This window comes from Heliobacterium mobile (assembly GCF_009720735.1).
Lineage (GTDB): Bacteria > Bacillota > Desulfitobacteriia > Heliobacteriales > Heliobacteriaceae > Heliobacterium > Heliobacterium mobile.
The window spans coordinates 173,015-403,700 of sequence record NZ_WNKU01000001.1 but is presented as its reverse complement, the minus strand read 5'-3'; the positions used below and the strand labels follow the sequence as shown (position 1 = coordinate 403,700).

Here is a 230,686-nt window from a genome sequence, read left to right as displayed (position 1 = left end):
AATTCTTTGTTTATATACCCGGAGCGTACCGGGTTGGCTTGCAAAAACTCGGTCCAGGTTTACGCTTCCATCCAATGCCACATTTCCGTTTAGGTTCACGGTTCGTTGGCTAAAGTTCGTTTGTGTGGTTACCTTTATGGCTTCTGAGCGTAAAGGTTCAGCCGACGTGCTTACCGGGAAAACCAACTTCGGAGGGTCCACCATCTGCCTTGCGGCCAACGGGATCACATCTGGAACAGAGTTCAAATCGGCTGTGCCATCGAGGTTGAACCGACCATCGAGAACCGGATTAAGGTATTCAGAAAACACACCGAAGAAATGATTTACAGCAAGATTCATCGTTAGGGCCATTCGCTGCCCTGGTCCATCCCCAGACGGGCCGCCGCCGATGTTTCTACCGGACAAAAAGAAATCCCCGTTTAATGCTGCTGCTCCATCGAGAAACAGGCTTACATCACCGGGGGCAATGCTCCATGGATTATTCGTAACTGTTATTATTAAATGATATCCCAGGTGGTTAATAATCTCGACTTTGCTTTCCATTTCGAAGGACCAACCGACATCGATATGCGCTGGTTTGGCTTCATCAACCGCATGAATCAAGTCCCGAAAAAAGCCTTCGTCGGATGGTAAAAAAATCTTAATTGCGTACCGTTCAGGAAATTCTTCTATATGAGATTTTCCCGAGATTAAAAAAGCATCAACTATAGATTCCATGACTTTTTTGGTCATGGTTGGTTGAAAAGTAAGCTTTGCGATAATCCTGGACCGTCTCTGATCGCTAGGTAAGTCTTCTCGAATTGGTAAGCCAGCGAATTGCTCCCAATACTTCAATCCCCATGTTGCAGTCTCAAGAAAATACTGAGCGAAAATGTCCTTGGTCCTGCTTTTCGCACCTTCTAAGTCGCACGATACAGCCCCCTGAAGACCTCTCATTACGCGACTTTCACTATAATGATGAGGCAAATACCTCATTAAGTCTGTTTCATTACCCATTGGTATCCTCCTATGTCACAAAGGAAACCAAACCTAGAACCGGAACGCCATCTTCCCCTAAAGCAACGTTCCCTAAAGAGTCGTTCATTTTCATGTCACTATAGTCTATTACTCCCGGAATACTTAACAGTAAACTTCCAACTTTGGCGATGCTTACTGAGTTCGTTTGAAAAGCGATGGTACGAAAGAAGCAAACACAAGCTTCCGTGAAAGCAGTCTTAATAACTTCAAGAGTTGTTGTATTTTCTAGCACCAATGTACCAGTAATATTAATTGACATCGCTTTCGCCGACGAAACCGTAACAGAAGCACCAATCGGACGAAGTTGTTCAATATGGTAATACACTCGTTCGACCAATTCTGTGGAAGCAGGTTCCTTGTTAGCGTCTATAACAGCCACTTTGACCGTCCCAGGTCCATTCCACAGTGGAAATACTTTGGCGCCCCCCACCCCTGGTACTTCCTTTGCCCAATGAAGATAATGATACACGTTCCCGCTGGTAATAGGCTTTTGAACCAACTCAAAGAACCGCGCTTTGAGTTCAGTATCATTCTCGTCTGGGGTTCCTCCGGATGTGGGAGAAATGTTCGTGACCGCAGATACTCCAGAGATGGGAGACAATAAAAGCACAATCTTCTCGGCAGCCACGTTTCCAGTAACTCCGGCTTCAAGAGCCTCAATGGCAATATCGATCGTTCCATCCTCACCGATATACCCATCTTCCTTTGTTCGAAACAAAATCGACGGTATTTTTCGCTGTAAGTCAGCTGTAGTGGCCGCAATCGTTCCTTCTGGAATCAACGTTCCTGGAACCCCACTGACATGTAAAATTCCCGTAGCATTGGTGCAAGACTTTGGGATCAGTCCACGTGTTGCAGCAATCATCTTTACATAAGGACCGTAGCAGTCATCCGATTGGATAAAGGCTCGATTGAGCATTCGGCCCATTTCAATCTTTACTTGGGCCAACTCGGCCGCCATTGGTGCGAGAGCGTCCCAAATAAAGCTTCCCGGCGACTTATCGATGTCTGCAGGTATTCGGGCCAACATCCTCCGCATGATTGCCTCTTCAGATTCTTCCTTTAAAAAGTCGGGTAACTGTAGTTGCATCCCCTATTTCACCCCCGTGGCCGCACCATCGAGCGTCACTTCTTTTCCTAAAGCAGTGATTACATTGCACCGGAAATACAAATCACTACCGCGCCACTCGAACGTAAAACCGTCAACGGAAGAAGTTCGAGGATCCACCATTAATGTCTCTGTTGTAATCCGCTGTACTTCCGATTCGACAACTTCTGGCGTCAAGTCCCGCCGAGCGAGGTTGTCATATTCCTGACCGTGCCATCGTGGATAAATCAAGTGACGGTACCGAGGCGTACGTAGCACCTTCTTCGCCCATTCGATATAGGCATTCAGTCCATCCGTCTGCTCCAAAGCGCCTGTCGATGAAGAAACGAAATCTCCAGTATCAAAATCAAAGCGCCAGGATCGCCCAAACTTCGGGCGACTGGCGCTTGTTTCATTGGTTTGAGTGTCAGTGATTGGCAAACCGACAGGAAAAAGGTTATTCGCCATAGGGAACCACTCTCGACACGATCACAACATCTTGGCCACTATTCACCATGCAACAGAGGACGCGGTCTCCGGTTTGAAACTGTGTTTTATATTTAACTCTGGCCTTGGTGATTTTTATCTTACCATTGACTTCCGCATCATATGTCCAAGGATCGAACTGAAAGGTCACCGGATATTCCCCTTCTTCCGTTGGACTATGGGCCTTTGTAGGAATACTAGGCAAGACGAGTTTTCCGACCCTCTCATGAGCCGGCACTTCCATCTGCAGTTCGATGTCCATGTCTACGACCGGCCCTAACACAATCGGATCCTGAATTTCGTGAGCAAAATCGTCCAGTATAACGCCAGTTTCGGTCATTGTACCTAGGACGCAGGGTACACCGGATATGGCGTTTGTCGCATGATCCCTCATTCGGTGATCTATCATAGACACGATTTTCTTAAATGGGTCTTGCAAAGTACCGCCTCCTTATCTCGTCCCGGCTGGCCAACTCCAACGTTAAATGACCCAGTGTTCCGCATTCCCGCTGTAAGCTGCAGACAATCAGCTCCATGCTGTTAAGCATCACCCGGTCCCCTGCCCGGATTGTATTTATATCGATACCCCGAACCGTAAACATCTCAATAAAACCGGTTTTCGTTATGACTTGCTCTCCGGCAGTTTGGGCATCGGCAATCGACTTGATTTTGCTGTCTTGGAGCACTTTCTGAATGGTTCCGTAAGTCGCCGTATCCCCATCCACAACCGCCAAAACTGGTGATGGCATCTCTTGTTGTTTACCTTCCCCGGTCGATAGTTTTGCAATGTCTTGAAGCGACATTCCGCTGGTGTTTATCTGCACTTCCGGAGAGCCGCGCTTGGTCCCTAAGACTTTGACCCTTGTAACAGCTCCTTCTAATGTGCGATGCTGCCCAAGTTCTTCGATGTTTTGTTCTGCCTCAAGAACCCAGATGACATCGTTAGCACCGATAGGAATCAGACTTAGTCCGTCCGGAGTCATCCGCGGTCGAAATAACTCTCCGCCTTTGGCAACCGTCTCCTGCAAGTCTTTTTGAATCATCGACCATATCGATTGGGGCCGGTACAAAGCGCGAGCCAAAGGGATTCCTGTATCGGCCACTTGACCAAGGGGAATCCCCCATTCTTCTGCATAAACAGAGAGCCGCTGAGACGCCGTCTGCCCCGCCGGAAAGAGACGCTCATCATCGCTCTTGGCAAGGTATATCGTCAGATCATAAGCGGTCACAGTGATATGTTTGACGCCTCGATTCAGCGATTGAATATCCCATACTACGGCCGGATGCAATAGGTACGCCATTTCCTTTCCGTCAAAGGGAATGCCGGAAACTCGTATTGGCTGGCCATTTCTGATACCCGGGAAATCCGATGTTGCAACTATCTTTATAACGGCTCGGTACGCGATTTCGTCCAGTGATTCTTCCATGGTGATGGACTGGGTAAGTTCGCGTAGAAACCACTGATTATCTAATACCACTTCATATCGTCCAAGTCCGGGTGTAATCATGCCGGCATCACCAATTCCACTCCAGACTGGATAATACCCGGATCCGGTCCTATGGCGTCTTTATTTAGCTGGTAGATGTCCCGCCACCGACCCCCATCACCTAACTGGAGTTTCGCAATCGTCCAGAGCGTATCTCCCGGTTTAATCACCACTGTAGAAGGTACGGGGCGAGTATCCGGACGTTCGATAGCCGCTATATTTTGGGCGTCCAACTGCTCTGATTGGATAACAGACTCCGCAGCCGTCCGAACCTTCACTTCCCGCCAAACCCTACAGGTTAGGTCAAAATACACATCCCCGGGCTCGCCCCCTTTGAACTTGCTCGTGTGGGCAGTTACCAAGACCATGGCATTGATAATCGTATCCGTAATAATCAACCGAACCGGGGTCTTCGATGCATTCCATGCCGTGAGCTGGTTCATCGCTTCCTGGGGGTCAGGGATCTCGGGGTACCGGCAATATTGGCCATCATACTCCTTCGGAAAAAAGGAAGAGAATGTGATTTGCTTCACCTTCTCCCCGCTCGGAAAGTCGACCTCGCCTCGATTTAAAATAGTAATGGTCTCGATATCTTTTTCCCTCTGGATTGTAATCTCTGATGGATTTACCGGGATATGTAACTGTGGACCTTTTGGGTCAATCAATACGATGTCCAAAGTCGTCACCCCGTTGTTGAGTTCTCGTAGACTTGGCGAATTCGTTCGGCCACCTGCCATCCCACTTGGTTAGCAATGGCTTCATAGTCCAGTTCAGGACCGGACTGTTGAATTTGAACAGGAGCAGTGACCGGAATACTGAGATTCGGCGCTTGGGCCGCTGGTGCCATAATCCCAAAACTAGCAAGCTGAACAATGTCCGTCCCTAAGCTCGCTAACCGGTTTTGTAAGGGTTCAGCAATTGCGTTGACAACCGTATCAATGCGTTGTCTCAAGTCCTCTTCCATTAGCCCAGATGCCCATTCTCCATTGAATCGCCCCATGATAGCCCCACCGGCGCCGCCCAGAATGCTTCCCAATATGGTCCCCATCCCAGGGGAAATGGCCGTTCCTACCATTGCACCAAATTCCGTACCCCCGAGTCCGCCCACGACACTCCCTGTTCCACCAAATAAAGCCTTCGTTTTTTCATCACCAGTGAGAACATCCAATGCTGCTCCAGCAATGGCACCAGGTGCACCAATAGCAATTCGACGAGATGCGTACCCAAGTATCGACTCCCCTGTTCGAATGGCATACCCCATTTCCTTAAGAGCAAGTTTCGAATCATTGAGCTGATTCATTAAACTCTCAAATCGGGTGAGTTCTTTCAGTCCGGTATACGCTTCCTTAACGGCCGATCCGATGGTAGACCATAGCGAATCATCGGCTGCTGTAGAATCGGCTATCACTGCAGAAGAAGCTGCTGATGCAAGGCCGATTCGCCCGAAAAGCCCTCCATTGGCATGCATCGGGATGCCTAATGCTTCCCCGGCTTTTTGCCATAGCCCCAACGCCCGGTCACGCCGGCGAGGGTTTAACGGAATAATTGCTTCGGGGCCGTCTTCAGCGACCATGCCGATATGGGGCCGATCAAGAATCCCCCCGGTGGCATATCCCTTCAATTTCCGGAACGCTTCGTATCCGGAATCGCCGGAAGGACTCGAACTGCTAGCCGAATACGGGGACGAAATTGTGTCGACGCCTTGCTTGATTCCCCATGTAACCAGTCCGGATGCCGCACCAACCCCAGCCCCGGCAACCGTACCCACACCCGGGACAACGCTTCCTAAGGCTGCACCTCCAGCTGCTCCCGCGATAATCGCGCTTAATGGGCTGTCAGCTAATGCTTTTTCATATCCCATCACCATGGCTTTCCCTACGGCTACACCGATGGTTAAGGCCGCATCAGCAATACGAGGTGCCCCGGCTTGTATTCCGGTGGAAAGGATATCCACCATCACGCCGGCCACTCCGTTTAACTGCTCCTGTCCACCTTCTTGAAGCCACTTTTTAAACCCAGCCATGGCATCGTCAAAGATGAACTTAATTTTCCCGCCAAAGGAAGCGTTCTTAAACTCATCATTTTCAAACAGACGGTCCATGTAGCGGCCGGCATTCTCTAACTTATCGCTGAGCCATTGTCCTGCTGATCGCCCCAGTTCGATAAGCCCGCCTTGGAGTCGCTTCGCCCGTTCTTCGTTGTTCGTCAGCGCGTCGGTAAAACTTGTAAGCGTCGGCAGAATGCCTTGGCGCATCCCTTCCCCAAAGGCACCAAAGATTTTCAGGTTCAAGAAGTCTTTAATGGTGGACATCAATCCCATCATCGTCCGAGACTGCTTGTCCATCATATGGGGAAAGCGCTCTTCCATCCCCTCAATTAGGGCATCGATGGCTTGTTTTGCCGGAATAAGGCCCTTTTCAGACAGCTTCATGACCTGGGCTGTCGATACCCCCATCGCTTTGGCGAGGATATCCCAGGCCGGAATGCCTGCTTCGGTCATCTGCAACATTTCATCACCGCTTACCTTGGCTTTTGCCTTCATTTGGCCCAATGCCAACGTAATGCGGTTGATACCTTCCCTGCCCAGGCCCAATCCGGAAGCCGCGTCCCCGATGGCTGTCAACTTTGGAATGATTTCATCAGAAGCGAATCCAAACGCCAGCATTCTCTTTGAGGCGTCACGCAGGTCCCCCATTTCAAAAGGGGTTTTTACGGCAAAGGTCGTTAGGTCATTTAAAAACCGATCCGCTTTCTCTTTGCTTCCCAACATGGTTTCAAAGGCAATTCCGGCCTGCTCTGCTTCTCCGGCAAGTTTCAGCATGTAGCCACCGGCACCGACAACTCCGACTCCTGCCCCTAATGCGGCCAACGGACTGGTGACAACATCGAAAATTCTCCCGATAGCGCTTGAAGCCTTATCGGCTAGGTTAACAGTAATCTTCCACGCCTTTCCGGAAAGACGATCAAGGTGGCCTTCCAGCTTGCGGATAGTTCCGGATGCCAGGTCTTTTAACGTAGCTGTCGGCTCCAGCCTCAGTTTATTGATGTATCTCGACTTTTGCTGCCACCGTTCCATTGCCCGATCAAGAGCACTTAGTTTCTTTTCCGCTTCATCCGTCTGAATCCGGGGTTTGATTTCTGTTTTTTTGGCTGATTCCGCTTTTCGAATCAGTTCATCGATAATTTTCTTTCCGGATTCCGCACTTTGAAGGCCCTTCACCTGAATGTCTAGGATGACGGCTCGCTTACTTTCGTTAGCCACCGCCGTTCGCCTCCTTTCGAACCGCGGCAATCTGCTCAGCCTCTATCTCGGCAAACAGTCGTAGCAAGGTCTGCTCTCCTTTGGGAAGGCGCCAAAATACCCCGGGACGCAGGTGGTGACGTACCCATAAAAAGTACATCGCCCCCAAAAGCCCCCCGGACTTTACTCGTTTTTTACTTCAGTCAGATTTACCCCAAAACCGGACAGCTCCATCACTTCATCACTTAAAGCGTCGAGTTCCCCCGCGAGGAGTAACCGGCGAACCACTTCTTCCCCGCTGGAGAGTTGCATCCGTGCGGTTAGACGAGTGTCTCCCCAACCGTTTAGCTGCAGGCCTTTCACCTTAAGATCCACTGTAGCGTCAACGATCAGCGCCGCGTTAAAGCGCTCCCGGTCAATTTTCTCGCGGGTGACCCCGCCCTCTTTGACTCGTCCGGTACATTTTTCCCGGATGGAGTCCACCTTTTTAGCCAAGAGCCCTTTTAAGGTGATATCCATGCCGAGCCGTTCTAAGGTAACCGGTTTCGTGGGGAGGTTTTTCGTGGCTTCAAAGAGCCCGTCTAAAATCTGCTCTTCGGTTAGTTGTTGGGTTTGCTCAACCATCCGTTCTTCCTCCTTGATGATGAAATTATGATTCTACAATGGGATCTAACAGTTCGTATCCCTTGAATGTGAACGGCCACTCTTCTTCGACGATTTCGCCCACTTTCCAACCCACTAAGGGGATTTCATCGAAGATGACGTTTTTCAGCCGGATCCGTTCACAACCATAAGCCTCCGGGTCGTCTAACTTACTGATGAGTTCTGTCTTTACATAGCCCTTTTCGTTTTTGGCCACCGGGTCGTGCATCTGCAACATTTCGCTAGTCACCTTAAAGCCTTTGAGACTTCCCGTTCCCTCGAGGGCAACAACCTTCTTGCCAATCCACCGATCCCCGGAGACCTTAATGTCAGCTTTGTGGACCTTTACTTTGGCCTGCATCTCACTAGCCTGGGTCATCTGGTTCCCTTCTCGCCATACCTCTCCAAAGGTCCCCGATATAGCCCGGGTTTCATCTAACGCCACGCGGTTCACCTCCAATAGATAGAGACCGGCAGAGTGCCGACCTCACGTTATTTCACGAGGAATGTTCCATAGATTCGTTTCATCGACTGGACGATGCTCGCTTCCCAAAAGGGATAAAACTCATCCGCACCTGGTCGGATTTTCGCCGCCTGGCCGTGGTACAGGGGATTTGGGTAGACAGTAAAATCATTTTTGATGACCCGGTCTGCAGCCAAGACCTCCATGTAATTCTTACAGGCCGACAGATACGCTGCTTGACCGTCTTCATCATTGGGGATTTTCCCGAGATAGCTGTCTTTCGCTGACTTCCAAAGGTCATAGTTGATCGCGTCCATAATCCGGATGGGCTGGATGTACTGCCACTGCTCATTTTGGCCATCTAGCAGTGTGGAAAGAGTGTTCCGGTCATCTTCGACCACTACCTTTTCTCCATCATGCAAAAGGACCAGTGAACCGGCTTCTTTAGCGGCTACAGCTTGGTCATCGTTTAACCGAGGGGATACGTCATCAAAGACAGTCGCCGCGTTGCAGATACTGTCCCGCAACCGACCGCTGGCGACGAGCCCGGCAATATATGGGGCCACTTCTGCCGATCCGTACCAAACCCCGTCGAGTAACCCCGACACAATGACGTTAGTAATCCCCTCATGGTTAAACCCGCGACTGCGTGAATTCCCGGTCTCCGGATTTTTGTCATCATCCCGAGTGCCACCGAAGAAGGCTTGAATTCCTTTTCCGGCTTTTCGCATCCGTTTAATCCACGCCACGAATGAAGTTTGTAGCGATCCATCCGTGATGCCATCTAACGTAAACAAGTTAAAGTATTGGGCCTCAAAAGCCGTCTGCGCGGTGATGTACTGCTCATTCGTTAGACTGGCAATCCCGTTGTTTCCGCCGCTTAACGGTTGGCTGGTGATAGACGCTAAGGTGCCATTTCCCTCAGTCAATTTAACGGCATTGATCCAAAGGTTTCGCGTGTCGTGGTTAATCGCGTCAACGATCTCTTGGATAGAACCCGTAGAAACAGAAAAAACGCCCAGCAAGTTGGCGTCTTCATACAGCATAATATCTTGTTTCTCCGCACCCAATAGACTCGGCCGGACCGTGACCCGAAAGGGCCGTTCCGTCTCAAAACGAGTGTCCAACCGGATCACATCGACCGGTGTGCCGGCCGTCGTATCTTTAAGCTGAATCGACGCCTTAGCGGCATCCGAACCTGCAAGTCGAATGGCTTTGACCTTTGGAGCGCCACCTAAAAGAACCATTCGAATTGTCTTGTACGCCGTAGAACCGGGCGCTGTATCCATCCCGTAGGACGCGAGTAATTCCGGTTCGCTCGTGATGTTCACGAACTCATTGATGGGCCCCCAGTCTGCTTTCACCGGGACCGCCACAATTCCTCGGGCGCCTGTCTTGATGGCAGCCTGCGCTGCCGCCACAAATCGCATATAAAAACCGGTTAGTGTCGGCTTTTCCGTGGGGCTCCAATAACCTCCTGCGGCCATCAGTTCACCTTCTTCCCTAAGAATGCAGTAACCGCAGCCTTAACTTCGGCGACGGTCAGCATGGATTTGATATTTCCATGAAGTGCACCGATAACGACCTCAGGACGTACTCCGAAGACAGCTGGTGCGTTATTGATTAGTTCCTCTCGCCCATATTCGGGTTCAGGCGCTGTTGGTTGGGAAATCTTCGTTTCTTCCACTATCTCCACCCTCCTTGCATTCCAACGAATTGCATCATGGGTACTTCATCACGGGGCCGGGCCGTCATCCGGCGAAGCGTCAGCGACACCTGGCCAACGGTTAACGAATCACTCTTGGTCTCTGCTGTGATATCCCCGACCGTCAGAAATCTTCGGTTTACGATATCTAACGGGATCTTAATCGCCGAGCCCAGCGACTCCACCAGTTGCATAACAGCGGCCGCTTGTTCATTCGGGGTGTTTCCCATGACAAGCCCGGTGAATTGTTTGGCAATCTCAAACATTCCCCGGTTTTTGTTTATCACCTGGATGTTTTGGGATAGCCGCCATGTCACTGACGGTCGGTGATTCCCCTGCCATCCCCGGTACACTAACCAACCGGGAAGCACATGGCCAGTCCAATCGGCAATCCCCGTCAACCATGGATCGGCAGTTACATCATCGATACGCTGGACAATCGCCCGGAAGGCAAAGTTATATCGGTTCCGGGTATCTTTGCTGTAGATGCTGGGGATTTCCTGCAGCTGTACCGTGTATTTTTCATCCCCGGCCTCAATGACTCCGGCGTTTGGATATAGTACCGCATGAAGAACCCGCCAAACCTTCTCATATCCATCTGCATGCCTGGCGCAGCGGACCTGGATGACGATTTCCCGCCACCCCTCCGGAGGTTCCGGAGAATCTCCACCCGCATCGTAGACGGTAACACAATCATTCGGTTCATCGGGTTGAGTATCGACGAATAACGTCTCGGCAGTAACACCTTCTCCAACCGCCTCGATGTACCGGGCAATGTTCTCCGCAAATGATGCCATTACTTACCCCCTATCATTGCGTCTCCAATTCGGCTGGCCAAAAAGTTCGTCACTTTGTCCTGACTTTCATCCATGGCATCTTTGAGAAACGGATTTCCCTTGTATCCAGGATGTCGGACCCGTTTACCGAGCAGAACAAACTGTCCATCACGGCTCAACTTCGGGAGCTTCTTCGCCCCATATTCATTGACAGGACCTCTCCAGTTTTTCACGGGTACCGCTAGGGTCTTTTTGTCCGCCACTATATCATGGGGCTTGCTGCCATCATGGACAGACGGCGCATATGGCGTGTTAAAGGAAATGCTTACGGTGTTTCGCCGGGGATGATCCGTAACGGTACCGCTTCGCCGGAGTGTGCCAGTCTTATAGTTGGCCTTATCCTGGGCCTTGGTCAGCACCCCTTCGGCGGCAATGTGAAGTGCTTCCATGGCCACGCGCTTGATATCGGCCATCTATACCGCTACCTCCCGGTGAGACACCTTTCCACCCAGGCCCGGGACTTCCGATACGGCAATTACCGGCCAATCGACTCCCTGCCAGATAAGAAAGTCGCCGGGCTGCACCGGCTCCAAGCAATACACCCGCGCTTCACTGACGACTTCCTGTCCACGTTTGTCCCGAACTAAGCGCCGGCGCCCTTCCCAGCGGACGGCAATCTCTTTGTCCTCGGTTTTTGGGTCGTTGTTGATGTCCTTTCCGGTCACCTGACGCCATATTGCTTTTTGGTTTAAGTAGGCCCGAATCATTTCAGACTTCCACCCTTCACCACCGGGCCACGAAGGAGCGCCCAAGCCTTTGGGGCGATATCGGCTGGGCGTCCCGCAAGTTGAAAGGTTTCTGACAGGCTTCCCAGGTTAAAGCTACCGACGCCCGCTTGCTGCAGTTCCGCTCGCTGGTCCCCTTGGAGATACCAAAGAGCCTGCTCACAGACGGCGCAGAAAAAGCGCTGATTATCCAGTCTTGGCCGATACGGTTCCAAGTCCTGATATGCCATTCTCAGCGCTTTTTCCTTATCCATGTAGGACGCATTATCCCAGGCGTCAGTATGTAACCGGGAGGCAAAGTAATAATCTGCCGGTTTTAGGTCCATTCGATTTCACCACCCAACCATAGGGCCGATAAGCCGTTGATTACCGGACCGTGCCAATAAAAATTGCATCGGCCATAGGGAATGTCGGGAATGCCGTGGCGCTGGCTTTGGTCTCAATCCCCACTGGGTCTTTCCCGAGTTCGTAGATAGCCGCAAAGACGCCGGACTGCTCCGTCTGCTTCACCCAGGAGGTCAGCAGCGCTTCTTCGGTGGGACCAAACAGCGTTTCGCCCAAAGCTTGACCAGGCAACAGGATGAGCTTGTTTTCATCATTGTCGAACATACGAACCGTCGTAATGTCCCCGGATTCTTGATCTTCCACATCCACCTTAAGGTCATAACTGGCCAACACAGGCAGGTTCATGGAGGCCAGCAGTTGGTTAACCTGCGGTAGCGTGATCACCATGGACCCGCCGTTGTCGCCATTTATCGCCTTCCGGATTTGTTGGTTCTTACAGACCAGTTGGATGACTGTATTCGAGGTCAGTGCCCGCTCCGGCCGGATTCCGGTGTCATCTTGAAGAGTGTTCGTCCAATCCGTGATAACGTCTAAGGGTTTCGAGTTCACCGTATCGGAGAAGAGATCATCTCCGGAAAGAGCCTGCTTGTGATTGGCGGGTACCTGAAAGTTCGCCTCAGCGATGACACCGTTTTCAGCGAGAGTGACTTTCCCGGTTTCAATCGCTTTCATCCGCATGAGCTCAATTCGGGCATTGACAGCATCAATCATGGCATCCAGGTCGTTGTAAATATCATTGATGAGCTTCTGCTCATCGCCGGGATTTAAAGACTTGATGAGCATCAGCGTCTCACCGGACAGGGGAATTTTCCGTTTGATGGCCGGAATTTCCCCTTCCACCTTGGAAAAGCCCCGACGAGCTGCGATGCCTGCTTCGGCACCAAAGGCCTGGACCGTTGCAGCTACCGGACGGTTACGGGCGCCTTTAACATAGGACCAACGCAGGGTGTTCACCGTGTTATTGGGAAACAACGTCGGGCCAAGATAGTTGCGAGTTTCCCGAGCCCGGGCGTAAGAGAGCACCGTCTGAGGACTCTCTAAAAGTTTACGAAGCAGTTCGGCCATGAGTGGTTACCTCCTTGGATGTTTGATTATCGAAATTCCATCGAGGGCATGGCGCCCTTGATATTGGCGTCCGGTGCAGTGGCCAGACGAGATGCCCTCAGTACACCGGAATAGGCGCCGTTGACGACCTGGTCACCACTGGTCACATCGATGTCTCGGTCTACATAAAAGACAGGCCCGTTCAGCGTGCTTCCCCACTGTTCAGCGACATAGGGCGCAAATTTACCATTGGACTTTTTCGCCAGGGCGGTACCGGCGAGAATAATCTTTTTGCCTTCCTCGTTGGCCGTAACGGCCGAAGCGTCAATCGTCAGCGTAGAAAAACGCCGCCCTTGGGTCGAAAACCAGATGTTCTTCGGTGTCGTAAACTGGGTCTCTTTTAAGCCGATGTTGGTCATGGTTTATCTCCCTCCTTTCAACAGGTCGACCAGCTGCTGCAGCGTGTTTCCGGCATTCGCCGGGGCGGTTCCTTGTTGACTCCATGGGTTAAAGCCCGCTGCAGTCGGTTGGCTTCTCCGATTTCGAGCCTCGGCGATTTGACGACCGATTTCCTCCGGAGTCGGTCCCTGTCCGGCCCCCGGGTTACTCCCTCCGCCGATCGTGACGCCTCCGGCTTTCCCCGCCAGGTGCGGTTTGGATTTCACCAATGCCTCCACCGCTTCTTTGACTCCGGTGATGTTGCCCGCATCATCTAGCTTAATGCCGGTTCTCTCCACCAGCGCCACGGCATCTGCGGGGTCAATGAAGCCGGCTGAGTGGGCCGCGAGCTTAATCTCCGCATCGATTAGTCGGCGGTTTGCGGTCTCAAGAGCCGCTTTTTTCTCATTTTCCAACCGGGTCGCTCGTTCGTTAGCTTTTTCCAAGTCCGACTTGGTTTTGTCATCCGCTTCTTTCTGGGCTTTGGCGGCCGCTTTCATCTCGTCCACTGAGGTAAAGCCGAGCTCACGAGCCAAGCTTTCCAACTTTGCAGCACCAGCGCTGTCCATCCGGCTCTTTAAGTCAGCTTCGCTTTGAAATACGGCATAGGGCTGGGTTTGAGACGGTTGGTTTTGACCGCTTCCGGTACCTCCTCCCGCTCCACCACCGGTGTCTGCATTCATCATGGGTGTTCGGTTCCAAAAGGCATGGCGAAACACGATTTTTCCTCCTTACGTTTCGTTCTTATCAAACAGTGGGGCTCATGTCGATTTTCCCTTTTTCATGGCGGCCAGCTTCTCCGCTTTCTTGCGACGATTGCGCTTTCGTAGGGCTTTTCCCCGCTTCCCCAGGCCTATCACCCCCTTACCAATGGCCACAAAAGAACCGCCACTTTGGGCGGCAAAACGACAAATATTCTGTGCTCATCCGTTGACTCATCGATGCTACAATGGCATTAGGTGATGCGTGTGGACAAGCATATTGACCCGAATTGGACCATGGCCAACGACAAGCAATCGGTGACCGTGGGCATTAACACTCGCTTTTGGATTTGCCGGCAAAAGAACGAAGTGCCGGTTCGTGTCTTGTTAGGCCGCGAACATACTCGACTTTTCATGAATGAGCGAGGATGGAAGACTCTACCGAGAGAAGAGTTTCGCTATGGCGCCAAGGGCCAGGAAGTCCCGGTGGTGTTTAATGCATCCGGGATGTATGGCATCGCTGTGGAGAGCGTACCTAAGCCAGCTCCGGTACGTAAAGGCCGAAAGCGTGGCGGCAATTCGGGTGAAACAACTTCTTCGCCTTTGCCTCCGCAATCGTCGGATACCCCTCCGACCGGCCCGTTAGACTGAGAATTTTCCCCTGCCAGGGTTCACACCACTTGCAGGGGTTTACGTGTGTGGTCACCTTGACGAGATCCTGTTCATACTCGAGTAGCCGGTTCGCCGTCCCTTGCAGATGAGCTTCCATGGTCGTAGTTCGGGCAACCATCTCCGCATAAGTCCGCATGTTCCAATGCTTCCCCTTGCTGTCCTTAAAGCCCGTAACCCCTCGTTCGGCGAGGTCATCCAAGATGCGCCGTGACGCCTGTTGCCAAGTCTTATATCCAATGACTGTCCCCCGGACCGCTTCCATGGCAACTTCCCGGTACACGTCCTGGACCCGTCGACCAATAAACTGGACCACGTCTTTTAGCCGGTTATAGGCCGACTCGGCCAGCACCTGGGCCGCCTGTTGATGTATGGCTCCAAAACCCCCTGAAACGGCAATCCCAGCGCCGGCCAGCTGTGTTTCGGCCGTCTTTACACCATCGGTATATACCCACGGAATCGCATCCTGGCACCACTCATTAGACCCTGTCGAGAGGTCTTCGAGGATGGATTGAACGTTCTGCAGCATAGTCTGCAGGTACCGGACTTCATTTCCCTTCAGCAATCCCCGGTTCAGTTCGTTAAGGATTTCCCGTTCGGCGTCTCCATAGAGTTGGAACAACCGTCCGGCTTCCTCATCGGTCAACTTGCGAATCGAAGTGGACACCGGTTACTCACCCCGCTTTGGTGGCGGCAGCGAGACCCGGGGGCCTATCGGCGATTCTAATGGTTTTGGTTTATCGGCTTGGATCCGGTCGAGCTCTTCTTGAAGCGACTTCCCATCGATACCGTCCAAACGCCGGACGCTGCTTTCAACGCTGGTGTTTCCCGACTGCAGCCGGATTTGCTCCACCTGGGCCGCCTCCATGTCATCGGTCGGTAGTCCATCTCGCCACTCAATGTGCGGCATCGCTGGGGTGTAACTCCCCTGGCCATGAGTCACATCCAATACTTGTGCAGCAAAAAGCGCCTGCTTCAACGCTTGGTCGAAGTACAGGCGCTTTCGGTTTATTTTGGCCACAGTCCGGATAAGCCGAAATTTCAATGCCCGGCCACTGTCGGCGGTTCCGTTTTTGTCCAGGCCGAAGGCGGCCGGAGAAACTTCGGAGGTCATCATCAGCAGTTCAAGCAGCTGATCAATTTGCTTAAAGGCCGCTTCCAATTGAGCATCCCATACCAAGTATTTCGGCAAGTCCCCAGTATGCTCCGGGTCAACCTCGATCGTTTGTAAGGATTCCCGCTCGACGTAATACCTCTGGGTGGCCTCATCATAGCGCATCAATCCCGGAGGTAAAACGAGTTTCGGATCACTGTGCTTATCCAAAATGACCGATATCTTGCTCACCCGGTTGTTGAGCTCATCAAAGAGCGACTCCATGTCCGCATAGTCACTGATGCCCCAGAACATATCATCCAGCCGCCAGTTGGGCACGTGACGCACCAATAGCCCTGGGTACCCGGTCTCCTGCTCATCCGGAATAGCAGCATAGTCCGGGAGCGTCGCCATCGGGACGCGTTTTCCGACCTGGTTGCCCCTCATCTCCCAGAGTTCGTTCCTGATGAGACCGGGTTCATGAATCTCTGTGCGAAGGTACTGCCGATTCCCCGCTTTCTTTATCCAGGCGAGGGTAGCGCCCCGCATCTCTTGGATGTTATCGCCGCTAATATCCGGGAAGAAGATATCGGGAGGCACCGATTCGATAATAGCCCGCTCTTTGTCCCAGGCTGAAGGCTTGCCGAACCGGACCTTAATCACGGCATCGCCCCGCCAACTACTCGACAACGCCATTTCATAACACCGGGTATGCAGCTGGTTTGATTGAATAATGCCATCGACGGCCTTTTGCTCCGGGCTGTCTTCGTCGCCGGCCACCACCCGAACCTGTTCCCCAAAGAGAAGGTCCGCGCTGATCTTGGAGACGAGCCCGGCATAATTGCAGACGAGATAGACGATGGTCTTATCCAGTTCCTTGTCGAGCCAGGCCTGCACCCGGGCAAAAACTTCGGAATGCTTGCCTAAGAACAACTGCCGGTATCGGGTGTAATCCTGCAATCGATGGTCGTGGCCTTCCGGCGGCCATTGTGTGATATTGACGGTCAACTTACCACCCCCTAGGTTTACCGCCCAGCGCCCGGGCCTGCGGCTTGCCGAATCTCGTATAGATAAAATACCGGTTCCGGTCCATGGCATGGTCATTCTCTTTTACCGGTTTATCTTCTCCACGGTTCTGGGCCTTTTCATCCCAGATGTAGCTGAAAAACTCCCGAATGGTGTCCTTGCAGCTCCGATCAATAAAAAAACGCATTGTAGACAAAAACTTGGCCACGGTGCGGATCCCATTGATCACATCATTGTCTGCATCCCGAACCTGGTTGTATCCCGCTCGCCGAAGTTCTAGTTTTAAGCTAGCGGCCGAAGGGTCAATGTAGATGTTCATGGGTACCACCCCGTCCAAGAAGGACTTAAAATCATCGGCCAATTCCTTGTCGGTCTTCTGTCGCCCTTTGGCTTTGGCGTCCCAATAATACTCCCGGATGAGATGGACCACATCCTTGGTGACGCCGTACAGACCGAATGTGGCCACGCTGGCCGTCGCGTAGTCGATGGACACTCCATATTCCCGGTGCTCCTTCGGGCAGTCAATAACATGCTTCGTTTCGTCAAACATGTCATAGATGATGCCCTCGGCCATGACCCAGAGGCCCAATATGTAGCGCTTATAGAACACCCCGGAATACATGCGCTTGTACCGCTCTCTCACCCGTGGCGACAGGCTGAGGTTGTCGTCCATCGTGAAATGAAGGTGCAGCGCGTTTTTTTCGGCCAGTTTATTCAGCCAACCGACTTTAAACCAGTGATAGGGACCCGCTGGGTTACAGTTAAACCAGAGCTTGGCACCGTCGACCGAGCATCGAGCCGTGGCCTGGTTAACAAAGGACTCCGGCATTAGGGCCACTTCATCGAAGAACATGCCGGCCAAGGTAACGCCCTGGATTAAATCCTGACTGGATTCGTCTTTGCCGCCAAATAAGTAGAACGTATTCGAACGGCCTCGGAACGTGATGGTTAGGCAGTTGTCGGCGCGGTGGTCCTTAACTTTGAAACCGCGGCTTTTTAAGATGCGCTTTAATGGCTGGATAACGTTCCGGCGAAGAGCACCGATCGTCTTGCCGGCCATGCCCAGCTGCTCTCCGTTAAAGGTGACCATGGCCCAAGTGACAAATGAAAAAGCCATGGCGACGGTCTTTCCTGCCCGGACGGAACCATCGCAGATGATAGCATCCTTGTCATAGTGGGGCGAATTAGGCATCCACCAGGTAAGGACCTGCAGCTGCTTCTTTGAAAACGGCGCCCATTTGAATGAGGCAAGCTTAGGCTTCTTCATCCCAGACCTCATTTATCTTGCCGGAAAGCGCTTCTAAGAAGCCATCGTCTTCGGTATTATCGTCACCTTCATTCTTGGCTTTTTCAATGGCCAAACGGCGCCGATCAATATCCAGCTTGTCCACGTCCAACTGATGACGGTCGGTTAGCCTATGCTTTGTCTCAATGGCTTTTATTTTCTTGTCCTGTACCCGGGTTAGCGCTTCCTCCAAGCTAAGGATGTCCTCAATGACCCGGAAGTCGGTTTCTTCAATTTCGGTCTCGACCATCTCTTCTTTGGGCACGGTAACGACTTTCTTGTCGCCAGTGACCGGGTCAGTGACCTCTACTGGCTTTTTGACCGTTTTTCGCTCCATTAAGACCCGGCGCTGCTTCTCCGTCAGACCGTTTTTCAGGTCTTGGATGCGCTTCATCATTCGCCGTTCCCGAATGGTTAAGGTCGAAATGGTATGGTTAATTTGTACTACCGGATCCGTGGGGATCTGACCCCAGATCTCTTTTTCATCGTCTTCGAGGGTGTCCCAAAGGATGGTCTCAAACTCACCGGTGGTGACCGCCTTCTTGTTGCCGATTGGCCCCCCTTGGCCGCCTCGATTACCTTTTGCTTTTTGGTTCCCGGAAGGACCGCCTTTTCCCCCGCGGTTTCCCTTGGCGTTCTGATTTCCTTTCGGTGCGCCCGTTTTCTTTTTTGGAGCGCTCCCTTTTTCATTTTGGTGCGCTCCATTAATTTGCTCTTCCCATTTGTCTTCGGCCTTCCACTTGCGGACCTTGGAGTCGGAGACGCCAAGTTGGGCAGCGATGTCGACTAACTTCATTTGTTTGTGACTGTCTTTCCACAGTTCAAAGGCTTGGTCCCGTTTGGGGTCACGCGGCCGCCCTCTTGCCATTACATCTCACCCACCTCCCGGCCTTGTGTTGGAGTCGGTTTTCATAGGTCATCCTTCTGCAGCTCCAAGTCCAGTTCAATGAGCTTCTTCAAGTCATCGACCGTTCGAACTTCAATGAGCCCGCTTTGAAAGTCTTTTACCCAACGGGATATGCCAGCCTGGACAATCTTCCGATACCTCGCTTTGGAATCAGCAATGCCCTCCATGACCTCCACGCCGTGCTGTAACAACAAGTCCGTTTGTTCGCTATTATTAGAACGTGTGTTTGTAATTTTCATTGTCACACCCCGGGCTTTCCGCTAAAATGAAAGCGAGATAGTGGTCTCTTCTCAACCGCGGCCGCGGATTCCCACTATCTCCGCCAGGGGTGTGCCTGGCTCGGTTGGAAGGGCGTTGGCGCGCCCTTCCTTTGTTTTTATATAGATAATAGCGTTGCTTGTTGACCAGTAAACTGTTCCCATCGTTTCACAATGACATCACAATAGACCGGATCCAATTCCATTACATAACCGGTTCGACCGGTTTGTTCCGATGCAATCAGTGTCGAGCCTCCGCCACCGAAAAGGTCCAGGACGTTCTCTCCTGGCTTACTGGAGTTCTTGATTGCCCGGGCCGGGATGCCGACCGGTTTCATCGTCGGATGGTCACCGTTCTTTGCAGGCTTCTCAAACCGCCAGATGGTCGTGAGCGAGTCGTCACCCTGATGCAAGACTTCATAAGTCGGAACCTTGATGACCAAGTCATGAACACCGGTGGAGAAAGTAAGAATCGCCCCGTTCTTATCAGGGCGAATCGTTATCCCAGGCATGTCTTCGATGATGGTTGATTGCTTTCGGCCGCCGTACCATTTATGAGCCGCTCCCGGTTTCCACCCGTAAAGGATCGGCTCGTGCTTCCACTGATAGTCTTGGCGCCCCATGACAAACTGGTTTTTAACCCAGATAAGGCACTGCTTTACTAGCCAGCCAGCATCTCTCATGGCCCCTCGAAAATTACTTCCCTCGGAGTCCGCGTGGCAAACATAAACCGCTCCCCCGGGCCTGGTCACATTCACCATGTTTGTGAACGCATCCAGAAGGAAGCGGTAAAATGAGTCACTATCCATTTTGTCGTTTTGGATTTTGAGACCGGTTCCACCTTCATAATCAACATTGTAGGGTGGATCCGTAAACACCATATCAGCTAAAGTGCTGTTCATGAGGCGTTCGACGTCTGTTTTCTTCGTCGAGTCACCACACATTAGACGGTGCCTTCCGAGTACCCAGACATCACCAGTTTTCGTAATGGGGTCTTTAATTTTTTCGGCCTCAGCTTCCGGGTCGAACTCGTCCTCTCGGACATCCTCAACGTGGAACTCGGTCATTAGTTCCTCGAGTTCTTTCCCGGTGAAGCCAGTCAGGTCCATGTCGAAGTCGCCGGTGTCTAACTCCTGGAGCAAGTCTTTCAGGATTTCTGAGTTCATTTCGCTCAGTTCAGCGATTTTGTTGTCGGCAATGAGGTCGGCCCATTCTTCTGCTTCTGAAGAGTAGTCTTGTCGGTCGACCGGGACTTTTTCGAGTCCCAAAAGTTTAGCAGCCAAATAGCGGCCGTGGCCACGGACGATGAAGCCGCTGCGGTTTGAAACAGTGATGGGAGCACGCCAGCCTTGGTGCTTTATGATTTTGGCTAGTAGTTCAATTTGAGCTTGGGGATGAGTGTTTGGGTTACGAGGATTCGGAAGCAAAGCAGTTACTTTAATTTGTTCTGTGTATGAACAATGGACATTGGACATAATTTCACCTCTAATTTATTAATATAGGAGGATTTTTAAAATTAGTGTAAAATTATCAACTCAGAAAAGTTGGAGGTGCTATTTATGGAAAATACCAACAACCAACCAAACCTATCTATGAACGGCAAACATTGGACCAGAGAAGAGGATGATTTGTTTCTAGATTACGTTCGAAAAATGAACCAACATTCTAACGATGAGATTACTGATACCATTATTGGTTTAGGCGTAGTAAAACGTAGTCGCCCTGCTATTTACGCTCATGTTTGTTATTTACGCCGATTACTTAATAACGGCGATTTGCCACGAACATTTAAGTAAAGTTCATACATCCACAATACAAATTTAGCATATTTTTTGGCAAATAATCCGTCTTAATCTTGCCTTGTTTCTGCCAAGAACTTAAAAAGCAGCGCCCTCTACTATAGGGGCGCTGCTTTTAGTTAGTTCTTCGGAATCGGGTATTGATAATCAACAATTTGCCTTGTTGGGCTTATTTGAACCTGAACACCAATCCAGTAAGCTTTATTAGGGTCGTATTGACCGAGAATATTTTTAACATTAATCTTTGTTTTTAACTTAGAGCTCCATGTTCCGTACGAATTTGAAGCATACGTGGTTTTGAAATAAGTCCAATCTGTAGAGTACATAGTCGGAGGACCTTGGTCTAGGGGCGTAGACGCAATATACCATTGAAAAACGGGTTTCTCCTTTTTGCCTAGTGTAACAGATTGATTCCACGAACTGTCCAAATCAATGCTCATTTTACCTTTTTTAACGTCCAACTCATAAAGCCCTGTCACACTAAGGTTATCGCTGGCATAAGCGGTACCTATCAAACTAAGAGAAAGAAAGGCTGCAAGAAGTACCATAGTTGAAATTAGCTTAACTTTTAACCTCACGACCGCACCTCCGTTAGATATTTAGAGGTCTTAAGACCTCTAAATAGTTATATTCTTCTCTGTCCTCCAGAGTCCCGGAAAGTTCTTCCGTTTTTCTTAATTACTAACCAATCGCAACTTCTGGTAATGGAGTATAGACTTCTAAACACAACATAAAGGCGAGTTTGTAAAAAGCCCTAGATTTGGCGCGATAATACGTCCGTTCACTCATTCCAATTTCTGACCAGACTTGATAATCAAAAGTCTCTTCGTCTTCAAGATACCGCTTCTCGATAATTTCCCGTTCTGTCCGCCCTAAGCGCGAAACCGCCTGTTCCACTCGTTCGGTCAAGCTCCTTAACCGTTCCTCCGTGTCGACGTTCCACACTGCACATTCTTCGGCCGGTTTCCCGACCGCATTAGTGGCCCCGTGAAACCGGGGTTCATAAGACGGCGTCTGCTTCATCTCCCGACGAACAAAACCGATCTGTTTATATATCCGAGCCGTCTCCAGGGCTTCTTCTACTTTCTTGCGCGTAGCCTCCCGGTCAATTTCCGGAAGAATAAAACGTAATTGCTTCAAATTGTTCGTCCACCCTTCTTCGTATATAATTAGGGTGAACACACGTTCCTCCCCCTGCCGTATGGTTGCCGCCACGGTAGGGGATTTCTTTTTCTTAGGCAATCTCAAGATTCCAAAGCTGATTAACCGTCCGTAAATAATCGGTACCTTTAACCGGCCTTCCCACTTCCCCCGGCTTAAACGATGCAGCACCACCAAGTCGCCATCGACGAATGCCTTCATTCCACTCCCGCCAAGGGATTACATATATCTCTTGGCCAAACTCCGCCAAGATGAAAGCAATACCACCGAGTTCATCCCACTTCTGCAAAAACGAATCCTGGTGCTCCTCGAGGCGGTCCCATCGCATCCATTTTTGCTGACAGTCCTTCGCGTCGAAGGCGATCGGCCGGCCCATGTACACGCCCATAAAATCCACGGCCGCTTTTTGCGTGACCTTAGCCGCCACGATTGCCCCGCCCTTCCGGATCGGAATCCACTCGGTTGGGACCTTATGTATCACTGTGATTCCCTGGTTTCGGTATAAGTGGTTTTGGGTAATAATCAACTGCTCTAAGCCTTGCCCGCGGTTTGCGTGGCCATCACGAACGCAAGAACGCCGGCCCGCTCGTTCATCCTCCTGAGGAAGGAGGCCCAATCGCCGGGCCTCCACAACGCTTATGTTCGCCATGTTACTGCAGTTCCTTTCCGAAGGGGATTATGTTTGATACAGCGCCCACAGCCATCGGCTCGTCGAAGTCCAGAGTGAGCTGGTGGTGTTCATCGGCAGCTTTCTTCAGCAACTGAAGGTCTGTCGACCATAGCCCATGCCGGCGGACCTCTGCCGCAAACCCGGTGAAATCATGGTCCCGGATGCCCCATATCGGGTTACCAAAGGAATCCTCGCTTCGGGTGCAGTGACACAGTTCATGGTCGACGAGTGCCTCCTGCTGTTCTTCCGTAAGATGAACCCAAACCCCACCGTTGATGAGGATGACGAAGTCGAATCCAGTAAGGTATTTATCCTTAGTGCTGTTCTTTTGGGCTCGGCCATAAATGGTGTTGCCTTTGACTTCCCAATTCCCGAACCGGAACAAGTATTTAATTTTCGCCTCCACCAGGCGGCCGTGATGTTTCTCAATCAAATCCCTGGCAATGTCTTGGACTTCCGGTGCATCTTCGAAAAACACATCCGCCATACGGCAGTCCCTCCCTTTTGCGAATCAACGAAACTCTATCGGCTCCGCCCATGCCACCAATTTACCGGGCCGAAACGGATCCTTTCTTGGCCAACGGGGAATGCCGACAATGATGATTCCCGGCTTGTCCGCTTTTGCTTTTCGTGCCTGTTTTCCGGAGCGTCCTCGACGTTTGTGCTGCGTCATACGCCTTCCCCCAAGCATGTTCAGATGTCGTTAAACCGCTCGTATTGCCTGGCTTCATCACTGCTTTGCGGCATTACGTTTCTTCCAGCCAATGGCCCTTTTGCTGCAAGCCAAGGCTGTCTCGCTTGGCTTACCCCTTGGGTTCCCTTGCGTTCCTCTTCCTCGAGTCGGGTGATCACCCAATTCAGCATCGCCCGGAAATCGCTCTTGTAGGTCTTTCCCGTTGCCCCTTTGTAGTTGTCAAGAATTTCGATAGCCCGCCGAGTACGGTGTTCCCCGAGTTTCGCAACGAGTGACGAGAATTCGTCATTGGTCATGCTGACAAACTCAGCGAATTGGACCTTCGGGGGCGTGTTTTTACTCTCTCTCTTAGTCCTATCATTCTTTGGTAGATCTCTTTTTTTAGTTAGATCATTATTAGTATCTTCCGGCTTTTCCGGATACGGTTTTTCCGTTTGTGGTGATTCCGTATCCGGTTTCTCCGTATCCGGCTTTTCCGTATATGGTAAATCCGTTTGTGTCATCTCCGGTTCCGGAGTATTCGGATTCGATGATTCAATCGATGAAACGGGAGTCTCCCGAACAATCCGTTCAACCCCAAGAAATCTGCCTTTTTCACGAACCTTTCGTGAAACTATGTACCCAGCTTCTTCGAGCTCCTGTAATGTGGCATAAACCGCATCTCGGCCATCCTTGGACTGATTAACGAGATCGTTTATATTCACTCGCCAGTCGTCCGGTTTGCTGAGTAGGTAAGCCAGGAGGCCCTTTGCTCGCCAGGACAATCGTTTGTCGTTTAGGACCCCTTTGTCGATCATTGCGTAGGGATTCGAGCGTTTTTCTACTCTGATAATGGTTTTTTGCATGTTATCACTTCCCTACTGGGTAGGAGCCTCGCGAGGAGGTCTTTAATTTGATCCGCAGCTACCTGAATGTCAGTAATTGTCTTTTCTATATCCTTCTCGTCAATTAAACCGAAACGCATTTCGTATTCAATTAGGTCTAAATCACTTTCAGATAAAGCGCTATTCACGCGTTTTATAATATTTTTTAACCGTAAATGACCGTAATTGTCTCCACGTCTAGAGTTACAGGAGCGACAAACAAGGCTCAAGTTACTCTCTTCATGATTTCCTCCATGTACCCGAGGGATTAAATGGTCTAAAGCTGCTTCATGAGGACCGGTCTCCAGGGAAACAGTTTTTCCGCATATTTGACACTTCCAGTTGTATTGTTCATAAATTTTCAACCGTTTCCGTTTACCAATCATTCCTTTTCCCCCTTCTCCGGTATGTGCCTATTATTGTAATAAAAAGGACGCCTCAGACCGAAGTCTGAAAGCGCCCTACTCACCGGGTAGCTGGTGCCGGAGCTACTTGATTCGCCCCAATTCGGATTTACTTGCGTTTCGTAAACTGTGCGTTTTTCTTTTTCTTGCTCAATTCATTCACCAACTTTCTATGCCACCAACCTACGTAAGCATTTCTTTCATCAGTTCAATGGCGTTGCTGTCAGGATCGCCCCCTTGCGTCTCAAAGGTATTTAACTTTTCCAGATATTCAATTGCAAATTTTCTAACCTCAAGATGGCTAAAAACCGTAATCACAGTGAGGACCCATGTTGCTTCTTCCTTATCTGGAGTTTCGTTATAAAACTTGAGTTGAAGGTCGCCCGGTTCATTATCCGGTATTCCTTTTAGGAAAACCTTTAGTATAAGCTCGCCTTTATCGTCGACCCTCTGCCTGAAGCTTCCTTTACTACCCTCGAAACGTTCCATTGTTACCACCCTTACGACAATAGATTTGTCGTTATTTTGTCCATCGAGGATTTGATTTTATGGTCAGAGCAGCCAAGTTTCATGCGGCCACCTCGTTAATTAGCCGGCGAACGTCACCAGTCGTTATCGTTGTCAGCCTTTGAGGTTTAACCAGTTCTTCTAGGCGCTCACAAACCAAGCTCAATTCCCGTCCGACTTCCTGGATAGCCTGCTTGACGAAAGGGCGAATGTATTCGATTTGACCGGGACTACCCACATTCAACCCTCCTGTCTTGACCCTGGAGGCATTCGTGTACGAATTGGCTAACTTCCACAAGCTCCAACTGGTTTCCCCATGACTCCACTTGCCTTGACCAGGATAAGAAGAGACGATCTCGGGCCCGGGTAACAGCGACGTAAAACAAGCGCCGTTCCTCTTCCGGATCCGATGTTTTCTTGCTCGGGAATACTCCTTGAGCTAATCCGGCCACAAAGACAGTCGGGAATTCTAACCCTTTGGAGGCGTGAACCGTCATGATTTTCACGGCATCTTGCTTGTCCATCAGCTGTTCTTGAATGTCCCGGTACCGGAGGAATCTCAGAAAGGAACCGAGGCTGAAATCTTCTCCCAGGGCTGCTTTCGACGCTTCCCAGCGCTGCATCGACGAGAACGCGACTTCCACATCCCGCTTGCGGTTCTCCAGGCCTCGCTGGGCGTAGAAGTCCTTAAGCTGCAGGGCTTCAATCAGTGATTTGAAACACTCAGAAGGATTGGACGCCCCATTTCGCTCAATAGCCTGGCGGAGTTTCTCCATATCCTCGGCGAAGCAACCTCTAGCTCGTTCAACAAGAATTTGATAAAGCGAAAGGTCCTGCATTCCGGCTTCAATTTCAAAGTTCAGAAGTTCATTCGGTGTGTAGTAAGGCTTGGGAAAGGTGATGGCTCTTTTCAGGCTCATCGAGTCCTTCTTGTTTTGGAATACATCTAACCAGGCAATCATCGCTTTGACATCCCGCTTGGCAAAGGGGTCATCCCCGCCGCCGATCCGCTGGGCCGGGATACCGAACTGGTCCATTACGTTCTTGAATCGGTCGACTTGGATATTTCTCCGGCACAAGATCGCGATGTCCGACGACCGAGTACCGGTTTCCTTTAGACTCTTGATTCGACCGATAAGCTCCCGAATTTCCGTCCACTCATCGTCATAGTCATTGGTTTCTACCGGCTGCCCTTCTTTGTGGGCAATTAAGGTTTTTTCGATGCGGTTGACGTTGTTTTTGATGACCTGGTTCGCTGCGTCGACGATCGGATGTGTCGATCGGTAGTTATCCTGGAGCTTGTGGACCTCACATCCGGGATAGGTTTGGGGAAAGTTCACGATGTACTCAATCCGAGCGTTTCTCCAACCATAGATGGCTTGGTCTGGATCCCCGACAACAAACAAATTCTCGGGGTCAAGAAGGCGCAGCATCTCCATCTGGTCATCACTGGTATCTTGAAACTCATCTACAAAAACATGGGTAAAGGTCCGTTTGTAATGAGCCAGACAGTCCGGGTGTTCGTTCCATAAGAGGTTCACTAGGTCGATAAGGCGGTCCAAATCCACGGCGTTGTTTTGTTTCAACCGGTACCCATACTCCATGAGTACCCGGCATTCTTCCGGGTGCCAGGCGGCCTCTTCATTGACGTCCACACACTGCTCAAAACGCTCCAGGACCTTTTTGATGTTGGTTCGGCTACCAAACTCTTTGATGATGACTTGGAGGATTTCTTTGCGGTCTTCGGTATCGTAGATGCTAAAACCCGGGTCAATCCCGAGCTTGTAGCCCCAATCCCGAAGGACGGCCACGGCAAACGCATGAAAGGTATTGCAGAAGAGTTTCTTTCCCTCCTGCTCTCCAATGAGCGCCATCACCCGCTCTTTCATTTCCTTGCCGGCGAGGCGAGTAAACGTGAGACAGAGCATATTCGAGGTACCGATCCGGCTCTCAGTATGTAAGTGAGCAACCCGGTGCGTCAGGACCCTGGTTTTTCCCGTTCCGGCGCCGGCAAGGCAGAGGATGCGGGAGGCGGCAGATATAACCGCCCCCCGCTGGGATTCATTGAGTGCTTGCAAAAAGTTCATCTGTTCTCCCGCCCTTCTTTAAGCCGCGCCGCCCTTGGCGAGCGTTCGGAGGGCATTCCCCAGCCGTTCTTTGAGCTCGTCCCGCTCGGCTTTAAGGGTGTTGTACTCTGCGTTATGAGCGTCTTCGTTTCGTTCATAGTCCCGGAGTCGTTCCCGGTACCAAACGATTTCATCTTTTAGTTCCACAATGTGTGCCTTTGCCCGGTCTAGTTCGGTAATGCGGCCTCCTTCCGGCGGGTAGAACTCGTCGACCATCTTCTGGAGTAACGCGACGACGGTTCGCATTTCGGCCGGTGTAGGCGGCTTAATGGGCAGTCGTGGGGATGCGGCAGCCGATAACAGATGAGAGGCTAGGATAGCCAGTTCTCCGGGACGCTGGGCTTGGATGACATAGGGTACCGGGAACGTGGAGGATTGATTTTTCGCCATCTTAGGCCACCTCCGCTTTCTCGACGGTCGCACCTAAGTTCCATACGCGCCATCCCATCGATTCGATATCTTCCCGGAGGACAAACCGTTTGGCGATCTCTTCCGGGACCTGCTCCAACTCGTCATGCGAAGCGACAAATTCGATGGCGCCGGCCAAGATGATATTGTCGACCTTCCCCCGCAGTTTGGCGAGCCCACGGACAGCCATTTCAAGGTTCTTCCGGTCTAAGTGATTCACGTTATCAATGGCCAGGACTTTCAGTTTGGGGTTGGCTCTCTCGAGGATGGTCACCATTAAGGCCGCCAAGAAAACGGTCTGCTGCCCGGTGGAAAGGGCGTCGAAGTTCACTCTTTGCCCTTTATTGCCGACCCAACCGAATTGAAATACTTCCTTACCCGTTTCACTTTTGGTCTCGAAGAACGGTTCATACTCAAAACCCATGTAGTGAAGATGGGTTTGGACGTCTTTCCGGATGGGGTCGATGACTTCCTTCACAAGCTCGCCCTGGATTCCCTTCGGTCCAAGGGCCTCGCTAATGTACTTTAATCCGGCCGCCTTGTATTCGGCGGTGCGGTTTTCCAGCATGCTCTGCTGCAGCAACAGAAGGGTTTGTTTTGCTCTGTCTTTCTCAGCTAGTGTTTTTTCCAACTCTTCGATGCGTGTCCGGATCCCGTCCGTCTGCACTTTCATGAGATCAACATCCCCGATGGCTTCCGGACGTTCATTTAAGAGCCGAGTCAGTTCGTTCTGCTTCATTTCGATGAGGTCACCCAGACGGCGGATTCCCAAGACACGCTCGTTCTTCTGCTCGTTCAGCTTCTGGATTTCCTCGGCGATCTTCCGGGACGCCGCTGCCTTCTCCTGTTCACCTCGAGTCGTTGCATCCATTCGCTGCTGGGCACGTTGGATGTTTTCATCGATGGTATTGATTTTTGCGGTAACGGCGGCAATTTGCGAATCTACGTCCGTTAGGACTGCCTGGGTTTCTTGCTTTTTGTTTTCAATGAACGTATCAAATCCGGAAAAGCTTTTCGTACAAGAGATTAGGTTTGGTGCAATAATGCAGCGACCATTGAGTTCACTGGTTTGTTTCAGTGCCGTTTCCATAACGGTAATTTGGGCCTGGAAACCCGCTTTTTGTCCAGTGAGTCCGTCTTTTTGAGCGACGAAGGTTTCCCGTTCTTCACGGAGTTTTGCGACCAGTTGCCGAAGTGGAGCAAGCTCTTCTTCGATATCGGTGGAAGGGGCCATTTGGGCTTTTAACTCTGCAATGCGCCGCTCGAGGTCTGTAGTATCGGCTACCGTTGGACCTTTTTTCAGGTCGTCGATTTCGGTTCGAAGCTTTTCGATACGGCTTAACCGGTTCTCATTAATCTTCCGTTTTTCGTTATCCATCGCGATCTGGCGCTCCAGCTGCAACAGCTGCTCCCGTAGCTTCTCCAGTTCTTCTCGGGTAGCGATAATGTTGCGATCGGTTTCCGCCAGTTCGTTTTTCATGTCCGCCAGTTGCCTTACAGCGCCCTGAGCATCCTTTTGTTTCCCGTTCCAGATGGATAACTGAGCCGATGTCCAGTCAATCATTCCTTGCAGCCCCGCGTGGATGTCGTAGTCTTCCGGAAATTGCTTAAAGACTTCGGAGATGAGATTTCGCCATTCTTGATATTGCTCGGGGTTGTTCTTTTCTAACTCTCCCGTGAGAAGTCGGACAGTGAGGAATTGATAAATCCGGTCGCGATTCCAAGAGTCTGAGGTAATCGGGGATAGTCCGTAGATGAAGTCCCGGCGCTTAGCGTCACTGAGCTCAAGGAAGGCCCCGAAGTCCAACATCACCGGGAATTGGCCGATTTCCGCGGCAATGCGGGCTTTTTTCTGAGTATCGTTTTTCTCTCCCTGCCCGGGGCTGACCGATACCGTTTCAGCAATGGTGACCGTGGTTTTTCCGGAACGCTTATCGCTTTTACTTTTTCGTTCAAACGTGCGTTCAAAGCTAAACGAGCCGACACGAAGTCCCACGGACATTTCTTCTCCGGTGGCCAACTTAAAGGTATCCTGCGTGGTCTTGCCGTTGCCGGGTACATATCCCAGCGTCGAGAGGCCGAGGGCCTGGAGCCGGGTCGTTTTCCCGGCTCCGTTCGGTCCCATAAAAAGATCCATTCCCGTAAGGGGCTGTGCCCCCGTTTGGCCCTTAAAGTTGCGATAGCGTACTTCCGTAATCACCACAAGCCACCTCCTGTGCTGAATTGGGTAACTGGCTTTACTGGTTGAGCATCAGGTACCGGAGTGACGGTCGCGTCCACGACCTGGGCTTCATGAACCACTTCCTCGTCGTCCCGCTCCGCCATCATCTCTTCGGCAGAGGCCTCAATGACGCCGGCATCGATCACCTGGGCCTTTTGTCCATTGACCACGATTTCCCCACCCTGCTCAGCCTGTTTGGCGATATCGAGCAGCTGATCTTGGTTAAAATCATGAACGAATCCGACCACGGGTACCTTCGCCACTTTCGCCTTATCCGGCCCGGTCGCTTCCACATAAGCGATATTGGAAAGGGCCGGGTGTTTGCTCATCACCAGGCGTTCGGCGATGGACTGCGCATTCCGCTCGGCAAAGAGTTTCTTTTGGACGTAGGTCTCCACAGCTTTGATGATATCCGGATGGGAGAGCTCGATTAGGATACCAAGGCCGCTGTCATCGATGCGGATGAACGCCTGTGGACGTTTGGGGTCACCGCTGTCGACGAAGATGCCATATTCTGTTTCCTTGACGATGTTTAGGCCGAATTCCATAGTGAGCGTTCCGGCGGCCGCTACCTTCCCGACCTTTTTCAATACGTCTTGGACAAAGTACATCCGGACGTCATAAAGCAAGGTGGCACTGGTGACGACCAAAACACCGGTGGGGCTGTATCCGATAGCCATCTTTTTGACCCAGACCTTACCGATGGATCCGGAACGAGGCTCTACCATCGGGAAGGGGTTAACCACGATGTCTCCGTTAGGCAGCTGCAGTTTCTCTGGTGTGATGATGCTCAATCCCGCAATTTGGTTCGCTTTGTTAAAGCCTTTGCTAGTAGTCATGGTTTTCGGATAGATGTAGGCAATGTCTCCACTTTGCTCGCTTAATGTAACCGAGCCTTTGACGCTTCGAATCATCCCATTGGCTGTCCGTTTGACAAACACCTGACCGTCTCCTAAGACGGCGATATTCTGTTTTTTCACGGCTTCCAGCTGCTTTTGGAGCAGTTGGAAGTCCTGCATTTGGGTTAATGCTTGTTCCGCAACCGCCATATCTCTCATCCTCCAAACGAGATGTTGTTGATGTTGATTTCCATCCAGCGCCCGGTTTCATCACTTCCGAGAGTGAACTTCTCATCCCGGGCCTGTAACAATCGAGACGCCTCCGACAAGGTTCGGCTTGTCCCATAAAACCGGATAACCAGTTGACCATGGTTCACGTAAACCTGGCTCCATTCGCCCTCAAAGATTTCCGTGAGTTTTTCCATGACGGCCATGGGACTCAGTGAGCCGGCATGTTCGATGTACTGTTCCGTCCGGCAGTCCCGGCATAGTTCGTTGATAGATGGCCGTCCGCAGCGTTCACAGGTCGGAGTGCGGTGGAGCTCTCCGGACAACGTCCAGGAAAACCGATCCAGTGCTTGCGCTTGCATGTAGGCCCCACTTCCTTCCCGGTATGTTCGGTGATATACTGATAGGTAAGGTTATATTTTGTATGTGCCCCTGGTCTCTGCCAAATGGTAGGCCGGGGCTTTTTCTTTTTCTCGGTCATATCCAAAGAATCCATGGGTCGCTTCATATTCGGCATGCTCGCGGTACAGTTCGTGGATGTTGATGTCGTACCGTTGGCATTGGGCAATAATAAATCGTTTCAGGGCTTTTTCCGCGTCCACACACTGTAACAGGACTGTCCGGATGGATGATTTGATGACATTTCGAGGTTTCCGGATGAAGTCCGAGATTCGGTCCATAATTGACCGGTGCGCTTCTTCCACTTCCTTATCGGCCACCAGGGCGGCCGTATGCGGGTGATAGCAATCGGCATCGGCCAGTGCATCGGAGAAAATAGCGCCTAAGGCACATTGGCCGGAACAGTGAATTTCCTTCAATCGGGGCGCCCGGTAGATTTCAATCATCTGGACCACCACATCATCGGGGACCCGGACGCGGCCGGCTTCATACTCCTGGAGAGAGCGAACCGAGACGCCGGATAGTTGGCTGCTGGATTGTTCTTGGGTCAGCCCCGCAGCAGTTCGTGCATCTGCGTACGGTTTGCCACAATAACGGTTCATGGTGTTGCACCTCCGTTCGTGATATACTAATACTGGAAATTATTTCTAGGCGTCGATTTGCGGTTGTTTTGGGATCAGGCCCCGTTCACCGAGCCAACGAACGGCCGTCGCTAGTGTAATCGCATCCACCCGGTTGTCGATGCCGACATAGTCCATGATGTCATCTTCACTGCATCGTTGGGGAACTAACCCGGCTCGTTTGTTGGTCATTTCCACCACCAGGTACTGGCCATTGGCTTCCGTGATGTAGACAAACATCGATGTTCCCCGTCCGCTAATCTCGAAGCGTTCCCCCGCTTGGACCCGGATCCGGACGTGCCACCCTTCGGTCACCCCGGTATTGATGGTGGCAATGTTTTTGACCTGCATCGCCCGGCGTAGCCACTCTTGCGCTTCGGGAATCATGGTTTCTTGAATAGCCATCATTTCACCCCGCTTTCTTTTGTCCACCAATGAGTTGACCGCAGTGACCACATTCGGTCTTTTGGGCTTCTAAGAGAAACTGTTTTTCGGGTTTCTTATCCCCGACGACCGTACGAAGTTTACCGCAGTTTTGACAAATGACTTGGGCCTTGCTGGTTTTCATTTGCTCCCTCCTTACCGAATGCCATTACTGGCGCGAACATATTTGGAGAGCTTGTCCTCTTTCCGAAGAGCCGTCAACAAGTCTTTGACTTTACCAGCGAACCGGAATACAGGCATCGTTCTCAACCCCCATAGCGCATTCTTAGGGCTTCCAGAGCCGCGGCTATGTTCTTGCTGTCGAGGCTGCGGAAGCAGTCGGCCACATCGGCCTGTTCGTTGTTGAAGAGTGCGTTGGCGAGGTACACCAGAGATTTTTCGCTGTTTGACCAGGGACTGCAGACTTGCCGGAGATTCGTAAAATCAATTTCATCTGGGGAGATGAATCGGCTTACGTCCTTATGGTCAATAGCGGAGAGTAGGTAAATCGCTGAGGCGTAGAAACAATCATCCGTGGTTCGGTTCGCCTTGGTCATGAGCTTCTGATATGTGGATTTGTGGCCCTCGCTTTTGAACCACACACTTGTCACCTCCCGTCCAAAATATGTACCTTTAGGTGCTGCCGGCCGAACTCCAGGGCTGTTTTCGTGTCGCTCACCAACAAGTCGATGTGACCGTGTCTGATGGCGCCACCCCGGTCCTCAACGATTCGCTCTCCGACTCCTTCGATGATGACCTTGGTTCCGAAAGGAATCTCGGGACCAGCTGCAATCGTTCGTCCAGGTTTGGCTCGGGTACCGCTGGCGGTAATTCCCCGGCCGTTCATCCCTTTATCACTTAGGGTGTAAGCAGTGATCTCGTAAGTGGGTTTAGGTCTTCCGCCTCGGGATGGTGTTGGGTCCATTTCGATTCGGTGCTCAATGGTGGCACCAAACTGGACCTTGATGCCATTCACACTGTGTTGCGCCGGTATGGGTAGGCTTAGGATTACTACCTCTTGACTTAGCGATGAAGGCACTGTAAACACAGAAGTCAAGGCGGCCACGATAACGACTTTTTTCAGACTCTCACCCCGCAATCTTCTCTTTTTCCGCCAGTTGCTGCTCGGCCATCTGTAAGGCATAGGAACGTTCGATGATTTCTTTGCATTTGTTCCAGAGCCTGGCGTTGTTTTTGCGCTTCTCCTCCTCTGTGGCGTCCGGAGGAAGCCGGCATCCGTATTCGAAGCGGTATTCAATGGCCGGAGGCTTTCGCGGCATTGCTTATCCCCCTTTCCGTTCCTTGACAATTGAAGGCATACTCTTCCTTTTGTCGAACTTTAGACTGATGGTATAACTCAACGATGAAAGGAGTTTATGCTGTGTCGAAAGCCAAGGAACCGGTTCGTATTCAAATCTTCCAGGCGACCGTAAGGAATAGGCAAAGTGTCGTACAGAAGGTTGACAGTTTTATAGACCAAGGATGGGAGTTTGGAGGAACAATGGATTTAGGAGAAGTTACCTTTTATCGGCTCATCTGGCCTCCTCAGAAAGGGACACCCGTTTATCCTCCCGGATACCAATGAGGTAACAGTTTGAAAATGGGACTTCGCAGAATTCACTGATCTCAGGCGTCATGAGGGTAATGGCCCCTTCCATGATGGAAATCATTTGATAAAACGCCTCATCACTGGTCAACCAGACTTTTGCGAGATCACGAACATCATATTCAACAGTTGTGAGCCGCTCCGGAACTTGCACTTCCTGGACGCACGTAGTGCTTTTGCATGGAGATATATTCACATTAGTGATTCTCGACAGCTTCAAGAATGCCGGCCATGGGTCGAGTAAGCCCTTAGATGACGTACAACTATCTGATATGGCATAGTCGCAATACTGGCAGGCATTTGGCGAGTATTCTCGTGCTTCTTTTAATGACTCGACGTATTCCTGAATGTGTCTCGCGATACAATGAAGATCTTTTTTACTGAACAGGCCTTCCGGAACTTGCCCTTCCGGGATGGCCATTCTTTTTTCATGGGTACCCTCTAGATCCATCAACTACCCTCCTTCTGAACAAGCGGTATTCAATGGCCGGAGGCTTGCGCGGCAACCATTCCTCCCTTACAAATATCAGTAATTAAATCGCTGCCCTAGGGGGTGAACGGTGATGATAATCTACGTTTTTAATTGTTACGCTTGAGAAGTTCTCTTGTACGCATTTTGCGTACTCAACAGGTAAAAAAATATCGTCTGGGGTCATATTAAATACCATAGCTATGTCAACAGCCATGTCATAGGACAACCTGCGTTCCCCACGCTCCAACTGAGAGTAGTATTGCTTAGAAATACCCAGTCTTTTTGCCATGTCAACTATAGTTAAGCTTGAATTTTCTCGAATGGTTCTTAATTTTTCTAACAAGATCGACTCACCCCCCTGTCCGCATTTTGTGGACTTCTTGATCGTATTTTAGTCCGCATTATGCGGACTGTCAAGGGTTGATTCTGCATTTTGCGGACAAAACTATTACTGTTTGAAGTCAACTATTTGCGGACTTATAATACTATTAAGGCGGTGAACATACGTGCTAGGAGAGCGACTAAAAAAGCTACGTGAACAAAAAAGTCTCAGTCAAACGGAGCTAGGAAACCATTTTTCTCTATCTAAGCAAGCCATATCTGGATACGAGAACGGTACACGCAGTCCTGATGCAACCACTCTCGGATTATTAGCAGATTTTTTTTCAGTTAGCGTTGATTACCTATTAGGTAGAACCGATATTCCCTCTCCTAAACAAGCAGTTCTAGATATAGAAAGAGCCCTCTCAGACGATACCGAGCTTGCTTTATTTTTTAATGAGTTAAAAGATCGAGACGACCTCCAGCTCCTATTCAAGCAAGTCCGCCCCATGTCTCCCGAGGACATAAAAAAGATAATCCGAGTCATTAAAGCAATCGAAGACGAGGAAGCACAAGAAGGTTAATCTGGCCTGCGCCAAACTTATCGAGGAGGCGCCGTAGTTGAACGTAAAACTGTTGGATATGCAGCTCCTTAGAAGCTTGCGCGACGAAACCATTCCGTTCCATGAAGTCATGAACGCTTTTAATATCCGGACGACCATAGCTAACCTACCGTCAAGTGTACATGCCTATGTGTATGTTAGTCGAAAAGGTCGGTATCATCTGGTCATGAACGGGAATATCAACGCTGAAACGCAATACGAAGTCTTCTGTCACGAAATAAAACATATCATTTATGATTTACCGACTGTGGGATATATCGTTGGTTTGGACATGCAGAGGACTGAAATTGAAAAAATGGCAGACTTATTTGAGTTAGCATAAAAAACACCCACCGGGGGTGTTTTTTCTTAGGCTTATCTTAATCTAAGGGTGATGAAATTTGAGAAAAGAGTTAAATGATTTAAAAATACTAATCAGTAGAGATACATTAAGCAAAACATCCGGGAGAAAGAAACAAGTTTTTAAATATTGCTTATGCTCAATATTTATAAATTTAATTACAGGTAATCACCTTAGTGCAAGCCAAGAATTAAATATATCCATAGCGAAAATGGTATTGACTATTCATCATAAAGATAAGTCATTGAATATATATTTGGAGAACTTTAAAAATGAAGTAGAAAAATCTTTTGAATTGCGAGGTTTTTTAAAACCGTATAACGATGAAAAACTAAATAAAATAATTAGTTTTTTTAGAGAATTAATTAACAAATGTTCTAAAGAAACGGTTACAATGATCCAAGTTAGCGAAGTATCCCGCATTATTAATGCCAAACAATTCTTTAATAAATCGTCTGTATCAGATCATCATTGGCTTCAATTTGATACTATTAAGGGATTAATTCCAACATATCCTGAAATGATTATATTTAATGATTTAAAGGTTCAATGGAATTATTACGTCGACGTATTTAACCAAATTAACAATTGGGAAGTTACCGACAGAAAAAGCCTTTTAGAGAATATAACCAATAGGGACAACAGGGCATTACTCTATCAACAATCTGCTTTGTATAGACAGTTGATTTTTTTATCCGTAACTTATGTTGAATCATATTTGTATAATTTATATTACACGATATTGAACAGCAATTATCTTACTAAAGATAAACTTGAATCTTTGAATCGCATAAAAAAAATAGACGATACTTACATCATAGATAAGATCTTGTATGACTTATTCCCTCAAATCAAAAATAGCACGTTAGTCTTATATGAAAACTACAAAAAAATGTTAAGACATAGAGATCGTTATGTTCACGCTTCCCCATTTAAAGACTTATCAACAAATAAATCACAACTAGAACCTTTGTTAGATATCAATAATTTGCGTCTATTCGATTTTCTACAAACATCGATAGACTTCGTTAAAATCATTGACGATAATTTACCGAATACACTTAAGCTCCTTTTCTGGTGGTACGACGACAATATAAAATTTATCAAAATGCTACCTTTAAGTTTAACCAACGAAAACGTACCAAAAAAGCATTACTATTAATTTCAGTATGAAAATCAGAAAGGTCGATTCAAAAATGACCTCTGACACTTCCAAAAACCTAATTTATCAGAAATTATCTTTTATAGATAATAGTATTAAAGATAATATACAAAAAGATTTGTTAATATATGGAGATCTATTGATACCTTATCTTTTAATCACTTATCAACTTATTAGAGATATTAATAATACTTTTATTAAGTTATCTAGTCAATCTATCAACACAACAGATACAGCAATAAATATATTGATTTCTTATTATTCAAAAAAAGCCGACCTATCTAAATTACAAAAAGATTTTAGATCTCAATTCAAAATCGGCACAGAAATGAATAATTACCTAACGGAAATATGCAAATATTCACATTTCTCTACATGTTTCCAAGCTTTTAAAAAAGATAGGTATACATGTAATTTTGATTCAGAAAATACGTTAATCTTTAATCATACAAATTTACAAATAGACAATTACAAGTTGGAGTCTTGGTATTCAAATAACCCCGAAAAATTAACTATAACAAACGCTGCAAAACGTTGCAAACAACGGTTTGAAAAGAAATTATTTGATTTAGTAAAAAAAAGAAGTAATATTTATTTAATAAAGAGCATTGAAACGTATGAAAAACAATTATTTAATGAATTACTTGGGTATTTTTTAGAAACATATATATGGTTTGACTTAGAATTAAGCAACGGATTATATGCAGTATTGGACTTTCAAAAAGTATGGTTATATTTAACTTTTCAGTGCTTACTACAAAAATATAATAATAAAAATTTGTTACTAATATACTTCTTTAAATCGGATTTGGTAAATCATTGCTCTTTAATTACCGGGATTCATCCGAGTATTGTCTCTTGTGTAATTAATGATATTACTTATAATGCATCAGAAAATAATGCATACACTAATTTTCAAAGAACGCCTCTCTTTCTATCAACTGATGATTATATTTATACTGCTCCTAGTCTAATGAGTAGTATTAACAGTGAAGTTGTACTAGAAAAAACATGGAAGATTAAATATCCCGTTTATGACTCTTATCATACTAATGTAATAGAGCCATTAATGTGTAATAATCTAGCGCATCTTTTCTGTAAATTTAGACGTTATATGGTAGTTACCCCAAAGCAGCATTATCCTTATAAAGGAACTTCTGTTCAAATAGACGTTTTAATATTTGATAAAACGGAAGAATCACTACTCATTGTTGAGGCAAAAGATCACCTTTCTCCAACAGGCACGTTAGAATTAGTCCGTCAAGACTCGGTGGAAAAATCAATTTTATATAAAGAAAAAGGTGCTGTAAGTCAATTAATCCGACAGGAATCATTCATAAGAGATACTTCCATCCTTGAATCAATTTTCGGAGAAAAAATCAATGTAAAATACGTCCTGAAGGGCATATGTGAAAAATCATATGTTGGTACAAATTCCTTATATGAAAATCTTAATACAAAAAATATAGCTTTTTTTCCATATTATTTATTATTAAATTCCGAGTTATTATTAAATAACGGGTTAATGTTCATACACGACTATTTTATTAATAAAAAATTTATTGTTGACGGAAAGTATGAAGTCGGAATTGAAACAGCAGAGCTATATGGCTATAAGATTTCATTTCCTCTCTTTTTTATAGATAATTAGGTCCAATCTTTTTTTAATAACCTATCTGGTTTTGTATTTACAACAACCCAACCACTATGATAATTCACACCCACCCATTAATTCATTTGCTGAATTTTATATTGGATTTAATTTACAAATGTCGAAATCACAAATCTACACTATTTGCCAATTTTCCTTACCTACGGCCTTATCCACTTTGTAGGCGGCCGAAAAGCGGCTTCCCTCCGAGACTGCAACGATAACATCGAGCTAACGCTAAGACAGGTGACAACTCGGAGCACCTCGGCGCCCGACTGAGAACGCTTACTCGCTTTGCCCAGGAACTCGGGCTGCTGCGCTTTTTCTGGCTACAAGCTCTCCTTACTGACCTTAGAAAGAAATACTATGCCGCCTTCGGGCCAGATAAATCTAAAAATAACCGAATAATCTTCCTTACTTCGTAACTATGTATCTAAGTTCGATTCTAGTAAAGGAACTCTCTTTGCGATATCGTCTCGTGCTCAACCAGTAACATTAGTAGGAAACCTTTTTTTATTTTTTTGGTGATATTTTTTGAAAGGTGATCACATGAAAAAACAAAGGGCTATTCTTACTTCAACTGTCTTATCGGCCATTCTACTTACGACATCTGTACCCGCTCTTGCCCACCCTGGCCGTACTGATTCAGATGGCGGCCACACCTGCCGAACCAACTGCGAAAAATGGTGCCTCCAGCCCAGCAAATACCATTACCACAATGCTGACGGCAGCGTTCGACGAGTTAACGAACAACCCACCGAACAAGAGTCCTCAACCCCCGAACCTGCACAAACTTGGGACCAGGCCCCGTCTCCCCCACCCGCTCCAGCTTGGCAACCAGCCAACGTAAAGGTAAAACTCGATGACCAAGAACCGGTAACGGCGAACGGGCGAACCCTGGTACCCATGCGTAGAATCCTTGAATCCCTCGGTGCTCAGCTGTCCTGGGATCAGCCTACCCAATCGGTAACGGCCACCAAAGACGGTGTGACCATCCTGCTCACTGTGGGCTCAAAAACCGCATATAAGAACGGCACTCCGGTCACATTGGACCAAGCGCCGCTTATCGTTAATGGCCGAACCGTTGTCCCCGCTCGATTCGTTGTAGAGGCGTTTAACGGGGACGTTAAGTGGGATGATGCTACCCGAACGGTTTATATCTTTTCTCCCGGACGGAAGCTCGGCATCCTAAAACACGCTGATAAGCATCCGGATAAAGTGGTCACTGTGCCACCTACCGAACCGGGCAACAAAATGGCTTATGTCCACTTTATCGATGTGGGCCAAGCAGACTCGATTTACATACAGCTTCCTAACCACAACGACATCCTCATCGATGGAGGAAACCGTGCGGACGGTCAGAAAGTCGTTGATTACTTAAAGGCCCAGGGAGTAGACGACCTCGAGGCAGTCATAGCGACCCACCCACATGAGGATCACATCGGCGGCCTTCCGGATGTGCTTCAGGCGTACCAGGTTGATTCGTTCTATATGCCCAATGCTGTGACCACGACGAGGACCTTTGAAGATCTTCTGATTGCGGTCAAAGAGAATCACGCTAAAACTATTGTGGCAAAGGCCGGCATGAAGTTGGAAGTGCCCGGCGCCGAAGAAGTCATCCTGGCACCGGAAATTGGCGATTCGGATGACCTGAATAACTCCAGTGTCGTGCTCAAATTAAACTACGGACAGACGTCTTTTCTGTTCACAGGTGATGCTGAGAATCTGTCTGAGGTTCAGATGCTTTCAAACGGATACGATGTTTCGGCCGATGTGCTAAAGGTTGGCCATCATGGAAGCCAATACTCTACCTCTAAGGGTTTCCTTGACAACGTAAAGCCAAAATATGCGGTGATCTCGGTTGGAGCCGGTAATGAGTATGGGCATCCGGCGGAGTCGACTCTAAAGCTCTTACAGGATGCAGGGGTACCGGTTTATCGGACCGATAAGGATGGCACGGTTGTTGTAACAACAGACGGAGCTTCTATTTTCATGTCTACTCAAAAATAGGCTATGCACTATTCAATCGGAGATGATTGCTAATGGAGTCAAACCTCTATACGATTTATAGAATATCTCTTACCCACGGCCTTATTCACTTTATAGGTAGCCGAAAAACAGTTACCCTCCTTGACTGCATTGAAAACATATCCAAAACAGCCAAGAAAGGCGATAACGTGGAACACCCCGGCCCCCGGCTCAGAGATCTCGCTCGCTTCGCTCAGGACCTCGGGCTACTGCGCTTTTCCGGTCAGAATCTCTCTCTCACTGAACTCGGAAAAAAATACTATGCCGCCTTCGGGCCAGTTAAATGGACCATAACCAGTGAGCAGTCCACCTTACTGCGGGATCACCTGTACCGATTCGCATCTAGCAATGGCACTCTCAACGCCATCGCGACCTTGGCTCAAACCATCGCTAAACACAAGGACGGCATTTCCCTTAAAGCACTATCGGAGGAATTCGCTCCCCTCATCGGAAAAGCTTCTGACTGGGGCGAGGTCACCCGCACGAACAAAACCAAGTTCGCGATCAACTACTTGACCGAAATGGGTGTCGTCGAAAAAGATGGCGACTTATATAAACTGTCACTCGTGGGCCTAACTCTTTTTCAGACCAGGAAGGCAACCACCTGGATCTTTCAAGGGAACCCGAAATACTTTAACATCGACGATTACCTCGAAGATCGCAAAACCATTGTATGGTCTATTCGCCAGAGTCATTTCATTGATGAAATTCAAATCGGTGATGAAGTTTTCGTCTGGAGAGCAGACGGTTATGAAAAAGGCTCCGGAGGAATTGTAGCAAGGGCTATCGTCATTGAAAGGCCCGGTTATATCGATGATTGGGAAAATGAGTATTGGGAAAGCGATCCCCCTAAAGCTGATGAAGTTCAAGGTGCTAAGCTATTAGTAAAAGAAGTACGTCTACTCCACGGGATGATTCGTCGAACTGACCTTGAAAAGGACGAGCACCTGAAAGGCCTCCGAATCCTAAAGATGCGCAATGAAACAAACTACCGGCTTAATGATACCGAAGCCATGCTTTTAAAGCAGCTATGGGAGATAGAAGCGACCCCCGAAGAAGAGGATGAAGAAGAAAAAACCTTCCCCGAAGGAAAGGTTTATTACAGGCTACATAAAAAACGTGAGCGCAGCCGAACTCTAGTTAATCAGAAAAAAGAACAGGTCAAGCGCGAAGGTGAAAAGCTCATCTGCCAGGTTTGTACATTCGATTTTGAGAAGACATATGGAGTTATCGGAAAGGACTTTATCGAAGTACACCACACAAAACCGATTTCCGAGATGAAGGAAAACGATGAGACAAGTTTAGATGATCTCGCTGTTGTATGTTCTAATTGCCATAGAATGCTGCACCGCCGCCGCCCTTGGTTGACTACGGAACAACTAACCTCTTTACTGCCGTAATAAGCCGTTCAAATCTTTAGATTTTGGGAGGTATAGACATGGCAACATACGAACGTATTCAAAAGTATATTCGCAATAAGTACGGATTTACGGTTAAATCTTGTTGGATCGCTCACGCAAAAGAGCTATGTGGCCTAAAACCCTCTATTTCACCAAACAGAAAAGATCCAGAGAAGAGAGTTCATCCCTGTCCTCCAGATAAGCTTGAATACATTAAAGAAGCTTTTCATCATTTTAATATTTGCTGACCAACTCCTTAATACCAACAAATACTCCTTTTTCAAGTTATGAGGTGAACCATGCCTTTTAGTCGTACCGAAAATCGTGACCGAATCATCGCCCTTATAGTCATCGCTTTTCTTGTCATCGTGTATTGGAAAAGTCCTAAACATACTCTATATCAAGAAATGGCCGTTTCTGATACCAAGGAAATTGACCAACTCGCCGCTTCAATAACCAACGGACTGTCGACAGATTTACAAAAAACAAAAGCCATCCATGACTGGGTGGCTAAAAACATCACCTATGACACCGAGAACTTTTTTAACGGAACCATCAACTCCCGGGAATATACGGCTCATGAAACGTTGAAGAAACGAACGGCCGTATGTGCCGGTTATGCGAACCTTAATGCAGCACTACATCGGGCTGCAGGGATACCTGTGAAAGTCGTTAGTGGGGTGGCGTTAGGGTACGGGCTCAAAGGAAAAGCCTGGTCCGAGGTGGATACTACCAAGCCAAATCACGCTTGGAATGAGGTCTATGTCAACGGGAAGTGGATTATCGAGGATCCCACCTGGGACGCCGGTTATGTAACGCCGGATAAGAAATTCGTGTTTTCCCTGCGGGATACGTACTTTGGTCCGGATCCAAAAGAGTTTGCAAAGGATCACTTAAAGTTAACGGAAGTCGAGTACTAAAACGGTTCTTCTCAACTTCCGTAACGTTTCAACGGACAAGTTCTTTCGCTGCCAGTAAGCCTAATTCAAGTTCTTCGTCGGTAGGCGGTACGGTGTAATATTTCGTTTGTACATATCGCCCTATAGCTTTGGCTTTTTTTATCGGGTATAAATTGCTCTTCGTTTGAGCCAATTCATAGGCAATAGCACTAGCCAGGAATATGGACAGCCCGATAGTAAACCCAGCTGAAAAAAGTATAACTGATAAAAATGAAAGTAACGTGACTATGTTTGTCCCACAGTAATCGTTTGCTCGACTTTGTTGTCGTAAGTTTTCCTTCGTTAATTCTACGCCGTTTTCTATGGCGTTACAGATCATGTGCTCAACGGCATGGTACTTTCCCACCGGTACAACTCTAGCATACAAGGAATAAGTTCCCATGACTGCCAACATAACAAGTACAGCCAAGATTGTGCCTAACAGGGAGTTAGCTTTAAATCCATCGTCGTGAACCTTGAAAATAAACATAGAGATATCGATAAACATTAGTACTCCAAATAGTATTTTCTTCCGAATAGACAATTCAAGTAAACCAAATACAGCCCCCCTTATGAACGGCTTATCAAGTATGGACTTCTTGGCCTCGGTTTTTTCGGTTGGTTCACTCCAAACTTTATACTCACCATCTTCGATTCTGGCCGCGAAGACCGTTTTTTCTTCTGTCATTAATATAATTCCGTTTGGAAATGCACGTCCGTATTTAACTTCCAGCTATTATCACCTGCGCTTACTTTACAAGCTTAGCTTCAGGTTACCCGGGACAAGGCTTTGTAATGCAGTGCAAAGGGGCGATAATAATCATGTATGATCTAGAATTGGCAATGATGGAAACACTTAAAAAAATCAACGCCTTAAAAGAGCAGATAACCATCACCGAGAATCCAAAGGAACTCCAGCGCCTTAGAAAAAACCTTCGGGAACTGCAGTACCTGCAGCTATGGCATCTGGCTCAGGACGCAGCCGGAAAAGAACCAGAAAACGCTAAAAAGGAGCCCCAATCTATGAAACAAGTAACCGCCGCAATACTCACCCAAGGAGACCACATCTTCATTGCACGAAGAAAAGCCGGCTCAAATTTGGCCGGCAAATGGGAGTTCCCCGGTGGGAAGACTGAGCCCGGCGAAACACCGGAGCAATGCTTAGTACGCGAAATGCAAGAAGAATTCGGGATTACGGTTGCTGTTGGTGGGTTTTTCGAAGAAAGCATTTATCACTACGAAAATGGGACCATTCAATTGCTCGCCTATTGGACGAAATGGATAGATGGTGAAATGACACCCACGGTTCATGATGATGTTCAGTGGGTTCCCATTGAAGAACTGAAGGATTATGAGTTTGCACCGGCGGATATTCCGTTTGTTGAAAAATTAAGAGGTGGTAGCAGTGCCATTTGAACATGGTCTCAGCGCTTATGATGTACTAACAAATAATCAAATTCACGAAAAGTTCTTGTGCGGTACCCAAGGTGGCATGCGAAGATCTTTACGAACGAATACCCTCGTTATTGTTTCTGATCCTACCAAGTCATTATATGAAGATCAGTGGATTGGTGATGTTTTTCATTACACTGGAATGGGAAAATGCGGCGACCAATCCTTAGACTTTGCTCAGAATAAAACACTTTATCATTCTAATACAAATGGTGTTACTGTTTATCTGTTTGAAGTCTACGAAAAGGGAAAGTATACATTCAGGGGACCCGTAAAATTAATTGATACGCCCTACCAACAGGAACAATTGGGTGAAGATAAAGTTTTGCGTAATGTATGGATTTTCCCGCTAAAGCTGGTTAATTCATCGGCGAGTCAACCTATTCCGGAATCAAGTATCCGTAAAATACAAGAAGCAAGGGAAAAAATCGCACAACAACTATCGGATGAAGATTTGCTCGCTAGGGCTAAATCTTCAAGTGGTAAAGCCTCAAAGCGAACGGCATCTACCACGGTATATGAGCGAGATGAATTTATAGCCGAACTTGCAAAAAGGAATGCACGTGGTATCTGCCAACTCTGTGATCAATCTGCACCTTTCGTTGATAAAAAGAACAAGCCTTACCTCGAGGTCCACCATATCATATGGCTTTCGAAGGGCGGAAACGATTCAATAGAGAATACTGTAGCTTTATGCCCCAATTGCCATCGTAAAATGCACGCTCTTAATTTAGATGTCGACGTTCAAAAGCTTAGAAATAAAGTCTCATTCTCTTTAAACCCGCTTAATCCGAGAAGGAATTAGTAAAATGTCACAGTTTGTTGAGTTTAACCCTTCAACCGAGTCTTATTGGCGTGCAATCATCCTCTTCGGTCGCAACAGCGCTACATATAAGTTCGCTTTGGCCAAGTCTTTACTGGAACTGGCCAAAAAGGAGCAGACATTCATCAGTCTGGATGAGTTGGCTTTTCCTTTTTCAAAGCATTTAATTGAACACTTAAGGCATACTGAAAAACAAGGAACAGCAAAGGGCGGACGCTTTCTTGATGCTTGCCGAGGATTTATAAATGGAGAAGTTTCTCAAGACCAACTGATTCTAACGACCGCCTCTTTGGGATTTAATAACGTCCTGGACGCCTTTCACATCGTAAACCAAGCGTCGGTGGCCACGAAATTCTTCGAAGTTCAAAAGGAGAGTCGCAGAAAAGGAATCATCTTAACAGATGAACTCTACAGACTCAAGGAGACCGCACAGTTCGAGAATCTGCCTATGGAAGCAGAAGCTCGCTGGCGCCTTGTAGAAACTGCCTGGGCAAATGATCTCAGTACACGATTGCTTGAGGTCCACCATGATTCGGATCAAGAACTTCTATTCATTCGGAACAGCCTCAGGCGGGTCGATATCACATCATCCAGGGATGCCCTCAATGGATACCAAAAAGGAAAGTGCTTTTACTGTTTTTCTGATATATCGGTTATCCCCGGAACAGAAAACCTTTGTGATGTAGACCACTTCTTCCCGTGGAAGCTATTCGCTTGGTACAATGACGTTAACTATGATGGCGTATGGAATCTGGTCCTGTCTTGTAAGAACTGCAACCGGCTGGATGAAGGTAAGTTTGCCAAGGTACCGGCGCTCAAATATGTGGAGCGACTCCACAGGCGTAATAACTTCTTCGTGAACAGCCATCATCCACTCAGAGAAACCATCATGATGCAAACGGGTGCTTCAGAGGTTCAGCGAAATCAGTTCCTTCAAAACCAGTACAATCGGGCTCGATACTCATTGATTTCTACATGGGAAACTACCGAAGTTGCGGAGGCAGCCTTTTAATGACCTATTGGAAGCAAACTATTGACTATTACGAGAAAAACGGCGATGAGTTCTTCCGGACCACGGTTGGGGTGAATATGGAGGAAAACTATCGACCGTTTCTTGATTTGATTCCACCCGGCGGTAGCATCCTCGATGCCGGATCCGGTTCTGGTCGGGATAGCCTGTATTTCATGAACAAGGGATATCAGGTAACCGCGATCGATGCCTCCCCTACCCTTGTAAAAATGAGCTCTGCTTTAACTGGGATGGACGTTAAACTAATTCGATTTGACGAGATTGAGTTTGAAGAAGAGTTTGATGGGATCTGGGCATGTGCATCTCTTCTTCATGTCCCCCGCCAGGAACTATCTACGGTTCTACTGAAGCTTGCCATGGCTCTTAAACCCAGCGGGGTGTTATATGCTTCGTTCAAGTACGGTGATTCCGAAGAAATGAAAAACGGTCGTTTCTTTAATTCGATGGATGAAGATTCACTTCGTAAACAGATAAAAAATATATCACCGCTGCAAGTATTAACCACATGGAAGACGACCGATGTTCGTCAGGACCGCCAGAGCGAACACTGGCTAAATGCTATCGTCCAAAAGAGTTAGGTGGTGTAATATGGATAAAATTAGCGAACTATCTAACATTGATTTTTACACTAAGCTAATTAGCTTATTTCAGCCTCTCATCAAGGTCCCTCTCCGTGAGCCGAAAAATGAATCGTGGTATAAGATTCCGACAAACGAACCTGGGATTCATTTCGAATGGGGATTCCACCATAATAAGAGGTCTTTTGGAACCGAGATTCATTTTGAAAAGAGCAAACGTGAAGCGAACGAAGAACTATCTCATCGAATTTTAAATCGATATAAACCTATCCTCGAATGCTTAGCCGACGAGAAGTTACTCATAGAATCTAATTGGGGAACCGGACAAAACCACATTCGTTTGTATTTCGAAAAAAATGCTTGCGACTTCGAAAGCGAAGACGATGTTCTTAAGTGGGCCGTTCGCACAATGCTAGTTCTTTACATATCTTTGCGTCATGAATATAACTAATACAGCAAAATAGAATTATTACAATGGCTATTCGTAAAAGCAATTTTCTAAGAAATCATCCTCAAGTGAATCACACCTGTACCGAACAGGTGTTTTTTGTTACCTTATTCTTGAAGGGGTGAACTTGAATGCGTGTAGCTATCTATTGCCGTGTCTCCACCGATGACCAGGCCGATCGCGGTACCGTCCAAAACCAAATAGAATTCGCCAATAAATACTGCGACCTTCACCAACATACCATCACCAAATGGTACATCGATGATGGTATCTCCGGCACTATTCCCTTGGAACAGCGTCCTGAAGGCGCAAAACTCGTTGAAGACCTCAGAGAGAAACAATTTGATATCCTCCTGGTGTACAAGCTCGACCGTCTTGGCCGCAGCGCCCGAATCATCCTGAATGCCGTCTATGACCTCGAGCAAGCCGGCGTCGTCGTTAAGTCCATGACCGAACCCTTTGACACCGGGGATCCATCCGGGCGCTTCCTCCTTACCATTCTTGCCGGCGTAGCCGACTTAGAACGGGATACGATTGTCACCCGCTTATGGCATGGAGCCAACCGGGCCGCCCGAGAAGGACGCTGGCTCGGTGGTATTGTTGCTTACGGTTATCGAGTTGTCGACGGATATTTGGAGGTCAACAAGGACCCTCTTCCCGGCCACGACATGAGCGAAGCCGACGTGATCAGGATGATGTACCACCTGATTGGTACCCAAGGGCTCTCAACAATTAAAGTCGCTGACTATCTTAATGCATTACGGATCCCAACCTCCTACACCAAAGACGGGCGAATGGTCACTTCTGGAAAAAGAAAAGTAGCTACAACCGGTCAATGGACTCCCGGTCGGGTCCGGAACATGATCGTTAACACCACGTACAAAGGTGTCCACCAGTACGGTAAACGGACCAAAAAGGATCGAGAAATCATCACCCGAAAAGTCCCATCCATTGTAACGGAAGAACTCTGGGAAGCCGCCCAGAAAGCAATGCAGAATAATTTCATTGAGGCATTCCGAAGCAGGAAACGTGAGTACCTTCTTCGAGGTTTGATTAAGTGTAGCATTTGTGGCCTCAACTATTGCGGGGGTGCTTTCAAAGGCCCAGGAGGGGCACTGAAGCCCTATTACGTGTGCAATGGTAAGACGACTTATAGAGGTAAATTTAACGGAAAATGTCCTTCGAAGAACCTCCCTGCCGTGGATATCGAGGAACAAGTATGGAATGAATGCGTTCGGTTCATTAATGACCCCGATAGTGCCTTGTCCGAAATCTCCACAACGATGGAGAATCGGAAATCAGAAAAGGCAAATTACATTTCAGAGAGGACTGCCATTGAGCAAGCCATCTCTACCAAAGAAACAGAGAAGCAACCGATCCTCGACCTATTCCGGAGGAACATCATCAGTGCGGCCGATGTGGAGCAGCAGTTTACGAAGATTACTCAAGAGACCGAACGGCTACGTCAGCGTTTGAAGGAACTGGACAAGCTGATAACCGCCGAAGACACCATGTTCTCGAAGTTTGATACCGCAGAAGCTTTACTCTTGAGTCTCCGTGAAAAATTAAAGAACGCCGATACATTTGAAGCACGGCGCGAAATCGTAAAAACAATAGTCGACCGGGTCGAAGTGAAAACGGAAACAAAAAATAACCGTCCTCAAGCTACGGTTACCACTCAGTTCATTTTCTCCAGGGTTACTCCATGCACGGACAAGGGTTACTAGAACAGATCAAAATCATTCGCGAAGGATATGTAACGGACCCTCCGAGACGGGCTATCGTTACTTTCCCGTCTTCTAATGGTTGCCGAAAAGCTTCCAAAACATCTCTAGAGAATTCAGGCCATTCATCCATGAAAAGTACGCCGTTGTGGGCCAAAGTAATTTCTCCGGGACGAGGCGGCCTTCCCCCACCGATTAGCGCCGATAAAGTCGTATGATGGTGGGGTGTTCGAAAAGGACGCCGCGTTAGCCAAGTCACTCTGTCGGGCAATGCGCCGGCAACAGAATAAATCATCGTCGTCTCCAGTGATTCTGTTTCTGTCATAGGCGGGAGGATGCCGGGCATACTGCGGGCCAACATAGTTTTCCCTGTCCCTGGCGGCCCGATAAAGACGAGATTATGACCGCCGGCAGCGCTAATCTCCATCGCCCGCTTAGCCGACCTTTGCCCTTTGATCACAGATAGATCAATGGTGTCGCCAAAATCGGGCTGAACTTCACCTTCCCATCGAGTATGGAGAATAGGGTCTTCCCTAAAGCCATGGTTTAACATCTCAACGACCGAGGTTAAGTTCGTTGCACCATACACTTTAATTCCCTGTATGCGCGACGCTTCCGCCTTATTCGCTTCAGGTACCAAAAACTTCATATGTTCCGTTTCTCTCGTGCTGTGGGCCAACCCCCAAACCATGGCTAAGATACCGCTGACAGGCCGAATGGAACCATCTAAAGCCAATTCACCGACGAAAAACCAGCTTTCAAGGCAACCGGTTACTTGACCTGTAGCTGCTAATATTCCAAGGGCGATGGGGATGTCGAGCCCTGATCCTTCCTTCCGAACATCAGCCGGGGCAAGATTTACGGTGATTCGGCGAAGCGGAAAATCGTATCCGCTGTTACGAATAGCTGAGCGGACTCGTTCCCGCGCCTCCCGGACTGCCGTCGCCGGCAGTCCTACCATGTCAAAGGCCGGCAGTCCGTTGGAAACATCCACTTCGACTTCAATCGTTTTTGCCGTCAACCCTTCCAAAACGACACTATGTATCCGGGCCAACATACTCTATGTACCCCTCCAGCCGTCACACAGCATGACATACCTTTTATTTCCTGGTACCTTTTCGACGACCGCAACGTTTTTCCTCTAATTTCCTTTTATTTCGCATCTTTTTTTACACCGAGACGTTTCAGGGGGTAAAAATGCCACAGATATGGTTTAATTCATAGTTGATTTCATCATGTCGAAGGATGCCGATTAAATCAAAGCGAGGGCTAAGCCTTGGGCCAGAGTAGCTCGATAGAAAATGAGAGGCCGTCGTAAGCAGCCGTTTTCGTTTACGATAATCGATCGTCTCTTCAGCTCGTCCCATAAGCAAGGTGGAACGTGCACGAACTTCCACAAAAACGATCCATTGCCGGTCACGAAATATCAAATCAATCTCACCAAAAGGGGTGCGATAATTTTTAGCGAGGAGGTGCCATCCTTTTTCGAGAAGAAAGTTTTGTGCCGTCTCTTCTCCCCACTGGCCTAGACGTTTTCGTTGCATAGTTCACCTCAGGTGTGTTTTATAATATATTTTTCGATAACAGGGATTTATTTCCTCCTTGTTATTGAACTCAAACGCAATTATCGCCCTACTCTAATCCCGATTTTCGATTCCATATTCTTCCATCATGCCAGAGTATTTTGTAGGAATTTGTAACTATATCAAAAAAGCATCACGAAGATAGATATCCTGTAGGGATTACGATTTGGTTTAAGAGTTTGAGCATCGTGAAATATGTCTTTGCGGTTTTTTTGATTATCACCACGAGGGATATTTCCATATAGTGGTATTGAGGTCAGTTACCTCTTAACGTTTTGAAGAAAGGGGTGCTTTTTATGTCTTGCGGTGGTGCAGTATTTGGCAACGTCGGCTTCGCCACAGTCGTCGGTTTAGTTATTGCCCTCATTGTCATCGGAGCTTTCTTCCCGGCCATTATTGGTGTTGGTTATACGGTTTAATTTTCTAAAGCAAATCGTGCTAGAAAGGAGGTACCTAACATGGGTGCATGCGTAACCACCGGTGGCGGTTATATCGGCAATAGCATCGTCGCTTTAGCCATTTTAATCATTATTATTGCTATTCTCGGCACAGGTTTTGGATTTGGTTTCGGTGCTTATTAGTGTTGGGCTCTCTCGATAGAAAAGGGCACGGTCTAACTTAATTTTTAATTTGCTTTAGTTCAGGATCGGTCATCCTGAGCTTTTTTTGTCCCTTTCCTACCGTAAGCGCAGGGCTCTAGGAACGGAGCTAGCCCGGTAATAAAGCTAATGGAATCTTCAAAAAAGAAGCGTCGGCCTTGTAAAGCCGGACGCTTCTCTACTTACCACCATAAAGCCGCCGCGAGGGCTAACCAAGTTATTGCCCAAAAGGGGAAAAACCAATAACCTGGATAGCCTCCGTAAGCACCGTATCCTATCCCTGGCGGGTCAATTCCACGGAGATAAACCCCTCTCGGAGTGACTCGGTGAATCGTCCCATTGACATATCTTCCATTCTGAAGACGCAATCTACAATTTCTTCCGCAATGAGGTGACACTGTTCGATGGCGACTGGACTGATCGTGCTATACATTCCATCCCCTCCTAATAAAAGCCCCAATAATTTATATGGTAATTAGTTCCATTTCTATAATGCGAAGATGAGGTGTTGAACTGTGATTATTCACCATCCTCCTTATTGTGGACAATCACAACTTTGATAAGCTTTACGTAAAATGAGATTAGGGAATATATTCCAATACCTAGTTCTTAGAGAGGAGGTAAAGAAAATGGCTAATGGTTATGCTGGCGGATTCTTTGGTGGAGGTTTTGGAACCGTTGCTGGACTCGTAATTGCCCTCATCGTTATCGGGGCTTTTTATCCGGCCATTATTGGTTTCGGTGCCGTCGGTGATCCCTGAGGAATTTTGATGCTGGAAAAGGAGGTATGAACTATGGGTGCATGCGGATGCGGAACAGGCGGTTATATCGGAAATAGCATTGTAGCTTTGGCTATTTTGATTATCATCATAGCTATCCTCGGCACCGGGTTTGGTTATGGTTTTGGCGCAGGTTTCTAAACGGTAAGACAGTTTGTTTTAGCGTGCGGCAGTGAAAACTGCCCACGCTATTTAATTTTATATTCTCTTTGGGATTACTGAAGTAAACCATAAGGCCAAGTTAAAACTATCTTCATAGCATATAAGTTTGACAATCAGCTCTTGGATAAAAGGGACTCATAAATTTACCACCACAATTTACAGGGGGTTTACCTGTGCAAAAAAGGACTTATCAGGACTTACTCGCCTTATTAGGAGTAAATGGTGCCCATCCTGGAGGCTTTCTTCATACAAAAAGATTGTTGCAAAAGCTACAAATTCAACAAAACTGGACAGTACTTGACGCAGGATGTGGAAGTGGACTAACATCTTCCTACCTCGTTCGTGCTTACGGTTGCGCTGTAACCGCATTGGACCTAAACCCGCTCATGATTCGGAATGCACGAAGACGATTTACCCAAGAGCGATTAACCGTACAATTAATTCAAGGGGATATAGAAAAACTTCCTTTGCAAAACAGTGCCTTTGATTTGATCGTCGCTGAATCAGTTACCGTCTTTACAGATATCCATAAATCTTTGTCCGAATACGCTAGGGTATTGAAACCTGGCGGTCGCTTACTCGATCTAGAAATGACCGTTGAGTCGACCCTTGCCGGCACGGAACTTCAAGAACTATCCCAGTTTTATGGGATGAACAACATCCCGACGGAATCCGAATGGATTCAATTTTTTAAGCAGTCCGGTTTTACCATTGAAAGCATCGAAGGAGCATCTGTATCTAAAACAGCAGGTTCTTTAGATGTAACTAATAGTCACCTCGATGACATTAAGGATCAAGAACTTCTTCGAATATGGTCAAAACATCAGGAATTGACTGAAAAATATGCTCATACTTTAGGTTATCGCCAGTTTCAAGCCAGCTTACCCGGCAACGACTGAGCAAACGAAACGAGCCAATCAACGATTAGATGGAGCAATCATGTTGGATTTGATAAAAAAGAAGAGCCTGGGTACTATACCCAAGCCCTTCTACCTTTTAAATTTAACAACCGATACATACCTATCTCGCTTGTGCCTCGTCTTCCCTCTTACTCAGATAATTACTGAGCGTAAAAAGAACTCCAAAACCGGTAGAACCGGAAAGCAAATAAATCCACATCAAAACCGCTTTTTGGTTATAAGTCTCTTCGATAGACGCTTCAAATTTCGCCAATTCCGCTTGTGCAGCTTGATCATTCGGGTTGTTTTGCACAGCTAGTTTGGCAGACTGGTAACCGGGAGTATTTTGAAGCTCTTGAGTACTGTTGACTACATTAATGCTCATCACTACGCCGAGCAGCATAACCAGCAAACTAGCTATTTTCAGGATTTTTGGCAGACTCATTAAAAACCATCTCCCTACTCCTTGTTTTGTCTGAAAAAAGCCGGAGCAAAACGACAGATTTGCTCCGGCTTTTCCCATTCATTTGCAAAGACTTAGAACAAGGATTTTGCGGCCATCGTAGCCACTTCGGCCAAGGGGCCCGGGTAGATTCCGAAGAATACCGTAGCCACCATAGCGAAGAGGACTGTAAATTTAATCGCACCGGGCACATGAATGGGACGGTTGTCTTTCGGCTCATCCCGCCACATGTACAAGGCTACATTCAAGTAGTAGTAAACAGAGACCATCGACATGACAAAGCCTACAAAAGCCGGCCATAAGACCCCTTTATCCATGATGGCGGAGAAGAGGTACAGTTTACCGACAAAACCGGCCAAAGGCGGAATACCGGCCAGAGAGAGCAGGCTGATGGTCATGACGGAAGCCAAGAGGGGTTGACGAATCGCCAGACCGGCATAGTCGGGAATCTCTTCGGTACCGAGTTCCTTCGCGACGACGATAGCGACGGCAAAGGCGCCCATGTTCGCGACCACATAGAGCATGGCGTAGAAAAGAATGCCTTTTACGCCGGCAGCGTCAGCAGACATCAAACCGACGAGCAGATAACCAGCTTGCGCCACAGAAGAGTAAGCGAGCATCCGCTTGATGTTGGTCTGCGGAATGGCGACGACGTTACCGATCACCATGGTGATACCGGCCAGGACGGACATAACCGTCAGCCAGTCAACGCCGTTTTGCAGCGGGAGTCCGTCAATGAAGACCCGAACAAGTACGGCAAAACCAGCCGCTTTCGAGGCTACCGCCAAATAACCGGTGATCGGCGTCGGTGCCCCCTCATAGATATCGGGGGACCACATGTGGAACGGAACCGCTGAGATCTTGAATCCAAAACCAGCGATCAAGGTCACGACGGCGATCACCAGAGCTGGGCTCCAGTGCAACTTTGACATCATTTCCGGGATGACTGTCGTACCGGTCAAACCGTAGAGCAAGCTCATACCAAAGAGCAGAACTGCCGATGAGGCAGCGCCGAGGAGCAGGTACTTCACTCCAGCTTCGGACGAACGACCGTTACCTAAAACGTAGGCGACGAGCACAAAAAAGGTGATCGTCATCAATTCCATGCCCACGTAGATCGTGACTAAATCGTTGGCCGAAGCCATCACCATCATACCTAGGGCAGCAAAGACGATGAGGGAATAATATTCGCTCCGGAACCGGGGCAGTGTGTCTACGAAATCAATAGAGGACAAGGTGACTAAAATGGCAGCGACGAGGAACAGTTCCTTCATAAATACGGAATAATCGTCATGAATCCACAACTCATGGAAAGTGGTCTCATTGATACCGTATTGAAAGAAGGTCGTCACCAGAATCGCCAGCAAACCGAAGAGGGTCGCATAGCCGATCCCCCGGTGTTTTTCCTTGTTGGGGGATAACAAGCATAAAATCAGCAAGCCGCAAGCTAAAACCGCTGTCAGTATCTCGGTGGAAAGCAGGCTCATATTCATGCTAGAATCCACCTCCAATCGTTGCAGCGGCGCCCAGTTTGGCCATCATCGCGCTAACCAGCGGTTCGACTCCCGAGTTGACCATGTCAAGAATCAAGTGCGGGAAGATACCACCCAAGACAAGAACAGATCCGAGAACCAAGAGAGGAACCATTTCCGGTCCTTTCGCGTCTGGATAGTGGTCGAATTCAGGACGGCGAGGGCCAAAGAGCACATTGGCCAGGGCACGCAGCGTATACAATGCGGTGATGATGATCCCGGCGATGGCGATGATGGCCATGGTGGGATAGACGGCAAAGGATCCGACGAAGATGGTGAACTCTGGGATAAAGGAAACCAAACCAGGCAGACCGAGGGAGGCCATACCAGCCATCATAAAACCGATGGCTACGCGAGGCATCTGGTGAGCCAGACCGCCCAGGTCGGGGATATAACGGGTATGGGTTTTCTCATAGACGTAACCGATCATGGAGAAGAACAGCGCCGACATCACACCATGGGCAAACATGTTGGCGACAGCACCGTTGATGCCAATCACGTTTAGGGCAGCTAGACCGATGAGCACGTAACCCATGTGACTGACCGATGAGTAACCGATAACATATTTCAAGTCTTTCTGAGCCAAAGCGATCATCGCTGCGTAAGCTACGTTACAGACGGCGAGGAACGCGATGACAGGCGCCCAGAACTTCGCTCCCAAAGGTAAGGCCAACAAACCGACACGAATCAGACCATAACCACCGATCTTCTTTAAGACGCCGGCGTGGATCATGGAGACGGCCGTCGGAGCACCAGCATAACCGTCAGGGGACCAGGAGTGGAAGGGGAACATGGACAAGAGAGAACCAAAACCGACCGCTAAAAGGGCAAAAGCGAAGATTTGGAAAGGTTCGCTGTAACTTGCCGCAGAAAGCTTATCGATCATGAATGTCCGTTGTCCCACCGGATAGGCGTTCAGGTAGATGGCGATGAGCCCTACCAGCAGGAAGGCCGAACCGATCAGCAGGTAGATGGTCAGCTTCATACCGGCATACTCTTTCGTCACCCGCTTACTGGAGCCCCAGATGATAACCATGATATAGAGCGGAATGACGACCACTTCATAGAAGAGGAAGAAGATAAAGAGGTCGCGCGCGATGAAGGTTCCCATAACCCCGGCGATCAGCAGGAGCAACAGGATAAAGAAGGTCTTCGGACGTTTTTCTACATTCCAAGAGGCGAAGACGGCACTGAAGCCGATCAAGTTGGTCAGCAGCAGCATGGGCAAGGAAATACCGTCTACACCCATGGCATAGGTTACACCGAGTTCTTTTACCCAGACGATATCTTCCGTAAACTGCATACCGCCTTTAGCAAAGTCGTAACCGAAATAGGCTACCAAGGTTAACCCCAAGGATATGGCCATAACAAAGGCAGAGATGGCTTTGACGATTTTATGCTCGTCTTTGGGGATAAACACCAGCACCAAGGCCCCGATGATCGGCGCCAGCAGCGCGATGGTCAGCAACGGGAAGCCCATTTACTTTCCACCTCCGATCAAGGCCATGGCAGAGCTTTCTCCCATCAGCCCCATGATGACAGCGATGAATACTACAGCAGCAAAGAAGATGAGCGCATACACCTGTACTTGACCAGTTTGTACGCGGCGCAACATTTTGCCAGACCAACCGGTACCGTCGGCAAGACCGTCGATAAATCCGTCGACGACGTGAATATCGATCCAGTAGAGGAATCGGCCTGTTCCGTCAACGATGACCTTGTTGATCCATTGATAGATTTCATCGATGAAGAATTTACGATAAGACAAGGTGTGCAAGAAACCTGCCCGGCGGGCCAGCTTGTTCGCATCGATCAGTTTTGCCCCATAGATGATCCAAGCTAAGCTCATACCAGCTAGGCCAAGGAGAACGGAACCACCCATGACGGTCCAATCCACCTCGGGATGGTGGAGTTCACCGTAGCGAACCCAGTAGCCGAAGCCATGCTCGGTCCAGGGTGTGCCAACGAGACCACCGACACAAGCCAGAACTGCCAGCACCGACATAGGGAACAGCATGCTCCAAGGAGATTCATGAGGATGGTTATGAGGATTCTCTTTGCCGAAGAAAGCCGTAAAGACCATCCGGGACATGTAGAAGGCGGTCATGAAAGCCGTCAACGACGCGAGATAGTAAAGGTCGGTGAATCCGTGCAGTTTGGTCATCAACAGGATTTCGTCCTTCGACCAGAACCCGGCGAAAGGCGGCACCCCGGCAATGGCTACGAGGCCGATACACATGAAGGCCGTCGTGTAGGGCATTTTCTTTTTCAGGCCGCCCATTTCAAAGATGTCTGTTGTGCCATGGAGGGCGTGAAGGACCGAACCGGCAGCGAGAAACATGAGCGCTTTGAAGAAGGCGTGAGTCATCAGGTGGAACATGGATGCAGTTAAGCTGCCCACACCTAAAGCCATCATCATGTATCCTAACTGAGATACGGTGGAATAAGCCAAAATCCGTTTCATTTCCCGTTGCGTCAGCGCAATCGATGCGGCAAAGAAGGCCGTAAAACCACCGATGTAGGCAATAACATGCATCGCTTCGGGAGATACTTCAAAGAGGGTGAACGCGCGGGCCACCAGATAAACACCGGCGACGACCATCGTTGCGGCGTGAATCAAGGCGGAGACCGGCGTGGGGCCTTCCATCGCGTCCGGCAACCAGACGTGCAGCGGGAACTGACCGGACTTACCAATGGGACCGATGAAGACCAGGATGCCCATGAGTGTCACGAGAGCCGGATGAGCTACTGCGAAAGCAGGAAGCTTGTCGGCCAGTTCAGTGAACTCCAGGGTACCGAAGTTGAGTTGCAGGAACATAATCCCCAGTAGCAAGCCAAAGTCACCGATCCGAGTCGTCATAAAGGCTTTTTTGGCTGCTTCTCGGGCGGAGTCTTTGAAATAGTAATAACCGATGAGCAGGTAAGAACAAAGACCTACCAGTTCCCAGAAGATGAACATTTGCAGCAAGTTGGTCGCAATGACGAGACCGAGCATGGATGTCGCAAAGAGACAGAGGTATGCGAAGAACCGTGTATACCCAGGGTCTCCATGCATATACCCGGTGGAGTAGATCATGACCAAGGTTGCCACCAGAGAAACGACGAAGAGCATCATCGCCGCAACTGGGTCGATTAATTGTCCCATGGTGATATGCAACCCAGGCATGGAAAACCATCGGACTTCTTTTACAAAGGGATTTTCTATCAGTTCCGGGCGCTGCAGTACAGCAGTGACCACTCCCAACGCGATAAGGAAGGAAGTCCCGCTGAACAGGATGGCCGTTGTCGACGCTGTCTTCTCCATATTTTTGAAAACAAACGCGATCAGCACAAAGGCCATAAAGGGCAGCAGCGGAATCAGCCAGGCATTATTCAGACTAAACAGGGCAAAATCCATTCCTTTGCCACACCTACCTTACTTTCCGGATGTCGCTGTGCTCCATGGTTACCATTTGAGCCAATCGAGGTCATCCACATTTGTGCTGAGACGATCCTTGTAAATGGCAAGGACAAGAGCCAGACCTACGGCCACTTCAGCTGCGGCTACCACGATGACAAACACAGAAAATACTTGACCGGTATAACTCCCGGCCGCCACATATTTATTGAAGGCGATCAGGTTGATGTTGACTGCGTTCAGCATCAATTCGATTCCCATCAGAATCGCGATGGCATTGCGTTTCGACAGAAGGCCATACAAACCGAGGCAGAACAGAGCCGTTCCGAGGAGCAGAAAATGCGTTAATCCTATGGTCACGCTTCTTTCGCCCCCTTCGCAAGGATAATCGCGCCGACCAAAGCTACCAGGAGCAAGACAGCTGCAGATTCAAAGGCCACCACATAGTCTCCCAAGAGCAGTGACGCGAGACCTTCTACGGCGGCTTCAGGATTCACCTGTTGCCCGACCGGTTTGAAGTCTGTTCCAATCAAAGCCCAGCCGCAGATGGCGAAGAAGGCGGCTGAGACGAAGGATGCATAGATCACCCAACGGTTGTTCGGGTTGGATTCTTTCATGTTTCTACGGCGTGTCAGCATGACGCCGAAGGCGATCAAGATCGCCACGGCGCCGCCATAGACGAGGATTTGAACGGCTGCCAGGAAATCGGCGTTCAGCAGGACGTAAAGTCCAGCCACACCGATGAAGGACAATGCCAACATCAATGCGCTGTGAACAATGTCTTTCAGGAATACTACACCGGCCGCTGACAAGATCGTCATTCCCGCCAGGCCATAAAAGGCAGCTGCGAAGATAAAGTCATTCAACGGCTTGTCACCCCTTTTCCCCGGCTTCCGGAGTCGCTTTCACTTCCGGGACATCATAACCCCGTTTTTTTGCCAAGTCGATGCAATCGAAGATCAGATCCTCACGGCTATAACCGGAGAAGGCGAATTCATTCGTCCAATCGATACATTTGACCGGGCAAGATTCGATACACAAGTTGCAGTAGAGGCACAAACCAGAGTCGTGAACATAGGTGCTCAGATGACGTTTGTTGTTCTCGTCTCTGACACTGGTCAATTTAATCGAACCGTTCGGGCAGGAGTTCATGCAGATTCCACAGGAGATACACTTGCTTGTCTTCAGCTTGATCGTGCCGCCTCGGAACCGATCTCCCAGGTCGGGCATCACATCCGGATATTCTTCCGTAACAGGTTTACGGAAGAACTCTTGGATCGTGACGAACATCCCTTTGAGTAAGCCTATACCCTGCATCGTTTACCCTCCTATCATCACACGGTAGAAGTAAATACCTACACCGGTGATCAGGATATTTGCCAGAGACAGGGGCAGCAGCACTTTCCAGCCAAAGGACATCAGTTGGTCCATCCGAAAACGGGGGAAGGTCCATCTGAACCACATGAATACGAAGATCATGAAGTAGGTTTTCGCCGCAAACCATATCCAACCGGGGATGAATTGCAGAATATCTCCGAGTGCCCCGGGCAACGGCAAGGGCTGCCAGCCCCCAAGAAACAGTGTGGTAGCGATGGCCGATACGGCAAACAAGTTGGCATATTCGGCCAAGAAGAACATGGACCAGCGCATGCCCGAGTATTCGGTAAAGGGACCGGCAACGATTTCCCCTTCGCACTCGACGAGGTCAAAAGGCGTACGGTTCGTTTCCGCCGTAGCGGCGATGACATAGATGACAAAGGCCACCGGCTGCAACAAGACAAACCAGACTTTCGATTGAGCCTCGACGATGGAAGACATCTGTAAGGAGCCGACCAGCATGATGACTCCGAGTATAGAGAAGATCAAGGGGATCTCGTAACTGATCATCTGGGCTACAGCCCGCATGCCGCCGAGCATAGAATATTTGTTGTTGGAACCCCATCCGGCCATCAAGAAAGGCAGTGTGGACAGCGAGGAGAGCGCAATAAAGTAGAAAATACCGATATTCAAGTCGACGGGAACGGCTTGATTATCAAAAGGAATGACTGCATAAGCGCCCAAAGCGGGGATGAACAGCAGCGCCGGAGCCAAAGCCCAGACCCACTTGTCAACTTCCCGCGGTTGGTAATCTTCCTTACTTAAGAGTTTCAGCGTGTCGGCCACCGTTTGGAGAATACCCCAGGGACCGACACGGTTTGGACCTAACCGGGACTGCATAAAACCGGCCACTTTCCGTTCCATCAGAACTAGAATGACCGCGTTGGTAAACACGACGATGATTACGCCGACCAGTCCAACGACGTAGATGGACAGGTCGGTAGCATCATTCCCCAACAACGGGCTTAGTAAAGACCGCAAGAAGCTGGAGATGAGCATAAAAATATTCGAATCGTTCACAGTAACATCCCCCACCTTCCCTTAACAGTCTACCTCACCCAGAACGGGGTCCAGGGTACCGAGAATCGCGACGACGTCGCCCAGTTTGTTCCCGTGACAAAGTTCGTCTAAGAGCTGCAAATTGACCATGGCAGCGCGGCGGGCATGCCAGCGGTACGGTTTGGTTGTCCCGTCGCTGACAACATAGAAGCCGATTTCACCCTTCGCGTTTTCGACACGGTGATAGACTTCGCCAGCAGGTGGTTTGATCACCTTCGGGACCTTGGCCATGACCGGTCCTTCAGGCATTTGCTCCAGCGCCTGTTTGATGATCCGAACTGACTGCTCCATCTCGTAAAAGCGGAGCATGAAGCGGTCCCAGTTGTCTCCTTTTTGACCGAGGGGAACGTCAAAATCAAAACGGTCATAAATGCCGTAGGGATCGGCTTTGCGGACGTCATAGTCGACACCACTGGCCCGCAGGACGGCACCTGTTGCTGACATGGCGATGGCTCGTTCTGCACTTAAAATGGCGATATCTTTCAAGCGAAGTTGTACGATCTCATTGCCAACGATCAGGTTGTTGTAGGTCTCCATCACTTTGTCAAAGTTGTTGACAAACTTCCAGCAGGCATCAACCCATCCCTCCGGAAGGTCTTGAGAGACACCACCGACACGGATGTAGTTGAAGGTCATGCGAGCTCCGCAAGCTCGGTTGAACAGTTCTAAAATCTCTTCACGGTCGCGAATGCAGAAGGTAAAACCGGTCACACCGCCGATGTCCATCACCAAACTACCGATACAGATCATATGGGAGGCGATTCGAGACAATTCGGCCATAATCACCCGGATGTATTCAGCCCTCTCCGGCACGGTTACGCCCATCAGCTTTTCGATGGCCTGGGAGATGCCTAAGTTATTGCCCATGGCAGCCAGGTAGTCCATCCGGTCGGTAAAGGGGATCGTCTGCACATAGGTTTTGTTTTCGCAGATCTTCTCAATGCCGCGGTGAAGATATCCGATAATCGGTGTCGCCTTAACGACGATCTCCCCGTCCAGTTCTAAGAGAATCCGCAACACCCCGTGGGTCGAAGGGTGCTGAGGACCCATATTCAGTTCATATTTTTGTGTTTGCAAAAGGTCTCACCTCACCCTATCCTAAGCTCTGGGTTGGAGCTTGAAGTCTTTACGCAGCGGGTGCCCTTCGAACTCCTCCGGTAGCAGCAATCGAGTCATGTTCGGGTGTCCTGGAAAAGCGACACCCATCAGGTCGTAGACTTCTCGTTCCATAAAGTTAGCGCCCGGCCAGATGCTCGTCACCGTGGGAACCTGCGCCTCATCCCTAGGGATAATCGATTTTACGCGCAGGTCATACTTGTGCTTTATGGAAAAGAGTTGATAAACCACTTCCAAGCCGGCCTCCTTGCGGTCGACCGACGAGATATCGGATAACATATCAAAAGCCCATTCGGGGCTCTTACACAACTTTTCCATGACGGGAATGAGGTTTTCCTTGGTGACGACTAGGGCTCGGCTCACGCCTTCGCCGACGACCTCCACAGTTGTCCCCAGCTTGGCGTTCAATTCTTCCGGATTATACCGGTCTAACAGATTAATTGCCATGCTTTAACCCCACTTTGGTTGGGTTTTGTACTTTTTCTTTCAGTTTCAAGAATCCGTCGATCAAGGCTTCCGGACGAGGCGGGCAGCCGGGAATATATACGTCTACCGGAAGAATCTTGTCCACGCCGGGTACAACCGCATAGGAGTCCACAAAAGGTCCTCCGGTGCAGGCACAAGAACCCATGGCCAAGATCCATTTCGGTTCCGGCATCTGTTCATATAGCCGCACCAAGGCTGGTGCCATTTTCCAGGTCACAGTACCAGCGATGATGATGCAGTCCGCTTGCCGCACAGAAGGTCGGAATACCTCGTAACCAAAGCGAGCAATGTCGAAGCGCGGACCTGCGCTGGCCATCATCTCAATGGCGCAGCAGGCCAACCCGGAAGACAAGGGCCAAAAGGAGTTGCCTCTGGCCCAGTTAAAGACAGACTCAAGACTGGTCATGATGATGTTCTTTTGGACGAGTTCCTGGACTTGGGCGTCGTTAAGAACGTCGACGTTTTTGCCTATTTCCATTCCAAAGCTCCTTCCTTCCAGGCATACCAGAAACCTACCACTAAGATAGCGATGAAGATGAACATCTCCACAAATGCAAAGGTTCCCAGCTGCTGGAACTTGACGGCCCAGGGATAGAGGAATACGGTCTCTACATCAAAGGCCACAAACACCAAGGCGTAAAGAAAGTAGTTTGATTTAAATTGGACCCACGTGTCCCCGATCGTTTCCATACCGCACTCATAGGGATCGGCCTTAACCCGGCTGGTTCTCCGGGTCTGAAACAGCCGGGAGACGAGAAACGCAGCAATAGGGATAACGAAACCGGCGGCCAGGAACAAACTGATGCCCAAGTATTCTTTCAACAACCTTGTTCCCTCCTTCCTGTGTGATCATATTTGAAAAAAACGGAAGAGCTGACCAAAAGACGAGATCCCAAAAGTTTATTATTCTGCGTTTTCGGAAAAAACCCTTCCACAATAATGAAATATTAGTGGGGATTATAAACCTTTTACATAGAATCGACGTTCCCTGTTCATATTAAAGCAAAAACCCGGCCCTGTCCATGTATACATTCAGGAAACCGGGAAATATAATACATAGTCCCTTGTTCGATAAATATCTTCATTTCTCACTATTTTCTGCCACTCGACGATCGAGACGGTAGATGAAGGCTAAAACCTCTGCCACCATCCGGTATAATTCCGGCGGTATCTCGGAACCCAGGTCAAGCTTGGCCAGCAGATTGACCAGCGTGGGATCTTCATGGATCGGGATGTCTTTTTCTTTGGCGACTTCTAAGATTCGACGGGCCAGGTGTCCTTGACCGGTTGCGATCACTTTTGGAACATCATCAACGGCAGGATTATACTTAAGGGCGACGGCCTTGTCCAGTCCTTTTTTACCTGCTTCACCATCGCCACTGTCACGTTCGGCCATAAAATCATCCCCCTTTGTACTATCTAAATGCGAATGTTGATTTGTCCAGGTTCTGCCGGTATGACGACGCTTCTCGGTTGCGGACTTAGATCGGGCGGGGTACCTACCTTCCAATCGGCACTATGCAGCCGGAAGCCCTGTTCTGACAGGGATTTCTGAAGTTCCGGCCAAGCGTCCATGCCTTCTTTGATGATATCTGCATCTTTCACGGTGACTTTACTGATCACGTCCTGCTGCCGCAAAGCGAGTTCGATTGCGATAGGACCTAGATGTTCTGTATCTAAAACGAGAGCAAGCCTGAGGTTTTTCGGATCCAATGTACGGTTTTTCCCATCTTTATATACCCTCAACTGACCGTTGCCTTCACTCCCGTCTCTATGACGATAGGGAATCGAAAAATACAAATAGTCGTTAGTACCGTGGACTCCTTTGTTCAGCCCCTGCAGGATTTGCTGACCGGCCCACTGTTCTTCCACAACAGCACCATTGGCGAGCACTTCCGCTCTTTCGGCTCCCCGCAAGTTGAACAATTGTTCTACTTCTTTAACGGCCCGGCTGATCAATGGAAGCAAACTTTTTTCTTCTCCCGATAAAGCATGCTTGGCAAGGGTTCCTGAATTTTTATCTCCAGTTTCAATTAGGTTTTGTTGACCTGAGGCCTTTTCTCCTTTTGATGAGTCGATCCGGGAATGCTCTCTCCCGTCACCCTCTTGATCGATCAATGCAGTTTGAGCGGGACCGCCAGCCTGTTGTCCGACTCTTTCGGTTTCCCTTCTTGTCAGGTAATTTGTCGATGCGGGAGCAAAGAAACCGGTTTTCTTCTCTTGATCGGCTTTTATTGAGAGAAAAGACGTTGCATTCGGATCTGGTACAGACGACTTCTGACCGTCGGAAAGACCAGTCATAGCCTCTTTTCCCAGTAAAGCTGTCGGCGATGAGACGGTGCTTTTCCCAAGCATCTGTTGATTTTTGAAGAGGCTCTCCAACTTTTGCGCGATTTCAGCCGTTCCATCATCAGGGCTGAGTCGAAACTGTTGTAGGACTTTTTCCAGTTGGCTAAGAGCTTGGGATTGTTGGCCTTGTCCTTGCAAGAGTTGCTTGGTATCGTTGATCCATCGTTGCAGCCCTTGGATAGGATCGGGATCCGTAAAAACTCGCTGCAGAATCTGCAGCAAATCGCTGTCAAGAGGTAATCCTGCTTTTAACGCAAAGGCAGCGATCTGGGCTGTACCTAAATCCTGTTTGCCCATCACCGTCATAGCCCGGGCTGCTTGCTGAAAGTTTTCTCGGCTCAACGGCAACATAGCCGATGTAAGGGCTTTAAAGATCGTCCGGTTTTGGGCATTGTCATCGATACCGACTTGACGAAGCACCAAAGACGTTCTTTCTCCCGCTAGCTCTTTCTGTCCTGGCGGGATGAGGCGGGCTTGGATCTGTTTTTCGTTGACTCCCTGTATCTCCAATTCGATCTCTTGTCCCTCCGTCAGTGGGTACGGCGACTGCAGGGACAGCTTTTTTCCGTCCATTTTTACCGTATAGGTATCTGGAAGAACCATTTCCAAGACTATCCCTTTGAGGAGGGCGCCGATCTTCCATTCGCTGCCTTCGCCGCTGTTTCGCTGCGACATCTGCGAAAGTAAAGATCGCAGCACCACTTGGGTGACATCCATCGTCAAGGGTCATTCCTCCTCCCATTTGTCGATGTGTAGAAAAGAGGTGCGGTGAATCAAAGTGGGCCCCCGTAAAATGATCGCTTCTCGATGGGCTACTGTGCCGTAGCCTTTATGTTTTTCAAAGCCGTAACCGGGAAAAATCTGACCAAAACGGACCATCAGACGATCGCGGGTGACTTTCGCGAGGATCGAAGCAGCGGCCACCGGTGCAGCCAACCCGTCGCCACCGACGAGTGTTTCCTGTGTACCCTTATACTGGGGAAGGGGTAGGTTGCCATCGATGAAGAGATAATCAGGTTGGATACCTAAGTTGCCGATAGCTAAGGCCATAGCCCGAAAGGTAGCCGGGAGTATGCCGATTTGATCGATCACCCTCGCTGAGACGACGGCGACTGCACAAGCCAAGGCTTGGCACCGGATCTCCTGAGCGAGTCGCTCTCTTCGAGCAGAGCTGAGCTTTTTGGAGTCGTTTAATCCCTCAATGCGGCAAAAGGGCGGTAAGATGACGGCTGCTGCAGCGACAGGACCAGCGAGGGGACCGCGGCCTGCTTCGTCGACGCCGGCAATCCGTAGGAATCCCTTCTCCCTTAACTTTGTTTCTGTCGTAAACCAGGCATCTTGTAACTGTTGACTGCTCTTTGACAACTTCTTCATCTCCCTAATTCGTTGGAAAGGAACACCTGCGCGTCCTTAAGATACCTCCCATAGCTTCATTCCCGCCTAGACAAACTATCTTCTGATAGCCGAACGGGAATGGAGGTGTCCCTTGAAAAATATTGCACTAAAAGTCGCTTTGATTTTATCTCTTGTAGGTATTATCGGGTTTATGGGCTTGCAACCTTTACGTCCCCCCAAGGAATATATCTCCCTCGAGTATAATCTCTTAGAAAACAGTTCCCCCGAAAATGCGCCTGCGAACAATCCAAACGTTCAAGATCCTCATAAAAAATACGGCTGGGGATTTGTCCGTTCTAAAGATGAGCAACCGCCCTATGTTCCACAGTGGCAGCAGGACTTGTTGAAGGAATACAACGCCATCTATAAAGGGAGCGGCTCACAGAAGGTCCTTTCCATCACCTTTGATATGGGATACGAATTGGAGGGCGCCACGCCGCGAATTCTTGATGTGTTGCAGAAGCACAACGCTAAAGCTGCCTTCTTCTTAACAGGACATTGGGTCAAGACACAACCGGATTTATTGAAACGCATGATCGCTGAAGGCCATGAAATAGGGAATCACACTTGGAATCATCCCAGTTTACCTGAACTTTCCCAGGATAAACTGACGGAGGAGATCATGTCTCTCCACCGGGATATTCAAGAAGCTTCCGGCAGTGATTATGCGGCCAAATTTCTCCGTCCACCCAAAGGGGAGTTTAGCCGCTCTAGCTTGGATGCGACGAAAAGCCTCGGTTATCAAACGGTTTTTTGGAGCATCTCTTCCGTCGACTGGCTTCCGTCCTCTTCTCCGCGCAAGGTCTACGACGATGTCCTCAGCCAGCTTCACCCAGGTGCTATCATTTTACTTCATGGCAATTCGAAAGCTGTCGTCGACCAGATGGAAGATATGATGACGGCGATTAAAGAACGAGGCTACTCTATTGTCCCATTGGTAGAGATCCAAAAGCAATAACAAAAAGCACCCTTGCGTTAAGGGTGCTTTATTTTTTCCGTTTTATTTATTCCGTTTCGTCGAGGGTGAACCGGCCCAATTTGCCAGCCCGGAAATCTCCTAAGACTTGAATGGCCGCTTTTTCCCGGTCATAGACTCCGCCGGAAAGCAAAAATCCGCGCCGTTTCGCTACCGCATCGAGCCAACTCGCTTCGGGCACTTCCAAGACGTTCAGACTATACCGTTCTTGCAGCGTTTCAATCGCCTTATCCCGAATCGCCTGCAGGATATAGGAAGCGACATGCTGCACATCGACGACCAGGTCGCTGACCGCTCCTGTAGCCGATAGTTTTAAGCCGACCGTAGGATCTTCAAACTTAGGCCACAAAATACCGGGCGTATCGAGCAGTTCCAGCTTTTGTCCGATGCTCACCCATTGCGGTCCTCGAGTGACACCGGGACGATCCGCCGTTACGGTTCTTCTCCGACCGGCTAAACGGTTGATCAACGACGACTTGCCCACGTTGGGAATTCCCAACACCATGGCCCGGAAAGGCCGAGGGCGCATCCCCCGCTGCTGCCATCGCTGCAACAGCTGCTGCAAGGCCTGTTCTACAGCGGGAGCAATCGCTTTCACTCCCTCTCCCGAAGCAGCATCGACGGACAAGGCCGGAATCCCGCGGCTGCGGAAACTCTCAGCAAACTTCTGGGTGGCCGCCGGGTGGGCCAAATCAGACTTGTTTAGCAAGATGATCCGCGGCTTTTGGCCGAGTATCCGATCGATATCAGGGTTGCGACTGCTCACAGGTACGCGGGCGTCGACGAGTTCCAGCGCCAAATCCACCTTGGCTAAGTCGGCCTCTACCTGACGCCGTGCTCGAGTCATATGTCCTGGATACCATTGTATCCCGCTCAACTTAGATGCCCTCCGTTGTGCGAATCCGATTTAAAGGCCAGTATAAAAATACCGCTTTGCCGATGATGTTATTCCTCGGCACAAAACCCCAGCGGCGGCTGTCATCAGAATGGTTGCGGTTATCACCCATGACAAAGAGTTGTCCCTCTGGAACTGCCTTTGGTCCGAAGTCCTCCATTTTCAGCGGAGGAAGGTATGGTTCAGAGATTTTCTCTCCGTTTACATACAATTGATTGTTGCGAATCTCCACTGTCTCACCGCCAAGGGCGATGACCCGCTTGACAAAGTCGCGGCTTTCATCCAAAGGGTACCGGAAGACGATGATATCGCCCCGCTTTGGCTCACTAAAATAATAGTTCACCTTGCTGACGATAATCCGATCCAGCGGCATGAGGGTGGGCTCCATCGAGCCTGATGGGATGTAAAAGGGCTGAAACAAAAAGAACCGGATGACAAAAGCAAGCACGACGGCGATTAAGACCGCTTCAGCGATTTCTCGAATCGCCGATTTTGGTTGTTTTTGTTCAGCCTGGACGGTAGAATCCTCCGGCCGTTTCATCTCTTCCACGAGGATACCTCCCCTAGTCCATTTCCATTATATTCCATAAGAATAATAGACAAAAGGGACTGGTTTCCCAGTCCCTGTAACCAGTCTAGCGTTTGTCTTTGATCCGGGCAGCTTTACCGGACAAGCCGCGTAGGTAGTACAGTTTGGCCCGACGAACGCGACCGCGACGTACCACTTCGAGCTTGTCGATACGCGGAGAATGGACGAGGAAAGTCCGTTCTACGGCGACACCATAAGATACACGGCGAACAGTGAAAGTCTCACTGATTCCACCGCCACGACGTTTGATGACAATGCCTTCAAACACCTGAATCCGCTCCCGGTTGCCTTCCACGACTTTTACGTGGACTTTCACCGTATCCCCAGGATTAAACTGAGGAATATCTTTACGCAGTTGTTCTGCTTCGATTTGACGAATAATGTCTTGCATACTCTGAACCCCCTTCCTCGCCTAGGCGTTCTTACCCCCAGTTTCTATACGGGGCAGCGGACCACCCTTGCTTCCGAAGAGCATAACTCCCCGGTATCAAACAAAAATTAGTATATCATAATCACTTTCCCTATGCAACAAAGAGTTTAGCTTTATTGAAAAAACTCGCCTACTTTTAACGCTGATAGTCTTAGAGAATTATGCTGATTCAAGGAAAAATAAAATGAGGTGACGGATTTTGAAAAACTGGGGGTGCATTGGCGAAGCGAGCGTTTTGAGCGGAGTGGCGTCGCGAGCGCAACCTGTGGAGCGGTAAGGGCGCCAAGGTTCACATGCAGAACAACCCAGAGGTTTTGGCGCCCTAGCGAAACAGGCAAGCAAGCCGCCACGGAGCTCTTAGCGAGCGGAGCCAATGCACCCCCGTTTTACCACAATGTCATCATACAACCCGTTTGTATTACTCTTTAACCGGGGTGAATTCCTCGTCATACCAGGACTCTCCCAACAACCGGTCAAGGATAATCGCCGCCGCACTCCGAACGGACAGGTGGTTATAAGGACCTCGTCCCCAAATCGGATACAAGATATGGTCGGCCGACTCCATCAACTCTTGCTCCATGCCAAAACCGGTACCGAAGAGCAACAGCCATGGCCCTTCTTCTTGCACCAGTTTTTTACGCATCTCTCGGTATCCGACCGAATGAGGATAAATTCGGGCATCAGTGGTGATGACTTTGGGCAGACGGCCTTCTTTTTGCTCGATCATCTTTTTCGCATCTTCTAAGGTGCTGGCCACGGTCAATCGTTCCAAGGCTTCCTTCCGATCAGGGTTGTATTCGGCGCCATAGCCCTCGATCCAGTACCGCAGGATCTCAGAGACGAGTCGTTGTTGAGCTTGGTGAGGGTGGATGACGAAATAGCCGGCTACATCATAGGTCGTGGCCGTACGGGAAATGTCATGCAGATCGAGATTGGTCACCGATGTGGCAATGACCTGCATGCGCTTGTTGTAGACGGGATGGTGGATCAGGCCGATATAGAGCGGCACATCTTTCAAATCCAATGGAATCTAGCCCCTCCCCTTGGTTCGCTTCTTTTTCTCTTTTCGGGGTATTTCTACATCATGCCCTAGTTCTCGCAGCGCCTCGGCCATCAGCACCTGATCGTCAAAATCAAAATTTTGTTCCTTTATTAATTCCGGACGAACTTGATAGGTGCGCTTCAGCGATTCTTTTCTTCGCCAACGGCGGATCGATTCATGATGCCCACTGAGCAGTATGGGTGGCACTTCAATCCCGCGAAACTGAGCAGGCTTCGTAAACTGAGGATATTCCAACAACCCGTCGCTGAAAGACTCTTCTTCGGCAGAGGTTTCGTCTCCCAGAGCACCGGGGAGAAGTCTCACCACAGCATCGATGATGACCATGGCGGCCAGTTCACCGCCAGTCAAGACATAGTCTCCGATAGACAACTCTTCATCGACCCATACTTGTCGAACCCGATCATCGATGCCTTCATAACGCCCGCAAAGCATGATGAGGCGAGGGATCTGCGCAAGTTCTCGTGCTTTCGCCTGGTTAAAGGTCTTACCCTGCGGAGTTAACAGGACTACACGAGTATCGGGCGCCCTTTCTCCAGCTTTTACGTCAAGAATCTCTTCTAAGGCATCAAAAAAAGGTTGAGCCATCATAACCATGCCAGCGCCCCCGCCAAAAGGGGTGTCGTCGACACGGCGATGCTTGTTATCAGTGTAGTTTCGTACGTCATGGGTCTGAATGGAGACGATCCCTTTGCCTTGAGCTCGGCCGATGATGCTTGTCTCCATGGGACCTTTAAACATATCGGGAAAAATCGTTAACACATCGATATTCATCGGTTTCACTCAAGCAATCCTTCCGGCAGTTGCACGGTCATGCGCCCTTTTTCCAAATCCACCTGCAACACAACCGATTTTAACGCCGGAATCAGCACTTCTTTTCCTGTATCTTCTGAACGGACCAGATAGACATCATTGCTTCCGGTCTCGATGATTTGTCGTAACAAGCCGAGCGATTCTCCAGTTTCGGTAAAGACTTCGAGTCCTTCTAATTGGAAGTGATAATATGAGCCTTCCTCAAGCGGCGGAACCTCTTCCACGGGAATCGTCAAATAAACCTCTTTTAGTTTTTCCGCAGTCGTCATATCTTGAATCTCCTCAAAGGAGATAAGAAATACGTTTCTATGGGCTTTTGACTGGTTGATCGTCAACTTGTCCGGACAGCCGGGAACCTTTTCCTCCAAGTAAACACGTTTCAACTGCATAAACCTGGCCGGGTCTTTGGTCAACGGCCAAACGCGGACTTGTCCTTTGACACCTTGTGTATTGATGATCTGTCCAACCCGGACGAATTTGTTCATAAACCGGCTGCCCCCTAATGAAAATAGAATACAATACCTCGATAGACGAGAAAAAGGGAGCCTTAAGCCCCCTTTTTCCCATTTCCGGCTCAAGCAAGCCGGTTAGACAATCTCTACAACGACACGTCGGCCGTCTTTGGCCGCAGCGGCTTTCACCATGGTGCGAATCGCCTTGGCAATCTTGCCTTGTTTGCCAATGACTTTCCCCATATCTTCCGGGGCGACGCGAAGTTCGATGAGAACTTGCTTCTCCGATTCCGATTGGGTCACTTGCACCTGATCCGGTCGATCGACCAGAGCCTTGGCCAGTATTTCAACCAATTCTTTCACGTGGGTACCTCCCCACTGGACATTCCCCATTAGACCCAAAAAGCTTAGGCTTTTTTCTGAGCCCATTTGTCCAGGATCCCCGCCTTATTCAGCAAAGCCTTGACGGTATCCGAAGGTTGAGCACCGTTGTTCAGCCATTTGAGGGCTTTTTCCTCGTCAATTTGGACGATGGCCGGATCTTTCGTCGGATTGTAAATGCCGATTTCTTCAATAAAGCGTCCATCCCGAGGAGAACGGGAGTCCGCTACAACGACCCGGTAAAAGGGAGCTTTTTTCATACCCATACGTTTCAGTCGAATACGAGTTGCCAAGTGTATCACCTCCTTCAAAGAGTCTGGTTTGTGTCGGTTCGAAAACCGTTCTAAAGCTATTGGACGAATTCTGCGCAACTTGTTTTGAGAGTTATATGGGCCAGTTTTGCAAAACTGGTTTTTGAAACCATCTTTGGAATAAAACCTATTTCATAAAGGGCAACTTAAACATACCCTTACCTTTTCCGCCAGGACCTTTTCCGGGGCCTTTGCCGCGCATATCGGCAAATTGTTTGAACATCTTGCGAGTCTGCTCATAGGTCTTGATCAGGTTGTTTACCTGCTGCACCGAGGTGCCGGATCCTTTGGCGATGCGACGTTTTCGGCTGTCCTTCAGAATTTGCGGATTCTGTCGTTCTTCCGGCGTCATCGAAAGAATGATCGCTTCCACATGCTTGATCTCTTTTTCGTCGAACTGGACATCTTTGAGGGCTTTCATTTTGCCCATACCCGGCAACATGCCTACGAGCTGATCGAGAGGTCCCATCTTCTGCATCTGCTGCACTTGGAAGAGAAAGTCTTCGAAGTTGAAGTCAGACTTGCGCAGCTTTTGCTCCATCTCTTTGGCCATTTTGGCATCAAAGGTCGATTGGGCTTTCTCGATCAGGGAGAGCACATCGCCCATGCCTAAGATACGGGAAGCCAACCGGTCGGGATGGAAGGGCTCCAAGGCATCCGGTTTTTCGCCCATGCCAGCGAACTTGATTGGACAACCGGTGACCGCTTTGACCGAGAGTGCGGCCCCGCCTCGAGCATCACCGTCAAGCTTCGTCAATACGACACCGTCCAAACCGAGTTGTTTATGGAAGGAATCGGCCACGTTCACAGCGTCTTGACCGGTCATGGCGTCGACAACGAGCATGATCTCATGAGGTTTTACGGTGGACTTGATCGACTTTAGCTCATCCATCAACTCTTCGTTGATGTGCAAGCGTCCGGCTGTATCGAGAAGGATCACATCACGGCCTTGAGCGACGGCATATTCCGTAGCACCCCGGGCGATGTCGACAGGGCTGACGCCTGTCCCCATGGAGAAGACAGGGAGATCGAGCTGGTTGCCTAGAACTTGCAGCTGTTTTACCGCGGCAGGACGGTAGACGTCACAGGCAACTAAGAGGGGACGCCGTCCCTGTTTGCGCAGGTAAAGGCCCAGTTTGGCAACGGTTGTCGTTTTACCTGCACCTTGCAGTCCGACGAGCATGACCACTGTCGGCGGTTTTGAGGACATGTTCAGCTTGGAGGTGGTTCCGCCCATCAACTGAATCAGTTCGTCATGAACAACTTTGACGACCTGTTGTCCCGGTGTTAAGCTTTCCAGCACGTCCTGGCCGATGGCCCGCTCTTTCACGCGGGCAACGAAGTCTTTAACGACTTTCAAATTGACATCTGCCGCGAGCAAGGCCATGCGCACTTCCCGCATGGCTTCGGCCACGTCGGCCTCGGTCACTTTTCCCTTGCCCCGCAGTTTTTTCAACGTATTTTGCAGTTTTTCCGCGAGTCCTTCAAACATGGCCATGGGTCTATTCCCCACTTTCGCCTAGCATTTCTTTCAAGCGAAGGATAGCCTCTTCCAGCTGACCCACATCACCGCCGCTGCGAGAACGCTTCAACAAGATGAGAATTTCCGACAGGCGGTCGCGGTCTTCCTGCCAGCGACGCAGCAATCCCAACTTTTCTTCATAGCCCAGGAGAACTTTTTCAGCCCGCCGGAGCAAGTCAAAGATGGCTTGCCGCGATACTTGAGATTCTGAGGCAATCTCCGCCAGTGAGAGATTGTCTTCATAATATAACGAGAGGACTTCCCGCTGCCGCTCCGTCAATAATTGACCATAAAAGTCGTACAGCAGGGCCATCCGTTGCAGTTTTGCTAAGGATTGTTCTTCATTCATAGGTTCCCTCTGTTAAGGGTTAGCACTTGACAGACTCAACGAATGCAATTGTACTATGACCGCTTCCCTCTGTCAAGGGTTTTTCCTTCACAGTAAAAGAAGGAAGGTTATCCTTCCTTCTACCCGATTTTTAAAGCATATCTCCTGAATAAAACTCTTTCCGTCGTGAGCAAAATGCTTACTGTTTGTTTGGGTAAAGCCCGTGAAACGACTTTGCACAGTTGTGTCCCTTATTGTGCGGGCGAGTCCGTCGTCAGGCGGATCGCACGCAGGCGGGCTTCCTCCATAATCCGGCTTTCATCGAGACTGGTCAGCTTGCCCTCACGGAGAAGCACTTTTCCATCGACGAGTACCGTATCGACGTCGGATCCGCGAGCCGAATAGACCAAATGGGCGACCACATCATGGCTGGGACAGAGGTGTGGTTGTGCCAGATTGACCATGGTGATGTCGGCTCGTTTGCCCACTTCGAGTGAACCGATCATATCATCCCAACCTAAGGCACGGGCCCCGCCGATGGTGGCCATCTCTAAGGCGGCGTAAGCCGGGAGTGCCTCCGGATTGAGCAGGTGCACTTTCTGGAGGAAAGCTGCTTGACGCATCTCTTCTATTAAATCAAGGTTATTGTTGCTGGCGGCGCCATCCGTCCCGAGAGCCATGACGGCACCTTTTTGACGCAGGCTTTCCACGGGAGCAATCCCTGAGGCGAGTTTCATGTTTGATTCGGGGTTGTGAGCTACACCGATACCTTTCGTGGCAAGTATGTTTTGTTCTTCTTCTGTCAAATGAACACAGTGGGCGGCGAGAACTGGCCGTTCGAAGAGGCCAATGCTGTCCATGAGTTGGATGGGCGGTTTTCCGTATTGTTTGGTGATGTCCTGGACTTCCGTCTGTGTTTCTGCGAGGTGGATATGAAGCCCTGTTCCTAACCGGTCAGCTAATTCCATGACCCGTTTCAAATAGTCTGGCGTACAGGTGTAGGGCGCATGGGGTCCTAACCAGATTTTTACCCGCCCGTCAGCGCCGTTGTTCCAACGCTGGAAGAGTTCTTCCGATTCGACGATCGCTTTTTCGGCGCTGGCGCCAAAGCTGATCATGCCCCGGCTAAGATGGCCCCGGATGCCGCTCTCGGCGACAGCTTCGGCGACCCGGTCCATAAAGAAGTACATGTCGGCAAAAACAGTCGTACCGGACTTCAACATCTCGGCGATGGCCAGCATGGTTCCCCAGTAAACGTCATCACCGGTCAATTTCGCTTCGGCCGGCCAGATGGCCTCATTGAGCCAGCGCATCAAGGGAAGATCATCGGCATAGCTGCGAAAGAGCGTCATCGCTGCATGAGTGTGAGCATTGACCAGACCAGGTAAGACGGCTTTGTTTCGGCCGTCGATCACCTGCAGATCAGGGCCTTGAATTTCCTCTGGAGCTTTTCCCGGAAACACTCCGGCGATCTTCCCATCGACGATATAGAGATCGCCCTGACAGATATCTTGGCGGGAGGTCATCGGCAGGATTGTCCCACCCTGAATCAAAATCCGTGCCATAAGAACCCTCTTCTCTTATTCTTCTTTTAAAAGCCCTTGTAAGGTCTCGCCGTAAGGGGGGCGGAAAATTCCCCTATCGGTGATGAAGGCGGTAACCAGTTCTGCCGGTGTCACATCAAAGGCCGGGTTATAGACGTGTACACCGGGAGGCGCCGTTACAGCGTCGCCAAAGCCTCTCACTTCTTCGGGATCCCGTTCTTCAATGGGAATCTCTGCACCGGTCTTTAGAGACAAGTCGAAGGTCGAGACAGGTGCCGCCACATAAAAGGGAATGCCGTGGGCTTTCGCCGCTAAGGCCACCCCGTACGTTCCGATCTTATTGGCCACATCTCCGTTGGCGGTGATGCGGTCAGCACCGACGATGACCAGGTCGACCAGGTTCTGTTTCATCACGTAGGCCGCCATGGAGTCGGTGATCAAGGTGACCGGAATCCCGTCTTGCATCAATTCCCATGCGGTCAGACGGGCTCCTTGCAGCAAAGGCCGGGTCTCGTCAGCGAAGACGCTGACTTCCTTTCCCGCATGATGGGCCGCCCGGATGACGCCTAAGGCGGTGCCGAATCCGGCGGTGGCTAAGGCGCCGGCGTTGCAGTGAGTCAGGATTCCAGCGCCTTCGGGAATGAGTTCTACCCCGAACTGCCCCATACGCTCGTTCATCGCCCGGTCTTCTTCGGAAATCGTTTTCGCTTCCTCTAGAAGGATATGTTTTAAATCTTCAACGGTCGCCCCACGATGAGCTTCCGCTTTAGCTTGCATTCGTTTTAAGGCCCAAAACAAGTTGACGGCCGTCGGCCGGGTTTTAGCCAGGTCGTCTACAGCCTGCTTGATCTCGGCCTCCAATTCCTGCGGGTCTTCCCCCTGATAGTTTAAGGCGGCCAAGGCAACACCAAAGGCAGCAGCAGCCCCAATGGCTGGGGCTCCTCGCACACGCAGTTTTTTGATGGCCTCTCCGAGAACGTGGTGGTCCCAGCATTCAATATATTCTTCTACGAGGGGTAGTTTGGTCTGATCTAAGAGCAAAAGGTGATCTTCTTGCCAGCGTAAAGTATCCACGTCGGTCCCCTTTCCGGTCAAAAGACTTATGCTTTATATCTTTTTAGAGCTTAAAGCCGCCAAATTCCTTCAGCGCCTCTTGGCAATCACAGCCTGCCTGCGAATCCATCAGTTCAATCGTCCGCATGGCGAGAATCTTGATGTTTTCAATGTTTGCTTTCATAGCATCGAGCACTTCCATATGGGTCAAGACCTCCGGCGAGATACCGGCACCAAAGTTGGTGACCATGCAGACGGTGGCGTAACACATCTCCGCTTCCCGGGCCAAGACGGCTTCAGGAACGCTGGTCATGCCGACGAGGTCGCCACCGAGTTGCTTGTACATGCGAATTTCCGCCGGCGTCTCAAAGCGGGGACCTTCCGTGCAGACATAGACACCGCCGTCGTGGGCGTTCAGGTTCTTATCGGCAGCCGCCTGTAACAAGACCTTCCGTAAGCGAGGGCAATAAGGATAGGTCAAATCGGTGTGGATCACGCCGTTTTGACCGCCGTCAAAAAAGGTGCTCGGCCGGACTTTCGTAAAGTCTAAAAACTGGTCGATGATCACTAGTTGGTTCGGACCCATGTTTTCATTTAAAGATCCGACGGCAGCGGTGGCGATGATCTGGCGGACACCGATTCGTTTTAAGGCGAGAATGTTGGCGCGGTAATTGACGAGATGAGGAGGAACCGAATGGCCCTCCTCATGGCGGTTCAGAAAAGCCACATCTTTACCGGCGTATTTGCCGAGCCGTAAAGACACGTTTCCATAAGGGGTCTGCACATTTACCTGGCGCGGTTCCGCCAGCATGGACGGATCATAGACGCCGGTTCCACCGATGATGGCGATGGGCACATTCAAATTCAAGCAGGATTCCTCCTCTTATCGCTGTTGAGCACACCGCCGGTCGCTACGTTCGTCGGCGGAACATCGACAATGGTGATGGTTACATTCTCAGGACGAGCTCCACTGGTTTCGACAATAGCTTCGGTGACTGCTTTGACCATGTTCCGTTTTTGTTCTTCTGTGCGGCCTTCCAGCATGGTGATGTTGACGATAGGCATGAGTAACTCCTCCTTTTTATTGTAGCAATACTATTAGTATTCCTTTATTCCTCTTTACCGAACAAGGCTTTCGCAAATTCGCCGGGATCAAAATCGCGCAGGTCTTCCATTTTCTCGCCGATCCCGATGAACTTGACTGGTGTCTGCAGTTCTGAATGGATGGCCAAGATGACACCGCCTTTCGCCGTTCCATCCAACTTGGTTAAGACCAGACCGGTCAAGCCCACAGCTTCCCCGAAGATACGAGCCTGACTGAGCGCATTTTGGCCAGTCGTGGCGTCTAAAACGAGCAGGGTTTCGTGAGGCGCTCCCGGCATAGCCCGACCCAAGACCCGGTTGATTTTGCTCAATTCGTTCATCAAATGGGACTTGTTATGGAGCCGTCCTGCCGTGTCAATGATCAACACATCGCTCTCCCGGCTTTTGGCCGCTTGAACGGCATCAAAGGCGACAGCGCTCGGATCGGCACCTTCTTGGTGGCGGATCACTTCCACACCGACCCGTTGCCCCCAGATCTCCAACTGATCGATCGCCGCAGCCCGGAAGGTATCTCCGGCGGCGAGGAGCACTTTACGACCTTCCTGCTTCCACCGGTGCGCCAGCTTGGCAATGGTGGTCGTCTTGCCGACGCCGTTGACGCCGACGATCAGGATCACCGTCGGTTGATTACCTAAGTTTACTGGGATAGCTTCCCCACCCAATATGGCGGCGATCTCTTCCTGCAAAAGACCTTGCAGCAACGAAGGATCGCTGATTTTTTGTTCTTTCACCTTGCGGCGCAGCCGTTCTACCAGTTCAATAGACGTTTCGGCTCCCACATCGGCACTGATCAACGCTTCTTCCAGTTCGTCATAAAGATCGTCATCGATCTTCGTCCGCCCCGTCACCAGCGCTTCCACTTTGTCGACGAGATTTTGACGGGTCCGTGTCAAACCTTCCTTGAGTCGATTAAAAAAGCCAGTCAACGTACCACCCCCGAAAATTAGTAATTCACAACTAAGCGAAAAGGCATCATTGCACCCCGATTTACCACAATGTAATCAAAGGACTATTGAACTGAAGGAAAAATCTGGGGTGTAATGATGGAGTGAGCGTTTTGGGCGAAGTGGCGTCGTGAGCGATAGTTGCGAGCGGAAAAGTGCGCCACGGTTCACATGCAGAATAACCCAGAGGTTTGGCGCACCCGCGTAGCAACCGAGCGAACAGCCACGGAGCCCTTAGCGAGCGGAGTTATTACACCCCGATTTACCACAGTATACCTTCAACAGGTAGATTTTTAAGCTACATGGCCGCCGACTCCGTCATCCGCACCGAGATCAGCTTGGAAACACCGGCCTCTTCCATGGTCACTCCGTAGAGATAATCGGCGCTCTCCATCGTTCCCTTCCGGTGCGATATAACGATGAATTGGCTTTGTTCTGTCAGACTGCGTAAGTACCGGGCAAAGCGAGCCACATTCGCTTCGTCGAGAGCGGCTTCGATCTCATCAAGCACACAAAAGGGGCTTGGCCGCACCTGCAGCAAGGAAAAGAGCAGGGCGATGGCCGTCAATGCCCGCTCTCCGCCAGACAAGAGGGACAAGTTCACCAATTTCTTCCCAGGCGGTTGGGCCAAGATGTCTACGCCCGTCGTCAGCAGGTCGGTCGGATCGCTCAACACCAATTCAGCCGATCCACCGCGGAAGAGATCCGTAAATACCTGCCGGAATTTGCTGTTGATCTCGGCGAAAGCTTGTCCAAACCGGCGGATCATAATCTCTTCCATTTCCCGAATCACTTGTTCGAGAGTCCCTTTGGCGGTTTGCAGATCTTCGAACTGGTGCTGTAGGAAGGATAGCCGCTCCTCCAGCCGTTGTTCTTCCTCGATCGCCAAAAGGTTGACGGCCCCCATCTCTCTAAGGAGATTTTTATATTGATTCATCTCTTTTTGCGATGCCCGGCGATCTTGAGGAGCGATTCCTTTTTCCGTAGCCTGTTCCGGTGTCAATTCCCATTGTTCAGCCAGGCGCTGGGTGATCGTGTTCGCTTCCGCTTCGAGCCGGGCCAGTTGAACTTCCAACTGGTGAACCTTTTCGCGAAGCGGAGTGAGCTCACCAGTCAAATGCTTACGCTCTTCCATCTTGTTCTGAAGTTCACTGGCTCTCTCTTCCTGCTGCTGCCGGCAGAGAGAGACTTCCTGTTGCACTTCTGCTTCTTCGACCATGCGATGGGCCAAATCTCGCTCTAATTCAGTGATTTCCCTTTGACAGGCGGAAATCTCTTCAGAGGTGCTAAAAGAGCGTTTCTCTTTTTCTTTCGCTTCCCGCTCGATTCTGCGGGTTTCTTCCTCTATAGAGACGATCGCTTGATCGAGGCCTTTCAGTTCTTCTTCCAATCGTGCACCAGTCATCTGCCAGCGATTCAGTTCTTCCCGATCCTTTTCTCCGACGATACGGAGTTGGGAAAGGGCCTCTTGTTTCTGATTTACCGTCGATTCCAGTTGTTGATTCTCTGCTTCAGCGATGTTGAGCTTTTCCTGCAGCAGTTCTTTTTGTCCAACTATTTTGGCTAACTCTTCCTGGAGCCGCTTCTGTTCATGCCGGTGTTTTTCCACCAGCCCCTTGTCTTGCTCTACAGCCCGCTGCAGGCGAACTGCTTCCGTCTCGAGACTGTTCTTTTCCGCTTCGACTGTGAGTATTCGCCGGTTTAATTCCTGTATCTGCGTGGATAATCGGCTGATCTGTTCAGCCAATTCTTCTCGTTGTTGCTTAAAGCTGCTGATGGCCGTACCGAGGCTCTTTTCTTCCTCATCGAGCATGGCCATCTCGCGACGGCGCAAAAAAGTCTGGCCGCCGCCTTTCTGGTTGAGACTGCCGCCGGTGACACTTCCCCCTGGCTGAAGTATCTCTCCTTCCAAGGTGACGATGCGCCAGTGATAGCGCGTTTGCTTCGCTAAACGCAAGGCCCCCGGCAAGTCTTCCATCACCAAGGTGCGCCCTAACAGAAAGCGGACTGCTGGCATGTAGGCTGAATCGCATTGGACAAGATCGGCGGCACAACCGATGACACCGGCCATATTCAACACATCCCGACCGGGTCCCCCATAGACTTGAAGGCTTCGCAAGGGGAGAAAGGTCGCCCGCCCTTTGCGGCAAGCTTTGAGATGCTCGATCCCACGACGGGCGGCATCATCATCTTCGGCGACGATGTTCTGCATCGCGCCGCCGAGGGTGACTTCGAGAGCCACTTCCAAACCAGAGGGGACCTGGATGAGATCGCTGAAGACCCCATGAATACCCTTCATCTGCCCATTGCCCGCCTTCAGCTGGGAGAGGATCTCCCGAACGCCCAAAGCGAACCCTTCATGGTTTTTATCCATCGAATCCAGCGCTTTGTGGCGGGCCGACACCTCCTGCCAACGGCGCATCGTCTGGGTCAGCCGGTGTTCCAACTCGTTTTGCTGGCCTTGCAGTTGCGACTTTTCTTCTTCGGAAGAGGTCAATTCTTGGCGGACCCTTTCCCATAAGCCCTGGGCTTCAGCGGCCTTGGTGCGGCAGTTTGCGATTCCCTCTATCAACTCACGGGTTCGGGAATCGGTACGGGAAACCTCATCGTCGAGGCGGTGGGCTTGGGTTTCAATCCGCGTGTGGTTGATCTCCACTTCATGCAGTTGGGCTCGCAGTGTCGTCAGTTGCTGTGCAAGGGAAAACATCTGCTGGCGCATTTGCTGAATTTCTGCTTCTGACGCAGTGACCTCTTCTCGCGAGGCCTTTCCCTTGCTCAGCCGTTCTTCTACCTCACGGCGAACCGATTCGAGTTCAGCGAGAACATGTTCTCTCCGCAACGTCTGTTCCTCTTGGCGGCGCCCCATATCTTCCAAGGCCGATGCCGAAAGAGCCATCTCTTTGGTGACGATCTGCAATTGGTTTTGCAGACCTTTGAGGCGCTCCCGAAGGACGTTCAGTTGCCCCTGAACGGAAAGCACCCGTTCCGAATGCAGATGAGCTTTTTGGCGGGCCGCTGTCAGAGCTTCTTCAGCTTGACGGGTTTTCAATGCCGCCGCAGCTTCCACCCCTTCGACCGTCGCCAGTTGAGCTTCTTTCTCCCACAGGCTGGTGGTGAGTTTTTCTAACTCTAGGCGGGTCGTCGATGTCTTTTCAGTGATTTCTGCAAAATCCAAGACGAGCAGCCCGAGTTCCAACTGTTTCAGTTCTGTATCAATCGATTTATAGCGACGGGCTTTTTCCGCTTGTTCTCGAATGGAATCGAGCTGCTGTTCCAGTTCACCGATGATATCATCTAAGCGGGTGATGTGCTGTTGGGTCTCTTCCAGTTTTTTCGCCGCCTCACGCTTGCGGTTCCGATAGCGGACAATGCCGGCAGCTTCTTCAATGATGGCCCGCCGTTCTTCCGGTCGAGAGGAAAGCACCTCATCGACCTTTCCCTGGCCGATGATCGAGATCCCTTCTCGTCCCAAACCGGTATCTGCAAACAGTTCTTGCAGGTCTTTGAGCCGGCAAGGGCTGCGGTTAAGGAGATAATCGCTGTCGCCGGAACGAAAGACGCGGCGCGTTACCGTCACTTCCCGAAAATCGACAGGCAGCAGGCCTTTTTCGTTATTCAGGGTGATCGATACTTCTGCCATGCCCACGGGCTTGCGGCGATCAGACCCGGCGAAGATGACATCCTCCATCTTAGCGCCCCGCAAGGAACGAGGGCTCTGTTCTCCGAGAACCCAGCGAATGGCATCAGCCACGTTGGACTTGCCCGATCCGTTAGGTCCTACGACAACGGTCAGTCCTGGAGAGAGGACGATGTCTGTTTTATCGGCAAAAGATTTAAAACCGTTTATCTCAATTCGCTTAAGGGCCAATCCCAATTCCTCCCGAAAAATTCCTCTTCATTGTAGCATAGGCGAAATTGGCGAACAAGCAACGGTGGGGAAAAGAAAAAACTGCCCGGTTTCGGGCAGCGTTTTTTCCTGGCTTGGGTGACTTACCGCGGTTCCACGATGAACTTAATCGCAGTTCTTTCTTCCCCATCGATGGCTATCTCCACAAAGGCGGGAATGGTGATGAGGTTGATGCCATTCGGGGCGACAAACCCACGAGCGATTGCAATCGCTTTAATGGCCTGATTAACCGCCCCGGCGCCTACCGCTTGAATCTCGGCTCGGCCTTTTTCTCGGAGGATGGCGGCTAATGCTCCAGCTACCGATTTGGGATTGGATTGCGCAGATACTTTGAGTCCTTCCACCTACGTTCCCTCCTATACTCCCCGACCGCTGATTCCAGCGATCTTCTCCCCTATTATATTCTTATATTCGCCAATTGGCTATATATTCCTCTTGAGTAAAAATGAATATTGATTTCCCCCCCGACGCTAGTGCCCAATTTCCGTGCAAGGGCAAGCCAGGTTTAACCGGACCTGCGGCTGTCGAGGGGATCGCCTGACAAATTTTAAGGGAGCTAATTCCATACATATGCCGCAACAGCCATCGCTTATGACCATGAACGAGAGATAAATCCTGAGGCGGGATCAGCAGTTGCATGGCATCGTCAAATGTTTCGCTCTTTAAACAAAAATTCCTGCTTTCTTTCTCAAAGGCCGCGACCATCGCCAGGACATAGTGAAAAGCCACGCTGCGGCGGACCCATTCTCCTAAGCTCGGAGAATAAGGTCCCGCTAAGCAACTATTGACGCACAATTCGCCCGGCATCAGCCCCCAGCGGATCACAGGCACACCCTGCTGGGCACACAAGAGCGCCATCTGGGTAAGAAGGCGCAAGGTCTTGCCCAAGGACCAAACAGCGTATTCACCAGAGCGCCACCGCTGTTCCAGTGGACTGCCTTTTAGTACCAAGGTCGGATGAATGCGCAGAAAATCCGGCTTCAACCAAAGGCATTCAAGGAGTGAAGATAGACTCGTCGCTTCACTATCACCAGGCAGACCGGTCATCAGGTGAAGACCGACCTTGATGCCTTCTTGTTTCAAGAGTTGAACCGCCTGCACCGTCGCCGCAGGACCATGTCCACGGTCGATGTTTTCCAGGACCTGAGTGTTCATGGACTGGGCTCCCACCTCGACTGTAGCAACCCCGTAGGCTTTTAACCGGGCAACCGTCTTCCCGTTGACTCTGTCTGGACGAGTGGATAAGCGAAGTCCTCTGATCCCCCTTCGACCGACCCAAGGATGGGCAAGAGAAAGCAGTTTTTCTTGGACCCCATCGGGCAAACCGGTGAAGCTGCCGCCGTAGAAGGCAATCTCATGATCAGCCTGTGGGTCTTCCCCTTTGTAACTCTCCAAGTATTTGTTGATCGTTTCATCGATATCGTCCGGCCTGGGAAGACCCTTTGCCCCAGTCAACCCCTCTTGATTGCAGTAGATACAGCGATCCGGACAGCCTTGTTGGGGTAAAAAAAGAGGGATGATCATGGTGTCATCCCTTTCTCTTCCGTCAACAGGCGCAAGGCCCGTCCAGCTGCTTGTTGTTCCGCTTCTTTTTTCGTCCGGCCTTGACCGGAAGAGATCTGGGCTCCGTTCACATAGACCGCTGCGATGAAACGTTTATCATGGTCCGGCCCCGATTCCTCAAGAATCCGGTAACGGATATCGACAGGCCCTTTGCGCTGGACCCATTCTTGGAAGGCGGTCTTGTTATCGCCCGTAAAAACGCTTTGTACGTTTTCAATGTTCGTTCCGAAGAGTCCCAAGACGAACTTACGGGCTGCATCGAGACCGCTCGCCAAATAGATCGCGCCGATGACTGCTTCCAAAGCGTCCGCTAAGATGGATGGCTTGTCACGGCCTCCGCTGCTCTCTTCACCACGTCCTAGGCGAAGCCAGACGCCTAAGTTTAGACGGCGGGCGCCGGCTGCCAGATTGGCTTCACAGACGATGGCAGCCCGCCGACGAGACAACTCTCCCTCAGGCCAGGTCGAGTATCGTTGATACAGTTGTTCCCCGACGATGAGACCTAACACGGCGTCGCCCAAAAACTCTAGCCGTTGGTTGTGCTCCTGCGGGGCAGAAGGATTTTCATAAAAGAAGGATGGATGCGTTAAGGCGGTTTCCAAGAGGTGTAAGTTGGCGTCGCCAATTCCAACCAGTTCCGCCAGTGCCCGTGGTTTGTGTAATCCCGGTTTGGCTTTTTTCATGATTCACCTCAAATAAAAGACCCCCATCACCCAACGGGCTCGGGGGTCGATCGGGCTGTCATAACAGGATCGGTTCAGGCAAAGCCGGGTTTGGAGGTTATTCCCCAGGCCGGTATTTGCAAAGAGCGACGGTGGCGTTATGTCCCCCAAAACCGAAAGTGTTGGAGATTGCGGCTTCTACCGGTATTTTGCGCGCTTCATGGGGAACATAATCCAAATCACAGCCCTCACCAGGGTTATCCAAGTTGATCGTCGGGGGAATGATACCATCATGAATGGCTAAGGCAGTAGCGATCAGTTCGATGCCTCCGGCAGCGCCAAGCAGGTGGCCTGTCATCGATTTGGTCGAGCTGATAGCCACTTTCTGGGCATGATCGCCAAAAACTGATTTGATCGCCAGTGTTTCGTAATAATCGTTCTTTTCAGTCGCTGTACCGTGAGCATTGATGTAATCGATATCTTCCGGCTTTAGACCAGCATCCTTTAAAGCGCCCTGCATAGCTCGGGCAGCTCCTTCTCCATTGGGCGCCGGATCGGTGATATGATAAGCGTCACAGGAAGAGCCGTAACCGACGACTTCCGCATAGATATGAGCACCCCGGGCTAGAGCATGTTCCAGTTCCTCAAAGACGAGAATCCCGGCGCCTTCGCCCATGACAAAGCCGCTGCGATCGCGGTCAAAGGGGCGGCTGGCTTTTGCTGGGTCGTCATTCAGTGTGGACATGGCTTTCATGGCGCAGAAGCCGGCAAAAGACAACTGGATGATGGAAGCCTCGGTCCCCCCCGTAAGGACCACATCACAATCACCATGCTGTAGAAGGCGGAGAGCGCTGCCACAAGCGTTCGTTGCCGAAGCACAGGCGGTGACCACCGTTTCACTCGGTCCCTTCAAGTTCAATTGCATGGATATATGGCCGGCAGCCATGTTGGAGATCATCATCGGGACAAAAAAGGGACTGATACGACCGTTCCCTTTGTTGATCATCACCTTGGCTTGATCTTCGAAGGTCTCCATGCCGCCGATACCGCAACCTAAGATGACACCAGCCCGTTCGCGGTCGGCCTTCTCCATATCGAGACCGGAATCTTCCATGGCCATTTTCGACGCCGCTACGGCGTACTGGGCAAACCGGTCCATACGACGAGCTTCTTTCCGGTCCAAAAACTTGGTCGGATCAAAATCCTTTACTTCCGCCGCAACTCGCGTCGGGAGGTCGGTGGCGTCAAAACGGGTCACAGGGCCGATGCCGGAAACACCGGAGGTCAAGGAGTCCCAAAACTTTTCCTTGCCTGTCCCTACGGGTGACACGACACCGACGCCCGTAATGACCACGCGTTTTTTCATCTTCTTTGTACACGCTCCTTATGAATAGGCTTCTATTTCCCGTAGAAGATTCTCTACAATTACACGGACAGGCAAGATCTCTTTGATTCTCTCCACATGCTCTCCCGAGAAGACCAACCCCGATTCCATGTTGCCTTGTTGGGCATGGTTAAGCGCTTCTACGATACAGAAGGACTTTGAGCAATGCTTTAAGCAACCATTACAGCGCTTCGGAGTATTATCTGCATCAGAGTTCAGCTTGTTCCAAAAGGAGTTTTTCAGACCGCGACCCGGCAGACCGACAGGGCTGTCGATTAGAACTACATCATCATGGGTGGAGCGCAGGTAAAGCTCTCTAAATTCCGGAGCTGCTCCGGACTCTTCACTGGCTGCAAAGCGTGTTCCCATTTGAACACCGCTGACCCCCATTTTGAAGGCGTCTACGATATCATGACCGTCGATAATTCCACCGGCGGCGATTACGGGGATATCTACGGCAGCAACAACTTCCGGCACGATTTTCTTCATGGACTCATCGGTGCCCAGATGGCCGCCTGCTTCTTTACCTTCGACGACGACGGCGGCAGCACCCAGCTTCTGGGCTAGTTTCGCCAAGCGAGCCGAAGAGACGATAGGAACAATCGGAGTTCCCGATTCTTTTCCCCATTGAAACATATCTCGAGAAAAACCAGCCCCTGAAACGACCAGATCGATCCCTTCGTCAATGGCCGCCTGCACCAGTTTTGCGAAGTCCCGTGCGGCGAAGAGACAGTTGATGCCGATAATGCCTTTAGTCAATCGGCGAGCTTCACGAATCTCACTGCGCAACTCTTCTTCGGTCAGGCCTGTCGCCGCGATCAGCCCGATCCCGCCCTCATTGGCCACTGCTGCTGCTAGAGGAGCCATGGATATACGTATTGCCATGCCGCCTTGTACGATCGGTAGCTTGGCCACTAAATGGCCGATTTTCAACTCCGGTAGCTTCACCTACTACTCCCCCAAATGCCCCTACAGTTCGCTAGGGCTTCGTCCTCTATAGGCAGGAAGCCCCGTATGGCTACGGGACTTCCGAAATACTTGCCAAGTTAAGTTTTTATACCTACTGGTTTTCTTTGATGTAATCAACAGCCGCACCGACGGTTTTGATCTTTTCAGCATCTTCATCAGGAATCTCGATATCGAATTCCTCTTCCAACGCCATGACCAGTTCAACAATATCCAAAGAGTCGGCGTTCAGGTCTTCAAAAGAAGTCTCCATGTTGACTTCTTCTTCGTCAACTCCCAATTGTTCTACCACGATGGCTTTGACTTTTTCAAAAATAGATGACACGTCTTTCACCTCCTTTAGAAACTACTACGCCATTACCATGCCGCCATCGACATTGATGGTTTGACCAGTAATGTATTTGGCGCTCTCCGATGCAAGGAAAGCGACAACTTTCGCCACATCTTCGGGCTGTCCAAGTCTACCTAAGGGAATCGTTTTTGCTAAACTTTCTCGTACCTCGTCAGAGAGCTTGTCGGTCATATCGGTTTGGATGTAACCGGGAGCGACGGCGTTTACAGTTATGTTTCTAGAACCGAGTTCTTTCGCCAATGTCTTGGTCAAACCGATGACACCGGCCTTGGCTGCCGCATAGTTCCCCTGCCCGGCGTTGCCCATTTGACCGACAACGGAGGTGATGTTTATGATGCGCCCAGAGCGCTGTTTAATCATGGGCTTGATGGCGCTTTTCGAGCAAAGGAATAGGCCCTTTAGATTCGTATCGAGAACGGCGTCCCAATCTTCTTCCTTTAAGCGCATTAACAGATTATCCCGGGTAATGCCCGCATTATTCACCAGTACATCAATGCGACCAAATTCTGCCAGGACTTTTTGGACCATTTCATCAACTTGATCGGAACGGGAAACATCCCCTTGGATGGCAAAAGCTTTCCCGCCAGCCGAGATAATCTCTTCGACGACTTCATTTGCTTTTGCTTCGCTTCCGGCATAATTGACAGCGACCGCAAAGCCGTCAGCAGCCAATTGCAAGGCAATCGCTCGCCCGATCCCCCGGGAAGCCCCGGTAACTAAGGCTGTCCGCAGGTCTACACCCATTTTATCCACTCTCCCCCTAAGATGCAAGGACCTTTTGGATTGTGTCTACGTCGCCGATCGCGGCTGTCTCAGAGCCTTTGACAATCTTCCGAGCTAAACCGGTGAGCACTTTTCCAGGTCCCACTTCGATAAACCGTTGGACTCCCGCATCGGCGAGAAACTTGACCGACTGTTCCCAACGAACAGGATGATCCACTTGGAGGATGAGGTTTTTCCGGACAGCTTCCCCGCTGGTGGCTGGTTGAGCCGTCACGTTCGCGACCAAAGGAATCGTCGGATCGGAGATATTCGCCGCTTGCAGGACTTCTGTCATGCGCTCTGCCGCCGGCTTCATCAAAGAGCAATGAAAAGGAGCACTCACATTGAGCATGACCGAGCGTTTTGCCCCTGCCGCTTTTGCCAAAGCAACGGCTTGTTCCACCGCTGCCACTTCCCCGGCTATAACCACTTGGCCGGCACCGTTAAAGTTAGCGGGTTCGACAACACCGGCAGTTGACGCATCCCGGCAAAGGGCTTCCACAGCTTCAGCCTCCAACCCCATGATGGCGGCCATCGTTCCACGGCCGGCCGGTACAGCATCTTGCATAAAAAGACCGCGCTGGCGAACGAGGCGAATCCCTTCGACCAAGGTAAGACTGCCAGCCGCTACGAGAGCGGAATACTCGCCCAGGCTGTGTCCGGCGACCCAGTCCGGACGAAATCCGTTAGCAGCCAAGACTCGATAGACGGCCACCGCTGTGGCCAACAGGGCCGGTTGGGTGTTCGCTGTCAAGCGTAATTCCTCTTCCGGTCCTTCAAAGCACAACTTGCTTAAAGAAAAGCCCAGTGCTTCATCGGCTTCGTCGAAGACAGCTTTTGCCAAGGGAAATTGGGCTGCCAAGTCGGCACCCATGCCGACGAATTGGGAGCCTTGGCCGGGAAACATGAATGCGATTTGTGTCATAAGTCCTCCTAACGGCCTGCTTGAATCCGACCGTTCATGTTTGCAAACACTTTTTCCGCTTGCATAATAATATCTTGAATGATTTCAGAAGCTGTTTCCTCTCGGCATACCATGGCTGCCACTTGACCGGCCATGACCGAACCCAGTTCTACATCGCCTTCCACCATGGCTAAACGAAGTTTTCCAACGCCAAGCTTTTCGAACTCTTCGGCTGGAGCCGCTTTTCGCTCCAGCTCATCAAACTTGCGAACGAGTTTGTTTTTCAAACAACGGACTGGATGACCGGTGGGACGGCCTGTAACGACCGTATCGCGATCTTTCGCCTTGAGAACAGCTGTTTTTACGTTGGGATGAATGACACATTCCTTGGCACACATAAAGCGAGTACCCATCTGCACCCCGACAGCACCGAGGCTTAAGGCAGCCACAAACTGACGGCCGTCGGCAATGCCTCCGGCAGCGATGACAGGGATATTGACGGCATCGACGATTTGCGGCACCAGCGACATGGTCGTCAGTTCACCGACATGACCGCCCGATTCCATCCCTTCGGCGATAAGGGCGTCTACACCCGACTTTTCCAGACGTTGAGCCAGTGCCACTGAAGAGACAACAGGGATGACCTTGGTTCCTACTTCTTTCAGCCGGGGAATATATTTTCCAGGGTTTCCGGCACCTGTCGTGATCAAAGGCACACGGTGCTTGATGATCACTTCAATTATATCGTCCACATGGGGAGACATGAGCATCACGTTTACGCCATAGGGTTTGGAGGTTCGTTCTTTAATTTTAACGATCTCATTTTCAACCCATTCGGCGGGAGCTTGTCCGGCACCTACGATTCCCAGCCCGCCTGCTTCAGATACTGCCGCGGCCAGTTCGGCAGTGGCTACCCAAGCCATTCCGCCTTGCATAATCGGATAATCAATCCCTAAAAGGTCACATAAAACGGTTCTCACAAGTTTCCTCCTTTACCCTCTACGCCGCGGCTTTACCCTTTCGATATCGCCCACTCTACTGCCATACTTCCCCAGGTAAGTCCAGCACCAAAACCTACCATAATCAACCGGTGTCCCGGCTGAATCTGTCCGCTCCGTACCATTTCGTCAAGGGCCACCGGAATGGAAGCCGCCGACATGTTACCGTAACGGTCCAAGTTGACAGCCACTCGCTCCATACCGATACCTAACTTTTTGGCAGCTGAATCGATGATGCGCATGTTCGCTTGGTGAGGGATGAAGAAGTCGATGTCTTCTTTCTCCCAGTCTGCTATCTCCAGAGCCTTTTCAGCAGCATCGCCCATGATGCGAACGGCGAATTTGTACACTTCTTTCCCGTTCATTTTGACGTAGTGCTGCCGTTGCTCCAACGTCTCTGCCGTCGCAGGGAGCCGACTTCCGCCGGCGGGTACGCCGAGATCTTTTCCCCCTGATCCGTCAGCGCCGAGGTGAACCGCTTTAATCCCGGCCCCCTCTTCGACAGGACCTAAGACGGCCGCTCCAGCACCGTCGCCAAAGAGCACACAAGTGTTGCGATCGCTATAGTCCATAAACTTCGAGAGTACCTCTGCCCCAATCACGAGTACCCTCCGGTAAGTTCCGGTGGCAATGAACTGAGATCCTACGGCACAACCGTAGATAAAGCTGGTACAGGCTGTCTCAAGGTCAAAAGCGGCTGCCCTCTTGGCACCCAATTTATCAGCGACCAGACAAGCCGAGGCAGGCAGGTAAGCATCAAAGGTACAACTGCCAACGATGATCAGATCCAGTTCTTCGGGATGTACTCCCGCTGCCTCTAAGGCTCGCTGACCAGCTACGTAAGCCAGATCGCTTACGGCTTCTTCCGGTTTGGCGATACGGCGCTCACGGATCCCCGTTCGAGTGACAATCCACTCATCGCTCGTCTCGATCATGGACTCAAAGTCTTTGTTGGTCATGATCTTTTCCGGTAGGTAAGAACCGGTACCCCAGATGCCGACGGATTGTAGCTTGATCAAACCGGATCCCCCTTTCCCGGGATATGATCTTTAATCGCTTGGATGAATCGCTCTTCAACGCCTTGCTGAGCCACTCGCAAGGCATTCTTGATGGCTTTCGCTTTCGAAGAGCCGTGACAGATGATCGACACGCCGTTGACACCTAAAAGAGGTGCACCGCCGTACTCGGCATAATCGAGCCGTTTGCCCATCTCCCGCAATGCCGGTGTAGCCAGCAACGCACCGAGTTGGGCCAGTCGGCTGTTTTTTAGTTCATCTTTGATCATTTTGGTCAAGGCACCGATCATGCCCTCACCGAATTTTAAGACTACATTGCCCACAAAACCGTCACAAACGATCACGTCGGCACGGCCAAAAAATAAATCGCGGCCTTCTACGTTCCCGATGAAACGAAGGGGCGCTTCTTTCAGCATCCCGTAGGTGCTGAGGACTAATTCATTGCCCTTCGTTTCTTCCTCACCGATATTGAGCAAGGCTACCCGAGGATTGGAGATTCCCATTACTTTTTCGGCGTAGACGCTGCCCATCATAGCGAACTGAAGTAAGTTTTTCGGCTTCGCTTCTGCGTTGGCTCCCACATCAAGGAGCAGTTTGCCACCTTCCAAGGTAGGAAGGATGGTAGCGATAGCCGGGCGATCAATTCCTGAGATTCGCCCGAGGCCGAGAAGCGAAGCAGCCATCTGGGCACCTGTAGAACCTGCAGAGACGAGAGCTTCGGCCTTACCCTCCTTCACGAGGCGGGTGGCAACGACGATAGAAGCGTCTTTCTTTTTCCGCAGGGCTGTAGCCGGTGATTCATCCATGGCGATAACTTCCGATGCGGCGACGATTTCTATCCGCTTTCGGACGGTTGCGGGAGCTTGCTGAAGCAGCGGTTCGATCGCTTCAGGCCGGCCTACCAGCAAGATGTTGATATCCATCTCTGAAGCTGCCTCAATAGCCCCTTTTACGATCTCCTCCGGTGCATGATCCCCGCCCATGGCGTCCAGCGCAATGCGCAAAAGTATTTCCTCCTTATGGTCGGGATAGCCTATCTCGAGCTATAATGTAAAATTTTCCAGAAAATACAATCTCATTTCCCACATGGCTGACGACACGGATAATATTCCGAGCGCCGACAACCTTGACGATATGGGCTTTAGCTTCGACGACCTCACCCAACAGAACAGGGCGGCGGTTACGGACGCGAGACAAAGCTGTCATAGCCGTAGGCGCGTCCACGATAGCTACCGCTAGGGAATTGGCTTGGGCAAAAATGTAATGCCCTCTGGCTATGGACGAACTCTGCAACATCGCTTCGGTAAAGCGAAGTTGGGAAGTCCCTTCTTTTCCGACGATCAAATGGGTCACTTCACCGACGATTTCGTCCCCGGAAAAGGTACGAGCGTCCCTTAAGTGCTCCACGGCGACCTGGCGCGCCCGTTCACGCAATTCAGGTATGCCGATCTGTTGGCGGTCCAAGCGAACGGTCTGTATGCTGACACCGAGTCGCCGGGCCAGTTCCCCGTCAGAATGTAAGGGGTTTTCCTGCAGCATCTTCTCCAATTTGGCCAGGCGCATCTCTTTTTTTTCTCGCGCCCCCATCGCTATTCCCCCTGCAGAGTACAGTTTTTATAGCAGCTGCTACTAATTCAAAGTATACCTCCGTTTTTTTCATTTTGCAAGTCTAATCGATGTATTTTTCCTTATATTTCCTTATTATACCAAAAGAAAATGGCCTATACAACGATAGGCCATTTCTGAACAGGAAATTCTTATTCGGCTTTTTTGCCAACTTCCCGATCACGATAATACCCGCAGCTCGGGCAAACGTGGTGGGGCATTTTGGGTTCATGGCATTGAGGGCAGGAACCGAAAGAAACCGGTTCCAACTTCTGTGCCGCACGACGCTGACGGTTGCGCGACTTCGATCTCCGGTGCTGAGGAACACCCATCTCCTACACCTCCTTTTATTTTTGAGAACGTTCGTTGCCATTCAGCAAGGCCAGGAGAGGGGCCATCCGAGGGTCTGCGGGGCCTTCAGAACAACCACAAGGGCCTTCTTCCAGAAGGGCACCGCAGTGCGGACAGAGACCCGGACAATCCTCTTGGCACAAAACTTTCATGGGCAAAGCTAATACGAGGGCATCGTGAAGGGCAGGAGATAGGTCCAAAACCCTCTCGCTTTCCAAGGGATATCGAGGAATGTCACCCTCCGGCATCGTTTCTTCCGAGGTTTCATCCACTAGGGATGTCGTAAAAAGAGCCTCTACGGGAACGTCGAGGGCAAACTCGACCGGACGCAAACAGCGATGACAAGGGGCTGTCAACCGAGCCGACAGGGTTCCTTGAAACCGGTACCCGCCTTCTTCCCGAGATACTTTCCCTTCGACATGGGCTGGCATCACAGGACGGAGGTCTTCTTCCAATTCCACTTCTTCCCATTGACCGGACCAGGGAAGCGGCTGCCACCGTTCACGGACCTTTCGTAATAAACCCTCATCGACTCGCATATTCTCCACCTCTTTAGAAAAGAACCAGCCATTATTATACAAAGCGCTGCTTATACTGTCAATGGAGAAGTTATTTTGCCAGGCGGAAAGTGTCCCGGGCGATCATCAACTCTTCGTTCGTGGGGATCACCATGACGTGACAGGCGGCGCCGGGCAGGGATACGTCCGCTTCTCCCCGTCCTTTGTTTTTCTGTTCGTCCAGTCTTACACCGAGGTACTCCAGTCCGTTGCAGACGGTTTTGCGCATGGACGACGAGTTTTCTCCCAGACCGGCTGTAAAGACGATAGCGTCGACACCGTTCATAACCGCAGCATAAGCGCCAATATATTTCTTAACACGGTAGGCAAACATGTCAAGGGCTAAACGGCACTGTTCGTTTCCTTGACCGGCTCCTTCCTCTAAGTCGCGGAAGTCGCTGGAGACTCCGGAAACACCGAGGACGCCGCATTTTTTATTCATAAAGTCGCTGACCTGAGCCGGCGTCATGTTTTCTTTTTCCATAATAAAGGGGACTACGGCCGGATCCATGTCGCCGACACGAGTGCCCATAACGAGTCCTTCGAGCGGCGTGAAACCCATGGACGTGTCTATCGAATTGCCATGGAACACGGCAGCGATAGAAGCACCGTTCCCTAAGTGACAGGTGATGATCTTCAGTTCTTCTAGGGGACGATCGAGCATGTCCGCAGCCCTCTGGGCAACATATTTGTGAGAAGTGCCGTGAAAACCGTAACGGCGAAGAGAGTACTTTTTAGCCAAGTCATAGGGCAGCGCGTACATATAAGCATGCTCGGGAATCGATTGATGGAAAGCTGTATCGAATACAGCCACTTGGGGTACTCCGGGCAGCATATGCTGGCAAGCTTCAATCCCCATGACAGCAGGCGGGTTGTGCAAGGGCGCCACTTCGAAGAGGGGCCGAATATCTGCCAGAGCCTTCTCGTTGATGATGGCCGAGTCGGGAAACTTGTCTCCGCCATGAGCAACGCGATGACCAACAGCATCGATTTCCTTCAGCGACTTGATAACACCATACTCCTCATGGGTTAAGGCGTCGACGGTCATCTGAATCGCTGTGTCATGATTCGGAATGTCCGTCTCCATAACGACGGGATTTTTCCCGGAAGGACGATGGGTTAACAGGGAACCGTTAAGCCCGATCCTTTCGACAAGTCCCTTGGCCAGAAGAGTTTCGTTCTGCATATCAAAGACTTGATATTTGAGCGAAGAACTTCCAGAGTTGATAACTAAGATAATCATTGAAATCCTCCTTATGCTTTTGCGACTTGTCTTTTTTTTCATTATTACTATACCCAATGGCTTAGCGGTTGTCACTTAATAAGACTATTTCGTCGAATTAGGTTAGAGCTTTCAGAAAATTTGTTATATTGGAGGTTTAGTGTTTTATGGGTAAAGGCCCCATCGCCCTTTTCCTATATTTTCTTCTGCTGACACCTCTTATGATTTATTATCCCTCAGAGTCTCTGTCGGCGGCCCGAGAAGGATTACAATTGTGGTTAAACGTCTTGTTGCCTGCCTTGTTCCCCTTTTTAGTCGTTGCAGAACTGATCTTGGGAATGGGCCTGCCCCGTCTCGTCGGTGTGTTGCTGGAGCCTTTGATGCGTCCTCTTTTCCGGCTGCCTGGTGCTGCAGCCGTCGTCGTGGCGATCGGCTTTACGACCGGATTTCCTGTGGGAGCCATCATAACGGCCCGTTTGATCCGGGAAGGCGCTTTGACGACAACAGAGGGAGAACGTCTCAGCCTGTTTACCAACAACGCCAGCCCCTTGTTCATGCTCGGCGCCGTTGGAGCCGGACTTTTCGGTTCATCCGAAGCCGGTCTGATGCTTGCAGCAGCCCACTATGGCGCTAACCTGGTAGTGGGTTGGTTATATACTCGAACACTCCCTCCACCACCTCGTTCCTTTTCCACGGTCGGGAGAAGGTCCAACCTGTGGAACCGGCTTGAGGCAGAGTGGAAGCTCTTTTCGACGCAGTCTAAACCGCCCGGAGAAATTCTGGGAAACGCAATTACTCGCGGGATGAACAACATCTTGGCCATCGGCGGATATATGATGTTTTTTGTCGTCACTTTCCGCCTTCTGTTGGCCGGAGACGTGATCACTCCCCTGCTGAGCGGTCTGGAAGAGGTTCTTCAATGGTTACACCTCAACCCGACCCTGGCTCCCGGAATGATCGCCGGTCTGTTGGAGATGAGCATCGGCTGTCAACAGATCGCGGCGGCCCATGCTCCTTTAACTGAACGACTGATGATGACATCGTTTCTTCTGGCCTGGAGCGGCATATCGATCCAAGCTCAGGTGTCTACCTTTTTGGCAGGCACAGGGGTTCGCCTCAGTCGGTATCTCCTGGCTCGATTGGCGCAAGGTTTTCTCTCCGTGGCGATTCTCTATGTGCTGCTTCTTTATCTTCCCCTCCCCATGTCCTCTTCCTACATCCCTCCTCTAACCGAATTTAACCTTTGGTGGATCTGGCCTGGTAAAAGCGGCCTTGTATATGTGCTGATAGGAATTATGCTGATATTTTCTATGATTTTCATCAAAGGTGCAAGAAAAAAGTAAAAGAGAGTGTAAAGTTTTACACCCTCTGTCTACCCAACTATACACACCGTTATGTTAATAATCTTCTTCGTGTTCTCGTCCCCAGTGTTCCTGCAGTTCCTCTCGACCCTTCCGGACCGTATTGATCGACTTGTTCAGCGTTTGCTCCATTTGGCGAAGTACTTCGTCGGCATAATCACGGGCATCCACCTTTAGATCATTGGCGGTGCCTTTCGCTTCTGCCAATATTTCTTCTGCCTTGGCTTGAGCCAAGCGGACGATCTCTGTCTCGCCAGCCATTTTCGCCACATAAGCTTTAGTTTCTTCGATCATGCGCTCACATTCTGCTTCCGCTTCCTGAATAACCCGCTGCCGTTCTTTCGTGAGCCATTTGGCTTGACGCAATTCTTCTGGAAGTCCGGTGCGGATGCGATCAATGCTATCTAACAAGGCATGATCGTCCACGAGAACTTTACCGGTCATGGGAATCCGAGTCGCTGTTTCCACCATTTCCTCGATTTCATCGAGTATGCGCAAGATGCTTCCCTTGCCTTCGGTTAGACGGGTAGCTGTCCCCTCAAAAGACACTGAACGCTCCATTTTTGTCCCCCCTTTGTCAGTCCTGTTATCATCAGGTACCTTCTTTACCATACTTTTCAGCCATACGTTCCTGTACAATCGGCGGCAAGTATTCTCGAACATCGCCACCAAAGGAGGCGACTTCTTTCACCATGGAACTGCTGATAAAGGCGTAGTCTGTAGTCGTAGTCAGAAAAACCGTTTCAGCCTGAGGGTAAAGCGTTTTATTCATCAAGGCCATTTGAAATTCAATCTCGAAATCAGACACCGCTCGAAGGCCGCGAACAATCGCATTGGCCTTCTCTTTTTTGGCGAAGTCTACGAGCAGTCCCGAAAAAGACTTCACCGTCACATTCGTCAGATGCTGGGAAGCGACGCGGATCATTTCCACTCGCTCTTCCATCGTAAACAGAGGTTTTTTGCTAGGGTTGTGAACGACAGCTACAATCAATTCGTCAAAGATTTGTGCCGCCCTTTCTACGATGTCCATATGTCCCTTGGTGATCGGATCAAAGCTCCCAGGATAAACGGCGATTGCCACAGAGCAGCCTCCTTACGATTCTACCCACTGATAATAATGAATCATTGTATCGCCGTAGCGGTTCGAACGTAAATGACCGAGGCGGCCTATCCGTTCAGGCAATGTCTCATCGCGGCTCGTCTCGAGAATCAAGACGCCATCGGCAGAAAGCAGACCGGCGGCGACCAATTCCAACACTGCTGGCAAAAGATTTTGTTTGTAGGGGGGATCGGCAAAAATCAGGTCAAACCGTTTTCCTTGCTGTAAAAGCGTCCGGCATGCCGAATAGACATCTTGCCGCAAAATCGTTCCATTCGCAAGGCCTGTCGTATCCATGTTTTTCTGAATGATTCGACAGGCATCATGGTCTTTTTCCACCCAATATACCTGTTCAGCACCACGGCTTAACGCTTCCAATCCAAGTGCGCCGGTCCCTGCAAACAGATCTAGACATTGGGCGTCGGGGATACGCCCGGCAAGTACATTGAATAGGGCTTCTTTGACGCGGTCTGCTGTTGGGCGGGTCTTGGAGCCCTTCACAGCAGCCAATCGGCGGCCACGTGCTTGACCGGCAATGATACGCATTTCCTTCCCCTTTCGACGACATTACCCAAATTATAACATGCCCTCCCCCGTTCGACAATTCCAGCAAAAGAGGAATGGTACCACCGTCCTAGTGGTACATTGATTCTTAATGGATAAAATAAGGGAGGTTTGGCGATGAACCGTTCTCAACTTTACGGAAATCTTGGCATTCGACTCGACATGGCCGTGGAAGCCCATGATGTGATTCGTCAAGAAAGAGGTTCCGACATTCCCGGCGTGAAGGTGTTTAAAGCGCAGCATCCGACAGCGACGGTGACGACGGTGATCGTGGAAAACGTTCAGGGCGAACAAGCCATGGGAAAACCGGTAGGAACCTACGTGACCATCGATGCGCCCCAGTTGCGCGATAACAACCGGGAAGTTCATCAACAAATCGCATCGATCTTAGCCAAGGAATTGACAGGCTTGCTCCAACTGAGACCGGATGGTTCTGTCCTTGTGGTCGGCTTGGGCAACTGGAACGCCACCCCGGATGCGCTAGGACCAAAAGTCGTCGATTATACCATGGTGACCCGCCATCTGCACCAGTACGCACCAGAAGAATTGGCCGGCGGATTGCGGCCAGTCAGCGCCATCGCCCCCGGTGTACTCGGTTTGACGGGAATTGAGACGGCAGAGATCATCAAAGGAATCGTCGAAAAAACCCGCCCCGATCTAGTCATCGCCATCGACGCCTTGGCGACCAGTTCAGTCGATCGCATCGCTACGAGCGTTCAGTTGGCCAATACGGGAATTCATCCCGGATCCGGTGTGGGCAACAAGCGTGCTGGCATCAACCTGGAAACAATGGGAGTTCCAGTTGTCGCCTTGGGAATTCCCACCGTAATGCATGCTGGTATCATCGCCCATGAAGCCATTGAAAAACTGATGGAGCAATTCCAAACGAGCCCCACCTTATATAAGCTCTATAAGGGACTGAACCCTGATGCCTTGCAGCAGATCATCGAGCAGGTTCTGGGACCTTACACCCGCGATCTGATCATGACGCCGAAAGAGATCGACCAGTTGATTCAGCAGACGTCAAAAGTGGTGGCATCGGGGATCGCTCAATCGCTGCATCCGTCAATTACGCCGGAACAGTGGACCCAGTACTTGCAGTAAGATAATAGCTCAGATGAGTAATTTTCGTTAGAACCGCTTTAAAAGTGATGGAGTGCCGGTCACAATTGATCGACACTCCATCACTTTTTGTGCGTAAGCTTCGCTGATGACCTATGAACCGGCTGGGGTGAGTCTTTTTTATCGCTGTGAGGTGCTCTTATCGTTGTTCACAGACTTTAATCGATGGGACAACCCAAGTTCCTGGGCCACTTCCATTTTGAAGTCTTCCATATTCGGCGAAAGTTCGTCACGATCCCGATCAGGCAAGGCTTTTCACCTCCTCGCCGTTAGGATCCACCGATTATAACAAATCCAATCCTTGAAAAGTCTCCCTGACCTTGCGGGCTAGTTCACGGCTTTCCGGTCTTTGCAGGGTTGGATCTTGGGCGTTCCACTGTTCGGAAGCGCTTTTGGCTTGATCTAACAGATCAGCATCCTTGACCAAGTCAGCAACCTTAAACGCAGGGATGCCGCTCTGTCGGGTTCCCAAAAATTCCCCAGGACCTCGCAGCTTGAGATCTTCTTCGGCGAGGCGGAAACCGTCGTTCGTCCCTTCCATGGCACTCATGCGCCTTTTTCCCTCGTCAGAAAGTTTATCGGCGATGAGGATGCAGAAGGACTGCGCTTGTCCCCTTCCGACACGACCGCGCAACTGGTGCAGTTGGGCTAACCCGAATCGCTCGGCCCCTTCGATCACCATCACCGTTGCCGCCGGCACATCGATGCCGACCTCGATGACGGTCGTCGCGACGAGGACTTTTGTATTTCCCCGGTAAAAGCGCTCCATGACGGCAGCCTTTTCTTCCTTTTTCATCCGGCCGTGCAGGATGCCTACCTCTAGATCCGGGAAGACGTCTCGAGTGAGGGTGCCATAGCGTTCTTCTACGGCTGCCAAGTCCATCTCTTCCGATTCTTCGATGGCCGGGCAGACGATATACGCTTGATGCCCTTGGGACACTTCTCGGCGGATCAGATTGTAGACCCGCGGCCACGTATCACTGCCTACATGATACGTTTTGACTTCCTGCCGCCCGGGAGGGCGTTCATTGAGGATGGATACATCCAGATCGCCATACAGGGTCATGGCTAAGGTTCGCGGTATCGGTGTGGCCGTCATGACGAGCAGGTCAGCCTGTTGGCCCTTTTCCCAAAGGGCAGCTCGCTGACGAACACCGAAGCGGTGTTGTTCATCGATGACGACCAGCCCGAGGCGCTGGAAGACCACTTCTTTTTGCAACAGCGCATGGGTCCCCACGACGACCGGATAGGTGCCTTCCGATAGACCTTTGAGAACTTCTTCTTTTCTGCGGCGCGTCAGCGAGCCGGAAAGGTGGGCCACTGGTATGGCCATCTCGGCGAGCAATCGCTGCCAGCTGATGGCGTGTTGTTCGGCGAGAACTTCTGTCGGCGCCATCAGCGCTGCCTGGTAACCTGATGCGACTGCTTTGACGACGGCAGAAGCAGCCACGATCGTCTTGCCAGCTCCCACATCCCCTTGGAGAAGCCGGTTCATCGGTCGATTCGCTTCCATGTCGGCGGCGATCTCCCGAACGACCCGTTTTTGGGCAGCCGTCAACTCGTAAGGCAAGAGTGACCATAGCTTATTGAGTTCCTCTTGGGCAGGCTTGTGACCGATTCCTTCGATAGGGACGTTCCGGCGACGGCGGATAAACTGCCACGCCGTCTGCAGCAAAAAGGCTTCGTTAAAAGCCAGTTTGCGCCGGCCTAATTCAGCCTGTTCAAGGGAATCGGGGAAATGAACCCATTGGACCGCTTGACTCAAGGCAGGCAGGTTTGTCGACCTGTCGAGTCCCTTTGGCACGATATCGTTCATTTGAGGGGCATACTTAGGGATGACCTGTTCATAGAGTCCCCGCAAGAATCGCTGGTTCAACCCTTCCGTAGCCGGATAGACCGGTACGATTCGGTTCGTATGCAATCCCGCTTCTGCCTGGTTTTCGATTTCCTCTACATGCAGTTCCGCTTTGCCGTAGCGAAACTCCACTTTCCCCGAAACGATGACCGCCGTTCCGGGAGGGTATTTAGCGGTCAATTGCTTGCGGTTGAATAAGACGATCGGCAAGATGCCTGTACCGTCATCCAACTGACCTTTGATAACAGCCAATCCGCGGCGAGGATTATACTGCTGGTAGGCTCGGATGACGCCGGATACGTTGTAGTCTCCGGGATAACGAATTTGAGCGATGCTGAGCAGTTGGCTGCGGTCGATGTAGCGGTGGGGCAGATGAAAAAGTAAATCCTGAATCGTCTCGATGCCAAGCCTTTTGAGGGCGGCCGCTCGCTGCGGTCCTACGCCTCGGAGAAACTGAATCGCCGTGCCAGGGCCTTTCAGGTTGCGGGAGGGCCTTTCAGGCTGTTTTTTGTTGACGGTTTTATCGTCTGATCCTGGATTCGAAGAAACTTGCTTCGTCGCTTCGGCCGTCGGCAATTCCAGTTCCAATTCTCCGATGCTCTGGGCCATTTGATCGACCACATGGCGCCGTTCCGGCGGAGTCAATCGCCGGTAGTGGATCATCTGGCCTTCCCAGAGAGCCATTCGAGCTCCCCAAGGACCGGGATGAGCCGATAAAGCCTGCCGAAGAGCAGCCAAGGAAGCATGGGCGTAGGCGGAAAAACCGCCGACGACGCCTCCGTCCGTGTATCCGAGATTGCGCTCGGCGTCAATCGCCCGGCGCAGACTTTGCCATAGGGGTTGCCAACTCATCGTTTCTTACTCCAACCCAAAAATATAGGGATACAGAGGTTGTCTCGTTTGTATTTGATGCACTTCTACGTCGGGATAGGCTGATCCAATCGCATCTTTCAACGTTTCCACATCCTCGTCGGAAACGTTTTCTCCCGTATATATGGTGATCAATTCCCACTCTTCTCCAGAATGGTCGAGCGCCTCCAGGGTCACTGGTGGGACAGAATTTCCACTGGTAACGAGTTTGTCATCGAAGATCCCTAGGAGGTCCCCTTGTTTAACATCTCGCCCGTTGACAGAAGCATCCCGTACAGCCCAGGTGATCTCCAAGCTGTGCACCGCTCGAGCAGCCGCTTCCATCATTTTCATATTATCTTCGACAGACTTGTCGGGATCGAAGGCGAGACTCGCTGCCAATCCTCCCGGCAGATGTCGAGTGCCGATGACGGCCGCTCTATCTTCTCCGATCATCTGAACGGCTTGACGGGCCGCCATGATCAGATTGGGATGGTTCGGTAAGAGCAAGGAAAAATCGGTATTTGCCCTTTCTATGGCTGACAGCCAATCTTGGGCACTGGGGTTGCGACTGGTCCCCCCGTCGAGGATCCCTATCGCTCCTTGCTCCCGGTACAAGGCCGCCCACCCTTCTGAGGGCGTGGCCGCGATAAAACCGATCGGTCGCCGCGGCAGAATTTCTTGCTTGGCTTCTGCTTGTTCGGCCATGTTGTTGATATGTACCTGGTGAAGCGAGCCATAGGCTAAGGCTTTCTCCAGCACCACACCGGGATGATTGGTATGTACGTGGATTTTTGCCGTTTCCCTGTCACCGACCACCAGCAAACAATCCCCTAATGGTTTGAGGATCTCTTGGAGAACCTCAAAGGGGAGGTTCTGCCCCCGGAGGATGAATTCGGTGCAGTAAGGAAACTCCATGTTTTCCTCTCGACGAGGAGAACTTTCGATAAGTTCCTTAGAAGAGGCCCCGTCTTTTTCATCAGAGTAAGGAGATTCAAAGGGCTTTGCGGTACCATTTGGGGCAGAGGTAGCTTCGCCTGTGAGTGCCTGTTGACAGCCTATCAAGAAAAACAAATATCCCTGACCCCCGGCGTCGACGACACCGGCTTCCTTGAGGGCAGGCAGTTGTTCCGGCGTTTTCGCGAGGGCCCTTTTTCCGGCTTCAATGGCCGCTGCTAATACTTCGTCCATATCGCTGCCGCGGCGAGCCGCTGCAAGAGCTTCCCGTGCCGCCATCTTGGCTACGGTTAAGATGGTTCCTTCCACCGGCTTCATGACGGCTTTATAAGCTCTCTCCACACCCTTTTCCATGGCTTGCGCCCATTCTCGGGGGGAGATGGTTTCATTCTCTTCCATCGCCTTTGCCCAACCCCAGAATAGCTGGGAAAAGATCACACCAGAGTTGCCCCGCGCTCCTAGCAGGGCGCCTTTGGCTGCCGCTGAAGCGACTTTTCCAACTGAAATCTCTTCTGCAGGCATTGCTTCGGCGCAGGCTTGTAATGTCAATGCTAGATTGGTGCCCGTATCACCATCAGGAACAGGAAACACGTTTAAACGATCGACATACTGGCGGTTCTGTTCCACTTGGGCAGCACCGCCGCGAATCAGTTCGGCTACTTCTATCCCACTGAGCCGTCGATTTTCTTTAGTCGGCGACTTTGATTCCTTGAACATGCACGTTCACCTCACGGACGGTTAAACCCAGTTGATTTTCTACGGATATCTTGACTCTTTCCATCACCGTCCGAGCGACTTCTGGTATGCGAACTCCATAGGCGACGAGTACATGCAGATCTAAGGTAACAGAAAAGTCGTCAAAAGCAGTCACGTCGATTCCCCGGGCCGTGTTGTCGCCCCGTTTCACACTGATTCCGGCAAGGGGACTCTTGGCAACCATGCCGACCAAGCCGTAACATTCTGCCACCGCTTGCCCGGCGATATTGGCGATCACATCATCGGCGATGGTGACACGACCGAAATCGGATGCGTTTTTCACTGTCATTTTGGTCACTCCCTTCAAAAAAAAGGACCTTATTCAGGTCCCTTCTCTTCCAAGCGGCTCAATTCATTGAGGAGGATCCGAAGGTCAATCCCGTGCATGCGCGCACCGCCTTCAATCGTTTCCATGGTGGAACCCATACAACCTAGACATCCCATACCGTAGCGGGCCAGGATATCTTTCGCCCCAGGATAGGTCTGCAACAGTTCCATTAAAGACATATCTTTCGTAATCTTACCCAAGTCATCCCCCCCTTAAACGTTTCATTTGTTTAGCTTTATTCGTCGTCCAAGAAGGAATTCCTTTTTCTTCGTCAAGTTCTTGCCAAAGCAGATCGAATCTGCTAGACTGTAATAGTGATTTTTCTGACCCCAAGGAGGTGGAACCATGGCACGGAAATGCGCCATTTGCGGCAAAGGGGTACAAACCGGGATGCAAGTCAGTCACTCCCACATCCGCACAAAAAGAACCTGGTCCCCTAACCTCCAGCGTGTTCGCGCTGTTGTAAAAGGTGCTCCTGTTCGTTTGAACGTATGTACCCGCTGCCTCCGTTCGGGCAAGGTTCAGCGTTCTGTGTAATTGTCCGGCTTGAAAAGGTAGCGCCCCCAATGGGCGAGTGAGTAAATAAGTCCTTTGACCAGATGGTCAAAGGACTTTTTACGTTTCCCTCATCTCTTGTTCCCACGCGAGGAGCTCATCGGCGGAAAATTGATATTTTTCGCTGCAGAAATGGCAGATCGCTTCGGCGCCTCCCTGCTCCCGGCGCATATCGGCCAGTTCATCAGGACCGAAGCTTTTCAACAGTGTCGATAGACGCTCCCGGTCACAACCACAATAAAACTCGGGTTCATAGCTGTTTAAGACTTTAGGGTCAAGCTCTCCCAGCAGGTCTTCCATCATCTCTTTCGTGCTCTTTCCGGCGGCTAGGTATTTGCTGATCGGTCCCAAGCGGGCGATGCATTGCTCTAAAAGGTCGATCGTCTCGTCATCAGCTCCCGGCATCAGTTGCAGGATGTAACCGCCTGCCTTGAGGACAGAACCGTCTACATCGATGAGCACACCTAAGGCTACCGCACTCGGCGTTTGTTCAGACGTGAAAAAATAATGTGTCAAATCTTCAGCGATCTCGCCGGAAACTAGGGCGGACGTACCGGTAAAGGTATCTTTCAAACCCAGGTCACGGGTGACATGAAGATGACCTTCTTTGCCGACCCCGCGGCCCACATCGAGCTTTCCTTCCGGTGTAGGTGGCAGTTCAATCGTCGGGTTCTGTACATATCCGCGCACCTGGCCCTTGGCATCGCCCTGGGCGACGATTGCCCCTAAGGGACCGTCACCGAGGATGCGCAGAGTCACTCGGTCCTCTGCCTTCAGCATGGATCCCATGAGAGCTGCAGCCGTTAAGGTTCTTCCTAAGGCTGCTGACGCTACAGGCCAAGTCTGGTGTTTTTGTTGGGCCGTAGAGACCAAATGAGTCGTCCGCGCACCGATAAAGCGGATTCTGCCTTGATCCGCCGTTGCCCGAATTAATTCATCTCGCACGTAATGGTTCTTCCTTTCAGATAATCAGCGTAAACGGCTCCGATTCTGTTGCTTCCTCTTCAAAAAAGTCATCAGGAAGATGAATCGGAGCGACTGTATCTAACCCATATCTCTGGGATCGCCGCAGTGCCGCAGCAACGGCTCGGGCTGCCCCCCTGCAGGACCGGGGAAGATCGTATCCGTGACAGATACCAGCAACCAAGACGGCTGCAAAAAGGTCTCCCGTTCCATAAGCAGCCCAGGGAACGAGGGCTGTACCTATTTCCCAAGCACTTTCTTGATCAAGTATCAAGGTGTAAATTCGCTCGCTCTCCCGGCGCCAGCCCGTGACGACAATCGCTTTCAATCCCGAACGGCCCTTTAAAAGGGATTCCTTTTTTACCGAATTCATGAGCTGTCGAGCCGCCTCGAGGATTTTCCGGCTGTCTCGCCCTCCCGCTACCCCTATGGGCGGCTTGTTTCCATCGACACCAGCCAACCAGAAAACTTCAAAGGGATTCGGGGTGATCACCGTCGCCAAGGGCAGCAAATCTTCACGGACCACCCGGGCGACTTCAGGAACAACATAAGCCCCGTGTGGATCGTCACCCAACACAGGGTCCAGCAGGTAAGGTATGTCTGGTCGTTCTATCAGCCATCGAGAGAGAATTTTGCCTTGCCGGGCTGAACCGAGATAACCGCTGAGTACATGATCTACAGGAGTATCTTTCAGAGACTTGAGCAAACCGAAGAACAAACTATCAGGTACAGTTCCGCCCCGCCTCGGCCGGACGGCGCCATGAGCGCCCAACATCACCGTGTGGATGGGAAAGGGTTGAATCCCGCAGGCGAGAAGGCCCGGGATGACGGCTGAATTGCCGACAAATCCCCGGGCCACCATGCTCTGTACAGAGAGAACCGAAGGAATAAGTCCCATCTTTATCCTTCCATGCTGCACATCAGGTTAGCCATCTCAATGGCAGACATGGCTGCGTCCCAACCTTTATTGCCCGCTTTTGTTCCGGCCCGCTCGATGGCCTGCTCAATTGTGTCTGTCGTCAATACACCGAAAATGGTCGGAACGCCCGATTGAAGGCCGACCTGGGCAACTCCTTTGGCCGCTTCACTACATACATAGTCAAAGTGAGGTGTCGAACCCCGGATGACCGCACCGAGACAAATGACGGCGTCAAAGCCTTTGGTGACCATTTTTTTAGCGACAAGGGGGATTTCGAAGGCACCCGGTGCCCAGGCGACAGCGATGTCTTCTTCTTGTACGCCATGGCGCTGGAGCGCGTCGATGGCGCCGGAGAGAAGTTTACTGGTGATGAACTCGTTGAAACGGGCGTTGACAATACCGATTTTGAGTCCCTGTCCAATTAGATGACCTTCGTAAATCTTGTTAGGCATACGTGATTAGCTCCCTTTCCAAAGATTTTCTGAGAATAATCCTGAGACTATATTCTAGGGCTTTGCACTCGAAAGCAAAATCTGGGGTGTGATGACGGAGCGAGCGTTTTGGGCGGAGCGGCGTCGAGAGCGAAAGTTGCGAAGCCGAAAAGTGCGCCACGGTTTACATGCAGAAAAGCCCAGAGGTTTGGCGCACCGGCGCAGCAACCGAGCGAACAGCCGCGGAGCCCTTAGCGAGCGGAGTCATTACACCCCGATTACCACGAATGTCCCTGTGTTCGACTCATGTATAACTGAAGTCTTACAGTTCAGTTAGTACAGTTTCGTGACTGTCCCACATTTATAGCATATGACCGAGCTTTTCTTCTTTCGTCCGTAGATAGCGCTCGTTCTCCGGGACACACTCGATGACGATCGGAACTCGTTCGACGACCGATAGACCATAACCTTCCAGGCCTTTGATCTTTCTCGGGTTGTTGGTCATCAACATGATTTTGCGCAGGCCTAGATCGGCCAGGATTTGAGCGCCCGTACCGTAGTCGCGGAGGTCAGCAGGAAAACCGAGCATCTCGTTCGCCTGAACTGTGTCAGCACCCATGTCCTGCAGTTTATACGCACGGATTTTATTGAGCAGTCCGATCCCCCGGCCTTCCTGACGCATATAGAGGACGACCCCCCGGCCTTCTTGCTCAATACGGCCAAGAGCTGTAGCCAGTTGATCACCGCAGTCGCAGCGCCTGGAACCGAGGACGTCTCCCGTCAGGCATTCCGAATGGACCCGGACCAAAACGGGCTCCTCACCTTCGATATCTCCTTTGACGATGGCTAAGTGACACTGTTTATCTAAAAGGCTTTCATAAGCGACAGCCGTAAAGTCGCCATACTTAGTGGGCAAACTGATGGTTTCCACACGCCGGATCAGTTTTTCCGTACGACGGCGATACTCGATCAAGTCAGCGATGGTGATGATTTTTAAGTTATGTTGTTCCGCAAAGGGGAGCAGTTGCGGGACCCGGGCCATGGTGCCGTCATCGGCCATGATTTCACAGATCACACCTGCCGGATAGAGGCCAGCCATACGGGCCAGATCTACAGCAGCTTCCGTATGACCGGAGCGAACGAGGACGCCCCCTTCCCGCGCCCGCAAAGGAAAGATATGTCCCGGTTTCCGGAGGTCTTCCGGTTTCTTTTTCGCATCCAAGAGAGCCTGAATCGTCTGGTGACGTTCGAAGGCGGAAATCCCGGTCGTACAAGTGGCGGCATCGACCGATACGGTAAAGGCCGTCTGCATACGGTCTGTATTGTCTTGAACCATGGGATGCAGTTCCAGGGCGTCGAGCCTTTCTCCGATCATGGGAACGCAGATCAAACCCCGTCCATAAGTGGCCATGAAGTTCACTGTTTCCGGCGTGGCCAGTTCGGCGGCCATCAACAGGTCTCCCTCGTTTTCACGGTCTTCGTCGTCGACGACGATGATCATTTTGCCTTGGCGAATATCCTCAATGGCTGCCTCGATGCTGTGGAATTTCGACATGCGAATCACCTCTCTGTTTCAATGTTAATAGCCCTTTTCTAAAAGAAACTCCCGCGAAATCCTTGAGAGCGGTTTCTCTCCTGACGGCACTCGACCCGTGAGCAGACGCTCTACATATTTTCCGATCACATCGGCTTCTAAATTGACCTTTTCCCCTGATTTCTTCAAACCTAAGGTCGTCAATCCGGCTGTATGGGGAATGAGAGATACCGTGAACCCCTGCTCCAATACATCGACAACAGTCAGGCTGATGCCGTCGATGGCGATGGAACCTTTGGGGATCACGTAGCGGAGAAGTTCCGGCGGTGCCGAGATTTCCGTCACCACTGCGATGTCGACTCGGGTTTGTTTACGGATAATGCCGACGGCGTCAACATGACCGGATACGATATGGCCGCCGAGGCGGTCACTCAGGCGGAGTGCCCGTTCCAGGTTGACCCGATGGCCAGGTTGGAGCTCCGAGAGAGAGGTGCGTTGTAAAGTCTCGGCCATCACATCGGCTGTAAAACCTCGCCCGTCATATTCGACAACAGTCAGGCATACGCCGTTAACAGCTATAGAGTCCCCCAGTTTTACATCTTCGACGACTTTTTTCGCTTCAATGATCAACTGAGCCGAACGAGCCCCCCGACGGATAGCCCGCATCACGCCGAGTTCCTCTACGATTCCGGTAAACAAGGTCTCACCTCCTGGAGAGTCCCTTGGAGCAGCCAATCATCACCAAGGGGACGAAATGTACTATGCTGTAACACTCTCGCATCTTTCATCAAGGAGACTCCTGTTCCCCCCACCGGTGACGGCGCTCCGTCTCCGCCGACCACTTTTGGCGCTACGAAGACAGCGACCTGATCGACCAGATCTTGTGCAAGAAAAGACCCGTGGATCTGTGCGCCCCCTTCCACCAGGAGGGATGTGAAGCCTCTATCAGCCAGTTTTTTTAAGAGTGCCGGCAGGTCTACCTTCCCCTGTGCGTTCGTAGGACACGGGAGGACGACCGCACCCGCCTTTTCTAACGCCTCGATTCGTTCAGATGGCGCCCGTTCACTCGTTGCGATGATGGTCGGCGCCTCAGAGGAAAGGATTTTAGCCGTCAATGGAGTTCGAGCTTGACTATCGACGATGATGCGCACTGGGTTTCGATATGTTCCTTCCTTTGATTCAGGAAGACGGACCGATAGTTCGGGGTCGTCGGCCAGCAAGGTGCCAATACCGACGAGAACCGCATCGTAGATGTTTCGCCATTGATGAACGACACGACGGCTATCGGGTCCGCTGATCCAGCGGCTGTCGCCGGTGGCAGTCGCGATTTTACCGTCTAGGGTCATCGCCCACTTCAGCAGCACCCAAGGTCTTCCCCGGGTGACCCAGGTAAAGAAGGGCTGGTTGATGGCGGCTGCTTCTTCCGCCAGGATTCCCACATCCACTGGAATGCCGGCCTCCTGAAGGCGGCGGAAGCCCCTGCCGGCGACTTTTGGATTGGGGTCGGGTACAGCCGCTACAACCCGTCCAATCCCTGCGGCGATGACGGCTTCCACACAAGGCGGTGTCCTGCCGTAATGGGAGCAAGGTTCCAGCGTTACATATAAGGTCGCTCCCTGTGCTTTATCTCCAGCTTGGCGCAAGGCGTGAACTTCGGCATGGGGGGTGCCTGCTTTCTCATGGTACCCCTCGCCAACCACTTGCCCGTCTTTGACAATCACGCAGCCTACGACAGGGTTAGGACTTGTCCGCCCTCGGGCGAGCGACGCCAGTTCCAAAGCGCGAGCCATATATTGTTTTTCATCGATCATAATGGTCATTCCTCGGAAATTAGTTTTCTTCACCCTGATGACGAAGGCAAAATCAGGGGTGTCATCATGGAACGAGCGTAGTCATTACAACCCCATTTGGCACGATGTGTCATCAAAGTTGGGCAGAAACGCAAAAACACCCCGGGAATTAGTTTCCCCGGGGTGATACGGAACAACTCTTTTCTCTCAACCAGCGAGAAAAATAGCGCACAGCAAAGCTGCTGCAAAAAGAGCAGACATTTGTTCCGTTTTCCTTTCTCATCCAGACTTTTACTGTCGGCTTCGGAGTTACACCGAATCTGCCCAGAAGGGCTCGCGGGCTGTACCGCCGGTAGGGAATTTCACCCAACCCCAAGGAAAACATGTTATTTGGTTGACTAGAAAAATTATATCAAAGGGCGACTAAGCCTGTCAATTTTAATATGCTGCCGCCCGCAATAGAGCGACTTCAGCCTGCGGATCCGGTACGCCAAAGATAGCTGCGCCGGCGACGAGTACATCTGCGCCGGCCCGAACGACTTGGGAGATCGTCTGCCCGTTAACGCCGCCGTCGACTTGAATTTCATAGGCAAGACCTTTTTCTTGGCGATAACGGGCCAGTTCAGTGATCTTCGGCAAGACGGCGCTGATAAACTTTTGACCTCCAAAACCAGGGTTCACCGACATGACGAGCACCAGATCCACCATGGGCAGCACATATTCGAGCGACTGCCAAGATGTGGCCGGGTTTAAGGCCACTCCAGCCTTAGCGCCCTTTTCTCGGATCAGCGATACGGTACGGTGCAGGTGGGTGCAAGCCTCCTGGTGGACGGTGACTAAATCGGAACCGGCCTTGATGAAATCGGGAATATAGCGATCCGGCTCTTCAATCATCAAGTGGGTGTCAAAAACCATTTGGCTCCGTGGACGCAGTGACGCTACCACGAGCGGGCCGATGGTGATATTCGGTACGAAGTGTCCATCCATCACATCGATGTGCAAATACTCTGCCCCTCCGGCTTCCACGTCGGCCACTTGGGAGCCAAGATTGGAGAAATCGGCCGATAAAATGGATGGTGCGATTTTAATCATCATGATTTCTTTCCTTTCGGAGCCGTTCGTTCCCGCTCTACGAGTTCATTCAAAAAAATCAGATAGTGTGCGTATCGTTGTTCGTGAATGAGACCCTTTTCCAAGGCTTCCCGTACGGCACAATCCGGTTCAGCCTTATGCAGGCATGTGTTAAATCGGCAACATCCCAGAAATTCGGTCATTTCTGGAAAGTAGCTTCCTAATTCGTAAGCAGGTATGTCCGGTAAGAACAAGGTGGAAAAGCCGGGGGTATCGGCAATCAAGGCTCCTGTCGGCAGAACGAGCAGTTCCACATGGCGAGTCGTATGACGACCTCGTCCGATTTTGGAGCTTACATCACCTGTTTTTAAGGAAAGCCCCGGCGATAAACCGTTGAGCAGTGTCGATTTTCCGGCTCCAGAGGGACCGGCCACGACAGAGATCTTTCCGTCCAGGAGTGACCGGACCGGTTCCAACGTGTCCGGTTGTTTGGAGGAAACGACAAAAGGCTTTACATCGATGGCAGAATATAACTCATTTATTTTTTCGATCATTTGGGGATGTGCGAGATCGGCCTTCGTGAAGACGATGACTGGTTCAACGCCACCTTGAGACGCCAAAATGAGCAGCCTGTCGAGCAAGACAAAATCGGGATCGGGATTGGCCAAGGCAAAGACCAAAAGAACTTGGTCCACGTTTGCGATGGGCGGGCGCAACAGTTCTGTTCGACGTGGATAGACATCCTCGATGACACCCTTATCTCCCTCACGAATCCGGATTCTAACGCGATCGCCCGGCAGAAAGACCCGGTTGTTTTCTTTTAGGCGGAATTTTCCTCGCAGAGAACAGGTGTAGGTCTGTTCTCCAGCGAGGACATAATAAAAACCGCAGTATCCTCTGACGATGGTTCCCTCGGTTTCCCTATGAGTCACAGCATTTCCTCCAAGAATCGCTCTTACTCGACCTGACGATTCAATACCATTACAGCGTCGCTATAGGCTTGGATTGTCCCTTTGCCGGTATAGCTCACTTCCTGGTTCACCGTCTCGCCGGCATGGTGCTGCCGGTTATAGACCTCACGGTTTCCACGGCTGTCTTGTACGACGATTTTGACCATGTGATCTTTTCCGTCATTCGGTATCAGAAAAGAGACTGAGGTCGTTTTCGCCGTCTGTGCTGGCGCTGCCGTACCGCTCACGGTCAAGAGGACCGGATCTCCCGGCTTGACGGGGCTATTCGGGGCAGGGTCTTGGGCCAGTATGGTGCCTGCCTCAAGTCCCGAATTCTCTTGGGTTTTTAGTTTCAGATCTACGCTCAACGGCTCAAGCTTTGCCCGGGCGTCGGCCAGCTTTGTACCGACCAAGGAAGGCATGGTGCCTTTCGCATCTTGCCCCTGCCCTTTGCTCACAGCCAAGCGGACGACCGTCTCCACAGGCTGCTCAGCGTTTGCCCCCGGTGTTTGAGAGATGACTGTACCGGGAGGTATTTTATCATCACTCTGTTCGATCACTTCAACGTTAAAATTGGCCTGTTGCAAGGCTACGACGGCGTCTCGTTGTGACATGCCGACGACAGAAGGTACTTTGACCACTTTTTGTCCCTTGCTGACCGTCAAGACAACGACACGAGTCTTTTTGACCTTGGTATTTTCCGGCGGATCTTGAGAAATAACGATCTCTTTGGCGACATCAGGGTGATTGACTTCGTTGATCTGATATTCTAATCCGGCCGCTTGCAGTGCTTTGATGGCATCAATGTGGCGCATTCCCGTTACCTTCGGAACGGTTGCCTCGGGAACACTCATGTACTGCTGCCAGGCATAGGTCAATCCAAAGAGTACGATCGCCAAGGCGATGAGCGAACCGATCCATAGACCGATTTGGCGCTTTTGCAGCGGCTTTGCTTTCGCCTTAAGCTTCTCCTTCCCATCCTCCACTGGTTCTGCTTCTTCGTTCACTAGGACAGGTATGGAGGTATCGATGACATTGTCGAATCGCATGGTGGGACTGTCATCATCCTTGACAGGCAGGCGACCGACGATTTTTCCCGAAAAGACGTTCTCCAAGTCTTTGCGGAAAGCTTGGGCGTTTGCGTATCGCCGGGACGGTTCCTTTTCCATGGCTCGAAAGATCACATTCTCTAGCGATTGAGGTATCCGTTGATTGACGGTCGTCAAAGGAGGCGGTGTCTGTTGAATCTGCTGCAGTGCTACCGCGATCGGTGTTTCTCCCTGGAAGGGAACTCGGCCACTGAGCAGTTCATACATGACAACACCAAGGGAGTAGATATCGGACTTTTCGTCCACCGGAAGTCCCCGAGCTTGTTCCGGTGACAGATAATGGACAGAGCCGACGATGGTTCGATCCATCGTCATCGTATTTTGAGCGACAGACCGAGCGATGCCGAAATCAGTCACTTTCACTCGTCCATTCCGGTTAAGCAGGATGTTATGCGGTTTGATATCTCGGTGGATGATCCCTCGTTCGTGGGCATGCTCCAAGGCATCGCTGATCTGCTTGCCCAATTCTACCGCTTCTTCCGGAGGAAGAGGGGCGCGGCTGCGAATCACTTCTTTCAATGTGGGACCGTCGATGAACTCCATCACTATGTAGTCGATATCGCCTTCTCGGCCCACATCATAGACGTTGACAATGTTCGGATGAGACAAACCTGCCACCGCTTGAGCTTCTCGACGGAAACGACGAACAAACTCTTCGTCTGATGTGAGTGTTTCCCGAAGGAGCTTGATCGTCACGGCTCGCTCCAGCAGCTTGTCCCAGGCTTTATAGACCTGAGCCATACCGCCGCTGCCTAAGAGTTCTACAATCTCATAGCGGTTGCCGAATAGTCGACCCATCATTGTTGCCACCCCTCACTTTCCTTCTGCCAGATAATGAGGAAAGTGACGTTATCATATCCACCTCGGTCTAGGGCAAGCTGCAGCAATTGGTCAGCAACCTTCCCCAAATCGTCAGGTCGATGAGCCCTGGAACTGTTCAGCATACTTGCGATCTCATCAGCGGTCACTAAATTCGTCAGACCGTCTGTACACAAAACTAAGATATCCCGCGGCATCCACGATTCCAGGATCGTGTCCACCTGCACCTCATCGCGGGTCCCGAGCGCACGAGTGATGATGTTACGCTGAGGGTGAGACAGTGCTTCCGCTTCTGTCAATTTTCCCTGGCGAACCATCTCTTCGACTAAGGAATGATCCCGCGTCAACAAACGAACTTGACCGCCCCGGAACAGGTAAGCCCGGCTGTCGCCTACATGGGCGATGGCGATCGAAGCCGAATCGAGGTATGCCGCCGTTAATGTGGTCCCCATGCCGGTCCATTGCAGATTATTGATCGATTCCCGATAGATGACCCGGTTCGCTTCCCGACAAGCCTCTGCCAGGACCTGTGCCGGTTCGCCTTGCAATTTATGTTCTTGCCAGTACTTCGTAAAAGCTTGTACCGCCATGGCGCTGGCCACCTCACCGGCCTCATGACCGCCCATCCCGTCGGCGACGATAAAAATACCTTGAACCGTGTCGGTAAAGTGGCAGTCTTCATTTACCGGTCGAACTCGCCCCCTGTCAGTGCGAGCGACGATGTTCATGTCTCTCCCTCCCCATGGGCGGCACCGCGCAATTGTCCACAGGCCGCTTCAATATCTACACCCCGCTCCTCCCGAATGACCGCATCGATGCCCTGACGTTTCAATTCATCGAGAAACTGCACCATCCGAGCCTTGTCTGGACGGCGGGCACCGCTTTCCGTGACCGGATTGACGGGAATCACGTTGAGGTGAATCGGCCACCGGGTGAAGAGTTTTCCCAACTGCCGAGCATCTTCTAGGCGGTCGTTGACCCCTTCGATCAAGGCATATTCTACAGAAAGGCGGCGCCTTCCTTGTTCCCAGTAACGACGACATGCATTGAGAACTTTTTCAATGGGATACTGGCGATTCACCGGCATCCATTGGCTGCGCAATTGATCGTCAGCGGCATGGAGAGACAAGGCCAGATTGATCTCCCAGTTCTCTCGGGCAAACCGTTCGATCCCGGGAACGATGCCAGAAGTAGATACAGTGATCCGTCGTTGACCGATGTTCTGTCCTTCCGGATGGGTGAACAGTTCGATCGCCCGTCGAACCTGTTCGTAGTTTAAAAAGGGTTCACCCATTCCCATGAAGACAAGGTTTGTCACTTTAAAATCCGGATCGCTTTGCCCTTTTCGGTGGGTAATATCTAAAACTTGGCTGACGATTTCCCCTGCCGTTAGGTTTCGCCGAAATCCCTGCTGGCCGGTGGCGCAAAATTTACAGCCCAAGGGACAGCCGGCTTGGGTGGACAAGCAGACGGTGACTCGATCACGGGTCTGGCTTCGACGATAGGGCATGAGCACTGTCTCGATCAATTCGCCGTCGGCTAACTGCCAAAGGTATTTTTCTGTACCGTCCTTCGAGACACGGCAACAGCTCAGTGCCAAAGGACGGAGCCATCGCTCTGCTTCGATTTTGCTGCGCAGAGCTTGGGGAAGATCGGTCATTTCGGCCGCTTCTCGGACGGCCCGGCTTTGAACCCACTTGAAGATCTGTTTTCCCCGGTAGGCTGGATGCCCCCATTCCTGCAACGTCTGCGCCATCTCCTCCGGTAGCAGGCCTCGCAGTTCAGTCTTTTCAGTCAAGGGATGCATGCCTCCTCAGTCGGGCGATAAAAAACCCGTCCGAATCAAAGCGATCCGGCAGAATTTGAAAATACCCTTTCGCCATCTGGCGCTTTTCCTCATCGGTAAAGTCAAGTTCCGGGAGAAAGGAACCTAGATCATCAGCGATGAAATTGGGGTGGCGCCGCAGAAAATCTTTCACTTGTTGAAAATTTTCTTCCGGCTCAATGGTACAGGTAGAGTAGACGAGCACCCCTCCTGGGCGAACCAGGGCGGATACACTGTCCATGATCTTGCCTTGCAGCTCTTTTAACTGAGCGATGTTCTCTGGCGTCATCCGGTAACGGAGCTCCGGCTTTCGCCGCAAAACACCCAGCCCGCTGCAGGGCGCGTCTACGAGCACCCGGTCGACTTGACCGATCAGTTCAGAGGGCAAAGGCCCCTGCGCATCCACTCTCTTTACCCGGACATTTTCGACACCAAGGCGGCGGCAGTTTTCACGGATCAGTCCCAGCTTGTGAGGATGAATATCCCAGGCGTGTATCTCCGCACGGTCTTCGGACTTTTCGGCCATATGGGTGGTCTTACCGCCCGGCGCGGCGCAGGCGTCGACGATCCGCTCATCCGGCTGAGGATCGACGACAGGCGCGATCAACATAGAGCTTTCATCTTGGACGGAAAAGAGACCTTCTTGAAAACCAGGCAAACCAGTGACGGCGGAAGCTGCTTGCAGGCGGATCCCTGCCGGAGAAAGCTCAGAAGGTCGGGCTTCCACCCCAGCAGTTCGAAAGGTTTCTAAAAGATCGTCCCGGTTCGTTCGCAGCCTGTTGACCCGCAGGGCGACACCGACAGGGCGGTTGTTCGCTTCACAGATGGAACGGGCTCGCTCCTTGCCGAATTGTTTGATCCAATGTTTGACCAGCCATTCCGGATGGGATTCCATGATCGTCAGGTATAGGACGGGGTTCTTTTCCCATGATGGCCAGGGAATCTCGTCGCGCTTGCGCACCAGTTGTCTCAACACACCGTTGATCACCGGTGCCAGCCGTGTCTGGCCGATCTGTTTGGCCAGTTCAACCGTCTCATTGCAGGCCGCAGAGTCTGGTATGCGTTCGAGAAGGAGGATCTGGTAGGCTCCAAGGCGCAACAGCCTGCGTACCTCTGCCGGTATTCCGGCGGGACGCTTGAGAAAACGATTGACGGCAAAGTCCAAACGGTTTTGGCGCCGTAACACTCCTAGTACAAGTTCTGACACGAGACCGCGATCGACCCGAGACAGCCGGCTGACCTCCAAGGAATGGGCCAACTGTAGGTTTACATAAGCTTGTCGTTCTTCAACAGCGGTTAAGACCTCGTAGGCAACGGCCCGGGACGATGGCTGCATCAGGATACCTCCACATGCTGGTCTTTCGGTAAGGTTGACTTGTCCAATATGGATCCGATGGCGTCATCGATCCAATGGGTACGTTCACCGTAAAGAAAATAGCGAATCGATTGTTCCACCCGGACCAAGTCTACGCGGGTATTGCAACAGGGGCCTTCGGGACGGTCATTGAGGATCCCGAGCACAGGGATATGCTCGATATCCTGAATTCCACTCGTCAAATCCCTTTCACAAGCCACAGCGATGATCGCCCGAGGTCGGCTGTCCATAATCGCCTTCCTCGCCCAGGTTCCTCCCGATACGATCGTCAAGTTGACTTGATATTTGTCAGCCAAATCCCGCAAGTCATGGATGGGGCATTGTCCACAACGTTTGCAGTTTTTTATGTCCAAAAAAATTTTATAGGGGCAGGTGGTTTTTTGCAGGCAATGAGGTCCTAAGATCATCAGCTTGTCCGGTGTGACCACAATATGACGGAGACGGACCAGCTGGTTGCTGACTTCAATGAAACTGCTCCGCAAACGGTCCACAGGGATTCCAAAGATGTGGGCAATCACTTGTGCCAGCGGAAAAAGTATGTTCACCGCCATGCGGGTCCACCGATACATGGACGGTATGGCCCGATCCTGCCAGATGGAAATCACCATGCCGCCGATCCCAAAGGCGATGAGCCCCACCAGGATCAAAAAGGTGAGGCCAAGTATCCCGATGACCACCTTGCTCCAGGGGTAGTTTTGGTATTTGACAAGATACCAACCGAGGCTGGCAATGCCAATGAGTGCGAACAGGCTGGCGATCATCAAGCCGATAAATAATCGCTTGCGAATAGGCATTTTCCAACTCTCCTGAATCGTCTTTATCAGCCGAATCGAAACCCTGTTCCAATCCTGCGTCCTCGTACAAAAGAACCTGCCGTCATCGTTTTTCCCCCAGCGGGACGAACTTCTGCCAACCAGTACAATCCGGAGCCGGTGGCGACGGCTACTTCGTCTCCTGCAACGTCCACGATTTCTCCAGGCGCTCCGCTATGGGACAAGGGGAAGCCCTCCCGGCGAAGGCGGCCAGCGATGACTTTCAAGATTTTTCCTTGATCCATAGTATAAGCACCGGGCCAAGGGTTCATGCCCCGGACGCGGTTATGAATGGCTTCGGCTGATTGCTCCCATTGAATCTGCTCGTCCACTCTTGTCAGCATGGAGGCGTAGGACGATTGAGCGTGATCTTGAGGAACAGGCTTTATGGTTCCCTTCTCCCAGCCATCCAAGGTTTCAATGAGCAACCGAGCCCCCAACTGGGCTAAGGCATCGTGCACTTGGCCCGTCTTGTCATTCGGACCGATCGGCAGGGACGCTTGCAAAAGCATATCACCTTCGTCCAAGCCTTCACTCATCAGCATCGTCGTTATGCCTGTTTCGGCATCGCCGTTGATCACCGATCGGTGGATGGGCGCTGCTCCCCGGTATCTGGGAAGCAAGGAGGCATGCACATTGATCCAGCCTTTCGGTAGTGCTTCTAAAAGCGCTTTCGGCAAGATTCGGCCAAAAGCCGCCACGACACCGACGTCAACCTTTAAATCCCTTAGCCGTTGAATAAAGTCTCCGTCCAGTTTGGCCGGATGTTCAACAGGCAAACCCATCGCCAAGGCAGCCTCTTTGACGGGACTGGGGAGAGGTTTTTGTCCTCGTCCCCGCGGCTTGTCAGGCCTACTGACGACTAAGGAGACGGTATGACCGGCAGAAACGATCGCTTCCAGCGTAGGTACGGCAAAATCGGGGGTACCCATGAAAACAACGCGCATGCGAATTATCACTCCCTGGTTGGCACGTTTTTATCCAACAGGTCCACAAAGAGAACCCCTTCTAGGTGATCGATCTCATGCTGGAGCGCACGGGCTAAAAATCCGGTCCCTTCGATCACATACTCTTCGCCGTTGCGGTTCTGTGCCTTTACCTTCACTCGCTGGGAACGGTTTACTTCTTCTTGGAAGTCAGGAATGGAGAGGCATCCTTCCACATCGATCTGGCTGCCTTCCGCTTCGAGAATTTCTGGATTGACCAGTTCGATACGGCCATCACCGACATCGATGACGACGACACGTTTGCTGATGCCGATTTGGGGGGCCGCTAAGCCTACTCCTTTGGCAGCAACCATCGTATCATACATGTCATCCATCAAACGGCCCAGGTTAGCGTTGAATTTCGTTACGGTCTTCGCCTTTTCGCGCAATACCGGATCGCCGATTTTTACGATCTCATAAACGGCCATATGATCCCTCCTATGTGCTAAATCGAGTCTGATGCAAGGCATTATCCTGTTCATTATGGATCCATGGTGATGGTCGCGATCACAGGCAGAGGTCTTCCCCGCCGGCTATCATAATCTTGTCGAACGTTGCTGAGAATGGTTCGAAGAGGTTCATTGTCTCTTTGGGACAACCGGACTGTAAGCATCCAGCGATACTTATCTTCCACTTTGGCCACGGGAGCCGGTGCCGGTCCCCAGATATCGAGAGGAATTGAACTCTTCCGAGCATGCTCTCGGATGATCTCGGTCCACGTATCAGCAACCATTCGGACAAGAGAGTCTTCTGTTCCAGTAAATAAGATCCGGGCCAACCGGGAAAAGGGCGGATAACCCAACTGTTGCCGTATTTCGATTTCCCGTTGAAAAAACCCTTCATAATTATGATTTTGTACAGCCTGTAGACAATAATGTTCCGGACAATAGGTTTGTAAAATAACTTGACCGGAACGGTTGGCCCGGCCGGCCCGGCCAGACACCTGAGACAAGAGCTGGTAGGTCCGCTCGACCGCCCGGAAATCAGACACATGCAAGGAAGCGTCCGCTGCCAGAACCCCCACCAAGGTGACTTTGGGAAAGTCTAACCCTTTAGCGATCATCTGGGTACCCACCAGAATCGGCGCCTCTTCCCGTCCAAATTCCTCGAGAACCGGTTCGATGCCCTCTTCGGCTGCCACATCCCGGTCCATGCGCAGAACGGGGACACCGGGAAACCGGGCTTGCAGTTCCTCTTCCACGCGCTGCGTTCCAGCGCCGAAGTAGCGAATGGTCTTGCTGGCACACTGCGGGCATTGACGAGGCACATCACGGCGGAAGTTGCAGTAGTGACAATGCATCTGATCGCCTGCGCGGTGATAGACCAAGGAGATGGAACAATGGGGGCAAGTGATGACTGTGCCGCATTCCCGGCAGATGACGAAAGTGGAGAAACCGCGGCGATTTAAGTAGAGGATGGTCTGCTCCCGTCGTCGCAGTCGTTCCTCTATCGCTTGCAGCATAGAGGCTGAAAGCATCCCTCGGTTTCCCTCGGTCAATTCAGCCCGCATGTCGACGATGTCGACGACCGGCATGGGCTGCCCTTGGGCTCGTTCCGTCAATCGAAGGATTCGGTACGATCCTTCCATCGCTTTATCATATGTTTCAATGGCCGGCGTGGCTGATCCAATGATTACAAGGGCTCCGCAGTGGCGCGCTCTTTCGATAGCCACTTCTCGGGCATGATACTTGAGATCGTTTTCCTGATGATAGGATGGCTCGTGTTCCTCATCGACGATGATGAGACCTAAGTTCGGCACCGGTGCAAAGACGGCTGACCGAGGGCCGATGACAAGAGACGCTTCTCCCCGGCTGATCCGGTACCAATGGCTCCGCCGCACCTTCTCCGTCAATCCGCTATGCAATAGGAGAACATCGCTGCCGAATCGCTCCCGTAGACGCCTTCCCATCTGCGGCGTCAAGGCGATCTCCGGAACCAGAAATAAGACTTGTCGGCCCATGGCGAGCGCTTTTTTCGCCGCCTGAATATATATTTCCGTTTTCCCGCTCCCGGTAACCCCATGGAGCAGGAAGGGCTTTTTGTCTCGGTGAGACTTTTCCAAGTCAGCTATGATCGCCTGAACTGCTGCAACTTGTTCCTGGTTTAAGGCCGGCTCTATCATGGAAGGTGTCCCTTCCGACGATTCAACGTCCTTCTCCTCAGGGAAGCGAAAAGGAGGAAGCCGTTGTACTAGTTCGACCAAACCAGCCTCTAACAACCGTTCTAAGGAAGGAGACGTTTTTTTGCTCTTTTCGACGAGGGATGAAAATTTCATCTGTTTGCGAGGGGCACGAAAAAGCCGCTGCAGCAGTTGGCCGCATTCGGGATCGATTCCTTGCCACAGATCGATCTGTTCCTTGCCGATACTTTCGGAGAGTTTAACCCATTTGGCTGGCTTGAGAGACGGTCCCGGTGGAGCCATCAAGCGCAGCACGTCAGCCATCGTGCCGAGGACTTCCCTCGCCAGCCAAGGGACGAGAGCCAACAGATCTTCACCGAGTCGGTAACCGGGATGAAAGGCCTCAATGTTCGAAAAATGACCTCTATTTTCTGGTGGTTGATCATGCACATCGAGAACCCAACCGCGAAGGGTTCGTTGTTGAAAAGGAACCCACACTTCACAGCCAGGAAGAACAGAATGACCAAAGGTATCCGGAATCCGGTAAGTGAACGGGCGGTCTATGTCTCGATGAGGTATATCTACGATGACTTGGGCCCATCGACAAGAATCGTCTGCTTTCATCGGCTCACCCCGAGGTTTATCGTTGTTTTCATTATATCAAATCGGGTCAAGCAAGATGAAAGCCCGGAGCTAGAGCCCCGGGCGTTGTCATATGTGGTTTGATATCGATTACAGGCCAGCCAGTTTTTTGAGGGCTTCCACCTTGTCCAAACGCTCCCAAGGGAGGTCCAGATCGTTGCGGCCGAAGTGACCGTAGGCAGCGGTTTGACGATAGATGGGCCGGCGCAGGTCGAGCTCTTTGATGATTCCGGCAGGACGGAGATCAAAGACTTGTTTAACCCACTCTTCGATCTTAGCCTCGTCCACTTTACCGGTGCCAAATGTCTCGACCATGACAGAGACGGGATGGGCCACACCGATGGCGTAGGCGATTTGGATTTCGCAACGGTCAGCCAAGCCGGCAGCGACGACGTTCTTCGCTACGTACCGAGCGGCGTAGGCTGCAGAGCGGTCCACTTTTGTGGGGTCTTTGCCGGAGAAGGCGCCGCCGCCATGACGGGCCATACCGCCGTAAGTGTCGACGATGATTTTCCGACCGGTCAGTCCGGCGTCACCTTGAGGTCCGCCGATGACAAAACGACCGGTGGGGTTGATGAAGTAGCGAGTCTTCTCGTCGAGCAGTTCCCGCGGGATGATGGGCAGGATTACCCGTTCGATCAAGTCGGACTTGATGGTCTCCAGGGATACTTCTGGAGAGTGTTGAGTGGAGATGACGACGGTGTCCACACGGACCGGTTTGTCCCCATCATACTCAACTGTGACTTGCGTTTTGCCGTCGGGGCGAAGGTATTCCAACTCACCGGTCTTACGGACTTCCGAGAGGCGGCGAGAAAGTTTGTGAGCCAAGGAAACAGGCATCGGCATGAATTCCGGTGTTTCGTTGGTGGCATAACCGAACATCATACCTTGGTCACCGGCGCCGATCGCTTCAATCTCAGAGTCGCTCATTTCACCGGTTTTCGCTTCCAGAGCCTTGTCCACACCCATGGCAATGTCAGCCGATTGCTCGTCGATGGAGGTTAAAACAGCACAAGTTTCACAGTCAAAGCCGAATTTCGCGCGGGTATAGCCGATTTCACGGATCGTTTGCCGAACCACTTTCGGAATATCTACATAGCACTGGGTGGTGATCTCACCAGCTACCAGTACCAAACCAGTCGTTACGGAAGTTTCACAAGCTACCCGGGCCATGGGATCTTGGGTAAAAATCGCATCCAGAACGGCATCGGAGATCTGGTCAGCCACTTTATCGGGATGACCTTCGGTGACAGATTCCGACGTGAAGAGACGTCTACGATTCAATCGTGTTTCCTCCTTTACGGCCTTAGCCGAATTTCGATAGATTGTTGAGGAAATGTTCCCCTTTGTCTTTCTTACCTAGATTAACAAGTACGCGCATGAAATACAAGGGGATTGATCACACACGAGCCGACAAGATTTCGATCACTTTATCGAAGATACGACGGGCCAATTCCGCTTTTGACATTAAGTCTAACTGTTCTTTTTCGCCCTGGCGATTAAAAATCGTAACAATATTCGTGTCTTTGCCGAAGCCCGCCCCAGGCTGAGTGACGTCGTTCGCTACCATCAAGTCTAGGTTTTTGCGACGCAGCTTGTCCAGCGCATAGGTCTCTAGATCGTTCGTCTCGGCAGCAAATCCGACCAAAACTTGCCGATTTTTTTTCTGACCTAATTCGGCGAGGATATCGGGATTTTTCACCAGTTCCAAAAGGAGGTGGTCTGTCTTCTTTTTGAGCTTTTGCTCTTGTTGCATCAAAGGGCGGTAGTCGGCCACTGCCGCCGCTTTTACGACGACGTCTACGCGTTCAAAACGCTCTAAGACAGCCTGGCGCATCTCTTCAGCCGACTCGACCATGACCGCCTCCACTCCGGCGGGAAGGTCTAATCCGGTCGGTGTAGTGACCAAGGTGACTTGAGCGCCGCGCCGCAGCGCCTCCTGAGCTAAGGCGTAGCCCATCTTACCGGAGGAACGGTTGGTGATATATCGAACGGGATCGATCGCCTCCCGGGTTCCGCCGGCGGTGATCAATACCCGTTGCCCCGCCATATCCTTTGAAGCCGATAAGACTTCTTCGATGGCTGCCAAGATTCGTTCCACCTCGGCTAGGCGCCCTTTGCCGGAAGTGCCGCAGGCGAGCCGCCCGACCTCCGGTTCCACGATGATCGCTCCGCGCTGGCGAAGAACCCCTATGTTTTCTTCCACGGCAGGATGGGAGTACATGTTGACGTTCATCGCTGGTGCGATGACGAGTGGAGCTTTCGTAGCCAGCAAGGTTGTCGATAAAAAATCGTCGGCGATGCCCGAGCGTAGTTTGCCGATGATGTTCGCTGTAGCCGGCGCCAACACAAAAAGGTCTGCCGCTTCCGCGACAGACACGTGGGCCACGTTCCACTGCTTCGGTTCATCAAACATATCGACAATCACCGGCTGCTGGGAGAGCGTTTGGAAGGTCAAGGGACCAACGAACTTCGTCGCCGATTCGGTGAGAATCACCTGAACACGACTTCCCGCCTTCACCAAACGGCTGACCAATTCACAAGCTTTATAGGCGGCAATGCCGCCGCTGACGCCGACTACGATCAATTTGTCTTGCAGCGATTGTTTCATCATCGGCTGGCTCACTTAATGCCGCCTTTAGGCTGCTGGAAGCGGATTTTGCCTTCCACAATCTCTTGCAGAGCCAGGCTCACCGGCTTGGTCGATTTGGGCGTACTTACCATCGGTTCTGATTTGTCAGTGATGGCACGGGCTCGTTTTGCAGCCAACACCACCAGAGCGTATTTGCTGTCCACTTTCTCCATCAAACGGTCAAGGGATGGTTGGTTCAAGGATCACACCTCCCGAAGCTGCTTAGAAAAGGATTGCGAGTTTAATCTACTCCCTATAGAGGGATGCTGTGCCTATTTGACTACCGTCTCCATGACTAAGTAACAAAAGAATTAAAATCTATTACCCCAGGTTACTCCGATTTCCGATAGACCCGGCTCTTTTCCGCTTCCAAGATCGCTTGCAGGCGGGCTGTGGCCCATTCGGCATCGTCGTTGATCACACAATAATCGTACTTGTCGATGAACTCCAGCTCCGCTGAGGCCAGACTGAGCCGTTTTTCAATCACTTCGGGACTGTCGGTGCCTCGGCCGTAGATCCGTTTGGCCAGTTCATCGAGGGACGGCGGCGCAATAAAAATCAAAGCTGCTTCCGGGTAACGGCCTTTGACTTGCAACGCGCCCTGAATGTCGATTTCCAACAGCACATCCTGCCCATTAGAAAGCGACTCTTCCACTGGTTTCAATGGTGTTCCATAGTAGTTATCGTATACTTGGGCATATTCCAAGAAGTTATTCTCTTCGATCTGCTGTTCAAAGTCGTCTTTACCGAGAAAATAGTAATGTTCCCCGTGAATTTCACCGCAACGGGGAGGTCTTGTCGTCGCTGAAATGGACAGTTTCAGTTGTTTTTGCTTCGACAAAAGTAAACGGCTCAGGGTTCCCTTACCTGCTCCAGAAGGTCCCGAGATGACGAGAAGTACACCGCGACCCATTCGAGCCAGCCAAGATTCAAGAATATAGCTTCCCTTATTCGGCTCCTTCATCTCCATGATGACCCGTCTCCTTAGCCGACAGACGATGAGCCACCGTCTCGGGCTGAACAGCCGATAAGATGACATGGTCGCTATCGGCGATTATTACCGCCCGGGTGCGCCGGCCATAGGTGGCGTCGATCAGCATCCCCCGGTCCCGGGCTTCCTGAATGATGCGCTTAATCGGCGCTGACTCAGGACTGACAATCGCGACAATACGGTTGGCAGAAACAATATTCCCAAAACCGATATTGATCAATTTGATATCCACTTCGGTTCCTCCTAAGTCAGTTTCGACAGCAGCGCATCTCGTTGCCGGCTTCCCAAACCTTGCAGGCGGCGCGATTCGTCAATGCCGATATCAGCCATGATGCGTCGAGCAGTCCGTTTCCCCACTTTCGGCAGCGATTCCAGCAAATAGAGTACCCGCATTCCCTTGACAATTTCATCTTCCCGGTTCAAGACGGTTTCAACCGTAATCACTCCGGACTTCAACTGGTTACGCAGTTGTGTACGACTGCTGCGAATGGCATGGGCTTTTTTTAGAGCTTCTTGTTTTTGTTCTTGAGTTAATGTGGGCACAGCCATGACGATCCTCCTAATTTGGGTCCAGGCACTGCTATTCGACGTTTTGCACCTGTTCGCGGATTTTTTCCAATTCACTCTTTAAATCTACAACATGTCGGGATATGTCGAGGTCGTTGCTTTTCGAGCCGATCGTGTTCACTTCCCGATTCATCTCTTGAACCAGAAAATCAAGTTTTCGACCGACTGGCTCTTGCGATCTCAAAGCCCTTTGAAATTGCTCCAAGTGGCTGTCGAGACGGACTAATTCTTCCGTTATGTTGGTACGGTCGGCAAAAAGGGCGATCTCTGTGGTCAGCCGTTGTTCATCGACAGGAACCTGTCCCAGCAGTTCTTTCAAGCGTTCCCGCATGCGCTCCATATGTTCTGCTGCCACGTAGGGCGCTCGGTCCTCTACAGCTTTGATTCGTTGCCGCAGAAAGGTCAGGCGCAAGAAAAGGTCCTCCGCCAGTGAGTTGCCCTCTTGCATCCGCATGCTCATCAAGCCATCGAGTGCCCGCTGAGCCGCCCCTTCAACGACACGAGCCACTTCTTCTATGTCTTCTTCTGGTTCAGCCAAAGTGATCACTTCAGGCAGACTCATCAGATGAGAGACAGCGAGATCAAAGGTGAGATCCATTTCCTGGGCCAAGTCTTTCAACGATTTATAATATCTAACAGCCAATTGCTTGTCAACCTTTACCTGGCTGGTCTCTTCCCCATCCGCTTCAAAGTTGACAAAAACATCGATCCTGCCTCGGGAAACCTTTTGTAAAAATATACGCTTGATCAGGTCTTCCAAGCCCATGTAGCTCTTCGGCAGACGCACCATCACTTCGGAGTAGCGATGGTTTACCGCCTTCGCTTCCACGGTCACCCGCTTGCCGGCTCCGCAGGCTTCGCCCCGGCCGTAACCGGTCATGCTCTTGATCACGTTCCATGCTCCTTTTAACGGCCCGTTTTGCTGATTGCCATAAATTCCAAACGGGACTTTATTCGACTTTAATTGTATAAATCCTTTTCCATGTAACAAAAAAAGGGCCGAAATCATGGCCCCTTGTAGGAATAGGCTTCCCCATATTACTTGTAGCCGATACGCGAATCAACATTAACACTGACTGTAAGTCCGATGGAAGAGAGCCGTTTTTACATTGATGTAACTCGGGGTGTAATGACGCCGTTCGCTAAGGGCTGCGTGGCTGTTCGCTCGGTTGCTACGCGGGCGCGCAAAACCTCCGGGCTTGTCTGAATGTTAACCGATGCGCGCTTTTCCGCTCCGCAACTTTCGCTCACGACGTCACTTCGCCCAAATCGCTCACTCTGTCATTGCACCCCAGATTTTTCTATCCAGTATAGTTGGCCTTCATTTTATGTACCTACGTCTTGTAGACAGGATGATTTCTCTTACACTTAGCTTTCAATTGTGTTGAAGCAGTATGTTTCCATACTAAAGGTAAGGCTTTCTCTATAAGGGATATACGCCTCGAAAAACTTCGACAGCCGGACCGGTCATGTAAACCCGGTTGTTCGATTCGTTCCATTCAATAAGCAGTGTTCCGCCGGCTAGGTGGACTTTCACCTGGCGGCCTGTATAACCGTTGAGGATGGAACCGACGGCGGTGGCGCAAGCTCCGGTGCCGCAGGCGAGGGTGGGTCCCACCCCGCGTTCCCAGACGAGCATGTTCACTTCCGACGCGTTTAAGACCTGAACAAATTCCACATTTGTTTTCTGCGGGAAGGCACTGTGTTTCTCCACCTTTGGTCCCACCGTGGTGACAGGAGCTTTCTCGATATCATCGACAAAGATCAGACAGTGTGGGTTTCCCATAGAAACGGCGGTGACGGAAAAAGTCTGTTCGTCTACAGCGAGTTCTTCTTGGATTACTTTTCCCTGCGGTCCAGACATGGGGATTTGGCTTCGTTCCAGACGAGGCACGCCCATATCGACCCGTATCCCCTTTATTTCACCGTCTTCGAAGATGATCTCGGGAACGATGATCCCGGCTAGTGTCTCCACTTCTACGCGCCCTTTCGGCACAATTCCCCGCTCATAGACATACCGGGCGACACAGCGAATGCCGTTGCCGCACATTTCCGCTTCCGATCCGTCAGCGTTGAGGATACGCCAGCGGATGTCAGCTTTTTCCGAGGGAAAGATGACGATCAACCCGTCGGCGCCAATGCCGTAGTGGCGGTCGCATAAGCGAACCGCCACCTCTTCCCAATCAGTGCGTTCAAGGTTGGGGGAATGTAAGGCGTTGACAATAACAAAGTCGTTGCCAAGTCCATGCATTTTCACAAAATCCATGTTGTCAAAAGCCACCTTTCTATTTTCCCGTTCCCCCTCCCCGTCCCATCACTGACCAAGGACGGGACGACGGCGATTTTGGCTGAAGGGGCGGCTGACCAGATGCCACAACCCGGTAACCAGCAGCCAGCCTCCGGACATGAACAAGACGACAAGCCAGTGAGACGGTTCGAGAGGAACGGTTTGAAAAATCTTTTGCAGCCAAGGGACATATACGGCGGCCAATTGCATGGCGCCGGAAAGGAATACGGCTGCGAGCAGATGAGGGTTCGTCATCCAGCCTAGTTCAAAAATGGAGTACCGGTCAGAGCGACAGTCGAAGACGTAAAAAAGCTGGAAGAAGGTCAATGTACAAAAAGCCATCGTTCTCGCCAAGGGAAGATCGCCCAGATAGATGCCCCATGAGAATACGGCGAGTGTAGCTAATCCGCAGTATGTGCCCCAGATCAGGATCCGGCGGCCCAGTCCGCCCGCCAGCACGCTTTCCATCGGATGGCGAGGTTTGCGGTTCATCACGTCCGGATCGGGAGAATCGACCCCTAGCGCCATAGCCGGCAAACCGTCTGTGACGAGGTTCACCCAGAGCAGTTGTACCGGCAGCAACGGCAGCGGCATGGCGAAGAGACTGGCCAGGAACATCACTAGGACTTCACCGGCGTTGCAAGAGAGAAGATAACGAACAAACTTCCGGATGTTGTCATAAGTGGCCCGGCCTTGTTCCACAGCCCCTACGATCGTCACAAAGTTATCGTCGGACAGGACCATCGACGAGGCTTCTTTGGTCACATCGGTCCCGGTACGGCCCATGGCGATGCCGATATCCGATTCTTTCACCGCCGGTGCGTCATTGACTCCGTCACCGGTCATGGCCACCACATGGCCTCGTCCTTTAAAAGCCCGGACGATGCGAAGTTTATGGGCCGGCGACACACGGGCAAAGACGGATGCGCGAGATACCTTTTCGACCAGATCCTGTTCATCCATCTCTTCTAGCTGGGCGCCGGTGATGACCTCTTCCGTCCGCTGGGCGATCCCTAATTCCCGGGCAACGGCGAAGGCTGTCACCGGGTGGTCGCCGGTGATCATGACTGTCCGTATACCCGCTTTAGCACAGCGATCTACAGCTTGCTTCACGCCGGGCCGCGGCGGATCCATCATCCCGACGAGGCCGAGAAAAACGAGTTCTCCTTCGACGGTCTCTTTGATCTCTTCTTCGGCCAGATGTTCCGGCAGAGATCGGCATGCTAAGGCGAGCACACGCAAAGCCTCTTGGGCCATACGCTCGTTTTCCGATAGGATCTGCTTCCGCTTTTGCTCAGTCATAGGAACATCGACGCCATTTTGACGAATAAAAGAACAACGGGCCAGCATCGTCTCTGGAGCGCCTTTCACAAAGGAAAACTGTTTATGAGTACGGTTACGAACGATCACAGCCATGCGCTTACGGTCGGAATCAAAAGGCAGTTCTTGCATCCGTTCGTACTCGTGTTCGACATTTTGACGGTGAAATCCTCCCTTGGCTGCCAAAACCAACAGGGCTCCTTCTGTCGGATCGCCGTTGATGGTCCAGTGCACCGATTCCCCCCTGCCGGTTTTTGCCTTCTTCTTAGACCAGGCACTGTTGGAGCCGCGCTCAGCGATTCCCTGATTGACGATTTCCGCATTATTACAGAGAACGCTGGCCAACAGCAGCATATTTAAATCGGTCCAATCGGTTCCACCATGGAGCCCTTCGGTCAATTGGATCTTCCGGCCGGCTGCCATCAATTCCCCTTTTGGTTCATATCCCTGCCCGCCGACCATGATCGTATCACCATTTAAATAGACCTGCCGAACGGTCATCTGGTTTTGGGTCAATGTGCCCGTTTTGTCCGAACAGATCGCCGTGGCGCAGCCTAAAGTCTCCACAGCAGGCAGCTTGCGGATGATGGCCCGGCTCTTGATCATCCTCTGTACGCCGATCGCCAGTACGATCGTTACGATAGCCGGCAATCCTTCCGGAATCGCGGCCACAGCTAGGCTGACGCCGGTCAGCACCATCCGGTACACCGGTTCCCCTTGCCACAAGCCGATGAAGACGACGACCAGACAAATGGCCAAACAGACAGCCACGAGGATTTTTCCAAGTTCATCGAGACGCCGCTGAAGTGGAGTCAGTTCATCTTCCACCGATTCGATCATATAGGCGATGCGTCCCATCTCGGTCCTCATTCCAGTGGCTACCACGACTCCTTGACCTCGACCGCGGGTGACGATCGTTCCAGAAAAGGCCATGTTTGACATGTCACCGATACCGAGGCCGAGCATCGTCAGCGGCTCGGCCTGTTTGGCGACAGGCATAGACTCACCGGTTAAAGGGGCTTCATCCACTTCCAGCTCGTGGCTTTCACTGATCCGCATATCGGCGGGAACTCGATCGCCTGCTTCCAACAGGACCATATCTCCCGGTACGACTTCATCGGCCCGGATGCGAACCTCCTGGCCGTCGCGGATCACCCTTGCCTCCGGCGCCGTAAGCTTTTTCAAAGCCTCCAAGGATTGTTCCGCCCGGAACTCCTGAACAAAACCTAAGACTGCATTCAAGGCGACGATCAGCAAAATGGTGACGGCATCGACGATTTCCCCTAAAAATGCGGAAATGGCCGTCGCCGCCAGCAACACTAGGATCATAAAATCTTGAAACTGGGCAAAAAACTTTTTCCACAACGGCGTCGCTTCGGTAGCCTCAAGTGCGTTCGGGCCGATCTGGGCCAACCTTTCTCGGGCCTCTCTCGAGGTCAACCCATCGGAGCCTGTGTCCATAGCACTGAAAAGCTCGGCCTTGTCCAACTGATGCCAGGGCTTGTCCGGTTCATGGTGTGTTTCAAATCCACCCATTCCCCTACGTTTTTTACTCATACACTTCCCTCGTTTCCCCCATCGTCAGATGTTCCTGGGCTCCACCCGTGGGACGGGCTCCCCCTTGTCCTATACCTATGAACGACCCGGCATGTCCATGCATCATACCGACGTTGCTGCTTCTGCAGATCCCATGCTATGATGAATCACACAAAGGAGGGTTTGTCCCGTGGCTCTAGATGGATTGACACTCACCACGATCATAAAGGAACTCCACCCAGCGCTAACAGGCGGGCGCATCGACCGTATCGTGCAGCCTCTTGCCGACGAGATACACCTGATCGGCCGCACCGACCATAAGTCTTGGCGTCTGCTTCTTTCGGCATCACCGACTGGGGGACGTATTCACCTGACCAAAACGAACAAGCCTAATCCCACGCATCCGCCTCTCTACTGCATGGTCCTACGGAAGCATTTGGAAGGCGGTCGAATCCGGGCTGTAGAACAAGTCCCCTGGGAACGGGTCGTACGTGTGCGTATCGAAGGCAGCGACGAACTGGGTGGACGTACCGAAAAAAGCTTGTACTTGGAAATCATGGGCAAGCATTCTAACCTCATCCTCGTCGACGACGCTTCGGAGACCATCCTGGACGGCATCCGCCGGTACAGCCATGCTGTCAGTCGCCATCGGGAAGTACTCCCCGGGCGCCCTTACATCGCCCCTCCTTCCCAGGAGAAACTGCTGCTCCCATCGGTGACCGACGAAAGTCTGGGAGAACTGTTATATCAAGCAGCGGAAAAGACCTCTGTAGACAAAGCGCTGCAGCAACACCTGATGGGGATCAGCCCGGAGACAGCTCGGGAAATTTGCTTCCGTGCCGGCATTGCCAAGACGACTGTCACCGGTGAATGCGCAGGTTACGAATTCGGTCGGCTTGCTTTGGCTATCCGGGACTTGGTGGCTATGGTCGAACAAGGAACATATACTCCTGAAGTGGTCTGGGAGAACATGACTCCGAAAGCTTTCGCCCCTTGGCCGCTGCTTCATTTGGACCGATCGCTGCGGCGGGAAAGATACGCCACTGTGAATGAAGCGATCGAGCTCTTCTATAACAGCAAAAGCCAGCTAGAAAAACTATCGAATATGCGTTCCGCTCTATTAAAGCGCGTCGCCGCTGAATGGGATCGGGTACACCGCCGGAAAACCAGCCAAGAAAAGGACATCGCTACAGCAGAAAAAGACCTAGTCTATCGCAGTTGGGGCGAATTGTTGATGGCTAACTTGTACCGGGTCCAGCCAGGCGACCGTTCCATCACGGTTCAAGACTTTGTCGACCCCGACATGACTTTTGAGATCGAATTGGATCCCTCGTTGACTCCATCGGAAAACACGCAAGTTTTCTTCAGCCGCTATAACAAGGCCAGGCAGACGGTTCTGCTGGCAACGGAACAAAAAGAAAGCACCGCCCAGGAACTGGCTTACCTGGATTCGGTGCTCATATCATTGGAACAAGCAGAAAACCTCGACGATCTGGCAGAGATCCGGCAGGAACTCGTTCAAAGCGGTTACCTTCCCGGCGAAAAACCGAAAGAAAAGGTGAGACATCCCCAAAAAGGCGGTAAACCAAGCAAGGGAACCAAAAGCCCGGCCAAGGAAACGGCACCCGCTCCGAAACCGTTGACGATTACGACACCGGAAGGTTGGACCATTTGGGTCGGCCGCAACAACCGACAGAACGATTACCTGACGATGAAAATGTCCCGTGATACAGACATTTGGCTGCACACAAAAGATATTCCGGGCGCTCACGTCGTCATTCCCATGCGAGAGCGAAAGAACCTTCCTGATTCAGTCCTTGAGTTGGCGGCTATGTATTCGGCTTACTACAGCCGCAGCCGGGAGGCAGACAAGGTGCCAGTCGATTACACAGAACGGCGCTACGTTCGAAAACCGACCGGAGGAAAACCGGGCTTTGTCATCTACGATCATCAGCAGACGCTCTGGGTAAATCCCCGGAAGATAGAAGGTTTTGCGCCCGAATAGCTTTCTAATTGATTTTACAGCCCAGATTTTCCCTCCCAGTGCAATAGTTCTGGTAAGAAGCCATCCTATATGTTTTATAGGGTGAATTTTTTAGTTACGTCTACACTTTTACCCGCCGGAACCCCAACAAGATATCCTTCCATCTCGGTTCATTCCAATTGGACCATTGAACACTGCCAAGACTGCTTGCAGCATGAATGAATTGTCCTCCCTGCCCGACAAGGCCGACGTGATCAGCGCTGGTTTGATTCGAGGAGAAAAAAATCAAATCTCCCGGCTTCAGGTCTTTTTCTTCTTCCACTGGTTCAAGGGCTTCCCACTGATCCTGGGCGTCTCGAGGGAGTTCAATTCCCTGCAGGCGATAGGTCATGAACACCAGTGCCGAGCAATCGATTCCATGGCAGCTCATCCCTCCCCAGAGATAAGGGGTACCTAAAAATTGAGCCGCCGTCTGCAGAACCTCTTCTCCCATGTGACGATCATTCTCCAAGGATCTCTTATGGGGCCATTCCCGCATATCGCCGAAGGGGAACCAGGCGACTTCTCCGCTCGGCAATAACAAGGCTCCCCCTTCCTCCCAGGAATCGACCATGGGAAAGACAGCGCCCAGGGGAAGCCACCCCTTCTCAAAGACTGCTTTGGGCAGCGCCACGATCGCCTGAGGTCCTTCCACTGAGGAACCACTTTTTGTCTCCAGATCCTCTGCTTTGATCCACCCTTCATAGTCACCTTGTTCAGGCAGGCGGACTTTTTTCCATCCTTCTTGAGATTCTAATACTTCCACGGGACTGCCCAGCCAGCCTTGGGTGACCCGCTGCCTCGGTTCTTCCGGTCGATCCCAGAGATCCGCTAAGGGACAGGCAATGTATTTGTCCTCCACTCTAACTCCCTCCATTCGTAACAAATTATTCAAGAATCGCCCACAATATCATCAAGCCAAAATGAAAAAGACCTTTCGTTGCTTCGAAAGGTCTTTTCTTCATAAGATTTATCGGGGCGTTGCTGGCAATGATTCCATGATCCAGGGAAAAAAATCGATGATGCGCTGATGGGCTAAGTCTCTCTCCGTTCCGGCCAAGATAGCCGGAACGACCGAATCACTTTCATGGAGGGAACCATGGCTGCCACCACCAGGGAATATAGGGGCGTCTTCCGCATAGAACTCATAACCGGGCCGGGCAGACAGGAGCACCCGTGTCGATGATTGGCTTTCAAAGGCCGATTTAATGCGGGAGAAGGCGTCAGGATATTCCCCAAATTCGAGCCGGTTCTCTTTTATCGTTCCGTCCAGGACAGATAAATCACCTTCATAATCCCATCGGACACCATATGGGTCTTCATATTTGTCTGACCGCCAAAAAGACAGCATCTTCCGGCTTTTTGGTTGCATGACGCGATATTTTTGTCCTTCCCGCCACATGATCTGCGCAATCCGTTCATCGGAAGAAAGAGTGTCGATCACTTCCGCTTGCACCGTATCGACGTTTCGCAAGATATAGATGATCGCCATGCGCTCATTCGGGCAGATGGTGATATCATAGCGGCCGATACCGCCCCAGGAGAGCATGCGAAGCTGCTTAAACCGAGCGAGCATCCGCTCTAACAAGATGGTGGAATGTTTGGCTCCGATTGAGCATTGAGCGTGATCACCGGTGACCAGGATAGAATTCTGTTCAAGAGCATGCTCCCAGGAGGGAAAGGCGTTGAGAACCTGTTGAATCATCTGATCGGCTTTCCGTACGCAAGGGTGTGACTTTAAAGGGCCTACCCGGTGGGAATAGCCGTCATTATCTGGCAGGTAGACAGCCATAAAATCGGGCTGTCTTCCCCGGCGGATAAGTTCCCGGGCAGCGAGACAGGAGAAGGTATCGTTAAAGCCAAACTTATTGAAGGGCCCGGCAGGACCTCGAAATCCTTCCAGTCCAGGAGAAAGAAAACATTCCCCCAAAACGAGACTCTCAGGCCCAAAAATAGGCCCTTTCAGACGGAGCCAGGCCGCTAAGCGGATCAACCAGGGCAATTTCGGTTCGACCCGCTTGCGTCCACGATAGATAAAAAAGTTTATGTTCCCTGAGGAATAACCCCGCTCTTCCAAAACCTCATGACAGGTCTTGATCAAGGGATTGACATGTTCTTGATTCAGGTTATAGAGCAGGTTTTTGACCGATTGAAACACACCCAGTTTGACGATGGCTCCCGGGGTGGCGCCGTAGTTTACCAACCGTTGGCTCATCTCGGAGAACCATATGAAACCAGGGACTTTGTGCTGATCGGCATAGGTACCTGTGGCGATAGAACTGAGCGCCGTCGGCGTCATCGTCGGAAAAGCCGAGACGATTCGGTCATGGCTGAATCCTTTGCGCCGAAGAAAAGAGAGGGCAGGCGCGGAACCATCATGGGTCACATCATCCAATACGCGGGGATGAAGGGAATCAATGATAAACATGATGACTTTCTTCCTACGCACTGTCCCACCTCCCCAGTTGCTAATCGTTATCATCTGCCTATATATAATAACTCAAATCAACTTTGACGTAAATGGACAGGTTAATTTGTGGAATTAGCGGTGAACTGCACCAATGATCTCTGAAATATCGCGGACCCCTTCGCGGAGACAAAAAGCTTCGATCCCCTCAAGAATATCCATCGTAGCCCGTGGATTGGTGAAATTGGTGGTCCCTACGGCGATGGATGTCGCTCCAGCCATGATAAACTCTATGGCGTCATCGGCGTTAGAGATTCCACCCATTCCCAGCAAGGGCACTGAAACGGCCTTGTACACTTGATAGACCATACGCAACGCAACTGGTTTAACAGCAGGCCCCGATAGGCCGGCAAAGACGTTGGCGATCACCGGTCTGCGAGTGCGGATATCGATAGCCATGCCGAGCAGTGTGTTGATCAAAGCCAATGCGTCTGCACCGGCGTCGACGACCGCTTTGGCCATCTCCGTGATATCGGTGACATTCGGTGAGAGCTTCACGATGACCGGTTTTTTCGTATTCTCCCGGACCGAGCGGGTTACCGCTGCCGCCGACGCGGGGATCGTACCGAACTGGATGCCCCCCTGCTTTACGTTCGGGCAGGAGATGTTCACCTCAATCGCCGCAATGCCTTCTGTTCGTTCGATGATTTCTGCCAGTTGTCCATATTCTTCAACGGTGTTACCGCTAATATTGACGATGACTGGTGTATTTATCGACTGTAATGGGGGCAAGTGTTCTTCGATCAGACCTTGAATCCCCGGATTCTGCAGTCCGATCGCATTTAGCATGCCTGCCGGTGTCTCTGCCATACGGGGCGTCGGATTTCCTTCTCTTGGCGCTAAGGTTGTCCCTTTGACGACGATGGCTCCCAGGCGGTTCAGATCGACAAAAGGAGCAAATTCCAGACCGAAACCAAAAGTACCCGATGCCGTCGTTACCGGGTTTTTCATCAGGAGGCCGCCGAGGTTCACAGACAGGTTACTCATCCCAAACCACCTCCCCGCTCCAAAACACAGGTCCGTCCGTACAGACCTTCGAATGGGTCCAAGCTTTGCCGGCAGCCTTGGCTTTCGTCTTGCAGACGCAAGAAAGACAAGCGCCGAGACCGCAGCACATGCGTTCCTCCAAGGAAATTTGGCAGGCCCAGCCTTTCGATTCAGCCATTTTGTGCACCGCTTTTAACATCGGTTTCGGTCCACAGACATAGAGCAGAGGCCGCCGTTCTCCCCAAGGGGATCGTTCCAGCAGATCGGTTACTCGTCCCGTCATGCCCAAAGATCCGTCTTCCGTAGCCACTTGTACGTCTACACCAAGGTCTTTGAATCCTTCCACCGTCATCACTTGTCCGGTGCTGCGGGCGCCGTAGAGCAAGATGCCCGGTTCCTCCCGGCGGCTCCAAGCTGCAGCTAAGGGAAGCAGCGGAGCGATACCGATACCTCCTGCCACATACACAGGAAGATAATTTTCCTCGGGCTCGGTCATCTTCCACCCTTTGCCGAGAGGTCCCCAAAGGGGAAGCTCTTGGCCTGCGGCAGCCGTCGCTAGGATCCGAGTCCCCTTGCCGGCACTGTGGTATAAAAGGGTGATCGTCCCCTTAAGGGGATCGATGTCATGCAAGCTGATGGGCCGTGGTAACAAGGGATCGAGGCCGTTGTTGACACGTATCTGTACAAACTGACCGGGTTCGGCCCGTCGAGCTACTTCCGGTACCGAAAGGATCATGCGAAAAAATCCTGGTTGTATCTGTTCTTGATCCAGCAGAACAGCCTTCGTCAAAAGTGGTTCCATGGTCATCGCTCCTTCCATAGGGGGCCAACTGAAGGGGTACCTGAAAATATGTCCGGCCCCTGGAGGGGCCGGACTTTATTTGAAACGTTCCTTACTTCAAGTACTCCTGCAGTGGGATCATATCGAAATTTCCGCCGCTTTGTATGGTACTCAAGGTCTGCAAAAGCACGCGGGCAGTGTCGAGAGAGGTTAAGCAGGGCACCGAGTGCTCTACGGCAGACCGGCGGATACGGAAACCGTCCCGTTCGGGCTGTTTGCCTTTCGTTAAGGTGTTGATGATCAACTGCACCTTGTCTTCCCGAACGAGATCGATCAGGTGGGGCGAGCCTTCCCCGATTTTGTTTACCCGTTGTACCGGAACACCAGCTGCTTGCAGCGCGTCAGCCGTACCGGCCGTGGCGACCAAAGAGTATCCCAGGTCGACGAATTCTTTCAGCAGGGGAATTGACTCTTCTTTGTCCTTATCGGCTACAGTGGCGAGAATAGTGCCGCCTGTGGGGATATCCATGCCGGCAGCGACGAGGGCTTTGTAAAAAGCTTTGTGGAAGTCGGCGTCAACGCCCAAAACTTCGCCCGTCGATTTCATTTCCGGTCCGAGCGATGTTTCCACATCGAGAAGCTTTCCGAAGGAGAAGACCGGCGCTTTGACAGCCGTGTAAGCCGGTGTCGGGGCCAAGCCGCCTTTGTATCCCTGCTGAGCCAGTGTTTCGCCTAAGATGATTCGGGTGGCGATGGTGATCATGGGGATGCCCGTAATTTTGGACAGGTAGGGTACGGTCCGGCTGGAACGAGGGTTGACTTCGATGACATAGATTTGATCTTCATGGAGAACATACTGGATATTGAGCACGCCTTTAACCTTTAAGTGCAAAGCTAATCGCGTAGTGTAATCGATGACGACGTCGATCTGCTCTTTCGTCAAACCATGGGCGGGATATACGGCGATGGAGTCACCAGAGTGAACGCCAGCCCGTTCGACGTGTTCCATGATCCCCGGGATGAGGACTTGTTCACCGTCGGCAATGGCATCCACTTCGATTTCCTTGCCGACGAGGTATTTGTCGACGAGGACAGGGTGGTTGGGGTTCACTTTCACTGCCGTGGACATATAATTGATCAGTTCATCATCGCTATAGACGATTTCCATGGCCCGTCCACCGAGCACATAGGAAGGACGAACCAGGACGGGATATTCAATCTCTTGAGCCACTTCCAAAGCGCCTTCCACAGAGGTGGCCGTCCGTCCGGGGGGCTTGGACAATCCCAGTTCGATGAGCACTTGGTCGAAGCGGTCCCGGTCTTCGGCCCGATCGATATCTTCGACGGACGTTCCCAGGATTTTGAAACCAGCTTTTTCGAGAGGACCCGCTAAGTTGATCGCCGTCTGTCCGCCAAACTGGACGATAACGCCTTCCGGTTTTTCTTTGCTCAAGATATGAATGACATCTTCCGGGAGGAGCGGCTCAAAATAGAGCCGATCAGAAGTATCAAAGTCAGTCGATACGGTCTCAGGGTTGTTGTTGATGATGACTGATTCATAGCCGGCGTCACGAATCGACCAGACGGAGTGAACAGAGCAGTAATCAAACTCGATCCCCTGGCCAATGCGGATGGGACCAGAGCCGATGACGGCGATTTTCGGCCGTTCAGTCGGGCCGGCTTCATCTTCCTGGTCGTAGGAAGAGTAGAAATAAGGCGTTTCCGCTTCGAACTCTGCGGCACAGGTATCGACCATTTTATAGACAGGACGGAGGTTCTGATCAAAGCGGTAGTTGCGGATGGTGAGTTCATCGACACCGATGATCCGGACTAAGTCAGCATCGGCAAAGCCCATCGATTTTGCTTTTTTCAGTGTCTCCGCCGGTACCGCTTCGATACCTTTCCCATGCCACTGGGACAGTTCCTGTTCCATGTTGACGATATTGCGAATCTTGCTGAGGAAGAAATAATCGATCTTGGTGAGACCGTGAATCCGATCGTTGTCCCAACCGCGGCGCATCGCTTCGGCCAGGACAAAGAGCCGCCGGTCGTCAGCTTCCACCATGGCTTTTTCCAGGGCCTCTTCATCCCATGCATCGATGCCTTTGTGCCAGAGGCCGACGACACCCATTTCGAGGGAGCGGACAGCCTTCATGAGGGCCGGTTCAAAGGCCCGGTCGATGGCCATGACCTCACCGGTCGCTTTCATCTGTGTTCCCAGCGTCCGGCGAGCATCTTCAAACTTGTCAAAGGGCCAGCGGGGAATCTTCATGACTACATAGTCTAGAGCCGGCTCAAAGCAAGCGTAAGTCTTACCGGTGACAGCGTTCTTAATTTCGTCCAGGGTTTTGCCGATGGCGATCTTCGCGGCCACTTTGGCGATGGGGTAGCCCGTGGCTTTAGAAGCGAGCGCCGAAGAGCGGCTGACCCGGGGGTTCACTTCGATGACGATATATTTATAAGAGTAGGGATCTAAGGCGTATTGGACGTTGCAGCCTCCTTGAATACCGAGGGCGCGGATGATCTTCAAAGAGGCCGTGCGCAGCATCTGGTATTCTTTGTCGGCTAAGGTTTGCGACGGGGCAACGACGATCGAATCGCCTGTATGAATCCCTACCGGGTCGATGTTTTCCATGTTACATACGGTGATACAGTTATTGGCGCTGTCGCGGATGACTTCATATTCGATCTCTTTCCAACCAGCGACGCTGCGCTCGACCAGGATTTGATGGATAGCGGAGTGCTTCAGCCCTCTGATGGAGATCGCTTTTAGCTCTTCCATGTTATGAGCGATGCCGCCGCCAGTGCCGCCAAGGGTGTAGGCGGGTCGAATGATCAGCGGGAATCCGACAGCTTCTCCGAATTCAAGGGCAGCTTCCAGCGTTTCAACGATCGTCGACTCGGGTACCGGTTCTCCGATCTGTTCCATCATTTCCTTAAACAATTCCCGGTCTTCCGCTTTTTCGATGGCAGACAGGGGCGTTCCTAGTAAGCGCACACCCAGTTCGTCGAGTACACCGCTTTTGGCGAGAGAACGGGCGATGTTCAGGCCAACCTGACCACCTAAAGTAGGCAGCAAACCGTCGGGGCGTTCTTTTTTCAAGATGCGAGTGACGAATTCCGGTGTCAGCGGTTCGATATAGACCCGGTCGGCGATGTTGGCATCGGTCATGATGGTGGCCGGGTTGGAGTTGACCAGGATGACTTCCAGCCCTTCTTCTTTCAGGGCCCGGCATGCCTGTGTACCGGCATAGTCAAATTCGGCAGCTTGGCCGATGATGATCGGGCCGGAGCCGATGACCATCACGCGGTGCAGTGTAGGATCCTTAGGCATTCGAAGCCCCCCCTTCAAATTGTTTCATCATTTCTACAAAACGGTCGAAGAGATACCCCGAATCATCCGGTCCAGGGCTGGCTTCAGGGTGATACTGTACGGAGAAGGCAGGAATTTTCTGGAACGAGAGCCCTTCGACAGAACCGTCGTTCAGATTGATATGGGACACGGTGACGCCTTCGGGAATCTGCTCCCCATCTACGACAAAGCCATGGTTCTGGCTGGTGATATAGACACGGCCCGTGCTCAAATCTTTGACGGGATGGTTCGAGCCACGGTGTCCGAAGGGCAATTTGTAGGTCTTACAACCGATGGCTCGCGCCATGATCTGATGGCCCAGGCAGATGCCGAAGACCGGTTTGACACCGAGTAGTATCTGAACGGTCGCGGCGGCGTAAGGTACGTCCTGCGGGTCCCCAGGGCCGTTGGAGAGCATGATACCGTCGGGGTTCATGGCGAGCACTTCTTCGGCTGATGTACGAGCCGGCACGACGGTGACCCGGCATCCCCGTTGATGGAGGGAGCGGGCGATGTTTTCCTTAGCACCGAAGTCCATGAGTACCACATTCAGGCCGTCATTTTCCATGGTGAAGGGTTTGTCCGTCGTCACTTCGTCGACGAGAGGCTGCCCGGAGATATGGGGGGCCTGCTGGGCTTGCGCTTTCAAGGCTTCCAGATCGACCACTTCACCGCAGCCGATGATGCCCCGCATGGTTCCGTGATTGCGCAGCCGGCGGGTCAAGGCACGGGTATCTACGCCAGAAAGGCCGATGACACCGGTCCGTTTCAGATAAGCATCTATCGTCTCTTCACAACGCCAGTTGGAAGGTTCTTCGGCCCACTCCCGGACGATAAATCCCCGGAGGAAGGGCCGACGCGATTCAAAATCTTCAGGGTTGACGCCGTAGTTGCCGATCAGCGGATAGGTCATCACGACGATTTGCCCGCAATAAGAAGGATCAGTCAGCAGTTCCTGATAACCAGTCATCCCAGTATTAAATACAACCTCACCGGTACGTTCGCCTACCGCACCAAAAGCTTGGCCTTCCCAAACGGAACCGTCTTCTAGGACCAAGTACCCTTTCACAATGGATAACCTCCCTATATTTGTGCGTGAATGGGCCAGCGGCCCTGTGATAGGTATTCATTCTTTATCTTTATCTTTATCTGTATTTGTACAGTAGAAGTGTCACTTAATGGTGTATTGTGGTAAATCGGGGGCGTAATGGCTCCATTCGCTAAGGGCTTCACGGCTGTTCGCTCGGTTGCTCCGCGGGTGCGCCAAACCTCTGGGTTTTTCTGCATGTTAACCGTGGCGCACTTTTCCGCTTCGCAACTTTCGCTCTCGACGCCGTTACGCCCAAAACGCTCAATCCGTCATTACACCCCAGATTTCTCCATCATGTACAATCCTCCGAATATATTGCCTTATGCGGTAATAAAGGTGTTCGTCTAGCCTTGTACTAACTGACGGTCGATCATAACCACCCGCCCGCCTACAATCGTCGTCACCGGCCATGACTGCAATGTCCAACCTACGAAGGGAGTGTTGCGCCCTTTCGATTGCCACCCCTCTAAGGTGACCGTTTCTTTCCGTTCCGTATCGATGACAGTGACATCGGCTGGAGAGCCGACAGTCAAGGTGCCGCCGGCAAGTCCCAACCGGCGAGCCGGATTGACTGTAAGCATGGCGACCAGCTCATTCACCGTCAGGCAGCCTGTTTCAATGAGCTCTTTCCAGTAGAGGGGCCAGGCCGTCTCCAAGCCGGAGATCCCGAAGGGAGCGTAATTATATTCGCGGGCCTTTTCTTCGGCCGTATGGGGCGCATGATCCGTTGCCAAGATGGTCAGCACGCCCTCTTTTAAACCTTGTTTCAATGCTTCCCGGTCTTTGTCTGCACGGAGGGGCGGATTGACCTTCGTCGATGTATCAAAGCCTTCTACAGCCCTATCGGTCAAAGCGAGATGGTGGGGACAAACTTCCCCAGTCACGTCGACACCGCGCTGGCGAGCTTGACGGATCAGTTCTACCGAACCGGCTGTAGAGACGTGGGCGATGTGGACAGGGGCGCCGACGCTCTCGGCCAGCAAGATTTCACGAGCCACCATGATTTCTTCCGCTGCTGCCGGAATCCCCCGCAAGCCGAGCACAGTGGACCAGTAGCCTTCATGCATGACGCCGTCCTTAGCCAGTTCCGGGTCTTCACAGTGGCTGATGATGACCTTACCGACCATTTGGGCATAACTCATGGCGAGCCGCATGATATCGGAACGAGGCACCGGTTTGCCATCGTCGGAGAAAGCGACAGCACCGCAGGCAGCCATATCGGCCATTTCAGCCAGTTCCTGACCGGAAGATCCTTTCGTAATCGCTCCGATGGGGTAGACCCGGACAGACCCGGTGGCTTGGGCACGAGCTTTCAAAAACTCGACACCGGTTTGAGAGTCGCAAACAGGATTTGTATTCGGCATGGCACAGACGGCTGTGAATCCGCCTCGAGCAGCTGCGCGAGTTCCAGCAGCGATGGTCTCCTTCGCCTCGCCTCCGGGTTCCCGCAGGTGGCAGTGGATATCGATCAAGCCGGGGATGACCAGCTTTCCTGTCGCATCAATCACTTGGACTTGTTTGGAGGCTGCCTCGCCAGTGGAGTTACCTACCGCTTTGATGACCCCATTCTCGATATATACATCGGCGATCTGGTCGACTCCGTTCGCTGGGTCGATGACACGACCGCCTTTAATGAGCAATTCCACTGCTCGTCCCTCCCATCAAGTACAAAATAGCCATCCGCACAGCGACACCGTTCGTCACCTGTTCTTCAATGGCAGCGAAGTCGGCATCGGCCACATCATCGGCGATTTCCACACCCCGGTTCATCGGACCGGGGTGTAGCACCAGTACATCCGGTTTGCACCGTTTTAACCGTTCCTGATTCAAGCCAAAAGTGCGGGCATATTCACGGATCGTCGGGAAAAGACCTTTCTGTTGCCGCTCTAATTGAAGCCTTAAGACGTTGACCACATCGGCTCCTTCCAATGCTTCATCGATTCGGGTATAGGCTTTGACGCCAAGCTCGGCGATATCAGGCGGGAGCAGTGTGGATGGTCCGCAGACACGGACATCGGCGCCCATGGTCCGCAGTCCCCAGATGTTCGAACGGGCTACGCGGGAGTGAAAGATATCGCCTAAAATGGTCACGGTCAACCCCTGCAGCGTCCCTTTTCGTTCCCGGATGGTGAACATGTCCAACAAGGCTTGCGTCGGGTGCTCATGGGCACCGTCGCCAGCGTTGACAATGCGGGCTTTCACGTGTTTCGCGAGCAAGTGAGGCGCCCCAGACGCACCGTGACGAATGATGATGATGTCTGTCCCCATGGCGTCAATCGTCTTGCCTGTGTCGATGAGCGACTCCCCTTTGACAACGGAAGAGCTAGAGGCGGCAATATTGACCGTATCGGCACTCATGTACTTTCCAGCCAGTTCAAAGGAGGTTCTGGTTCTTGTCGACGCTTCGTAAAAAAGACATACCACCGATTTTCCGCGCATCGTAGGAACCTTTTTTATGTCTCGACCGATGATATCTTTCATGGGGGCGGCTGTATCGAGAATCAGTTCAATGTCCTTCTTTTCCAGGCCGCGCAATCCCAGCAAATCTTTGTGGCGCCAACTCATCGCATATATCCTCCTTTTTCCTATGCCGACGGATGTCATAAAAAAACCTCCGGGGAAAATCCCGGAAGGCCCGGCGCATCATTCAGCCATATCCTGAATAGAAACGCCTTCTTCTCCGTCCACTTCAGCGACGCAAACAGAGATCACTTCTCGTTTGGATGTGGGAACATTTTTGCCGACAAAATCGGCTCGGATGGGCAATTCACGATGGCCCCGATCGATCAGCACAGCCAGTTGAATCGCTTGAGGACGACCAATATCGATAAGTGCATCTAAAGCGGCTCGAACGGTCCGACCGGTATAGAGCACATCGTCAACCAAGACAACCGTTTTTTTCGTGAGAGAAAAAGGAACTTCCGTTTTGTGGATCACTGGTTGTACATCCAGCGTCGTCAAGTCATCTCGATAGAGAGTGATATCCAGTGCTCCCAAAGGGACTTGGACGCCTTCGATTTCTTGAATCTTCTGTTGCAGTCGAAGGGCCAGGGGCACTCCGCGCCGGCGAATCCCAACCAAAACCAGATCTTTTACACCTTGGTTCTTCTCCAGGATTTCATGAGCGATGCGGGTGATGGCACGGCGAATCGTCTCTTCGTTCATCAGTTGAGCTTTGTCCGTTAAATTCATTTAACCCTGCCTCCTATTGCCGGCGGACAGCAAAAAAGCCTATCCATACCGGTTTTCCGGCAAAGATAGGCTTATCGTCTATAGAAGTATGCCACTGTTTCGAAATTCGATTCATTTCGACAACGGTGTACATGTATTCCTCTGTCACGATACCCATACCTTGCCGGCCTCACGGGACCGATTTAAAGGGGGTTGTTCTTCAGATATTGTACCGCATATCGCCGATCCATGTCAATCACTTGTTTGATCTCAATGTCTCAAGGACCTTTTGAAATGTCTCGGGAGGCTCCGCCTGAAAAGTCATCTCCCGGCCGTCATGAGGGTGGGTAAAATCAAGCCGATGGGCATGTAACGCCTGTCCTTCCAGACCAAAGGCCGCCTTTTTCGGCCCATACTTCGGATCACCGGCAACTGGATGGCCGATGTAAGCCATATGGACTCGAATCTGGTGGGTCCGGCCTGTTTCCAGATTACAACGCACCAAGGAAAAACCACTTTCTGGAAAGCGTTCTAACACGCGAAGGTGAGTCACCGAAGCTTTGCCACTGGAGACCACGGCCATTTTCTGCCGGTCCTTCGGATCTCTGCCGATGGGAGCGTCAATTCGACCGGTCTCAGCACCGATGATCCCATGGACGATCGCGAGATACTCCCGGCGAACTAAGTGATCTTTCACCTGTTCGGCCAAGTGTATATGGGCCTCATCATGCTTAGCCACCACGAGGAGCCCCGATGTGTCTTTATCGATTCGGTGAACGATACCGGGTCGCAGTTCACCATTGATTCCCGACAAATCCTTAATGTGATAGAGCAAAGCGTTGACCAGGGTTCCTGAAGTATGGCCTTCGGCCGGATGAACGACCAGGCCTGCCGATTTGTTAATCACAGCCACATGAGCATCTTGATAGACGATGTCTATCGGTATGTTCTCCGGAATGATTTCAGTGCTGACCGGTTCCGCAGGAACCACCTCTATCCGGTCTCCCGGACGAAGTCGATAGTTCGCTTTTACGGTCATCCCTTCCACTTTGATGAGACCCTCTTTAATCCAGTTTTGACCATGGGTTCTCGACGGAACGAGTTCCCGGTTTACCAACCAGACATCGAGACGGCTGTCTACCTCTTCGGGAAGGGTGGCAAAAACCATTGGAAAGTCTTCATCTGTCTCTACATTCTTCGCATTACGATTCACCGGATCCCACCGTTTCCTGCTGCGCAAGTTTTTTATCTTCCGTCTCTGGCGTGATGATGAGACTGATTAAAATCAAAGTTACACCGATCGTAATCGCCGTATCGGCCATGTTGAAGACGGGAAAAACACGGAAGTCTAAAAAGTCCACTACGAGTCCAGTTCGAAGCCTGTCGATCAGGTTTCCAACGGCTCCACCGGCTTGTAAGGCTAATCCAAGGCGAAATAAAAACTGTTCCGGCGGTACGGTTCGGTAGAAATAAAGGATCGCAGCGATGACGACGATCGTGACCGCCACGAAAAAGATGGTCTTATTGGCCATCATGCCGAAAGCGGCGCCAGGATTGAGAATATAGGTTAAGTGAAATATGTTCGGTATGATGGGAATTGATTCGTACTCAGCCATATTGCTTTGGACAATGTATTTCGTCCATTGGTCGACAACCATGGCGCCCAATAGAATCAGCCAGAAAACTCGGTCACTGACCTTCCATTTGGGATTCAACTTCATTGCTCAGACCCCTTCCATCTTAGCGGTCTGCCTAATTTTAGCATAATGGCTTATCTGGGCGCAAGAATAAGGGTCAGCCCGAAGGCTGACCCTATGGTAACCCTTATCGGCCGGAGTCTTGCAGAGCGCCTTGTTGGGCATCCTGACCGGCAGACTGGGCAAGCGTAGCAGAAACACCGTTGCTTTGAGCTAGCTGTTGCTCAGCCAATTGGACCATTTTCTTGGTCATAAATCCACCGATGGAGCCAACTTCGCGAGTCGTCATATTCTCCCAGCCAGCACTTTGGACCTTGTTGGCGAGACCGATTTCAGAAGCAACTTCATACTTAAAGCGGTCCAGAGCGCTCTGAGCGCCAGGGAACGCGGCTCTTCTGCGGTTAGGCATCCTCTTTCTCACCTCCCTCCTCGTTGTCTAGGCATAGAATGCCTCAAAGGGGCGCCTTTCATATTATGAAGCTACTGTTAATTTCCTAAGGCTTTGGTCGAATGACCAGGCTATGACAGCGCTGGTGATCAGTTGAATGTATAAAAGCTACGGGCCGGCTTACAGACTTTTTGGACCCTCTTCGTCGTCGACTCCATTCATATCCTGATAGAAGACTCCGTCCTCCCCTTTTTCAACGGGAATCATCTCGATCGCTTCTGTCCCGCCGATGCGTTCACCGTGGTCGGGATAGATGCCGGGGTTATATTCCGGCGTGAACTCCACATCGCTCGGTGTGTCTGAACTGCCGTACCGGGCCACCTGCTGCCAGGCGTCTTCTCCATCGAACATGATCGGATCGTTCTCATCACGGTCGGTGCCGTGTTCCCCGATGACAAAGAGGTGATCGGATTGGCCGCCCCAGGGATAGGGCGGAACATCTTCTTCGATGGGCCGTGGATGCCGGTCAGGGTGAGTTTCCTCTTCATGGCGCTGGCAATCGATACAGAGCAAGGCTGTCGGCATCGCTTCCAATCGTTCCTGGAAGATGCTGTTGCCGCAGAGCTGGCAAAAGCCGTACTTGCCTTCGCTGATGCGCCGTTTCGCTTCTAAGACCTCATCGAGTTCACGGCTGAGCCGGTCACGGGTGCCCAGGTCTTTGCCTCGCTCAAAAACTTCCGAGCCGATGTCGGCGGGGTGGTTGTCATAAGCGCTTAGCTCTTGAATCGACTCGTCCAGTGACTCGCCGAGATGGTTATGAGTCATATGGTAGAGTTGGTCCCGGATCTCTGTTTCCATGGCGTTCAGACGCCACCAAGCGGCTTCATGAGGAGACAATTCGGTCACAGCCATCCCTCATTTCTTTTAGATTCGCAGTTGAACTTGAACCATGCGAACGATCTCAGCGATAAATCCGCCGATGAGCGGAAGATTTAATACCACCAGTTCCCGGAGAATGTAAAGGGCCACGGCACCAAGTATGGTAAAGCCGACGGTCATGCCTAACCCGCGGGCCATACCGGCCAGAAAATTCAAGTACATCATCCGTTTGGGATTATTGAGCATCTCCACATATTCGGATACTTTGATTTTTTCAATATCCTCCGATAGGGAGTTCATGCGTTCATTCAGTTGTTCGATTAAGGCATGATCGAGTCGACGGTGATCACTGCTCATTTTGCCCACCTACCCGACCATAGTATCTGTAAACTTTTTCTTGTTTCATCCGTGATCGACCAAGTTATTTGATCATCTCCGCTGTGCAACAGAAGCCCCATTCTTAATGGTACATCGTGGTAAATCGGGGTGTAATGACGCCGCTCCGCCAAAAAGGCTCACTCCGTCATTACACCCCAGATTTTGCCTTTAAATACAATAATCCTGTTAATACTTGCCCATAAATATAAAAAGCCATCTTCCATTGGAAGATGGCAAAAATAATCACCAATAAGGTCTATGGAAAAGGAATCCCTTAATTGTTCAGCGCTTGCAGAGGCGCCGGAATTCGACCGCCCCGGGCGATGAACGCGGACGAACTGAAGTTATGCACGGGCATGACGGGGGCATGGCCGAGGAGACCGCCGAACTCAACATGGTCGCCCACCTTTTTCCCGGGGACGGGGATGACGCGCACCGCTGTGGTCTTGCGGTTGATCATGCCGATAGCCGCTTCATCAGCGATGATCGCTGAGAGAGTTTCCGCAGGCGTGTCGCCGGGAACAGCGATCATGTCCAAGCCGACGGAGCAGACGCAGGTCATCGCTTCCAGTTTATCGAGTGTAAGCGCCCCCGCTTCCACGGCGGCGATCATGCCGGCATCTTCACTGACGGGGATAAAGGCGCCCGATAAGCCGCCCACATAGGAGGAGGCCATGGCACCGCCTTTTTTGACGGCGTCGTTCAACATGGCCAAGGCTGCTGTGGTACCATGGGTGCCGCAACGCTCCAGCCCCATCGCCTCGAGGATGTCGGCGACGCTGTCACCGATGGCCGGCGTAGGCGCTAAGGATAGATCGACGATGCCGAAGGGAACGCCGAGACTCTCTGAGGCAGCGCGGCCAACAAGCTCACCCATGCGGGTGATTTTAAAGGCCGTATGTTTGATCGCTGAGGCTAAGGTCCCAAAATCGCAGTGGGGATCCTTGCGGACAGCATTGAGCACAACACCGGGACCGCTGACACCGACGTTGATGACACACTCGGGCTCTCCAATGCCATGAAAAGCTCCGGCCATGAAAGGGTTGTCCTCAGGCACGTTACAGAAGACGACCAGCTTCGCGCAGGCCAGGCCATCCCGGTCGGCAGAAGCTTTCGCAGCCGCTTTGACGACTCGTCCCATCAGTGCGACAGCGTCCATATTGATACCTGCTTTGGTCGTCGCCACGTTGACAGAAGCACAAACCCGCTCCGTCGTGCTCAACGCCTCTGGAAGCGAATCGATGAGCGCCTTATCTCCGGGAGTCATCCCTTTGTGAACAAGGGCTGAGTATCCGCCGATAAAGTTGACGCCCACTTCTTTGGCTGCCTCATCTAAAGCGCGGGCCACGATAGTGTATCCCTCCAAGCCCATGCTTTCGGCCACCAAAGCGATTGGGGTTACCGAAATCCTTTTGTTGATGATAGGGATGCCGTAGCGCCGTTCGATCTCTTCCCCGACAGGCACGAGGTTTTTGGCAGTCCGGGTGACTTTGTCGTAGATAGCTTGAGCCGTAGCCTTCGCATCGGTCCGGCAGCAGTCGCGCAAGGATATGCCCATGGTGATGGTCCGGATATCGAGATTCTCCATCTGAACCATCCGTATCGTTTCCAGGATCTCCTGAGTTGTGATTGACAGAGGCATGAGTGATTATCCCTCCAACCCGGATCGATTAAATCCGGTGCATGAATTTAAAAACGTCCTCGTGTTGAGCCATGATTTGAACACCAAGTTCGTTGCCCTTTTGTTCTAAAGTCGCCCGCAATTGATCATAGCTGATCGTGGCAACGGCCATATCGATGACCATGATCATCGAAAAGATTTCCCCTTGCATGATCGTCTGGCTGATATCTAAGATATTGGCTCCGGCATCGGCAATAATGGTCGCCACGCTGGCAATGATCCCTACACGGTCCTGACCCAGCACGGTCACGATGACACGGTTTTCCTTTTTCTCCGACATTGACTCATTCACTCCTTAGAAATATCAAAGGGGCACCGCCCCCTTGGAATACCTGGAATCGGTCATCCCAATATATTCGGGGTAGTACCCTTAACTCCTGCAAGCGCTCTTATTTTGTCGAAAAAGCTCAAAGCAGCAGGTTCACGAACTGGCCATTTTTCATGAGGGCTCCGTTCGCTTCGTCCGTATCGACATGCATCTCCGACGCAAAGGATTCATGAACCCGGATCAGGACTTGGTCGAAGCGCACTCCCCGAGGTCCGCCGACTTCCACGGAGATGCGTTGCTTATCTTTGACGCCAAGTTGAGATGCCTCTTGGGGATTGAGATGGATGTGACGGGCCGCGACGATAGCTCCCTCCGGTAAGGCCACTTCCCCTTTTGGGCCCACGAGCGTAATACCTGGGGTATCCTTCAAATCGCCAGAGTCGCGGATCACCGGCGGAATCCCCAGCTTATAACAATCGGTCACAGAGATCTCAACCTGGGACTGTTTTCTCAGGGGCATCAAGAGACGCACCCCTTCGATCAGTCCCTTCGGTCCCATTAAGGTAACTGCGTCTTTCGTGGCGTATTGGCCCGGTTGGGAAAGGTCCTTCATAAAAACCGGTTCATATCCCTCGCCAAAGAGACTGACCAGATCCTCTTTCGCCAAATGGAAATGCCGGTTGGATATTCCTACACTGACTTGCTTTATCGTTCCCGTGCCTGTCTTATCGGCCACCAGTTCGAGCACGCTCTCCTTCCCCCTCATCAAAGTCCTCGTCATCGTTTAGGATGACCGAGGACTTTGATGCTATGAGTCAGGAAGGTTAGGAGTTATTGGTTTAGCTCACACTGATTCGCCAATCGCGGCAGCACAACGAGGGCAGACGGTGGGATGATCTTCGCTTTGTCCCACTTGTTCGCTGTAGTTCCAGCAGCGTTCACACTTTTGTCCCGGCGCTTTTTCCACGGTGACGGCGACTCCAGGCAGCTCCGCATCCTGGAATGCCTCCGCCGGTGCGTCCTTGAGAGAGATCAGTTGCACCGCTGACACGATGAAGAAGGTGGCCAGATCTTCTTTGCTCAAGAAAGCTTGTAGCTCTTCGTCAACATAGAGAGTCACCTTTGCCTCCAGCGAGTGCCCGATCACTTTCGACTGGCGGGCATTTTCTAAGGCTTTCGAGACGCGGGTACGGATCTCCAGCATCCGATCCATTTTTTTGGCTAATGTATCGTCGATAAATTTGCTGTCAAACTGAGGCCAACCGGCGGTCTGAACCGTATTCGACTGTTCTTTGGCGCCGGGCAGGTATCCCCAAACCTCTTCGGCCGTAAAGCTGATGAAGGGGGCTAACATGCGCACGAGGGCATCGGCCGTTAAATAAAGAACGGTCTGAGCCGAGCGGCGTTCCGGCGATTTCGCCGGCGATGCGTAGAGTCGATCCTTGATGATGTCGAGATATAAGGCGCTCATGTCGACGGCGCAGAAATTGTGAATCGCATGGTAGACCACATGGAACTCATAGTTCCGGCAAGCTGTCGTCACCCGTTGGATGAGCTTATGGAGCGCCATCATGGCCCAGCGGTCCAACTCGGTCATCTGCTCAAAGGGGACCGTATCCGCTTTCGGATCGAAGTCGGCAATATTTCCGAGGAAGTAGCGGAAGGTGTTGCGGATCTTCCGGTAGCCGTCAGCGATTTGCCGCAAGATATTGGGCGACACGGCAACATCGTTCCGGTAGTCGACGGAAGCGACCCACAAACGCAAGATGTCAGCACCCATATCTTTGATGACAGCCAGAGGATCGACGCCGTTACCGAGGGATTTGGACATCTTGCGGCCTTGCTCATCGACGAGGAAGCCATGGGTCAAGACGGCCTTATAGGGAGCCGTTCCCTTCGTGGCGACGGCTGTCGATAAGGAGGAGTTGAACCAGCCGCGGTGTTGGTCTGAACCTTCGAGATAGAGGTCCGCCGGGAAATGAAGATTCTCCCGCGTTTCCAAGACCGCCTGGTGAGAAGAGCCTGAGTCAAACCACACGTCCATGATGTCGGTCTCTTTGCGGAAGTGCTGATGGCCGCACTTACCGCAGGCCAGTCCCGGCGGAACGAGTTCGTCCGCTTCCTTGGCGAACCAGACATCAGAACCATGCTCTTTGAAAAGCCCTTGGATATGGCTGATGGTTTCGTCGTTGATGATCGTTTCACCGCAATCGGCGCAGTAGAAGATGGGAATGGGAACACCCCAGGTCCGCTGCCGGGAGATACACCAGTCTCCCCGATCGGCAACCATATTATGGATGCGGTCACGTCCCCAAGCTGGGATCCAACGGACCTGATCGATCGCATCGAGGGCTTCCTTACGGAATCCGTCGATGGAGGCAAACCACTGCTCTGTAGCCCGGAAGAGGATCGGGTGCTTACAACGCCAGCAGTGGGGATACTGGTGCTTGATCTTATCGGCCTTGATCAGCAAGCCGCGGTTTTTTAACTCTTCGATGACGGCCGGATTGGCTTGCGTCGTCGACATGCCGGCGAAGATGCCGCCTTCGGCGGTGAATTTGCCGCGGAAGTCAACGGGAGAGATGACAGGTAAGTTATAAACCTTACCCACCTGGAAGTCTTCGACACCATGACCGGGCGCAGTATGAACGCAGCCGGTACCTTGTTCCAAGGTGACATGGTCTCCGACGATGACTAAGGAATCCCGGTCCACAAAGGGATGGCGGCAGATCGCTTTTTCCAGATCGCGCCCTTCGAATTCCTGCAAGATCTGGCCGCCTTCGAGACCGCTGTCAGCCATGAAGCGCGCCAGCAGTTCTTTCGCAACGACCAGTTTGTCGTCGCCGAACTGGACAAGCACATAGGCAAATTCGGGATGGACCGTGATGGCTACGTTCGCCGGTAAGGTCCAGGGGGTCGTCGTCCAGATGACCACATAGGCATCTTCTACGGGGAAGAGCCCTTTGGCATCCTGCACAGGGAATTTTACGTAGATGGAGGGCGATTCCTTGTCACCGTACTCCACTTCTGCTTCGGCTAAGGCCGTTTCGCAGGAAGCGCACCAGTATACCGGTTTAAGGCCTTTATAGATATAGCCTTTCTTGGCCATTTCGCCGAAGACACCGATCTGAGCCGCCTCGAACTCCGGTTGCAGCGTCAGATAGGGATGGTCCCAGTCGCCGCGAACACCAAGCCGTTTAAATTCCTCTCGCTGGATGCCGACGTACTTCATGGCGTAGTCATGGCAGCGGCGGCGAAACTCGACCGTCGATACAGCATGGCGGTTTAAACCTAATGCCTTGATCGCCTGTTGTTCAATGGGAAGGCCATGCGTATCCCAGCCTGGTATATATGGCGCGTCGTAGCCATCCATGGAATGAAACTTGACGATAAAATCTTTTAAGACTTTATTCAGTGTGTGACCTAAGTGGATATCACCGTTGGCATAAGGGGGTCCATCATGGAGGATGAATTTCGGCTTCCCGGCGTTTGCCTTAGCCACTGCTTCATAAAGGTCGATCTCTTCCCAGAACTTTTGAATGTCCGGTTCCCGTTTTGGCAAGTTGGCCCGCATCGGAAATTCCGTTTGGGGTAAATTCAACGTTTTGCTGTAATCGAGGGGTTCTTTCCCACTCACAGTTATCTCACCTCGTTTAAAACTAAAAAACTCCCACCCCTGTAGAAAGGGGCGAGAGTGTTCTCGCGGTACCACCCTTGATCATCTCGCCGTAGGAAGAGGCGAGACCTCGTGTATGCGGGTAACGGCCGCCACCGGCGCCGCCTACTCCCTCTTTCGGCAACGCAGCTCCCGGGGGATATGCGGGCAGCGTCCTTGGCCTGGCTTCCACCGTCCCAGGTTCGCTGTCAACGACCTTCTACTCGCACCTGTCCCGTTCAACGCCATGTAAGCGATTATGTCGAACAAAAGATATCTTTAGTATTATACCGAGGAAGTCTGTTTACTGTCAAACAGTTTCAAGATCTGTTCCTTGCTCACGCCGATGACCTCTACTGTTTTCGTGCGCGAAGTCTCCCCGGCGACCAACCGCACCTGGCTCTTCGGCAGCGAAAGGGTTTTCGCAAAAAACGCTTGGCAAGCCCCGTTCGCTTCCCCATCGACAGGAGGTGCCGTCAGGCGAACTTTCAAGGCGTCGTCCAAGAGACCGCAAACCTCATTTTTCGATGCCCGGGGCTGAACGCGAATCTTAAAGCGAACGCCGCCAGGCACTTCTTGGACCCACAACATCAATCGTCACTGTCCTCATGGAAATGGCTCGGAACCTGAACGTCTTCCCCGGAATAGGGTTTATGCCCGCCGGGCAATCGAACATCCTGATTCAAAAAAGGAATCTTTCCAGGAGGTATCGTGGCCTCAAGGGTCACTGCCGCTTCATCGCGCGCCTCTTCTTTGAATGCTTCCAGTTGAGAAGTCAGCATAGCCCGGAACTGGACTCGAAACTGGCGTGCCTGGTTGCGCATATGTTCATATTCCCGTTCTATTTCGGACTTCTTGGCTCGGGCCGACTCTAAGATCTTCTCTGCCTGCATGCGAGCTTCTTTCACTCTCAGTTCTGCTTCCCGCTCCGCCGAAAGACGTACTTCCTCCGCCGTACGCTGAGCCAATACCAGTGTATTGTTTAAGGTCTCTTCGAGGTGACGATAGCGGAGCAAGTTTTCCTCCGTATGGGCCACTTGCTCTTTCAGCAGGATGTTCTCTTTGTATAATTCCTCATGAGCCTGAGAAACCTGCCGCAAGAAATCTTCCACCTCTTCCGGCTTATAACCCCAGGCGCCTTTCCGAAACTGCTTCTGATGAATCTCCAGTGGGGTCAGCATTTGCAAAACCTCCTTGGCTACCGGTCAACAGGCTGCCAAATCGTTATTCGGATGCGTCCTTTTTTCGTAGGTCCGCCGATTTCCCGCAGAATAGCACGGCCAAAACCGCGCAAAGACAAGATATCTTTGACGGAAGCCATGCGGCTTCCGTCGCTCGTCTCTAACCCGTTTACACGCAGCAATCCTCGCGAGATGGCTTCATCGGCTTTGGAGCGAGATAAATGCCAAATGGCCGCCACGATAGCGTCAAATCGTAAGGACGCCACCGTGACCGACTTCTCCTCACCTTTTTCGATGAAGTCCGGCTTTTCATCGCCATCCCCTAAGCGCACCGATAAGGGGAACCGTTGAACTTGGTTCCAGTGAGCTTCCACATACGCAGCCACATCACGGTCCACGAGAACGGCACAACCCTTTTTCGTCAGCTTCAAGTCGCCCATTTTTTCTCGACGGATCCCTAGACCCAACAAAGATCCTAAATAATCGCGGTGACCGATTTTGTCAACTTCTCCCCGAACTTCTCCCATGAGCCAGCAACTTCGGCTGTCCGGCAACTCCCACTCTCCCGGCAAAAGAACCAATCGTTTCCGCTCTGCTTCAGGATAGCCCCCATCGTCCAAGACAGATACATCGTCAAGGCCCCGCAAGATATCCATCGCTGTTTTGAGCAGAAACGGTTCCAGAAAGTCTGTAACCTGCTGCTTAGAGGAACGCCGGCACAGCTCAGCAAGGTCGATAATGCGTGCCATTTTCTCCCTGACCTCTCCCGGCGGGAGGTGAGAGAGCATCCGTTCTCGATGAAACCCCATTTAGAGGATCAACCGGATAAGGACAGACTCCACCAGTTCCAACAGAAAGTAGCCTAAAATCGGTGAAAAATCGAGAGGCAAGCTGCGGGGAACCGGAATGATGCGGCGCAAAGGTCCGAGAACAGGCTCTGTCAAATCATAGATGAAACGAAAAATGGTGCTCTCCGGATTGTGAGGAAAATAGGAGATGATCACACGAACGACGATGAAGAACTTCATCACGTCAAAGGCAGTCCGTACGATGTCATAGGCAGTAAAACTCAAGAGTAAACCCCCGTTCCTAAAAAAACCCGGCGTTGCCGCCGGGTCCTTTTAGCTTATTGGGAACCCGACAGTTCACGGGCTCGTTTGGTTCCGGCATGGACGGCGGCAAAGACGGCCGAACGGAAACCGCCGTCTTCCAGCGCTTGCACGCCAGCGATCGTCGTTCCACCAGGCGATGTCACCTTGTCTCGCTCTATGGCCGGATGATTTCCAGTCTCGATCAGCAGCTGGGCTGAACCGATGACCGTCTGAATCGCTAGTTTGCGAGCCAGATCCCTCGTTAAACCTTCTTTTACACCGGCGTCGATCAACGCTTCGATGAAAAGGTATACATAGGCTGGACCACTCCCGCTGAAACCGGTCACGGCATTGAGGTAAGTTTCCGGAAGGACTTCAGCGATTCCTACGGCTTCCAATAAAGCTTTCGCCGTCTGCACATCCTGTTCCGATACCGCCCTTCCCCCCGCGAGGGCTGAGGCGCCTTTGCCGATCAAGGCTGGCGTATTGGGCATCACCCGAATCAGCGGAACTTCCGGTGAAAGCCAGCTCTCCAACTGCGCCAACGTAATTCCGGCGGCGATGGAAATGACGAGATGCTTGGAGCAAATGGCTGTCTTCAAGGGGGTCAGCACCGCAGGCAACACTTGCGGTTTTACGGCCAGCACGACAATATCGCTTTGCTCACAGACGACGGAGTTATCGGAGGTCGTCTGCACAGCCATTTCGCTTTGCAGATAAGCAAGGCGAGATGGGTTGGGGTCTGATACGGTGATGGCTTGAGGTGGCACGAGACGGACTAAACCGCTCAACAAGGCTTCCGCCATGGCCCCCCCGCCGATAAAACCGATACGGCGGTTTTCTAACAGGGAAACGTTCAACCTTCTATTCCTCCTTACCCCTTGCTGGCCCAAGCCAGAGGAGTGCGGATAGTGTCTTCAACACTGATCTCGCCGGAGATATCGACGTTGCTCGGGGCAAATACAAAGATATGAGCGCCCACTTTTTGCATCGATCCGTTCAATGCATAGGTAGTGCCGCAGACAAAGTCGATGACCCGCTGGGCCATTTCGCGATCAGCCTTCTCCAAGTTTAGGATAACCTGACGGCGATTTTTTAGATGGTCGGCTACATTTTTTGCTTCGTCAAAGGTTTTCGGTTCGATGACCACAACCTTCAACTCCTTCTTCTGCCGTTCCGACACGAGACTGACAACGGGTGCTGCCGGTCGTTCGACCCGCTCCACCATCCGTCGGGCGAAGGAAGATTCCTTTTCCTCCGTCTTTTGTGCTTGAGGTTCTTGTTCCTCAACTTCCTCGATTTCGTCCCCCAGCCCCATCAGGCTGTAGAACTTTTCCATGATTTTGGCCATTGCCAATGCTCCTCCTCCCTATCGGCGTTCACCAAAGAGGCCTGAACCGACCCGAACTATGGTGGCGCCTTCTTCAACGGCAACTTCATAATCGTTCGTCATTCCCATGGACAGATGCTGCATCTCTACCCGAGCCAAGTTCAGTTCACGGACTTCCAGAGACAGTTGGCGTAACTCTCGAAAGACCCAGCGGATCTCCTCCGAATTGTCCACAAAGGGAGCCATCGTCATCAGTCCGCGAATATGTACCCCGTCCAGACTGGAGAGACTCCTCAAGAAAGGAACCAGTTCTTGCTTGGGTACGCCATGCTTAGACTCTTCCCCGGAGACGTTGACCTCGACTAAACAGTCGATGGGACGCTGTAAAAGGCCCGCATGCTTGTGGATGGCCTCAGCTAAGGACAGCCTGTCTAAGGAGTGAATCAGTTCTACCTTGTCATAAATGTATTTCACTTTGTTGGTCTGCAGGGTGCCGATGATGTGCCATCGCACAGGTCCTTGGACATGGGGGTATTTGCTGAGCAGTTCCTGTACCCGGTTCTCGCCGAGTCGAAACTGGCCCGCATCGACGACTTGTTGAATCGTCTCCACAGGGACTGTTTTAGTGACCGCTAACAGTTGGACCTCTTCTGGTGCTCGACCGCCCCGCAAGGCAGCTTCTCTAATCTTTTGGCGTACACGGTCCAAATTTTCTACAATATGGCCCATGATCGCTCAATCCCTTCACTACGCTCGTATTTCGCCGTCCAACAGGGAAATCCTGCTAACTTCTACCTTGAATTCTAACCTTTTCTTAAGTTTTTTATTTAATTTCTTGTCCTTCTTTGAGGAGCGTCGGATTTTGAATGACGAGCAGGCCCTCTTCGAGTCCGTCTACGATCACCTGTTCGTCGACGGTGTAGACTAGGTTGACGTTCCGCCATTCGGCTCGGTTCTTCACACTGACCCAGACGCCCTGTTCCCCGTTACGTTCCACAAGAGAACTCTTGGGCAGCAGTATGCCTTTGTGGACCTTGTCCACCAGCAACAACGGCATCGTTCGAGCCTTGAGCACTTCCATGGGCGGGTTAGACAATTGAATCAATGCCCACACATCGTCGCCGCCGCGGACATTAAGCACCTTCCCGTAAAAATTCGGCCCAGCGGCATTTATCGCCAAGGTCACCCGGCGCGCCGGAACGAGAGGACCGCCCAGATCTTTCACGTTGTAATGAATGAGAAAATAGGCTTTTTCTAGGTTATCGACGACTTTGAATAGGGGCGTTCCTTTCTGGACTACCGAATCGGGATTAACCTCCCAGGGCTTTTCCCGTAAAGAGGCCAGTTGCTCCGGGTTGAGTTCATCGAGCACCCGTGAGTTGAGCACTTCCTCTAATCCGTCCATACGGTAACTGATCAGGCCGGCCCGAGGAGAAAAGACATCCTGTAAAGACCCCATTTCGCTTCCGGAGGGGTTTAATTCCTTAATTTTAACGACCGGGGCGCCAACACGGGCTCGTTCCCCGTCGTTCACCAGCCGTTGAACACGACCGGAAAGGGGGGCATTGACGATAAATTCATCGCGGATAACCCATCCCGGCAGCGGACGTGTTTCCGAGAGCTGCCCCATTTTGGCTGGTTGCACTTCAACGACGACTTTCACGAACATCCCTGTGATCTTGTCTTTCAACCACCAACCACCCAATCCAGCTAACAGCAAGACGGCAAACAGGGCTGAGAGGCGCAGGAACGCTAGGCGTCGCCGCTTTTTCAACGCCTCTTTTCCAACTGGAACCATGGTCAGCCGGGACATGGATCCACCCCTCTATCTACATGTTACGTTAATCCCCTTGCGTAGGGCCTTCATTGGACATACCGGTCACGTCCAATACTTTAAAGATGAGGCTTAAGAGAATCGCCACGACGGTGGCTAAAGACATCCCCTTCAGCGCGATGGGACCCCAGGTGAGGCTCGCGCCGCTGATGCCGATGATGAGCACGACAGAAGTTAAAATCAGATTGGTCGCTTTGGAGTAGTCCACCTTGGCCTCCACGAGCATACGGATTCCCGATGCGGCGATGACCCCAAATAGCAACATTGACACACCGCCCATGACCGGGCTCGGAATCGCTTGGATCGCCGCAGCCAGCTTACCGAAAAAGGACAGGATGATGGCGAAGATGGCGGCACCGCCGAGTACCCATGTAGAGTAGACTTTGGTGATGGCCAAAACGCCGATATTTTCCCCATAGGTGGTGTTGGGAGTGGAACCAAAGAAGCCCGATAACAAGGTCGACAGGCCATTCCCAAGCAGCGAACGGTGTAAGCCGGGATCTTTCGACAAATCCCTGCCGACGATATTGCTGGTCACCACCAAATGACCGATATGCTCTGCGATAACCACCAGGGCTGCCGGCATGATCACGGCGATCGCTTCCCACTTAAAGATGGGCGTATAGAAGGCCGGTGCCGCTACCCACTTGGCATTCTCCACAAGGGTCCAATCGACCATCCCAAGACCGCTCGACAAGGTATACCCGGCCAGGACACCGATCAAGATGGGAATGATCGCTAAAAAGCCTCGGAAAACGACAGACCCTAAGATGGTGACGGCTAAGGTAAAGACTGAGACGACGATGGCTTTCGGATCAAAGGCGGTACCCGGGTCAGGAAGAAACCCTGCCATCTTGGCGGCTACCGGCGCGAGTTCTAAACCGATTACGGCCACAATGGCGCCCATGGCTGCCGGCGGGAAAACGACGTCGATCCAGCTTGTCCCAATCACTTTGATCAGTAAGGCAACTAAAGTGAAGATGAGGCCAACGACGATAAACCCACCGAGGGCTCCCTCATATCCATATTGAGGGATCACCACCAGAACGGGAGAAATAAAGGCGAAACTAGACCCCAGATAAGCAGGAATCTTACCTTTACAAATGAGCATATAGAGGAGAGTGCCGATTCCGTTAAACAGCAGGATAGTGGCTGGGCTCACTTGAAATAGCAGAGGTACGAGAACCGTGGCACCGAACATGGCGAAAAGATGTTGAAGGCTCAAAGGAATCGTCTGCAGCAGCGGTAAACGTTCGTCAACTTGGATCTCGCGTTTCATTGCAATTGCTCTCTCCTTACAAATGTCGTTATGTAGTTGTCATTTTTAATTTGATGGCTAAAGCGATGGGGTCGCGGCCTAATTTCCCCTCCTTTTTGGCGTGATTTCCTTGATGCTCAGTAAATACCAGTTTATATTATACCGGATTTTTCTGAGCAACAAAGTCTCCAGACAAAGAAAAACAAGCTTTCGGTGAGAAATGGCTCACCAAAAGCTTGCGCCGATCCTTCGGGACTTATTTATTCAGATCTTTGCGCTGACCTGTGACCAAGTAAACGACAGACTCGGCGATGTTGGTCGCATGGTCGCCGAAACGCTCCAGGAACCGCGCGATGAAAATCAGTTGATTCCCCTGGTTTACCACGTTGGAGTTGGCCGACATCATCTCCATTAGGTCTTTGAAAATCTCCCGGTAGAGTGTATCTACTTGATGATCCATTTCGCTCATCTGCACAGCCAGCGCTACATCTTCATTGATATAGGCATCAAGGCCGTCTTTGACCATCTTTTGACATAGATCCGCCATCTGGGGGATATGCTCGAAGGGTTTCAAATAAGCTTGACCATTGAGGCGGATCACCGCTTTACAGATATCACCCACATTATCGGCCATCCGTTCCAAGTCCACCGAGATACGCCAAGTGGCGGAGATCTTCCGGAGATCTTTCGCCATGGGCTGTTGGGTCGCAATCAGCTTGATGCAACGATCTTCAATCTCTAATTGCAGTTGATTGATCTTTTCGTCACCGTCGAGTACCGTTGACGCCAACTCAGCGTCTCTTTTGACGAGCGATTGTACACCGTTGTAAATCGCTTCCTCGACCATCGCCCCCATGCGAAGCAGGTCGTGCTGCAAATTTTTTAATAGATGATCCATCTCTATACAATGCATCTTATGGCTCCGCCCCTCTCTAACCGCTTAACCGAAGCGGCCCGTAATGTAATCTTCGGTACGCTGATCCTTCGGATTTGTGAAGATAACTTCCGTATCGTCAAACTCGACCAGATCGCCTACGAGGAAAAAGGCTGTCTTGTCTGAGATCCGGGCCGCCTGCTGCATGTTGTGAGTCACAATGACGATCGTGTAGTACTGCTTTAATTCGCGGATCAACTCTTCGATCTTCAAGGTTGAGATGGGGTCTAAGGCAGAAGTCGGTTCATCCATGAGCAAAACTTCCGGTTGAATCGCCAAAGCGCGGGCGATACAAAGACGCTGTTGCTGCCCGCCGGACAGACCTAACGCCGGTTTGTGGAGGCGGTCTTTGACTTCGTCCCAGAGAGCGGCCTGGCGCAAAGATGTTTCCACGATCTCGTCGAGACGGGCTTTGTCTTTCAATCCGTGCAGTTTGGGGGCATAGGCGACGTTTTCATAAACCGATTTCGGAAAAGGGTTAGGCGCTTGGAAGACCATCCCTACGCGTTTGCGCAGGGCTACCACATCGGTGTCGGGATGATAGATCTCACTGTCTTCGAACATCAGCTTTCCTTGGACACGGCAAGTGGGAATGATATCATTCATCCGGTTGAGACAACGGAGGAAAGTGGACTTTCCACAGCCGGAAGGACCGATGAGGGCCGTCACCTGACGCTCTCCCATGGAGATGTTGATATCTTTTAACGCATGAAAGTCTCCATAAAATAAATTGAGATTTTCTGCAGAAATTTTCGTTCTAATCATTTATTTTCTACACCTTCCGTAAGCGGCGGAAATAGGACCGTAAGAGCACAGCCGCCAAATTGAGTCCCAACACCAGCAGCATCAGCACTGTCGCTGTTCCATAAGGTATCTTCTCGTCGGCGTTTGGAACTTGTGTCGCGATCACATAGAGGTGGTACGGCAAAGCCATCACTTGGTCAAAGATGCTGTTTGGCAGGCGAGGCAAGAAAAAAGCAGCAGCCGTAAGCAAAATAGGCGCCGTTTCACCAGCTGCACGGGCCAAGCCTAAGATGGAACCAGTCATGATCCCCGGGAGCGCATTCGGAAGCACGATAAACAAGATCGTTTGTAGTTTCGTCGCACCGAGGGCTAAACTGGCTTCCCGGAAGCCATTAGGCACCGCGCGAAGCGCTTCTTCGGATGTCGTGATGATGACCGGCAAGACCATCAGGGCCAGTGTTAATGAACCGGCTAAGATAGATGCGCCGAAGTTCAAAAAGAGTACAAAGAATCCGAGTCCGAAGAGACCGAAGACGACAGAGGGAACACCGGCTAAGTTAACGACGGCTAGTCGGATGACCCGGGTGACCCAAGATTCGCGAGCATACTCAACCAAGTATACAGCTGTCATCACGCCTACAGGGAGAGCGAAGAGAACCGTTCCTACGATGAGATAAAAAGTACCGACAATCGCCGGAAAAATTCCGCCGGCCGTCATGCCCTTCTTGGGGTTTTCTGTGATGAACTCCCAAGTGAGTGCCGGAAAACCTTTCGAAAAAAGATCCCATAAGACGACAGCCAAGCAGAGGACGATTAAGGCAGTCATCGCACGGAGCACATGAAAGGCGATTTTTTCTTGCGTCTTTGGAGACAACTTATTCAACCTCCTTCATGCGCCGGCTGACCATATCGGCGATTAGATTGATGATAAAAGTCATGATAAACAAAACGGCACCGACGACGAACAAGGCATGATAATGGTCACTGCCCCGGGCTACTTCGCCCATCTCGGCAGCGATGGTCGCCGTCATCGTACGGACAGGCACCAAGAAGGAATCGGGAATGATGCCTGCGTTTCCTGTGACCATCAATACAGTCATCGTCTCACCGATAGCGCGGCCGATTCCGAGCATGACCGATGCAGTGATCCCGGAAAAGGCAGCTGGTACGATCACCGTGATGATAGCTTGCCAGCGGGTAGCGCCGAGACTTAAGGCAGCTTCCATATACTTACCGGGAACAGACGAGATGGCATCTTCGGAAATGGAGGTGATCGTCGGCAGGGCCATCAGGGCCAAGGTGATGGCTCCGGTGAGGGCTGTCAATCCGGTAGGTAGGTTAAAGAGGCTTTTTACCACAGGCGCTAAGAAGGCCATTCCGAAGAATCCGAGGACGACGGAAGGAATACCGGCCAGCACTTCAATGGTCGGTTTAAGGATTTCCCTGACCATGGGGCTGGCTACCATGGATAAGTAAATGGCTGCACCTACACCTAAAGGGACGCTGATCACGATAGCCCCGACAGTCACGATCAGAGAACCTGCGATCAGCGGAATCAGCCCAAAGACAGGCGGTTGAGAGATGGGATACCATTTGCTCGCTGTCAAAGAAGCTGCCGTTTTCGCATCAAATAAGACTGGCAGCGCCTCTTTAAAAAGAAAGAGGAAAATCAGGATAATCGTGACGACGCCGATGAATGCACTAGCAAACAAAATTCCTTCCGATACTTTTTCAAATGCGTTCCATGCTCGACGGCGCTTTGAGGCGTTCTTTGCCAAAGAAGGTGTATCTACGTTGACGACATCTTTAACGGCCATGGGTTCTCCGTTGGGACTCATCAAAATTCAGCCCCCTCAATGATGAAAACAGTTTTTGGCAGGAAAAATGGGCAGAGGATATTGGTCGACTCTGCCCACCTTCCTAACTGGGTTCTACACTTATTCCATGATTAGATAGTTATTTCGCGCTGACGAAGTCCATCGACTTGACGATTTGTTGCCCTTCATCGCTCAGCATAAAGTCAACGAAGGATTTGGCTAGGCCTTCCGGTTCACCGGCGGCATATACGAAGAGCGGACGAGAGACCGGATAAGATTTATCCTTCACGGAAGCTTCGGAAGGCATAACGGCTGCGCTTTGGCCATCTTTTTTCACACCGAGTGTCTTCGTGGTGTCTTTCAAGTAACCGAGGCCTACATAACCGATAGCCCCTTTATTGGCTTCGACTTCTTTAACAATGGCCGCGTTGGATGATTGCAGCAATGCATCGGTCCGATAATCTTTGTTCTTCATCACATGTTCTTTGATGAAAACGTGTGTACCGGAAGAAGTTTCCCGGGCATAGACTACGATTTTTTCATCAGGGCCGCCGAGTTCTTTCCAGTTGCTCACTTTACCCGTATAGATATCGGACAGTTGGTCCATGGTCAGTTCTTTTACAGGGTTGTTTTTATTGACAATAAAACCGATACCATCCCGGGCGATGACGATCTCTTTCGTATCTTTACCGGTTTTTTCTTTAAGTTCTTGCTTCTCTTCGTCCTTCATTTCCCGGGACGCGTTAGCCAAGTCCGTGGTACCGTTGATCAAAGCTTTGATACCGGTACCCGAGCCACCGCCAGTGACTGCGATATTGGCGTCCTTATTCTTTTCCATGTACGTTTCAGCCATCTTTTGGCTTAAGTTGACGATCGTGTCAGAGCCTTTCACTTGTATAGAGCCTTTTTGAGCGCTGGCAGCTGGTTTGTCCGCATTCGTCTCTTTGGCGGAGTTTCCGCCGCAGCCTACGGCTACAGTGCCCAGCAGACCGACCATGGCGGTCAGGGCGATCAGTTTGGAGAATTTCTTCAGGTTCATAACTACCGAAAATACCTCCTCTAAATTTGACGTTCACGCATTACGCATGTCCGTTGTTCCTATACAACAATAACGGTTTTATATTAGGCCTGGATTACGGTCAGATTAAGAAACGGTTAAGTCCCTGACCCTTTCGCCGTCGATGACATAGACGCTTCCGGCATAATTTTTGGCCCTCTTTTTCACTTCCGCTGCAGCTTCCCCGATCTCGAAGGGGTGCTGAAACCGCCCTGGCCAGCATTCAACGACGGCTAAAGAGACAGTCATGATTGGATATTCACAGTGATGGCCGCCACGGTCTTTTGCTTCAATATATCCTCGTCTACGATCTTCCTGCGTATATAAGTCGCCAATCCTTTCGTCAAAATCGCGAATGACCTTTTCACAAAGTCTGGTAAAGGGGCCTGCCGTGATGATGATCAGGTCATCACCGCCAATATGAGCGACCAGATCGTCACTGCAGCTCATTTCCTGAACGTTTTTCGTGATGATGCGAGCCAGCAATGTGATCGCTTTGTCGCCCCACTCAAAGCCATAGCGATCATTAAAGGCTTTGAAGTTATCGAGATCCACATAAATCACGTTGAATAACTGCTGCCGCTCGAGTCGTCGGAGAATGTCCTGCTCAATACGAGGATTACCTGGCAAACCAGTCAATGGATTGGCGGTCAAAGCGTACTCCATTTGAATTTTCGTCATCTGATCCAAAAGGCTGCGCACAGTGACTACGCCGAGGCATCTGTTTTCATCGGTTACGATGATGTGATCGTAGAGCCGCTGGAACGGTCGCGATGTGGCCATCTGGGACACCTTTTCGAGTCGCATCGATGCATCGACGATCAGCGGGTCTTGATCCATGACCAGCGATATGGGGCGTTCTGAATAAAGGGCGACGCCGTACTGATTTCCCAGGTGATAATACATCTTCTCACGCATGACTAAGCCCACCGGTCGCATACCATCGAGAATGACAATGCTGTTACAGTCGGAATGTCGCTGAAAGTACTTCATCGCCTCTTTGGTCAGCGCCTCTTTCGGCAATGAACTACACTCTTCGACGAGATGGCCAACCGTCAGCGAATGGATTGTCTCCCCTCTTCCTCGGGATTTCATAGTCGACAGCAACTGTGTCCCTTCTGGCGACGGCTCTCTTTTCTCCAGTGACGGCCGGCCCAGGTAATAGCCTTGGCCGATGTGAACCCCCATCTGAGCGAGCAGACGCAGTTCCTTCTCTGTCTCGATCCCCTCAGCCACGATCTTAGCCCCTATCTTTTCTCCAAAGGTGACAAAAGTCTCTAGAAGGGCCTGCTTGACCGGAGAGGCATCGATATCCCGGATGAGGGACATATCGATTTTGATGAAGTCCGGCTGCAGTTCGGCGATCGCTTGCAGGCTCGAATAGCCGGCACCGGCATCATCGACAGCGACTCGGAACCCTTGATCGCGATAATGCTGGAGTATCTTTCGAAAACCGGTAAAATCCTGAATAGCTGTCCGTTCCGTGATTTCAAATACGACGTTATAGGGAGATAGCCCGTATAAGGCCATCAGTCCTCGCGTATATCCCTTCGCAAATAGAGGGTCTTTGACCACAGAAGGGCTGATGTTTAAGAAAAGAAGCCGATCCTGATCGAGGTTATGGCATCCTTTCAGCGCTTTTTCTCGTATGATCCGCTCTAATTGATACAAAAGCCCCGCTTTTTCGGCGAAGGGAAAGAGAATGCCTGGAGAGGCAAAGTAACTGTTGGCTGGACCCCTCGCCAGCGCTTCGTACCCGATAAGACTGCCACTTTCCAGGTTGACTAAGGGTTGATAATGGACTTCAAAGTTCCCCTTTGCCATAGTATCTTTTAGTTCCCAAACCCGACGTGTCCACTTTGCGTCGCTGTGCCCTTTGGCCATAGCTAAGGCCTCTTTGATCGCGTTATAGACCAGGCTTTCCAGACTCAGTTGGCTGTTAGGTTTGACTATGGCCCATCCGATATGTAAATCGAGGGGATCCCGCAAGATGCCTCGTAAGCTTTCGTTCACCTGTTTCAAGATCTGCCTGCGCAATTCTTCAGCATATTCTTCAAGAAAGTCGAGAACTAGTCCGATTTCGCCCTGAGGCAGTGAACAGTAAACGGCGAAATCATCGCCGCTGTAATTATGGGTGAGCATACCTCGACCCACACCTAGATGCGGCTTGACTTCAAGTATCGTCTTCGTCAGTTCAGTGAGGATGCGTTTGCATAGGGAAAAGCCGTAGGCCTGCTCAATGCCGGTAAAATTGACAATATCCAAATAGACGAGGCCCAAACTCTCGTGGTCATCAAGGATCTGTTCGAGTTGTTTCAGCACCTCTGTCATCGATGCTGCAGGGGAATAATAATTCACCAGCTTTGAATCGAGTTGACCTCGCCCTTTTAGCCAGTCCTCAAGTATGTCCATCGGTCCCACCGATAAGGTCCTCCCGTTCTTTTTCAAAATGACCTTAGGCGGTTTTCGCGCCCGCTTTTTGATGCTCTTCCGTCAGTCCGGCTGTTTCCATGGCCTGCTGGGCTAAAAACTGAATCACCCGTAACAAATGAGAAGAACTCGCTGAGATCTCTCCGGCTAAGTCAAAGATCTCCCCCACATTGCCGCTCGTCTTTTCGATGGCACCGAAGATCTCCTCTAAAGCTATCCGGGCACGATCTGCTACCCGGATCCCTTCATCGGTATGGGCTTTGGAGCTATGGGCTGTTTCAACGGCCGCTTTAATCCCTTTGAGATTCTGTTGAATCAGTGAGGATATATTTCGAGCCGATTCATTCGTCTCATCGGCCAGCTTTTTCACTTCTTCAGCCACCACCGCAAAACCCCGGCCGTGCTCTCCGGCCCGAGCTGCTTCGATGGAGGCGTTTAAAGCCAGCAGGTTCGTCTGCTCAGCGAGCTTGCGAATGACATTCGAAATCGGTTCGATACGCCGGGAGTAACCCTCCAGCATCTGCATGATTTCGACCTGTTTATCGACAGCTTCGCCAATCCTATGGATAACCTGCATCGTCTCATCGACAGCACTGCGACCGCCGTCGGTGGAAACGAGCATAGACTGAGAATTTTCCTGCGCCTGGCTTCCAGCGCCTTCGATCGATCGAGCCAGTTCTGCGATATTGCCAACCATTTCCGCCGTCTTGATCAAAATGTCTGCTTGCCCTCGAGCCAGTTCGACCTGATTTCCCGTGGTCAGGTCGAGGAGCGTTTTGATGGTGACAACGCCGACGCATTTTCCCTTTTCGGTGATGACCATACTGTCGTAAAGATTATTGGCCGATCGGTGAGTGGCCAGCTTACTAACCTGCTCCACCGTCGCATCGGCATCGACCTGGGTAAAATCTTTATCCATGACCAGTTCGACGGGGCGGTCGTAGTACACTGAAACACCGTAACGCTTGCCTAGATGGGCAAAAAACTTTTCCTTCATGATTAAACCGACGGGCCGTTGATTCTGCACAATCACCGCACAGTGTGACAGCGATGCCCGCTCAAAAAACTCGGCCACATAACGGGTCTTTACATGATGATCCATCATCTGCACCGGCTCTGCATAGTGGCCGATGGGCTGTGAGGCAATGGATTGGGCGACAACAATCTCTTGTCCGGCTTTTAGTGCTGTATCTGAACGCAGTTTGCCGCCGCGACTCATATCCTTACGAGCAGTCACGGCTGTTGTTGAATCTGGATAGGTCACTACCATAACCCCTTTCAAATGAAATTCTTCACAGTGATGTCTGACCCGAAAAAGCTTCCTTCATAAGGGCTCGACGAAAGCAAGACAGTTGGAGAAATCAACTACCGTACATAAGACAACTTCCCATGTAATAGTAGGTTATAGGGGTTACTGGTGTTTAAAGGTGCCGTTAAGATTCTGTTAAGGACCTACATAAAGTCCCTTTTTTCCAAAATCACTGTTCGATTATTACCCCAATCCACCGCAAAAAATCTATATCGATTTCCGAAATTCATAAATTCTTCAAATCTATCTGTTACTCTAGAAGGGATCTCCTATTCCCACCGCCTCGAGACCATCTACTCGGGCGGTTTTTTCTTTTCATCCTGTAACAGCAGATCAGTTTTATGAATATATTGCACCGTCAAGAGCCCTCGATGGATTCCTTTAACAAGGAGGGAAGATAGTGCACCACCAAGATCCACCTCCCTTTCGCCCGCCCTATCCTCCGCGGCCCGGCTATCCACCGCGTCCTGGCTATCCACCTTATTTTCCGCCCTATTATCCGCCCTTTCCGCCGTACTACCCACCAAGACCGCCGGTTTTCTATCCACCCTATCCGCCGTACTATCCGCCTTATCCCCCTTATCCTCCTCGTCCGCCCTTTCCGCCCGGTCCTCCATTCCCACCATACCCGCCGAGGCGATAAGCGCCAAAAAAGCCTGAAACTTGCTAAACAGCATGTTTCAGGCTTTTTTCTATTACAGCCTAGATTTTTCCTCAAATGCAATCGTCTGTATCTATTTCACCGGTAATTCCGTTTCCTTCACAACCGGTAAGCTGACAACAAAGGTCGTCCCTTCCCCGATTTTAGAGTTGACTCTTACCTGGCCACCGCTTTTCTCAACAATATGCTTGACGATAGCCAATCCTAGGCCTGTACCGCCCATCTCCCGGGAGCGGGCTTTGTCGACACGGTAGAAACGCTCAAAGATACGGGGCAGGCTCTCTTCGGGGATACCGATACCTGTATCGCGGACTTCGATCAGCACATCAACATCTACCAGCCTGATGCTGAACCAAACTTGTCCGCCTTTGGGAGTATACTTGATCGCATTTTCAACCAGGTTGACGAGAACCTGCTTCAGGTTGTCCTTGGACAACGGCACAGAGGGCAAGTCCTTCTCGATAGCCACATGAAGGGTGATGTTCTTATCAGCCGCAATCGGCTCAAGGAGGTTTTTCACCTGTATCGCTTCCGCTTCGACCGGAGCCTCTCCTTGCACGATATCACCGTAGCTCTCGATGCGAGACAGGTGCAGCAAGTCTTCAATCAGACGCTGCAGCCGCTGGGCTTCTTCATCGATGATGGTCAGAAACCGCCGGGAGATGACCGGATTTTCTAGGGCGCCATCGAGAAGCGTTTCCACAAACCCTTTAATCGATGTCAAAGGGGTGCGCAACTCATGGGATACATTGGCTACAAATTCGGTCCGCATCTGCTCTAACCGGCGAACTTCGGTCACATCGTCGATGACCATGGCCGCTCCCAGGAGCCGTCGGTTTTCTGCCCAGACCGGAACGACTTGCACTCGATAGGTCTGCGCACGGTTCGCCCATAGATGGATCTCCTGCTTGACCAGATCGCCCGATCGCAAGGAGATTTCCAGCAGTTCATCGAGTCCCCGGTGCCGGAAAACTTCTACCATCAGTTTCCCCATGGCCTGGTCTGAACGAATGCGGAGCATGCGCTCAGCAGCCCGGTTTACAAGCAGGATGCGCCCCATCTGGTCGAATCCGATGACCCCTTCCACCATTGATTCGAGGATGGTTTCAAACTTGGTCTTTTCCTGGTGAAGCCCATGAATACTTGTCCGAACGGACTCGACAGTCTGATTGATCGTCTGGGCGAGGGTCCCCAACTCATCAGGCTGGATAAGCCAATAATAGCGTGACGCTTGACCTGATTCCATCCGGCTGACTACCCGAGTCAATTCATTCAGCGTGTGTGCTAGTTGGCCGGCCCATACGTAGACGACACCGGCGGAGAAACAGAAAAAGAAAAAGAGCGTGGCCATCAGGCCGGTAAAACCCATATTGTTTTCATTATGAAAAAAATAGAGCCAACTTAAGGGCAGCATGACGAGAACGATGTAGGTGAAGGTCAGTTTCCATTGCAAGCTCCCCCGGGCCAGCTTTAGCAACCGCTCAGCGAAATGGTCCCTTCCCATTTAGACCTCCGGGTCATGAAACTTGTAGCCTACGCCTCGCACTGTCTCAATATACCTCGGATTGCCTGGATCCCGTTCAATCTTCTGCCTTAGGTGGCGAATATGAACATCGACAGTCCGGCTATCGCCAAAAAAGTCATAGCCCCAAATTCGTTCCAACAGAAACTCCCGCGTAAAGACCTTACCGGGATGAGATGCCAGCCAACGGAGCAGTTCAAACTCTTTCGGCGTCAATTCCTGCTTCTGCCCGTTGACGCGGACTTCGTACCTCTCTGTATCGACAGCCAGTTCACCGATTTGCATGGAACCGCCCGGTTTAGTCTCAGTCGTGCGCAAGGTTCGCCGCAGGAGCGCCTTGATCCGGGCCGTCAGTTCCCTGGGGCTGAAGGGCTTGGTCATGTAATCATCAGCGCCCATTTCCAGTCCGATCACCTTATCGACCTCTTCTCCCTTGGCCGTCAACATCAAGATAGGGAGATGGGCCGAGCGGGCCCGCGAACGGACCCGGCGGCAGACTTCCAAACCGTCTAGTCGCGGCATCATCAGATCGAGAATGATCGCATCGGGAAGGTCCTCTTGGAGACGCTCTAAGGCCGCTTCACCATCCATGGCCGTCTCCACTTCGTGGCCTTCTTTTTCCAGATTGAACCGCACCAGTTCCAATATATGCTGATCATCTTCCACTACAAGGATCTTTGCCATAGTTCCTCCTCAATCGGCCCGTTCTGTCATCATTATGATAGCCCCTTGGCGCCCGGTTTTTCCACTGTCCCGACGATACGAATAGAGTTCTGCCGACTGGCAGGAAGTACATAGATCCATCGTTTGAATATTTACATCGGGAACGTTCGCTTGCAGAAGCTGCAGCCGTTGAGCCGCCTTAATGTCTAAGGCGCGCTTTCCCTCTTCATTCGGAGGTCCCAAAACCTCCTCAGAGAAGCTCCACTTCGTTTTAAAAGCTTCTGCCACTTCCTCTCCAACGGGGTAGCAACAAGGACCAATACAAGGCCCGATGCCGACGAGTATGTCTTCCGCTCGACTTCCCCTCTCGACAAACTGTTCGATCATGCGCTGCGGCAGTCCATTGACTGTACCCCGCCAACCGGCATGTACGGCACCGATACGACGGGTCTTGCTGTCAAAAAAGAGCAAGAGCCCACAGTCAGCGCCAAAAACGACCAAAGGGACTCCCGGTTGCTCTGTCGCTAACCCATCTGCTTCCATGATGGGCAGCCCTTTTCCCGGAGCAGGATCGATGTCCTCGCCAGTTCCCACCCAAAGGATACGATCTCCGTGAACCTGGTTGACAGTGATCCAGCGATCACTTTTGAGATTGAGCGCCGCTGAGAGACGACGGCGGTTCTCGTAGACTCGTTCCAGATCATCGCCGACGTGACAACCCAAGTTTAGTTCATCGAAGGGAGGCTCGCTCAGGCCGCCTTTACGTGTGGAGATCGCCTGGACCACTCCGCAGGGCCAATCGAATTGATATAGAACGAGGGAACGGACGCTTTTTTTCTTCCACATCTTTTTCCCAGCCATCCCTTCATCATGAGTAAAACACAATCGTCGCTTCTCGTATCGAAGTAAAAAATGGTCTCCCCTTTTACTTTGACGGTTTACGCAAGCAAATCCATGGCGATCACTCGATCGCCGGGATGGCCTGACCGGAGGCGAGCGACTGAGCGCTCAACAATATTCGCTGGTTTCTTGAACCGCGAAAAGGAAGGGTCAAGTCTCGCTGTTCAGCCTTATAGGGTCCGTCGACAAGCCAGTCGGCCATGGAGAGAATTTGTATAATCTCAGGCTCTTTTCGTCCCATTTCGATGAGACCTTCAAAGGTATACCCCGAATAGACGACCAGGTGTAAGTCAGCAGCCTTGACTCGACGGGCCAGTTCGGCAAAACCTTTCGCTTGCAAAAAGGGCTCACCGCCAGTAAAGGTTACCCCTTGAATGTAGCGGGCCCGGCCGATCTCTGCCATGATCTCCTCCACATCCATCTCGGTACCCCCATTGGCATCATGGGTATGAGGATTGTGACAGCCTGGACAGGCGTGAAAACAACCCTGCGCAAAAATAGCCACCCGAATCCCCGGTCCGTCAACGATGCTGTCTGTAACGATGCCAGCGATGCGAAGTTTCATCGGTGATTCCACCTGCCTGCATTTGTAAAAATGTAATCCAGAAGAACAGTCTATGGAACGTTTGCAAAAAGAAGCCATTTTCATTATAGGCGAGGGGCTAAACGGTGAGAAGCCCCCCGCCAAAGCAGGAGGCTTCTCAAAAGGCCTGTCAGATTATTCGTCACGATTGACCGAGGAGAAAATTAACACATATTTAAACAATTCGGCGACTGCGACCAAGGCTGAGGCCACATAAGTGAGCGCCGCCGCGCCAAGGACTTTTTTGACACTGCCCATCTCATCGCGGCCAACATAGTTGTAGTGAGAAAGCATCTGCATGGCCCGATTGGAGGCGTTGAATTCTACTGGCAACGTAATCACTTGGAAAAGCACAGCTGCACTGAAGAAGATGATCCCGAAGAGAATCAGAGTAGGAAAGTGAAGGAAAAACCCCAACAGAAATAGCGGCATCGCAGCCATGGAACCAAGATTCGCCACAGGTACAAAGGCATGGCGAAGGGCTAATGGCGCGTAGCCTTTCGCGTGCTGGATGGCATGACCCACTTCGTGAGCGGCCACACCGAGGGACGCCACGGAGTTACCGTGGTATACATCCGGCGACAGGCGAACTGCCCGCGCGCGAGGGTCATAGTGGTCTGACAGCATTCCCTGTCCCATCTCGACCGGTACGTCGTACAGTCCGTTCGCGTCAAGAATTCCCCTTGCCACCTGGGCGCCGGTGTTTCCGCTCCTCGCTGAAACCGATGAGTACTTGCTGAACGTACTCGATACCTTGTACTGGGCGTACATGGCCAAGAGCATAAAGGGAAGCACCATAAAATCCAGGGGATGGAAAAACATCTGCTCACCTATCCTTTCACATCAATGGAGCAAAGGGTACACGCCATTTATTTTAACTTATTCCTTTAGAGTGGTCAATAATAATTGGTAAATGCTGGTTTATTCGACCTTTCTCCAAGCGCATAGCCATGTTTCGGCGGCGTCCACTAAAAGGATCAGGACGAATCCTAACAGAGCCATAGCGATGATCCCGGCAAACATATCGGCAGAAGCAGCCCGGCTCCAGGCGTCCATGATGTAGTACCCGAGACCTTCTGCCGTAGCAAAAGATTCAACGAGGAAGAGTACAGCCACCGTAGTTCCGGCGCTGATGCGCAAGGCCGTTAAAATGTCAGGGATACAGGCAGGGATGATGACATGGCGGTACAGGTCCCATTGCCCTCCTCCTAAGGATCGCAGCGACAAGATGTCCGCCTCTTGGACGGACTTGGCCGCATCTCGAGTTGTCACCAAAATTTGATAGGAAACGATGAGCGTAATCAAAAAAATCTTCGAACTGTCACCGATGCCTAAAAAAAGCAGCACAATCGGCAGAAAGACGATTTTCGGGATGGGATAGGTGAGAAAAACGAGGGGCGCCACCCACCGGTCGACAGCACGGTTTCGGCCTAAAAAAAGACCCAAGGGAACGGCCACGAGGACCGATATGATGATGCTCGCCATCACCCGGTAGGTGCTTACCCAAAGATGTAAGGCCAGTTTTCCCGCTAGGGCGGTAAAAAAAGCTTCAATAGCCCGGCTTGGCGTAGGCAACATGGGATTGTTCACCATCAGGGCGCCCACCTGCCAGATGGCGATCAGAAACAGGGTCGCTCCGGTTATGCCGGTCAGATCGCGCCAACCTTGCTTACGGTTCATCAGAGCTGACCTCCTCTGCCGAAAGCAGAGCTTTTCGAGCGTTCTCGTCGATATTTATCCCATTGCAGAAGTTTTGCCTCTTTTGCTGCGGATCACCAGCTTTGACAAGCTTGTCGAGGACGACGCGAATGCGATTGCAGGTCTCGTGAAAAGCACGATCCCGGCGATAGTCGGGGCGGCCCGAACGAGGATTCTCGATGTTGTCCAAAAGCTGTAAGGGAGGCCCGTCAAAGATCAAGATGCGTTGCCCCAGCAAGGCAGCTTCTTCAATGCTATGTGTGACGAGAAGAACTGTGAGCCCTTCGCGTTGGGCTATTTCCAGGATTAAATCCTGTAAAGACTCGCGGGTCAGCGCGTCTAGCGCTGAGAATGGTTCGTCCATCAATAGCAGATCCGGTTTTGTCGCTAAAGCGCGTCCAACGGCGACTCGCTGCCGCTGCCCGCCCGACAGTTGTCGAGGATAACGCTTCTCCATCCCTGCCAGGCCTAATCGAGACAGGATCGGCTGAATCGCTCTGAACGCATCGGACCGGCCTGTCCCTTGAATGCGCAAAGCTAAAGCCACATTTTCCTCTACCGTCTTCCAAGGAAAAAGACCGAAATCCTGAAGGATATAGGAAGTTTGCCGTCGTGGACCGGTGATGGCCTGACCGCCGACGTTGATCTTTCCCGCTTGAGGAGGGATGAGGCCGGCCAGCACTTGGAGCAAGGTACTTTTACCGCATCCAGAGGGGCCGATCAAGACACAACGCTCTCCTGGCGGCACTGTGAGGGACAAACGTTCCAACACCTGTACGCTTTCCGCCGTTTTGCCGTAGCGGAGAGAAACATCAGTCAGTTCGATCATGGCGCGAGTGTCGTATCCACCAGTTCTTCATAGGTATATGCCTTATCGAGCAGTTTTTTGCTGACCATCCAATTGATCACAGAGGCGACTTCCTCCTTCGTGGGCGGCACCGGTTTGGAAAAGGTCGGCAATGCATAACTGCCTTGAATCTCTTTCGGAATGTTAGCTTTCTCCACGACCAAAGAGCGGTACTTATTGGGCTCCTTGGTCATGGCCTCCCCGGCTTCTCCATACACTTGGACGACTTTTTTCAAAGCTTCCCCTTTTTTCTCTACGCTATCCTGGCGGAAAAGCAGAACGGTCTGGGAGATGTTCTTCTTCGTATCGTCCGCGATCAGCTTGGCCCCTTGCTTCTCAGCGAGAAAAGCTAAAGGGTCGGGAAGAATAGCTGCTTTCACCTGATCGCTCAGCAGCATCTGCAGGCGAATCGGCATCTTGGGAATGGCCGTCTTTTTCATCTCGTCAGCATGGAAACCGGCATCGCTTAACAACTGATCGTCGACAAACTCAATGATGCTGTTTTCCGAAACAGCGACGGGGACATTTTTCAAGTCTGCTAGCGAATTGATTCCCGATTTGGGCGACGCCAGCAAAGCAAAACGGCCTTCCTGGGGCGTTACGCCGAGACCGACAGCGGCCACTTTGACCGGTGTACCGCTCTTTTGCAGGAGTCCCACGGCGACCAGGTCTGCCACTTCCCCATCAATTTGACCAGCCTGCAAGGCGGCGTCCCGCTCTTGGGCTGAGGCGAAGGGCACCAGTGTCACATCCATATTTTTGTTCTTAAACATCCCTTCCTGTTCGGCCACATAGAAGGGCAGATTGTCTTCGATCGGCAAAACCCCTAGTTTAACGGGTCCGGAAATTTCTGTTTTTGCTGGTGAAGCTGGGTCGGTTTTGGTACCGCAACCGGTCAGAGAAACCGCCTGTACGGCTAAAAGGGCGGTCATCCCAGCGATCAGCAAGGTGCGAGAAAATTGATTCGATTTGAACATACCCATGGATTACAGCGCTCCTTTTTGTGATGTTAATAACACAAATAAGGTTATTTCGACAGGAGAGTTCATTCTCCTTCCCCTGCCCTTTGTCCAATCCTATGTAAAAATCCTCCCTCTATAAAAAGACCCCCTTTGACTGTGTAAGCCAAAGGGGGCAAATAAAAAGCGTCAATAAGAGCCCGCGACTCGACGTTATGACCTGCCTGTCGTCACTAATTTTCCTTGGGGAAGTCGCTATTCCATTCCCCTCCGCACTAACAGGTCTACAGTCGTAGCCAAGGTTCCGCCCTTTTGACCGCCTCGTCGGCAGGCGAAAACTTCATAGATCGGCAGGGAGCCGATAGGCTGTGGGCAATTCTGGAGGGTCCATTGAAGAAAACGGCGCAAACCGGAAACTAAGTCGCCGTCCTTTTCCACACCGATGGAAAGATCTATGATCGCATCGGCCCCCGCCGCCACTGCCACCTGCAGTTTTTCTTTTTCAAGGGCTTCCTGACCACCTGTCAGGGGTAAGCCGATGGAAGCGCTCACTTTTGTTGACAGCGGGCGGCCAAAAGCTACGGCCTTCCGCCCCTTGCTTCGATTTTTGTTCATCGGTAGAACAATGGTTCCTTCCGCCAGTCCCTGGCGGATCACTTCGGGGTAAACTTGCTCCTGCCAAGCTGCCTCCACCATCTCCGCTGTAGTGATGTTCCGGCAGGCTGCTTCACGCTGGGTCAGTTCCACAATCTCATCACTCCTTTTGAAAAGCAAAAAGTCCCCAGATCTGCATGATCAGATCTGGGGACTTTTCCATCATCCCACAAAGACACTACCCTTTTCCTGGAAGGGTACGTCGAACAGTGTACAGGCAGGTCTTCTGGCTCGGCTTAATCGTTTGCGGCGCCTTCCCTCACACGAAGTGGCTCATTGCAACAAACTCGACCATACAGCGGCGGGACCGCCCAGGATTCTCACCCGGTTCCCTATTCTCCCTCGCGGGCACCTGTAACCGTAGCTTATGCGGTTGTGCTTTCAGCGCTATCTTACCGGAGTATTTTTGCTTTGTAAAGGCAAATCATTGATTGTTTTTCCTCATTTCATCCATTTATCTCGCTTGATTGCGTAATTTATTTCAATCTCGAGTGGTTACATAAATTATTACGCTTGCCGAGCCGGCATCTGTATCGCCTCGGCCAGATCATCCACCTGGACGATAGATATCCCACCATTGCCAAGATCCTTTTTTAGCACTTGACAGCCCTTACGGGTTCGGATGTAAAGAAGAAGAACCCGTAAAAACCCTAGATGGGAGACGACGACGATGGGCCCCCGCTGCACTGCCAAGTTGAGCAGTTCTGCCCAAGCTTCGCGGGCACGATCGAAAGCCTGATACAAGGTTTCTTCATCGTCGGTCCAAGGCCAGACATGGCGCCATGTTGTCATGGTGATCAACAGCCAAAAGGGGATTTCTAGTTCTTTCCCACTCCAGGGCACCTTGGCCAGCACGATTTCCCCCAGGTTGTCCAAGGTGACCACGTCCCTGTTCCAGCGGCGGGCCAATATGGCCGCCGTCTCCTGGGCGCGCCGAAAGGGACTCGCCACGATGGTCTGAAAAGGGATATGTACCAGTTGTGCAGCCACTGACTCCACCTGTTTGATTCCGGTTGGATTCAACCGGACCGACAACGGTGAAGAGTCCATCATGCTGTTGAACGTATCAATCGTAAAGCGGGCCTGTAAGGGAATTATGTTTTCATCGGTTTGTCCATGTCGAATAAAATATATTTTCAGGTTGACCAACCTCGTCATATCAAATACTTTTAGTTTAGTATGGGTGTATGTAGCCGTCAAGAGATTTCTTCCATACTCTTCCACCGGCGAAGAAGGAAGGTTTACCTTCTTTGTCGAATAGTTTAGGGATCTTAGCGATGATTTTACCAATATACCTACACATTGCTTCATCATCAATGGCATTTCTTTTCGATATTTATTTCTGGAGTGGACAAAGGTGCTCACAAAAGCCCGTGAACTATTAAAAAAATATTATGGCTATCTTGCTTTTCGCCCAGGCCAAGAAAAAATCATCGGCAGTCTGCTGGCTGGATACGATACGGTAGGCATCATGCCCACCGGCGGTGGAAAATCCATCTGTTATCAAATTCCGGCATTGCTTTCCCCGGGGTTGACGCTGGTCATTTCACCGCTCATCTCACTGATGAAAGATCAGGTAGACAGTTTGAACAACCTCGGCATCGCAGCCACTTACATCAACAGTTCCCTCGAGGCTCAAGAGCAAGAGGCTCGCCTTTATCACCTTGCCCAGGGTTCCTATAAGCTGCTCTATGTGGCGCCGGAACGGTTGGAGTCATCCTATTTCCGCTCCCTCTTGCAACGTCAGAAAGTGTCCTTAGTGGCTGTCGATGAAGCCCACTGCGTCTCCCAATGGGGTCATGATTTTCGCCCCAGTTACCTCTCTATCGCTTCACTGATCGCCGACTTTGCCCAACGTCCTCGCGTGGCCGCCTTCACGGCTACAGCCACTGAATTGGTGACCAACGATATTGTACGACACTTAGGTTTAATTGAACCCCACCTCTATGTAACCGGTTTCGACCGTCAGAATCTCTCCTTTTCGGTCGTTCGCGGCGAAAACAAGAAAGACTTCATCTTGAAGTACATCAGTGAAAATAAGGAACGGGCCGGAATCATCTATGCGGCTACCCGTAAAGAAGTAGATAACCTCTACGAGTTTTTGCGCCGAAAAGGGATCACCTCAGGTAAGTATCATGCCGGTCTCAGCGATCTTGAGCGGTCCAGCGGCCAGGACGCTTTTCTCTATGACAATATCCGGGTCATGGTCGCTACCAACGCCTTCGGCATGGGGATCGACAAGTCCAATGTGCGTTTCGTGATCCATTACAATATGCCAAAGAATATGGAGTCCTATTACCAGGAAGCAGGCAGGGCAGGTCGAGACGGCGAGCCGGGCGAGTGTATTCTGCTCTACAGCCCCCAAGATACCCACATCCAAAAATATCTCATTGAGCAGAGCCAGATGACACCGGAACGAAAAAGCATGGAATACCGGAAACTGCAGTCCATGATCGATTATTGTCATACCCAACGGTGCCTGCGTCAGAATATCCTGGCCTACTTTGGTGAAGAAGGTCCCGACTTCTGTAACAACTGCAGTACCTGTAACGACGCTGTCGAAGAGACAGACATCACCGTAGAGGCACAGAAGATTTTTTCCTGTATCCGACGCATGCAAGAGCGCTTTGGCATGTCCACCGTGGCGGAAGTGTTGAAAGGCTCTAAAAACAAAAAAGTGGACCAGTTCGGATTTCACCGCCTGTCCACGTACGGGTTGATGAAAGAGTATAAACTAAAAGAGATTACCGATATGATCAACATCCTCGTGTCGGAGGGATACCTCTATGTGACGGAAGGCCAGTTTCCTGTCGTCCGTCTTTTAGATAAAGCCATCCCCGTGCTGAAAGGGCAGGAACAGGTCTTCCAGAAAACCCGCAAGCGCACTCGTAAGCTTCAAGCTGATTCGACCCTCTTCGAGCGTCTGCGCCGCTTGCGCAAGTCTATCGCCGATAAAGCCGGTATTCCTCCCTACATCGTCTTCCCCGACAGCACCCTGCGGGAGATGAGTGACCGTTGCCCGACCGATCGACAATCGCTGCTTTCGATCAGCGGCATCGGCGAACGGAAGCTCAACCAGTATGGCGAGACTTTTCTTGCCGAGATTCGCGACTATCAATCGGAATCAGCTAATAGTCGGTAAAGTTAAATTGAAAAAGATGTACCTCTTCTGTCTGACATAATACTTGTAGTATCAGATTCAAAAATGGGGTCTTGCATTTAAACATCGTGGTAAATCGGGGTGTAATGACTCCGCTCGCTAAGGGCTCCGTGGCTGTTCGCTCGGTTGCTCCGCGGGTGCGCCAAACCTCTGAGCGTTTTTGCATGTAAACCTTGGCGCACTATTCCGCTTCGCAACTATCGCTCACGACGCCCCTCCGCCCAAAACGCTCACTCCGTCATTACACCCCAGATTTTTCCCAAGACATAATTTTACCGTTAAAAACAAAGATAAAAACCAATGATTATGCAGAATGTTCAACCGATCTTTTTCCTGAAGTTGTACATGCCCATGACCGATTCGTCATGGGCGTTTCTTATCTCTGACCTGATAGGCAATTCAACGTATATAAAAAGTTCCATTTGGACCCATGTTTCAGTTCATCCGTGTAAATCTCTGTGATCATATTCCGATAGGGGAGGAATTCGAAACCGTTCAACGCTTTTCGATACCGTTCCACCGCCGCTAGTTCTCCGAAGAGAGCCTTTTTAATGCCTTCACAGAAACTCTTCGGTTCTTCGAAGGATACCTCAGCCGTCTGCGGTATGTCTTGGCCGGTCACCTCCCAGTATATCTGACGCAGCATCTTAAAATGCTTTAATTCATCATCGCGGATGGAGGCGACAATCTCTTTTTGTTCTTGCGGTGCTGCATTGAGCAGGTAGTTGTAAAACAACTCATCTTCTTTTTCTGCACTTACCGATTGGATGATGATTTGCAACGCTTCAGGATAGGCGTATACAGGGACATACATAAAAGTGGGATAGTACTTGTAGGTGGTATAGGGATAGCCCGGGTATGGTGACTTGAGGTATGACGAGTTCACAGTCTCAACTCCTCTGTTTTTGAGTAGATTATGCACCGCCCCTATCTCGGTGCTTCATTTCTTACATCTTCCTGCTCTCACCCTTTGCCCGTTCGCAGCATATGGATGCTACAGGAAACGAGTTCGCATTGGGAAAGGATGACCGTTGGATGCATGACGATTTCTTTTACCCTTTAGACAGTGATTACCATGCTTCTGTAGACGGGCAGTCGTTTGTCCGTATTCTCCATGCAGCCCCTGGTGCCCCTGCAGTAGATGTCTATGCCAATAATGTTCTCATCGTCCGTAACTTGACCTACCGGCAATTTACGCAGTACTTGCCCCTCTTCCCGGGCCGCTATCGGATCGTGGTTTTTCCCGCAGGCTCTCGGACCAGCCCTGTCATCGATGCGACCCTTTCCATCCCAGCAGGAACTATCTACACCGCCGCAGCGATCGGAACGCTGCCCAATCTTCGCTTGCTTCCCATCGCTGATCCCTGTATCGCCAGGGGCTTCGGCCAATCCTATGTCCGTTTCGTCCACCTCTCCCCCAACACGCCGGCGGTGGACATCGCCACATCGACAGGGGTCCAACTGTTCCGGAACGTAAGCTATACGCAAGTGACCGACTACATCCCCGTCCAGCCGGGTCTGTATACCTTAGAGGCTCGCCCAGCCGGAACCAATCAAGTCGTATTAACCGTACCGAATGTACGTATAGCGGCGAATCGCATTCTCTCGGTCTACGCCATCGGCTTGTCTGGAGGTCAGCCTTCTTTGCAGGTGCTCATCCCCCTGGATGGCAATGCCTATTTACCGGTGTGCCGCTTTACCCGGTAAAGAATCTACCCGCAAAGAAAAAAGCACCCATTTGCGCAAGGCCTTTTGGGTGCTTTTTTCTTTATTCTATTTCTATTCTCTCAATAAAAACTCATGTTTCGTCCGGCTTGACTCTTCTGCCTTCTTGGCATCGTTGAAGTGATCGAGAGTGGACAGGTAGCCGGTGATCCTCCGGACCCGGGAGATGGCACCGCTGTCACATTTGGGGCAGGAATCTTCCGGAATGACGCCGTTGTAGCCGCAGCGTTTGCAGATATCTACGGGGAAGTTGACGGCAGCATAGCCCATGTCAGCTTCATACATGGCTTTGATAATCGCTTCAAAAGCCTGCAAATTGTGTTCCGGCGCTGATGGAAGTTCCACATAAGAGATATGTCCAGCATTGGTATATTGGTGGTAGGGGCCTTCGATAGCGATTTTTTCAAAGGCATTGATTTTATAGTCAACAGGTACATGAAAGGAATTGGTATACCAATCACGGTTGGTTACTCTTTCGACGATGCCGAAGCGTTCCCGGTCCTTTTTGGTAAATTTCCCTGATAAGCCTTCGGCCGGTGTAGCTAATAAGGAAAAGTTCAGACCGTATTCGTTTCCTGCTTCATCCATCCGCTGGCGCATATGCTTCACAATCTCGAGGCCGAGTTCCTGAGCAGCTTTCGATTCGCCGTGGTGCTTGCCGACCAAGGTGATGAGGCATTCGGCGAGTCCGATGAAGCCCATCGATAAGGTGCCGTGCTTGATGACAGGCTCGATTTTATCGTTCCAACCAAGCTTTTCACTGTCTAGATAGAGCTTCTGGCCCATGAGGAAGGGGAAATCCTTTACTTTTAAGTTCTTCTGTACGTCATAGCGGGTAAGGAGTTGTTGAATGACGAGATCGATCGTCTCGTCGAGCAGCTTCCAGAATTCCTTCATGTCTCCTTGCGCGCGCAGCCCTAACCGAGGCAGGTTGATGCTGGTAAAGGACAGGTTACCACGACCGTCAGTCACTTCAGGCCCGTTGAGGTTGGCCATGACCCGGGTCCGGCAGCCCATGTATGCCACTTCTTGACCTTGTTCGTTGTAATCCTTGTTGAAAGAGGCGTCTTGGAAGGCAAAGTTGGGGAAAAGGCGTTTACAGGCTACCTTCATCGATAGCTGGAAAAGGTCGTAGTTGCGATCGCCCGGCTCGTAGTTGATACCTTTTTTGATCTTGAAGCAAACGTTCGGGAAGATGGGCGCCTCCCCTTTGCCTAATCCTTTCTCATAAGCCATCAGAAAGGATTTCGTGATCAATCGCCCCTGCCAAGACGTATCGGTGCCGAAGTTGATCGACGAAAAGGGAACTTGAGCGCCAGCCCGGCTGTGCATGGTGTTCAGGTTGTAGATGAAGCCCTCCATGGCCTGATAGGTCTCGCTTTCGACTCGTTCCATGATCAATTTAGAGAGCTTGTCCTCATCGGCCTCAACAGCCAAGGCCTTTATGGCTTGCCGAAGATCCCGCTCCTGCCGTACGTACTCGGCCTGCACATAGGGTGCCATGTCACGGTCGAAATAAGCGAAGGACTGTCCGCCGTGCATATCGTTTTGATTGGATTGAAGGATGATCGCAGCCAGGGCAGCAGCCGTCTTGACACTCTTGGGTGAGCGGATGTAGCCATGGCCGTTGTCAAAGCCTTCACTCAACAGCTGTCCTAGAGGGATTTGCAGGCAGGTGAGGGTTTTTCCATACCAAGCCAAGTCATGGATATAGATATCTCCATCGCGGTGGGCCGCTGATTCATCTTCGGGGATAACCCGGTTTAAATAATAGTTGACTGAAGCGATTTCAGAGATCTGGAGCACTTTTGCCGAAGGGCTGTTCGAGACGTTGGCGTTTTCCCGGTTCGTCTCTTTAAGGATTTCGCTCACCGTGTCCATGAGATCCGATTTCCCGTCGCGGATGCGATTTCGCTGATTTCGGTATAGGATATAGGCTTTCGCCGTCCGAGCATGTCCGCTTTCGATGAGCACCTTTTCCACCATATCCTGCACGTCTTCGACGGAGAAGATATTGCCGTTGTACTTGCTTTTTAAAGCCTTGAGGACCTGCAATGTCAGTTCCATGGCCAACTGCCGGTCTTCTCCCCCGACGGCGTGAGCCGCCTTGAAGATGGCATCGGTGATTTTTGATTCGTGGAATTCGGTCACCCGTCCGTCCCGTTTCCGAATCTTACTGAACAATCGGTACTCCTCCTCCATTGCCCTATTTGCGGCAATGTTTTTTACTATTAACACAGTGTGATTATTTATTAAAAAGGACAGAACATGCCCTTATCGATCTTAAATTACTTTTACAAACTGTTTTATCACCTATGTATTAAAAATTAGTATCAAGAGAACCTTTCCACAAAAGCTCTATGAATTGGATCTGCCGTCGATTGCTACCGCTTCTGATGTAGAAGAGTCTCCAATTCCTCCAAAAAGCGGCCCACATCTGTAAACTGGCGGTAGACCGAGGCAAAACGAACATAAGCCACTTCGTCGATACTCCGCAGCCGTTGCATGACCAACTCGCCGATCTGTTGGCTAGGCACTTCCCGTTCCGATTGGCTGCGCAGGTCCCGTTCGATGACAGAGACGAGTTCTTCTAACGTATGTAATGGGATCGACCGCTTTTCGCAAGCTCTCAGTAGGCCCGAGAGAAGTTTATTGCGATCAAAAGTCTCTAAGGAACCGTCTTTCTTGCGAACCACTAAGGGCGTCTCTTCGACACGCTCAAGGGTAGTGAAACGGCGGCTGCAGTCCATGCACTCCCGTCGACGGCGAATGACACGGCCTTCTTCGAGACTGCGAGTTTCCAAAACTTTGGATTCCGAATGACCACAATAGATACACCGCATCGACTTTTTCCTCCTATCCGACACTAGATCTAGGAGCAGGTTTATTATAAACCCCTATATCTGTGACGGTCAAGGAGCATTTTTCCAAATCTCTTGGGACATTAGTCTCGTTTTTTCACGCAAAAAGTAGGCATAAAGGCCGCTTTCCGGAAAGACAACTGTAATTCTATCTCTCTCCGACAGAATCAGCAAGGCTTGAAATCCATAAAAAAAACGGGTACCTTCTACGATACCCGATGATATTTTACATTTATTTGATTTACCTTCTCTTTTCGTTTTCGACTGTTTCTTTGATTTACCGATCATCCGAAGTCCATATTCGATTCGCTAAAATTGCTCACATCGACCAGGATAACATCAACGCCGATTTTTCGGATCCGGTCCCAGGGAACAACCAGGTCGTCTCCCCGACTGAAGAAATTCATTCTTCCTTGTCCCGGTAGTACGATCGCCTTTACCTTCCCCATCTCCGGATCAATGTCGATATCCTTGATCATACCTAACCGGCGCCCATCGGCTACGTTGACGATATCACGTAAGCGCAAGTCCGAAATCTTAATCACAGTCTGCCACCTCCCTCTTGCTGCTACATATTATGAGGAGAGGGGCTGAACCGTGACTTCATTTCCACCAAAAACCAGACATATTTTCGTTAGACCTGTTTTTAATTAAACATGTTTGCGCATATGGGTCAAAGCAGCCTTCTCCAGTCGTGACACCTGGGCTTGCGAGATGCCGATCTCATCGGCCACCTCCATCTGTGTCTTTCCTTCAAAGAATCGCAGCGTAAGGATGAGTTTTTCCCGGTCGTTCAATCGCCGCAAAGCTTCCCGGACGGCAATACCTTCGAGCCACTGGGTGTCTTGGTTTTTCTCATCGCCGATCTGATCCATGACAAAGATAGGATCTCCTCCATCATGGTAGATCGGTTCGAAGAGAGAGATGGGCTCCTGAATCGCATCGAGGGCAAAGACCACATCTTCCCGGGGAAAACCGAGAGCATCGGCGATCTCTGATACAGAAGGTTCCCGAGACAGTTGGTTGACCAGTTGATCACGAATCTGGAGGGCTTTGTAGGCGATATCCCGCAAGGAACGGCTGACCCGAATCGGGTTATTGTCCCGCAGGTAGCGGCGAATTTCACCGATGATCATCGGTACGGCATAGGTGGAGAATTTTACGTTCTGGCTAAGGTCAAAGTTATCAATGGCTTTCATCAGTCCGATGCATCCGACTTGAAAAAGGTCATCCACGTATTCACCGCGATTGGTGAAGCGCTGGATGACACTTAAAACTAATCGCAAATTGCCACTGATTAACTTTTCCCGGGCATGCGTTTCCCCTGACTGCATGGCCTGAAACAAGGTTCTCATTTCTGCATTGGTGAGCACGGGCAACTTAGAGGTGTTCACGCCGCAGATTTCCACCTTGTTGACCATCATGGGCAACCCTCCCGACGGCGGCATTCATTACACCCTCTAGTATTGCCCGGCCTTTTTGCCTTATACTGCCGTCAGAAACTTATTCCATCCGATTCATTTCCTTGCGCAAGCGCTTGATGATCCGTTTCTCCAACCGTGATATGTAAGACTGAGAGATACCGAGCATGTCGGCCACTTCTTTCTGTGTCTTTTCCCGACTGTCTCGCAGACCGAACCGTAATTCGACGATGCGCCGTTCTCGCGTGGTCAGTTTGCTCATAGCCGCCTGCAAAAGTTTGCGGTCCACTTCTTCTTCGATCGATTTATAGATGATGTCGTTTTCCGTGCCGAGGACATCGGACAAGAGCAGTTCGTTGCCATCCCAGTCGATGTTCAAAGGCTCGTCAAAGGACACTTCCGAGCGTGTCTTGTTGTTGCGCCGCAAATACATGAGAATTTCATTTTCAATGCACCGGGAGGCGTAGGTGGCCAGCTTGATCTTTTTTAAGGGGTCGAAGGTGTTCACAGCTTTGATGAGACCAATAGTACCGATGGAGACGAGATCTTCAATACCCACACCGGTGTTTTCGAACTTACGGGCGATATAGACGACGAGGCGAAGATTGCGCTCGATCAGTATGGACTTGACCGTCAGATCGCCTCTCTCTAGAGCCTCCAAAAGATGATGTTCTTCATCATTGCTTAAGGGCGGCGGCAAGGTCTCGCTGGAACCGATGTAGTGTACCTCAGGAATGAGGTTGAACCGGCGTAAAAGATTGTAAAATTCTGATTGGAAGTAATTTTTCACCGCCTTTGGCGATATACTGGTTACAGCAGATTTGTTCACGCTTGACATCCTCCTTTGGAATCACCATCCCCAGGCGTCAGGCACCAAGGCCCTATATTGACCGGACGGATCAAGTTTTTGCCGGGTAATACCGATGAGCGCACCGGTACACTCCATGTTTCGTCCCTCGGCGGAACGCAGTTCCACCCGCAACGGGCGGAACCCTAATATCAGTCCGTCGGGATTGCCTATGGATTTGTAGGGGATAAAGCGAGGGCTTAGAGGAGATTCACTGACGATGGAGTTCTCTTTCCATCCGTCCGGTAGGAACGGATCCAGGCTGTCTTGTTCGACGACGATGACCGGTGCTCCCGTGATGGGGTCTACAAGCCGATTGCCGCTGTCAATCAGCGCCGGTATGGTAGACACTCCGCCGGGCATGTGGACAGTCAATTCGGCCTGCCAGGCACCTTTTTGGCGAGCTTGCCGCCAGAGGAGCATTACTGCTGCTGTTAAGGCTGCTGCCAACAGCAAGAGGACCCAAAAGGTTCCTGTCCCTGTCTCTGAGGGCGCCAACGAGTAGAGGATCCCTCCGGCAACCCAGGCGCTGAGGTAGAAGATCGACCAAGCCTGAAGGGTCTTTCTCCATCCCTGTAACGAAAAAGCTGCTTTGACCATCAGGCCGCCCAGGAGCAATTTCATCACCCAGGTGAGCACGATTCCGGCACTGAACCAAAGAAAGGGTAAAGAAAGGGTAGCGCCGAGGAAGGCTGCCAACGCCAACCGTAACGGCCGGATCGGCAATCGCAGTACAGCGCTGGTTATGCTCAACAGGATGGCGTCCATCATAAAGTTGATGATCCATAAAACATCCCAATAGATAATCAGGCTTTCGCCCAAACTGGTTCACCACCGATGTGCCATTCCGTTTACAGGAATAATTATACCGAATTTAATTTACAAAATTTGTCAGTTCCTGCGCTAAATGAAGGAAATGTAAAAAAAATAAAACCCTGCAGCCTGAGGCTGTAGGGTTTCATAATCTCTCGATTTTTTCAGTTATCCTTTGTATTTCCGCAAAAAGACCGGGATATCTATGTCGTCCACAAGGGGAACCGGCTTGACTTCCATGGTTGGCTGGGGAGTTGCCACCGGTTGCGGTTGCACAAATTTTTCCTTCGTTCCTGCCGAAGGGGCAAAACCCGACGGTATTCCAGGAGATACAACTCGCGTCACTGGTTGTGGAACCGGTTGGACGTGTCGTTGATCGAATCCTGTTGCAATCACGGTGACCCGTACTTCATCTTCCATCGATTCGTCAATAACAGCGCCGAAGATGATATTCGCTTCTGGGTCGGCCACCTCGGTGACAATCTCGGCAGCTTCGTTGACTTCCAGCATGCCTAAGTTGACGCCACCAGTGATGTTCATCAGTACACCTTTGGCCCCCTCGATGGATGTCTCCAATAAGGGGCTGGAGATGGCCTTCTTCACCGCATCAACGGCACGATGCTCGCCGGAAGCGACACCGACACCCATCAGTGCCGATCCTGTATCAGTCATGATCGTCTTCACATCGGCAAAGTCCAGGTTGATCAAACCAGGAACAGCGATGAGGTCCGATATGCCCTGAACACCTTGGCGCAAGATATCATCAGCCAGCCGGAAGGCTTCATTCATGGGAGTATGTTTGTCCACAACCTGCAGGAGCCGGTCGTTCGGGATGACGATCAACGTGTCGACAGCTGCCCGGAGTTCTTGAATTCCTCTCTCCGCCTGCATCGCCCGTTTGCGTCCTTCAAAGGTGAAAGGCCGGGTTACAACACCGACCGTGAGGGCGCCCAATTCCTTGGCCACTTCGGCGACGACCGGTGCAGCTCCAGTTCCTGTGCCGCCACCCATACCAGCCGTGACGAAAACCATGTCGGCTCCTTTTAAGGCGTTCAGCAGATCTTCCCGGCTTTCTTCCGCTGCCTTCTTGCCGATGTCCGGATTGGCTCCGGCGCCAAGCCCCTTGGTCAGCTTCGTACCGACCTGCATCTTAGTCTCCGCTCTGGAAAGATGCAACGCTTGGGCATCCGTGTTGACAGATATAAACTGTACACCACGTACCCCGTGGGAGATCATTCGATTCACTGCATTATTGCCGCCTCCGCCTACACCAACGACCCGAATCACTGCCAGCGGATTCAGATCTACGTCTAGCTCGAACACACGGAGAACCTCCTTTATAAGCTGGCTTGATATCTGATACGAAAAAGATAATCTTATGTACGTTATGGCATTATTTTATATGCTTTTTACGTTGTTGTCGCTATATCTTCGCGAAAAACCTTAATTTTCCTCTCTCTGTCGACTACTTTTTTATATTTATTATGTACTTCTTTTTGCGCTACTGACGCTTGTTCGAACGAGGTTGGTAAGGATTCCGCAAAGGTTCTTTTTTCGTTTCGTTGGTCTCACGCGGTTTCACCACGGGTGCTTTGGGAGAAGAAATATCGATATATTGTATCTTTTCCGAACCACCGTTGTTCGTTAGCTGCTTCAACATTTCTGTGAGCATATCCCCCTTGGCGGGAATGTCCTCGGCAGTGCCGAAACGAACCTCCAGACCTTCCTCCGTGTAGAGGATCAATCGATGACCGGCTGATACATGAATCTCTCCGACGCGGGCCAAAACCGACGAAGTCAGTTCCGTAGACACTTTCAAAGCCACTGGTAAGCCTTCGGCGTCAATCGGTTGACCAGGACCGGCATTCAAGGGCACCTGGACGCCCGTAATGATCGGCAAAGGTATACCGTAAATGCTTTCCACTTTGCGTAAAAATATTCCCTGCTGATCGATGAGTATAAAAGACCCAGCTTGTCCTACCACAGCGATCGGTTTTCGCTCTTTGATCTCGATGAGAACGGTCGAAGGCCACTGCCGATGAATTTCTACGGTCTCCACTTGCGGATGAAACAAGAGCTGTTGCTTGATACGTTGGGTATCAAGACGCCAAATGTTCTCTCCCGAATGAATCCCGGAGAGTTTGACGATTTCCTCTTGATTGATGAGGCTGATACCCTGCACATTGACCTGGGAGACGCCAAAGTATGGAGAATGTAAAAAATAATAAGCGGCCAGCAACAATAATGATACAAAAAAGAAAAGGAGCACGCTGGCGCGTCCCCGGCGCATTATTCAGCCCCCTTCGTGGGAAAAACTGCCATATGTTTATTATAGCAAATATTTATTCAACTGTAAAAGGTCTATAGGCCTAAAATGTAAAAAAGCCCCGAGTTTTCACACAGGGCTCTATCCCCTTATGATTCTTCTCGGATAATGTTGGCCCCTAAGGAAGCCATCTTCTGAGCCAAATTCTCATAGCCTCGATCGATGTGGTAGATTTTTTCGACGGTTGTACCGTTTTCAGCGGAGAGTCCTGCTAGGATTAAGGCGGCTCCTGCTCGAAGATCGGTACATTCCACAACAGCACCGCTCAAACGGGGAACCCCTTTGACGATGCTGAGCCGTCCTTCTTGACGAATATTGGCACCCATGCGCCGCAATTCGTCAACATGCTTAAATCGATTCTCGAAGATAGATTCAGAGATGACGCTCGTTCCCTCACTGACAGCCATGAGCGCCATCATCTGAGGCTGCATATCCGTCGGAAATCCGGGATAGGGCATCGTTTTGATGTCTACCGATTGGCTGGTTTTTGCCGCCACTACTCGGATCGTGTCTCCCTCTTCCTCCACGGTTGCGCCAGTCTCCCGCAGCTTTGCCGTGATCGGTTCTAGGTGTTCAGGAATCACGTTGGTCAAAGTGATATCTCCGTCAGTGATGGCTGCGGCGACCATAAAAGTGCCCGCCTCAATGCGGTCTGGAATCACTTGATGGGAACATCCACCTAATTTCTCGACGCCGTCGATGCGGATGATATCCAAACCGGCACCACGCACTCTGGCGCCCATGGAGTTAAGGAAGTTTTGCAGGTCCACAATTTCCGGCTCTTTGGCCGCATTTCGGATCACCGTGGTTCCCTTAGCCAAGCAAGCAGCCATGATCAAGTTTTCCGTCGCTCCAACACTGGGAAAATCAAGATGGATTTCAGTACCTTCCAAGTGATCGGTCTCTACCTCGAAGTAACCGTGCTTTTCTACGTAGCGAGCACCCATCTTCTGCAGTCCGCGCAGATGCAGTTCCATGGGCCGGCTGCCAATCGAACAGCCTCCGGGGTGGAAGAGACGAACCTTGCGAAAACGGGTAAGCAGTGGTCCCAATACAAGATTGGAAGCGCGCATGCGACGCATCAAATCGGCCGATATTTCCACCGTATCCGCTTTTGACGCGTCGATGCTTAAGCGCTCCCCTTCCCACTGGACTTTCGCTCCGAGAACTGACAACAGTTCCAACATCACATCGACGTCGGTCAATTGCGGTACATCTTTGATCCGACAGCAGCCTGAAGACATTAAAGAAGCTGCCAAAATGGGCAGTACGGCATTTTTTGCACCGCTGATCCGTACTGTTCCGGTGAGAGGGATTCCCCCCTTAATGCGAATCCTTGGTTCCCCTATCATCAACCTGCCCCCCTGATTCACCGATGACACGTACTTCTGAGTTCAGTTCAATTCCGCAGGTGACCCGCACTTTTTCTTTAACGGCTTCGATCAATGCCAATACGTCTTTTGCCGTAGCCTCACCGGTATTGATGATGAAGTTCGCATGCTTCGGCGATACTTGCGCTCCGCCGATCGCAAAGCCCTTCATACCTGCTTTTTCAATCAGTCTGCCAGCCGAATCAGCCGGCGGATTTAAAAAGACGCTGCCTGCGTTAGGCCACTCCAGGGGTTGAGTAGCTTTTCGCTTGGCTAGAATCGTATCCATGAACGCTTCCATTTCTCCGGTCGTGCCGGGATGGAGATCCATACAAGCGCGAAGCACCAAGGCTTTTTCTTGCTGCAGCCGTGAATGACGATAACTGAAGTTCATCTCTTCCCGAGTTAAGCGCCTCTTGCAGCCTTGCGCATCCAGGATATCGACCCATCGCAGCACATCGCTGATGGAACCGCCGTGAGCGCCTGCATTCATGATGACGGCTCCGCCGACCGATGCGGGAATGCCGACAGCAAAAGCGAGACCTTGCAGCCCTTGCCGGGCGGCAAAACGAGCGAGACCAGGCAGAGAGCACCCAGCCCCAACGATGACTTGGTTCCCCTCTTGAGTTCGCTGGCTAAATTCTTTCCCAAGATGAATGACAACACCGCGAATGCCTTTGTCAGCAACAAGCAGGTTTGATCCCAGCCCGACGACCGTCCAGGGGACATGGTTTTGATTGCAGTTACCGATCAAAAGAGCCGCATCTTCTTCATCAGCAGGTACAGTAAACAGATCGGCCGGTCCGCCGATGCGCCAGGTAGTATGGAGAGACATGGGCTCATTGACTTTCCACTTGCCCCGAAAACCGCTGGTGATTCGGTTGACTCTGTCGGAAAAACTCCCTATGTCCCCCATCGTTCCCCACCTGCCATTTTCGTTAGAAATTATTTGTCAGAATTGTTTTTTCTTTCAATCTGGACAAAAGCTCCGTCCCTACTGTCCATATGTTCCCGGCGCCCATGGTGATCGCCAGATCGCCGGGGTTCGCTTTATCCAGAAGGAAGTTTATGATTTCTTCTCTTTCTGCAAAATAGAGCGCTTTTTTTCCACAATGGCTTTCAAAGGCGTCCACAATCAATCTAGCCGATACGCCCGGAATGGCAGGTTCACCGGCGGGGTAGATTTCATTGATGATAACCAAATCAGCCTCATCAAAGGATTTGCCAAACTCTTGATACTGATCACGTGTACGTGTAAACCGGTGTGGTTGGAAAATCGCAATCAATCGTTTCGGTTCTCTCTGACGGGCCGCAGCCAAGGTAGCCTTTACCTCGGTAGGATGGTGGGCATAGTCGTCGACAATGGAAATATCGTTTACGATTCCGGTCAGTTGGAACCGGCGGCCAGCGCCATTAAAGCGGGCAAGTGCAGCTAAGGCGCCCTCCGCAGGCAGGCCGATCAAGTCAGCACAAACGAAAGCGGCTAAAGCATTGCTGATGTTGTGTTCCCCCGGAACGGCCAGGCGCAGACGTCCCAACAAAGTTTCACCCCGGTAAATATCCGCTTCGGAACCCTCCGGGGTTAAAGAGAGGTTTTCGGCCCGGTAATCGGCCGGTTCTTTTACTCCGTAAGTAACCACTGTTGGCCCTAGTTTTGCACGGGCCATCTCTCGAAGACGAGGATCATCATTACATAATACCAGGAAGCCTTCTTTGGAGACCCGCTCTGTAAAAGAATAAAAAGCTTTGATGATCGCATCGATCGATTCGTAGTGATCCAGGTGGTCATCTTCAATGTTGGTGATCACAGCCATCCAAGGAGAGAGTTTTAAAAAGGATCCGTCACTCTCATCGGCTTCGGCAGCCATGTATTCTCCCTTGCCCCACTTAGCATTTCCGTCGATCTCCCGGATCTCGCCGCCAACGAGAATGGCTGGATCGAGATCGTTTTGTTCCAACATCAATCCGATCATGGCACTGGTCGTCGTTTTTCCATGGGCTCCAGCGACAGCGATGCCTTTTTTCAAATTCATCAACTGAGCCAGCAAATCAGCCCTGTGCAGGACGACTAAACCCCGTTTTTTTGCCAGGCATAGTTCCGGATTGTTCTCCCGGACAGCCGTCGAGACGACGACCACCTTAACGCCTTGATCCAAATTTTCTTCTTGATGACCGGTGTAGACCATCGCCCCTTGAGCGGTCAAACGCCGGGTAACCGCCGTATCGGCCAAATCGGATCCGCTGACTTTATACCCCTGCTCAAGCATCACCTTGGCCAGACCGCTCATTCCGGTTCCGCCAATGCCGATAAAGTGCACCCATGTTCCCTTTGCTAACACCGAAACTGTCAACTCCTTTCCCGGGAAGTACTGTTTTCGACTCTTACTGCATCCGATGCCCGGTTGGGACTGCTACATAGTATGCATAGTGTCCCAACGTGCTCCTGAGCTTGTCTTAACAGGTCGGGAATAAGAAGTCCCGGTATCAATGCCGAGACTTCATCACCCGTTCGATTTCAGATAAAATATGGGCCAACGCTTCCGGTCTGCCGGCGCTGCGAGCCGCTTGAGCCATCGCTTCTACCTGCTGGCGATGGCTCAACAAGTGAAAGACCATCTCCTGAAGCTGTTCACTCGTCAATTCTCGATCCAAAATCACCTTTGTTGCCCCGATAGATTCAAGACTGCGGGCGTTCGCCTCTTGATGATTTTCAGCGGCATAGGGATAAGGGATTAAAATCGATGCCAACCCTCTGGCGGTGATTTCCGAGATAAAGGCCGCTCCGGCGCGACCGACACAGAGGTCGCTGGCAGCTAGGGCGTAATCCATTCGGTCCAAGTATGGCAGTAATTTAATATTGCCACATTTCTCCAGAGCTATTCCAGCATCCTCATAGAGAAGCCTTGTCTCATCATAATTGCTTTCACCAGTCACATGCAAGACCTGGTAACGATCTTGTCCGGCCAAATTTCGAGCTAATGGGGCCATGGCTTCATTCAACCGCTTGGCGCCGCGGCTACCTCCAACGACGAGCAGCACCTGAGCTTCCGGCGGGATCTGAAAGAACTTCCTTCCTTCTTCCCGCGAGGCCGAAAGAATGCTAGGCCGAACAGGCAGGCCCGTTACAATGACATCGTTTGCCTTGAGACGCTTTTGGGCTTCCGGAAAGGTCAGCATAACAGAGCCCACCCGGGGGGCCAAGATGCGGTTGGTCACACCAGGGTAGGCGTTTTGCTCATGGATCAACGCTGGGATGCCGAGCAAGGTGGCAGCCATAACTACGGGAAAAGCGACAAAACCCCCGGTGCCAATCACCGCGTCTGGTTTCAGGCGCCGCAAAAAGATCAGTGCTTCCAACAATCCCCGTCCCGTGTCACCGATGGCTGCCAGGTTTTTCAGGCTCAGGCCCCGCTCCAAACCACGGCAATGAACGGTCTTTAAGGGAAATCCCTCGCGAGGAACGATGGTGTTTTCAAGACCCCGTTTGCCTCCTATGTACTCAATCGAACAACCGGGGAAGCGTTCCTGTAGTCCCCGGGCGATCGCCAGAGCCGGATAAATATGTCCACCTGTCCCTCCGCCGGTGAGTACAAATTTGCGCTTCTTCCGTATCAGACCGCCCATGCTATGCCACCCTTTTCAGCCATAACTTAGTTACTAGACTCTAACAAACAAGACTATCCATTATCAGAAGTAAAATCTGGGGTGTAATGGCGTAGTGAGCGTTTTGGGCGGAACGGCGTCGAGAGCGAGAGTTGTGAAGCGGATAAGTGCGCCAGGGTTAACATGCAGAAAAGCCCAGAGGTTTGGCGCACCCGCGGAGCAACCGAGCGAACAGCCGTGAAGCCCTTAGCGAGCGGAGTCATTACACCCCGATTTACCATAATGTATCACTAACTGTAAGAACCCTGTATCTTAGGTGTCTCATCTATTGAACCTAGAAATGCTCAAAAGCAGCCCGATCCCCGACAATGTGAAGACCAGCGACGAACCACCATAAGATAAGAAAGGAAGTGTTATCCCCGTAACCGGCAGCAATCCACTGACGACGCCCATGTTGATGACAGCCTGCAAGGCTACCTGCACCGTCAGTCCCATGGCCAAGATGCTGCCGAAAGCGTCGGGGCACGCTACAGATACCCGGATGCCGCGCCAGACGAGGACAAAAAAGAGCAAAATGACACAAACGGCGCCGATCATGCCCAGCTCTTCACCGAGGATAGCGAAAATAAAGTCCGTGTGCTGCTCTGGCAGGTAAAAGTACTTTTGTTTACTTTGCCCTAATCCGGCGCCGAAGAGCCCACCCGAGCCAAGGGCAAAAAGGGATTGCAGCGTTTGGAAGCCTGTTCCGACCGGGTCGGCCCAAGGATCGATAAAGCCTGTAATCCGACGCATCCGGTACGGTTCCAAGATGGCCGCAAGAGCAATCAGTACGATACCGAGGGCGCCCAGCCCAAGAATATGTTGTTTTTTTGCCCCTCCCACATAGAGCATGAAAAAGAGGGTTCCACAGACAGCCATGGCTGTCCCTAAGTCTGGCTGAGCCAAGATCAACAAGCCGATGATGCCCATGATGGCCAGGTAGGGCAGCAGACCCTTTTTAAAGTCGGCTAACTTATGGGGCTCTTTCGATATGTTGTGGGCGAAATAGATCACACCGGCCAGCTTGACTAACTCGGACGGTTGAAAAGATCCCGGACCGAGATTTAGCCAACGAGTAGCGCCCATGATATTTTTACCGACACCGGGAATGAAAAGAGCAACCAACAGGAAAAGACTGACCAAGAGAAAAGGTTTGCTGAATCGAGCCAATTTCCGGTAATCAAAACGCATGGCTATGATCATCACAGCGATCCCCACGAGGGCCCACATGAACTGGCGCTTAAAGAAATAGAAGGGATCATTGTAATAGTAGGCAGCCTTGACCGAGCTGGCACTCATGACCATGACGATTCCAAAGGTCAACAATAGAATGACGGCCAAGAAAATGGTGAAATCAGGTGCTCTTGGTTTGAGTCGCAAGATCCTCCCCCCTCGACCTCATTCATCCTATTGCCACCGGCTATTTAATTGCCGTGGCTGGAAATGGGTAAGTTTAACCTGCTTGCAGTTGACGGACTAATTCTTTAAATACCCTTCCCCGCTCTTCATAGTTCGGAAACATATCCAAACTCGCGCAGGCCGGGCTCAGTAGGACCACATCGCCCGGTTGGGCCAGCTTCGACGCTTCCGCTACGGTCTCTGCAAAGGTTTGAACCCGTGTAAACTGATCGTAACCGCTGGAACGGAGCGCCTCTTCGAGGATAGGTGCTGCTTGGCCCACCAGGACAACAGCCTTTACCCGTTCCTTGATGAGCGAGGCCAACTCACGGAAGTCACTGCCTTTGTTTTTTCCTCCGGCAATGAGGACAATCGGTTTGTCATAAGACTCAATAGCTTTGATGGAAGCATCGGGGTTCGTACCTTTGGAATCATTGATGTATTCGACGCCGTTCACCATACCGACTGGCTCCATGCGATGTTCTACCGGCTGGAAGTTCCGGGCGGCTCTAGCGGCTACGGCAGGATCGATACCCAGTCCAATCGTTCCAGCCAGAGCGGCGAGTGCGTTTTCGACATTATGTTTTCCCTTGATCTGCAGTTCGTCGATAGCCAGGACGGGTTGGTGTCCATCCTCACCGGCATACCAAATCATCCCGTCTTGACAATAGGTACCTGCATCTACTTTTTGCTGACGGCTGAAGTAGAGAACCTTCCCCTGGCTTTGTTCGCCGAGCGAAGATACCAGCGGATCGTCTGCGTTCAAAACGGTAAGGTCGCTCGCTTGTTGGTTCATAAATATTCGAGCTTTGATGGCCCGATAATTTTCCATTGAACCATGACGATCCAGGTGATCAGGCGTGATGTTCAAGATCATAGCGACACGTGGACGAAACTTGTCGGTCGTCTCCAACTGAAAAGAAGATACTTCGGCAACGACCCAACGATCAGCGGAAAGGTGCTGCGACTCTTCCACCAGAGGCTGACCGATATTTCCTCCTACGAAAGGATTCCAGCAAGCCTCGGTTAAAATAGCCCCGATGAGTGATGTCGTCGTCGTCTTGCCGTTTGTGCCGGTGATGGCGATGAAGGGCGCCTGAGAAAGCAAATAGGCGATCTCCAATTCACCGGTGATGGGAATCCCCTTTTCTGCAGCCTCTAGTGCCGGAGGAACAGTCAAGGGCACACCAGGGCTCATCAAGACTTCTTGAAATCCTTCATCTGTAATGGAAGGATAGCCGCCTCCGTGGACTTTTACCCCTGCGCCAGTTAATTCATCCCGGCAGGCTATATCCGATGTTGCTTTTGTATCACAGAGTGTGACGGCAGCACCTAGGCGAGCTAAGGTCCTTGCGGCAGCGATTCCGCTTTTGCCGGCTCCAACCACCAGAACCTTGCGTCCGTCTTGCCAGCGATTCGTCAACAGTGTCATCCCTTTCTACTTTCCGTTAAAAAACTCCGGGTGTTCCAAGCTCGTGGGTCTTTAGAAACGAATATTGAAGGCTAACATAGTACCGATCGAAGCAGCCACCAGTTGAGCTGCCCAGAAGGAGTAAACGACCGTTTCCTCTCGCCAACCGCCCAGTTCAAAGTGGTGATGGAGAGGGCTCATGCGAAAGATCCGTTTCCCGGTCATTTTAAAAGAAGCCACTTGTAAGATGACCGAGAGGGTTTCGGCGACAAAGACAGCACCCATAACCGGCAGGATGAGCTCTGAGCGGGTGAGCATCGCCAACGTGGCAATCGCACCGCCTAGGGCCAGTGAGCCTGTATCTCCCATAAACATACGAGCAGGATGGCGGTTGAAGAACAAAAAACCGATACAACCGCCTGCTAAGGCCGCTGCAAAAATCGCCGTCAGCGGCTGAATTTCTGCGGAAGCAAGAACAGCAAAAGCGAGAGCTACCCAGAAGGTCATTCCCGCGGCTAATCCGTCAAGGCCGTCGGCCAGGTTTACGGCGTTCGTCGTACCCGTAACGACGATAAAGGCGAGGATGTAGTACAAAAATCCAGCGTCCCACCAGGTGTTCCAGCCGGGAATGTAAATGGCTGTTCCCCGGTCTAGACCGTGGACGATGGCGTAAATCAAAACAATCGTTACAAATACCTGAGCGATGAACTTTTCCCGTGCTTTTAGACCCAGGTTTCGCTTTTTCACCACTTTAATGAAATCGTCAAGAAATCCGATAAGTCCAAAGCCTAACGTCCCCAACAGAAGAACGCCGACGATGCCGTTTAGGCCGGCTGTAACGAGGGCAGCGATAGGGATAGCGATCAAAAACAGAATTCCGCCCATCGTCGGCGTTCCGGCCTTGCTCTGGTGAGCTTTCGGTCCTTCTTCTCGAATGCTCTGGCCGAGCTTGAGCCGACGCAATACCGGTATCAGCCACGGGCCTGTGATCAGACCGATAGAAGCGGCAATGATAAAAGCGATAATCATGGATTGCATTGTTCTCTTTCCCCTTTTATCTCAGCCCATCGGACAAGGCGGAGGCTAACCGTTCCAACCGCATACCCCTGGAGGCTTTTATCAGAATTACGTCACCAGAGCCAAGCAATCCCTTTACGACTTCCGCCGCTTTTTCGACTTCGTCAAAGTGCAGGACAGCACTGTCGTCCATCCCGGCTCGACGAGCTCCCACAGCGATCCGGGAGCCTAAAGGTCCTACCGTAAGCAGAAGGCCTACGCCTGCCTGGGCTGCATAAGCACCTACTTCTTCATGGAATCGGCCTGCTTCCTCGCCCAACTCATACATATCGCCGAGGATAGCCACCGTTCTCCGTGCAGCAGCGATCTCCACTGCTGTTGTCAAGGCGGCTTTCATGGCGGCAGGATTGGCGTTGTAGGCATCGTTGATCATGGTCATATTGTCTTTGAGCTGACATGTTTCCCAGTGCAACGATGATAGTTGAGCATTCATCAGCCCGTTTGTCACAGCAGTCAGATCAGCTTCTAATCCCCAAGCGACAGCCAGCGAAGCGAGAGCATTGGCAGCCTGATGTCTCCCGGGCAAGGGTAGGTGAAAATCTATGGCTTCCTTCATTTGCCATTCACCGCTGCCGATATGGAAAAGACCGACATTCGCCGAAACCTTTGAACCTTTTTCACCGAGCGGTTCAATTTCTTTCGCCCATACCACCTCGACCTTTTTAGCTGAAGACGGCGGTATTGCCTTCGTAAGCGTATGGGCTAGCTTTTCCTGACATGCTCCGTAGTAAATCGCCCGTTGTGCCCGGCTCACCGACTGTTCCACAGCCAGCGGATCCTCTCCGTTGATAACAGCGATGCCCTCTTCCGGCAATGATTGCAGCAGTTCACCCTTAGCCCGGGCTATGGCCTCCATGCTGCCGAGCAGTTCCATATGAACAGGTCCGATATTGGTGAGCACCCCTACAACAGGCCGGGCGATCTCACAGAGGGCTTCGATCTGCCCAGGGCCGCGCATGCCCATTTCGACGATCAGTATCTGATGGTGAGCCTGAACGGCGAGCACCGTCAAGGGCAAGCCGATTTCATTGTTAAAATTTCCCGGATTTTTCATGACGTCAAAAGAGGAGCTGAAGGCCGAAGCTAAGAGATCCTTTGTCGATGTCTTGCCGGTAGAACCGGTCACAGCGATGACAGGAAGAGAAAGTTCTTGACGATATGCCTCGGCACACGCTTGTAGCGCTTTGATTCCGTCGTCGACGACGATAAGGGCTTGCTTCGGTGACAGGTATTGCTGCCATTCTTCTCTCACTTGAGTGACGACAGCAGCCGTTGCACCTGCCGCCAGTGCTTTGGGAACGAAGTCATGACCGTCCATTTTCTCTCCTGGGAGAGCGAAAAAGAGGTCGCCCACTTCGATGAGACGACTGTCTATGCGGGCCACACCGGACAAGGCAGCATCGGGATTACCCATTATCTTTCCACCCATCCACCGGGCGGCTTTCGCTGCATTAAGACCGATCATAACCCATCCCTCGCAATACCTGCCGGGCGACTTCCCGGTCGTCAAAAGGCAGTACTTCTTTTCCAACGATTTGGTAGTTTTCATGGCCCTTACCGGCGATCATGACCAAATCGCCCGGATTTGCCATGGACAGGGCTAAAGCGATGGCTTTCTTGCGATCCGGTTCCACCTTATACTCGATTCCAGGCACAGCTTGCACTCCTGGCAGAATATCCTCGATGATTCGATGAGGATTTTCCGTTCTCGGGTTATCAGAGGTAACGACAGCGATGTCGCTCATTTCAGCCACCACTGCCCCCATGATCGGTCGTTTCGTCCGATCCCGATCACCGCCACAACCAAATACGGTGACGATCTTTCCTTCCGCCAAGGCTTCTGCTGTATTGAGCACATTGACGAGGCCGTCAGGCGTATGGGCATAGTCGACGATCACCGAAAAGGGCTGGCCTTGATCGACACTTTCAAAGCGGCCCGGTACGCCTCGCAGAGACTGCAAAGCCTCGACGATTTGCTCCGGTTCCATACCGACAATCCAGCCTACCGTAAAAGCGGCGAGGCTGTTGGAAATATTGAAGCGGCCCGTTAATTGTAAGGTCATGTCGACAGTACCACCAGGGTATTGGACGGTGCAGCGGGCACCTTGAGGGGTAACGTCCCAGTCCTTCGCCCGTATGGCGGCGTCCTCTTCCACACCGTAAGTTACGGCGGGAACAGAACTGACCTGTAAGAAGTAGTCAGCACTCGGATCGTCGGCATTGATGACGGCTCGCTTTACGATACCTTTCTTTGACTCCTTTTGGCCTAACTCTCGAAAGAGCTTTCCCTTCGCGGCCCTGTAGTTTTCCAGGGTATGGTGATAATCGAGGTGATCCTGCGTAAGGTTGGTAAAGGCGGCAATATCAAAGTTGACACCGAGGACCCGATGCTGATCGAGCGAATGGGACGAAACCTCCATCACGACCGCATCGGCTCCGTCATCCCGCATCTCTGCCAACAGTTTTTGCAGATCTGAGGACTCCGGAGTCGTGTGAGCTGCCGGCCATCTTTTTTCGCCGAGTTGGTTCCCGATCGTACCGATGACGCCAACAGAATAGCCTTTGGCTTTCAACACCGCTTCGATCATATAGGTTGTCGTCGTTTTGCCGTTTGTCCCGGTGACGCCGATCATCAGTAAATGCTCTGACGGATGGCCGTAAAAAGCTCCTGCGGCTAAGGCCAGGCTTTCCCGGGTTGAGGTGACTCGAATTTGAGGCACCTTCAGATCGACAAATCGTTCCACGACCAGGACAGCAGCACCTCCCTCGACCGCTTGAGCAGCGAAGTTGTGGCCGTCCGTTTTTTGCCCGGGAATACAAAAAAAGAGAAAGCCCGGTGCCACTTGCCGTGAGTCATAGGCGAGGCCCGAGATTTCTTGCTTGGGTTGCATCAGGCGTTGGAGATCATCTGTTTCTCCTGTCCATCTGATTTCTCTAACCTCTACATTTGCCAGGACTTTGCTTAGTTCCATTGGAATGGTCCCTCCTACCGCCAATTCCCGCAAATTGGGTGCATCGTCAGAGAACTGCCGATGCACCCAATTATTTCTATGTATTATTCATCATTGCCGCTATGGACCTGTTTCATCCGCTGGCACGAACTCAACCCGTACGACAGTGCCGACCGGTAATTTGGTGCCGGCTTTGTAACTCTGGCTTTTAGCGACGCCTGTACCGACCGGTTCAAAGGATAAGCCTAACTTCGCCAGCATATCGCCGACCTGCTTGATTCCTTTGCCTAGCAGATCAGGGCATTCGACCTGTGTTCCCGGATTGACTTTAGCCGTTTTGTCATCTTCGGCCAGATAAAGGACTACCGTCGTCTGTGGAGTTACCTTTTCTCCCGGTTGGGGAAGCTGGTTCACGACGCGGGTACCAAAACCTTCGGTAGCGACTCCCAAGCCCACATGGAGCAAGCGGTCTTCTGCATCATCCACACCGATCCCGGTCACTTGCGGAACAGCTACGGCCTCTACTTGGTTCGTCGCCGCCGCAGGCGCTTCACCCGTATTCATTTGAGGCGGAATGCCTAAATGACGCAGCACATCGGTCATGACGCTTTTGAAGACGGGAGCGGCTACGAGACCTCCGAATTGCTGGACTCCTTGCGGAGCGTCCACAACGACGAGACAAGCTACAGCAGGGTCGTTAGCCGGAGCGATACCGACAAAGGAAACCACATATTCCCCTTCCATGTAACCGCCGTTCGGCTTGATTTTTTGAGCCGTTCCCGTTTTTCCACCGACTCGGTATCCCTCTATGTAGGCGTTCGTCCCAGTCCCTTTCGATACGACTGTCTCCAAGATCAGGTTCAGCTTTTGGGCAGTCTCTTTGGAGACGACTTGTCGCACCACTTCCGGTTCAAAGGTTTGAATGACGGCTCCTTGGGAATCGAGGATTTTTTCTACCAACTGCGGCTTCATTAGCTTGCCGCCATTCGCCACGGCGGAGACAGCCGTGATCAGTTGAATCGGGGTGACGGCGTTCGCCTGCCCGATGGACATGGTGGCCAAGTCAATCGGTTTAACGGTTTTCTTCGGTACCAAGATCCCTGCAGCCTCGCCGTTCATGGAGATACCCGTCGGAGAACCAAAGCCGAAGGCAAGCAGATAATTATAGAACTTTTCAACACCCAGGTTCATGCCGATTTGAATAAAACCGGGGTTGCAGGAGTTCTGGACGACCTCTGGAAACGTCTGTGACCCGTGACCGTCTGGTTTCCAGCAACGGACTTTGCGGTCACCGATGGTTGCATAACCGGGATCGTAAAATTTGTCTGATTCCTTCACGGCCCCTTCTTCCATGGCAGCGCTGGCTGTCACGATCTTAAAGGTCGATCCTGGTTCGTAGACGTCGTTGATGGCCCGGTTGCGTCGGGCCGTATCAGGATACTTGTCGCGCTCATTCGGGTCATAGGTGGGACGGTTGGACATTCCTAGAATGCGGCCGGTTTTTACGTCCATAACGATGATGGTAGCCCCTTTGGGCTTCCGCTCCCGGTCCAGTTTATCTAATTCCCGCTCAATGATATATTGGACCGTTTCATCGATCGTCAGCACCAGACTATGTCCGTCGACGGGTCGAACGTAGGCGTGCTGAGCTTGTGGCAGTTCGAGGTTTCGGGCATCATATTCGGCGACCAGTTTCCCCGGGAGACCGCGTAACTCTTTGTCAAAGATCAACTCCAACCCTTCGATGCCACGGGCGTCCGTATCGGTAAAACCTAAGATGTGGGCAGCCAGTTTGCCTTTTTCATAAAAGCGCTTGCTCTCCGGGATAAAGCTGATGCCGTTCAGTTTTACCGTTGAATTCCGCAGCTGTTCGATCTTATCGGGCTCTACCTTGCGTTTGACCCAGACAAAACCTGAGTTGGCCTTCGTGATCGTCTGGAATACCTTTTCCGGATCCATTTCAAGAACGCGAGCGAGTTCATTGGCGATTGCCCGCTGCTCTGGTTCTTTGTTTTTTCTCACTTCTGCCGGGTTGGCTACGACGGAATCTACGCTGACCGAAACGGCCATAGAATTCATATTTCGGTCGAAGATAGTTCCCCGCTTTGCCTCTACCGGCAATTCTCTCATGCGAACGTCTTCGGCCTTCTCGGCATAAAAGGATCCATTCACCACCTGTACCCAAAAAAGGCGCAAGATAAGGATGCAGACCAAGGCGGTAAAGCTGATCAAAATATGGGTCGATCGTTTGCGCACCTGTACCGGTGTGGCGAACACGTTATCCTCCCCTTACCCTAAAAAAACCAAATCCCCCCAGGATATCCCGGGAGGAACTGCCCGGCACCAGTTCGCCCGACGGTCCACGCCTATCATTATAGGGTCAAATTCTCATTGCGGGCAATAGTTACATTTTTACGTCAAAGCAAACCGCCGCTTAATTTATGAAAGGCTTTCGTAATTGTCGCCACTAAAGGATTTGTGCCAACGGCTACATCTGTCTCTTGGACCGGGGCATCGTTGCCCTTCTTTTCCGATTCCGGAGGTTTCTGTTCCTGTGCTGTCTGAGCGGGTTTATCACTTCTGCTTTGAGATTGAATGGCGATCATCTTCGTGCCTTCCGGTGTTTTCATGCCCAACTTATTTACGGCGATGTTCTCAACGCGCTCTAGAGACTTCAACTGGTTGACTTCCACCCGAAGATAGTCTAAAGAATTTTTCTCTTTCGTCAATTCCTGGCGCAATTCCATGACGTGCTGGGCTTGGTAGGCGACGACAGCGTATTGAGAGCCGATGATGAGTCCACAACCCATGATGGCAATGGTGCTGGCGATAACTTTCCGTTTTGTCTTACCGCTGATGCCTTGTTTAACTCGTCGTTCTTTTTTGGGCTGTACCGACGGTCGCACTGACGGTTGCAGGACTTCCTCTTGATAGTCGTACACAGGAGCAGTGGCTTGTTTCAAGCTTATTCAACCTCCTTGTCCAGCAGAACATCCATGTTCAGGTCCTTTATATTTTTTGCGCCACCCTCAGCTTCGCGCTTTGTGAACGGGGATTGATCTTTAGCTCTTCTTCGGAACCGGTGATGGGCTTACGAGTGATGATCTTCAGACGAGCCTTTTTCCCGCAGCCACAGACAGGCATATCGGGGGGACAAGTGCAACCCTTCGCTTGTTCGGCGAAAAAGTTTTTGACGATGCGATCCTCTAAGGAATGAAAGCTGATCACGGCCAGCCGTCCGCTAGGAGCCAGTGCATCAAGAGCGGCCGGCAAGGCCTCTTGAAGAGCCCCTAATTCGTCATTGACGGCGATGCGCAGGGCTTGAAAGGTTCGCTTGGCCGGATGACCGCCTTCCTGCCTGGCTGCTGCAGGGATCGCCGCACGAATCACATCGACAAGGTCGGTTGTCGATGCCAACGGTTGTTCTGTCCGGCGATTGACGATGAACTGGGCAATTCGTTTGGACCATCTCTCTTCGCCATATTCCCAAAGAATCCGGAAGATCTCCCCTTCCGGGTACTCATTGAGTATCTGTGCAGCTGTGACAGCCCCGTCAGGATTCATGCGCATATCCAATGGAGCTTCCGCGCGGTAGGTGAAACCTCGTTCTGCTTCATCCAGTTGATGGGAAGAGACACCGATGTCGAGAAGAATCCCGTCGATTTTCCCTTTTTGGCCCAATTCCTCCACGACAGACCCCAATTGGCGAAAGTTGCTCCGTACCAGTGTGACCTGGTCAGCAAACTTCTCCAACTTTATTCGCGCTGCCGCCAGCGCCCTGGGGTCTTGGTCGAGGCCAATCAACCTCCCCTGCCCCGCTGTTTTTTCCAAAATGGCGGCACTATGCCCGCCCCCTCCGACGGTCCCGTCGAGATAGAGCCCATCAGGACGGGGCTGCAAGGCTTCCAAAACTTCCTCAAGCAAAACGGGGATATGATGAAATTCCATGTCGGCAAAAACCCTCCATCTGCGGTTTGCCTCGCTTATAGATCAAAGTCAATCAGTTTTTCGGCGACTTCTTCATAAGTCGCTGCCGCTTTATCGTTGTACTCACGCCAACGTTCGGCGCTCCAGATTTCTACACGGGTGCCTACACCGATGATGACGACATCCTTTTCCAAGGCGCTGTGCTCGCGGAGGTGACTGGGAAGCAGGATCCGTCCTTGCTTGTCCACTTCACATTCCGAGGCGCCCGAGAAAAGGAACCGTTGAAAGGAACGAGCGTCGGCTCGGGTAAAGGGCAGCCCTTTCAGCTTCTCTTCTAAGCGTCTCCACTCTTCCGGGGGATAAACAAACAAACAACCATCTAAGCCCTTGGTGGCGATAAATTTTTCTCCAAGTGCTTCCCGAAGTTTTGCCGGCATGAACAACCGGCCTTTTGGGTCGATGGTATGTTGATATTCCCCCATCAGCATGGTCTAGTCCACCACTTTAAACCACTTTTCTACCACCGTACACCACTTCATTCCATATTGCAACCCCTTTTCGCCCTGATATGAGGAAAATTTTAGGGTATATATGAAAAAAGGACCCCGGTCCCAACATGGGGGTACCGAAGGTCCTTCTGTAAAATCGTTTGTTTGGGGGGAGTGAAATGGTATCCACATTTCCTTTTTAGGGAAAGTACTTTACTCGCTCCCCCACCTTTTAAAGAGCTGATGAGGAATTCCCGCTTGATCCAACACTTTTCCGACGACAAAATCGACTAATTCGAAGAGAGTTGTCGGTTGGTGATAAAAAGCTGGCATGGCTGGCACGATACGGGCGCCGGCTTGGGCTAGACGTGCCATGTTTTCCAGGTGGATTAGGTGAAGCGGCGTTTCTCTGGGTACGACGATCAAGGGACGGCCCTCTTTCAGGGTCACATCGGCGGCACGGGTTAACAAGTTATCGGCTAGTCCCATCGCCATGGCTGCCACAGTATGCATGGAGCAAGGAATGACGATCATCCCTGCAGCTGGAAAAGAGCCTGAGGCGATGGGTCCACCTACGTCTCGTACGTCGTAAAGGGGGTAGCGCTCCGCCAGATCAGAGAGTGTCCTTTCCGTTTCTTCCCGGATCACCCGCTCACCGGCCTCGGAGACAACTAGGTGGGGCCGCATGCCCATCTCTGCTATGACTTCAAGGAGGCGTAAGGCGTATACGGAGCCGCTGGCACCGGTAATCCCGACGACCCACTCGGTGCGCAGGTCCTTTTGCTGCTGGTTACTCATTGAGTGCTGTCTCCTGTTAAATTCCAACGTAACGAGTATAGAAAGCCTTTGCGACCAAAGGATCTTGGGTTCCTTTGATCATAGCCCGGCCGTCGCCAAAGAGAATCATTTCCATTTGATCTATCAAAACCTTCAATAAGTAGGGGTTTTGTTGCACCTTGCCTAGAACCTTCAGACGCTCGGCGATATCATCCAATCTCAGCTTTGCTCCCCTGGCCGGGGTAATTTGTACAGAATTGGACCCGCAAAGGGAGGTGACTTGCATCTCTTCCTTTCCTTCCAGGAAAGGGAACTCGCGACGCCTGCAGGTAGGACAGTCGGTTCTGCGCGCTTCAGACAGATCGATCAAATCGTACCGGTTAGCCCACAAGTCCACCGAAAAAAGACCGCGGGACAAGTCTTCCACGCGATCGGTCAGCACTTTGAGCGCTTCCACCGATTGAAAGGCTGTCACCATCTGAATGGCAGGGCCCAGAATACCGGCCGTATCACAGGTGGGAATGGTGCCAGGGGCAGGCGGGTTCGGCATGAGGCAACGCAAGCAGGGACCTTGTTCCGGCAACACGACCATAGCCATACCATGAGCACCGGTCACACCGCCGTAAATCCAGGGAATCGCCGAGCGAACACAGGCGTCATTCAATAAAAAGCGCAGATCAAAATTGTCGCTGCCGTCGACGACCAGATCGACGCCCTCCAGCAGCGGCTCCAGGTTAGACCACCCTAGATCGGTCACGACCGCTTCGATATTGATTTCTGAGTTGATGGACTGAAGTTTCTTTTTTGCGGCTATCGCTTTAGGCATTGTTCTTTCTACATCATCTTCATCATAGAGAACCTGTCTCTGCAGGTTCGATTTTTCTACATAATCCCGGTCTGCCAGCAGGAGATGACCGACACCGGCTCGGGCTAAGGCATTGGCTAGGTGAGTGCCTAATGCCCCCATTCCGGCAATAAGCACCTTCGATGACAAAAGCCGCCGTTGCCCTTCCTCGCCTACACCAGAAAACCGGATTTGCTTTAGATATCGTTCCATCCTGTCACCGCCTATTTACCTGCTGATTCTGCTAACGTGTAGACGAACCGCCAACTCCATTCAGCGATTTTCTGCAATTTTTCTGTGTTAATAATCGAGAGGGTATCGCCGGGCGTATGGTTGCCTTCGAGCCACGTGCCGGAGAGGACGCTTATCGCTGGTACTCCCTTTTCTGCGAAGGGGAAATGATCACTGTTATGCATCCCCCGGTCTTGGGGCTGCAACCGGATATTTGTAGCCCGGGCTGCTTCCTCCATCACTTCACGCCAAGGGAGGTTCCCGGAAGACCAGTAAATAAAATCACTCTTATCACCGTTAGCTACGGTGTCCAGATTCACCAGTCCGATCAATGATTCCAGTGGAATTGAAGGGTGTTCCACATAATACTTGGATCCGATCAATCCGCCTTCTTCACCGGAAAACAAGAAGAAGGCCAGGCTTCGCCGGGTCGGTGACTGAATAGCTGCTTTGGCTATTTCTAAGAGAACAGCCACTCCTGAGGCATTGTCATTCGCGCCGGGATAGACTTGGTTGTCCCACTTTCCTAAATGATCATAGTGCGCCGAAAGGGCCACCACTTCATGGCGAAGTGCCGGATCCCTACCGGGAATCATACCGATGAGATTGTCAGCCAGGTTACCTTTGTTCTCCCCGGCAACGAGGTGCATCCGGCCGTTTACCGGGGAAAGAGAGAAGGACGGAACGGGAAAAGACTGAAAAAAGGTCTCCCCGTCCCCTTTCGGCTTTAAACCCCAGCTGCTCCAAAGACGTGCCATGTATTCTCCGGCTTTGGTTTGCCCTGGACTGCCGGCTAATCTTCCTTCCCAATCTTTTTGCGCTAAGATGGAAATATTGCTGCGCATCCGCGTTAGGTCAAGCCGCCGGTCCGGCAAATCGGGTAGATCCGTAATCACCGGAGGAGCAGTCGGCCCTTTTTGTTTATTCAGCCAATAGGCGCCGAACAAGCTGGCCAAACCGGACAGTACTGCCGCTCCTCCGTAGAAAAAACGACGGCGGTTGAGAGGAACATTCGCCCGAGGCTCTCGCTCTTTGTTCTCTCGGCTCGCAGTGCCGCTGGCTTTATCTCGAATATTTTGTTCTGACTTGCTGCCCAAAGGGGGCTCTTCTCCCCAGGGGTTTGGGCCTTTTCTGCCTGTCGCCAATGGGTGTCAGGCCCCACTTTCTGTCTGTTCTTCTTGTTAACCTACCTTTTCATCTGCTGGTTCGACAGCGAGAAATCCAAAGGTGCCAAAACGAAGGATGGCTCGCTGGTACGTTTTGATGGTCTCTTCGGCGATAACATCCCAAGAGTAGATTTGGTCCACGTCCCGACGGGCCGCTTCAGCCATTTGGTTGGCACCTTCACGGTCTTGCAACATGGCGATGACTGCTTCAGCCAATTTTTGTACATCGCCGGGAGGTACTTTGATGCCGTTTTCTCCAGTGCGGATGATCTCGCCGAGACCGCCCGTATCACCGACGATGACAGGTGTGTTGGCGGCCATGGCCTCCAAAGCGACGATCCCAAAAGGTTCGTAGAGGCTCGGGAAGACGGCGATATGAGCCGAACCGATGAGCCGGTTCCGGCTGTCATCGTCGACAAAACCGGCGAAGGAAACCCGATGCTCCACAGCGAGAGCGCGAGCCTTCTCTTTTAATTCTTCCATCATAGGACCTTTGCCGGCGATAATCAAGCGAGCCTGAGGCCGTTGACTGAGGATGTTCGGCATGGCCTCAACCAATAATTGAATACCTTTTTCGGGAACGAGCCGGCCCACATAGAAGAGAGTTTCATCGCCAGGATCACAGAACTTCTCCATCCCGTACCCTTTTCCAGGTGCCGCCATGAGATTGGCCGGATCAACGCCATTGGGAAGGACAGTGATTTCGGCCCAGGGAGTCGCAAAGAGCGTGGTGATCTCTTTGGCCATATAATTGGAACAAGCGATGAGCGCGTCAGCAGCGTTCGACAGGTCTGTTTCTTCATTGTGTATGCTACGCTGCAGGTCGTTCCAGATCCCTCGCTGGCGACCGTGCTCAGTAGCATGGATGGTGACGGCCAAGGGCACCTGGAGCAAGCGTCGAATTTCTTTGGCAGCCATACCGACCATCCAATCATGGCCGTGGATCAGAGCCGGCTTTTCGGCAGCCGATTCGGCGATGACACCGGATAGCAAGGCGAAGTTAAAACGCCATACCCAACTTAAGAAATCGTCGCTCGCCGTTCCTGGGACAGGTAGACGAATGACGGTGACCCCATCGATCACCTCTCGGTCGGGACAGCCGGGGACGGCACAAGTAAATACTTTGACAGGTACACCTCGGGCGGCTAAGGCCTTGCTCAGGTCGGCTACGGCGCGGCCCAAGCCGCCAACCACTCGAGGCGGATATTCCCAACTGAGCATCCAGATCGGCCCGATCGGATTCGTCCTTTTTGGAGAAAGAACTGGCTTACCTTCAGGTTCCGAACCTCCGGCAAAGTCACGGTAATTGATATCCCGAAAAATCGGATGCTTCCATTCGGCCTCGGCCAAGGCACTTTCGTCGACTTGCCCATTGCGCAGGGATCGGGCCAGTTTCCAGAACAATTGCAAGTGCTCTTCCAGTCGGCCGGTGGCATACTCCACAGTCGTCCTGGTGTGCATGATAAAGGGCCAATCGCTCGACTGTGCCAACAACAGTTCCCGGGCCGCTTGATTTAAGGCTTTTTTTATTTCATGGCGGGCTTGGGGAAATGCTTTCGCCAGGGCGACCATTTCCGCGTTAGCCCGGTGCAGGTGACGGTATATCCAGTCGTTTGTGGGGTTGAGCCAGACCTTTCCATAGCCATCTTCTCCCCAGGTGCTGAAAGCGATGCGACCGCTCGGACCGGGTCCGTAGGTCTCCCGGTACCGACGAGGCGTAGTCATCTTGACGGTCGATTCAGAGGAGGAGAGACGGCGAAGGACCGCTTCCAGAAAGTCAGGTCCCTCATACCACCAATGGCCAAAGAGTTCTCCGTCATAGGGGGAGACCACGATAGGCGGGAGATCCATCTGATCCCGCCAGGAGGCTGTTTGAGTTTCCCGGTTAAAGACAAAGTTATCGGCGTGGGCGTTGACCTTTTCCATAGCCCAATCGTGTCGGTAGGGTTCCTTCTGATCAGTATCTCCGGTGATGCGATAATATTTGAACCCTGTATCCCCTGGGTTTGGTCCGCTGAGGAAGGGGGCCACCGTTTCGAAGGGCAGGTCATAGCCGATATCTCGATAAAACTCCCGGTAATCGTAATCACCGGGATATCCCGACTTTTTATCCCAGACCTGGTGGGATGTCTCAGGGTCCCGGGCGAAGGCAGATACTTGAGCACCCACTTCCAGGGGCTGGTAGAGATTGGCCGGTCCAGGATGGGCATTGCGGAAAGTCCCTGTATCGACGACAAAACAGTAGACCCCTTCCTGAGCCAACACCTTTTCCAGTCCTGGCGCATAGGCGCATTCAGGCAACCATAGACCGTGAGGTTCCATGCCGAAGATGGCTTTGTGCTGGCGGACACCGGTGCGAATCTGCGGTGTCCAACTGCTTTCTGTCAAATAGGGAAGAAAGCCATGGGTGGCTGCCGATGTCCACAGATCGAGATGACCGCTTTGGGCCAGCGATTTCCATGCCTCTGTGATTTGACTGTTCCAGTCATCTTGGAACAGCCGGCGTGCCCCTTCCAATTTCTGACGATACAAGGCAGCCAGCGGAGCAAAGTCCTCATCTCCGGCTGTCCGTTTCTCTTCTAGGGCGGCTAGTTGCAGCATTTTATCGAGGTGCTCCCGATAACGCTGTTGCAGTAGGTTGTCTGTCAGCATGGCAGCTAAACTAGGCGTGACAGATAATGTGACACAAAAGTCGACTTGTTCCTCCCGCAAACGCAGCCAGGACTCGGTCATAGGCAGATAACACTCGGTCAAGGCTTCAAAGAGCCACCGTTCTTCTAAAAATTCGGGCAGTTCCGGATGTCGCACATAAGGCAGGTGTGCGTGCAGAACGAGGGCCCAGTATCCTTTTTGTTCCTTCAACATCGCCTTCATCGGGAACTCCCCCCGGCACTTTTTTCGTAAAAGCAGGTCGAACTGATGGACTCTGCCGGTGGAAGGTCTTCCAATTCAATCGGCTCTGCACCGCCGCAGACAGCGACGGGCCGGCCTGTATTCCAGGGACCGACAGGCTGAACGGGAGGTGTCAGTACACCTTTAGAACCGAGAATGGCGATAAATTCTCCTTGACCGTTATGCAGGCCTATCTGGGCTCGGTAGACCTCTCCCGGTCTAAGCCCGCTCACATACCAGCGGTTAGCGCTCGGTGGCAGTTCCACTTGATAGATACTGTTCCAGCAGGTGCCCTTTCCTTGCTTTTCTTCTTGCTGAAGCCGTAGCAAACAAGGGGTGTCAAAGGGAAGAAACCAGTTATGTAAAGCGTTTTGACGTGTCTTTTCTGTCAATTCCCAATAGATGAAGATGTGGTACGGATCCTGGACCAACAGACCAATGCCGTCTTCGCCATACCCTTGAGGGAAGCTTATGGTCATGGGCGGTTACTCCTCCAATCTTCAGTTTCGAAATCACAATTATCATTATAACAAAGTCATCCAACCAAAATGATTAAAAAAAGAAAAAAGCACCATTGAAGATGGTCTTCAGCAGTGCTCTCTGTTCATATTAAGAGACTGTCGCCTTGCGGCATTCGGCACAACGTCCATAAAACTCTAAACGATGACCTTGGATCTCATGTCCGCTCATTTCCTCAGCCTTTTCGTCCAGATTCTCGGCACGATCGATAAAAATATCAAAAACGCGCTTACAGTCTTCACAGACAAAATGATAGTGAGCCTCCACGTTTCCGTCGTAACGGGAACTGGCACCGGCGTATGTCATTTCCCGAATGATCCCCTGTTGGGCAAGGGTGTTTAGGTTACGATAGACCGTACCCAAACTGATATCGGGAATCTGGCGGCGCGCCTCTTGGTAAACCCAGTCTGCCGTGGGATGACTCGTTGTACCTTGAACGATATCTAAGACCAACTGTTTTTGCCTTGTCATCCGAGGTCCGATGGCTCCCATGGCGCTCCCCACCTTTCTTTATACAAATAGTAATCATCACTATCATTATCATATATGATGTCGCCAGAACTGTCAATCAAGGGGGACATCCTTTTCCAGATTATCTACGTAAATCGACAATCTGTTCCCATAATCGCCCGTTTTCCCTCATCGTTGAACAAGCGCCGAGTCAAATCTAGCTGCTCTTACTCGGGCAGGCGGATAAGTTGATACTTGCGAGTCCCTAAGCCCAGTTCTTCGGCATGGCGAAGTTGAATCGTGCCGTCGACGCTGGGATGGACCATGCGAAATTTATCCATTCCTGGAGCTATAGTCCCTTGACCGGCGTCAGCGAGGCGGTTGTCGATCAAGCCAGGCGCTTGATTGACCAGGTCGTAGCAAGCTTGATCCAAGGCAACGGGATCAAAGGAAGCGAGTATTCCCAAATCGGGAACAAGGGGAGTATCGCTCCAGGAGCAGCAGTCACACTCAGGAGTTACATCGGTGACGAAAGTAATAAAGGCGATTTTGCCTTTTTCCCGTTTTTCTCGGACAGCAGCATAAGCATATTCGGCCATTTTTTCCTGCAGCAAGCCCGGATCGATGGCCCAGTTGATCGCAATGGCCTTATAGGGACAGGTGACGGTACATTCGCCGCAGCCGATGCAGCGGTCCTCGGCGATGACCGCTCGTTCCCCTAAGGAGATCGCGTCGGCAGGGCACCACTTGACACATTTGCCGCAGACTTTGCACTTTTCGTTGATGGTCGGTTTGATATCGGAGTGTTGGATCAGCTTTCCCGAACGGGAAGCCAGGCCCATGGCCATGTTTTTTATGGCTCCGCCAAAACCAGTCATCTCATGGCCTTTGAAATGGGTCAAAACGATCATGGCGTCGGCATCTAAGGGAACGGCGGCGATCTTGGCTTCTTGCAGACGTCTACCCTTAGGCACTGGGATATTTCGGTAGTCTTTGCCGTCTAAGCCATCGGCGATGATGATCGGCGCCTTGACAGTGGCGTAAGCATAGCCGTTTTCCATGGCCGTATCTAGATGGTCGACGGCGTTAGCCCGGGAGCCTCGATAAAGGGTGTTCGTATCGGTCAAAAAGGGCCGCGCCTTTTTCCCTCGTATTTCTTCCACGACAGCTCCGACAAAAGGCGGCCGGATGGTCCCTGTATTCCCCCGCTCACCAAAGTGCATCTTGATGGCTACGAGATCCTGTTCGTTTACACAGTCCATAATATGGGCCGTTTTGATGAGTCTGCGCAGCTTGTCTACGAGTCCTTTACCAGCTTTAGCCCGGCGAGATACGAAATAGACTTCAGACATTTCTACCGCCTCCACAATAAAAAGCAGGGCTATCTCCCTGCTTTTTATCTTTCTACATATACACAATTATGATCAAATCTACATGCTTTTAAAACGCCCTCAGGTTCGACGAAAGCCAAGTCTCATCTTCCATGGCCATTCAATCGCAGAAACCATTCTTAGAAACCTATAGGCTATTGTTTAATCAGATCCTCTTTCACAGCGCCACATTTGGGGCACTTTCCAGGTTTGCAACGTTTTTCGATGACTTCGCCGCATTTTGCACACTTGTATACTGCCATTCTTGTCACCTCCATTTTTTGTAGTAACGATTACTACTATGCTTCAATTTCATCGTACCGCTTGATCTTGTGCTTGTCAAGGTCTATTCAAGATTTCCCGGTAGTACTGTTCATATGTATCGACGACCGGTTCCGCTTGAAAACGGTGCAGCGCTTCTTCCCGACCGCGGCGAGCCATCTCGTCATAAGCTTCTGGATGGGTCAGCAGGTGGACGGCAAAACCAGCCATAGTTTCCACGTCACCAACAGGAGCCAAATAGCCTGTAAGGCCATGTTCGACCACTTCCGGCAGTCCGCCCGTCTCACTGGCGATGACCGGAACTTGACAAGCCATCGCTTCCAAGGCAACGAGCCCAAAGGACTCTTTGGCCGACGGCAGCAAAAATAAATCGGCTAAGGCAAAAATTTCGGCCACACTGTCCTGGCGCCCTAAGAAAATGACCCGTTCCCGAACGCCTAAGGCCTCGGCCATGTGAGCGGCGGCGCACTTTTCCGGACCGTCACCGACTAACAAAAGCCGTGAGGGCACCTGTTCGTTTACGCGAGCGAAAACGCGAACCACATCTTCCACACGCTTGACTGGGCGGAAGTTGGATATGTGCAGCAGCACCTTCTCCTCCGGCCGGGCAAAGCGAGCCCGCAAACAGGGATTTGAAGCAGGACAATATTCTTCAAAATCAGCAAAGTTGGGAATCACTCGAGGGAGATCGGCCAGGTTGAAGATCTCCTTCGTCTCCCGGGCCAAGCTCCATGACACAGCGGTAACACCGTCGCTCGCTTCCAGAGAGAACCGGGTTATTTCATAAAATTGAGGATCATTGCCGACCAAGTTGATATCGGTACCATGCAAGGTGGTGAGAATCGGTAAGCGCCGTTCCTTAGCCAGCATTTGCTTGGCCAGATAAGCCGCAGGCGTATGAGGGATAGCGTAGTGAGCGTGTATAAGATCCAGTTGGGCCGAACGGGCTACGTCGATAATCTTCGCCGACAGCGCCAGTAGGTAGGGAGGATAACGGAAAAGAGGGTAATCAAGCACCTCCACCTCATGAAAAAACAGATTCGCTTCGAAGTGATGGAGGCGAAAAGGTAATTCATAAGCAAAGACATGGATATTATGACCGCGCCGAGCCAACTGCCGGGCCAATTCAGAGGCGACTACACCGCTTCCTCCGTAGGAGGGGGAACAGAGAAATCCGATATTCACTATGAATCACTCCCACAAGGCGCCGATCTCTTTCACACCGAGAGGGCCATCCGGATAGAGAGGCTCGGCAAAAGTTGTTCCAATCAGCCCGCCCAGGTATCGATCTCGATCTTCCAGAAGTTGAGGTAAATCAGGGATGCGCAGTTCTTGCCGCCGGCCGCCGAGTCCGCGAAAAAACTGGCTTTGATAAGCACATAAGGCTGCCCGTTTTTGTTCGTAGACGGAACCAACATCCACATAGAGGGGCTCTTTATTCTCTTGAAGCAGGTTTCCGTTGATGCGGTAGGTCAAGAACCGGGCCGGCCGCCAAGGTTCTGAGGGAGTGTCACCAAACTTTTTTAGGCCGCCGTAAAAAAGGGCTTTCCGGACAAGCTGACCGGCTGCTTCATGATCGGGATGGCGATCACTTCCTCCAGGGGCTAAGACCAACTTGGGGCGATACCGGCGCAGCCAATGGACGAATTGTTCCATCCAGGGCTGCCATCGGCTAGGGTCGCTGAGGTGCCCGTCGGGCCACTGCCCATTGATCCGTTCCCTCACCCCCAAGATCCGGGCAGCGTCACAAGCCTCTTTCCACCGTTCTTCTACCGTTCCCCTGGAAGCCATCTCACCGCGAGTGAGATCGATGATCACGACAGAACGGCCTTGTGCAGCAGCTAGAGCCAGCGTACCGCCGACACCGAGCTCCACATCATCTGGATGGGCACCGAAGGCCAAGATATCTGCAGGCTGATCTCTTTCTTCTGTTAATGATTCCCGATCAGCAAATACCGCTTCATTGCGGAAAATCAATTCCTTTTGGCGATGGCTTGCTTCGCGCCAATCCTCATCGATAAGGTTCTTCAAATTAAGCTACCTTCTTTCCAGGCATTTCGGTTCGGTTTCTTAGGCCATCGCTCCGGCCAAAACCAGCATCGCCTGAAAAGCTCTAAAGAGGTCAGGCAAGTCCTCCCGAACGAGTTCAACCTGGTTGGCTCTCTTGCGCTGCACTTCCGGCATAAAGGCAACCATGTCGGCCATGACGGGAGAGTGAAACTCCACCAGCAAACGATAGGGACTTTCTGGACACCATGTCTGGACCTCGCCGCTTCCCTTTTGCCAGTCCTTTACCACGGTAAAAGCGGCCGCCTCAATCGCCTTCTGCGCCTCTGATGGCAGCATCGTATCGGCGGCTTGCCGGCTCAAGGCTCTTTTTACCGAAATAAATCGAGTTCCCACGAGTTGAGCGGAAGCTTCTTTCGCCAGATCCTCATCGCCAGTCACCAAAGCGACGGGCACCCCGAAATAACCCGCTAAAGCGGCATTGAAGGCTAGTTCTCCCACTTCAACCCCGTTTAAAAAAATCTGCTCGATCAGCCGGGCGCTATAGGAATGGCTCAGGATACCGGAACTCCCCTGGCGGCTGTGATAACCGATGAAAAAGGCCATATCCCAGGAGCCGTCGATAGCGCACATCATACCTAATGGCTTTGGCTTGCCTGTGATGACGCGCACTCCCGCAGGAAGCATTTCCAGACGCAGGTTGGTCATCGACTCGTGAGCATCGTTGATGACAATGTCGGCAGCACCAGCATTCTGCGCTCCTCTAACGGCGGCAGCCACCTCCAAGGTCATTCGAGCGCAGGCCTCTTCATAGGCCGGTCCAGAATATAATTGAGCCGGGGATATCACCCCGGCCACTCCTTCCAAATCAGCGGATATATAGATGCGCATCCATACCCCACCACCCCGCTATTATGGGTTGCCCAACTCCTCAGGAAGCCAATCCTTCACTGCATCGCTCAAAATCTTCTGGACATCGGTCATCAGTTGACTGAAACGAAACTCAGCCATCAAGTACTCCTGCAGTGACGGCTGTAGACTGATCAGCCCCGCCAGCTGCTGAAACGATTGCAACTGTGCTTCCGTAGGCTGTTGGCCTGATAAAGTCACCTTTTGCAACTCCCACTGCTTGGCCCGGAAATCGTGGAGCATTTTTTTCGATTCTGGAATGGCTTCCACCTTAGATTTTGCAGTTAGAAGCTCTTGATACTCGGCAGAGTTTTTCAAGGACCGTGCCAGTTGATGGGCTTGGTCGTGTATGTTCATCTTTCATCCATCCCTTATGGAAGACTTTGATCAGAGGTTCTCCATGTAGCACTTGCGCCGGTGGAAGGTGGCCACTTTGCGGTAGCCTACAGACCAGGCAATTTCACGAGCCTTATCGAGGTCGCGACCGACTTCATGGAAGAAGTGGGCGTCGGAACTGAGGATGATCGGAATGTTCAACTCAAAGCATCGTTCCAAAAGAATGCGTTGTGGATAGACTTCAGCGACCGGTTTGTTCAGTCCATTTGTGTTGATCTCACAGGGCAGCCCCGATTTGCTGATCGCTTGGAGAGCCTCTTCAGCCAGTTCCAGGATAGGGCGACTGCTGCGGTAATTGAAGATTTTAATCAGATCGAGGTGTCCGATAAAGCTGAAGAGTCCTTTTTCTGCCACTTCTTTGATGTGAGCGAAATAGGCACGGTATAGCTCATCATTTTCCCAATCGTTATACTTGTCTATGTAATCAGGGTGATCAAAATCCCAGCCTTCGATTTTGTGGACTGAACCGATCACGTAGTCGAAGGGGTACTGGCTGGTCATCTTTTGTAACAGATCATCGGCATTGCGAATGTAATCGATCTCCACGCCGAGGCGGACCTGTACATCGGGATAACGCAAAGCCGCTTCCCGGATAGCTTCCACATTGTATTCATCAAGGTAACGATCATGATCGGCAAAGCCAACATGGGCGATTCCCCGTTTTCGAGCCGTTTCGAGATAAGCCGAAATCTCTTCCACCGTGTGTTTTGATGTTCCGTGTCCGATGCCGTGTACATGGTAATCAACGAGCATGCTGATACTCCTTCAGGTTTTTTTATCGCTAGGTGAATGAACCCCTGTCATCCATTTTACCAGAACTGGAATTCAACTTCAAAGGGATGGCTTCCCATCGGATTCACCTCTAAAAGAGGGTCTGCATAATATACAGGGACTTTTGGAGGAGGTGACAGCCATGAAAAGAAAAACTTCCCTTTTTTCCGGTGTCTTCGTCCTGTCAGTGCTGGTATTAGTGGCTTTGATCAAATTTTCAAGCCTTCTACCTATCCCTGCCTTAGCCTTCGATAAAACAGCCAATGACGAAGAGTTGATTCGTCGTGCCCTGCAGGCAAAAGAAGCTCAGTCCCTAACGCCGACGAGTGTGTTAAAACAAACGATGGAAACGTCGCCCCTGGACGGGGAAGAAATCATCTTAGGGATCAACCTGGGAAAAAACCGCTCTTTCCTAGCCGGTTTTGAAAAAGCCAACGGTCGACTGATTTCCGTATCGCAAGACTTGGCCTCCTTGCGTTCTCTCTCTTCCACAGACCTTCCGGGAATCGCACAAAAAGGGATCTCTATCGAAGAAGAGTATGACAACAAACTCGGCGGATTTGAACAAACCACCTGGCAGCGTATCTTCCGTATCGACGAAAACAACGCCTTCCAACAAGTCTTCGCTCATGTAAAAAAGAGTGAGTATTACTGGCATGACGCCTGGGAAAATTCTCAGGGACCCTACTGGCATAAGGTCAATGAGGAAAACACCTTTGAACGCCTATCGCCCGATGTGATCATCGTTCACCGGAAGGTTACCCGATTCATCGCTCCGGGCGATCCAAAAGTCATGCCGACGGAGTACAAACAGGAAAGCAGCCAAAGCGAAAACATACGCTTCGAATGGGACGCCGCGACGTTGCGGTTCAAGGAAAAAACGAGAGAACAAGCATAGTGTGCTGAATTAGCAAAGGTAAAGTTAGGTAATAAGACAGAATTGCCAAAAGCCCGCATGGATCGGATCGTCATGGTCCGATCCCTTCTTCTTATAGTTCGCGATAATTTCGTTGCCAATTATTTTGGACAACGGCTGGAACCAGTGTCTAAAAAAAGAAAAAGTTTTTCTCACGCAAACATTGTGTACCACCGGTGGACAAGATATAATAAGCATATTCAAAAATTTTTAGTTTACAAACAAACATTACATATCGGGAGGAAAAGAAGAACCATGACGGAACGTGTATTCAACTTTAATGCGGGACCTGCTACCCTTCCCCTGCCTGTTCTCGAAGAAGCTCAGCGAGAAATGCTGAACTACCGGGGCTCGGGGATGTCCGTAATGGAAATGAGCCACCGTTCGAAAGAATATGAAGCCATCAATAATGAAGCCGAAGCCAACATGAAAGAACTGCTTGGCCTGGGCGATAATTACCGTGTGCTCTTCCTGCAAGGCGGTGCCAGCACCCAGTTTGCCATGGTTCCGATGAACTTCCTGCAGCCCGGCCAAAGGGCTGACTACATCCTCACCGGAAGCTGGTCTGAAAAGGCCCAAAAAGAAGCAGCCAAGTTGGGCCAAACCCATATCGCTGCCACAACTCAAGAAGGTAACTACAAACGGATCCCTTCATTGGAAGAGATCCAACTGAGCGAGTCACCTGCATACGTCCACATCACCTCGAACAACACCATCTTCGGCACCCAGTGGCAATCCTTCCCTGACTTCGGCAACATTCCTCTCGTCGCTGACATGTCCAGCGACATCCTCTGCAAACCTTTTGATGCCAGCAAATTCGCCCTGATCTATGCCGGCGCTCAGAAAAACCTCGGCCCCTCCGGCGTGACTGTCGTCGTCATCCGTCAGGACATGATTGAAAAGGCCGCCACGAACATCCCCACCATGCTGCGCTATGATATCCATGCGAAAAACAACTCTCTCTATAATACGCCGCCCTCCTACTCCGTCTACATGGTCAACCTAGTCCTCAAGTGGCTCAAAGCTCAAGGCGGGCTTGCTTCGATGGAACAACGCAACCTGGAAAAAGCAGCTCTCATTTACGACACCATCGACGGCAGCAACGGATTCTATAGTGGCCATGCCGACAAAGACAGCCGCTCCACGATGAATATTACTTTCCGCCTGCCCAACGAAGACCTGGAAAAGACTTTTGCCAGCGAAGCGACGAAACAAGGCATGATCGGCTTAAAAGGCCACCGTTCCGTCGGCGGCATGCGGGCCTCCACCTACAACGCCATGAGCCGGGAAGGCTGCCAAGCCCTGGCCGACTTCATGAAAGAGTTCATGCGGAAAAACGGGTAAAGCCTTTTCCCAATCAAAGGGCTTCTATTGAACACCATAGAACTTCTTAGCACGAAAAACGATAGCCATCTAGGCTATCGTTTTTTCACATTCATAGTATCCTTCTTTCTCCCTACAATGCGGGCTCACAACCTACCCCAGTGAAGCAAAGCTCCAGACTACTGGTAATCGACTTGACGACTACCTTGGCCGCTAACAAGGTCTCGACGCTTACCGAACCATCATCCCTGACGATTGAAAGCGGTCACTCCTGTAGCCGCTGTCACTATGGAGAAAAGACCTACGATGCTTAGATCATAAGCAATACTATGCTGAAGAATGGCCTGCGCTTCGGGGATGCCTGCATAAATGGCGTTTCTCAAGGCATCTACGCCGTAGGTGAGCGGGTCGATCACCATGAGCACTTGCAACCACTGAGGGGCACTGTGCAAAGGGAACATGGCGCCGCTTAAAAAGAACATGGGCATCGTCAGAAAGTTAGAGATCAACTGAAAGCCCTGCATCGATTCCATTCGACCAGCGATGGAAATGCCGAGAAGCCCGATGGCAAAACCAACGAGGGCACAAATCGGCAGCACCTTCAAAGCCGTCCATAAGGTGAGGGACAAGCCGGCAAAAGGAGACAGAATGAGCAGAATCGTCCCTTGAAAAGATACGATCGTGCCGATACCTAAGGCTTTGCCGACGGAGATGGCCCAACGGGGAACCGGTGCCACTAAAATTTCTTTCAAAAAACCAAACTCCCGGTCCCAAATGATAGAGATCCCTGAAAACATAGACGTAAACAGCACCGACATGCCGATGATGCCCGGGTAGATAAATGTCATATAGTCCACGGGCGTTCCGCCGGGAGCTTGACGGAAGGTCATGGCGGAGGCGATGCCTGTACCGACGAACGTCAAATATAAGGTGGGCTGCATGATCATACCGGCCCACTGGCTTTTTTCCCGGAAAAAGCGAATCAACTCGCGGTACCAGATCACATAGATGGTCTTGAGAACGCTTTCCAGCATGATTATCTTCCCCTCCGCCGACCCAGTCTCCGCTGCCGGAACCGCTCTTTTTCATCGAGCAGTTCGTCCCGGATCGCCCGGCCTGTCGTTTTTAAGAAAACATCGTCCAGTGTCGGTTCGTGGACGGACACACTGGTGATCATACCGGCAAAATCTACGGCCAGCCGGGGAACAAAAGAAGCCCCGTCCTCCACTTCCATCCGTAAGACCGTTCCGTCCTCGACAACAGGGATCCCATAGCGTTGCCGGATTTCTTCGGCCAACTGTTTATTATTCGTCGTAGTGACGGTGACCATGTCACCACCGATATCTTCTTTTAAAGCCTTCGGGGCATCGAGAGCCACGATCTCTCCATGGTCGATGATGGCGATACGGTCACAGTGTTCTGCTTCTTCCATGTAGTGAGTCGTCATGAAAACAGTGATGCCTAATTCATCGCGCAAGCGAAGGACATGCTCCCAGATGGCACTACGGGTCTGCGGATCCAACCCAATCGTCGGTTCATCCAAAAAGAGCACCTGAGGATGATGCAAAAGCCCCCGGGCGATTTCGAGACGGCGTTTCATCCCGCCGGAAAAGTTGCGAACCAGGTCTTTCCTACGTTCTGTCAGCTCTACCATCGCCAAGACCTGTTCCATCCGTTCCTTAAGCAAAGCACGAGGAACGTTATAGAGCATGCCATGAAAGTAAAGATTCTCCTCCGCTGTCAACCGATCGTCCAGGGAATAGTCTTGAAAGACCAACCCGATGGACTGTCGTACCTTTAGCGGCTCTCTGTTCACATCGTATCCGTTCAGCAGCGCCTTTCCCGATGTCATCGTAAGCAAAGTACATAAGATCTTGATCGTTGTCGATTTTCCTGCCCCGTTTGGGCCTAAAAAACCGAAGACTTCCCCTTTATCCACTTGAAAGGATATCCCTTTCACCGCTTCAAAATCTCCATAGCGTTTTACTAGATGATCGACAATGATGATACTCATGGGCAGCACCTTTCCTATACCGATAAAATTCATATACCAAAATAGCTGCGATCATATGAATAAAGACCTAGGGAATCAGCAGGGTATTTTAACTATAACACTCTTCAACGAAAATTCAAAAGTCCTTAACTGACTAAAGCGGGAACCGATTATCGCCAAGCCTTGTACTATTTTTGTCTAGAAAAAGTGCAACCCCCTTCGGTTTTTGCAGGGTAACGGTAAGGTTATGTCGAAAATATTCGAACAGAATTCAATATACCTGTGGACAGGATAATGGGAAAGGGGCGTCTCCACCATGAGTTTGCGATCAAGAATTCTTCTATTCGTCCTCATACCGGTTTTCATCGGCCTCGCTATTATGAATTTTGCAAATTACTCTGGCGCCAAAGCATCCCTGGAAGATCAAATTCGTTCCACCCTTCGATTAACGACGGAGGATGGTAAAAACGACATCGAAACCTGGATGACCGACAAGGAAGCTATCGTTTCAGAATTGGCCGACCTCTACGCAGAAGGCATGTTGACAGACGCAAGCGCCCAACATCATCTTGAAAATATCCTTACCCAACACAAAGAGATTGTGGACATCTACATCGGCCATATGGATGGTCGTTATATTGACGGTACCCATCGCAATCTTTCTTCCGATCCCCGTCAGAGTGACTGGTATAAAAAAGGATCTCTTAAACATGAGTTTGCCTACTCCGATGTGTTTTTCGATGCAAAAGACCAAAAATCCCTGATCACTATTTCCCACCCGATCATTCGTAACAATGAAACCATCGGCGTTGTCGCAGCAGACTTAGATTTTAAAGCGTTACAAAAACCGTTAAGCGAGATCAAACCCAGCAACGCCGGATATACCTTTGTCCTCGATCGGCAAGGAAAATTCATCCTCCATCCTACCTTAACCGCCAAGGACAATATCCTCACCGTCGATAATGGCGCTCTGAAGGATGCAGGAGAACAATTCCTCGGTGGACAACCGACCTTTGAGCAACGGCGGTTTCAAGGTATCGACAAATTTTACTCTTCCCTCCCTGTAGGACGTGCCGGCTGGATCGTTGTGACTACAGCACCAGCGAGTGAACTGTTTGCCTCTATCAACAGCTTAGGGGTACGAGCCCTCACTATCGGGTTGATCACTTTGTTGCTTCTGGCGGGTATCGTAACATACGTGGCCAAAAACATCACCGATCCCATCACAAAGCTATCCACCGCAGTAGATACAATCGCTAAAGGCGACTTGACCCTTGATGAATGGGCTCTCCGCTCCGAATCAGCTGCTCCCGAATTGGCCGCTCTTGCCAACAGCATCACGATCATGGTGGCGAACCTGCGAAATTTGGTCAAACATGTGTGGGACTCCTCTGAAACCGTAGCCGCTTCCGCTCAAGAGCTTACAGCCAGTGCCGAGCAATCTTCCCTCACCTCCGGTCAAGTGGCTGAATCGATCACTTCCATCGCCCATGGGACCGATGAACAATTTAATGATGTGAAAGAAGCGACGGCCGTCATCGGCCAGATGTCTAAAGAAATGCTCGACATCTCTGTCGGCGCTAAAGCCGTCGAAGAATCATCGGAAAAGATGTCAGGAGCCGCACAAAAAGGCAGCCGGGCTGTGAAGGCCGTCATCAATCAAATGAGTCGTACCGAGAATACGGTGATGAACACCGGTGAAATGGTAATGAAACTCAAGGCGCGTTCCGAGGAAATTACGAAGATCGTTGAAACGATCAGTTCGATCGCCAGGCAGACCAATCTACTCGCTTTAAACGCCGCCATCGAAGCGGCTCATGCCGGTGAACAAGGCCGAGGTTTTGCTGTCGTCGCCGAAGAAGTGCGACAGTTAGCCGAACAATCTCAAGAATCAACTCGCCAGATCGCGAAACTCATCGACAGTATCCAAAAAGATACGGACCGGGCCGTTGAATCCATGAATGCAGGGATCAAGGAAGTCCAGTCGGGCACCAAGATCGCCAAAGCAGCAGGACGGGAGTTCATGAACGTCGAAACATCGATCAACGAGATAGAAGGTCAGTTCCGGGAAATCTCCGCTTCTATCCAACAGATCTCTGCCGGCGGCCAGGAAATCGTTACAAAGATGGAAGACGTTCAAAAGATCGTGAAGACGACCATGGAAGAGGCCCAAACGGTGGCAGCGGCCACGGAAGAACAAGCTGCTTCCATGGATGAGATCGCTGCCTCCAGCGGCAGTCTCGCTAAAATGGCTGAGGAATTACAACGAGCCGTTCAGGAATTTCGCATTTCATAAGCTCTATCACAGACCTCCCTTAACGTTCATACCCTACGTCTAAGGGAGGTGGTTTTTTTTGGATCCCATTCCATCTGCCAGCAGCGGTTATGAATACCTGATAACTGTACTTTCCGTCCTGGTCATGTCTACCGTCGAACTTTTTAAGTACTTTTTACAAAAAGAGACCGTTACGTTCAAAGTCATCCAACCGTTCATCCTTGTTTTTTCGGGCTTCTTTTGGGGAAGCTTATACGGACTTTGGCGAGGGGACGGTCTCACTTGGACCGCTATAAAAGAAGGCGCTGAACTGGGTGTATACGTCTCTTGCGTCTCCGGCACGACCTACGGAATTTTCAAATCTCTCCGTCAGGTTCGCGACAAAGGAACCAATGAATAACTCCATTTTGACTTGCCCCTGTCAACCCTACGGGATATAATAAATTTAGTTTTGTAAACCTCATAAGGATATTGCTAGGGGTGCCGGCGTACGGCTGAGAGAGAAGATGTTTCTCAACCCTTTGAACCTGACCTGGGTCATACCAGCGGAGGAAAGCAAGGCGACGGTCTATACATTCGTCGTTTACGCTTACTTTCGGTAAGCGTTTTTTTAATGAAAAAGCTATTTTCATAGCAGCCTGTGACCCGAAGGGTCATGAACCTTTTCTTTGAGCCATTTCGAAAGGAGCTGTGGCCATGCACGTTACCGTCAACGGCGAGGTCGTCGAACTATCGGAATCCACTCCCCTACTCGATTACTTGATCAGCCGAAACTTAAATCCAGCTGTTCTCGTCGTCGAATATAACCGCAAAATACTGCACCGCGATCGCTGGTCCCAGATCCAAATCGGCGACGGCGATACTCTGGAAATATTATCTTTCGTCGGAGGAGGTTGACCTCATGGATAAACTGATCATCGGGGGAAAGGAACTAAAAAACCGCCTTTTTATCGGCAGCGGCAAGTTCGCTGATGAGAGCCTGATCGGCGATATCGTGGCCCAGACAGGTGTCGAGGTGGTTACCGTCGCTTTACGGCGAGTCAATCTGAACGGCGGCAAAGAGAACATCTTAAACTACATACCGAAGGACTGTGTGCTGCTTCCAAACACTTCCGGTGCTCGCAATGCCGAAGAAGCCGTTCGTATCGCCCGCTTGGCCCGGGCTGCCGGCTGTGGCAACTGGGTAAAAATCGAAGTCATCTCAGACAACAAGTATCTCCTGCCAGATAACAATGAGACGATTAAAGCCACTCGCATCTTGGCCGAGGAAGGATTTGTCGTCCTTCCGTACATGCATCCAGACCTCTACGCCGCCAAGGAACTGGAACGAGCAGGTGCCGCTGCCATCATGCCTTTAGGAGCGCCCATCGGCACAAACCGGGGGTTGAAAACGAAAGAAATCGTGCGCATCCTCATCGAAGAATGTGAACTGCCTGTGATCGTCGACGCTGGTATCGGCAAGCCTTCTGAAGCAGCTGAAGCGATGGAACTGGGCGCGGCCGCCGTTCTCGTCAACACGGCTATCGCTACTGCCGGCAATCCCGCCATGATGGCCAACGCTTTCAGTCAAGCTGTTCAGGCCGGCAGGCAGGCCTTTCTGGCTCAACCAGGCGAAACGACCGAATTCGCCCGGGCCAGTTCGCCTTTGACCGGCTTTTTAAGGAGTTAATCTTCCATGAGCTTTTATCAGATCATCGAGGAATTCAACGATTTCGATATCCCCGCCTACTTGTCCAATGTCTCTACCAGTCAAGTGAAAGCCACTCTACAGAAAGATTTCCTCAAACCGCAGGACTTTCTGACCTTGCTTTCGCCGGCGGCAACGGAACAGCTGGAAGCGATGGCTCGAAAAGCCCATCAGTTGACCCTGCAGCATTTCGGGCGGGTGATCCAGCTTTTCACCCCGCTCTATCTTTCCAACTACTGTGTCAATCGCTGCCTTTACTGCAACTTTAACAGCGACAATGCCATCGGCCGCCGGAAACTAGACGCACAAGAGATCCGTTCCGAAGCGAAGGCCATCGCTGCCACTGGCCTTAAACAGATCCTTTTGCTGACAGGAGATATCCCCGGCAAAGCGGCAGTAGAATACCTCACCGAGGCGGTAACCTTGGTACGGGAATACTTCACCTCTATCGGTATTGAAGTCAACCCGCTGGCCGTCGATGATTACCGCCGCTTAGCACAGGCTGGTGTAGACAGCATGACCATCTACCAGGAAGTGTACAATCAGGAGGTTTATGACAGTCTACATCTATCGGGTCCGAAAAAAGATTACCACTGGCGCCTCAACGCGCCCGAAAGAGCCTGCCAAGCCCGGCTCCGGACCGTCAATATCGGCGCACTCCTGGGCCTTCATCATTGGCCCTCGGAAGCTTTCTTCACCGGTCTCCATGCCAGCTACCTGCAAAACAACTACTTAGATACGGAGATCAACATCTCACTGCCCCGAATCAAAGCAGGCCCCGTTGGTTATCAGCCCCAGTCTCCTGTCTCAGACGCCGAACTCGTCCAAATCCTGCTGGCCTTGCGCCTGTTCATGCCTCGTTCCGGCATGACCTTGTCCACGAGAGAACCGGCAGACCTGCGAAACCATCTGGTGCCGCTGGGGATCACCCGCATGTCTGCCGGCGTCAATACGGCCGTAGGCGGACACATCGACGGGCATACCGATGATGGTCAATTTCGTATCTCTGATGAGCGATCTGTCGATGAGGTGCGGCAAATGCTCATCTCCAAAGGATATCAGCCGGTCACCCAGGATTGGCACCATATCGCTGGCTAGCGAACCTGGATTAGCTCGAGAAGTTAGACATAAGAAAACAGCCTGATGTTCGTCCTTGTCGACGAACGTCAGGCTGTTTTTTGTTCACTAAACGTTTATCCTCGATTTGCTTCGTCAGGAATCCAGCGCATCAGCACTTGCAACAATTGAGAAGCCACAAATGGTTTCGCTAAATAATCATTCATTCCAGCCGCCAGAAAACGTTCCCGATCACCCTTCATCGCATTCGCTGTCACCGCTACGATCGGAATGTGGCGTCCCCAAGCCGTTTGGCGGATTTGTCTAACCGCCTCGGTACCGCTCATCCCAGGCATCTGCTCGTCCATCAGGATTAAGTCATAACGTTCCTTGGAAAGTACCTCCAAGGCGTCCTGCCCGTTGATCGCTTCCGTAAGGGGATAGCCCCAGCGCCGCAGCCAGGCACTGACGATGGTTCGATTATAAAGGTCATCATCGACTAAAAGGATCCGGGCGCCTTTGGAAGCCGATTGACCTCTGTTCAGACCTTTTAGAATCTCCCTTTCGCCTGATTGGGGAGGCAACCCCTGTACGATAGAAAACTCAACTGTAAAGAAAAAAGTGCTGCCTTTTCCCGGTTCGCTCTCTACCCAGATCTTTCCGCCCAGATTCTCGATAATTTGACGGACGATAGCCAGCCCTAAACCGCTCCCGCCATAACGCCGGGTGGATGAGCTGTCTACCTGATAAAACTTCTCAAAAACAGCACCTAACTGGCTTGTTTCAATGCCGATTCCCGTATCACTCACAGAAAAGACTACGTTCACCTTGCTCTGGCGTTGAGACAACACTTCAAGGGCGATGGTGATGCTGCCTTTTTCGGTAAATTTGACGGCGTTGCTGAGCAGATTGATGAAAACCTGTGTCAGCCGTTTGGCGTCACCAAGCAGATGCTCAGGAGCCCCCGCCGGGATTTGCAGGTTTAATTTCAGGCCCTTATCAGCAGCTTTTACGGACATCATATCCATGGCCGTCCGCAGTACCGCACTGAGCTGAAAAGGTTTCTCTTCAAAAGAGAACTGTCCCGATTCAATCTTAGAGATATCCAAGATGTCTTCCAACAGCTTCATGAGGGATTGAGCGGCCCTTTTGACCATAGTCAAATGATTTGACTGTTCTACATTTAACTCCGTACATAAAGTTAAATCGATAAAACCCATGATGGCGTTCATGGGGGTACGGATCTCGTGAGACATATTGGCCAAAAACTCTGACTTGGCCCGATTGGCCACAATGGCCATTTCTTGGGATACCTTTAATTCTTCCTTGGCTAATTTCAGTTCCCGAATCAATCCCTTTAATTGTCGCACTCGCAGTTCTTGCCCGGTGATATCCACGATTTGGATGAGCAAATAGTGACTGTCTCCGATATGTATCGGTTGAACCAGCATATTTTGGCGAAGGATCGATGTTAGCGTCTCATCAGCTGGCGGGATGAAGTACCGGTGAAAAGCACCAGAAAAAAAACGATTTTGTCCGATAAAAAAGGCACTGTCGAAGATGGGACGAAAAACATTCTGATTGAAACGGGGATAAAGGTCTGTCAGCTTTTGGCCCTGCACCTCACAAGCCTTTTTTCCCGTAAAGCGTTCCAGCCATCCGTTCCAAATGACGATGCGGTGTTCTTGATCAAGTATGGCGACGCCCAAATTGGCATGATTCAAGATGATCCC

At 51.3% G+C, this 230,686-nt stretch carries 248 protein-coding genes and 3 riboswitches (2 of these 251 cut by a window edge); of the genes, 35 read left to right on the top strand and 213 right to left on the bottom strand.

The genetic code is table 11. From position 1 onward, the window contains the following. From GJ688_RS02075 to GJ688_RS01960, 24 genes are all read right to left on the bottom strand, one after another. Positions 1 to 996, bottom strand: partial view of a putative phage tail protein gene (locus GJ688_RS02075; RefSeq protein ID WP_155474844.1) — the 5' portion only. The gene continues 24 nt to the left of window position 1, outside the view; the window shows 996 of its 1,020 coding nt (coding positions 1–996); it begins with the start codon at positions 994 to 996; the stop codon falls past the left edge of the window. 10 nt (positions 997 to 1,006) lie between these two features. Then, entirely contained in the window at positions 1,007 to 2,107 is a 1,101-nt protein-coding gene (locus GJ688_RS02070; RefSeq protein ID WP_155474843.1) for a baseplate J/gp47 family protein, read from the bottom strand. A 3-nt stretch (positions 2,108 to 2,110) separates the two neighbouring features. Then, the gene (locus GJ688_RS02065) at positions 2,111 to 2,572 is read right to left on the bottom strand and encodes a DUF2634 domain-containing protein (RefSeq protein WP_155474842.1); all 462 of its coding nucleotides are present in this window, start codon (positions 2,570 to 2,572) and stop codon (positions 2,111 to 2,113) included. Continuing rightward, positions 2,562 to 3,029, bottom strand: coding sequence for a hypothetical protein (locus GJ688_RS02060; RefSeq protein ID WP_155474841.1), 468 nt, complete (start codon positions 3,027 to 3,029; stop codon positions 2,562 to 2,564). Before GJ688_RS02060 ends, GJ688_RS02065 begins: the two co-directional genes overlap by 11 nt. Further along, positions 3,013 to 4,098: an XkdQ/YqbQ family protein gene (locus GJ688_RS02055; RefSeq protein ID WP_155474840.1), complete on the bottom strand. Its 1,086-nt coding sequence runs from the start codon at positions 4,096 to 4,098 to the stop codon at positions 3,013 to 3,015. The genes GJ688_RS02060 and GJ688_RS02055 overlap by 17 nt, the downstream gene beginning before the upstream one ends. Further along, positions 4,095 to 4,763, bottom strand: a complete 669-nt coding sequence (locus GJ688_RS02050) for a LysM peptidoglycan-binding domain-containing protein (protein ID WP_328597289.1) — start codon at positions 4,761 to 4,763, stop codon at positions 4,095 to 4,097. Before GJ688_RS02050 ends, GJ688_RS02055 begins: the two co-directional genes overlap by 4 nt. Further along, positions 4,760 to 7,339, bottom strand: coding sequence for a tape measure protein (locus tag GJ688_RS02045; RefSeq protein ID WP_155474838.1), 2,580 nt, complete (start codon positions 7,337 to 7,339; stop codon positions 4,760 to 4,762). Before GJ688_RS02045 ends, GJ688_RS02050 begins: the two co-directional genes overlap by 4 nt. Before the next feature lie 162 nt (positions 7,340 to 7,501). Then, positions 7,502 to 7,942, bottom strand: coding sequence for a phage tail assembly chaperone (locus GJ688_RS02040; RefSeq protein ID WP_155474837.1), 441 nt, complete (start codon positions 7,940 to 7,942; stop codon positions 7,502 to 7,504). Positions 7,943 to 7,967: 25 nt separating this feature from the next. Next, the gene (locus GJ688_RS02035; RefSeq protein ID WP_170291566.1) at positions 7,968 to 8,405 is read right to left on the bottom strand and encodes a phage tail tube protein; all 438 of its coding nucleotides are present in this window, start codon (positions 8,403 to 8,405) and stop codon (positions 7,968 to 7,970) included. 47 nt (positions 8,406 to 8,452) lie between these two features. Continuing rightward, entirely contained in the window at positions 8,453 to 9,910 is a 1,458-nt protein-coding gene (locus tag GJ688_RS02030; protein WP_155474835.1) for a phage tail sheath family protein, read from the bottom strand. Continuing rightward, positions 9,910 to 10,110: a hypothetical protein gene (locus GJ688_RS02025; protein WP_155474834.1), complete on the bottom strand. Its 201-nt coding sequence runs from the start codon at positions 10,108 to 10,110 to the stop codon at positions 9,910 to 9,912. The genes GJ688_RS02030 and GJ688_RS02025 overlap by 1 nt, the downstream gene beginning before the upstream one ends. Next, positions 10,110 to 10,925, bottom strand: a complete 816-nt coding sequence (locus GJ688_RS02020) for a minor capsid protein (protein WP_155474833.1) — start codon at positions 10,923 to 10,925, stop codon at positions 10,110 to 10,112. Before GJ688_RS02020 ends, GJ688_RS02025 begins: the two co-directional genes overlap by 1 nt. Further along, positions 10,925 to 11,377, bottom strand: coding sequence for an HK97 gp10 family phage protein (locus tag GJ688_RS02015; protein ID WP_155474832.1), 453 nt, complete (start codon positions 11,375 to 11,377; stop codon positions 10,925 to 10,927). The genes GJ688_RS02020 and GJ688_RS02015 overlap by 1 nt, the downstream gene beginning before the upstream one ends. Next, positions 11,378 to 11,671: a hypothetical protein gene (locus GJ688_RS02010; protein ID WP_155474831.1), complete on the bottom strand. Its 294-nt coding sequence runs from the start codon at positions 11,669 to 11,671 to the stop codon at positions 11,378 to 11,380. Further along, positions 11,668 to 12,015, bottom strand: a complete 348-nt coding sequence (locus GJ688_RS02005; protein WP_155474830.1) for a hypothetical protein — start codon at positions 12,013 to 12,015, stop codon at positions 11,668 to 11,670. The genes GJ688_RS02010 and GJ688_RS02005 overlap by 4 nt, the downstream gene beginning before the upstream one ends. Before the next feature lie 40 nt (positions 12,016 to 12,055). Then, positions 12,056 to 13,099 (bottom strand): major capsid protein, encoded by a 1,044-nt coding sequence (locus GJ688_RS02000; RefSeq protein WP_155474829.1) that lies wholly within the window; start codon positions 13,097 to 13,099, stop codon positions 12,056 to 12,058. 26 nt (positions 13,100 to 13,125) lie between these two features. Continuing rightward, a complete protein-coding gene (locus GJ688_RS01995) occupies positions 13,126 to 13,497 on the bottom strand; it encodes a hypothetical protein (RefSeq protein WP_155474828.1) in 372 nt (123 codons plus the stop codon). Between the two features lie 3 nt (positions 13,498 to 13,500). Beyond that, positions 13,501 to 14,235 (bottom strand): phage scaffolding protein, encoded by a 735-nt coding sequence (locus GJ688_RS01990; protein ID WP_155474827.1) that lies wholly within the window; start codon positions 14,233 to 14,235, stop codon positions 13,501 to 13,503. A 517-nt stretch (positions 14,236 to 14,752) separates the two neighbouring features. Then, a complete protein-coding gene (locus GJ688_RS01985) occupies positions 14,753 to 15,553 on the bottom strand; it encodes a phage minor capsid protein (RefSeq protein ID WP_155474826.1) in 801 nt (266 codons plus the stop codon). Positions 15,554 to 15,556: 3 nt separating this feature from the next. Further along, positions 15,557 to 16,987: a phage portal protein gene (locus GJ688_RS01980; protein WP_170291565.1), complete on the bottom strand. Its 1,431-nt coding sequence runs from the start codon at positions 16,985 to 16,987 to the stop codon at positions 15,557 to 15,559. 1 nt (position 16,988) lies between these two features. After that, complete coding sequence (locus tag GJ688_RS01975) at positions 16,989 to 18,272, bottom strand: PBSX family phage terminase large subunit (protein WP_155474824.1); 1,284 nt, start codon at positions 18,270 to 18,272, stop codon at positions 16,989 to 16,991. Next, positions 18,259 to 19,158, bottom strand: a complete 900-nt coding sequence (terS, locus tag GJ688_RS01970; protein ID WP_155474823.1) for a phage terminase small subunit — start codon at positions 19,156 to 19,158, stop codon at positions 18,259 to 18,261. Before terS ends, GJ688_RS01975 begins: the two co-directional genes overlap by 14 nt. Positions 19,159 to 19,199: 41 nt before the next feature. After that, positions 19,200 to 19,436, bottom strand: a complete 237-nt coding sequence (locus GJ688_RS01965) for a hypothetical protein (RefSeq protein WP_155474822.1) — start codon at positions 19,434 to 19,436, stop codon at positions 19,200 to 19,202. A 137-nt stretch (positions 19,437 to 19,573) separates the two neighbouring features. Then, positions 19,574 to 20,929, bottom strand: coding sequence for a site-specific DNA-methyltransferase (locus GJ688_RS01960; protein ID WP_155474821.1), 1,356 nt, complete (start codon positions 20,927 to 20,929; stop codon positions 19,574 to 19,576). A gap of 84 nt (positions 20,930 to 21,013) precedes the next feature. Between GJ688_RS01960 and GJ688_RS01955 the strand changes: the two genes are divergently transcribed. Beyond that, positions 21,014 to 21,250 (top strand): hypothetical protein, encoded by a 237-nt coding sequence (locus tag GJ688_RS01955; RefSeq protein WP_155474820.1) that lies wholly within the window; start codon positions 21,014 to 21,016, stop codon positions 21,248 to 21,250. 122 nt (positions 21,251 to 21,372) lie between these two features. Here GJ688_RS01955 and GJ688_RS01950 read toward each other — a convergent pair whose 3' ends face one another. From GJ688_RS01950 to GJ688_RS01845, 22 genes are all read right to left on the bottom strand, one after another. Further along, positions 21,373 to 21,831 (bottom strand): hypothetical protein, encoded by a 459-nt coding sequence (locus GJ688_RS01950; protein WP_155474819.1) that lies wholly within the window; start codon positions 21,829 to 21,831, stop codon positions 21,373 to 21,375. 103 nt (positions 21,832 to 21,934) lie between these two features. Next, a complete protein-coding gene (locus GJ688_RS01945) occupies positions 21,935 to 22,435 on the bottom strand; it encodes an ArpU family phage packaging/lysis transcriptional regulator (protein WP_207708724.1) in 501 nt (166 codons plus the stop codon). A gap of 52 nt (positions 22,436 to 22,487) precedes the next feature. Next, a complete protein-coding gene (locus GJ688_RS01940) occupies positions 22,488 to 23,063 on the bottom strand; it encodes a Holliday junction resolvase RecU (RefSeq protein ID WP_155474818.1) in 576 nt (191 codons plus the stop codon). Between the two features lies 1 nt (position 23,064). Then, positions 23,065 to 23,571: a putative metallopeptidase gene (locus GJ688_RS01935; RefSeq protein ID WP_155474817.1), complete on the bottom strand. Its 507-nt coding sequence runs from the start codon at positions 23,569 to 23,571 to the stop codon at positions 23,065 to 23,067. A gap of 24 nt (positions 23,572 to 23,595) precedes the next feature. Beyond that, positions 23,596 to 23,757 carry a hypothetical protein gene (locus GJ688_RS01930; RefSeq protein WP_155474816.1) on the bottom strand — a complete coding sequence of 54 codons (162 nt, stop codon included), beginning with the start codon at positions 23,755 to 23,757 and terminating at the stop codon, positions 23,596 to 23,598. 20 nt (positions 23,758 to 23,777) lie between these two features. Further along, the gene (locus GJ688_RS01925) at positions 23,778 to 24,623 is read right to left on the bottom strand and encodes a helix-turn-helix domain-containing protein (RefSeq protein WP_155474815.1); all 846 of its coding nucleotides are present in this window, start codon (positions 24,621 to 24,623) and stop codon (positions 23,778 to 23,780) included. Next, complete coding sequence (locus GJ688_RS01920) at positions 24,599 to 25,027, bottom strand: HNH endonuclease (RefSeq protein WP_155474814.1); 429 nt, start codon at positions 25,025 to 25,027, stop codon at positions 24,599 to 24,601. The genes GJ688_RS01925 and GJ688_RS01920 overlap by 25 nt, the downstream gene beginning before the upstream one ends. Before the next feature lie 201 nt (positions 25,028 to 25,228). Then, positions 25,229 to 25,534: a hypothetical protein gene (locus tag GJ688_RS01915; RefSeq protein WP_155474813.1), complete on the bottom strand. Its 306-nt coding sequence runs from the start codon at positions 25,532 to 25,534 to the stop codon at positions 25,229 to 25,231. 79 nt (positions 25,535 to 25,613) lie between these two features. After that, complete coding sequence (locus GJ688_RS01910; RefSeq protein ID WP_155474812.1) at positions 25,614 to 25,790, bottom strand: hypothetical protein; 177 nt, start codon at positions 25,788 to 25,790, stop codon at positions 25,614 to 25,616. Further along, positions 25,783 to 27,639 (bottom strand): ATP-dependent helicase, encoded by a 1,857-nt coding sequence (locus GJ688_RS01905; protein WP_155474811.1) that lies wholly within the window; start codon positions 27,637 to 27,639, stop codon positions 25,783 to 25,785. The genes GJ688_RS01910 and GJ688_RS01905 overlap by 8 nt, the downstream gene beginning before the upstream one ends. A gap of 18 nt (positions 27,640 to 27,657) precedes the next feature. Next, positions 27,658 to 28,068, bottom strand: coding sequence for a hypothetical protein (locus tag GJ688_RS01900; RefSeq protein WP_155474810.1), 411 nt, complete (start codon positions 28,066 to 28,068; stop codon positions 27,658 to 27,660). Position 28,069: 1 nt separating this feature from the next. After that, positions 28,070 to 30,286, bottom strand: coding sequence for an AAA family ATPase (locus tag GJ688_RS01895; protein WP_155474809.1), 2,217 nt, complete (start codon positions 30,284 to 30,286; stop codon positions 28,070 to 28,072). After that, positions 30,283 to 31,356, bottom strand: coding sequence for a hypothetical protein (locus GJ688_RS01890; protein WP_155474808.1), 1,074 nt, complete (start codon positions 31,354 to 31,356; stop codon positions 30,283 to 30,285). The genes GJ688_RS01895 and GJ688_RS01890 overlap by 4 nt, the downstream gene beginning before the upstream one ends. A 5-nt stretch (positions 31,357 to 31,361) precedes the next feature. Next, a complete protein-coding gene (locus GJ688_RS01885; RefSeq protein WP_155474807.1) occupies positions 31,362 to 31,736 on the bottom strand; it encodes a hypothetical protein in 375 nt (124 codons plus the stop codon). 51 nt (positions 31,737 to 31,787) lie between these two features. Then, the gene (locus tag GJ688_RS01880) at positions 31,788 to 32,375 is read right to left on the bottom strand and encodes a helix-turn-helix domain-containing protein (protein ID WP_155474806.1); all 588 of its coding nucleotides are present in this window, start codon (positions 32,373 to 32,375) and stop codon (positions 31,788 to 31,790) included. A 45-nt stretch (positions 32,376 to 32,420) separates the two neighbouring features. Beyond that, positions 32,421 to 32,798 (bottom strand): hypothetical protein, encoded by a 378-nt coding sequence (locus tag GJ688_RS01875; RefSeq protein ID WP_155474805.1) that lies wholly within the window; start codon positions 32,796 to 32,798, stop codon positions 32,421 to 32,423. Positions 32,799 to 32,802: 4 nt separating this feature from the next. Beyond that, entirely contained in the window at positions 32,803 to 32,961 is a 159-nt protein-coding gene (locus GJ688_RS01870; protein WP_155474804.1) for a hypothetical protein, read from the bottom strand. Positions 32,962 to 33,082: 121 nt separating this feature from the next. Next, the gene (locus tag GJ688_RS01865; RefSeq protein WP_155474803.1) at positions 33,083 to 33,418 is read right to left on the bottom strand and encodes a hypothetical protein; all 336 of its coding nucleotides are present in this window, start codon (positions 33,416 to 33,418) and stop codon (positions 33,083 to 33,085) included. Between the two features lie 5 nt (positions 33,419 to 33,423). After that, positions 33,424 to 33,915: a 3D domain-containing protein gene (locus GJ688_RS20480; protein WP_235910651.1), complete on the bottom strand. Its 492-nt coding sequence runs from the start codon at positions 33,913 to 33,915 to the stop codon at positions 33,424 to 33,426. Beyond that, positions 33,905 to 34,096: a hypothetical protein gene (locus GJ688_RS01855; RefSeq protein ID WP_155474802.1), complete on the bottom strand. Its 192-nt coding sequence runs from the start codon at positions 34,094 to 34,096 to the stop codon at positions 33,905 to 33,907. Before GJ688_RS01855 ends, GJ688_RS20480 begins: the two co-directional genes overlap by 11 nt. Before the next feature lie 252 nt (positions 34,097 to 34,348). Then, a complete protein-coding gene (locus tag GJ688_RS01850) occupies positions 34,349 to 34,873 on the bottom strand; it encodes a hypothetical protein (protein WP_155474801.1) in 525 nt (174 codons plus the stop codon). Between the two features lie 82 nt (positions 34,874 to 34,955). Continuing rightward, positions 34,956 to 35,237 (bottom strand): helix-turn-helix transcriptional regulator, encoded by a 282-nt coding sequence (locus GJ688_RS01845; RefSeq protein ID WP_155474800.1) that lies wholly within the window; start codon positions 35,235 to 35,237, stop codon positions 34,956 to 34,958. Positions 35,238 to 35,400: 163 nt separating this feature from the next. On the opposite strand from GJ688_RS01845, the gene GJ688_RS01840 reads away from it, so the two are divergent. The 8 genes from GJ688_RS01840 to GJ688_RS01805 all read left to right on the top strand — a co-directional run bounded on the left by GJ688_RS01840 (position 35,401) and on the right by GJ688_RS01805 (position 43,339). After that, positions 35,401 to 35,799, top strand: coding sequence for a helix-turn-helix domain-containing protein (locus tag GJ688_RS01840; RefSeq protein WP_170291564.1), 399 nt, complete (start codon positions 35,401 to 35,403; stop codon positions 35,797 to 35,799). 37 nt (positions 35,800 to 35,836) lie between these two features. Beyond that, positions 35,837 to 36,160, top strand: a complete 324-nt coding sequence (locus GJ688_RS01835; RefSeq protein WP_155474799.1) for a hypothetical protein — start codon at positions 35,837 to 35,839, stop codon at positions 36,158 to 36,160. A 58-nt stretch (positions 36,161 to 36,218) separates the two neighbouring features. Then, on the top strand, positions 36,219 to 37,340 hold the full coding sequence (locus GJ688_RS01830; protein ID WP_155474798.1) for a Tim44 domain-containing protein: 1,122 nt from the start codon (positions 36,219 to 36,221) through the stop codon (positions 37,338 to 37,340). A 34-nt stretch (positions 37,341 to 37,374) separates the two neighbouring features. Next, the gene (locus tag GJ688_RS01825; RefSeq protein ID WP_170291563.1) at positions 37,375 to 38,991 is read left to right on the top strand and encodes a hypothetical protein; all 1,617 of its coding nucleotides are present in this window, start codon (positions 37,375 to 37,377) and stop codon (positions 38,989 to 38,991) included. Between the two features lie 549 nt (positions 38,992 to 39,540). Next, positions 39,541 to 41,001, top strand: a complete 1,461-nt coding sequence (locus GJ688_RS01820; RefSeq protein ID WP_155474796.1) for a stalk domain-containing protein — start codon at positions 39,541 to 39,543, stop codon at positions 40,999 to 41,001. Positions 41,002 to 41,168: 167 nt separating this feature from the next. Then, positions 41,169 to 42,419 carry an EVE domain-containing protein gene (locus GJ688_RS01815; RefSeq protein ID WP_170291562.1) on the top strand — a complete coding sequence of 417 codons (1,251 nt, stop codon included), beginning with the start codon at positions 41,169 to 41,171 and terminating at the stop codon, positions 42,417 to 42,419. Between the two features lie 38 nt (positions 42,420 to 42,457). Next, positions 42,458 to 42,667, top strand: coding sequence for a hypothetical protein (locus GJ688_RS01810; protein WP_155474794.1), 210 nt, complete (start codon positions 42,458 to 42,460; stop codon positions 42,665 to 42,667). Between the two features lie 51 nt (positions 42,668 to 42,718). Then, entirely contained in the window at positions 42,719 to 43,339 is a 621-nt protein-coding gene (locus tag GJ688_RS01805; protein WP_155474793.1) for a transglutaminase domain-containing protein, read from the top strand. A gap of 28 nt (positions 43,340 to 43,367) precedes the next feature. On the opposite strand, the gene GJ688_RS01800 is transcribed toward GJ688_RS01805, so the two are convergent. After that, entirely contained in the window at positions 43,368 to 44,045 is a 678-nt protein-coding gene (locus GJ688_RS01800) for a DUF1385 domain-containing protein (protein WP_155474792.1), read from the bottom strand. Positions 44,046 to 44,179: 134 nt separating this feature from the next. Between GJ688_RS01800 and mutT the strand changes: the two genes are divergently transcribed. The 6 genes from mutT to GJ688_RS01770 all read left to right on the top strand — a co-directional run bounded on the left by mutT (position 44,180) and on the right by GJ688_RS01770 (position 49,415). Continuing rightward, complete coding sequence (gene mutT, locus GJ688_RS01795) at positions 44,180 to 44,773, top strand: 8-oxo-dGTP diphosphatase MutT (RefSeq protein ID WP_328597288.1); 594 nt, start codon at positions 44,180 to 44,182, stop codon at positions 44,771 to 44,773. Next, positions 44,763 to 45,614, top strand: coding sequence for an HNH endonuclease (locus GJ688_RS01790; RefSeq protein WP_328597287.1), 852 nt, complete (start codon positions 44,763 to 44,765; stop codon positions 45,612 to 45,614). Before mutT ends, GJ688_RS01790 begins: the two co-directional genes overlap by 11 nt. Before the next feature lie 4 nt (positions 45,615 to 45,618). Further along, a complete protein-coding gene (locus GJ688_RS01785; protein WP_155474791.1) occupies positions 45,619 to 46,644 on the top strand; it encodes an HNH endonuclease family protein in 1,026 nt (341 codons plus the stop codon). Next, positions 46,644 to 47,240, top strand: a complete 597-nt coding sequence (locus GJ688_RS01780; protein WP_155474790.1) for a class I SAM-dependent methyltransferase — start codon at positions 46,644 to 46,646, stop codon at positions 47,238 to 47,240. Before GJ688_RS01785 ends, GJ688_RS01780 begins: the two co-directional genes overlap by 1 nt. Before the next feature lie 10 nt (positions 47,241 to 47,250). Then, on the top strand, positions 47,251 to 47,691 hold the full coding sequence (locus tag GJ688_RS01775; RefSeq protein ID WP_170291561.1) for a DUF4268 domain-containing protein: 441 nt from the start codon (positions 47,251 to 47,253) through the stop codon (positions 47,689 to 47,691). A 128-nt stretch (positions 47,692 to 47,819) separates the two neighbouring features. Further along, entirely contained in the window at positions 47,820 to 49,415 is a 1,596-nt protein-coding gene (locus GJ688_RS01770; protein ID WP_155474788.1) for a recombinase family protein, read from the top strand. On the opposite strand, the gene GJ688_RS01765 is transcribed toward GJ688_RS01770, so the two are convergent. After that, on the bottom strand, positions 49,387 to 50,469 hold the full coding sequence (locus GJ688_RS01765; protein WP_155474787.1) for a YifB family Mg chelatase-like AAA ATPase: 1,083 nt from the start codon (positions 50,467 to 50,469) through the stop codon (positions 49,387 to 49,389). The two genes, GJ688_RS01770 and GJ688_RS01765, sit on opposite strands and share 29 nt — an antisense overlap. Positions 50,470 to 50,596: 127 nt before the next feature. Further along, the gene (locus GJ688_RS01760) at positions 50,597 to 50,956 is read right to left on the bottom strand and encodes a YraN family protein (protein WP_155474786.1); all 360 of its coding nucleotides are present in this window, start codon (positions 50,954 to 50,956) and stop codon (positions 50,597 to 50,599) included. Between the two features lie 335 nt (positions 50,957 to 51,291). Between GJ688_RS01760 and GJ688_RS20915 the strand changes: the two genes are divergently transcribed. Together GJ688_RS20915 and GJ688_RS20910 are read left to right on the top strand one after the other, a co-directional pair. Then, positions 51,292 to 51,414 carry a hypothetical protein gene (locus tag GJ688_RS20915; protein ID WP_268892001.1) on the top strand — a complete coding sequence of 41 codons (123 nt, stop codon included), beginning with the start codon at positions 51,292 to 51,294 and terminating at the stop codon, positions 51,412 to 51,414. 39 nt (positions 51,415 to 51,453) lie between these two features. Beyond that, positions 51,454 to 51,576: a hypothetical protein gene (locus tag GJ688_RS20910; protein ID WP_268892000.1), complete on the top strand. Its 123-nt coding sequence runs from the start codon at positions 51,454 to 51,456 to the stop codon at positions 51,574 to 51,576. 292 nt (positions 51,577 to 51,868) lie between these two features. Here the strand turns inward: GJ688_RS20910 and GJ688_RS01755 are convergent, their stop codons facing one another. Continuing rightward, positions 51,869 to 52,027: a hypothetical protein gene (locus GJ688_RS01755; protein ID WP_155474785.1), complete on the bottom strand. Its 159-nt coding sequence runs from the start codon at positions 52,025 to 52,027 to the stop codon at positions 51,869 to 51,871. Positions 52,028 to 52,223: 196 nt separating this feature from the next. On the opposite strand from GJ688_RS01755, the gene GJ688_RS20905 reads away from it, so the two are divergent. From GJ688_RS20905 to GJ688_RS01750, 3 genes are all read left to right on the top strand, one after another. Beyond that, positions 52,224 to 52,355, top strand: a complete 132-nt coding sequence (locus GJ688_RS20905; RefSeq protein ID WP_268891999.1) for a hypothetical protein — start codon at positions 52,224 to 52,226, stop codon at positions 52,353 to 52,355. A 33-nt stretch (positions 52,356 to 52,388) separates the two neighbouring features. Continuing rightward, on the top strand, positions 52,389 to 52,514 hold the full coding sequence (locus tag GJ688_RS20900; protein WP_268891997.1) for a hypothetical protein: 126 nt from the start codon (positions 52,389 to 52,391) through the stop codon (positions 52,512 to 52,514). A gap of 194 nt (positions 52,515 to 52,708) precedes the next feature. Then, positions 52,709 to 53,434 carry a class I SAM-dependent methyltransferase gene (locus GJ688_RS01750; protein WP_155474784.1) on the top strand — a complete coding sequence of 242 codons (726 nt, stop codon included), beginning with the start codon at positions 52,709 to 52,711 and terminating at the stop codon, positions 53,432 to 53,434. A gap of 121 nt (positions 53,435 to 53,555) precedes the next feature. Here GJ688_RS01750 and GJ688_RS01745 read toward each other — a convergent pair whose 3' ends face one another. From GJ688_RS01745 to GJ688_RS01675, 15 genes are all read right to left on the bottom strand, one after another. Beyond that, the gene (locus tag GJ688_RS01745) at positions 53,556 to 53,879 is read right to left on the bottom strand and encodes a hypothetical protein (protein ID WP_155474783.1); all 324 of its coding nucleotides are present in this window, start codon (positions 53,877 to 53,879) and stop codon (positions 53,556 to 53,558) included. A gap of 92 nt (positions 53,880 to 53,971) precedes the next feature. Then, positions 53,972 to 55,390, bottom strand: a complete 1,419-nt coding sequence (locus GJ688_RS01740; protein WP_155474782.1) for an NADH-quinone oxidoreductase subunit N — start codon at positions 55,388 to 55,390, stop codon at positions 53,972 to 53,974. 1 nt (position 55,391) lies between these two features. Then, positions 55,392 to 56,909, bottom strand: a complete 1,518-nt coding sequence (locus tag GJ688_RS01735; protein WP_155474781.1) for a complex I subunit 4 family protein — start codon at positions 56,907 to 56,909, stop codon at positions 55,392 to 55,394. Continuing rightward, positions 56,910 to 58,826, bottom strand: coding sequence for an NADH-quinone oxidoreductase subunit L (gene nuoL, locus GJ688_RS01730; protein ID WP_155474780.1), 1,917 nt, complete (start codon positions 58,824 to 58,826; stop codon positions 56,910 to 56,912). Between the two features lie 48 nt (positions 58,827 to 58,874). Continuing rightward, positions 58,875 to 59,186, bottom strand: a complete 312-nt coding sequence (nuoK, locus tag GJ688_RS01725) for an NADH-quinone oxidoreductase subunit NuoK (protein WP_328597286.1) — start codon at positions 59,184 to 59,186, stop codon at positions 58,875 to 58,877. Continuing rightward, entirely contained in the window at positions 59,183 to 59,647 is a 465-nt protein-coding gene (locus GJ688_RS01720; protein ID WP_207708731.1) for an NADH-quinone oxidoreductase subunit J family protein, read from the bottom strand. Before GJ688_RS01720 ends, nuoK begins: the two co-directional genes overlap by 4 nt. 52 nt (positions 59,648 to 59,699) lie before the next feature. Beyond that, positions 59,700 to 60,143 (bottom strand): NADH-quinone oxidoreductase subunit I, encoded by a 444-nt coding sequence (locus GJ688_RS01715; RefSeq protein WP_155474778.1) that lies wholly within the window; start codon positions 60,141 to 60,143, stop codon positions 59,700 to 59,702. Between the two features lie 3 nt (positions 60,144 to 60,146). Then, positions 60,147 to 61,223 (bottom strand): NADH-quinone oxidoreductase subunit NuoH, encoded by a 1,077-nt coding sequence (nuoH, locus tag GJ688_RS01710; RefSeq protein WP_328597285.1) that lies wholly within the window; start codon positions 61,221 to 61,223, stop codon positions 60,147 to 60,149. A gap of 21 nt (positions 61,224 to 61,244) precedes the next feature. Continuing rightward, positions 61,245 to 62,339, bottom strand: coding sequence for an NADH-quinone oxidoreductase subunit D (locus GJ688_RS01705; protein ID WP_155474777.1), 1,095 nt, complete (start codon positions 62,337 to 62,339; stop codon positions 61,245 to 61,247). Between the two features lie 21 nt (positions 62,340 to 62,360). Next, positions 62,361 to 62,825 (bottom strand): NADH-quinone oxidoreductase subunit C, encoded by a 465-nt coding sequence (locus GJ688_RS01700; RefSeq protein WP_155474776.1) that lies wholly within the window; start codon positions 62,823 to 62,825, stop codon positions 62,361 to 62,363. After that, on the bottom strand, positions 62,815 to 63,342 hold the full coding sequence (locus tag GJ688_RS01695) for an NADH-quinone oxidoreductase subunit B (RefSeq protein WP_155474775.1): 528 nt from the start codon (positions 63,340 to 63,342) through the stop codon (positions 62,815 to 62,817). Before GJ688_RS01695 ends, GJ688_RS01700 begins: the two co-directional genes overlap by 11 nt. Further along, complete coding sequence (locus tag GJ688_RS01690) at positions 63,333 to 63,632, bottom strand: NADH-quinone oxidoreductase subunit A (protein ID WP_407928929.1); 300 nt, start codon at positions 63,630 to 63,632, stop codon at positions 63,333 to 63,335. Before GJ688_RS01690 ends, GJ688_RS01695 begins: the two co-directional genes overlap by 10 nt. A 313-nt stretch (positions 63,633 to 63,945) precedes the next feature. Next, positions 63,946 to 64,260 (bottom strand): EscU/YscU/HrcU family type III secretion system export apparatus switch protein, encoded by a 315-nt coding sequence (locus tag GJ688_RS01685; RefSeq protein ID WP_155474773.1) that lies wholly within the window; start codon positions 64,258 to 64,260, stop codon positions 63,946 to 63,948. A 23-nt stretch (positions 64,261 to 64,283) separates the two neighbouring features. After that, the gene (locus GJ688_RS01680) at positions 64,284 to 65,936 is read right to left on the bottom strand and encodes a flagellar hook-length control protein FliK (RefSeq protein ID WP_155474772.1); all 1,653 of its coding nucleotides are present in this window, start codon (positions 65,934 to 65,936) and stop codon (positions 64,284 to 64,286) included. Between the two features lie 3 nt (positions 65,937 to 65,939). Next, on the bottom strand, positions 65,940 to 66,578 hold the full coding sequence (locus GJ688_RS01675; RefSeq protein WP_235910648.1) for a ribonuclease HII: 639 nt from the start codon (positions 66,576 to 66,578) through the stop codon (positions 65,940 to 65,942). A 121-nt stretch (positions 66,579 to 66,699) separates the two neighbouring features. On the opposite strand from GJ688_RS01675, the gene GJ688_RS01670 reads away from it, so the two are divergent. Beyond that, positions 66,700 to 67,566: a polysaccharide deacetylase family protein gene (locus GJ688_RS01670; protein WP_155474770.1), complete on the top strand. Its 867-nt coding sequence runs from the start codon at positions 66,700 to 66,702 to the stop codon at positions 67,564 to 67,566. 46 nt (positions 67,567 to 67,612) lie between these two features. Here the strand turns inward: GJ688_RS01670 and ylqF are convergent, their stop codons facing one another. From ylqF to GJ688_RS01515, 31 genes are all read right to left on the bottom strand, one after another. After that, a complete protein-coding gene (ylqF, locus tag GJ688_RS01665; RefSeq protein WP_155474769.1) occupies positions 67,613 to 68,461 on the bottom strand; it encodes a ribosome biogenesis GTPase YlqF in 849 nt (282 codons plus the stop codon). A gap of 1 nt (position 68,462) precedes the next feature. Further along, positions 68,463 to 69,020 carry a signal peptidase I gene (lepB, locus tag GJ688_RS01660; RefSeq protein ID WP_155474950.1) on the bottom strand — a complete coding sequence of 186 codons (558 nt, stop codon included), beginning with the start codon at positions 69,018 to 69,020 and terminating at the stop codon, positions 68,463 to 68,465. A 94-nt stretch (positions 69,021 to 69,114) separates the two neighbouring features. After that, a complete protein-coding gene (gene rplS, locus GJ688_RS01655; protein ID WP_155474768.1) occupies positions 69,115 to 69,459 on the bottom strand; it encodes a 50S ribosomal protein L19 in 345 nt (114 codons plus the stop codon). A 457-nt stretch (positions 69,460 to 69,916) separates the two neighbouring features. Further along, positions 69,917 to 70,522, bottom strand: coding sequence for an RNA methyltransferase (locus GJ688_RS01650; RefSeq protein ID WP_155474767.1), 606 nt, complete (start codon positions 70,520 to 70,522; stop codon positions 69,917 to 69,919). A 6-nt stretch (positions 70,523 to 70,528) separates the two neighbouring features. Next, entirely contained in the window at positions 70,529 to 71,332 is an 804-nt protein-coding gene (gene trmD / locus GJ688_RS01645) for a tRNA (guanosine(37)-N1)-methyltransferase TrmD (RefSeq protein WP_155474949.1), read from the bottom strand. 5 nt (positions 71,333 to 71,337) lie between these two features. Continuing rightward, positions 71,338 to 71,856: a ribosome maturation factor RimM gene (rimM, locus tag GJ688_RS01640; protein WP_155474766.1), complete on the bottom strand. Its 519-nt coding sequence runs from the start codon at positions 71,854 to 71,856 to the stop codon at positions 71,338 to 71,340. A gap of 102 nt (positions 71,857 to 71,958) precedes the next feature. Continuing rightward, the gene (locus GJ688_RS01635; RefSeq protein ID WP_170291560.1) at positions 71,959 to 72,186 is read right to left on the bottom strand and encodes a KH domain-containing protein; all 228 of its coding nucleotides are present in this window, start codon (positions 72,184 to 72,186) and stop codon (positions 71,959 to 71,961) included. Between the two features lie 44 nt (positions 72,187 to 72,230). Continuing rightward, a complete protein-coding gene (gene rpsP / locus GJ688_RS01630) occupies positions 72,231 to 72,497 on the bottom strand; it encodes a 30S ribosomal protein S16 (protein WP_155474764.1) in 267 nt (88 codons plus the stop codon). A gap of 145 nt (positions 72,498 to 72,642) precedes the next feature. After that, on the bottom strand, positions 72,643 to 74,007 hold the full coding sequence (gene ffh, locus GJ688_RS01625) for a signal recognition particle protein (RefSeq protein WP_155474948.1): 1,365 nt from the start codon (positions 74,005 to 74,007) through the stop codon (positions 72,643 to 72,645). Between the two features lie 10 nt (positions 74,008 to 74,017). Continuing rightward, positions 74,018 to 74,386, bottom strand: coding sequence for a putative DNA-binding protein (locus tag GJ688_RS01620; protein ID WP_155474763.1), 369 nt, complete (start codon positions 74,384 to 74,386; stop codon positions 74,018 to 74,020). A gap of 230 nt (positions 74,387 to 74,616) precedes the next feature. Further along, the gene (locus GJ688_RS01615) at positions 74,617 to 75,930 is read right to left on the bottom strand and encodes an amidohydrolase (protein WP_155474762.1); all 1,314 of its coding nucleotides are present in this window, start codon (positions 75,928 to 75,930) and stop codon (positions 74,617 to 74,619) included. 15 nt (positions 75,931 to 75,945) lie between these two features. Beyond that, positions 75,946 to 76,983 carry an S-methyl-5-thioribose-1-phosphate isomerase gene (mtnA, locus tag GJ688_RS01610; protein ID WP_170291559.1) on the bottom strand — a complete coding sequence of 346 codons (1,038 nt, stop codon included), beginning with the start codon at positions 76,981 to 76,983 and terminating at the stop codon, positions 75,946 to 75,948. Between the two features lie 43 nt (positions 76,984 to 77,026). Further along, positions 77,027 to 77,824 (bottom strand): S-methyl-5'-thioadenosine phosphorylase, encoded by a 798-nt coding sequence (gene mtnP / locus GJ688_RS01605; RefSeq protein WP_155474947.1) that lies wholly within the window; start codon positions 77,822 to 77,824, stop codon positions 77,027 to 77,029. A 2-nt stretch (positions 77,825 to 77,826) separates the two neighbouring features. Next, positions 77,827 to 78,027 carry a 2-hydroxymuconate tautomerase gene (locus tag GJ688_RS01600; RefSeq protein ID WP_155474760.1) on the bottom strand — a complete coding sequence of 67 codons (201 nt, stop codon included), beginning with the start codon at positions 78,025 to 78,027 and terminating at the stop codon, positions 77,827 to 77,829. A gap of 44 nt (positions 78,028 to 78,071) precedes the next feature. Beyond that, on the bottom strand, positions 78,072 to 78,992 hold the full coding sequence (ftsY, locus tag GJ688_RS01595; protein ID WP_155474759.1) for a signal recognition particle-docking protein FtsY: 921 nt from the start codon (positions 78,990 to 78,992) through the stop codon (positions 78,072 to 78,074). A 316-nt stretch (positions 78,993 to 79,308) separates the two neighbouring features. Continuing rightward, positions 79,309 to 82,878 carry a chromosome segregation protein SMC gene (smc, locus tag GJ688_RS01590; RefSeq protein ID WP_170291558.1) on the bottom strand — a complete coding sequence of 1,190 codons (3,570 nt, stop codon included), beginning with the start codon at positions 82,876 to 82,878 and terminating at the stop codon, positions 79,309 to 79,311. A 122-nt stretch (positions 82,879 to 83,000) separates the two neighbouring features. Then, the gene (locus GJ688_RS01585; RefSeq protein WP_012283228.1) at positions 83,001 to 83,261 is read right to left on the bottom strand and encodes a stage V sporulation protein S; all 261 of its coding nucleotides are present in this window, start codon (positions 83,259 to 83,261) and stop codon (positions 83,001 to 83,003) included. Between the two features lie 61 nt (positions 83,262 to 83,322). Continuing rightward, positions 83,323 to 84,441 carry an elongator complex protein 3 gene (locus GJ688_RS01580; protein WP_155474757.1) on the bottom strand — a complete coding sequence of 373 codons (1,119 nt, stop codon included), beginning with the start codon at positions 84,439 to 84,441 and terminating at the stop codon, positions 83,323 to 83,325. After that, positions 84,438 to 85,163 (bottom strand): ribonuclease III, encoded by a 726-nt coding sequence (rnc, locus tag GJ688_RS01575; RefSeq protein WP_155474756.1) that lies wholly within the window; start codon positions 85,161 to 85,163, stop codon positions 84,438 to 84,440. Before rnc ends, GJ688_RS01580 begins: the two co-directional genes overlap by 4 nt. Positions 85,164 to 85,260: 97 nt before the next feature. After that, positions 85,261 to 86,508 carry a beta-ketoacyl-ACP synthase II gene (fabF, locus tag GJ688_RS01570; protein WP_155474755.1) on the bottom strand — a complete coding sequence of 416 codons (1,248 nt, stop codon included), beginning with the start codon at positions 86,506 to 86,508 and terminating at the stop codon, positions 85,261 to 85,263. An 18-nt stretch (positions 86,509 to 86,526) separates the two neighbouring features. Next, positions 86,527 to 87,474, bottom strand: coding sequence for an NAD(P)H-dependent flavin oxidoreductase (locus GJ688_RS01565; protein WP_170291557.1), 948 nt, complete (start codon positions 87,472 to 87,474; stop codon positions 86,527 to 86,529). 112 nt (positions 87,475 to 87,586) lie between these two features. Continuing rightward, positions 87,587 to 87,817, bottom strand: a complete 231-nt coding sequence (acpP, locus tag GJ688_RS01560) for an acyl carrier protein (protein WP_170291556.1) — start codon at positions 87,815 to 87,817, stop codon at positions 87,587 to 87,589. A 24-nt stretch (positions 87,818 to 87,841) separates the two neighbouring features. Beyond that, positions 87,842 to 88,588 (bottom strand): 3-oxoacyl-[acyl-carrier-protein] reductase, encoded by a 747-nt coding sequence (gene fabG, locus GJ688_RS01555; protein ID WP_155474944.1) that lies wholly within the window; start codon positions 88,586 to 88,588, stop codon positions 87,842 to 87,844. A gap of 16 nt (positions 88,589 to 88,604) precedes the next feature. Continuing rightward, complete coding sequence (gene fabD / locus GJ688_RS01550) at positions 88,605 to 89,531, bottom strand: ACP S-malonyltransferase (RefSeq protein ID WP_155474754.1); 927 nt, start codon at positions 89,529 to 89,531, stop codon at positions 88,605 to 88,607. Positions 89,532 to 89,539: 8 nt separating this feature from the next. Beyond that, positions 89,540 to 90,490, bottom strand: a complete 951-nt coding sequence (gene fabK / locus GJ688_RS01545; RefSeq protein WP_170291555.1) for an enoyl-[acyl-carrier-protein] reductase FabK — start codon at positions 90,488 to 90,490, stop codon at positions 89,540 to 89,542. A 32-nt stretch (positions 90,491 to 90,522) separates the two neighbouring features. Further along, the gene (locus tag GJ688_RS01540; protein ID WP_155474753.1) at positions 90,523 to 91,527 is read right to left on the bottom strand and encodes a beta-ketoacyl-ACP synthase III; all 1,005 of its coding nucleotides are present in this window, start codon (positions 91,525 to 91,527) and stop codon (positions 90,523 to 90,525) included. Continuing rightward, positions 91,524 to 92,528: a phosphate acyltransferase PlsX gene (plsX, locus tag GJ688_RS01535; RefSeq protein ID WP_155474752.1), complete on the bottom strand. Its 1,005-nt coding sequence runs from the start codon at positions 92,526 to 92,528 to the stop codon at positions 91,524 to 91,526. Before plsX ends, GJ688_RS01540 begins: the two co-directional genes overlap by 4 nt. 13 nt (positions 92,529 to 92,541) lie before the next feature. Next, a complete protein-coding gene (gene fapR / locus GJ688_RS01530) occupies positions 92,542 to 93,111 on the bottom strand; it encodes a transcription factor FapR (RefSeq protein WP_155474751.1) in 570 nt (189 codons plus the stop codon). 170 nt (positions 93,112 to 93,281) lie between these two features. Then, complete coding sequence (rpmF, locus tag GJ688_RS01525) at positions 93,282 to 93,461, bottom strand: 50S ribosomal protein L32 (protein ID WP_155474750.1); 180 nt, start codon at positions 93,459 to 93,461, stop codon at positions 93,282 to 93,284. 15 nt (positions 93,462 to 93,476) lie between these two features. After that, positions 93,477 to 94,019, bottom strand: coding sequence for a YceD family protein (locus GJ688_RS01520; RefSeq protein WP_155474749.1), 543 nt, complete (start codon positions 94,017 to 94,019; stop codon positions 93,477 to 93,479). Between the two features lie 70 nt (positions 94,020 to 94,089). Further along, entirely contained in the window at positions 94,090 to 95,280 is a 1,191-nt protein-coding gene (locus tag GJ688_RS01515) for an acetate/propionate family kinase (protein ID WP_155474748.1), read from the bottom strand. A 146-nt stretch (positions 95,281 to 95,426) separates the two neighbouring features. On the opposite strand from GJ688_RS01515, the gene GJ688_RS01510 reads away from it, so the two are divergent. After that, positions 95,427 to 96,602, top strand: a complete 1,176-nt coding sequence (locus tag GJ688_RS01510) for a nucleoside recognition domain-containing protein (protein ID WP_155474747.1) — start codon at positions 95,427 to 95,429, stop codon at positions 96,600 to 96,602. A gap of 54 nt (positions 96,603 to 96,656) precedes the next feature. Here the strand turns inward: GJ688_RS01510 and GJ688_RS01505 are convergent, their stop codons facing one another. The 3 genes from GJ688_RS01505 to rsmD are packed head-to-tail and all read right to left on the bottom strand — an operon-like array spanning position 96,657 to position 98,265. Then, positions 96,657 to 97,181, bottom strand: a complete 525-nt coding sequence (locus GJ688_RS01505; protein ID WP_155474746.1) for an ATPase — start codon at positions 97,179 to 97,181, stop codon at positions 96,657 to 96,659. A 31-nt stretch (positions 97,182 to 97,212) separates the two neighbouring features. Continuing rightward, positions 97,213 to 97,701, bottom strand: coding sequence for a pantetheine-phosphate adenylyltransferase (gene coaD / locus GJ688_RS01500; RefSeq protein ID WP_170291554.1), 489 nt, complete (start codon positions 97,699 to 97,701; stop codon positions 97,213 to 97,215). 12 nt (positions 97,702 to 97,713) lie between these two features. Next, the gene (rsmD, locus tag GJ688_RS01495; RefSeq protein ID WP_155474745.1) at positions 97,714 to 98,265 is read right to left on the bottom strand and encodes a 16S rRNA (guanine(966)-N(2))-methyltransferase RsmD; all 552 of its coding nucleotides are present in this window, start codon (positions 98,263 to 98,265) and stop codon (positions 97,714 to 97,716) included. A gap of 135 nt (positions 98,266 to 98,400) precedes the next feature. Between rsmD and gpr the strand changes: the two genes are divergently transcribed. Further along, entirely contained in the window at positions 98,401 to 99,387 is a 987-nt protein-coding gene (gene gpr / locus GJ688_RS01490; RefSeq protein WP_155474744.1) for a GPR endopeptidase, read from the top strand. Between the two features lie 138 nt (positions 99,388 to 99,525). On the opposite strand, the gene GJ688_RS01485 is transcribed toward gpr, so the two are convergent. From GJ688_RS01485 to GJ688_RS01465, 5 genes are read right to left on the bottom strand one after another with little or no spacing between them, the layout of a single operon-like run. Next, a complete protein-coding gene (locus GJ688_RS01485) occupies positions 99,526 to 99,654 on the bottom strand; it encodes a small, acid-soluble spore protein, alpha/beta type (RefSeq protein WP_155474743.1) in 129 nt (42 codons plus the stop codon). A 34-nt stretch (positions 99,655 to 99,688) separates the two neighbouring features. After that, complete coding sequence (gene recG, locus GJ688_RS01480) at positions 99,689 to 102,112, bottom strand: ATP-dependent DNA helicase RecG (protein WP_155474742.1); 2,424 nt, start codon at positions 102,110 to 102,112, stop codon at positions 99,689 to 99,691. Positions 102,113 to 102,118: 6 nt separating this feature from the next. Then, on the bottom strand, positions 102,119 to 103,783 hold the full coding sequence (locus GJ688_RS01475; RefSeq protein ID WP_155474741.1) for a DAK2 domain-containing protein: 1,665 nt from the start codon (positions 103,781 to 103,783) through the stop codon (positions 102,119 to 102,121). Next, complete coding sequence (locus GJ688_RS01470) at positions 103,755 to 104,111, bottom strand: Asp23/Gls24 family envelope stress response protein (RefSeq protein WP_155474740.1); 357 nt, start codon at positions 104,109 to 104,111, stop codon at positions 103,755 to 103,757. The genes GJ688_RS01475 and GJ688_RS01470 overlap by 29 nt, the downstream gene beginning before the upstream one ends. Positions 104,112 to 104,140: 29 nt before the next feature. After that, complete coding sequence (locus GJ688_RS01465) at positions 104,141 to 104,350, bottom strand: DUF1858 domain-containing protein (protein ID WP_235910647.1); 210 nt, start codon at positions 104,348 to 104,350, stop codon at positions 104,141 to 104,143. 145 nt (positions 104,351 to 104,495) lie between these two features. On the opposite strand from GJ688_RS01465, the gene rpmB reads away from it, so the two are divergent. Beyond that, on the top strand, positions 104,496 to 104,687 hold the full coding sequence (gene rpmB / locus GJ688_RS01460) for a 50S ribosomal protein L28 (RefSeq protein ID WP_155474739.1): 192 nt from the start codon (positions 104,496 to 104,498) through the stop codon (positions 104,685 to 104,687). 78 nt (positions 104,688 to 104,765) lie between these two features. On the opposite strand, the gene hslO is transcribed toward rpmB, so the two are convergent. From hslO to GJ688_RS01335, 25 genes are all read right to left on the bottom strand, one after another. After that, entirely contained in the window at positions 104,766 to 105,650 is an 885-nt protein-coding gene (hslO, locus tag GJ688_RS01455) for an Hsp33 family molecular chaperone HslO (protein WP_170291553.1), read from the bottom strand. A 16-nt stretch (positions 105,651 to 105,666) separates the two neighbouring features. Continuing rightward, a complete protein-coding gene (locus GJ688_RS01450) occupies positions 105,667 to 106,566 on the bottom strand; it encodes a bifunctional hydroxymethylpyrimidine kinase/phosphomethylpyrimidine kinase (protein WP_155474738.1) in 900 nt (299 codons plus the stop codon). Positions 106,567 to 106,568: 2 nt separating this feature from the next. Further along, positions 106,569 to 107,039: a 6,7-dimethyl-8-ribityllumazine synthase gene (gene ribH, locus GJ688_RS01445; RefSeq protein ID WP_155474737.1), complete on the bottom strand. Its 471-nt coding sequence runs from the start codon at positions 107,037 to 107,039 to the stop codon at positions 106,569 to 106,571. A gap of 340 nt (positions 107,040 to 107,379) precedes the next feature. After that, positions 107,380 to 108,573 (bottom strand): bifunctional 3,4-dihydroxy-2-butanone-4-phosphate synthase/GTP cyclohydrolase II, encoded by a 1,194-nt coding sequence (locus GJ688_RS01440; RefSeq protein ID WP_155474736.1) that lies wholly within the window; start codon positions 108,571 to 108,573, stop codon positions 107,380 to 107,382. Between the two features lie 24 nt (positions 108,574 to 108,597). Beyond that, complete coding sequence (locus GJ688_RS01435) at positions 108,598 to 109,251, bottom strand: riboflavin synthase (protein ID WP_155474735.1); 654 nt, start codon at positions 109,249 to 109,251, stop codon at positions 108,598 to 108,600. Next, complete coding sequence (gene ribD, locus GJ688_RS01430; protein WP_155474940.1) at positions 109,233 to 110,363, bottom strand: bifunctional diaminohydroxyphosphoribosylaminopyrimidine deaminase/5-amino-6-(5-phosphoribosylamino)uracil reductase RibD; 1,131 nt, start codon at positions 110,361 to 110,363, stop codon at positions 109,233 to 109,235. Before ribD ends, GJ688_RS01435 begins: the two co-directional genes overlap by 19 nt. A 246-nt stretch (positions 110,364 to 110,609) precedes the next feature. Continuing rightward, a riboswitch (FMN riboswitch) is annotated at positions 110,610 to 110,726 on the bottom strand. Between the two features lie 54 nt (positions 110,727 to 110,780). After that, on the bottom strand, positions 110,781 to 111,434 hold the full coding sequence (gene rpe, locus GJ688_RS01425; RefSeq protein ID WP_155474734.1) for a ribulose-phosphate 3-epimerase: 654 nt from the start codon (positions 111,432 to 111,434) through the stop codon (positions 110,781 to 110,783). Beyond that, on the bottom strand, positions 111,434 to 112,345 hold the full coding sequence (gene rsgA / locus GJ688_RS01420) for a ribosome small subunit-dependent GTPase A (protein WP_170291552.1): 912 nt from the start codon (positions 112,343 to 112,345) through the stop codon (positions 111,434 to 111,436). Before rsgA ends, rpe begins: the two co-directional genes overlap by 1 nt. A 23-nt stretch (positions 112,346 to 112,368) precedes the next feature. Next, positions 112,369 to 114,273, bottom strand: a complete 1,905-nt coding sequence (pknB, locus tag GJ688_RS01415; protein ID WP_170291551.1) for a Stk1 family PASTA domain-containing Ser/Thr kinase — start codon at positions 114,271 to 114,273, stop codon at positions 112,369 to 112,371. Next, a complete protein-coding gene (locus GJ688_RS01410; protein ID WP_155474732.1) occupies positions 114,270 to 115,019 on the bottom strand; it encodes a Stp1/IreP family PP2C-type Ser/Thr phosphatase in 750 nt (249 codons plus the stop codon). The genes pknB and GJ688_RS01410 overlap by 4 nt, the downstream gene beginning before the upstream one ends. After that, positions 115,016 to 116,089 carry a 23S rRNA (adenine(2503)-C(2))-methyltransferase RlmN gene (gene rlmN, locus GJ688_RS01405; RefSeq protein WP_235910646.1) on the bottom strand — a complete coding sequence of 358 codons (1,074 nt, stop codon included), beginning with the start codon at positions 116,087 to 116,089 and terminating at the stop codon, positions 115,016 to 115,018. The genes GJ688_RS01410 and rlmN overlap by 4 nt, the downstream gene beginning before the upstream one ends. Further along, a complete protein-coding gene (rsmB, locus tag GJ688_RS01400; protein ID WP_155474730.1) occupies positions 116,082 to 117,452 on the bottom strand; it encodes a 16S rRNA (cytosine(967)-C(5))-methyltransferase RsmB in 1,371 nt (456 codons plus the stop codon). Before rsmB ends, rlmN begins: the two co-directional genes overlap by 8 nt. Further along, positions 117,452 to 118,285 (bottom strand): DUF116 domain-containing protein, encoded by an 834-nt coding sequence (locus GJ688_RS01395; protein WP_155474729.1) that lies wholly within the window; start codon positions 118,283 to 118,285, stop codon positions 117,452 to 117,454. Before GJ688_RS01395 ends, rsmB begins: the two co-directional genes overlap by 1 nt. Before the next feature lie 26 nt (positions 118,286 to 118,311). Then, positions 118,312 to 119,250 (bottom strand): methionyl-tRNA formyltransferase, encoded by a 939-nt coding sequence (fmt, locus tag GJ688_RS01390; RefSeq protein ID WP_155474728.1) that lies wholly within the window; start codon positions 119,248 to 119,250, stop codon positions 118,312 to 118,314. Between the two features lie 8 nt (positions 119,251 to 119,258). Further along, positions 119,259 to 119,717: a peptide deformylase gene (gene def, locus GJ688_RS01385; protein WP_155474727.1), complete on the bottom strand. Its 459-nt coding sequence runs from the start codon at positions 119,715 to 119,717 to the stop codon at positions 119,259 to 119,261. Between the two features lie 53 nt (positions 119,718 to 119,770). Beyond that, positions 119,771 to 122,032: a replication restart helicase PriA gene (gene priA / locus GJ688_RS01380; RefSeq protein WP_155474726.1), complete on the bottom strand. Its 2,262-nt coding sequence runs from the start codon at positions 122,030 to 122,032 to the stop codon at positions 119,771 to 119,773. A 108-nt stretch (positions 122,033 to 122,140) separates the two neighbouring features. After that, on the bottom strand, positions 122,141 to 123,334 hold the full coding sequence (gene metK / locus GJ688_RS01375; protein ID WP_155474725.1) for a methionine adenosyltransferase: 1,194 nt from the start codon (positions 123,332 to 123,334) through the stop codon (positions 122,141 to 122,143). 115 nt (positions 123,335 to 123,449) lie between these two features. Then, the gene (gene coaBC, locus GJ688_RS01370; RefSeq protein ID WP_207708729.1) at positions 123,450 to 124,661 is read right to left on the bottom strand and encodes a bifunctional phosphopantothenoylcysteine decarboxylase/phosphopantothenate--cysteine ligase CoaBC; all 1,212 of its coding nucleotides are present in this window, start codon (positions 124,659 to 124,661) and stop codon (positions 123,450 to 123,452) included. Positions 124,662 to 124,672: 11 nt separating this feature from the next. Next, positions 124,673 to 124,882, bottom strand: a complete 210-nt coding sequence (gene rpoZ, locus GJ688_RS01365; RefSeq protein ID WP_155474724.1) for a DNA-directed RNA polymerase subunit omega — start codon at positions 124,880 to 124,882, stop codon at positions 124,673 to 124,675. 131 nt (positions 124,883 to 125,013) lie between these two features. Further along, positions 125,014 to 125,595: a guanylate kinase gene (gmk, locus tag GJ688_RS01360; protein WP_155474938.1), complete on the bottom strand. Its 582-nt coding sequence runs from the start codon at positions 125,593 to 125,595 to the stop codon at positions 125,014 to 125,016. 34 nt (positions 125,596 to 125,629) lie between these two features. Further along, positions 125,630 to 125,905: an extracellular matrix/biofilm regulator RemA gene (remA, locus tag GJ688_RS01355; RefSeq protein ID WP_170291550.1), complete on the bottom strand. Its 276-nt coding sequence runs from the start codon at positions 125,903 to 125,905 to the stop codon at positions 125,630 to 125,632. Positions 125,906 to 125,916: 11 nt separating this feature from the next. Next, complete coding sequence (gene mihF / locus GJ688_RS01350; protein WP_155474723.1) at positions 125,917 to 126,222, bottom strand: integration host factor, actinobacterial type; 306 nt, start codon at positions 126,220 to 126,222, stop codon at positions 125,917 to 125,919. Between the two features lie 31 nt (positions 126,223 to 126,253). Further along, positions 126,254 to 127,132 (bottom strand): YicC/YloC family endoribonuclease, encoded by an 879-nt coding sequence (locus tag GJ688_RS01345; RefSeq protein ID WP_170291549.1) that lies wholly within the window; start codon positions 127,130 to 127,132, stop codon positions 126,254 to 126,256. 531 nt (positions 127,133 to 127,663) lie between these two features. Beyond that, positions 127,664 to 128,506 carry a diaminopimelate epimerase gene (gene dapF, locus GJ688_RS01340; protein ID WP_155474722.1) on the bottom strand — a complete coding sequence of 281 codons (843 nt, stop codon included), beginning with the start codon at positions 128,504 to 128,506 and terminating at the stop codon, positions 127,664 to 127,666. Positions 128,507 to 128,554: 48 nt separating this feature from the next. Further along, a complete protein-coding gene (locus GJ688_RS01335; protein ID WP_207708723.1) occupies positions 128,555 to 131,404 on the bottom strand; it encodes a cation-translocating P-type ATPase in 2,850 nt (949 codons plus the stop codon). Between the two features lie 169 nt (positions 131,405 to 131,573). Between GJ688_RS01335 and GJ688_RS01330 the strand changes: the two genes are divergently transcribed. Beyond that, on the top strand, positions 131,574 to 133,388 hold the full coding sequence (locus GJ688_RS01330; RefSeq protein WP_155474721.1) for an Rqc2 family fibronectin-binding protein: 1,815 nt from the start codon (positions 131,574 to 131,576) through the stop codon (positions 133,386 to 133,388). 100 nt (positions 133,389 to 133,488) lie between these two features. Here GJ688_RS01330 and GJ688_RS01325 read toward each other — a convergent pair whose 3' ends face one another. The 19 genes from GJ688_RS01325 to ileS all read right to left on the bottom strand — a co-directional run bounded on the left by GJ688_RS01325 (position 133,489) and on the right by ileS (position 154,119). Further along, positions 133,489 to 134,268, bottom strand: coding sequence for a C40 family peptidase (locus GJ688_RS01325; RefSeq protein WP_170291548.1), 780 nt, complete (start codon positions 134,266 to 134,268; stop codon positions 133,489 to 133,491). Between the two features lie 108 nt (positions 134,269 to 134,376). Then, positions 134,377 to 135,855 carry an alkaline phosphatase family protein gene (locus GJ688_RS01320; RefSeq protein ID WP_170291547.1) on the bottom strand — a complete coding sequence of 493 codons (1,479 nt, stop codon included), beginning with the start codon at positions 135,853 to 135,855 and terminating at the stop codon, positions 134,377 to 134,379. A 93-nt stretch (positions 135,856 to 135,948) separates the two neighbouring features. Next, positions 135,949 to 136,860: a dihydroorotate dehydrogenase gene (locus GJ688_RS01315; RefSeq protein ID WP_155474718.1), complete on the bottom strand. Its 912-nt coding sequence runs from the start codon at positions 136,858 to 136,860 to the stop codon at positions 135,949 to 135,951. Continuing rightward, positions 136,853 to 137,662, bottom strand: a complete 810-nt coding sequence (locus tag GJ688_RS01310; protein WP_170291546.1) for a dihydroorotate dehydrogenase electron transfer subunit — start codon at positions 137,660 to 137,662, stop codon at positions 136,853 to 136,855. Before GJ688_RS01310 ends, GJ688_RS01315 begins: the two co-directional genes overlap by 8 nt. Positions 137,663 to 137,753: 91 nt before the next feature. Then, positions 137,754 to 140,975, bottom strand: a complete 3,222-nt coding sequence (gene carB, locus GJ688_RS01305; protein ID WP_155474716.1) for a carbamoyl-phosphate synthase large subunit — start codon at positions 140,973 to 140,975, stop codon at positions 137,754 to 137,756. Then, positions 140,968 to 142,062, bottom strand: coding sequence for a glutamine-hydrolyzing carbamoyl-phosphate synthase small subunit (gene carA / locus GJ688_RS01300; protein ID WP_170291545.1), 1,095 nt, complete (start codon positions 142,060 to 142,062; stop codon positions 140,968 to 140,970). The genes carB and carA overlap by 8 nt, the downstream gene beginning before the upstream one ends. 365 nt (positions 142,063 to 142,427) lie before the next feature. Further along, positions 142,428 to 143,729 carry a dihydroorotase gene (locus GJ688_RS01295; protein ID WP_170291544.1) on the bottom strand — a complete coding sequence of 434 codons (1,302 nt, stop codon included), beginning with the start codon at positions 143,727 to 143,729 and terminating at the stop codon, positions 142,428 to 142,430. Then, the gene (locus GJ688_RS01290) at positions 143,713 to 144,648 is read right to left on the bottom strand and encodes an aspartate carbamoyltransferase catalytic subunit (RefSeq protein WP_155474714.1); all 936 of its coding nucleotides are present in this window, start codon (positions 144,646 to 144,648) and stop codon (positions 143,713 to 143,715) included. The genes GJ688_RS01295 and GJ688_RS01290 overlap by 17 nt, the downstream gene beginning before the upstream one ends. A gap of 78 nt (positions 144,649 to 144,726) precedes the next feature. Beyond that, a complete protein-coding gene (gene pyrR / locus GJ688_RS01285) occupies positions 144,727 to 145,275 on the bottom strand; it encodes a bifunctional pyr operon transcriptional regulator/uracil phosphoribosyltransferase PyrR (RefSeq protein WP_155474713.1) in 549 nt (182 codons plus the stop codon). 13 nt (positions 145,276 to 145,288) lie between these two features. After that, the gene (locus GJ688_RS01280; RefSeq protein ID WP_155474712.1) at positions 145,289 to 145,432 is read right to left on the bottom strand and encodes a hypothetical protein; all 144 of its coding nucleotides are present in this window, start codon (positions 145,430 to 145,432) and stop codon (positions 145,289 to 145,291) included. A gap of 78 nt (positions 145,433 to 145,510) precedes the next feature. Then, the gene (locus tag GJ688_RS01275) at positions 145,511 to 146,467 is read right to left on the bottom strand and encodes an RluA family pseudouridine synthase (protein WP_328597284.1); all 957 of its coding nucleotides are present in this window, start codon (positions 146,465 to 146,467) and stop codon (positions 145,511 to 145,513) included. Further along, complete coding sequence (gene lspA, locus GJ688_RS01270) at positions 146,457 to 146,975, bottom strand: signal peptidase II (protein WP_155474711.1); 519 nt, start codon at positions 146,973 to 146,975, stop codon at positions 146,457 to 146,459. The genes GJ688_RS01275 and lspA overlap by 11 nt, the downstream gene beginning before the upstream one ends. Before the next feature lie 103 nt (positions 146,976 to 147,078). After that, positions 147,079 to 147,360 (bottom strand): alpha/beta-type small acid-soluble spore protein, encoded by a 282-nt coding sequence (locus GJ688_RS01265; RefSeq protein WP_155474710.1) that lies wholly within the window; start codon positions 147,358 to 147,360, stop codon positions 147,079 to 147,081. Between the two features lie 159 nt (positions 147,361 to 147,519). Next, on the bottom strand, positions 147,520 to 148,245 hold the full coding sequence (locus GJ688_RS01260) for a TraR/DksA C4-type zinc finger protein (protein WP_170291543.1): 726 nt from the start codon (positions 148,243 to 148,245) through the stop codon (positions 147,520 to 147,522). Between the two features lie 18 nt (positions 148,246 to 148,263). Beyond that, a complete protein-coding gene (locus tag GJ688_RS01255; RefSeq protein ID WP_155474708.1) occupies positions 148,264 to 148,575 on the bottom strand; it encodes a DUF5665 domain-containing protein in 312 nt (103 codons plus the stop codon). Positions 148,576 to 148,870: 295 nt separating this feature from the next. Continuing rightward, on the bottom strand, positions 148,871 to 150,238 hold the full coding sequence (locus GJ688_RS01250; protein ID WP_155474707.1) for a PFL family protein: 1,368 nt from the start codon (positions 150,236 to 150,238) through the stop codon (positions 148,871 to 148,873). Positions 150,239 to 150,266: 28 nt separating this feature from the next. Then, a complete protein-coding gene (locus tag GJ688_RS01245) occupies positions 150,267 to 150,557 on the bottom strand; it encodes an ACT domain-containing protein (RefSeq protein ID WP_155474932.1) in 291 nt (96 codons plus the stop codon). Between the two features lie 127 nt (positions 150,558 to 150,684). Further along, a complete protein-coding gene (locus GJ688_RS01240; RefSeq protein ID WP_328597283.1) occupies positions 150,685 to 151,293 on the bottom strand; it encodes a phosphate propanoyltransferase in 609 nt (202 codons plus the stop codon). Between the two features lie 96 nt (positions 151,294 to 151,389). Next, a complete protein-coding gene (gene ileS, locus GJ688_RS01235; protein WP_235910700.1) occupies positions 151,390 to 154,119 on the bottom strand; it encodes an isoleucine--tRNA ligase in 2,730 nt (909 codons plus the stop codon). A 178-nt stretch (positions 154,120 to 154,297) separates the two neighbouring features. On the opposite strand from ileS, the gene GJ688_RS01230 reads away from it, so the two are divergent. Beyond that, positions 154,298 to 154,453: a hypothetical protein gene (locus GJ688_RS01230; RefSeq protein WP_155474705.1), complete on the top strand. Its 156-nt coding sequence runs from the start codon at positions 154,298 to 154,300 to the stop codon at positions 154,451 to 154,453. 32 nt (positions 154,454 to 154,485) lie between these two features. On the opposite strand, the gene GJ688_RS01225 is transcribed toward GJ688_RS01230, so the two are convergent. The 27 genes from GJ688_RS01225 to GJ688_RS01095 form a co-directional block, all read right to left on the bottom strand. After that, on the bottom strand, positions 154,486 to 154,791 hold the full coding sequence (locus GJ688_RS01225) for a DUF167 domain-containing protein (protein ID WP_155474930.1): 306 nt from the start codon (positions 154,789 to 154,791) through the stop codon (positions 154,486 to 154,488). Beyond that, the gene (locus tag GJ688_RS01220) at positions 154,791 to 155,381 is read right to left on the bottom strand and encodes a DivIVA domain-containing protein (protein WP_155474704.1); all 591 of its coding nucleotides are present in this window, start codon (positions 155,379 to 155,381) and stop codon (positions 154,791 to 154,793) included. The genes GJ688_RS01225 and GJ688_RS01220 overlap by 1 nt, the downstream gene beginning before the upstream one ends. Before the next feature lie 17 nt (positions 155,382 to 155,398). Next, positions 155,399 to 156,130: a YlmH family RNA-binding protein gene (locus tag GJ688_RS01215; RefSeq protein WP_170291541.1), complete on the bottom strand. Its 732-nt coding sequence runs from the start codon at positions 156,128 to 156,130 to the stop codon at positions 155,399 to 155,401. A gap of 60 nt (positions 156,131 to 156,190) precedes the next feature. After that, a complete protein-coding gene (locus tag GJ688_RS01210; RefSeq protein ID WP_235910643.1) occupies positions 156,191 to 156,454 on the bottom strand; it encodes a YggT family protein in 264 nt (87 codons plus the stop codon). A gap of 53 nt (positions 156,455 to 156,507) precedes the next feature. Continuing rightward, positions 156,508 to 157,332, bottom strand: a complete 825-nt coding sequence (gene proC, locus GJ688_RS01205; protein ID WP_207708722.1) for a pyrroline-5-carboxylate reductase — start codon at positions 157,330 to 157,332, stop codon at positions 156,508 to 156,510. A 14-nt stretch (positions 157,333 to 157,346) separates the two neighbouring features. Continuing rightward, positions 157,347 to 157,823 carry a cell division protein SepF gene (locus GJ688_RS01200; protein ID WP_155474702.1) on the bottom strand — a complete coding sequence of 159 codons (477 nt, stop codon included), beginning with the start codon at positions 157,821 to 157,823 and terminating at the stop codon, positions 157,347 to 157,349. Between the two features lie 18 nt (positions 157,824 to 157,841). Continuing rightward, a complete protein-coding gene (locus GJ688_RS01195; protein ID WP_155474701.1) occupies positions 157,842 to 158,531 on the bottom strand; it encodes a YggS family pyridoxal phosphate-dependent enzyme in 690 nt (229 codons plus the stop codon). A gap of 94 nt (positions 158,532 to 158,625) precedes the next feature. Beyond that, positions 158,626 to 159,615, bottom strand: coding sequence for an HlyD family efflux transporter periplasmic adaptor subunit (locus GJ688_RS01190; protein WP_155474700.1), 990 nt, complete (start codon positions 159,613 to 159,615; stop codon positions 158,626 to 158,628). A 28-nt stretch (positions 159,616 to 159,643) separates the two neighbouring features. Beyond that, positions 159,644 to 160,915 (bottom strand): uracil permease, encoded by a 1,272-nt coding sequence (gene uraA, locus GJ688_RS01185; protein WP_155474699.1) that lies wholly within the window; start codon positions 160,913 to 160,915, stop codon positions 159,644 to 159,646. Positions 160,916 to 161,150: 235 nt separating this feature from the next. Continuing rightward, a complete protein-coding gene (phoU, locus tag GJ688_RS01180; protein WP_155474698.1) occupies positions 161,151 to 161,807 on the bottom strand; it encodes a phosphate signaling complex protein PhoU in 657 nt (218 codons plus the stop codon). A gap of 27 nt (positions 161,808 to 161,834) precedes the next feature. After that, positions 161,835 to 162,593: a phosphate ABC transporter ATP-binding protein PstB gene (gene pstB / locus GJ688_RS01175; protein ID WP_155474697.1), complete on the bottom strand. Its 759-nt coding sequence runs from the start codon at positions 162,591 to 162,593 to the stop codon at positions 161,835 to 161,837. 7 nt (positions 162,594 to 162,600) lie between these two features. Further along, positions 162,601 to 163,446 (bottom strand): phosphate ABC transporter permease PstA, encoded by an 846-nt coding sequence (gene pstA, locus GJ688_RS01170; protein WP_155474696.1) that lies wholly within the window; start codon positions 163,444 to 163,446, stop codon positions 162,601 to 162,603. Position 163,447: 1 nt separating this feature from the next. Then, complete coding sequence (gene pstC, locus GJ688_RS01165) at positions 163,448 to 164,410, bottom strand: phosphate ABC transporter permease subunit PstC (protein ID WP_155474695.1); 963 nt, start codon at positions 164,408 to 164,410, stop codon at positions 163,448 to 163,450. A 118-nt stretch (positions 164,411 to 164,528) separates the two neighbouring features. Beyond that, positions 164,529 to 165,428 carry a phosphate ABC transporter substrate-binding protein gene (locus GJ688_RS01160; protein WP_155474694.1) on the bottom strand — a complete coding sequence of 300 codons (900 nt, stop codon included), beginning with the start codon at positions 165,426 to 165,428 and terminating at the stop codon, positions 164,529 to 164,531. 105 nt (positions 165,429 to 165,533) lie between these two features. Next, the gene (locus GJ688_RS01155) at positions 165,534 to 167,858 is read right to left on the bottom strand and encodes a GGDEF domain-containing protein (protein ID WP_235910699.1); all 2,325 of its coding nucleotides are present in this window, start codon (positions 167,856 to 167,858) and stop codon (positions 165,534 to 165,536) included. Between the two features lie 43 nt (positions 167,859 to 167,901). Next, positions 167,902 to 169,140, bottom strand: coding sequence for a methyl-accepting chemotaxis protein (locus tag GJ688_RS01150; protein WP_170291540.1), 1,239 nt, complete (start codon positions 169,138 to 169,140; stop codon positions 167,902 to 167,904). A 338-nt stretch (positions 169,141 to 169,478) separates the two neighbouring features. Then, a complete protein-coding gene (locus tag GJ688_RS01145; protein ID WP_155474691.1) occupies positions 169,479 to 169,862 on the bottom strand; it encodes a hypothetical protein in 384 nt (127 codons plus the stop codon). A 57-nt stretch (positions 169,863 to 169,919) separates the two neighbouring features. Continuing rightward, a complete protein-coding gene (gene pnpS / locus GJ688_RS01140) occupies positions 169,920 to 171,350 on the bottom strand; it encodes a two-component system histidine kinase PnpS (RefSeq protein WP_155474690.1) in 1,431 nt (476 codons plus the stop codon). Then, complete coding sequence (locus GJ688_RS01135) at positions 171,351 to 172,052, bottom strand: response regulator transcription factor (RefSeq protein ID WP_155474689.1); 702 nt, start codon at positions 172,050 to 172,052, stop codon at positions 171,351 to 171,353. Between the two features lie 9 nt (positions 172,053 to 172,061). Further along, positions 172,062 to 172,916: a peptidoglycan editing factor PgeF gene (gene pgeF, locus GJ688_RS01130; RefSeq protein WP_155474688.1), complete on the bottom strand. Its 855-nt coding sequence runs from the start codon at positions 172,914 to 172,916 to the stop codon at positions 172,062 to 172,064. Between the two features lie 76 nt (positions 172,917 to 172,992). Next, a complete protein-coding gene (gene nrdG / locus GJ688_RS01125) occupies positions 172,993 to 173,496 on the bottom strand; it encodes an anaerobic ribonucleoside-triphosphate reductase activating protein (protein WP_155474687.1) in 504 nt (167 codons plus the stop codon). A 153-nt stretch (positions 173,497 to 173,649) separates the two neighbouring features. Beyond that, on the bottom strand, positions 173,650 to 174,336 hold the full coding sequence (locus tag GJ688_RS01120; RefSeq protein ID WP_155474686.1) for a zinc metallopeptidase: 687 nt from the start codon (positions 174,334 to 174,336) through the stop codon (positions 173,650 to 173,652). Positions 174,337 to 174,435: 99 nt separating this feature from the next. Continuing rightward, positions 174,436 to 175,194: an ABC transporter permease gene (locus GJ688_RS01115; RefSeq protein WP_155474685.1), complete on the bottom strand. Its 759-nt coding sequence runs from the start codon at positions 175,192 to 175,194 to the stop codon at positions 174,436 to 174,438. Continuing rightward, positions 175,184 to 176,041 (bottom strand): ABC transporter ATP-binding protein, encoded by an 858-nt coding sequence (locus GJ688_RS01110; protein ID WP_155474684.1) that lies wholly within the window; start codon positions 176,039 to 176,041, stop codon positions 175,184 to 175,186. Before GJ688_RS01110 ends, GJ688_RS01115 begins: the two co-directional genes overlap by 11 nt. Next, positions 176,038 to 177,042: an ABC transporter substrate-binding protein gene (locus tag GJ688_RS01105; protein ID WP_328597282.1), complete on the bottom strand. Its 1,005-nt coding sequence runs from the start codon at positions 177,040 to 177,042 to the stop codon at positions 176,038 to 176,040. The genes GJ688_RS01110 and GJ688_RS01105 overlap by 4 nt, the downstream gene beginning before the upstream one ends. 231 nt (positions 177,043 to 177,273) lie before the next feature. Beyond that, entirely contained in the window at positions 177,274 to 177,765 is a 492-nt protein-coding gene (locus GJ688_RS01100; protein WP_170291539.1) for a phosphomethylpyrimidine synthase ThiC, read from the bottom strand. 106 nt (positions 177,766 to 177,871) lie between these two features. Further along, positions 177,872 to 178,042: riboswitch (cobalamin riboswitch) on the bottom strand. 137 nt (positions 178,043 to 178,179) lie between these two features. Then, positions 178,180 to 178,830 (bottom strand): histidine phosphatase family protein, encoded by a 651-nt coding sequence (locus GJ688_RS01095; RefSeq protein ID WP_170291538.1) that lies wholly within the window; start codon positions 178,828 to 178,830, stop codon positions 178,180 to 178,182. A gap of 199 nt (positions 178,831 to 179,029) precedes the next feature. Between GJ688_RS01095 and recQ the strand changes: the two genes are divergently transcribed. Continuing rightward, positions 179,030 to 180,814 carry a DNA helicase RecQ gene (gene recQ / locus GJ688_RS01090; protein ID WP_170291537.1) on the top strand — a complete coding sequence of 595 codons (1,785 nt, stop codon included), beginning with the start codon at positions 179,030 to 179,032 and terminating at the stop codon, positions 180,812 to 180,814. 394 nt (positions 180,815 to 181,208) lie between these two features. Here recQ and GJ688_RS01085 read toward each other — a convergent pair whose 3' ends face one another. Next, complete coding sequence (locus tag GJ688_RS01085) at positions 181,209 to 181,718, bottom strand: ferritin-like domain-containing protein (protein WP_328597281.1); 510 nt, start codon at positions 181,716 to 181,718, stop codon at positions 181,209 to 181,211. Positions 181,719 to 181,867: 149 nt separating this feature from the next. On the opposite strand from GJ688_RS01085, the gene GJ688_RS01080 reads away from it, so the two are divergent. Continuing rightward, complete coding sequence (locus tag GJ688_RS01080) at positions 181,868 to 182,539, top strand: DUF4397 domain-containing protein (protein WP_155474681.1); 672 nt, start codon at positions 181,868 to 181,870, stop codon at positions 182,537 to 182,539. 72 nt (positions 182,540 to 182,611) lie between these two features. Here GJ688_RS01080 and GJ688_RS01075 read toward each other — a convergent pair whose 3' ends face one another. From GJ688_RS01075 to GJ688_RS00905, 34 genes are all read right to left on the bottom strand, one after another. Continuing rightward, positions 182,612 to 184,741 (bottom strand): anaerobic ribonucleoside triphosphate reductase, encoded by a 2,130-nt coding sequence (locus GJ688_RS01075; RefSeq protein WP_155474680.1) that lies wholly within the window; start codon positions 184,739 to 184,741, stop codon positions 182,612 to 182,614. Positions 184,742 to 184,941: 200 nt separating this feature from the next. Continuing rightward, a complete protein-coding gene (gene nrdR, locus GJ688_RS01070) occupies positions 184,942 to 185,400 on the bottom strand; it encodes a transcriptional regulator NrdR (RefSeq protein WP_155474679.1) in 459 nt (152 codons plus the stop codon). Between the two features lie 302 nt (positions 185,401 to 185,702). Beyond that, positions 185,703 to 185,963: a YlmC/YmxH family sporulation protein gene (locus GJ688_RS01060; RefSeq protein ID WP_170291536.1), complete on the bottom strand. Its 261-nt coding sequence runs from the start codon at positions 185,961 to 185,963 to the stop codon at positions 185,703 to 185,705. 105 nt (positions 185,964 to 186,068) lie between these two features. Beyond that, complete coding sequence (gene sigG, locus GJ688_RS01055) at positions 186,069 to 186,842, bottom strand: RNA polymerase sporulation sigma factor SigG (protein ID WP_170291535.1); 774 nt, start codon at positions 186,840 to 186,842, stop codon at positions 186,069 to 186,071. A gap of 79 nt (positions 186,843 to 186,921) precedes the next feature. Continuing rightward, the gene (sigE, locus tag GJ688_RS01050; RefSeq protein WP_328597292.1) at positions 186,922 to 187,629 is read right to left on the bottom strand and encodes an RNA polymerase sporulation sigma factor SigE; all 708 of its coding nucleotides are present in this window, start codon (positions 187,627 to 187,629) and stop codon (positions 186,922 to 186,924) included. Between the two features lie 60 nt (positions 187,630 to 187,689). Continuing rightward, positions 187,690 to 188,508, bottom strand: coding sequence for a sigma-E processing peptidase SpoIIGA (locus GJ688_RS01045; RefSeq protein ID WP_155474675.1), 819 nt, complete (start codon positions 188,506 to 188,508; stop codon positions 187,690 to 187,692). Between the two features lie 159 nt (positions 188,509 to 188,667). Then, the gene (gene ftsZ, locus GJ688_RS01040) at positions 188,668 to 189,822 is read right to left on the bottom strand and encodes a cell division protein FtsZ (RefSeq protein ID WP_170291534.1); all 1,155 of its coding nucleotides are present in this window, start codon (positions 189,820 to 189,822) and stop codon (positions 188,668 to 188,670) included. 178 nt (positions 189,823 to 190,000) lie between these two features. Continuing rightward, on the bottom strand, positions 190,001 to 190,789 hold the full coding sequence (locus tag GJ688_RS01035) for a cell division protein FtsQ/DivIB (RefSeq protein ID WP_155474674.1): 789 nt from the start codon (positions 190,787 to 190,789) through the stop codon (positions 190,001 to 190,003). A 125-nt stretch (positions 190,790 to 190,914) separates the two neighbouring features. Next, complete coding sequence (gene murA / locus GJ688_RS01030; RefSeq protein ID WP_155474673.1) at positions 190,915 to 192,177, bottom strand: UDP-N-acetylglucosamine 1-carboxyvinyltransferase; 1,263 nt, start codon at positions 192,175 to 192,177, stop codon at positions 190,915 to 190,917. Then, positions 192,149 to 193,111: a UDP-N-acetylmuramate dehydrogenase gene (gene murB, locus GJ688_RS01025; protein WP_155474672.1), complete on the bottom strand. Its 963-nt coding sequence runs from the start codon at positions 193,109 to 193,111 to the stop codon at positions 192,149 to 192,151. Before murB ends, murA begins: the two co-directional genes overlap by 29 nt. A 22-nt stretch (positions 193,112 to 193,133) precedes the next feature. Then, positions 193,134 to 194,534: a UDP-N-acetylmuramate--L-alanine ligase gene (gene murC / locus GJ688_RS01020; protein WP_170291533.1), complete on the bottom strand. Its 1,401-nt coding sequence runs from the start codon at positions 194,532 to 194,534 to the stop codon at positions 193,134 to 193,136. 145 nt (positions 194,535 to 194,679) lie between these two features. Beyond that, positions 194,680 to 195,819 (bottom strand): undecaprenyldiphospho-muramoylpentapeptide beta-N-acetylglucosaminyltransferase, encoded by a 1,140-nt coding sequence (gene murG, locus GJ688_RS01015; protein ID WP_155474671.1) that lies wholly within the window; start codon positions 195,817 to 195,819, stop codon positions 194,680 to 194,682. Positions 195,820 to 196,119: 300 nt separating this feature from the next. After that, complete coding sequence (gene ftsW / locus GJ688_RS01010; protein WP_155474670.1) at positions 196,120 to 197,217, bottom strand: putative lipid II flippase FtsW; 1,098 nt, start codon at positions 197,215 to 197,217, stop codon at positions 196,120 to 196,122. A gap of 73 nt (positions 197,218 to 197,290) precedes the next feature. Next, positions 197,291 to 198,658, bottom strand: coding sequence for a UDP-N-acetylmuramoyl-L-alanine--D-glutamate ligase (gene murD / locus GJ688_RS01005; protein WP_155474669.1), 1,368 nt, complete (start codon positions 198,656 to 198,658; stop codon positions 197,291 to 197,293). Between the two features lie 60 nt (positions 198,659 to 198,718). After that, the gene (gene mraY, locus GJ688_RS01000; protein ID WP_155474668.1) at positions 198,719 to 199,684 is read right to left on the bottom strand and encodes a phospho-N-acetylmuramoyl-pentapeptide-transferase; all 966 of its coding nucleotides are present in this window, start codon (positions 199,682 to 199,684) and stop codon (positions 198,719 to 198,721) included. 16 nt (positions 199,685 to 199,700) lie between these two features. Beyond that, on the bottom strand, positions 199,701 to 201,188 hold the full coding sequence (locus tag GJ688_RS00995; RefSeq protein ID WP_170291531.1) for a UDP-N-acetylmuramoyl-tripeptide--D-alanyl-D-alanine ligase: 1,488 nt from the start codon (positions 201,186 to 201,188) through the stop codon (positions 199,701 to 199,703). Continuing rightward, on the bottom strand, positions 201,175 to 202,695 hold the full coding sequence (locus GJ688_RS00990) for a UDP-N-acetylmuramoyl-L-alanyl-D-glutamate--2,6-diaminopimelate ligase (RefSeq protein WP_155474666.1): 1,521 nt from the start codon (positions 202,693 to 202,695) through the stop codon (positions 201,175 to 201,177). Before GJ688_RS00990 ends, GJ688_RS00995 begins: the two co-directional genes overlap by 14 nt. A 99-nt stretch (positions 202,696 to 202,794) precedes the next feature. Beyond that, positions 202,795 to 204,951: a stage V sporulation protein D gene (locus tag GJ688_RS00985; protein ID WP_170291530.1), complete on the bottom strand. Its 2,157-nt coding sequence runs from the start codon at positions 204,949 to 204,951 to the stop codon at positions 202,795 to 202,797. Between the two features lie 140 nt (positions 204,952 to 205,091). Continuing rightward, complete coding sequence (locus GJ688_RS00980; RefSeq protein WP_155474665.1) at positions 205,092 to 205,637, bottom strand: cell division protein FtsL; 546 nt, start codon at positions 205,635 to 205,637, stop codon at positions 205,092 to 205,094. Positions 205,638 to 205,683: 46 nt separating this feature from the next. Beyond that, positions 205,684 to 206,622: a 16S rRNA (cytosine(1402)-N(4))-methyltransferase RsmH gene (gene rsmH / locus GJ688_RS00975; RefSeq protein WP_155474664.1), complete on the bottom strand. Its 939-nt coding sequence runs from the start codon at positions 206,620 to 206,622 to the stop codon at positions 205,684 to 205,686. Between the two features lie 35 nt (positions 206,623 to 206,657). Further along, positions 206,658 to 207,089 (bottom strand): division/cell wall cluster transcriptional repressor MraZ, encoded by a 432-nt coding sequence (gene mraZ, locus GJ688_RS00970; RefSeq protein WP_155474663.1) that lies wholly within the window; start codon positions 207,087 to 207,089, stop codon positions 206,658 to 206,660. A gap of 213 nt (positions 207,090 to 207,302) precedes the next feature. After that, positions 207,303 to 207,887 carry a UbiX family flavin prenyltransferase gene (locus GJ688_RS00965; RefSeq protein ID WP_155474662.1) on the bottom strand — a complete coding sequence of 195 codons (585 nt, stop codon included), beginning with the start codon at positions 207,885 to 207,887 and terminating at the stop codon, positions 207,303 to 207,305. A 16-nt stretch (positions 207,888 to 207,903) separates the two neighbouring features. Next, positions 207,904 to 208,923: a ThiF family adenylyltransferase gene (locus GJ688_RS00960; RefSeq protein ID WP_155474661.1), complete on the bottom strand. Its 1,020-nt coding sequence runs from the start codon at positions 208,921 to 208,923 to the stop codon at positions 207,904 to 207,906. Between the two features lie 11 nt (positions 208,924 to 208,934). After that, complete coding sequence (locus GJ688_RS00955) at positions 208,935 to 210,038, bottom strand: M28 family metallopeptidase (protein WP_170291529.1); 1,104 nt, start codon at positions 210,036 to 210,038, stop codon at positions 208,935 to 208,937. A gap of 84 nt (positions 210,039 to 210,122) precedes the next feature. Continuing rightward, the gene (locus tag GJ688_RS00950; RefSeq protein ID WP_155474659.1) at positions 210,123 to 212,981 is read right to left on the bottom strand and encodes a 1,4-alpha-glucan branching protein domain-containing protein; all 2,859 of its coding nucleotides are present in this window, start codon (positions 212,979 to 212,981) and stop codon (positions 210,123 to 210,125) included. Next, complete coding sequence (locus GJ688_RS00945; RefSeq protein WP_155474658.1) at positions 212,978 to 213,478, bottom strand: DUF4912 domain-containing protein; 501 nt, start codon at positions 213,476 to 213,478, stop codon at positions 212,978 to 212,980. Before GJ688_RS00945 ends, GJ688_RS00950 begins: the two co-directional genes overlap by 4 nt. A gap of 130 nt (positions 213,479 to 213,608) precedes the next feature. Further along, complete coding sequence (locus GJ688_RS00940; protein ID WP_155474657.1) at positions 213,609 to 214,010, bottom strand: Fur family transcriptional regulator; 402 nt, start codon at positions 214,008 to 214,010, stop codon at positions 213,609 to 213,611. A 185-nt stretch (positions 214,011 to 214,195) separates the two neighbouring features. Then, entirely contained in the window at positions 214,196 to 215,320 is a 1,125-nt protein-coding gene (locus GJ688_RS00935; protein ID WP_155474656.1) for a DUF362 domain-containing protein, read from the bottom strand. A gap of 173 nt (positions 215,321 to 215,493) precedes the next feature. Then, complete coding sequence (locus tag GJ688_RS00930) at positions 215,494 to 215,601, bottom strand: RCKP-type rubredoxin-like domain-containing protein (RefSeq protein WP_155474655.1); 108 nt, start codon at positions 215,599 to 215,601, stop codon at positions 215,494 to 215,496. A 76-nt stretch (positions 215,602 to 215,677) separates the two neighbouring features. Beyond that, positions 215,678 to 216,805, bottom strand: coding sequence for an N-acetyl-alpha-D-glucosaminyl L-malate synthase BshA (bshA, locus tag GJ688_RS00925; protein ID WP_170291528.1), 1,128 nt, complete (start codon positions 216,803 to 216,805; stop codon positions 215,678 to 215,680). A 6-nt stretch (positions 216,806 to 216,811) separates the two neighbouring features. Beyond that, on the bottom strand, positions 216,812 to 217,651 hold the full coding sequence (bshB1, locus tag GJ688_RS00920) for a bacillithiol biosynthesis deacetylase BshB1 (RefSeq protein ID WP_155474654.1): 840 nt from the start codon (positions 217,649 to 217,651) through the stop codon (positions 216,812 to 216,814). A gap of 39 nt (positions 217,652 to 217,690) precedes the next feature. Continuing rightward, positions 217,691 to 218,518: a M55 family metallopeptidase gene (locus GJ688_RS00915; RefSeq protein ID WP_155474653.1), complete on the bottom strand. Its 828-nt coding sequence runs from the start codon at positions 218,516 to 218,518 to the stop codon at positions 217,691 to 217,693. A 21-nt stretch (positions 218,519 to 218,539) separates the two neighbouring features. Next, a complete protein-coding gene (locus GJ688_RS00910; protein ID WP_155474652.1) occupies positions 218,540 to 218,893 on the bottom strand; it encodes a YlbF family regulator in 354 nt (117 codons plus the stop codon). A gap of 30 nt (positions 218,894 to 218,923) precedes the next feature. Beyond that, a complete protein-coding gene (locus tag GJ688_RS00905) occupies positions 218,924 to 219,685 on the bottom strand; it encodes a histidinol-phosphatase HisJ family protein (RefSeq protein ID WP_155474651.1) in 762 nt (253 codons plus the stop codon). A gap of 160 nt (positions 219,686 to 219,845) precedes the next feature. On the opposite strand from GJ688_RS00905, the gene GJ688_RS00900 reads away from it, so the two are divergent. Both GJ688_RS00900 and serC read left to right on the top strand, forming a co-directional pair. Continuing rightward, a complete protein-coding gene (locus tag GJ688_RS00900; RefSeq protein ID WP_155474650.1) occupies positions 219,846 to 220,601 on the top strand; it encodes a hypothetical protein in 756 nt (251 codons plus the stop codon). 273 nt (positions 220,602 to 220,874) lie between these two features. Beyond that, positions 220,875 to 221,963 carry a 3-phosphoserine/phosphohydroxythreonine transaminase gene (gene serC, locus GJ688_RS00895; protein ID WP_155474649.1) on the top strand — a complete coding sequence of 363 codons (1,089 nt, stop codon included), beginning with the start codon at positions 220,875 to 220,877 and terminating at the stop codon, positions 221,961 to 221,963. A 221-nt stretch (positions 221,964 to 222,184) separates the two neighbouring features. Here serC and GJ688_RS00890 read toward each other — a convergent pair whose 3' ends face one another. Together GJ688_RS00890 and GJ688_RS00885 are read right to left on the bottom strand one after the other, a co-directional pair. Then, the gene (locus GJ688_RS00890; protein WP_170291527.1) at positions 222,185 to 222,976 is read right to left on the bottom strand and encodes an ABC transporter permease; all 792 of its coding nucleotides are present in this window, start codon (positions 222,974 to 222,976) and stop codon (positions 222,185 to 222,187) included. Positions 222,977 to 222,978: 2 nt separating this feature from the next. Further along, positions 222,979 to 223,956 (bottom strand): ATP-binding cassette domain-containing protein, encoded by a 978-nt coding sequence (locus GJ688_RS00885; protein WP_155474648.1) that lies wholly within the window; start codon positions 223,954 to 223,956, stop codon positions 222,979 to 222,981. 295 nt (positions 223,957 to 224,251) lie between these two features. On the opposite strand from GJ688_RS00885, the gene GJ688_RS00880 reads away from it, so the two are divergent. The 5 genes from GJ688_RS00880 (at position 224,252) to thiH (ending at position 228,995) form a co-directional block, all read left to right on the top strand. Continuing rightward, a complete protein-coding gene (locus GJ688_RS00880) occupies positions 224,252 to 226,231 on the top strand; it encodes a methyl-accepting chemotaxis protein (RefSeq protein ID WP_155474647.1) in 1,980 nt (659 codons plus the stop codon). Between the two features lie 58 nt (positions 226,232 to 226,289). Further along, positions 226,290 to 226,610 (top strand): hypothetical protein, encoded by a 321-nt coding sequence (locus GJ688_RS00875; protein ID WP_155474646.1) that lies wholly within the window; start codon positions 226,290 to 226,292, stop codon positions 226,608 to 226,610. 66 nt (positions 226,611 to 226,676) lie between these two features. Continuing rightward, positions 226,677 to 226,781: riboswitch (TPP riboswitch) on the top strand. 125 nt (positions 226,782 to 226,906) lie between these two features. Further along, the gene (thiS, locus tag GJ688_RS00870; protein ID WP_155474645.1) at positions 226,907 to 227,107 is read left to right on the top strand and encodes a sulfur carrier protein ThiS; all 201 of its coding nucleotides are present in this window, start codon (positions 226,907 to 226,909) and stop codon (positions 227,105 to 227,107) included. A 4-nt stretch (positions 227,108 to 227,111) separates the two neighbouring features. Beyond that, a complete protein-coding gene (locus GJ688_RS00865; RefSeq protein ID WP_155474644.1) occupies positions 227,112 to 227,879 on the top strand; it encodes a thiazole synthase in 768 nt (255 codons plus the stop codon). 6 nt (positions 227,880 to 227,885) lie between these two features. After that, the gene (gene thiH / locus GJ688_RS00860) at positions 227,886 to 228,995 is read left to right on the top strand and encodes a 2-iminoacetate synthase ThiH (protein WP_155474643.1); all 1,110 of its coding nucleotides are present in this window, start codon (positions 227,886 to 227,888) and stop codon (positions 228,993 to 228,995) included. A gap of 95 nt (positions 228,996 to 229,090) precedes the next feature. Here the strand turns inward: thiH and GJ688_RS00855 are convergent, their stop codons facing one another. Beyond that, positions 229,091 to 230,686 carry the 3' portion of an ATP-binding protein gene (locus GJ688_RS00855; RefSeq protein ID WP_155474642.1) on the bottom strand. Its footprint extends 27 nt past the window's final position, so only the last 1,596 of its 1,623 coding nucleotides appear in the window; the start codon falls outside the window, past its right edge; it ends in the stop codon at positions 229,091 to 229,093.

Bases quoted from the DNA above. Each gene is read 5' to 3' on its own strand.
- GJ688_RS02070 (WP_155474843.1), bottom strand. From the start codon at position 2,107: ATGCAACTACAGTTACCCGACTTTTTAAAGGAAGAATCTGAAGAGGCA.
- GJ688_RS02065 (WP_155474842.1), bottom strand. From the start codon at position 2,572: ATGGCGAATAACCTTTTTCCTGTCGGTTTGCCAATCACTGACACTCAA.
- GJ688_RS02055 (WP_155474840.1), bottom strand. From the start codon at position 4,098: ATGATTACACCCGGACTTGGACGATATGAAGTGGTATTAGATAATCAG.
- GJ688_RS02040 (WP_155474837.1), bottom strand. From the start codon at position 7,942: ATGGTTGAGCAAACCCAACAACTAACCGAAGAGCAGATTTTAGACGGG.
- GJ688_RS02030 (WP_155474835.1), bottom strand. From the start codon at position 9,910: ATGGCCGCAGGAGGTTATTGGAGCCCCACGGAAAAGCCGACACTAACC.
- GJ688_RS02020 (WP_155474833.1), bottom strand. From the start codon at position 10,925: ATGGCATCATTTGCGGAGAACATTGCCCGGTACATCGAGGCGGTTGGA.
- GJ688_RS02015 (WP_155474832.1), bottom strand. From the start codon at position 11,377: ATGGCCGATATCAAGCGCGTGGCCATGGAAGCACTTCACATTGCCGCC.
- GJ688_RS02010 (WP_155474831.1), bottom strand. From the start codon at position 11,671: ATGATTCGGGCCTACTTAAACCAAAAAGCAATATGGCGTCAGGTGACC.
- GJ688_RS02005 (WP_155474830.1), bottom strand. From the start codon at position 12,015: ATGGACCTAAAACCGGCAGATTATTACTTTGCCTCCCGGTTACATACT.
- GJ688_RS02000 (WP_155474829.1), bottom strand. From the start codon at position 13,099: ATGGCCGAACTGCTTCGTAAACTTTTAGAGAGTCCTCAGACGGTGCTC.
- GJ688_RS01995 (WP_155474828.1), bottom strand. From the start codon at position 13,497: ATGACCAACATCGGCTTAAAAGAGACCCAGTTTACGACACCGAAGAAC.
- GJ688_RS01975 (WP_155474824.1), bottom strand. From the start codon at position 18,272: ATGAAGAAGCCTAAGCTTGCCTCATTCAAATGGGCGCCGTTTTCAAAG.
- terS (WP_155474823.1), bottom strand. From the start codon at position 19,158: ATGGCAAGAGGGCGGCCGCGTGACCCCAAACGGGACCAAGCCTTTGAA.
- GJ688_RS01965 (WP_155474822.1), bottom strand. From the start codon at position 19,436: ATGAAAATTACAAACACACGTTCTAATAATAGCGAACAAACGGACTTG.
- GJ688_RS01960 (WP_155474821.1), bottom strand. From the start codon at position 20,929: ATGTCCAATGTCCATTGTTCATACACAGAACAAATTAAAGTAACTGCT.
- GJ688_RS01955 (WP_155474820.1), top strand. From the start codon at position 21,014: ATGGAAAATACCAACAACCAACCAAACCTATCTATGAACGGCAAACAT.
- GJ688_RS01940 (WP_155474818.1), bottom strand. From the start codon at position 23,063: ATGGCGAACATAAGCGTTGTGGAGGCCCGGCGATTGGGCCTCCTTCCT.
- GJ688_RS01935 (WP_155474817.1), bottom strand. From the start codon at position 23,571: ATGGCGGATGTGTTTTTCGAAGATGCACCGGAAGTCCAAGACATTGCC.
- GJ688_RS01930 (WP_155474816.1), bottom strand. From the start codon at position 23,757: ATGACGCAGCACAAACGTCGAGGACGCTCCGGAAAACAGGCACGAAAA.
- GJ688_RS01925 (WP_155474815.1), bottom strand. From the start codon at position 24,623: ATGCAAAAAACCATTATCAGAGTAGAAAAACGCTCGAATCCCTACGCA.
- GJ688_RS01920 (WP_155474814.1), bottom strand. From the start codon at position 25,027: ATGATTGGTAAACGGAAACGGTTGAAAATTTATGAACAATACAACTGG.
- GJ688_RS01915 (WP_155474813.1), bottom strand. From the start codon at position 25,534: ATGGAACGTTTCGAGGGTAGTAAAGGAAGCTTCAGGCAGAGGGTCGAC.
- GJ688_RS01905 (WP_155474811.1), bottom strand. From the start codon at position 27,639: ATGAACTTTTTGCAAGCACTCAATGAATCCCAGCGGGGGGCGGTTATA.
- GJ688_RS01900 (WP_155474810.1), bottom strand. From the start codon at position 28,068: ATGGCGAAAAATCAATCCTCCACGTTCCCGGTACCCTATGTCATCCAA.
- GJ688_RS01890 (WP_155474808.1), bottom strand. From the start codon at position 31,356: ATGGCGGTTGCGGAACAAGCATTAACCCAAATGCAGGACTTCCAACTG.
- GJ688_RS01885 (WP_155474807.1), bottom strand. From the start codon at position 31,736: ATGCAAGCGCAAGCACTGGATCGGTTTTCCTGGACGTTGTCCGGAGAG.
- GJ688_RS01880 (WP_155474806.1), bottom strand. From the start codon at position 32,375: ATGAACCGTTATTGTGGCAAACCGTACGCAGATGCACGAACTGCTGCG.
- GJ688_RS01875 (WP_155474805.1), bottom strand. From the start codon at position 32,798: ATGGCTATTCAAGAAACCATGATTCCCGAAGCGCAAGAGTGGCTACGC.
- GJ688_RS01870 (WP_155474804.1), bottom strand. From the start codon at position 32,961: ATGAAAACCAGCAAGGCCCAAGTCATTTGTCAAAACTGCGGTAAACTT.
- GJ688_RS01855 (WP_155474802.1), bottom strand. From the start codon at position 34,096: ATGCCGCGAAAGCCTCCGGCCATTGAATACCGCTTCGAATACGGATGC.
- GJ688_RS01850 (WP_155474801.1), bottom strand. From the start codon at position 34,873: ATGGATCTAGAGGGTACCCATGAAAAAAGAATGGCCATCCCGGAAGGG.
- GJ688_RS01825 (WP_170291563.1), top strand. From the start codon at position 37,375: ATGACCTCTGACACTTCCAAAAACCTAATTTATCAGAAATTATCTTTT.
- GJ688_RS01820 (WP_155474796.1), top strand. From the start codon at position 39,541: ATGAAAAAACAAAGGGCTATTCTTACTTCAACTGTCTTATCGGCCATT.
- GJ688_RS01810 (WP_155474794.1), top strand. From the start codon at position 42,458: ATGGCAACATACGAACGTATTCAAAAGTATATTCGCAATAAGTACGGA.
- GJ688_RS01805 (WP_155474793.1), top strand. From the start codon at position 42,719: ATGCCTTTTAGTCGTACCGAAAATCGTGACCGAATCATCGCCCTTATA.
- GJ688_RS01800 (WP_155474792.1), bottom strand. From the start codon at position 44,045: ATGACAGAAGAAAAAACGGTCTTCGCGGCCAGAATCGAAGATGGTGAG.
- mutT (WP_328597288.1), top strand. From the start codon at position 44,180: ATGTATGATCTAGAATTGGCAATGATGGAAACACTTAAAAAAATCAAC.
- GJ688_RS01785 (WP_155474791.1), top strand. From the start codon at position 45,619: ATGTCACAGTTTGTTGAGTTTAACCCTTCAACCGAGTCTTATTGGCGT.
- GJ688_RS01780 (WP_155474790.1), top strand. From the start codon at position 46,644: ATGACCTATTGGAAGCAAACTATTGACTATTACGAGAAAAACGGCGAT.
- GJ688_RS01775 (WP_170291561.1), top strand. From the start codon at position 47,251: ATGGATAAAATTAGCGAACTATCTAACATTGATTTTTACACTAAGCTA.
- GJ688_RS01770 (WP_155474788.1), top strand. From the start codon at position 47,820: ATGCGTGTAGCTATCTATTGCCGTGTCTCCACCGATGACCAGGCCGAT.
- GJ688_RS01765 (WP_155474787.1), bottom strand. From the start codon at position 50,469: ATGTTGGCCCGGATACATAGTGTCGTTTTGGAAGGGTTGACGGCAAAA.
- GJ688_RS01760 (WP_155474786.1), bottom strand. From the start codon at position 50,956: ATGCAACGAAAACGTCTAGGCCAGTGGGGAGAAGAGACGGCACAAAAC.
- GJ688_RS20915 (WP_268892001.1), top strand. From the start codon at position 51,292: ATGTCTTGCGGTGGTGCAGTATTTGGCAACGTCGGCTTCGCCACAGTC.
- GJ688_RS20910 (WP_268892000.1), top strand. From the start codon at position 51,454: ATGGGTGCATGCGTAACCACCGGTGGCGGTTATATCGGCAATAGCATC.
- GJ688_RS01755 (WP_155474785.1), bottom strand. From the start codon at position 52,027: ATGTATAGCACGATCAGTCCAGTCGCCATCGAACAGTGTCACCTCATT.
- GJ688_RS20905 (WP_268891999.1), top strand. From the start codon at position 52,224: ATGGCTAATGGTTATGCTGGCGGATTCTTTGGTGGAGGTTTTGGAACC.
- GJ688_RS20900 (WP_268891997.1), top strand. From the start codon at position 52,389: ATGGGTGCATGCGGATGCGGAACAGGCGGTTATATCGGAAATAGCATT.
- GJ688_RS01745 (WP_155474783.1), bottom strand. From the start codon at position 53,879: ATGAGTCTGCCAAAAATCCTGAAAATAGCTAGTTTGCTGGTTATGCTG.
- GJ688_RS01740 (WP_155474782.1), bottom strand. From the start codon at position 55,390: ATGAATATGAGCCTGCTTTCCACCGAGATACTGACAGCGGTTTTAGCT.
- GJ688_RS01735 (WP_155474781.1), bottom strand. From the start codon at position 56,909: ATGGGCTTCCCGTTGCTGACCATCGCGCTGCTGGCGCCGATCATCGGG.
- nuoL (WP_155474780.1), bottom strand. From the start codon at position 58,826: ATGGATTTTGCCCTGTTTAGTCTGAATAATGCCTGGCTGATTCCGCTG.
- GJ688_RS01720 (WP_207708731.1), bottom strand. From the start codon at position 59,647: ATGACGATCTTGTCAGCGGCCGGTGTAGTATTCCTGAAAGACATTGTT.
- GJ688_RS01715 (WP_155474778.1), bottom strand. From the start codon at position 60,143: ATGCAGGGTATAGGCTTACTCAAAGGGATGTTCGTCACGATCCAAGAG.
- GJ688_RS01700 (WP_155474776.1), bottom strand. From the start codon at position 62,825: ATGGCAATTAATCTGTTAGACCGGTATAATCCGGAAGAATTGAACGCC.
- GJ688_RS01695 (WP_155474775.1), bottom strand. From the start codon at position 63,342: ATGGAAATAGGCAAAAACGTCGACGTTCTTAACGACGCCCAAGTCCAG.
- GJ688_RS01685 (WP_155474773.1), bottom strand. From the start codon at position 64,260: ATGGCCGAACGTGACAGTGGCGATGGTGAAGCAGGTAAAAAAGGACTG.
- lepB (WP_155474950.1), bottom strand. From the start codon at position 69,020: ATGAAACGGCCGGAGGATTCTACCGTCCAGGCTGAACAAAAACAACCA.
- rplS (WP_155474768.1), bottom strand. From the start codon at position 69,459: ATGCAAGACATTATTCGTCAAATCGAAGCAGAACAACTGCGTAAAGAT.
- trmD (WP_155474949.1), bottom strand. From the start codon at position 71,332: ATGAATATCGATGTGTTAACGATTTTTCCCGATATGTTTAAAGGTCCC.
- rimM (WP_155474766.1), bottom strand. From the start codon at position 71,856: ATGAACAAATTCGTCCGGGTTGGACAGATCATCAATACACAAGGTGTC.
- ffh (WP_155474948.1), bottom strand. From the start codon at position 74,007: ATGTTTGAAGGACTCGCGGAAAAACTGCAAAATACGTTGAAAAAACTG.
- GJ688_RS01620 (WP_155474763.1), bottom strand. From the start codon at position 74,386: ATGAATGAAGAACAATCCTTAGCAAAACTGCAACGGATGGCCCTGCTG.
- GJ688_RS01615 (WP_155474762.1), bottom strand. From the start codon at position 75,930: ATGGCACGGATTTTGATTCAGGGTGGGACAATCCTGCCGATGACCTCC.
- GJ688_RS01600 (WP_155474760.1), bottom strand. From the start codon at position 78,027: ATGCCTATCGTCAACATCACCATGCTGGAAGGCCGCACAGAAGAACAA.
- GJ688_RS01580 (WP_155474757.1), bottom strand. From the start codon at position 84,441: ATGATCATCCCTCTTTTTTTACCCCAACAAGGCTGTCCGGATCGCTGT.
- rnc (WP_155474756.1), bottom strand. From the start codon at position 85,163: ATGAAAAAAGCCAAACCGGGATTACACAAACCACGGGCACTGGCGGAA.
- fabF (WP_155474755.1), bottom strand. From the start codon at position 86,508: ATGAAAAAACGCGTGGTCATTACGGGCGTCGGTGTCGTGTCACCCGTA.
- fabG (WP_155474944.1), bottom strand. From the start codon at position 88,588: ATGGGTGTAGACCTGCGGACAGCCTTAGTTACCGGGGCTTCCCGGGGG.
- fabD (WP_155474754.1), bottom strand. From the start codon at position 89,531: ATGACACAAATCGCATTCATGTTTCCCGGCCAAGGCTCCCAATTCGTC.
- fapR (WP_155474751.1), bottom strand. From the start codon at position 93,111: ATGGGGGCGCGAGAAAAAAAAGAGATGCGCCTGGCCAAATTGGAGAAG.
- rpmF (WP_155474750.1), bottom strand. From the start codon at position 93,461: ATGGGTGTTCCTCAGCACCGGAGATCGAAGTCGCGCAACCGTCAGCGT.
- GJ688_RS01520 (WP_155474749.1), bottom strand. From the start codon at position 94,019: ATGCGAGTCGATGAGGGTTTATTACGAAAGGTCCGTGAACGGTGGCAG.
- GJ688_RS01515 (WP_155474748.1), bottom strand. From the start codon at position 95,280: ATGATTATCTTAGTTATCAACTCTGGAAGTTCTTCGCTCAAATATCAA.
- GJ688_RS01510 (WP_155474747.1), top strand. From the start codon at position 95,427: ATGGGTAAAGGCCCCATCGCCCTTTTCCTATATTTTCTTCTGCTGACA.
- GJ688_RS01505 (WP_155474746.1), bottom strand. From the start codon at position 97,181: ATGGAGCGTTCAGTGTCTTTTGAGGGGACAGCTACCCGTCTAACCGAA.
- rsmD (WP_155474745.1), bottom strand. From the start codon at position 98,265: ATGCGTATCATTGCCGGTCAAGCACGTGGCCGCCGATTGGCTGCTGTG.
- gpr (WP_155474744.1), top strand. From the start codon at position 98,401: ATGAACCGTTCTCAACTTTACGGAAATCTTGGCATTCGACTCGACATG.
- recG (WP_155474742.1), bottom strand. From the start codon at position 102,112: ATGAGTTGGCAACCCCTATGGCAAAGTCTGCGCCGGGCGATTGACGCC.
- GJ688_RS01475 (WP_155474741.1), bottom strand. From the start codon at position 103,783: ATGTTCAAGGAATCAAAGTCGCCGACTAAAGAAAATCGACGGCTCAGT.
- GJ688_RS01470 (WP_155474740.1), bottom strand. From the start codon at position 104,111: ATGACAGTGAAAAACGCATCCGATTTCGGTCGTGTCACCATCGCCGAT.
- rpmB (WP_155474739.1), top strand. From the start codon at position 104,496: ATGGCACGGAAATGCGCCATTTGCGGCAAAGGGGTACAAACCGGGATG.
- GJ688_RS01450 (WP_155474738.1), bottom strand. From the start codon at position 106,566: ATGGGACTTATTCCTTCGGTTCTCTCTGTACAGAGCATGGTGGCCCGG.
- ribH (WP_155474737.1), bottom strand. From the start codon at position 107,039: ATGCCTAACAAGATTTACGAAGGTCATCTAATTGGACAGGGACTCAAA.
- GJ688_RS01440 (WP_155474736.1), bottom strand. From the start codon at position 108,573: ATGTCGAAATTCCACAGCATCGAGGCAGCCATTGAGGATATTCGCCAA.
- ribD (WP_155474940.1), bottom strand. From the start codon at position 110,363: ATGATCGATGAAAAACAATATATGGCTCGCGCTTTGGAACTGGCGTCG.
- rpe (WP_155474734.1), bottom strand. From the start codon at position 111,434: ATGATTAAAATCGCACCATCCATTTTATCGGCCGATTTCTCCAATCTT.
- pknB (WP_170291551.1), bottom strand. From the start codon at position 114,273: ATGATGGGTCGACTATTCGGCAACCGCTATGAGATTGTAGAACTCTTA.
- GJ688_RS01410 (WP_155474732.1), bottom strand. From the start codon at position 115,019: ATGAACATCGTCGCTCGCACTGACAGGGGGCGAGTTCGACCGGTAAAT.
- rsmB (WP_155474730.1), bottom strand. From the start codon at position 117,452: ATGCAGCCATCGTCCCGGGCCGTTGCCTACGAGGTCTTAACCGCTGTT.
- GJ688_RS01395 (WP_155474729.1), bottom strand. From the start codon at position 118,285: ATGCCTATTCGCAAGCGATTATTTATCGGCTTGATGATCGCCAGCCTG.
- fmt (WP_155474728.1), bottom strand. From the start codon at position 119,250: ATGCGCGTTGTTTTCATGGGTACCCCCGATTTTGCCGTACCTACGCTG.
- def (WP_155474727.1), bottom strand. From the start codon at position 119,717: ATGGCCGTTTATGAGATCGTAAAAATCGGCGATCCGGTATTGCGCGAA.
- priA (WP_155474726.1), bottom strand. From the start codon at position 122,032: ATGAAAGCAGACGATTCTTGTCGATGGGCCCAAGTCATCGTAGATATA.
- coaBC (WP_207708729.1), bottom strand. From the start codon at position 124,661: ATGAAACAATCGCTGCAAGACAAATTGATCGTAGTCGGCGTCAGCGGC.
- gmk (WP_155474938.1), bottom strand. From the start codon at position 125,595: ATGGGTCGCGGTGTACTTCTCGTCATCTCGGGACCTTCTGGAGCAGGT.
- mihF (WP_155474723.1), bottom strand. From the start codon at position 126,222: ATGGCTGTGCCCACATTAACTCAAGAACAAAAACAAGAAGCTCTAAAA.
- dapF (WP_155474722.1), bottom strand. From the start codon at position 128,506: ATGGATTTTGTGAAAATGCATGGACTTGGCAACGACTTTGTTATTGTC.
- GJ688_RS01335 (WP_207708723.1), bottom strand. From the start codon at position 131,404: ATGAGTAAAAAACGTAGGGGAATGGGTGGATTTGAAACACACCATGAA.
- GJ688_RS01315 (WP_155474718.1), bottom strand. From the start codon at position 136,860: ATGAGTAACCTGTCTGTGAACCTCGGCGGCCTCCTGATGAAAAACCCG.
- GJ688_RS01310 (WP_170291546.1), bottom strand. From the start codon at position 137,662: ATGGAACCACTTTTGACGAAGGCTGTTCTGCTGGATCAAGAACAGATA.
- carB (WP_155474716.1), bottom strand. From the start codon at position 140,975: ATGCCTAAGGATCCTACACTGCACCGCGTGATGGTCATCGGCTCCGGC.
- GJ688_RS01290 (WP_155474714.1), bottom strand. From the start codon at position 144,648: ATGAGTTGGCGCCACAAAGATTTGCTGGGATTGCGCGGCCTGGAAAAG.
- pyrR (WP_155474713.1), bottom strand. From the start codon at position 145,275: ATGAATTTAACGGACAAAGCTCAACTGATGAACGAAGAGACGATTCGC.
- GJ688_RS01280 (WP_155474712.1), bottom strand. From the start codon at position 145,432: ATGGGTATCGTGACAGAGGAATACATGTACACCGTTGTCGAAATGAAT.
- lspA (WP_155474711.1), bottom strand. From the start codon at position 146,975: ATGAAGTTGAATCCCAAATGGAAGGTCAGTGACCGAGTTTTCTGGCTG.
- GJ688_RS01265 (WP_155474710.1), bottom strand. From the start codon at position 147,360: ATGCCTAACCGCAGAAGAGCCGCGTTCCCTGGCGCTCAGAGCGCTCTG.
- GJ688_RS01255 (WP_155474708.1), bottom strand. From the start codon at position 148,575: ATGAGCAGTGATCACCGTCGACTCGATCATGCCTTAATCGAACAACTG.
- GJ688_RS01250 (WP_155474707.1), bottom strand. From the start codon at position 150,238: ATGCCTCTGTCAATCACAACTCAGGAGATCCTGGAAACGATACGGATG.
- GJ688_RS01245 (WP_155474932.1), bottom strand. From the start codon at position 150,557: ATGTCGGAGAAAAAGGAAAACCGTGTCATCGTGACCGTGCTGGGTCAG.
- ileS (WP_235910700.1), bottom strand. From the start codon at position 154,119: ATGCGGGCCAACTTGCCAAAACGGGAACCGGACATTCAAAAGTTCTGG.
- GJ688_RS01230 (WP_155474705.1), top strand. From the start codon at position 154,298: ATGCGGGTAACGGCCGCCACCGGCGCCGCCTACTCCCTCTTTCGGCAA.
- GJ688_RS01225 (WP_155474930.1), bottom strand. From the start codon at position 154,791: ATGTTGTGGGTCCAAGAAGTGCCTGGCGGCGTTCGCTTTAAGATTCGC.
- GJ688_RS01220 (WP_155474704.1), bottom strand. From the start codon at position 155,381: ATGCTGACCCCACTGGAGATTCATCAGAAGCAGTTTCGGAAAGGCGCC.
- GJ688_RS01215 (WP_170291541.1), bottom strand. From the start codon at position 156,130: ATGGCACGCATTATCGACCTTGCTGAGCTGTGCCGGCGTTCCTCTAAG.
- GJ688_RS01200 (WP_155474702.1), bottom strand. From the start codon at position 157,823: ATGGCCAAAATCATGGAAAAGTTCTACAGCCTGATGGGGCTGGGGGAC.
- GJ688_RS01195 (WP_155474701.1), bottom strand. From the start codon at position 158,531: ATGGGCCATATTGTAGAAAATTTGGACCGTGTACGCCAAAAGATTAGA.
- GJ688_RS01190 (WP_155474700.1), bottom strand. From the start codon at position 159,615: ATGTCCCGGCTGACCATGGTTCCAGTTGGAAAAGAGGCGTTGAAAAAG.
- uraA (WP_155474699.1), bottom strand. From the start codon at position 160,915: ATGAAACGCGAGATCCAAGTTGACGAACGTTTACCGCTGCTGCAGACG.
- phoU (WP_155474698.1), bottom strand. From the start codon at position 161,807: ATGCATTGTATAGAGATGGATCATCTATTAAAAAATTTGCAGCACGAC.
- pstB (WP_155474697.1), bottom strand. From the start codon at position 162,593: ATGATTAGAACGAAAATTTCTGCAGAAAATCTCAATTTATTTTATGGA.
- pstC (WP_155474695.1), bottom strand. From the start codon at position 164,410: ATGAGTCCCAACGGAGAACCCATGGCCGTTAAAGATGTCGTCAACGTA.
- GJ688_RS01160 (WP_155474694.1), bottom strand. From the start codon at position 165,428: ATGAACCTGAAGAAATTCTCCAAACTGATCGCCCTGACCGCCATGGTC.
- GJ688_RS01155 (WP_235910699.1), bottom strand. From the start codon at position 167,858: ATGGACATACTTGAGGACTGGCTAAAAGGGCGAGGTCAACTCGATTCA.
- GJ688_RS01145 (WP_155474691.1), bottom strand. From the start codon at position 169,862: ATGCTGTTTAGCAAGTTTCAGGCTTTTTTGGCGCTTATCGCCTCGGCG.
- pnpS (WP_155474690.1), bottom strand. From the start codon at position 171,350: ATGGGAAGGGACCATTTCGCTGAGCGGTTGCTAAAGCTGGCCCGGGGG.
- GJ688_RS01135 (WP_155474689.1), bottom strand. From the start codon at position 172,052: ATGGCAAAGATCCTTGTAGTGGAAGATGATCAGCATATATTGGAACTG.
- nrdG (WP_155474687.1), bottom strand. From the start codon at position 173,496: ATGAAACTTCGCATCGCTGGCATCGTTACAGACAGCATCGTTGACGGA.
- GJ688_RS01120 (WP_155474686.1), bottom strand. From the start codon at position 174,336: ATGTTTTTCCATCCCCTGGATTTTATGGTGCTTCCCTTTATGCTCTTG.
- GJ688_RS01115 (WP_155474685.1), bottom strand. From the start codon at position 175,194: ATGAACCGTAAGCAAGGTTGGCGCGATCTGACCGGCATAACCGGAGCG.
- GJ688_RS01110 (WP_155474684.1), bottom strand. From the start codon at position 176,041: ATGATCGAACTGACTGATGTTTCTCTCCGCTACGGCAAAACGGCGGAA.
- GJ688_RS01105 (WP_328597282.1), bottom strand. From the start codon at position 177,042: ATGGGTATGTTCAAATCGAATCAATTTTCTCGCACCTTGCTGATCGCT.
- GJ688_RS01095 (WP_170291538.1), bottom strand. From the start codon at position 178,830: ATGACGAGGTTGGTCAACCTGAAAATATATTTTATTCGACATGGACAA.
- GJ688_RS01080 (WP_155474681.1), top strand. From the start codon at position 181,868: ATGCATGACGATTTCTTTTACCCTTTAGACAGTGATTACCATGCTTCT.
- nrdR (WP_155474679.1), bottom strand. From the start codon at position 185,400: ATGCGGTGTATCTATTGTGGTCATTCGGAATCCAAAGTTTTGGAAACT.
- sigG (WP_170291535.1), bottom strand. From the start codon at position 186,842: ATGATGGTCAACAAGGTGGAAATCTGCGGCGTGAACACCTCTAAGTTG.
- GJ688_RS01035 (WP_155474674.1), bottom strand. From the start codon at position 190,789: ATGCGCCGGGGACGCGCCAGCGTGCTCCTTTTCTTTTTTGTATCATTA.
- murA (WP_155474673.1), bottom strand. From the start codon at position 192,177: ATGATAGGGGAACCAAGGATTCGCATTAAGGGGGGAATCCCTCTCACC.
- murB (WP_155474672.1), bottom strand. From the start codon at position 193,111: ATGGGGGACATAGGGAGTTTTTCCGACAGAGTCAACCGAATCACCAGC.
- murG (WP_155474671.1), bottom strand. From the start codon at position 195,819: ATGGGCGGTCTGATACGGAAGAAGCGCAAATTTGTACTCACCGGCGGA.
- mraY (WP_155474668.1), bottom strand. From the start codon at position 199,684: ATGCAATCCATGATTATCGCTTTTATCATTGCCGCTTCTATCGGTCTG.
- GJ688_RS00995 (WP_170291531.1), bottom strand. From the start codon at position 201,188: ATGATCGGTCTTAATGCAGCGAAAGCCGCCCGGTGGATGGGTGGAAAG.
- GJ688_RS00990 (WP_155474666.1), bottom strand. From the start codon at position 202,695: ATGGAACTAAGCAAAGTCCTGGCAAATGTAGAGGTTAGAGAAATCAGA.
- rsmH (WP_155474664.1), bottom strand. From the start codon at position 206,622: ATGGAATTTCATCATATCCCCGTTTTGCTTGAGGAAGTTTTGGAAGCC.
- mraZ (WP_155474663.1), bottom strand. From the start codon at position 207,089: ATGCTGATGGGGGAATATCAACATACCATCGACCCAAAAGGCCGGTTG.
- GJ688_RS00965 (WP_155474662.1), bottom strand. From the start codon at position 207,887: ATGAGTAACCAGCAGCAAAAGGACCTGCGCACCGAGTGGGTCGTCGGG.
- GJ688_RS00960 (WP_155474661.1), bottom strand. From the start codon at position 208,923: ATGGAACGATATCTAAAGCAAATCCGGTTTTCTGGTGTAGGCGAGGAA.
- GJ688_RS00950 (WP_155474659.1), bottom strand. From the start codon at position 212,981: ATGAAGGCGATGTTGAAGGAACAAAAAGGATACTGGGCCCTCGTTCTG.
- GJ688_RS00945 (WP_155474658.1), bottom strand. From the start codon at position 213,478: ATGACCATAAGCTTCCCTCAAGGGTATGGCGAAGACGGCATTGGTCTG.
- GJ688_RS00940 (WP_155474657.1), bottom strand. From the start codon at position 214,010: ATGGGAGCCATCGGACCTCGGATGACAAGGCAAAAACAGTTGGTCTTA.
- GJ688_RS00935 (WP_155474656.1), bottom strand. From the start codon at position 215,320: ATGTCTGAAGTCTATTTCGTATCTCGCCGGGCTAAAGCTGGTAAAGGA.
- GJ688_RS00930 (WP_155474655.1), bottom strand. From the start codon at position 215,601: ATGGCAGTATACAAGTGTGCAAAATGCGGCGAAGTCATCGAAAAACGT.
- GJ688_RS00915 (WP_155474653.1), bottom strand. From the start codon at position 218,518: ATGCGCATCTATATATCCGCTGATTTGGAAGGAGTGGCCGGGGTGATA.
- GJ688_RS00910 (WP_155474652.1), bottom strand. From the start codon at position 218,893: ATGAACATACACGACCAAGCCCATCAACTGGCACGGTCCTTGAAAAAC.
- GJ688_RS00905 (WP_155474651.1), bottom strand. From the start codon at position 219,685: ATGCTCGTTGATTACCATGTACACGGCATCGGACACGGAACATCAAAA.
- GJ688_RS00900 (WP_155474650.1), top strand. From the start codon at position 219,846: ATGAAAAGAAAAACTTCCCTTTTTTCCGGTGTCTTCGTCCTGTCAGTG.
- serC (WP_155474649.1), top strand. From the start codon at position 220,875: ATGACGGAACGTGTATTCAACTTTAATGCGGGACCTGCTACCCTTCCC.
- GJ688_RS00890 (WP_170291527.1), bottom strand. From the start codon at position 222,976: ATGCTGGAAAGCGTTCTCAAGACCATCTATGTGATCTGGTACCGCGAG.
- GJ688_RS00885 (WP_155474648.1), bottom strand. From the start codon at position 223,956: ATGAGTATCATCATTGTCGATCATCTAGTAAAACGCTATGGAGATTTT.
- GJ688_RS00880 (WP_155474647.1), top strand. From the start codon at position 224,252: ATGAGTTTGCGATCAAGAATTCTTCTATTCGTCCTCATACCGGTTTTC.
- thiS (WP_155474645.1), top strand. From the start codon at position 226,907: ATGCACGTTACCGTCAACGGCGAGGTCGTCGAACTATCGGAATCCACT.
- GJ688_RS00865 (WP_155474644.1), top strand. From the start codon at position 227,112: ATGGATAAACTGATCATCGGGGGAAAGGAACTAAAAAACCGCCTTTTT.
- thiH (WP_155474643.1), top strand. From the start codon at position 227,886: ATGAGCTTTTATCAGATCATCGAGGAATTCAACGATTTCGATATCCCC.